This is a genomic window from Klebsiella sp. CD33 (assembly GCF_051992865.1).
GTDB classification, from domain to species: Bacteria; Pseudomonadota; Gammaproteobacteria; order Enterobacterales; family Enterobacteriaceae; genus Klebsiella; species Klebsiella pneumoniae.
In genome coordinates this window covers 227,120-453,408 of the sequence record NZ_CP197023.1, presented here as the reverse complement: position 1 = coordinate 453,408, position 226,289 = coordinate 227,120, and the positions used below count along the sequence as shown (strand labels likewise).

The 226,289-nt window shown below is 58.1% G+C and carries 216 protein-coding genes, 2 rRNA genes, 3 pseudogenes and 1 riboswitch (2 of these 222 running past the window's edge); of the genes and pseudogenes, 70 read left to right on the top strand and 151 right to left on the bottom strand.

The features are described 5' to 3' along the window. Window positions 1-804: ribosomal RNA gene (locus tag ACR809_RS02195) — 23S ribosomal RNA — on the bottom strand (it extends 2,098 nt beyond the left edge of the window). Between the two features lie 198 nt (window positions 805-1,002). Continuing rightward, window positions 1,003-2,542, bottom strand: a 16S ribosomal RNA gene (locus ACR809_RS02190). The 16S and 23S rRNA genes sit together here, the layout of an rRNA operon. Before the next feature lie 470 nt (window positions 2,543-3,012). Here ACR809_RS02190 and ACR809_RS02185 point away from each other — a divergent pair. Beyond that, on the top strand, window positions 3,013-3,567 hold the full coding sequence (locus ACR809_RS02185) for a gamma carbonic anhydrase family protein (protein ID WP_002919123.1): 555 nt from the start codon (window positions 3,013-3,015) through the stop codon (window positions 3,565-3,567). Here the strand turns inward: ACR809_RS02185 and ACR809_RS02180 are convergent. Genes ACR809_RS02180 through dprA form a run of 6 tightly spaced genes read right to left on the bottom strand, consistent with a single transcriptional unit; the run spans window position 3,543 to window position 7,334 of the window. Next, a complete protein-coding gene (locus ACR809_RS02180) occupies window positions 3,543-3,800 on the bottom strand; it encodes a DUF1488 domain-containing protein (protein ID WP_002919125.1) in 258 nt (85 codons plus the stop codon). The genes ACR809_RS02185 and ACR809_RS02180 overlap by 25 nt on opposite strands. Continuing rightward, window positions 3,797-4,615: a shikimate dehydrogenase gene (gene aroE / locus ACR809_RS02175; protein ID WP_002919126.1), complete on the bottom strand. Its 819-nt coding sequence runs from the start codon at window positions 4,613-4,615 to the stop codon at window positions 3,797-3,799. The genes ACR809_RS02180 and aroE overlap by 4 nt, the downstream gene beginning before the upstream one ends. Window positions 4,616-4,618: 3 nt before the next feature. After that, window positions 4,619-5,191, bottom strand: coding sequence for an L-threonylcarbamoyladenylate synthase type 1 TsaC (tsaC, locus tag ACR809_RS02170; RefSeq protein WP_002919132.1), 573 nt, complete (start codon window positions 5,189-5,191; stop codon window positions 4,619-4,621). 4 nt (window positions 5,192-5,195) lie between these two features. Further along, on the bottom strand, window positions 5,196-5,738 hold the full coding sequence (locus ACR809_RS02165) for a DNA topoisomerase family protein (protein WP_004145330.1): 543 nt from the start codon (window positions 5,736-5,738) through the stop codon (window positions 5,196-5,198). A 26-nt stretch (window positions 5,739-5,764) separates the two neighbouring features. Then, window positions 5,765-6,238, bottom strand: coding sequence for a DUF494 family protein Smg (gene smg, locus ACR809_RS02160; protein ID WP_002919137.1), 474 nt, complete (start codon window positions 6,236-6,238; stop codon window positions 5,765-5,767). Beyond that, a complete protein-coding gene (gene dprA, locus ACR809_RS02155) occupies window positions 6,210-7,334 on the bottom strand; it encodes a DNA-protecting protein DprA (protein ID WP_064188822.1) in 1,125 nt (374 codons plus the stop codon). Before dprA ends, smg begins: the two co-directional genes overlap by 29 nt. A gap of 128 nt (window positions 7,335-7,462) precedes the next feature. Here dprA and def point away from each other — a divergent pair, with 128 nt between their 5' ends. The 5 genes from def to mscL all read left to right on the top strand — a co-directional run bounded on the left by def (window position 7,463) and on the right by mscL (window position 12,226). After that, the gene (gene def / locus ACR809_RS02150) at window positions 7,463-7,972 is read left to right on the top strand and encodes a peptide deformylase (protein ID WP_004889527.1); all 510 of its coding nucleotides are present in this window, start codon (window positions 7,463-7,465) and stop codon (window positions 7,970-7,972) included. A gap of 14 nt (window positions 7,973-7,986) precedes the next feature. Continuing rightward, window positions 7,987-8,934, top strand: a complete 948-nt coding sequence (gene fmt, locus ACR809_RS02145; RefSeq protein WP_004150007.1) for a methionyl-tRNA formyltransferase — start codon at window positions 7,987-7,989, stop codon at window positions 8,932-8,934. 52 nt (window positions 8,935-8,986) lie between these two features. Continuing rightward, window positions 8,987-10,282, top strand: a complete 1,296-nt coding sequence (gene rsmB / locus ACR809_RS02140) for a 16S rRNA (cytosine(967)-C(5))-methyltransferase RsmB (protein ID WP_004212524.1) — start codon at window positions 8,987-8,989, stop codon at window positions 10,280-10,282. Window positions 10,283-10,295: 13 nt separating this feature from the next. Beyond that, entirely contained in the window at window positions 10,296-11,672 is a 1,377-nt protein-coding gene (gene trkA / locus ACR809_RS02135; RefSeq protein WP_002919153.1) for a Trk system potassium transporter TrkA, read from the top strand. A gap of 140 nt (window positions 11,673-11,812) precedes the next feature. Further along, entirely contained in the window at window positions 11,813-12,226 is a 414-nt protein-coding gene (gene mscL, locus ACR809_RS02130) for a large-conductance mechanosensitive channel protein MscL (RefSeq protein ID WP_004145325.1), read from the top strand. Here the strand turns inward: mscL and ACR809_RS02125 are convergent. The 31 genes from ACR809_RS02125 to rpsJ all read right to left on the bottom strand — a co-directional run bounded on the left by ACR809_RS02125 (window position 12,162) and on the right by rpsJ (window position 27,060). Then, window positions 12,162-12,440: an alternative ribosome-rescue factor A gene (locus ACR809_RS02125; protein WP_004188380.1), complete on the bottom strand. Its 279-nt coding sequence runs from the start codon at window positions 12,438-12,440 to the stop codon at window positions 12,162-12,164. The two genes, mscL and ACR809_RS02125, sit on opposite strands and share 65 nt — an antisense overlap. Before the next feature lie 57 nt (window positions 12,441-12,497). Then, complete coding sequence (zntR, locus tag ACR809_RS02120; protein WP_108452815.1) at window positions 12,498-12,923, bottom strand: Zn(2+)-responsive transcriptional regulator; 426 nt, start codon at window positions 12,921-12,923, stop codon at window positions 12,498-12,500. 2 nt (window positions 12,924-12,925) lie between these two features. Beyond that, window positions 12,926-13,294, bottom strand: a complete 369-nt coding sequence (locus ACR809_RS02115; protein ID WP_002919204.1) for a DUF1992 domain-containing protein — start codon at window positions 13,292-13,294, stop codon at window positions 12,926-12,928. A 108-nt stretch (window positions 13,295-13,402) separates the two neighbouring features. Next, complete coding sequence (gene rplQ, locus ACR809_RS02110) at window positions 13,403-13,789, bottom strand: 50S ribosomal protein L17 (protein WP_002919206.1); 387 nt, start codon at window positions 13,787-13,789, stop codon at window positions 13,403-13,405. A 40-nt stretch (window positions 13,790-13,829) separates the two neighbouring features. Then, window positions 13,830-14,819 carry a DNA-directed RNA polymerase subunit alpha gene (locus ACR809_RS02105; RefSeq protein ID WP_002919219.1) on the bottom strand — a complete coding sequence of 330 codons (990 nt, stop codon included), beginning with the start codon at window positions 14,817-14,819 and terminating at the stop codon, window positions 13,830-13,832. 25 nt (window positions 14,820-14,844) lie between these two features. Further along, window positions 14,845-15,465, bottom strand: coding sequence for a 30S ribosomal protein S4 (rpsD, locus tag ACR809_RS02100; RefSeq protein ID WP_002919224.1), 621 nt, complete (start codon window positions 15,463-15,465; stop codon window positions 14,845-14,847). 33 nt (window positions 15,466-15,498) lie between these two features. After that, window positions 15,499-15,888, bottom strand: a complete 390-nt coding sequence (gene rpsK, locus ACR809_RS02095; RefSeq protein WP_002919257.1) for a 30S ribosomal protein S11 — start codon at window positions 15,886-15,888, stop codon at window positions 15,499-15,501. Between the two features lie 16 nt (window positions 15,889-15,904). Next, window positions 15,905-16,261, bottom strand: coding sequence for a 30S ribosomal protein S13 (rpsM, locus tag ACR809_RS02090; RefSeq protein ID WP_002919259.1), 357 nt, complete (start codon window positions 16,259-16,261; stop codon window positions 15,905-15,907). 146 nt (window positions 16,262-16,407) lie between these two features. After that, window positions 16,408-16,524: a 50S ribosomal protein L36 gene (gene rpmJ / locus ACR809_RS02085; protein ID WP_000868187.1), complete on the bottom strand. Its 117-nt coding sequence runs from the start codon at window positions 16,522-16,524 to the stop codon at window positions 16,408-16,410. A 33-nt stretch (window positions 16,525-16,557) separates the two neighbouring features. Continuing rightward, the gene (secY, locus tag ACR809_RS02080) at window positions 16,558-17,889 is read right to left on the bottom strand and encodes a preprotein translocase subunit SecY (protein WP_002919515.1); all 1,332 of its coding nucleotides are present in this window, start codon (window positions 17,887-17,889) and stop codon (window positions 16,558-16,560) included. A gap of 7 nt (window positions 17,890-17,896) precedes the next feature. Continuing rightward, window positions 17,897-18,331: a 50S ribosomal protein L15 gene (gene rplO / locus ACR809_RS02075; RefSeq protein WP_002919516.1), complete on the bottom strand. Its 435-nt coding sequence runs from the start codon at window positions 18,329-18,331 to the stop codon at window positions 17,897-17,899. A gap of 3 nt (window positions 18,332-18,334) precedes the next feature. After that, window positions 18,335-18,514 (bottom strand): 50S ribosomal protein L30, encoded by a 180-nt coding sequence (rpmD, locus tag ACR809_RS02070; RefSeq protein WP_001140434.1) that lies wholly within the window; start codon window positions 18,512-18,514, stop codon window positions 18,335-18,337. Window positions 18,515-18,517: 3 nt separating this feature from the next. Continuing rightward, complete coding sequence (gene rpsE, locus ACR809_RS02065; protein WP_002919545.1) at window positions 18,518-19,021, bottom strand: 30S ribosomal protein S5; 504 nt, start codon at window positions 19,019-19,021, stop codon at window positions 18,518-18,520. Between the two features lie 14 nt (window positions 19,022-19,035). After that, complete coding sequence (gene rplR, locus ACR809_RS02060; RefSeq protein WP_000358960.1) at window positions 19,036-19,389, bottom strand: 50S ribosomal protein L18; 354 nt, start codon at window positions 19,387-19,389, stop codon at window positions 19,036-19,038. Window positions 19,390-19,398: 9 nt separating this feature from the next. After that, window positions 19,399-19,932 carry a 50S ribosomal protein L6 gene (gene rplF / locus ACR809_RS02055; RefSeq protein ID WP_002919662.1) on the bottom strand — a complete coding sequence of 178 codons (534 nt, stop codon included), beginning with the start codon at window positions 19,930-19,932 and terminating at the stop codon, window positions 19,399-19,401. A gap of 12 nt (window positions 19,933-19,944) precedes the next feature. Further along, window positions 19,945-20,337, bottom strand: coding sequence for a 30S ribosomal protein S8 (rpsH, locus tag ACR809_RS02050; RefSeq protein WP_002919665.1), 393 nt, complete (start codon window positions 20,335-20,337; stop codon window positions 19,945-19,947). A gap of 33 nt (window positions 20,338-20,370) precedes the next feature. After that, window positions 20,371-20,676: a 30S ribosomal protein S14 gene (gene rpsN / locus ACR809_RS02045; protein ID WP_002919667.1), complete on the bottom strand. Its 306-nt coding sequence runs from the start codon at window positions 20,674-20,676 to the stop codon at window positions 20,371-20,373. 14 nt (window positions 20,677-20,690) lie between these two features. Next, window positions 20,691-21,230 carry a 50S ribosomal protein L5 gene (gene rplE / locus ACR809_RS02040; protein WP_001096200.1) on the bottom strand — a complete coding sequence of 180 codons (540 nt, stop codon included), beginning with the start codon at window positions 21,228-21,230 and terminating at the stop codon, window positions 20,691-20,693. Between the two features lie 14 nt (window positions 21,231-21,244). Continuing rightward, window positions 21,245-21,559 carry a 50S ribosomal protein L24 gene (gene rplX / locus ACR809_RS02035; RefSeq protein WP_000729185.1) on the bottom strand — a complete coding sequence of 105 codons (315 nt, stop codon included), beginning with the start codon at window positions 21,557-21,559 and terminating at the stop codon, window positions 21,245-21,247. Window positions 21,560-21,569: 10 nt separating this feature from the next. After that, window positions 21,570-21,941, bottom strand: a complete 372-nt coding sequence (rplN, locus tag ACR809_RS02030; protein WP_002919748.1) for a 50S ribosomal protein L14 — start codon at window positions 21,939-21,941, stop codon at window positions 21,570-21,572. 165 nt (window positions 21,942-22,106) lie between these two features. After that, window positions 22,107-22,361: a 30S ribosomal protein S17 gene (gene rpsQ / locus ACR809_RS02025; protein WP_002919751.1), complete on the bottom strand. Its 255-nt coding sequence runs from the start codon at window positions 22,359-22,361 to the stop codon at window positions 22,107-22,109. After that, window positions 22,361-22,552 (bottom strand): 50S ribosomal protein L29, encoded by a 192-nt coding sequence (gene rpmC, locus ACR809_RS02020; protein ID WP_002919754.1) that lies wholly within the window; start codon window positions 22,550-22,552, stop codon window positions 22,361-22,363. Before rpmC ends, rpsQ begins: the two co-directional genes overlap by 1 nt. Continuing rightward, complete coding sequence (rplP, locus tag ACR809_RS02015) at window positions 22,552-22,962, bottom strand: 50S ribosomal protein L16 (RefSeq protein WP_002919759.1); 411 nt, start codon at window positions 22,960-22,962, stop codon at window positions 22,552-22,554. The genes rpmC and rplP overlap by 1 nt, the downstream gene beginning before the upstream one ends. A gap of 12 nt (window positions 22,963-22,974) precedes the next feature. Further along, window positions 22,975-23,673, bottom strand: coding sequence for a 30S ribosomal protein S3 (gene rpsC, locus ACR809_RS02010; protein WP_002919766.1), 699 nt, complete (start codon window positions 23,671-23,673; stop codon window positions 22,975-22,977). A gap of 17 nt (window positions 23,674-23,690) precedes the next feature. Continuing rightward, window positions 23,691-24,023, bottom strand: coding sequence for a 50S ribosomal protein L22 (rplV, locus tag ACR809_RS02005; RefSeq protein ID WP_002919773.1), 333 nt, complete (start codon window positions 24,021-24,023; stop codon window positions 23,691-23,693). 14 nt (window positions 24,024-24,037) lie between these two features. Beyond that, a complete protein-coding gene (rpsS, locus tag ACR809_RS02000) occupies window positions 24,038-24,316 on the bottom strand; it encodes a 30S ribosomal protein S19 (protein ID WP_001138115.1) in 279 nt (92 codons plus the stop codon). Window positions 24,317-24,332: 16 nt separating this feature from the next. Beyond that, the gene (rplB, locus tag ACR809_RS01995) at window positions 24,333-25,154 is read right to left on the bottom strand and encodes a 50S ribosomal protein L2 (RefSeq protein ID WP_002919786.1); all 822 of its coding nucleotides are present in this window, start codon (window positions 25,152-25,154) and stop codon (window positions 24,333-24,335) included. A 17-nt stretch (window positions 25,155-25,171) separates the two neighbouring features. Next, entirely contained in the window at window positions 25,172-25,474 is a 303-nt protein-coding gene (gene rplW, locus ACR809_RS01990; RefSeq protein WP_000617546.1) for a 50S ribosomal protein L23, read from the bottom strand. Beyond that, complete coding sequence (rplD, locus tag ACR809_RS01985; protein ID WP_002919794.1) at window positions 25,471-26,076, bottom strand: 50S ribosomal protein L4; 606 nt, start codon at window positions 26,074-26,076, stop codon at window positions 25,471-25,473. Before rplD ends, rplW begins: the two co-directional genes overlap by 4 nt. A 10-nt stretch (window positions 26,077-26,086) precedes the next feature. Next, on the bottom strand, window positions 26,087-26,716 hold the full coding sequence (gene rplC, locus ACR809_RS01980; RefSeq protein ID WP_002919796.1) for a 50S ribosomal protein L3: 630 nt from the start codon (window positions 26,714-26,716) through the stop codon (window positions 26,087-26,089). A gap of 32 nt (window positions 26,717-26,748) precedes the next feature. Beyond that, complete coding sequence (rpsJ, locus tag ACR809_RS01975; protein ID WP_001181005.1) at window positions 26,749-27,060, bottom strand: 30S ribosomal protein S10; 312 nt, start codon at window positions 27,058-27,060, stop codon at window positions 26,749-26,751. A gap of 383 nt (window positions 27,061-27,443) precedes the next feature. On the opposite strand from rpsJ, the gene ACR809_RS01970 reads away from it, so the two are divergent. After that, window positions 27,444-27,929: a prepilin peptidase gene (locus ACR809_RS01970; RefSeq protein WP_009484606.1), complete on the top strand. Its 486-nt coding sequence runs from the start codon at window positions 27,444-27,446 to the stop codon at window positions 27,927-27,929. On the opposite strand, the gene bfr is transcribed toward ACR809_RS01970, so the two are convergent. The 11 genes from bfr to fkpA form a co-directional block, all read right to left on the bottom strand. After that, complete coding sequence (bfr, locus tag ACR809_RS01965) at window positions 27,913-28,389, bottom strand: bacterioferritin (protein WP_002919971.1); 477 nt, start codon at window positions 28,387-28,389, stop codon at window positions 27,913-27,915. The genes ACR809_RS01970 and bfr overlap by 17 nt on opposite strands. Before the next feature lie 73 nt (window positions 28,390-28,462). Continuing rightward, entirely contained in the window at window positions 28,463-28,657 is a 195-nt protein-coding gene (gene bfd, locus ACR809_RS01960) for a bacterioferritin-associated ferredoxin (protein ID WP_004152415.1), read from the bottom strand. A 180-nt stretch (window positions 28,658-28,837) separates the two neighbouring features. Continuing rightward, a complete protein-coding gene (gene tuf / locus ACR809_RS01955; protein WP_004174069.1) occupies window positions 28,838-30,022 on the bottom strand; it encodes an elongation factor Tu in 1,185 nt (394 codons plus the stop codon). Between the two features lie 69 nt (window positions 30,023-30,091). Next, the gene (gene fusA / locus ACR809_RS01950) at window positions 30,092-32,206 is read right to left on the bottom strand and encodes an elongation factor G (protein ID WP_002920103.1); all 2,115 of its coding nucleotides are present in this window, start codon (window positions 32,204-32,206) and stop codon (window positions 30,092-30,094) included. A gap of 96 nt (window positions 32,207-32,302) precedes the next feature. Further along, a complete protein-coding gene (gene rpsG, locus ACR809_RS01945; RefSeq protein ID WP_002920113.1) occupies window positions 32,303-32,773 on the bottom strand; it encodes a 30S ribosomal protein S7 in 471 nt (156 codons plus the stop codon). Window positions 32,774-32,869: 96 nt separating this feature from the next. Beyond that, window positions 32,870-33,244: a 30S ribosomal protein S12 gene (gene rpsL, locus ACR809_RS01940; RefSeq protein WP_002920115.1), complete on the bottom strand. Its 375-nt coding sequence runs from the start codon at window positions 33,242-33,244 to the stop codon at window positions 32,870-32,872. Window positions 33,245-33,368: 124 nt separating this feature from the next. Then, on the bottom strand, window positions 33,369-33,656 hold the full coding sequence (gene tusB, locus ACR809_RS01935) for a sulfurtransferase complex subunit TusB (RefSeq protein WP_002920119.1): 288 nt from the start codon (window positions 33,654-33,656) through the stop codon (window positions 33,369-33,371). Window positions 33,657-33,663: 7 nt separating this feature from the next. Then, a complete protein-coding gene (gene tusC / locus ACR809_RS01930; protein WP_004174061.1) occupies window positions 33,664-34,023 on the bottom strand; it encodes a sulfurtransferase complex subunit TusC in 360 nt (119 codons plus the stop codon). Beyond that, complete coding sequence (tusD, locus tag ACR809_RS01925; RefSeq protein ID WP_002920128.1) at window positions 34,023-34,409, bottom strand: sulfurtransferase complex subunit TusD; 387 nt, start codon at window positions 34,407-34,409, stop codon at window positions 34,023-34,025. Before tusD ends, tusC begins: the two co-directional genes overlap by 1 nt. Next, entirely contained in the window at window positions 34,409-35,131 is a 723-nt protein-coding gene (locus ACR809_RS01920) for a helix-turn-helix transcriptional regulator (protein WP_002920130.1), read from the bottom strand. Before ACR809_RS01920 ends, tusD begins: the two co-directional genes overlap by 1 nt. Window positions 35,132-35,299: 168 nt before the next feature. Further along, window positions 35,300-36,130, bottom strand: a complete 831-nt coding sequence (gene fkpA, locus ACR809_RS01915) for an FKBP-type peptidyl-prolyl cis-trans isomerase (protein WP_108452599.1) — start codon at window positions 36,128-36,130, stop codon at window positions 35,300-35,302. 222 nt (window positions 36,131-36,352) lie between these two features. On the opposite strand from fkpA, the gene ACR809_RS01910 reads away from it, so the two are divergent. After that, window positions 36,353-36,571: a protein SlyX gene (locus ACR809_RS01910; protein WP_002920136.1), complete on the top strand. Its 219-nt coding sequence runs from the start codon at window positions 36,353-36,355 to the stop codon at window positions 36,569-36,571. Window positions 36,572-36,629: 58 nt separating this feature from the next. On the opposite strand, the gene slyD is transcribed toward ACR809_RS01910, so the two are convergent. The 4 genes from slyD to kefG form a co-directional block, all read right to left on the bottom strand. After that, window positions 36,630-37,217, bottom strand: coding sequence for a peptidylprolyl isomerase (gene slyD / locus ACR809_RS01905; protein WP_002920140.1), 588 nt, complete (start codon window positions 37,215-37,217; stop codon window positions 36,630-36,632). Window positions 37,218-37,310: 93 nt separating this feature from the next. Next, window positions 37,311-37,511, bottom strand: a complete 201-nt coding sequence (locus tag ACR809_RS01900) for a YheV family putative zinc ribbon protein (RefSeq protein ID WP_002920143.1) — start codon at window positions 37,509-37,511, stop codon at window positions 37,311-37,313. An 11-nt stretch (window positions 37,512-37,522) separates the two neighbouring features. Continuing rightward, complete coding sequence (gene kefB / locus ACR809_RS01895; protein ID WP_004150031.1) at window positions 37,523-39,328, bottom strand: glutathione-regulated potassium-efflux system protein KefB; 1,806 nt, start codon at window positions 39,326-39,328, stop codon at window positions 37,523-37,525. Further along, a complete protein-coding gene (gene kefG / locus ACR809_RS01890) occupies window positions 39,315-39,878 on the bottom strand; it encodes a glutathione-regulated potassium-efflux system ancillary protein KefG (protein WP_004151401.1) in 564 nt (187 codons plus the stop codon). The genes kefB and kefG overlap by 14 nt, the downstream gene beginning before the upstream one ends. Before the next feature lie 173 nt (window positions 39,879-40,051). Between kefG and ACR809_RS01885 the strand changes: the two genes are divergently transcribed. The 4 genes from ACR809_RS01885 (at window position 40,052) to ACR809_RS01870 (ending at window position 44,303) form a co-directional block, all read left to right on the top strand. Beyond that, window positions 40,052-41,956 carry an ABC transporter ATP-binding protein gene (locus ACR809_RS01885; protein WP_023313698.1) on the top strand — a complete coding sequence of 635 codons (1,905 nt, stop codon included), beginning with the start codon at window positions 40,052-40,054 and terminating at the stop codon, window positions 41,954-41,956. Window positions 41,957-42,183: 227 nt separating this feature from the next. Then, window positions 42,184-43,182, top strand: coding sequence for a hydrolase (locus tag ACR809_RS01880; protein WP_024264627.1), 999 nt, complete (start codon window positions 42,184-42,186; stop codon window positions 43,180-43,182). Beyond that, window positions 43,179-43,397: a YheU family protein gene (locus ACR809_RS01875; RefSeq protein ID WP_002920151.1), complete on the top strand. Its 219-nt coding sequence runs from the start codon at window positions 43,179-43,181 to the stop codon at window positions 43,395-43,397. The genes ACR809_RS01880 and ACR809_RS01875 overlap by 4 nt, the downstream gene beginning before the upstream one ends. Window positions 43,398-43,433: 36 nt before the next feature. Further along, window positions 43,434-44,303: a phosphoribulokinase gene (locus ACR809_RS01870; RefSeq protein ID WP_002920153.1), complete on the top strand. Its 870-nt coding sequence runs from the start codon at window positions 43,434-43,436 to the stop codon at window positions 44,301-44,303. A 54-nt stretch (window positions 44,304-44,357) separates the two neighbouring features. Here the strand turns inward: ACR809_RS01870 and ACR809_RS01865 are convergent, their stop codons facing one another. Next, a complete protein-coding gene (locus tag ACR809_RS01865; protein ID WP_002920158.1) occupies window positions 44,358-44,762 on the bottom strand; it encodes an OsmC family protein in 405 nt (134 codons plus the stop codon). Window positions 44,763-45,068: 306 nt separating this feature from the next. Here ACR809_RS01865 and crp point away from each other — a divergent pair, with 306 nt between their 5' ends. Both crp and ACR809_RS01855 read left to right on the top strand, forming a co-directional pair. Then, on the top strand, window positions 45,069-45,701 hold the full coding sequence (crp, locus tag ACR809_RS01860; RefSeq protein ID WP_000242758.1) for a cAMP-activated global transcriptional regulator CRP: 633 nt from the start codon (window positions 45,069-45,071) through the stop codon (window positions 45,699-45,701). Window positions 45,702-45,752: 51 nt separating this feature from the next. Then, complete coding sequence (locus ACR809_RS01855; RefSeq protein ID WP_004150035.1) at window positions 45,753-47,831, top strand: YccS/YhfK family putative transporter; 2,079 nt, start codon at window positions 45,753-45,755, stop codon at window positions 47,829-47,831. Here the strand turns inward: ACR809_RS01855 and argD are convergent. From argD to ppiA, 5 genes are all read right to left on the bottom strand, one after another. Next, a complete protein-coding gene (gene argD, locus ACR809_RS01850; protein WP_004174049.1) occupies window positions 47,821-49,041 on the bottom strand; it encodes a bifunctional acetylornithine/succinyldiaminopimelate transaminase in 1,221 nt (406 codons plus the stop codon). The two genes, ACR809_RS01855 and argD, sit on opposite strands and share 11 nt — an antisense overlap. A gap of 90 nt (window positions 49,042-49,131) precedes the next feature. Next, window positions 49,132-49,695: an aminodeoxychorismate synthase component 2 gene (gene pabA / locus ACR809_RS01845; RefSeq protein ID WP_108452598.1), complete on the bottom strand. Its 564-nt coding sequence runs from the start codon at window positions 49,693-49,695 to the stop codon at window positions 49,132-49,134. A gap of 32 nt (window positions 49,696-49,727) precedes the next feature. Next, the gene (locus ACR809_RS01840) at window positions 49,728-50,330 is read right to left on the bottom strand and encodes a putative adenosine monophosphate-protein transferase Fic (RefSeq protein WP_004181446.1); all 603 of its coding nucleotides are present in this window, start codon (window positions 50,328-50,330) and stop codon (window positions 49,728-49,730) included. Next, window positions 50,320-50,487 (bottom strand): YhfG family protein, encoded by a 168-nt coding sequence (locus ACR809_RS01835; protein WP_002920231.1) that lies wholly within the window; start codon window positions 50,485-50,487, stop codon window positions 50,320-50,322. Before ACR809_RS01835 ends, ACR809_RS01840 begins: the two co-directional genes overlap by 11 nt. 106 nt (window positions 50,488-50,593) lie before the next feature. Next, window positions 50,594-51,163 carry a peptidylprolyl isomerase A gene (gene ppiA, locus ACR809_RS01830; RefSeq protein ID WP_002920238.1) on the bottom strand — a complete coding sequence of 190 codons (570 nt, stop codon included), beginning with the start codon at window positions 51,161-51,163 and terminating at the stop codon, window positions 50,594-50,596. Window positions 51,164-51,439: 276 nt separating this feature from the next. Between ppiA and tsgA the strand changes: the two genes are divergently transcribed. After that, window positions 51,440-52,627 carry an MFS transporter TsgA gene (gene tsgA / locus ACR809_RS01825; protein WP_002920240.1) on the top strand — a complete coding sequence of 396 codons (1,188 nt, stop codon included), beginning with the start codon at window positions 51,440-51,442 and terminating at the stop codon, window positions 52,625-52,627. Here the strand turns inward: tsgA and ACR809_RS01820 are convergent. Beyond that, the gene (locus ACR809_RS01820; RefSeq protein ID WP_108452597.1) at window positions 52,624-53,946 is read right to left on the bottom strand and encodes a cytosine deaminase; all 1,323 of its coding nucleotides are present in this window, start codon (window positions 53,944-53,946) and stop codon (window positions 52,624-52,626) included. The two genes, tsgA and ACR809_RS01820, sit on opposite strands and share 4 nt — an antisense overlap. Before the next feature lie 238 nt (window positions 53,947-54,184). Here ACR809_RS01820 and nirB point away from each other — a divergent pair, with 238 nt between their 5' ends. The 3 genes from nirB to cysG all read left to right on the top strand — a co-directional run bounded on the left by nirB (window position 54,185) and on the right by cysG (window position 58,578). Then, window positions 54,185-56,728: a nitrite reductase large subunit NirB gene (nirB, locus tag ACR809_RS01815; protein WP_004889472.1), complete on the top strand. Its 2,544-nt coding sequence runs from the start codon at window positions 54,185-54,187 to the stop codon at window positions 56,726-56,728. Then, a complete protein-coding gene (nirD, locus tag ACR809_RS01810; RefSeq protein ID WP_002920249.1) occupies window positions 56,725-57,051 on the top strand; it encodes a nitrite reductase small subunit NirD in 327 nt (108 codons plus the stop codon). Before nirB ends, nirD begins: the two co-directional genes overlap by 4 nt. A gap of 153 nt (window positions 57,052-57,204) precedes the next feature. After that, window positions 57,205-58,578, top strand: coding sequence for a siroheme synthase CysG (cysG, locus tag ACR809_RS01805; RefSeq protein ID WP_002920252.1), 1,374 nt, complete (start codon window positions 57,205-57,207; stop codon window positions 58,576-58,578). A gap of 72 nt (window positions 58,579-58,650) precedes the next feature. On the opposite strand, the gene trpS is transcribed toward cysG, so the two are convergent. The 12 genes from trpS to ACR809_RS01745 all read right to left on the bottom strand — a co-directional run bounded on the left by trpS (window position 58,651) and on the right by ACR809_RS01745 (window position 68,601). After that, a complete protein-coding gene (gene trpS, locus ACR809_RS01800; RefSeq protein ID WP_002920253.1) occupies window positions 58,651-59,655 on the bottom strand; it encodes a tryptophan--tRNA ligase in 1,005 nt (334 codons plus the stop codon). Beyond that, entirely contained in the window at window positions 59,648-60,409 is a 762-nt protein-coding gene (gph, locus tag ACR809_RS01795; protein ID WP_004188345.1) for a phosphoglycolate phosphatase, read from the bottom strand. The genes trpS and gph overlap by 8 nt, the downstream gene beginning before the upstream one ends. After that, window positions 60,402-61,079, bottom strand: a complete 678-nt coding sequence (gene rpe, locus ACR809_RS01790; protein WP_002920259.1) for a ribulose-phosphate 3-epimerase — start codon at window positions 61,077-61,079, stop codon at window positions 60,402-60,404. The genes gph and rpe overlap by 8 nt, the downstream gene beginning before the upstream one ends. 17 nt (window positions 61,080-61,096) lie before the next feature. Continuing rightward, window positions 61,097-61,924 (bottom strand): adenine-specific DNA-methyltransferase, encoded by an 828-nt coding sequence (gene dam / locus ACR809_RS01785; RefSeq protein ID WP_002920260.1) that lies wholly within the window; start codon window positions 61,922-61,924, stop codon window positions 61,097-61,099. A gap of 78 nt (window positions 61,925-62,002) precedes the next feature. Beyond that, entirely contained in the window at window positions 62,003-63,289 is a 1,287-nt protein-coding gene (gene damX, locus ACR809_RS01780; RefSeq protein WP_004901053.1) for a cell division protein DamX, read from the bottom strand. Between the two features lie 84 nt (window positions 63,290-63,373). Then, window positions 63,374-64,468, bottom strand: coding sequence for a 3-dehydroquinate synthase (gene aroB / locus ACR809_RS01775; protein WP_002920264.1), 1,095 nt, complete (start codon window positions 64,466-64,468; stop codon window positions 63,374-63,376). A gap of 55 nt (window positions 64,469-64,523) precedes the next feature. After that, window positions 64,524-65,045, bottom strand: a complete 522-nt coding sequence (gene aroK, locus ACR809_RS01770; protein ID WP_002920267.1) for a shikimate kinase AroK — start codon at window positions 65,043-65,045, stop codon at window positions 64,524-64,526. Window positions 65,046-65,315: 270 nt separating this feature from the next. Further along, the gene (gene hofQ, locus ACR809_RS01765) at window positions 65,316-66,560 is read right to left on the bottom strand and encodes a DNA uptake porin HofQ (RefSeq protein ID WP_021440817.1); all 1,245 of its coding nucleotides are present in this window, start codon (window positions 66,558-66,560) and stop codon (window positions 65,316-65,318) included. Next, on the bottom strand, window positions 66,493-66,876 hold the full coding sequence (locus ACR809_RS01760; RefSeq protein ID WP_004889465.1) for a HofP DNA utilization family protein: 384 nt from the start codon (window positions 66,874-66,876) through the stop codon (window positions 66,493-66,495). Before ACR809_RS01760 ends, hofQ begins: the two co-directional genes overlap by 68 nt. Then, window positions 66,866-67,294, bottom strand: coding sequence for a HofO family protein (locus ACR809_RS01755; RefSeq protein ID WP_004151403.1), 429 nt, complete (start codon window positions 67,292-67,294; stop codon window positions 66,866-66,868). Before ACR809_RS01755 ends, ACR809_RS01760 begins: the two co-directional genes overlap by 11 nt. Next, a complete protein-coding gene (locus ACR809_RS01750; protein ID WP_004174028.1) occupies window positions 67,284-67,817 on the bottom strand; it encodes a PilN domain-containing protein in 534 nt (177 codons plus the stop codon). The genes ACR809_RS01755 and ACR809_RS01750 overlap by 11 nt, the downstream gene beginning before the upstream one ends. Further along, window positions 67,801-68,601, bottom strand: a complete 801-nt coding sequence (locus ACR809_RS01745; RefSeq protein ID WP_020323926.1) for a hypothetical protein — start codon at window positions 68,599-68,601, stop codon at window positions 67,801-67,803. The genes ACR809_RS01750 and ACR809_RS01745 overlap by 17 nt, the downstream gene beginning before the upstream one ends. A 118-nt stretch (window positions 68,602-68,719) precedes the next feature. Between ACR809_RS01745 and mrcA the strand changes: the two genes are divergently transcribed. Continuing rightward, a complete protein-coding gene (gene mrcA / locus ACR809_RS01740; protein WP_004185951.1) occupies window positions 68,720-71,278 on the top strand; it encodes a peptidoglycan glycosyltransferase/peptidoglycan DD-transpeptidase MrcA in 2,559 nt (852 codons plus the stop codon). Window positions 71,279-71,331: 53 nt separating this feature from the next. Here the strand turns inward: mrcA and nudE are convergent, their stop codons facing one another. Further along, a complete protein-coding gene (nudE, locus tag ACR809_RS01735) occupies window positions 71,332-71,892 on the bottom strand; it encodes an ADP compounds hydrolase NudE (protein ID WP_002920321.1) in 561 nt (186 codons plus the stop codon). A 320-nt stretch (window positions 71,893-72,212) separates the two neighbouring features. On the opposite strand from nudE, the gene ACR809_RS01730 reads away from it, so the two are divergent. The 5 genes from ACR809_RS01730 (at window position 72,213) to pckA (ending at window position 78,370) form a co-directional block, all read left to right on the top strand. Beyond that, window positions 72,213-74,342, top strand: a complete 2,130-nt coding sequence (locus ACR809_RS01730; RefSeq protein ID WP_004174025.1) for an intracellular growth attenuator family protein — start codon at window positions 72,213-72,215, stop codon at window positions 74,340-74,342. 60 nt (window positions 74,343-74,402) lie between these two features. Next, complete coding sequence (gene yrfG / locus ACR809_RS01725) at window positions 74,403-75,086, top strand: GMP/IMP nucleotidase (RefSeq protein ID WP_002920324.1); 684 nt, start codon at window positions 74,403-74,405, stop codon at window positions 75,084-75,086. After that, on the top strand, window positions 75,083-75,484 hold the full coding sequence (gene hslR, locus ACR809_RS01720; protein ID WP_023317325.1) for a ribosome-associated heat shock protein Hsp15: 402 nt from the start codon (window positions 75,083-75,085) through the stop codon (window positions 75,482-75,484). The genes yrfG and hslR overlap by 4 nt, the downstream gene beginning before the upstream one ends. Before the next feature lie 18 nt (window positions 75,485-75,502). Beyond that, window positions 75,503-76,387: an Hsp33 family molecular chaperone HslO gene (hslO, locus tag ACR809_RS01715; RefSeq protein ID WP_004188324.1), complete on the top strand. Its 885-nt coding sequence runs from the start codon at window positions 75,503-75,505 to the stop codon at window positions 76,385-76,387. 360 nt (window positions 76,388-76,747) lie between these two features. Beyond that, the gene (gene pckA, locus ACR809_RS01710; protein ID WP_004210368.1) at window positions 76,748-78,370 is read left to right on the top strand and encodes a phosphoenolpyruvate carboxykinase (ATP); all 1,623 of its coding nucleotides are present in this window, start codon (window positions 76,748-76,750) and stop codon (window positions 78,368-78,370) included. Window positions 78,371-78,447: 77 nt separating this feature from the next. On the opposite strand, the gene envZ is transcribed toward pckA, so the two are convergent. Beyond that, complete coding sequence (gene envZ, locus ACR809_RS01705; protein WP_004901073.1) at window positions 78,448-79,803, bottom strand: two-component system sensor histidine kinase EnvZ; 1,356 nt, start codon at window positions 79,801-79,803, stop codon at window positions 78,448-78,450. Continuing rightward, on the bottom strand, window positions 79,800-80,519 hold the full coding sequence (gene ompR / locus ACR809_RS01700) for an osmolarity response regulator transcription factor OmpR (protein WP_001157751.1): 720 nt from the start codon (window positions 80,517-80,519) through the stop codon (window positions 79,800-79,802). Before ompR ends, envZ begins: the two co-directional genes overlap by 4 nt. Before the next feature lie 227 nt (window positions 80,520-80,746). Between ompR and greB the strand changes: the two genes are divergently transcribed. From greB to feoC, 5 genes are all read left to right on the top strand, one after another. Beyond that, window positions 80,747-81,220, top strand: coding sequence for a transcription elongation factor GreB (gene greB / locus ACR809_RS01695; protein ID WP_002920503.1), 474 nt, complete (start codon window positions 80,747-80,749; stop codon window positions 81,218-81,220). A gap of 100 nt (window positions 81,221-81,320) precedes the next feature. Continuing rightward, a complete protein-coding gene (locus ACR809_RS01690; RefSeq protein ID WP_004150056.1) occupies window positions 81,321-83,651 on the top strand; it encodes a Tex family protein in 2,331 nt (776 codons plus the stop codon). 412 nt (window positions 83,652-84,063) lie between these two features. Then, window positions 84,064-84,291 (top strand): ferrous iron transporter A, encoded by a 228-nt coding sequence (gene feoA / locus ACR809_RS01685; protein WP_002920506.1) that lies wholly within the window; start codon window positions 84,064-84,066, stop codon window positions 84,289-84,291. Between the two features lie 28 nt (window positions 84,292-84,319). Then, complete coding sequence (gene feoB / locus ACR809_RS01680; RefSeq protein WP_122051044.1) at window positions 84,320-86,638, top strand: Fe(2+) transporter permease subunit FeoB; 2,319 nt, start codon at window positions 84,320-84,322, stop codon at window positions 86,636-86,638. Window positions 86,639-86,647: 9 nt separating this feature from the next. After that, window positions 86,648-86,887, top strand: coding sequence for a [Fe-S]-dependent transcriptional repressor FeoC (gene feoC, locus ACR809_RS01675; protein WP_002920509.1), 240 nt, complete (start codon window positions 86,648-86,650; stop codon window positions 86,885-86,887). Between the two features lie 88 nt (window positions 86,888-86,975). Here the strand turns inward: feoC and ACR809_RS01670 are convergent, their stop codons facing one another. Next, complete coding sequence (locus ACR809_RS01670; RefSeq protein WP_002920510.1) at window positions 86,976-87,245, bottom strand: YdgH/BhsA/McbA-like domain containing protein; 270 nt, start codon at window positions 87,243-87,245, stop codon at window positions 86,976-86,978. 120 nt (window positions 87,246-87,365) lie between these two features. Next, window positions 87,366-88,139, bottom strand: coding sequence for a pimeloyl-ACP methyl ester esterase BioH (gene bioH, locus ACR809_RS01665; protein ID WP_004174021.1), 774 nt, complete (start codon window positions 88,137-88,139; stop codon window positions 87,366-87,368). Between the two features lie 38 nt (window positions 88,140-88,177). Here bioH and gntX point away from each other — a divergent pair, with 38 nt between their 5' ends. The 3 genes from gntX to gntT all read left to right on the top strand — a co-directional run bounded on the left by gntX (window position 88,178) and on the right by gntT (window position 91,139). Beyond that, the gene (gene gntX, locus ACR809_RS01660) at window positions 88,178-88,852 is read left to right on the top strand and encodes a DNA utilization protein GntX (protein WP_004185961.1); all 675 of its coding nucleotides are present in this window, start codon (window positions 88,178-88,180) and stop codon (window positions 88,850-88,852) included. A gap of 58 nt (window positions 88,853-88,910) precedes the next feature. Next, entirely contained in the window at window positions 88,911-89,486 is a 576-nt protein-coding gene (gene nfuA, locus ACR809_RS01655; RefSeq protein WP_002920540.1) for a Fe-S biogenesis protein NfuA, read from the top strand. A gap of 336 nt (window positions 89,487-89,822) precedes the next feature. Then, on the top strand, window positions 89,823-91,139 hold the full coding sequence (gene gntT / locus ACR809_RS01650; protein WP_002920542.1) for a gluconate transporter: 1,317 nt from the start codon (window positions 89,823-89,825) through the stop codon (window positions 91,137-91,139). Window positions 91,140-91,241: 102 nt separating this feature from the next. Here the strand turns inward: gntT and malQ are convergent, their stop codons facing one another. Both malQ and malP read right to left on the bottom strand, forming a co-directional pair. After that, window positions 91,242-93,335, bottom strand: a complete 2,094-nt coding sequence (malQ, locus tag ACR809_RS01645) for a 4-alpha-glucanotransferase (protein ID WP_122051043.1) — start codon at window positions 93,333-93,335, stop codon at window positions 91,242-91,244. 10 nt (window positions 93,336-93,345) lie between these two features. Beyond that, window positions 93,346-95,736 (bottom strand): maltodextrin phosphorylase, encoded by a 2,391-nt coding sequence (malP, locus tag ACR809_RS01640; protein WP_004151407.1) that lies wholly within the window; start codon window positions 95,734-95,736, stop codon window positions 93,346-93,348. A 624-nt stretch (window positions 95,737-96,360) separates the two neighbouring features. Between malP and malT the strand changes: the two genes are divergently transcribed. Beyond that, entirely contained in the window at window positions 96,361-99,066 is a 2,706-nt protein-coding gene (gene malT / locus ACR809_RS01635) for an HTH-type transcriptional regulator MalT (protein ID WP_002920545.1), read from the top strand. Between the two features lie 15 nt (window positions 99,067-99,081). Here the strand turns inward: malT and ACR809_RS01630 are convergent, their stop codons facing one another. Genes ACR809_RS01630 through glpE form a run of 3 tightly spaced genes read right to left on the bottom strand, consistent with a single transcriptional unit; the run spans window position 99,082 to window position 101,100 of the window. Next, window positions 99,082-99,840 (bottom strand): DeoR/GlpR family transcriptional regulator, encoded by a 759-nt coding sequence (locus ACR809_RS01630; RefSeq protein ID WP_002920548.1) that lies wholly within the window; start codon window positions 99,838-99,840, stop codon window positions 99,082-99,084. 49 nt (window positions 99,841-99,889) lie between these two features. Next, window positions 99,890-100,720 carry a rhomboid family intramembrane serine protease GlpG gene (gene glpG, locus ACR809_RS01625; RefSeq protein WP_004151408.1) on the bottom strand — a complete coding sequence of 277 codons (831 nt, stop codon included), beginning with the start codon at window positions 100,718-100,720 and terminating at the stop codon, window positions 99,890-99,892. Window positions 100,721-100,770: 50 nt separating this feature from the next. Then, window positions 100,771-101,100 (bottom strand): thiosulfate sulfurtransferase GlpE, encoded by a 330-nt coding sequence (glpE, locus tag ACR809_RS01620; RefSeq protein WP_002920552.1) that lies wholly within the window; start codon window positions 101,098-101,100, stop codon window positions 100,771-100,773. A 204-nt stretch (window positions 101,101-101,304) separates the two neighbouring features. On the opposite strand from glpE, the gene glpD reads away from it, so the two are divergent. Then, window positions 101,305-102,813 carry a glycerol-3-phosphate dehydrogenase gene (gene glpD / locus ACR809_RS01615; RefSeq protein ID WP_117037009.1) on the top strand — a complete coding sequence of 503 codons (1,509 nt, stop codon included), beginning with the start codon at window positions 101,305-101,307 and terminating at the stop codon, window positions 102,811-102,813. 62 nt (window positions 102,814-102,875) lie between these two features. On the opposite strand, the gene ACR809_RS01610 is transcribed toward glpD, so the two are convergent. From ACR809_RS01610 to asd, 8 genes and pseudogenes are all read right to left on the bottom strand, one after another. Next, a complete protein-coding gene (locus ACR809_RS01610; RefSeq protein ID WP_002920557.1) occupies window positions 102,876-103,175 on the bottom strand; it encodes a helix-turn-helix domain-containing protein in 300 nt (99 codons plus the stop codon). After that, a pseudogene (locus ACR809_RS01605) lies at window positions 103,175-103,522 on the bottom strand (type II toxin-antitoxin system RelE/ParE family toxin). The gene ACR809_RS01610 and the pseudogene ACR809_RS01605 overlap by 1 nt, the downstream one beginning before the upstream one ends. A 165-nt stretch (window positions 103,523-103,687) precedes the next feature. Then, complete coding sequence (gene glgP / locus ACR809_RS01600; protein ID WP_122051042.1) at window positions 103,688-106,135, bottom strand: glycogen phosphorylase; 2,448 nt, start codon at window positions 106,133-106,135, stop codon at window positions 103,688-103,690. A 17-nt stretch (window positions 106,136-106,152) separates the two neighbouring features. After that, window positions 106,153-107,586 (bottom strand): glycogen synthase GlgA, encoded by a 1,434-nt coding sequence (gene glgA / locus ACR809_RS01595; RefSeq protein WP_002920564.1) that lies wholly within the window; start codon window positions 107,584-107,586, stop codon window positions 106,153-106,155. After that, on the bottom strand, window positions 107,586-108,881 hold the full coding sequence (gene glgC / locus ACR809_RS01590; protein ID WP_023286919.1) for a glucose-1-phosphate adenylyltransferase: 1,296 nt from the start codon (window positions 108,879-108,881) through the stop codon (window positions 107,586-107,588). Before glgC ends, glgA begins: the two co-directional genes overlap by 1 nt. 80 nt (window positions 108,882-108,961) lie before the next feature. Beyond that, complete coding sequence (gene glgX / locus ACR809_RS01585; RefSeq protein WP_004181465.1) at window positions 108,962-110,938, bottom strand: glycogen debranching protein GlgX; 1,977 nt, start codon at window positions 110,936-110,938, stop codon at window positions 108,962-108,964. Next, complete coding sequence (gene glgB / locus ACR809_RS01580; protein ID WP_004150069.1) at window positions 110,935-113,121, bottom strand: 1,4-alpha-glucan branching enzyme; 2,187 nt, start codon at window positions 113,119-113,121, stop codon at window positions 110,935-110,937. Before glgB ends, glgX begins: the two co-directional genes overlap by 4 nt. Window positions 113,122-113,359: 238 nt before the next feature. Further along, the gene (gene asd, locus ACR809_RS01575) at window positions 113,360-114,466 is read right to left on the bottom strand and encodes an aspartate-semialdehyde dehydrogenase (protein WP_122051041.1); all 1,107 of its coding nucleotides are present in this window, start codon (window positions 114,464-114,466) and stop codon (window positions 113,360-113,362) included. Window positions 114,467-114,569: 103 nt separating this feature from the next. Between asd and ACR809_RS01570 the strand changes: the two genes are divergently transcribed. Then, a complete protein-coding gene (locus ACR809_RS01570) occupies window positions 114,570-114,932 on the top strand; it encodes a hypothetical protein (RefSeq protein ID WP_020325126.1) in 363 nt (120 codons plus the stop codon). Here ACR809_RS01570 and gntU read toward each other — a convergent pair. From gntU to ACR809_RS01545, 5 genes are all read right to left on the bottom strand, one after another. Next, window positions 114,929-116,269 (bottom strand): gluconate transporter, encoded by a 1,341-nt coding sequence (gene gntU, locus ACR809_RS01565; protein ID WP_002920773.1) that lies wholly within the window; start codon window positions 116,267-116,269, stop codon window positions 114,929-114,931. The two genes, ACR809_RS01570 and gntU, sit on opposite strands and share 4 nt — an antisense overlap. Next, on the bottom strand, window positions 116,269-116,799 hold the full coding sequence (gene gntK / locus ACR809_RS01560; protein ID WP_002920775.1) for a gluconokinase: 531 nt from the start codon (window positions 116,797-116,799) through the stop codon (window positions 116,269-116,271). Before gntK ends, gntU begins: the two co-directional genes overlap by 1 nt. A 180-nt stretch (window positions 116,800-116,979) precedes the next feature. Continuing rightward, window positions 116,980-117,975: a gluconate operon transcriptional repressor GntR gene (gene gntR / locus ACR809_RS01555; protein WP_122051040.1), complete on the bottom strand. Its 996-nt coding sequence runs from the start codon at window positions 117,973-117,975 to the stop codon at window positions 116,980-116,982. A gap of 113 nt (window positions 117,976-118,088) precedes the next feature. After that, window positions 118,089-118,784: a pirin family protein gene (locus ACR809_RS01550; RefSeq protein ID WP_002920779.1), complete on the bottom strand. Its 696-nt coding sequence runs from the start codon at window positions 118,782-118,784 to the stop codon at window positions 118,089-118,091. Window positions 118,785-118,905: 121 nt separating this feature from the next. Next, on the bottom strand, window positions 118,906-119,943 hold the full coding sequence (locus ACR809_RS01545; protein WP_004200666.1) for an oxidoreductase: 1,038 nt from the start codon (window positions 119,941-119,943) through the stop codon (window positions 118,906-118,908). Window positions 119,944-120,207: 264 nt separating this feature from the next. Here ACR809_RS01545 and ACR809_RS01540 point away from each other — a divergent pair, with 264 nt between their 5' ends. Together ACR809_RS01540 and yhhY are read left to right on the top strand one after the other, a co-directional pair. Further along, window positions 120,208-120,861 carry a bactofilin family protein gene (locus ACR809_RS01540; protein WP_021312825.1) on the top strand — a complete coding sequence of 218 codons (654 nt, stop codon included), beginning with the start codon at window positions 120,208-120,210 and terminating at the stop codon, window positions 120,859-120,861. Window positions 120,862-121,100: 239 nt separating this feature from the next. Next, window positions 121,101-121,577, top strand: coding sequence for an N-acetyltransferase (gene yhhY / locus ACR809_RS01535; RefSeq protein WP_072145336.1), 477 nt, complete (start codon window positions 121,101-121,103; stop codon window positions 121,575-121,577). 89 nt (window positions 121,578-121,666) lie between these two features. On the opposite strand, the gene ggt is transcribed toward yhhY, so the two are convergent. Continuing rightward, window positions 121,667-123,412 carry a gamma-glutamyltransferase gene (gene ggt, locus ACR809_RS01530; protein WP_108452593.1) on the bottom strand — a complete coding sequence of 582 codons (1,746 nt, stop codon included), beginning with the start codon at window positions 123,410-123,412 and terminating at the stop codon, window positions 121,667-121,669. Window positions 123,413-123,535: 123 nt separating this feature from the next. On the opposite strand from ggt, the gene ACR809_RS01525 reads away from it, so the two are divergent. Further along, the gene (locus ACR809_RS01525) at window positions 123,536-123,856 is read left to right on the top strand and encodes a DUF2756 family protein (RefSeq protein ID WP_004185983.1); all 321 of its coding nucleotides are present in this window, start codon (window positions 123,536-123,538) and stop codon (window positions 123,854-123,856) included. Window positions 123,857-123,879: 23 nt separating this feature from the next. Here ACR809_RS01525 and ugpQ read toward each other — a convergent pair whose 3' ends face one another. The 12 genes from ugpQ to livK form a co-directional block, all read right to left on the bottom strand. Beyond that, window positions 123,880-124,620 carry a glycerophosphodiester phosphodiesterase gene (gene ugpQ, locus ACR809_RS01520; protein ID WP_004185985.1) on the bottom strand — a complete coding sequence of 247 codons (741 nt, stop codon included), beginning with the start codon at window positions 124,618-124,620 and terminating at the stop codon, window positions 123,880-123,882. Beyond that, the gene (locus tag ACR809_RS01515; protein WP_004150074.1) at window positions 124,617-125,687 is read right to left on the bottom strand and encodes a sn-glycerol-3-phosphate import ATP-binding protein UgpC; all 1,071 of its coding nucleotides are present in this window, start codon (window positions 125,685-125,687) and stop codon (window positions 124,617-124,619) included. Before ACR809_RS01515 ends, ugpQ begins: the two co-directional genes overlap by 4 nt. Window position 125,688: 1 nt before the next feature. Continuing rightward, entirely contained in the window at window positions 125,689-126,534 is an 846-nt protein-coding gene (gene ugpE / locus ACR809_RS01510; RefSeq protein ID WP_004185988.1) for a sn-glycerol-3-phosphate ABC transporter permease UgpE, read from the bottom strand. After that, window positions 126,531-127,418, bottom strand: coding sequence for a sn-glycerol-3-phosphate ABC transporter permease UgpA (gene ugpA, locus ACR809_RS01505; protein WP_002920792.1), 888 nt, complete (start codon window positions 127,416-127,418; stop codon window positions 126,531-126,533). The genes ugpE and ugpA overlap by 4 nt, the downstream gene beginning before the upstream one ends. Before the next feature lie 106 nt (window positions 127,419-127,524). Continuing rightward, a complete protein-coding gene (ugpB, locus tag ACR809_RS01500) occupies window positions 127,525-128,841 on the bottom strand; it encodes a sn-glycerol-3-phosphate ABC transporter substrate-binding protein UgpB (protein WP_002920796.1) in 1,317 nt (438 codons plus the stop codon). A 272-nt stretch (window positions 128,842-129,113) separates the two neighbouring features. Next, complete coding sequence (locus ACR809_RS01495; protein ID WP_002920800.1) at window positions 129,114-129,482, bottom strand: type II toxin-antitoxin system death-on-curing family toxin; 369 nt, start codon at window positions 129,480-129,482, stop codon at window positions 129,114-129,116. Next, window positions 129,479-129,700, bottom strand: a complete 222-nt coding sequence (locus tag ACR809_RS01490) for a type II toxin-antitoxin system Phd/YefM family antitoxin (protein ID WP_004174006.1) — start codon at window positions 129,698-129,700, stop codon at window positions 129,479-129,481. The genes ACR809_RS01495 and ACR809_RS01490 overlap by 4 nt, the downstream gene beginning before the upstream one ends. Window positions 129,701-129,863: 163 nt before the next feature. Continuing rightward, entirely contained in the window at window positions 129,864-130,577 is a 714-nt protein-coding gene (gene livF / locus ACR809_RS01485) for a high-affinity branched-chain amino acid ABC transporter ATP-binding protein LivF (RefSeq protein WP_004145133.1), read from the bottom strand. A gap of 1 nt (window position 130,578) precedes the next feature. Further along, window positions 130,579-131,346 carry a high-affinity branched-chain amino acid ABC transporter ATP-binding protein LivG gene (gene livG, locus ACR809_RS01480; protein WP_002920803.1) on the bottom strand — a complete coding sequence of 256 codons (768 nt, stop codon included), beginning with the start codon at window positions 131,344-131,346 and terminating at the stop codon, window positions 130,579-130,581. Further along, the gene (gene livM, locus ACR809_RS01475; RefSeq protein WP_004174005.1) at window positions 131,343-132,620 is read right to left on the bottom strand and encodes a branched chain amino acid ABC transporter permease LivM; all 1,278 of its coding nucleotides are present in this window, start codon (window positions 132,618-132,620) and stop codon (window positions 131,343-131,345) included. Before livM ends, livG begins: the two co-directional genes overlap by 4 nt. After that, window positions 132,617-133,543: a high-affinity branched-chain amino acid ABC transporter permease LivH gene (livH, locus tag ACR809_RS01470; protein WP_002920807.1), complete on the bottom strand. Its 927-nt coding sequence runs from the start codon at window positions 133,541-133,543 to the stop codon at window positions 132,617-132,619. Before livH ends, livM begins: the two co-directional genes overlap by 4 nt. A gap of 61 nt (window positions 133,544-133,604) precedes the next feature. Next, complete coding sequence (livK, locus tag ACR809_RS01465; protein WP_002920808.1) at window positions 133,605-134,714, bottom strand: high-affinity branched-chain amino acid ABC transporter substrate-binding protein LivK; 1,110 nt, start codon at window positions 134,712-134,714, stop codon at window positions 133,605-133,607. 423 nt (window positions 134,715-135,137) lie between these two features. Here livK and panM point away from each other — a divergent pair, with 423 nt between their 5' ends. After that, window positions 135,138-135,521, top strand: a complete 384-nt coding sequence (gene panM, locus ACR809_RS01460) for an aspartate 1-decarboxylase autocleavage activator PanM (protein ID WP_108452591.1) — start codon at window positions 135,138-135,140, stop codon at window positions 135,519-135,521. Window positions 135,522-135,787: 266 nt separating this feature from the next. Here panM and livJ read toward each other — a convergent pair whose 3' ends face one another. From livJ to ACR809_RS01445, 3 genes are all read right to left on the bottom strand, one after another. After that, the gene (livJ, locus tag ACR809_RS01455) at window positions 135,788-136,891 is read right to left on the bottom strand and encodes a branched chain amino acid ABC transporter substrate-binding protein LivJ (protein WP_002920812.1); all 1,104 of its coding nucleotides are present in this window, start codon (window positions 136,889-136,891) and stop codon (window positions 135,788-135,790) included. Window positions 136,892-137,148: 257 nt separating this feature from the next. Then, on the bottom strand, window positions 137,149-138,393 hold the full coding sequence (locus tag ACR809_RS01450; RefSeq protein ID WP_004150081.1) for an aromatic amino acid transport family protein: 1,245 nt from the start codon (window positions 138,391-138,393) through the stop codon (window positions 137,149-137,151). Between the two features lie 147 nt (window positions 138,394-138,540). Further along, window positions 138,541-139,806: a 4-aminobutyrate--2-oxoglutarate transaminase gene (locus tag ACR809_RS01445; RefSeq protein WP_004181475.1), complete on the bottom strand. Its 1,266-nt coding sequence runs from the start codon at window positions 139,804-139,806 to the stop codon at window positions 138,541-138,543. A 118-nt stretch (window positions 139,807-139,924) separates the two neighbouring features. Between ACR809_RS01445 and pdxR the strand changes: the two genes are divergently transcribed. Further along, window positions 139,925-141,448: a MocR-like pyridoxine biosynthesis transcription factor PdxR gene (gene pdxR, locus ACR809_RS01440; RefSeq protein ID WP_004181476.1), complete on the top strand. Its 1,524-nt coding sequence runs from the start codon at window positions 139,925-139,927 to the stop codon at window positions 141,446-141,448. 52 nt (window positions 141,449-141,500) lie between these two features. On the opposite strand, the gene rpoH is transcribed toward pdxR, so the two are convergent. From rpoH to ftsY, 4 genes are all read right to left on the bottom strand, one after another. Beyond that, the gene (rpoH, locus tag ACR809_RS01435) at window positions 141,501-142,355 is read right to left on the bottom strand and encodes an RNA polymerase sigma factor RpoH (RefSeq protein ID WP_002920815.1); all 855 of its coding nucleotides are present in this window, start codon (window positions 142,353-142,355) and stop codon (window positions 141,501-141,503) included. 269 nt (window positions 142,356-142,624) lie between these two features. Then, a complete protein-coding gene (gene ftsX / locus ACR809_RS01430) occupies window positions 142,625-143,680 on the bottom strand; it encodes a permease-like cell division protein FtsX (RefSeq protein WP_004173994.1) in 1,056 nt (351 codons plus the stop codon). Then, complete coding sequence (gene ftsE, locus ACR809_RS01425; RefSeq protein WP_002920817.1) at window positions 143,673-144,341, bottom strand: cell division ATP-binding protein FtsE; 669 nt, start codon at window positions 144,339-144,341, stop codon at window positions 143,673-143,675. The genes ftsX and ftsE overlap by 8 nt, the downstream gene beginning before the upstream one ends. Before the next feature lie 2 nt (window positions 144,342-144,343). After that, complete coding sequence (gene ftsY / locus ACR809_RS01420; RefSeq protein WP_004188286.1) at window positions 144,344-145,867, bottom strand: signal recognition particle-docking protein FtsY; 1,524 nt, start codon at window positions 145,865-145,867, stop codon at window positions 144,344-144,346. A 182-nt stretch (window positions 145,868-146,049) separates the two neighbouring features. Here ftsY and rsmD point away from each other — a divergent pair, with 182 nt between their 5' ends. Together rsmD and ACR809_RS01410 are read left to right on the top strand one after the other, a co-directional pair. Then, window positions 146,050-146,646: a 16S rRNA (guanine(966)-N(2))-methyltransferase gene (rsmD, locus tag ACR809_RS01415; RefSeq protein ID WP_002920820.1), complete on the top strand. Its 597-nt coding sequence runs from the start codon at window positions 146,050-146,052 to the stop codon at window positions 146,644-146,646. Next, window positions 146,636-146,911: a DUF1145 family protein gene (locus ACR809_RS01410; RefSeq protein ID WP_002920822.1), complete on the top strand. Its 276-nt coding sequence runs from the start codon at window positions 146,636-146,638 to the stop codon at window positions 146,909-146,911. Before rsmD ends, ACR809_RS01410 begins: the two co-directional genes overlap by 11 nt. Before the next feature lie 13 nt (window positions 146,912-146,924). Here ACR809_RS01410 and ACR809_RS01405 read toward each other — a convergent pair whose 3' ends face one another. Next, window positions 146,925-147,275: a DUF2500 domain-containing protein gene (locus tag ACR809_RS01405; RefSeq protein ID WP_004173989.1), complete on the bottom strand. Its 351-nt coding sequence runs from the start codon at window positions 147,273-147,275 to the stop codon at window positions 146,925-146,927. Between the two features lie 150 nt (window positions 147,276-147,425). On the opposite strand from ACR809_RS01405, the gene ACR809_RS01400 reads away from it, so the two are divergent. Next, window positions 147,426-148,052: a lysoplasmalogenase gene (locus tag ACR809_RS01400; RefSeq protein ID WP_004173987.1), complete on the top strand. Its 627-nt coding sequence runs from the start codon at window positions 147,426-147,428 to the stop codon at window positions 148,050-148,052. A 78-nt stretch (window positions 148,053-148,130) separates the two neighbouring features. Continuing rightward, window positions 148,131-150,341: a Zn(II)/Cd(II)/Pb(II) translocating P-type ATPase ZntA gene (gene zntA, locus ACR809_RS01395; RefSeq protein WP_004151416.1), complete on the top strand. Its 2,211-nt coding sequence runs from the start codon at window positions 148,131-148,133 to the stop codon at window positions 150,339-150,341. A gap of 103 nt (window positions 150,342-150,444) precedes the next feature. Here zntA and tusA read toward each other — a convergent pair whose 3' ends face one another. Next, a complete protein-coding gene (tusA, locus tag ACR809_RS01390) occupies window positions 150,445-150,690 on the bottom strand; it encodes a sulfurtransferase TusA (protein ID WP_002920858.1) in 246 nt (81 codons plus the stop codon). A gap of 206 nt (window positions 150,691-150,896) precedes the next feature. Between tusA and ACR809_RS01385 the strand changes: the two genes are divergently transcribed. Then, window positions 150,897-151,562, top strand: coding sequence for a 7-cyano-7-deazaguanine/7-aminomethyl-7-deazaguanine transporter (locus tag ACR809_RS01385; RefSeq protein ID WP_002920860.1), 666 nt, complete (start codon window positions 150,897-150,899; stop codon window positions 151,560-151,562). 73 nt (window positions 151,563-151,635) lie between these two features. Beyond that, window positions 151,636-152,193, top strand: a complete 558-nt coding sequence (locus ACR809_RS01380; RefSeq protein WP_002920861.1) for a DcrB family lipoprotein — start codon at window positions 151,636-151,638, stop codon at window positions 152,191-152,193. Here ACR809_RS01380 and ACR809_RS01375 read toward each other — a convergent pair whose 3' ends face one another. Beyond that, the gene (locus ACR809_RS01375; protein WP_004186012.1) at window positions 152,194-153,414 is read right to left on the bottom strand and encodes an MFS transporter; all 1,221 of its coding nucleotides are present in this window, start codon (window positions 153,412-153,414) and stop codon (window positions 152,194-152,196) included. A 133-nt stretch (window positions 153,415-153,547) separates the two neighbouring features. On the opposite strand from ACR809_RS01375, the gene ACR809_RS01370 reads away from it, so the two are divergent. Further along, window positions 153,548-154,597: an AI-2E family transporter gene (locus tag ACR809_RS01370; protein WP_122051039.1), complete on the top strand. Its 1,050-nt coding sequence runs from the start codon at window positions 153,548-153,550 to the stop codon at window positions 154,595-154,597. Here ACR809_RS01370 and arnF read toward each other — a convergent pair. The 8 genes from arnF to ACR809_RS01330 all read right to left on the bottom strand — a co-directional run bounded on the left by arnF (window position 154,594) and on the right by ACR809_RS01330 (window position 162,872). Then, the gene (gene arnF, locus ACR809_RS01365) at window positions 154,594-154,974 is read right to left on the bottom strand and encodes a 4-amino-4-deoxy-L-arabinose-phosphoundecaprenol flippase subunit ArnF (RefSeq protein ID WP_002920863.1); all 381 of its coding nucleotides are present in this window, start codon (window positions 154,972-154,974) and stop codon (window positions 154,594-154,596) included. The two genes, ACR809_RS01370 and arnF, sit on opposite strands and share 4 nt — an antisense overlap. Then, a complete protein-coding gene (gene arnE / locus ACR809_RS01360) occupies window positions 154,974-155,312 on the bottom strand; it encodes a 4-amino-4-deoxy-L-arabinose-phosphoundecaprenol flippase subunit ArnE (protein WP_002920864.1) in 339 nt (112 codons plus the stop codon). Before arnE ends, arnF begins: the two co-directional genes overlap by 1 nt. Beyond that, window positions 155,309-156,964, bottom strand: coding sequence for a lipid IV(A) 4-amino-4-deoxy-L-arabinosyltransferase (gene arnT, locus ACR809_RS01355; protein ID WP_004901135.1), 1,656 nt, complete (start codon window positions 156,962-156,964; stop codon window positions 155,309-155,311). Before arnT ends, arnE begins: the two co-directional genes overlap by 4 nt. Further along, the gene (gene arnD / locus ACR809_RS01350) at window positions 156,964-157,866 is read right to left on the bottom strand and encodes a 4-deoxy-4-formamido-L-arabinose-phosphoundecaprenol deformylase (RefSeq protein ID WP_064156818.1); all 903 of its coding nucleotides are present in this window, start codon (window positions 157,864-157,866) and stop codon (window positions 156,964-156,966) included. Before arnD ends, arnT begins: the two co-directional genes overlap by 1 nt. Then, window positions 157,863-159,848, bottom strand: coding sequence for a bifunctional UDP-4-amino-4-deoxy-L-arabinose formyltransferase/UDP-glucuronic acid oxidase ArnA (gene arnA, locus ACR809_RS01345; protein WP_064156819.1), 1,986 nt, complete (start codon window positions 159,846-159,848; stop codon window positions 157,863-157,865). The genes arnD and arnA overlap by 4 nt, the downstream gene beginning before the upstream one ends. Beyond that, window positions 159,845-160,828, bottom strand: coding sequence for an undecaprenyl-phosphate 4-deoxy-4-formamido-L-arabinose transferase (gene arnC / locus ACR809_RS01340; RefSeq protein WP_002921035.1), 984 nt, complete (start codon window positions 160,826-160,828; stop codon window positions 159,845-159,847). The genes arnA and arnC overlap by 4 nt, the downstream gene beginning before the upstream one ends. A gap of 1 nt (window position 160,829) precedes the next feature. Next, complete coding sequence (arnB, locus tag ACR809_RS01335) at window positions 160,830-161,969, bottom strand: UDP-4-amino-4-deoxy-L-arabinose aminotransferase (RefSeq protein ID WP_032104453.1); 1,140 nt, start codon at window positions 161,967-161,969, stop codon at window positions 160,830-160,832. Window positions 161,970-162,365: 396 nt separating this feature from the next. Further along, window positions 162,366-162,872, bottom strand: a complete 507-nt coding sequence (locus ACR809_RS01330; protein WP_004181483.1) for a phenolic acid decarboxylase — start codon at window positions 162,870-162,872, stop codon at window positions 162,366-162,368. 97 nt (window positions 162,873-162,969) lie between these two features. Between ACR809_RS01330 and ACR809_RS01325 the strand changes: the two genes are divergently transcribed. The 8 genes from ACR809_RS01325 to ACR809_RS01290 all read left to right on the top strand — a co-directional run bounded on the left by ACR809_RS01325 (window position 162,970) and on the right by ACR809_RS01290 (window position 170,600). Beyond that, window positions 162,970-163,830: a LysR family transcriptional regulator gene (locus ACR809_RS01325; protein ID WP_122051038.1), complete on the top strand. Its 861-nt coding sequence runs from the start codon at window positions 162,970-162,972 to the stop codon at window positions 163,828-163,830. 138 nt (window positions 163,831-163,968) lie between these two features. After that, the gene (gene nikA / locus ACR809_RS01320) at window positions 163,969-165,537 is read left to right on the top strand and encodes a nickel ABC transporter substrate-binding protein (RefSeq protein WP_032104452.1); all 1,569 of its coding nucleotides are present in this window, start codon (window positions 163,969-163,971) and stop codon (window positions 165,535-165,537) included. Then, window positions 165,537-166,481 carry a nickel ABC transporter permease subunit NikB gene (nikB, locus tag ACR809_RS01315; protein ID WP_064156820.1) on the top strand — a complete coding sequence of 315 codons (945 nt, stop codon included), beginning with the start codon at window positions 165,537-165,539 and terminating at the stop codon, window positions 166,479-166,481. The genes nikA and nikB overlap by 1 nt, the downstream gene beginning before the upstream one ends. Next, the gene (gene nikC, locus ACR809_RS01310) at window positions 166,478-167,311 is read left to right on the top strand and encodes a nickel ABC transporter permease subunit NikC (protein WP_019705031.1); all 834 of its coding nucleotides are present in this window, start codon (window positions 166,478-166,480) and stop codon (window positions 167,309-167,311) included. The genes nikB and nikC overlap by 4 nt, the downstream gene beginning before the upstream one ends. Further along, on the top strand, window positions 167,311-168,075 hold the full coding sequence (locus ACR809_RS01305; RefSeq protein ID WP_064156821.1) for a nickel import ATP-binding protein NikD: 765 nt from the start codon (window positions 167,311-167,313) through the stop codon (window positions 168,073-168,075). The genes nikC and ACR809_RS01305 overlap by 1 nt, the downstream gene beginning before the upstream one ends. Continuing rightward, window positions 168,072-168,863: a nickel import ATP-binding protein NikE gene (nikE, locus tag ACR809_RS01300; protein ID WP_004173958.1), complete on the top strand. Its 792-nt coding sequence runs from the start codon at window positions 168,072-168,074 to the stop codon at window positions 168,861-168,863. Before ACR809_RS01305 ends, nikE begins: the two co-directional genes overlap by 4 nt. After that, the gene (gene nikR / locus ACR809_RS01295; RefSeq protein WP_002921188.1) at window positions 168,851-169,249 is read left to right on the top strand and encodes a nickel-responsive transcriptional regulator NikR; all 399 of its coding nucleotides are present in this window, start codon (window positions 168,851-168,853) and stop codon (window positions 169,247-169,249) included. Before nikE ends, nikR begins: the two co-directional genes overlap by 13 nt. A gap of 98 nt (window positions 169,250-169,347) precedes the next feature. Next, window positions 169,348-169,529: riboswitch (M-box (ykoK) riboswitch) on the top strand. A 57-nt stretch (window positions 169,530-169,586) separates the two neighbouring features. Beyond that, window positions 169,587-170,600 (top strand): magnesium transporter, encoded by a 1,014-nt coding sequence (locus ACR809_RS01290; protein ID WP_064156822.1) that lies wholly within the window; start codon window positions 169,587-169,589, stop codon window positions 170,598-170,600. A gap of 39 nt (window positions 170,601-170,639) precedes the next feature. Here the strand turns inward: ACR809_RS01290 and ACR809_RS01285 are convergent, their stop codons facing one another. Beyond that, the gene (locus tag ACR809_RS01285) at window positions 170,640-171,833 is read right to left on the bottom strand and encodes an NAD(P)/FAD-dependent oxidoreductase (protein WP_122051036.1); all 1,194 of its coding nucleotides are present in this window, start codon (window positions 171,831-171,833) and stop codon (window positions 170,640-170,642) included. A 229-nt stretch (window positions 171,834-172,062) separates the two neighbouring features. Between ACR809_RS01285 and pitA the strand changes: the two genes are divergently transcribed. After that, the gene (gene pitA / locus ACR809_RS01280) at window positions 172,063-173,559 is read left to right on the top strand and encodes an inorganic phosphate transporter PitA (protein ID WP_002921200.1); all 1,497 of its coding nucleotides are present in this window, start codon (window positions 172,063-172,065) and stop codon (window positions 173,557-173,559) included. A gap of 55 nt (window positions 173,560-173,614) precedes the next feature. Here the strand turns inward: pitA and uspB are convergent, their stop codons facing one another. Beyond that, window positions 173,615-173,950 carry a universal stress protein UspB gene (gene uspB, locus ACR809_RS01275; RefSeq protein ID WP_002921203.1) on the bottom strand — a complete coding sequence of 112 codons (336 nt, stop codon included), beginning with the start codon at window positions 173,948-173,950 and terminating at the stop codon, window positions 173,615-173,617. 382 nt (window positions 173,951-174,332) lie between these two features. On the opposite strand from uspB, the gene uspA reads away from it, so the two are divergent. Then, window positions 174,333-174,770 carry a universal stress protein UspA gene (gene uspA / locus ACR809_RS01270; RefSeq protein WP_004145166.1) on the top strand — a complete coding sequence of 146 codons (438 nt, stop codon included), beginning with the start codon at window positions 174,333-174,335 and terminating at the stop codon, window positions 174,768-174,770. A gap of 256 nt (window positions 174,771-175,026) precedes the next feature. After that, window positions 175,027-176,499 carry a dipeptide/tripeptide permease DtpB gene (dtpB, locus tag ACR809_RS01265; RefSeq protein ID WP_002921264.1) on the top strand — a complete coding sequence of 491 codons (1,473 nt, stop codon included), beginning with the start codon at window positions 175,027-175,029 and terminating at the stop codon, window positions 176,497-176,499. A 145-nt stretch (window positions 176,500-176,644) separates the two neighbouring features. On the opposite strand, the gene rsmJ is transcribed toward dtpB, so the two are convergent. From rsmJ to ACR809_RS01250, 3 genes are all read right to left on the bottom strand, one after another. Continuing rightward, window positions 176,645-177,397 (bottom strand): 16S rRNA (guanine(1516)-N(2))-methyltransferase RsmJ, encoded by a 753-nt coding sequence (gene rsmJ, locus ACR809_RS01260; RefSeq protein ID WP_004188262.1) that lies wholly within the window; start codon window positions 177,395-177,397, stop codon window positions 176,645-176,647. 7 nt (window positions 177,398-177,404) lie between these two features. Next, the gene (gene prlC, locus ACR809_RS01255) at window positions 177,405-179,447 is read right to left on the bottom strand and encodes an oligopeptidase A (RefSeq protein WP_004151426.1); all 2,043 of its coding nucleotides are present in this window, start codon (window positions 179,445-179,447) and stop codon (window positions 177,405-177,407) included. 182 nt (window positions 179,448-179,629) lie between these two features. Beyond that, on the bottom strand, window positions 179,630-180,901 hold the full coding sequence (locus ACR809_RS01250; RefSeq protein ID WP_032433666.1) for an acid phosphatase: 1,272 nt from the start codon (window positions 180,899-180,901) through the stop codon (window positions 179,630-179,632). Between the two features lie 193 nt (window positions 180,902-181,094). On the opposite strand from ACR809_RS01250, the gene ACR809_RS01245 reads away from it, so the two are divergent. After that, window positions 181,095-181,937 (top strand): 23S rRNA (adenine(2030)-N(6))-methyltransferase RlmJ, encoded by an 843-nt coding sequence (locus ACR809_RS01245; RefSeq protein WP_002921269.1) that lies wholly within the window; start codon window positions 181,095-181,097, stop codon window positions 181,935-181,937. A 72-nt stretch (window positions 181,938-182,009) separates the two neighbouring features. Then, window positions 182,010-183,362 carry a glutathione-disulfide reductase gene (gene gorA, locus ACR809_RS01240; RefSeq protein WP_002921271.1) on the top strand — a complete coding sequence of 451 codons (1,353 nt, stop codon included), beginning with the start codon at window positions 182,010-182,012 and terminating at the stop codon, window positions 183,360-183,362. Window positions 183,363-183,415: 53 nt separating this feature from the next. On the opposite strand, the gene ACR809_RS01235 is transcribed toward gorA, so the two are convergent. Then, window positions 183,416-184,039 (bottom strand): glutathione S-transferase family protein, encoded by a 624-nt coding sequence (locus ACR809_RS01235; RefSeq protein WP_004173953.1) that lies wholly within the window; start codon window positions 184,037-184,039, stop codon window positions 183,416-183,418. Between the two features lie 126 nt (window positions 184,040-184,165). Here ACR809_RS01235 and ACR809_RS01230 point away from each other — a divergent pair, with 126 nt between their 5' ends. From ACR809_RS01230 to ACR809_RS01220, 3 genes are all read left to right on the top strand, one after another. After that, window positions 184,166-185,314, top strand: coding sequence for an iron-containing alcohol dehydrogenase (locus ACR809_RS01230; protein WP_108452789.1), 1,149 nt, complete (start codon window positions 184,166-184,168; stop codon window positions 185,312-185,314). A 239-nt stretch (window positions 185,315-185,553) separates the two neighbouring features. Continuing rightward, window positions 185,554-187,206, top strand: a complete 1,653-nt coding sequence (locus tag ACR809_RS01225; RefSeq protein ID WP_004150117.1) for an alpha,alpha-trehalase — start codon at window positions 185,554-185,556, stop codon at window positions 187,204-187,206. Window positions 187,207-187,272: 66 nt separating this feature from the next. After that, window positions 187,273-187,806, top strand: coding sequence for a GNAT family N-acetyltransferase (locus ACR809_RS01220; RefSeq protein WP_096608714.1), 534 nt, complete (start codon window positions 187,273-187,275; stop codon window positions 187,804-187,806). 34 nt (window positions 187,807-187,840) lie between these two features. On the opposite strand, the gene ACR809_RS01215 is transcribed toward ACR809_RS01220, so the two are convergent. Continuing rightward, window positions 187,841-188,599 (bottom strand): SDR family NAD(P)-dependent oxidoreductase, encoded by a 759-nt coding sequence (locus tag ACR809_RS01215; protein WP_122051035.1) that lies wholly within the window; start codon window positions 188,597-188,599, stop codon window positions 187,841-187,843. A gap of 119 nt (window positions 188,600-188,718) precedes the next feature. Here ACR809_RS01215 and ACR809_RS01210 point away from each other — a divergent pair, with 119 nt between their 5' ends. The 3 genes from ACR809_RS01210 (at window position 188,719) to ACR809_RS01200 (ending at window position 192,350) form a co-directional block, all read left to right on the top strand. Further along, window positions 188,719-189,618: a LysR family transcriptional regulator gene (locus ACR809_RS01210; protein ID WP_023328314.1), complete on the top strand. Its 900-nt coding sequence runs from the start codon at window positions 188,719-188,721 to the stop codon at window positions 189,616-189,618. A gap of 106 nt (window positions 189,619-189,724) precedes the next feature. After that, complete coding sequence (yhjD, locus tag ACR809_RS01205) at window positions 189,725-190,756, top strand: inner membrane protein YhjD (RefSeq protein WP_002921337.1); 1,032 nt, start codon at window positions 189,725-189,727, stop codon at window positions 190,754-190,756. Between the two features lie 271 nt (window positions 190,757-191,027). Continuing rightward, window positions 191,028-192,350, top strand: a complete 1,323-nt coding sequence (locus ACR809_RS01200) for an MFS transporter (protein ID WP_004150118.1) — start codon at window positions 191,028-191,030, stop codon at window positions 192,348-192,350. Between the two features lie 37 nt (window positions 192,351-192,387). On the opposite strand, the gene ACR809_RS01195 is transcribed toward ACR809_RS01200, so the two are convergent. After that, a complete protein-coding gene (locus ACR809_RS01195) occupies window positions 192,388-194,439 on the bottom strand; it encodes an AsmA family protein (RefSeq protein WP_023285614.1) in 2,052 nt (683 codons plus the stop codon). A gap of 194 nt (window positions 194,440-194,633) precedes the next feature. Here ACR809_RS01195 and ACR809_RS01190 point away from each other — a divergent pair, with 194 nt between their 5' ends. Continuing rightward, the gene (locus ACR809_RS01190; protein WP_023288062.1) at window positions 194,634-195,563 is read left to right on the top strand and encodes a sugar kinase; all 930 of its coding nucleotides are present in this window, start codon (window positions 194,634-194,636) and stop codon (window positions 195,561-195,563) included. Between the two features lie 54 nt (window positions 195,564-195,617). Here the strand turns inward: ACR809_RS01190 and ACR809_RS01185 are convergent, their stop codons facing one another. From ACR809_RS01185 to bcsR, 9 genes are all read right to left on the bottom strand, one after another. Next, window positions 195,618-197,120: a M16 family metallopeptidase gene (locus ACR809_RS01185; protein WP_002921436.1), complete on the bottom strand. Its 1,503-nt coding sequence runs from the start codon at window positions 197,118-197,120 to the stop codon at window positions 195,618-195,620. A gap of 219 nt (window positions 197,121-197,339) precedes the next feature. Further along, window positions 197,340-198,626, bottom strand: coding sequence for a dicarboxylate/amino acid:cation symporter (locus ACR809_RS01180; RefSeq protein ID WP_002921438.1), 1,287 nt, complete (start codon window positions 198,624-198,626; stop codon window positions 197,340-197,342). 156 nt (window positions 198,627-198,782) lie between these two features. Beyond that, complete coding sequence (gene hmsP, locus ACR809_RS01175) at window positions 198,783-200,789, bottom strand: biofilm formation regulator HmsP (protein ID WP_020317212.1); 2,007 nt, start codon at window positions 200,787-200,789, stop codon at window positions 198,783-198,785. Window positions 200,790-201,031: 242 nt separating this feature from the next. Continuing rightward, the gene (gene bcsC / locus ACR809_RS01170) at window positions 201,032-204,511 is read right to left on the bottom strand and encodes a cellulose synthase complex outer membrane protein BcsC (RefSeq protein WP_122051034.1); all 3,480 of its coding nucleotides are present in this window, start codon (window positions 204,509-204,511) and stop codon (window positions 201,032-201,034) included. Next, complete coding sequence (bcsZ, locus tag ACR809_RS01165; RefSeq protein WP_004151431.1) at window positions 204,493-205,602, bottom strand: cellulose synthase complex periplasmic endoglucanase BcsZ; 1,110 nt, start codon at window positions 205,600-205,602, stop codon at window positions 204,493-204,495. The genes bcsC and bcsZ overlap by 19 nt, the downstream gene beginning before the upstream one ends. 3 nt (window positions 205,603-205,605) lie before the next feature. Further along, on the bottom strand, window positions 205,606-207,951 hold the full coding sequence (gene bcsB / locus ACR809_RS01160) for a cellulose biosynthesis cyclic di-GMP-binding regulatory protein BcsB (RefSeq protein ID WP_004901208.1): 2,346 nt from the start codon (window positions 207,949-207,951) through the stop codon (window positions 205,606-205,608). A 10-nt stretch (window positions 207,952-207,961) separates the two neighbouring features. After that, window positions 207,962-210,580: a UDP-forming cellulose synthase catalytic subunit gene (gene bcsA, locus ACR809_RS01155; RefSeq protein ID WP_002921508.1), complete on the bottom strand. Its 2,619-nt coding sequence runs from the start codon at window positions 210,578-210,580 to the stop codon at window positions 207,962-207,964. Continuing rightward, on the bottom strand, window positions 210,577-211,308 hold the full coding sequence (bcsQ, locus tag ACR809_RS01150) for a cellulose biosynthesis protein BcsQ (RefSeq protein ID WP_087788099.1): 732 nt from the start codon (window positions 211,306-211,308) through the stop codon (window positions 210,577-210,579). The genes bcsA (ACR809_RS01155) and bcsQ overlap by 4 nt, the downstream gene beginning before the upstream one ends. Window positions 211,309-211,319: 11 nt before the next feature. Then, entirely contained in the window at window positions 211,320-211,508 is a 189-nt protein-coding gene (bcsR, locus tag ACR809_RS01145) for a cellulose biosynthesis protein BcsR (RefSeq protein WP_002921513.1), read from the bottom strand. 168 nt (window positions 211,509-211,676) lie between these two features. Here bcsR and bcsE point away from each other — a divergent pair, with 168 nt between their 5' ends. The 3 genes and pseudogenes from bcsE (at window position 211,677) to bcsG (ending at window position 215,113) form a co-directional block, all read left to right on the top strand. Further along, the gene (gene bcsE, locus ACR809_RS01140; RefSeq protein WP_102098424.1) at window positions 211,677-213,230 is read left to right on the top strand and encodes a cellulose biosynthesis protein BcsE; all 1,554 of its coding nucleotides are present in this window, start codon (window positions 211,677-211,679) and stop codon (window positions 213,228-213,230) included. Next, entirely contained in the window at window positions 213,230-213,427 is a 198-nt protein-coding gene (gene bcsF / locus ACR809_RS01135) for a cellulose biosynthesis protein BcsF (protein ID WP_002921518.1), read from the top strand. The genes bcsE and bcsF overlap by 1 nt, the downstream gene beginning before the upstream one ends. Next, window positions 213,424-215,113 (top strand): annotated as a pseudogene (gene bcsG / locus ACR809_RS01130) (cellulose biosynthesis protein BcsG). The gene bcsF and the pseudogene bcsG overlap by 4 nt, the downstream one beginning before the upstream one ends. Before the next feature lie 107 nt (window positions 215,114-215,220). Here the strand turns inward: bcsG and ACR809_RS01125 are convergent. The 7 genes and pseudogenes from ACR809_RS01125 to bcsO form a co-directional block, all read right to left on the bottom strand. Further along, window positions 215,221-216,222 (bottom strand): glycosyl hydrolase family 8, encoded by a 1,002-nt coding sequence (locus ACR809_RS01125; protein ID WP_004181503.1) that lies wholly within the window; start codon window positions 216,220-216,222, stop codon window positions 215,221-215,223. 11 nt (window positions 216,223-216,233) lie between these two features. Further along, window positions 216,234-216,710: a cellulose biosynthesis protein BcsD gene (gene bcsD / locus ACR809_RS01120; protein WP_102098845.1), complete on the bottom strand. Its 477-nt coding sequence runs from the start codon at window positions 216,708-216,710 to the stop codon at window positions 216,234-216,236. Continuing rightward, entirely contained in the window at window positions 216,710-220,762 is a 4,053-nt protein-coding gene (locus tag ACR809_RS01115) for a cellulose biosynthesis protein BcsC (RefSeq protein WP_023284374.1), read from the bottom strand. The genes bcsD and ACR809_RS01115 overlap by 1 nt, the downstream gene beginning before the upstream one ends. Further along, window positions 220,759-223,194: a cellulose biosynthesis cyclic di-GMP-binding regulatory protein BcsB gene (gene bcsB, locus ACR809_RS01110; RefSeq protein WP_048299697.1), complete on the bottom strand. Its 2,436-nt coding sequence runs from the start codon at window positions 223,192-223,194 to the stop codon at window positions 220,759-220,761. Before bcsB (ACR809_RS01110) ends, ACR809_RS01115 begins: the two co-directional genes overlap by 4 nt. Then, complete coding sequence (gene bcsA / locus ACR809_RS01105; RefSeq protein WP_096000041.1) at window positions 223,191-225,302, bottom strand: UDP-forming cellulose synthase catalytic subunit; 2,112 nt, start codon at window positions 225,300-225,302, stop codon at window positions 223,191-223,193. Before bcsA (ACR809_RS01105) ends, bcsB (ACR809_RS01110) begins: the two co-directional genes overlap by 4 nt. A 19-nt stretch (window positions 225,303-225,321) precedes the next feature. Further along, window positions 225,322-226,112, bottom strand: a pseudogene (locus ACR809_RS01100) (cellulose synthase operon protein YhjQ/BcsQ). A gap of 1 nt (window position 226,113) precedes the next feature. Then, a protein-coding gene (gene bcsO, locus ACR809_RS01095) for a cellulose biosynthesis protein BcsO (RefSeq protein WP_032437375.1) crosses the window boundary here: on the bottom strand, window positions 226,114-226,289 show its 3' end. 364 nt of this gene lie beyond the right edge of the window; the window shows 176 of its 540 coding nt (coding positions 365-540); its start codon lies off the right edge, out of view — the gene reads right to left on this strand; its stop codon occupies window positions 226,114-226,116.

Here is a 226,289-nt window from a genome sequence, read left to right as displayed (position 1 = left end):
GCTATCTCCCGGTTTGATTGGCCTTTCACCCCCAGCCACAAGTCATCCGCTAATTTTTCAACATTAGTCGGTTCGGTCCTCCAGTTAGTGTTACCCAACCTTCAACCTGCCCATGGCTAGATCACCGGGTTTCGGGTCTATACCCTGCAACTTAACGCCCAGTTAAGACTCGGTTTCCCTGCGGCTCCCCTATACGGTTAACCTTGCTACAGAATATAAGTCGCTGACCCATTATACAAAAGGTACGCAGTCACACCCGAAGGTGCTCCCACTGCTTGTACGTACACGGTTTCAGGTTCTTTTTCACTCCCCTCGCCGGGGTTCTTTTCGCCTTTCCCTCACGGTACTGGTTCACTATCGGTCAGTCAGGAGTATTTAGCCTTGGAGGATGGTCCCCCCATATTCAGACAGGATACCACGTGTCCCGCCCTACTCTTCGAGTTCACAGCCTGTGCATTTTGGTGTACGGGACTATCACCCTGTACCGTCGGACTTTCCAGACCGTTCCACTAACACACAAGCTGATTCAGACTCTGGGCTGCTCCCCGTTCGCTCGCCGCTACTGGGGGAATCTCGGTTGATTTCTTTTCCTCGGGGTACTTAGATGTTTCAGTTCCCCCGGTTCGCCTCGTTAACCTATGTATTCAGTTAACGATAGTGTGACGAATCACACTGGGTTTCCCCATTCGGACATCGCCGGCTATAACGGTTCATATCACCTTACCGACGCTTTTCGCAGATTAGCACGTCCTTCATCGCCTCTGACTGCCAGGGCATCCACCGTGTACGCTTAGTCGCTTAACCTCACAACCCGAAGATGTTTCACTTCTGATTGCGAAAATTTGAGAGACTCGAACACACATTAACTGTGTGTCGTTTCAATTTTCAGCTTGATCCAGATTTTTAAAGAGCAAAATTTCACAATGCACTTCGCAGTACATTTTGAAATTTATTATTTATCAAACAATCTGTGTGGACACTACAAAGGCAGGTTCTTTAAGGTAAGGAGGTGATCCAACCGCAGGTTCCCCTACGGTTACCTTGTTACGACTTCACCCCAGTCATGAATCACAAAGTGGTAAGCGCCCTCCCGAAGGTTAAGCTACCTACTTCTTTTGCAACCCACTCCCATGGTGTGACGGGCGGTGTGTACAAGGCCCGGGAACGTATTCACCGTAGCATTCTGATCTACGATTACTAGCGATTCCGACTTCATGGAGTCGAGTTGCAGACTCCAATCCGGACTACGACATACTTTATGAGGTCCGCTTGCTCTCGCGAGGTCGCTTCTCTTTGTATATGCCATTGTAGCACGTGTGTAGCCCTGGTCGTAAGGGCCATGATGACTTGACGTCATCCCCACCTTCCTCCAGTTTATCACTGGCAGTCTCCTTTGAGTTCCCGGCCTAACCGCTGGCAACAAAGGATAAGGGTTGCGCTCGTTGCGGGACTTAACCCAACATTTCACAACACGAGCTGACGACAGCCATGCAGCACCTGTCTCACAGTTCCCGAAGGCACCAATCCATCTCTGGAAAGTTCTGTGGATGTCAAGACCAGGTAAGGTTCTTCGCGTTGCATCGAATTAAACCACATGCTCCACCGCTTGTGCGGGCCCCCGTCAATTCATTTGAGTTTTAACCTTGCGGCCGTACTCCCCAGGCGGTCGATTTAACGCGTTAGCTCCGGAAGCCACGCCTCAAGGGCACAACCTCCAAATCGACATCGTTTACGGCGTGGACTACCAGGGTATCTAATCCTGTTTGCTCCCCACGCTTTCGCACCTGAGCGTCAGTCTTTGTCCAGGGGGCCGCCTTCGCCACCGGTATTCCTCCAGATCTCTACGCATTTCACCGCTACACCTGGAATTCTACCCCCCTCTACAAGACTCTAGCCTGCCAGTTTCGAATGCAGTTCCCAGGTTGAGCCCGGGGATTTCACATCCGACTTGACAGACCGCCTGCGTGCGCTTTACGCCCAGTAATTCCGATTAACGCTTGCACCCTCCGTATTACCGCGGCTGCTGGCACGGAGTTAGCCGGTGCTTCTTCTGCGGGTAACGTCAATCGATGAGGTTATTAACCTCACCGCCTTCCTCCCCGCTGAAAGTGCTTTACAACCCGAAGGCCTTCTTCACACACGCGGCATGGCTGCATCAGGCTTGCGCCCATTGTGCAATATTCCCCACTGCTGCCTCCCGTAGGAGTCTGGACCGTGTCTCAGTTCCAGTGTGGCTGGTCATCCTCTCAGACCAGCTAGGGATCGTCGCCTAGGTGAGCCATTACCCCACCTACTAGCTAATCCCATCTGGGCACATCTGATGGCATGAGGCCCGAAGGTCCCCCACTTTGGTCTTGCGACGTTATGCGGTATTAGCTACCGTTTCCAGTAGTTATCCCCCTCCATCAGGCAGTTTCCCAGACATTACTCACCCGTCCGCCGCTCGTCACCCGAGAGCAAGCTCTCTGTGCTACCGCTCGACTTGCATGTGTTAGGCCTGCCGCCAGCGTTCAATCTGAGCCATGATCAAACTCTTCAATTTAAGTTTGATGCTCAAAGAATTAAACTTCGTAATGAATTACGTGTTCACTCTTGAGACTTGGTATTCATTTTTCGTCCGAGGACGTTAAGAATCCATGTCACTTTGAGTGCCCACACAGATTGTCTGATAAATTGTTAAAGAGCAGTTGCGACGCGCTTTAGCGCTCTGTCGCGAGGTGGCGTATATTACGCTTTCCTCTTTCAGAGTCAACCCGTTTTTCAGGATTTTTCTCTGCAACCGAACCGGCTGTTTGTGTGAAGTGATTCACATCCGCCGTGTCAGTGGGTGCGCATTATAGGGATCCCATTTTTTTGCACAAGCCTTTTTTCGATCTTTTTTTCTGAATGGTGATTTTTCACCCTTTTCGCCGTGTAATTGCACGATTTGCTCAATTTTCACCGTTTTCAGGGGTTGCACAGAGAGATAAAAGCCACCAAAGTCTTCTTACGTTCCCGTATTTTGAGGTCTATATGTCTGCTCAGCTGCGCCCCTACAAAGCATTTTTCCCACAAATCGGTCTTCGCGTCATGATTGACGCATCCAGCGTTGTCATCGGCGATGTCAGAATTGCCGATGACGTCAGCGTCTGGCCTCTGGTGGCCATTCGCGGCGACGTCAACTATGTATCGATAGGTCAACGCAGCAATATTCAGGACGGTAGCGTTCTCCATGTGACCCATAAGTCCTCTTATAAGCCGGAGGGAAATCCGCTGATCATTGGTGAGGATGTAACTGTTGGTCATAAAGTGATGCTGCACGGCTGCACTATCGGCAACCGCGTACTGGTTGGTATGGGTTCGATCTTATTAGATGGTGTCGTCGTTGGCGATGACGTCATGATTGGTGCGGGCAGTCTGGTTCCGCAGAACAAACAGCTGGAAAGCGGCTACCTTTACTTTGGCAATCCGGTCAAACAGATCCGCCCCCTGACAGAGGCGGAACGGGAAGGACTCAAGTATTCAGCAAATAACTATGTGAAATGGAAAAATGAGTACCTGGATCAGGATAACCAGATCCAGCCCTGAGCATCTTCCTGACCATCGCGGATCAATGCTTCTGCCTCTTCCTCTAGATCCCAACGATGTTCCTGGAAGGCGGCCAGCCACTGCGCTGGCCCCTCTGCGCCGAAACGCTGCTGCAAGATTTGCCCTGAAATTGCGCAGGTTAATTGCATCCCATTCACCAGCGCGGGAAAAACCACGCCCTGCCGTTCGGCATCCCATGATTCCCGGTCAGGAAACTGAATCGCCTGATTCATGCATTCAGTTCCTGCTGCAGCGTTTCAATGACCGGAGCGATAGCCGGCAGAACGCCGTGCCATAGCAGAACAGCATGGGCGGCTTGCGCCACCAGCATTCCCAGCCCATCGGCACAGTGGACTGCGCCATATTGCTGGCACCAGTGAAGAAACGGTGTCGGCCCTTTCTGGTAAAACATGTCATAGCAATATACGTCAGCGTTGACAATAGATGCCGGGATAGCTGGTACATCACCGTCTATTCCACTGGACGTCGCATTGACGATCAGATCGAATGTTTCCCCGGATAAGGTATCCATCTCCCTTGCGCTAACGCTCCCGGTATGGGCGAAGAGAGTGGCTAACTCACGGGCACGAGAATAGGTGCGATTCACGATCGTGACGGCGCATCCCAGCGACAGAAGCGGCAAAAGAACCCCGCGAGATGCCCCACCAGCACCAACCAGCAGGATCCGTTGGCGTGGCTTAATGAATCCCAGGCGTTCCAGATCGCTCAGAAGACCAATACCGTCGGTATTGTCCCCCAGTAAACGGCCATCTTCCAGGCGTTTCAGGGTGTTTACTGCTCCCGCCAGCGCTGCGCGTTCTGTCAGTTCGTCGGCACGCGCAAAGGCTTCCTCTTTAAAAGGAACGGTGACGTTGGCCCCCTTTCCTCCTTCTGCAAAGAACTGATTCAGAGAAGAGACAAAATCGTCCAGCGGCGCCAGTACACGTCCATAAGGATGAGTAATTCCTAACTGGCGGGCAAACAGCTGATGAATAGCAGGCGACTTGCTGTGCGCGATCGGATTACCAAAAACGGCATAGGTTTCCATGGTTCACCCCTGGCGGAACAGTTCACCCGTCAGGGCATCACGGATTTCAGATGGGTTTTGCCGGCCGCCCGTGGCGCCATCCACCACCGGGAAGCTGTCGCCAAACTGAGCATGGACCTCTGCGGTAGTACGGCACGGTGGTTGCCCGGTGAGATTGGCGCTGGTCGAAACCAGTGGTTTTCCGTAGGCTTCGCACAATTCGATTACCAGCGGATGGTTAGTCACGCGTACGGCCAGTGAATCAAAACGTCCTGTCAGCCAGCGCGGCGTTTCAGGACGCGCCGGGAATACAAACGTCACCGGTCCCGGCCAGCAAGAGAAGATGGCTTCCCGCTGTGAGTCACTTAACCGTGAATCATCAATATAGGGCTTCAGTTGCTCAAAGCTGGCGGCGATAAGGATCAATCCTTTCTCAACGGGACGCTGCTTCAGCTCCAGCAGGCGCATAACGGCCGTTTCGCTGTCAGGGTCGCAGCCGACGCCAAACACGGCTTCGGTGGGATAGGCGATGACATGTTCATTTTTCAGGACCGCCACGGCATGGGCGACGGCTTCTGAGGGCAGGTTATTGTTCACTGATTTATTCCGCCGGGATCGGCTTTCCACATTGTTTACTGGCACAGAAGCGTCTGAGCCCCTGCGCCGTCTTCTTTTCTATTAACAGCGGGTAATGGCATTCAGGGCATTCGCCCGCCACCGGTTTAAAATTGATAACGAACTGGCAATCAGGATAGCGATCGCAGGAGTGAAAGGTTTTACCGAAACGGGAACGACGCTGGACCAGATGGCCTTGTCCGCACTGCGGGCAAGCGATAGCCGTCTCATCGGGTTTATCAATCAGCTCGGTATGTTCACATTCCGGATAGCGGCTACAGCCAATGAACATCCCAAAACGCCCCTGGCGTAACACCATAACCGCACCGCACGATGGGCACTCTTGCCCCTCCAGCACCTTAACGATATGCCCGTCCGCCTGGCTTTTCAGGGGACGAATATAGTCACAGTCCGGATAATGCGAACAGCCGAGAAACGGGCCATGTTTCCCGGAACGGATCACCAGTTCGGCCCCGCACTGCGGGCAGGGCTCATTTTTACGCACCGAAAACAGTGCTGATTTGGTCATAACAACTCGATGTTGCTGCAAAAAGATTAATGCAGCATACCTTCATTTACTTCGAAGAGTAATTCTTCCATTTGCTGATAGGCGTTTTCACAGCCCGGAATATTGAACAGTACCATCAGGATGACCCATTTCAGGTCTTCCAGCTCAAATTCTGCCGTATCCAGCGCCAGTACGCGCTCTATCACCATTTCTCGCGTTTCGAGGTTCAACACCTGAATCTGCTCGAGGAAGAGTAAAAACCCCCGGCAACTGGCATCCAGACGCTGGCACTCCTCTTCGGTATATACCCGAAGAGAGAGCGGGTCGGAAGCGAGCTGCATGGGTTCAACGAGACCTTCCTGATAATCAGCCAGTTTCTCGAGCCACATTAACGCGTTATAGATGTCTTCCCGCTCAAAACCCGCATCGGTAAGATCCCGCGTCAGTTTGTCCTGATCCACGCGCATTTCTGCTTCGCTATGGATGTAAGTTTCAAACAAATACATGAGTACGTCGAACATGGCTTGCCCTCCTTAATCGGACATAGCCGCCGGGTACAGCTGCGATCCAGCCTGCTAACTCCAGTTCAAGTAGCTGAGCTACGGTTACTGGCACAGATTGGCCGGCACGTTCAGCGACAACGTCAACAGGTGTTACCTCATCTCCTACGTTAGCCAGGAGCTCCGGAAATGGCAATGCTACAGACGGCTGATCGACGCAAATATTTATCGAATCAGACGTATCAGTCAGCCAGGCCAGCTCGTTATGCCAGTATTCCACAATATCCTCTGGCGAGGTCACTGGCACCGCGCCTTGCTTAATTAACCAGTGCGGGCCTTCCGATCCCGGATTGCCTATCGGGCCAGGCAGGGCGAACACATCCCTTCCCTGCTCCAGGGCGCAGCGGACGGTGACCAGCGATCCGCTTCGCAACGCCGCCTCAATCACCAGCACGCCCAGGCTTAAGCCGCTGATAATCCGGTTGCGCCTGGGGAAATGTGCGGGAAGCGGCGGCGTAACAAGTGGAAATTCAGATACCAGCGTACCGCCATTGTCGATGATCTGCCGGGCGAGAGTTGCATGGCGCCGCGGATAAACCTGACTCAGCCCATTGCCCAGTACCGCGATAGTTTTACCCTCCGCCGCCAGCGCGCCGCGGTGCGCGACCCCGTCAATGCCTAACGCCAGCCCACTGGTGATGGTAATCCCTTTCTGCGCCAGCGTTTCGCTGAACAGTTTCCCCCAGCGGGCGCCATACCAGGAGTGCGAGCGACTGCCAATAACGGCAAGCTGCGCGCTGTGAAGCAGGGCGAGGCCGCCGCTGACCAGCAACGCGCCGGGGTAATCAGCGATAGCCTTTAACCGCAATGGATAGCGCGGATCGTCACCCCGTAACAAATGATGATCCGGTTGTTCCAGCCAGCGCCGCGTCTCGTCAAGCTCATGCTCGTCAAGCCGGAAAAATAACTTTGCCTGCGCCGCGGTCATCCCGACGGCATGCAGCGCTTCACGATCAACGCTGGCGGCTGCGCATAAGCGCTGAGCGATCTCTACCATCCTGTCGCCATACAAGCTACTGACCTTCATCAGCCGCAGCCAAATCTCGTCGGGCGTCATCCTTACCCCCTGCCATAAGCGGTATTGACAATCTTTGCGATTGGACAGTGAGACTGTCAATTGCAGGGGGTTTTGTCTAGAATAGAGCTAATAATCTTATCAACTCCTGAATACGACTCTGGAACTTTATGGCAGTTTTGCAAGTGTTACATATTCCGGACGAGCGCCTTCGCAAAGTCGCCGAGCCGGTCAAAGAAGTGAATGCGGAAATTCAGCGTATCGTCGATGATATGTTCGACACCATGTACGCCGAGGAAGGCATCGGTCTGGCCGCAACCCAGGTCGATATCCATCAGCGCATTATCGTTATTGATGTGTCGGAAAATCGTGAAGAGCAGCTGGTATTAATTAACCCGGAAATGCTGGAGAAAGATGGCGAAACCGGTATTGAAGAAGGCTGCTTGTCCATTCCTGAACAGCGCGCCCTGGTGCCGCGTGCGGAAAAAGTGAAGATCCGGGCACTGGATCGCGATGGTAAGTCGTTTGAACTGGAGGCCGATGGCCTGCTGGCTATCTGTATCCAGCATGAAATGGATCACCTGGTCGGCAAACTGTTTATTGACTATCTGTCACCACTCAAACAACAGCGCATTCGTCAGAAGGTAGAGAAACTGGATCGTTTACGTTCCCGTGCCTGATAACAAGGAATACCGTGTCACAATCACTACGTATCATTTTCGCCGGCACCCCTGATTTTGCAGCGCGTCATCTTGATGCGCTGCTGTCGTCTGAACATCAGGTTGTTGGCGTATTCACTCAGCCTGATCGCCCTGCTGGTCGCGGCAAAAAATTGATGCCAAGCCCGGTAAAAGTGCTGGCAGAAGCCCATAACTTACCTGTGTTCCAGCCATCCTCCCTGCGTCCGCAGGATAACCAGCGGTTAGTCGCCGATCTCGGCGCCGATATTATGGTGGTAGTGGCGTACGGTCTGATTCTGCCTAAAGCGGTGCTGGAGATGCCCCGTCTGGGCTGTATCAACGTTCACGGCTCGCTGCTACCGCGCTGGCGTGGTGCAGCGCCTATTCAGCGTTCACTGTGGGCGGGGGATAGCGAAACTGGCGTAACCATCATGCAGATGGACGTCGGCCTTGATACGGGGGATATGCTGTATAAGCTTTCCTGCCCCATTACCGCAGAGGATACCAGCGGCAGCCTGTACGATAAGCTGGCCGAGCTCGGCCCTCAGGGGCTGCTGGCAACGTTAGCCCAGCTGGCCAACGGCACCGCACGGCCTGAAGTACAAGATGAATCGCTGGTGTGCCATGCCGAAAAGCTGAGTAAAGAAGAGGCTCGTATCGATTGGTCGCTTTCCGCTGCGCAGTTGGAACGCTGCATCCGCGCGTTTAATCCGTGGCCAATGAGCTGGCTGGAAATTGACGGACAACCGGTAAAAGTGTGGCGAGCATCGGTCATCGCCGAAGCCGCTCACGCCGAACCGGGTACTATCGTAGCAGCAACCAAACAGGGTATTCAGGTCGCCACGGGGGATGGAATCCTCAGCCTGGAGTCGCTACAGCCTGCGGGTAAAAAAGCGATGAGCGCCCAGGACTTACTCAATTCCCGCCGGGAGTGGTTTATCCCTGGCACCCGTCTCGCCTGACGGTCGTCTCTTCTGAAGCCCGGGTTCGCCGGGCATTTTTATTTTTGCGCTTATGAAAAAGAATATAAATTTACGCAGCCTGGCCGCCCAGGCTATCGAGCAAGTTGTTGAAAAAGGGCAGTCTTTAAGCAACGTACTGCCCCCTCTACAGCAGAAAGTCAGCGATAAAGATAAAGCGCTACTGCAGGAGTTGTGCTTTGGTGTACTACGTACTCTAAGCCAGCTGGAGTGGCTTATCAGCAAGCTAATGGCGCGTCCGATGACCGGCAAACAGCGCACCGTGCACTTTCTGATCATGGTTGGTCTCTATCAGTTACTCTACACCCGCATTCCACCACACGCCGCGCTGGCGGAAACGGTAGAAGGCGCGGTGGCCATTAAACGCCCGCAGCTTAAAGGGCTAATCAACGGCGTGCTACGCCAGTTCCAGCGCCAGCAGGAAGCGTTGTTAGCCGAATTTGCTGAGCATGAAAACCGCTATCTTCATCCCAAATGGCTGCTGAAACGCCTGCAGCAGGCCTGGCCGCAGCAGTGGCAGGAGATCGTCGAGGCGAACAACCAGCGCCCGCCGATGTGGCTGCGCGTTAACCGCAACCATCATTCCCGGGATGAGTGGCTTGCCCTGCTTAACGAGACCGGTTTAGAGGGCTTTACCCACCCTGATTATCCGGACGCCGTACGCCTGGCCACCCCTGCTCCGGTCCACGCGTTACCAGGCTTTGCCGAAGGCTGGGTGACCGTCCAGGATGCCTCGGCTCAGGGCTGTATGCGCTACCTGCAACCGGAAAATGGCGAACGCATTCTCGATCTCTGCGCGGCGCCGGGCGGGAAGACGACGCATATTCTGGAAGTCGCTCCCCAGGCTCAGGTTATGGCGGTGGATATTGATGAACAGCGTCTGTCCCGCGTCTATGACAACCTGAAACGGCTGGGCATGAAAGCCGAAGTCAAGCAGGGCGATGGCCGCTTCCCTGAGCAGTGGTGTGGCAATGAGCAGTTCGATCGTATTCTGCTGGATGCCCCCTGCTCCGCAACCGGCGTTATTCGCCGCCATCCGGATATCAAATGGCTGCGCCGGGATCGGGATATCGCCGAGTTAGCCCAACTGCAGGCCGAGATCCTCAATGCCACCTGGACGCACCTGAAGCCAGGCGGCACGCTGGTTTACGCAACCTGTTCTATTCTGCCGGAAGAGAACAGTCAGCAAATTGCCGCTTTCCTCGCGCGAACTCCGGATGCAGAACTTCACGCCACCGGCACGCCGGCGAGCCCCGGGCAGCAAAATCTGCCGGGCGTGGAAGAAGGTGATGGCTTCTTTTACGCTAAGCTAATCAAACGTCGGAACTAATGGGTCACTGCAGATGAAGATTATTATTCTGGGCGCCGGCCAGGTCGGCGGCACGCTGGCGGAAAACCTCGTCGGCGAGAACAATGATATTACGCTGGTTGATACCAATGGCGACCGTCTGCGCAGCCTGCAGGATAAGTTCGACCTGCGTGTCGTCCAGGGGCATGGCTCTCACCCTCGCGTACTGCGTGAGGCGGGGGCCGATGATGCCGATATGCTGGTAGCGGTCACTAGTTCGGACGAAACCAACATGGTGGCCTGCCAGGTCGCTTACTCATTGTTCAATACGCCAAACCGCATAGCGCGTATTCGTGCGCCTGATTACGTTCGTGATGCGGAAAAGCTCTTCAACTCTGAAGCGGTACCCATCGATCACTTAATCGCTCCGGAACAACTGGTCATCGACAACATCCACCGTCTGATCGAATATCCCGGCGCGCTGCAGGTCGTGAACTTCGCAGAAGGAAAAGTCAGTCTCGCGGTAGTAAAAGCCTATTATGGTGGCCCGCTGGTGGGGAATGCCTTATCCACTATGCGGGAGCATATGCCGCATATCGATACGCGCGTGGCCGCCATTTTCCGCCACGATCGCCCCATCCGCCCGCAGGGCTCGACGATTGTCGAGGCCGGAGATGAAGTCTTCTTTATTGCCGCCTCGCAGCATATTCGCGCGGTCATGAGTGAACTGCAGCGACTGGAAAAGCCGTATAAGCGTATTATGCTGGTCGGCGGGGGCAATATTGGCGCGGGTCTGGCCCATAAGCTGGAAAAAGATTACAGCGTTAAGCTTATCGAACGTAATCAGCAGCGAGCCGCTGAGCTAGCGGAAAAGCTGCAGCATACTATCGTCTTCTACGGGGATGCATCGGACCAGGAGCTGTTGGCTGAAGAGCATATTGACCAGGTGGACCTGTTTATTGCCGTCACTAACGACGACGAAGCCAATATTATGTCGGCTATGTTGGCCAAGCGAATGGGCGCGAAAAAAGTGATGGTGCTAATCCAGCGCAGAGCCTACGTGGATCTGGTCCAGGGTAGCGTCATCGATATTGCGATTTCGCCTCAGCAGGCCACAATTTCCGCACTCCTCAGTCATGTCCGTAAAGCCGATATTGTCGGCGTCTCCTCCTTGCGCCGCGGCGTTGCAGAAGCGATTGAGGCAGTCGCGCACGGCGATGAGAGCACCTCCCGGGTAGTCGGGCGTTCGATCGATGAGATCAAACTTCCACCGGGCACGATCATCGGCGCCGTCGTGCGGGGCAATGACGTGATGATCGCCAATAATAATCTACGGATCGAGCAGGGCGACCATGTGATCATGTTTTTGACCGATAAGAAGTTTATTTCCGATGTCGAAAGGCTGTTCCAGCCAAGTCCTTTCTTCCTGTAATTCCCAGGGCGCCGAACAGGCGCCTTTTTATTATCCCTTATTATTCAAAGGTTAATATTTTGCAGTAACTATCTGCTGGGAATGGCAAATGAAAATACATTTGTTAAACTTACAACGTCAGCTGGCACAAGGAGAATAAAATGAGTTTTTTAAAAGAGTTTCGCGAATTCGCGATGCGCGGGAACGTTGTCGATTTGGCAGTGGGTGTGATCATCGGTGCAGCATTCGGTAAAATTGTTTCATCACTGGTCGCGGATATTATTATGCCGCCACTCGGCCTATTGATTGGCGGGATCGATTTTAAACAGTTTGCCGTCACGCTACGTGATGCCCAGGGCGATGTCCCGGCTGTGGTGATGCATTATGGGGTATTCATTCAGAACGTTTTCGATTTTATCATCGTCGCGTTTGCCATCTTCATGGCGATTAAATTGATGAATAAGTTAAATCGTAAGAAAGAAGAGGCTCCGGCGGCACCGCCAGCTCCCTCTAAAGAAGAAGTTCTGCTGAGCGAAATTCGCGATCTGCTGAAAGAACAAAACAACCGTTCTTAATCAGCAGAGAAAGCAGAAGGCCAGTGGTAAAAAAGCGATTCGCTTGCTTGCCACTGGCCTCCCGATCAACCCTTCCTGCATGTTTATCTTTACGTTGATAGCTTCCTTTCCCTTTCTTGTTTTTCTCTACGCGCTGCCTGAATAACGGATCGTGGAGAAGTGCCTCAATGGCGTTATCTTTAATTTGTCCTTTAGTATGCTGATAGCGACTCATAGTTACTCCGGTATATGTATAAACTCGGCGCGAGTGTAGATCCGCGCGTTTAAAAAATCAACGTCCGCCATTGCCGTTGCTGGCCCCTTGTTCAAGGGCCTCAAGGATAGAACAGTAAACGCTGCTGTGGGCAGTGCCGCAACAGGCATCGTTGAGCCGCTGCAGAGAGCGGCGCATCGTCTGTAGCTCTTTAATCCGCGCCTCAACTTCACTTAATCGCGCCTGAACGATCCCTTTCGACTCCTGACAGGTATGATGCTCCGGATCGATGCGGATCGACAATAATTCGCGGATCGCTTCCAGGGTGAAACCCAGTTGTCGGGCATAACGAATAAAGCGCAGCCGTTGAAGATCGTTATCCGAGTACAGACGAAATCCTCCCTCGGTGCGTATGTCATGATCCATCATCCGCTGCTTTTCATAGTAGCGGATGGTATCAGGCGTCACGTCAGCCAGTTTTGCCAATTCACCAATACGATACATATTTACTCCTGATTTATTTTTTGCAGCAACGCATCGGCGTACTCACCGCGTAAAAAGTCGGTGTTCAGACCTGCCTGACGTAACTTCAGCTCGAGCAGGGCAAGGCGTTTGCTAAGTTCGGCATGACGCGGATCGTCCTGACGGACGCCGTTCAGTAAGTCTGCCAGAGCCAACGCTTCTTTGCGTTGCTCCAGTTCCGGAGGAAGACATCCTGCATTTTTCAGAAGGCGATAGCCTGCCCGCAACTCCGCCGGCACATGTGAATCGTCATCGAGAGTCAGCGGTTCTCCGCTGCCGGGTAAATTATCGAACTCACCTTTGGTTTGGGCATCGAGGATATGACGTTCCGCCCACTGATCCAGCAACCACATTCTACGGCTCCAGGGGATGAACAAAAAGAGTACAGATAGTGTAGTGAAATGGGGATGGGGTAGATATAAAAAAACCCGCCAGGGCGGGTTTTTTTACGTTACTACAGATTACTCTGCAGCAGCTTCTGCTTTCGGCTCAGCACGATCAACCAGCTCGATGTATGCCATCGGCGCGTTGTCGCCTGCACGGAAGCCACACTTCAGAATGCGAGTGTAACCACCGGCGCGGCTCGCGAAACGCGGGCCCAGCTCGTTAAACAGTTTTGCCACGATCTCGTTATCACGAGTGCGGGCGAATGCCAGACGACGATTAGCAACGCTATCAGTCTTGGCAAGAGTAATCAGCGGCTCAACTACGCGACGCAGTTCTTTCGCTTTCGGCAGGGTCGTCTTGATGATTTCATGACGAACCAGCGAACCTGCCATGTTACGGAACATAGCCTGGCGATGGCTGCTGTTGCGGTTCAGTTGACGACCACTCTTACGATGGCGCATGACCTTATCCTTCTCAGTAAAACCTTAACCTGTGATCCGGTTACTCGTCAGCAATGCTTGCTGGTGGCCAGTTTTCCAGGCGCATGCCCAGAGACAGTCCACGGGAAGCCAGCACGTCTTTAATCTCAGTAAGAGATTTTTTACCCAGGTTCGGCGTTTTCAGCAACTCAACCTCGGTACGCTGTACCAGATCACCGATATAGTGGATAGCTTCTGCCTTGAGGCAGTTAGCAGAGCGGACAGTCAATTCCAGATCGTCAACAGGGCGCAGCAGGATCGGATCGAATTCTGGTTTCTCTTCTTTCACTTCTGGCTGACGTACATCACGTAGGTCAACAAAAGCTTCCAGTTGTTCAGCCAGGATGGTTGCCGCACGACGAATCGCCTCTTCAGGATCGATTGTGCCGTTGGTTTCCATTTCGATGACCAGCTTGTCCAGGTCGGTACGCTGTTCTACACGCGCAGCTTCAACATTGTAGGCAATACGCTCTACAGGGCTGTAGCAGGCGTCGACCAGCAGACGGCCGATTGGGCGCTCATCTTCTTCCGAATGAATTCGGGCAGAAGCCGGCACATAACCGCGACCGCGCTGAACTTTGATACGCATGCTAATAGCAGCGTTCTCATCAGTCAGGTGGCAAATCACGTGCTGCGGCTTGACGATTTCGACATCACCGTCGTGGGTAATGTCGGCTGCGGTCACAGGGCCAATGCCAGATTTATTCAAAGTAAGGATGACTTCATCTTTACCCTGAACTCTCACCGCCAGCCCTTTCAGGTTGAGCAGGATTTCAAGGATGTCTTCCTGAACGCCTTCTTTGGTGCTGTACTCGTGCAGTACACCATCAATCTCAACCTCGGTCACCGCGCAACCCGGCATCGATGAGAGCAGAATACGGCGCAGTGCGTTACCCAGAGTATGGCCGAAGCCACGCTCTAAAGGCTCAAGGGTCACCTTGGCGTGCGTCGAACTCACTTGCTCGATATCGACCAGGCGCGGTTTTAGAAACTCTGTCACAGAACCCTGCATTGTGTCCTCTCTTTGGTACTAAGCTTTACTTGGAGTAAAGCTCGACGATCAGGTGTTCGTTAATGTCCGCAGACAGATCAGAACGCTCCGGCTGACGCTTGAACGTACCTTCCATCTTGCCAGCATCAACTTCCAGCCAGGTTGGCTTTTCACGCTGCTCAGCCAGCTCCAGAGCGGCTTTCACGCGAGATTGCTTTTTCGCTTTCTCACGAATGCTGACAACGTCATTCGCTTTAACCTGATAAGAAGCGATGTTAACAACACGACCGTTTACCATAATCGCTTTGTGGCTAACCAGCTGGCGTGCTTCAGCACGAGTGGCGCCGAAGCCCATACGGTATACAACGTTGTCCAGACGACCTTCCAGCAGAGCCAACAGGTTTTCACCGGTGTTGCCTTTCAGACGTGCTGCTTCTTTATAGTAGTTACGGAACTGACGCTCCAGCACACCGTACATACGGCGAACTTTTTGCTTTTCACGCAACTGCACACCATAGTCAGACAGACGCGGCTTACGCGCACCGTGCTGGCCAGGAGCTTGTTCAATTTTACACTTGGTATCGATCGCGCGAACGCCAGACTTAAGGAATAAGTCGGTGCCCTCACGACGGCTCAGCTTGAGCTTAGGACCCAAATATCTTGCCATTTTCTTTCTCCAACTAACCTGGAAAACGCAGCGTTATACGCGACGTTTTTTCGGCGGACGACAACCGTTATGAGGGATCGGAGTCACATCAGTAATATTAGTGATGCGGAAACCAGCGGCGTTCAGTGCACGAATGGTAGATTCGCGACCCGGACCCGGACCTTTGACCATAACTTCCAGATTCTTGATGCCGTATTCTTTTACGGCTTCTGCGCAACGCTCTGCTGCAACCTGAGCTGCGAACGGAGTGGATTTGCGAGAACCACGGAAACCGGAACCACCGGCTGTTGCCCAACCCAGTGCGTTACCCTGACGATCAGTGATGGTAACGATGGTGTTGTTAAAAGAAGCATGGATATGAGCCACGCCGTCAGAGACTTGTTTTCTTACACGCTTACGTGCACGAATTGGTGCCTTTGCCATTATTCAATCACCCCGATTATTTCTTGATCGGTTTACGCGGACCCTTACGGGTACGTGCGTTGGTCTTGGTACGCTGACCGCGAACCGGGAGACCACGACGATGACGCAAACCACGGTAGCAACCAAGGTCCATCAGACGCTTGATGCTCAGGGTGATTTCACGGCGCAGATCACCTTCAACGACAAATTTACCTACTGCTTCACGCAGAATATCAATTTGTTCTTCAGACAGCTCACTGATCTTAACATTTTCAGCGATGCCCGTTTCAGCGCAGATGGCTTTAGAACGGGTTTTGCCGATACCGAAAATAGCGGTTAAAGCGATAACGGTATGTTTGTGATCAGGAATGTTAATGCCTGCTATACGGGCCACTATGCACTCCTACTATTTAATATGTACGCACCATGCTGAAAAGCCCGTTTTCAGGATACTCAAATGGAAACGTACAGACATACAAAAGATTGGCTGGCTAATCTAGCCAGCTCAATCCAACTTTGCAAGAAAAATATGCGAAAAAATCAGCCTTGGCGCTGTTTATGCTTCGGCTCGGCACTGCAAATCACACGGATGACACCATCACGCTTAACGATTTTGCAGTTACGGCATAATTTCTTGACGGAAGCACGAACTTTCATTTTTACTCTCCGTAACTTCTCGGGCGACCAGTTTTAACGGCCGTAGCCTTTCAGGTTCGCCTTCTTCAATGCAGACTCATACTGACTGGACATCATCAGAGTTTGCACTTGAGCCATAAAGTCCATAATCACGACAACAACGATAAGCAGCGAGGTCCCACCGAAGTAGAACGGCACTTTCATCGCGTCACGCATGAACTCCGGGATCAGGCAGATAAAAGTAATGTACAACGCACCAACCAGAGTCAGGCGAGTCATCACTTTATCGATATACTTCGCCGTTTGCTCTCCCGGACGAATTCCTGGTACAAATGCACCGGACTTCTTCAGGTTATCTGCTGTTTCACGCGGGTTGAAAACCAACGCCGTGTAGAAGAAACAGAAGAAGATGATTGCAGACGCATAGAGTAACACATAAAGCGGTTGCCCAGGCTGCAAATACAGCGAAATTGTTGTCAGCCAGTTCCAACCAGTACCACCCCCGAACCATGACGTGATGGTTGCCGGGAACAGTATAATACTGGAAGCGAAGATTGCCGGGATTACCCCCGCCATATTCACTTTCAGCGGTAAATGTGTGCTCTGTGCAGCATAGACACGACGACCCTGTTGACGTTTCGCGTAGTTTACCACAATGCGGCGTTGACCACGCTCAACGAATACAACAAAGAAGGTCACTGCAAATACTAATACTGCAACCAACAGCAACAGGAGGAAGTGCAGGTCGCCTTGACGCGCTTGCTCGATAGTATGGGCGATGGCCGGCGGGAGTCCCGCAACGATACCGGCGAAGATAATGATCGAGATACCGTTACCAATACCACGTTCAGTGATCTGTTCGCCGAGCCACATCAGGAACATAGTCCCTGTGACCAGACTGACAACAGCGGTGAAATAGAATGCAAAGCCTGGATTAATCACCAGGCCTTGCATACCAGGCATATTCGGCAGACCGGTAGCAATACCGATCGACTGGAATATCGCCAGCACCAGAGTACCGTAGCGGGTGTACTGGCTGATCTTACGACGACCAGACTCCCCTTCTTTCTTCAGTTCCGCCAGCGGTTGATAAACCACCGTCAGCAGCTGCACGATGATCGATGCCGAAATGTACGGCATAATCCCCAGCGCAAAGATAGAAGCACGGCTGAGAGCACCACCAGAGAACATGTTGAACATTTCAATGATGGTGCCTCGCTGTTGCTCAAGCAGTTTGGCAAGTACAGCGGCATCAATACCAGGGATCGGAATAAAAGAGCCAATACGGAACACTATCAGCGCACCGACCACAAACAGAAGTCTGCGTTTCAGTTCGCCAAGGCCACCTTTGGCACTTTGAAAATCTAATCCCGGTTGTTTAGCCATCTGCTACTTATTCCTCAATTTTACCGCCAGCAGCTTCGATAGCAGCACGAGCACCTTTAGTCACACGCAGGCCACGAACAGTTACCGGACGAGTTACCTCACCAGACAGGATCACTTTCGCGAACTCGATCTGGACACCGATAATGTTAGCCGCTTTCAGCGCGTTCAGGTCTACTACATCGCCTTCTACGTGAGCCAGATCGGAGAGACGGATCTCTGCGGTGATCATCGCTTTACGAGAAGTGAAGCCGAATTTCGGCAGACGACGGTACAGAGGCATCTGACCACCCTCGAAACCGCGACGTACGCCACCGCCAGAACGAGATTTCTGACCTTTGTGACCACGACCACCGGTTTTACCGAGGCCAGAACCGATACCACGACCCAGGCGTTTACCCGCCTTTTTGGAGCCTTCGGCCGGAGACAGAGTATTTAAACGCATCTCTTACTCCTCAACTTTAACCATGAAGGAAACCGCGTTGACCATACCACGAACAGCAGGAGTATCCTCGCGCTCTACGGTGTGACCAATACGACGCAGACCCAGGCCAAGCAGCGTTGCCTTGTGTTTCGGCAGACGACCGATTGCACTGCGGGTTTGAGTAATTTTAATAGTCTTTGCCATGGTTTATTTCCCCAGAATTTCTTCAACGGATTTACCACGCTTGGCAGCGACCATATCCGGGGACTTCATGTTTTCCAGACCGTCGATAGTTGCACGAACCACGTTAATCGGGTTAGTGGAACCATACGCTTTAGCCAGAACGTTACGAACCCCAGCGACTTCCAGAACGGCGCGCATTGCACCACCGGCGATGATACCGGTACCTTCGGAAGCCGGCTGCATGAATACACGAGAACCCGTGTGAGTACCCTTAACCGGGTGCTGCAGGGTGCCGTGGTTCAGCGCGACGTTAATCATATTGCGACGGGCTTTTTCCATCGCTTTCTGGATCGCTGCTGGAACTTCACGCGCTTTACCGTAACCAAAACCAACGCGACCGTTACCATCGCCTACTACAGTCAGAGCTGTGAAGGAGAAAATACGACCACCTTTAACGGTTTTAGATACGCGGTTTACCGCGATCAGCTTTTCCTGCAGTTCGCCAGCTTGTTTTTCGATGTGAGCCATCTTACACCTCTACCTTAGAACTGAAGGCCAGCTTCACGGGCAGCATCTGCCAGTGCCTGGACACGACCATGATATTGGAACCCGGAACGGTCAAAGGAAACATCTTTGATGCCTTTTTCCAGAGCGCGTTCAGCGACAGCTTTACCCACAGCTGCTGCAGCGTCTTTGTTACCGGTGTACTTCAGTTGTTCAGCGATAGCTTTTTCTACAGTAGAAGCAGCTACCAGAACTTCAGAACCATTCGGTGCAATTACCTGTGCGTAAATGTGACGCGGGGTACGATGTACCACCAGGCGAGTTGCGCCCAGCTCCTGGAGCTTGCGGCGTGCGCGGGTCGCACGACGGATACGAGCAGATTTCTTATCCATAGTGTTACCTTACTTCTTCTTAGCCTCTTTGGTACGCACGACTTCGTCGGCGTAACGAACACCCTTGCCTTTGTAAGGCTCAGGACGACGGTAGGCGCGCAGATCTGCTGCAACCTGGCCGATCACCTGCTTATCAGCGCCTTTCAGCACGATTTCAGTCTGAGTCGGACATTCTGCAGTGATACCCGCAGGCAGCTGATGATCAACCGGGTGAGAGAAACCTAAAGCCAGGTTTACTACATTCCCTTTGACCGCTGCACGATAACCTACACCAACCAGCTGCAGCTTCTTAGTGAAGCCTTCGGTAACACCGATAACCATTGAGTTCAGCAGGGCACGCGCGGTACCAGCCTGAGCCCAACCGTCTGCGTAACCATCACGCGGACCGAAGGTCAGTGCATTATCTGCATGTTTAACTTCAACAGCATCGTTGAGAGTACGAGTCAGCTCGCCGTTTTTACCTTTGATCGTAATAACCTGACCGTTGATTTTTACATCAACGCCGGCAGGAACAACGACCGGTGCTTTAGCAACACGAGACATTTTTTCCTCCGATTAGGCTACGTAGCAGATAATTTCGCCACCAAGACCAGCCTGGCGCGCTGCACGATCAGTCATAACACCTTTAGAGGTAGAAACAACTGCGATACCCAGACCGGCCATAACTTTCGGCAGCTCATCTTTTTTCTTATAGATGCGCAGACCTGGGCGGCTGACACGCTGAATGCTTTCTACAACAGCTTTGCCCTGGAAATACTTGAGAGTAAGTTCCAGTTCAGGCTTGGTGTCGCCTTCAACTTTAAAATCTTCGATAAAACCTTCTTCCTTCAGCACGTTGGCGATTGCCACTTTCAGCTTGGAGGAAGGCATGGTGACCGCAGCTTTGTTCGCGGCCTGACCGTTACGGATACGGGTCAGCATATCCGCGATCGGATCTTGCATGCTCATCTGTCTTTACTCCCGTGATTCAATTGGTGACAATTACCAGCTAGCCTTTTTCAGACCCGGGATTTCACCGCGCATAGCGGCTTCACGGACCTTAATACGGCTCAACCCGAACTTCCGCAGGAAACCATGCGGACGACCTGTTTGACGGCAGCGGTTACGCTGACGAGACGGGCTGGAATCACGCGGCAGAGTCTGCAGCTTGAGAACGGCATTCCAACGATCTTCGTCGGTTGCGTTCACATCAGAGATGATAGCTTTCAGTTCAGCGCGTTTAGCGAAGAATTTATCAGCTAAAGCCACGCGCTTTACTTCGCGTGCTTTCATTGATTGCTTAGCCATTAAGTAACCCTACCTTACTTGCGGAACGGGAAGTCAAAGGCAGCCAGCAGAGCACGGCCTTCTTCGTCAGATTTCGCAGTAGTGGTAATGGTAATATCCAAACCACGAACGCGGTCGACTTTATCGTAGTCGATTTCTGGGAAGATGATCTGCTCACGGACACCCATGCTGTAGTTGCCACGACCGTCGAAAGACTTAGCGGACAGGCCGCGGAAGTCACGAATACGCGGTACAGCAATAGTGATCAGGCGCTCAAAGAACTCCCACATGCGTTCGCCACGCAGAGTTACTTTACAGCCGATCGGATAGCCCTGACGGATTTTGAAGCCTGCAACTGATTTGCGTGCTTTGGTGATCAGCGGTTTTTGACCGGAGATTGCTGCCAGGTCAGCTGCTGCGTTATCCAGCAGTTTCTTGTCAGCGATCGCTTCACCAACACCCATGTTCAGGGTGATCTTCTCGACCCGAGGGACTTGCATGACAGAATTGTAGTTAAACTCAGTCATGAGTTTCTTAACTACTTCGTCTTTGTAGTAATCATGCAGTTTCGCCATCGTACTACTCCAAATTACTTGATAGTTTCGCTGTTAGACTTGAAGAAACGGACTTTTTTACCGTCTTCGAATCTAAAGCCTACACGGTCAGCCTTGCCGGTTGCCGCATTGAAGATTGCAACGTTAGAAACCTGAATTGCAGCTTCTTTTTCAACGATGCCGCCTGGTTGGTTCAGAGCCGGAACCGGCTTCTGGTGTTTCTTAACCAGGTTGATACCTTCAACAATGACCTTGCCGGAAGACAGGACATTCTTAACTTTACCGCGCTTACCTTTATCTTTACCGGTTAACACGATAACTTCGTCATCACGACGGATTTTCGCTGCCATGATTCGCTCCTTAGAGTACTTCTGGTGCCAGAGAGATAATTTTCATGAACTTCTCGGTACGAAGTTCACGAGTTACCGGCCCAAAAATACGCGTACCGATAGGCTGCTCGCTGTTATTGTTCAGAATAACGCATGCATTACCATCGAAGCGAATGACAGAACCGTCCGGGCGACGAACACCCTTCTTGGTGCGCACCACTACCGCCTTCAGCACATCACCTTTTTTGACCTTACCACGCGGAATTGCTTCTTTGATGGTGATCTTGATGATGTCGCCTACGCCTGCGTAGCGACGGTGCGAGCCACCCAGAACCTTGATACACATTACGCGACGTGCACCGGAGTTGTCGGCGACGTTCAGCATAGTCTGTTCTTGGATCATTTTAGTGCTCCGCTAATGTCAACTACTACTGAGACCCGAAAATTAGGGTCGTTAAAAAGCCCCATATCGAGGGCGCGGCATTATAACACCACAAACCAGATATGGGTAGAAAAAATAAACGGCTCATCGCTGAGCCGTTTATCCGTATCGAGAATGCGTACTCTATTACAGAACCGCTTTCTCTACAACGCGAACCAGCGTCCAGGACTTAGTCTTGGACAGCGGACGGCATTCGCGGATTTCAACCTTGTCGCCGATACCGCATTCGTTGTTCTCGTCATGTACGTGCAGTTTGGTCGTACGCTTGATGAATTTACCGTAAACCGGGTGTTTCACCATACGTTCGATAGCAACAACAATGGATTTCTCCATTTTGTCGCTAACTACGCGACCTTGCAGAGTACGGATTTTATCGGTCATTACGCACCCGCCTTCTGAGTCAGTAAAGTCTTAACGCGTGCAACATCACGACGCACTTGCTTCAGCAGATGAGTCTGTTGCAGCTGGCCACTTGCAGCCTGCATGCGCAGGTTGAACTGCTCACGCAGCAGGTTCAGCAGCTCAGCGTTCAGCTCTTCAACGCTTTTTTCACGCAGCTCTTTTGCTTTCATTACATCACCGTCTTAGTTACAAAGGTGGTTTTGATCGGCAGTTTCGCTGCTGCCAGGCCGAATGCTTCACGGGCCAGCTCTTCCGGTACACCGTCCATTTCATACAGGACTTTACCCGGCTGAATCAAGGCAACCCAGTACTCCACGTTACCTTTACCTTTACCCATACGAACTTCCAGCGGCTTCTCGGTGATCGGTTTGTCCGGGAATACACGGATCCAGATCTTACCTTGACGCTTAACTGCACGGGTCATAGCACGACGTGCTGCTTCGATCTGACGTGCAGTCAGACGACCACGGCCAACAGCTTTCAGACCGAAAGTGCCGAAGCTAACATCCGTACCCTGCGCCAGACCACGGTTGCGGCCTTTGTGCACTTTACGGAATTTTGTACGCTTTGGTTGTAACATCAGCGACGCTCCTTATTTACGGCCTTTACGCTGCTGCTTTTTAGGTTGAGCAGCCGGTTCCGGTTGTTCAACAGCAGCCATACCACCCAGGATCTCACCTTTGAAGATCCATACCTTAACGCCGATTACACCGTAAGTGGTGTGCGCTTCAGAGGTGTTGTAGTCGATGTCAGCACGCAGAGTGTGCAGCGGTACGCGACCTTCACGGTACCATTCGGTACGTGCGATTTCCGCGCCGCCCAGACGGCCGCTAACTTCAACTTTGATACCTTTAGCGCCCAGACGCATTGCGTTCTGTACAGCACGCTTCATCGCACGACGGAACATAACGCGACGTTCCAGCTGAGAAGTGATGCTGTCAGCAACCAGTTTTGCGTCCAGTTCAGGTTTACGAACTTCGGCGATATTGATCTGTGCAGGTACGCCAGCGATATCCGCTACGACCTTGCGCAGTTTTTCTACGTCTTCGCCTTTCTTACCGATAACGATACCCGGGCGAGCGGTGTGAATGGTCACACGGATGCTCTTAGCCGGACGCTCGATAACGATGCGAGATACAGACGCTTTAGCCAGTTCTTTAGTCAGGAACTGACGTACTTTAAAATCGCTGTCCAGGTTGTCAGCGAATTCTTTGGTGTTCGCGAACCAGGTAGAGTTCCATGGTTTGACAATACCCAGGCGAATACCATTAGGATGTACTTTCTGACCCATTGCTAGTCTCCAGAGTCTCAGCGATCGGACACAACCACAGTGATGTGGCTGGTGCGCTTCAGGATGCGATCTGCACGACCTTTAGCACGCGGCATAATGCGCTTCATGCTCGGGCCTTCGTCTACGAAAATTTTCGCAACTTTCAGATCATCAATGTCAGCGCCATCGTTGTGTTCAGCGTTAGCAATGGCAGATTCCAGTACCTTCTTGACCAGTACAGCAGCTTTTTTGTTGGTGTAGGTCAGAATATCCAGGGCCTGCGACACTTTCTTACCGCGAATCAGGTCAGCTACAAGGCGAACCTTCTGAGCAGAAGAACGAGCATGGCGATGTTGAGCTAAAGTTTCCATCTCTTCCTCCTACCTTATTTCTTCTTCGCTTTTTTATCAGCAGCGTGGCCGCGATAAGTACGAGTCGGTGCGAATTCACCCAGTTTGTGACCGACCATTTCGTCGGAAACAAATACTGGAACGTGCTGACGACCATTATGGACAGCGATGGTCAAACCGATCATGTTAGGAAAGATCGTTGAACGACGGGACCAAGTGCGCAGGGGCTTCTTGTCTCCGCTTTCCACCGCTTTCTCTACCTTCTTCAGCAAGTGCAGGTCAATAAAAGGACCTTTCTTGAGAGAACGTGGCATGGCTTATCCTCTAAAATTATTTGCTACGGCGACGTACGATGAATTTATCAGTACGCTTGTTGCTGCGGGTCTTCTTACCTTTGGTCTGCAGGCCCCACGGGGATACCGGGTGCTTACCAAAGTTACGACCTTCACCACCACCATGTGGGTGGTCTACTGGGTTCATCGCAGTACCGCGAACGGTAGGACGAACACCACGCCAGCGTGCAGCACCTGCTTTACCCAGAACGCGCAGCATATGCTCAGCATTGCCAACTTCGCCCAGAGTCGCGCGGCAGTCTGCTTCGACTTTACGCATTTCACCAGAACGCAGACGCAGGGTGACATAAGCACCGTCACGAGCAACGATCTGAACGTAAGTACCAGCGGAACGAGCCAGCTGACCGCCTTTACCTGGTTTCATTTCTACGTTATGAACGGTAGAACCAACCGGGATATTGCGCATCGGCAGGGTGTTGCCTGCTTTGATTGCAGCATCAACGCCAGACTGAATCTGGTCGCCAGCTTTCAGGCCTTTCGGGGCCAGGATGTAACGGCGCTCGCCGTCTTTGTACAGAACCAGCGCGATGTTCGCGGAGCGGTTCGGATCGTACTCAAGACGTTCAACAACTGCCGGGATACCATCTTTGTTGCGTTTGAAGTCAACAATACGGTAAGCCTGCTTGTGGCCACCACCGATATGACGGGTGGTGATACGGCCATTGTTGTTACGACCACCGGATTTGCTGTTTTTTTCCAGCAACGGAGCAAAAGGTTTGCCCTTGTGCAGCTCTGGGTTAACCACTTTAACGACGTGGCGACGACCCGGAGATGTCGGTTTACATTTAACAACTGCCATTGTATTACTCCTCCGACTTACTCAGCGCCGCCAACGAAGTCCAGATTCTGGCCTTCTTTCAGGGTGACGTAAGCTTTTTTCCAGTCGCTACGACGACCGATACGCTGTCCGTGACGTTTAACTTTCCCTTTAACAACCAGGGTGTTAACGACTTCGACTTCGACTTCAAACAGTTTCTGCACAGCAGCTTTGATTTCTGCTTTGGTCGCGTCTTTAGCAACTTTGAGAACGATGGTGTTTGTTTTTTCCATCGCAGTAGACGCTTTTTCAGAAACGTGCGGTGCGCGCAGCACCTTCAGCAGACGTTCTTCACGAATCATGCCAGCATCTCCTCAACTTGCTTAACAGCATCAGCAGTCATTACGACTTTGTCGAAGGCGATCAGGCTAACCGGGTCGATACCGTTCGCATCACGTACGTCAACCTTATGCAGGTTACGTGCGGCCAGGAACAGGTTCTCGTCCAGCTCACCGGTGATGATCAGCACATCTTCCAGAGCCATGTCTTTCAGTTTCTGTGCCAGCAGCTTAGTTTTCGGCGCTTCAACAGAGAACTTCTCGACAACGATCAGACGATCCTGACGTACCAGTTCGGACAGAATGCTTTTCAGCGCGCCGCGGTACATCTTCTTGTTAACTTTTTGACTGTGGTCCTGCGGACGAGCAGCGAAGGTCACGCCACCGGAACGCCAGATCGGGCTCTTGATAGAACCAGAACGCGCACGGCCGGTACCTTTCTGGCGCCACGGTTTTTTACCGGAGCCAGTGATTTCAGCACGAGTCTTCTGAGCACGAGTGCCCTGACGCGCACCGGCTGCATAAGCAACAACAACCTGGTGAACCAGCGCTTCGTTGAAATCACGACCGAAGGTAGTTTCGGAAACAGTCAGCGCGCTCTGCGCGTCTTTCAATACTAATTCCATTGCTATCTCCTCACGCCTTCACAGCTGGTTTAACGATCAGGTCGCTACCGGTCGCACCCGGGACAGCACCTTTAACCAGCAGCAGGTTGCGCTCAGCGTCAACACGTACTACGTCCAGGCTCTGAACGGTTACACGCTCATTACCCAGCTGACCTGCCATTTTCTTGCCTTTGAACACTTTGCCCGGAGTCTGGTTCTGACCGATAGAACCCGGAACGCGGTGGGACAAGGAGTTACCGTGAGTAGCGTCCTGGGTACGGAAGTTCCAGCGCTTAACGGTACCAGCAAAACCTTTACCTTTAGAGGTACCGGTTACGTCAACTTTTTTAACGTCAGCAAACAGTTCAACGCTAATGTTCTGACCTACGGTGAATTCTTCGCCGTCAGCCAGACGGAATTCCCACAGACCACGGCCAGCTTCAACGCCAGCTTTAGCGAAGTGACCCGCTTCCGGCTTGGTTACACGGTTAGCTTTTTTAGCACCGGTGGTAACCTGGATTGCGCGGTAGCCATCGTTAGCCAGGTCTTTAACCTGAGTAACACGGTTTGCTTCAACTTCGATTACGGTTACTGGGATAGAAACGCCATCTTCAGTGAAGATGCGGGTCATGCCCACTTTTTTACCGACTAAACCAATCATTGTTTCAACCTCTCAATCGCTCGATGACCTGATTAACCCAGGCTGATCTGCACGTCTACACCGGCAGCCAGATCCAGACGCATCAGAGCATCAACGGTTTTTTCAGTTGGCTCAACGATGTCAACCAGACGCTTGTGAGTGCGAATTTCGTACTGGTCACGCGCGTCTTTGTTGACGTGCGGGGAGATCAGAACGGTAAAGCGCTCTTTGCGGGTCGGCAGCGGGATCGGACCACGGACTTGCGCACCAGTGCGCTTAGCAGTCTCGACGATTTCCGCGGTTGATTGATCGATCAGACGATGATCAAACGCTTTCAGGCGGATACGGATTCTTTGGTTCTGCATGAGACCAGAGCTCCAATTATTTTATAGACGAAATGATTACTCCTCATACCCATTACGATTGATGGGAGAGTGTAACCGTTCTTACATAGTCCCCCGATTGGGGACATTGTTTGATAACCCAAATGCGATTACCAGGGTTCATATTGAACCGGCCGTCAACTTTGACAGGCCCGCGCATTATACGCAAATTCTGGCGCGACGCAAGTGCTGTTTAGAAAATCATCACCAGGATTTGCGCGCCTTCGCGTTAGCGCGCTGTACGGGGCTGCAATGCGGAGTAAGAGCGCGGATTGTGGGATCCATTCCCGGAAAATGCCTTTTGTGCTGAACGGGAGAGGATGAGCATAGTGACGCAATGTTCATCGATCATTGCGGGGTCAACTATGCTCGCCGCCCTCCCCTTCTTGCTGTGCTATAGCGGTTTGACCGTGGCATTATGCCACCAGGATCTGCGCCACGGTCTGTTGCCCGACCGTTACACCTGTCCCCTGCTGTGGAGTGGTTTACTTTTTTATCTCTGTCTGGCGCCGCACCAGCTGCATGATGCCGTCTGGGGGGCGATAGCGGGCTATCTCTCTTTGGCTGCGATTTACTGGCTATACCGCGGTATCCGCGGCTATGAAGGATTGGGTTATGGAGATATAAAATATCTTGCCGCCCTCGGCGCCTGGCATGGCTGGCGGTTACTGCCGCAGTTGGTCCTGGTTGCCTCGCTACTCGCCGGCATAGCGTGGGCAGGAGCAGGTTTATACGCCAGTTGCGGCGGGAGGAGCAAATGGAGAAGAAGCAACCCGCTGCCGTTTGGGCCATTCCTGGCGGCCGCGGGTTTTTGGTGCGGGTGGCAGACGCTGGCTAGTCTGACACTTTGATCTGCGACTGCAGGTAATTTTGCAGACCGATTTTGCCAATCAAATCGAGTTCGGTTTCCAGCCAGTCGATATGGCCTTCTTCATCCGCCAGGATCTCAATCATCATATCGCGGCTGACGTAGTCATGGACGCTGTCGGCATAGGCAATAGCCTCACGCAAATTTTGCGCCCCTTCCAGCTCCAGCCTCAAATCGGACCGCAGCATCTCTTCCACATCTTCACCGATGCCAAGTTTGCCGAGATCCTGCAGATTAGGGATACCTTCGAGAAAAAGAATACGCTCGATATACTTATCGGCGTGCTTCATTTCGTCGATGGATTCGTGGTACTCAATATCGTTGAGGCGCATCAGGCCCCAATTTTTAAACATTCTCGCATGAAGAAAGTACTGATTAATTGCGACTAGCTCATTTCCCAATAATTTATTGAGATAACTTATGATTTTGACATCACCTTTCATTATATAGTCCCTCCGCTTCCACTCATTGAAGCGTAGTCCGGCCTATAGGGATGTCAAAAGAGAAGCGTGGACTTCAGGCGATTTCTTTGAATTCCGGCATGGTGGTTAATTCATCTTCCATCACTTCACGCGCGGCACGAACACACTTACCGCATTGATTTCCCACGGGAACAAACTTACGTAATTGCTGAAAAGATTGCGGTTGAAACTGGCGCACAACCTGACGAATTTTTTTATCGCTGACGCCATTGCACAAACAAACGTACATAGAAACTCCCGTTCAATTTATGCACAAATATTAAATGAGAATGGTTATGATTACAATAGACCATTTGCTCATTATCCGCCGCAACGCACGATATGAATAGCCAGCAAAAATCCGTTTTTCGCTGAATGACAGACAGCAAAAAGGGCGCCGAAGCGCCCTTTTTAATTCAAAGCTAACGAATTAGCCCAGAACTTTAGCTACAACGCCCGCGCCAACGGTACGGCCGCCTTCACGGATTGCGAAACGCAGACCGTCGTCCATCGCGATCGGGTGGATCAGGGTAACAACCATTTTGATGTTGTCGCCCGGCATTACCATCTCTACGCCTTCCGGCAGTTCGATGGTGCCAGTCACGTCAGTAGTACGGAAGTAGAACTGCGGACGGTAGCCTTTGAAGAACGGAGTGTGACGGCCGCCTTCATCTTTGGACAGGATGTACACTTCAGATTCGAACTTGGTGTGCGGGTTGATGGTGCCCGGCTTAGCCAGTACCTGACCACGTTCGATTTCTTCACGTTTGATACCACGCAGCAGAACACCTACGTTCTCACCAGCACGGCCTTCGTCCAGCAGTTTGCGGAACATTTCAACGCCAGTACAGGTGGTTTTCGCGGTTTCTTTGATACCAACGATTTCAACTTCTTCACCTACTTTGATGATACCGCGCTCTACACGACCGGTAACAACGGTACCACGACCGGAGATGGAGAATACGTCTTCGATCGGCAGCAGGAACGGCTTGTCAATCGCACGCTCTGGTTCCGGGATATAGGTATCCAGGTGGCCAGCCAGTTCGATGATTTTCGCTTCCCACTCTGCGTCGCCTTCCAGCGCTTTCAGAGCAGAACCACGAACGATCGGGGTGTCGTCGCCCGGGAAATCGTACTGAGACAGCAGTTCACGAACTTCCATCTCAACCAGTTCCAGCAGCTCTTCGTCATCAACCATGTCGCATTTGTTCAGGAACACGATGATGTACGGAACGCCTACCTGACGACCCAGCAGGATGTGCTCACGAGTCTGCGGCATCGGGCCGTCAGTCGCAGCAACAACCAGGATCGCGCCGTCCATCTGCGCAGCACCGGTGATCATGTTTTTAACATAGTCGGCGTGGCCCGGGCAGTCTACGTGCGCGTAGTGGCGAGTCGGGGTGTCATATTCAACGTGAGAGGTGTTGATGGTGATACCACGAGCTTTTTCTTCCGGCGCGTTATCGATCTGGTCGAATGCGCGAGCAGAACCACCGTAGGTTTTAGCCAGAACGGTAGTGATGGCAGCAGTCAGGGTAGTTTTACCATGGTCAACGTGGCCGATAGTACCAACGTTGACGTGCGGTTTTGTACGTTCAAATTTTTCTTTAGACACGGCTATATTCCTTACTATAGTGCTCTCCCCTTCGGAGAGAGCACGGGACTTAGGTTTTAATCCTGTGGATTATTTACCACGGGCTTCAATAACGGCCTGAGCAACGTTGTTCGGCGCATCATCATACTTCAGGAATTCCATGGTGTATGATGCACGACCTTTGGTCAGAGAACGCAGCTGAGTTGCATAACCGAACATTTCGGACAGCGGTACTTCAGCGTGGATCTTAACGCCGGTTACTTCGGATTCCTGACCGCGCAGCATACCGCGACGACGGCTCAAGTCACCGATAACGTCACCAGTGTTCTCTTCCGGAGTTTCTACTTCAACCTTCATGATCGGCTCAAGCAGAACTGGTTTTGCTTTCTTAAAGCCTTCTTTAAAGGCAATAGACGCAGCCAGTTTAAACGCCAGCTCAGAGGAGTCAACGTCGTGGTAAGAACCGAAGTGCAGACGGATACCCATATCAACTACCGGGTAACCTGCCAGCGGACCAGCTTTCAGCTGTTCCTGGATGCCTTTATCAACGGCCGGGATGTATTCGCCAGGAATTACACCACCTTTGATGTCGTTGATGAACTCGTAACCTTTCGGGTTAGAGCCCGGCTCCAGCGGGTACATGTCGATCACAACGTGACCGTACTGACCACGACCACCAGACTGCTTGGCGTGTTTACCTTCGATATCGGTAACTTTCGCGCGAATCGCTTCACGGTAAGCAACCTGAGGTTTACCGACGTTCGCTTCAACGTTGAATTCACGCTTCATACGGTCAACGATGATGTCGAGGTGCAGCTCACCCATACCGGCGATAATGGTCTGGTTAGACTCTTCGTCAGTCCATACGCGGAAAGACGGGTCTTCTTTAGCCAGACGACCCAGAGCCAGACCCATTTTTTCCTGGTCAGCTTTGGTTTTCGGCTCAACGGCGATGGAGATTACCGGCTCAGGGAATTCCATACGCTCTAGAATGATCGGCGCATCCGGGTCACACAGGGTGTCACCAGTGGTTACGTCTTTCAGACCGATAGCAGCAGCGATGTCGCCCGCGCGAACTTCTTTGATCTCTTCACGTTTGTTAGCGTGCATCTGAACGATACGACCGAAACGCTCACGTGCAGCTTTCACGGAGTTCAGTACGGTATCACCAGAGTTAACCACACCGGAGTACACGCGGAAGAAGGTCAGGTTACCCACGAACGGGTCGGTAGCGATTTTGAACGCCAGTGCAGAGAACGGCTCGTCGTCGCTTGCGTGACGCTCAGCCGGGGTATCTTTACCGTCGTCCAGGATACCGTTGATCGCAGGTACGTCAACCGGGGATGGCAGGTAATCAATTACCGCATCCAGCATCGCCTGAACGCCTTTGTTCTTGAACGCAGAACCACAGGTTACCAGGATGATTTCGTTGTTCAGAACGCGCTGACGCAGAGCTTTTTTGATCTCTTCTTCAGTCAGTTCTTCACCACCCAGGTATTTTTCCATCAGCTCTTCAGAAGCTTCAGCTGCGGATTCGATCAGGTTCTGGTGCCATTCATCAGCCAGGTCCTGCATGTCAGCCGGGATATCTTCGTATTCGAAGGTTACGCCCTGGTCTGCATCGTTCCAGTTGATGGCTTTCATTTTCACCAGGTCAACAACGCCGGTGAAACCTTCTTCAGCACCAATTGCCAGCTGCAGCGGAACCGGGTTCGCGCCCAGACGGGTTTTGATCTGACCAACAACTTTCAGGAAGTTAGCGCCCATGCGGTCCATTTTGTTAACGAACGCGATGCGCGGAACTTTATATTTGTTTGCCTGACGCCATACGGTTTCAGACTGCGGCTGAACACCACCAACTGCGCAGTAAACCATTACCGCACCATCAAGAACACGCATGGAACGTTCTACTTCGATAGTGAAGTCAACGTGCCCCGGGGTGTCGATGATGTTTACGCGGTGCGGTTCATACTGTTTGGCCATACCAGACCAGAATGCAGTAGTCGCAGCGGAAGTGATGGTGATACCACGTTCCTGCTCCTGCTCCATCCAGTCCATGGTAGCGGCGCCGTCATGAACTTCACCGATTTTGTGGTTTACACCGGTGTAGAACAGAATACGTTCGGTAGTAGTGGTTTTACCGGCGTCGATGTGCGCACTGATACCGATGTTACGGTAGCGTGCGATGGGTGTTGTACGAGCCATTTGATTCCTCGTTTATTTCTTTAGGCGTTCAGTTAAGTTATCCAGAGCGGGCGACTCATCTGAAGCGCCCGCCTGGTGACTATGACTCCGAAGGGATTACCAACGGTAGTGAGCGAACGCCTTGTTGGCTTCGGCCATACGGTGAACGTCTTCACGTTTCTTAACTGCAGTACCTTTGTTGTCTGCAGCATCAGTGAGTTCGTTCGCCAGGCGCAGAGCCATGGATTTATCACCGCGTTTACGAGCAGCTTCAACGATCCAACGCATTGCCAGGGCATTACGACGGACCGGACGAACTTCAACTGGAACCTGATAAGTAGAACCACCTACGCGGCGGGACTTAACTTCGACAGTCGGGCGCACGTTTTCGAGCGCAACTTCGAAGGCTTCCAGTTCAGATTTACCAGAACGCTGAGCCAGGGTCTCCAGCGCGCTGTATACGATAGTTTCTGCAGTAGATTTTTTACCATCTACCATCAGGATATTGACAAATTTAGCCAGCAGTTCTGATCCGAACTTCGGATCCGGCAGAATTTTACGCTGACCAATGACGCGACGACGTGGCATGGAAATACTCCGTTGTTAATTCAGGATTGTCCAAAACTCTAAGAGTTTAGTATGACATTAAGATAAATCAGTTTGGCCTTACTTAACGGAGAACCATTAAGCCTTAGGACGCTTCACGCCGTACTTGGAGCGAGCCTGCTTACGGTCTTTAACGCCGGAGCAGTCAAGCGCACCACGAACGGTGTGGTAACGAACACCCGGAAGGTCTTTAACACGACCGCCACGGATCAGGATCACGGAGTGCTCCTGCAGGTTGTGACCTTCACCACCGATGTAGGAGGTGACTTCGAAACCGTTAGTCAGACGCACACGGCAAACTTTACGCAGTGCAGAGTTCGGTTTCTTAGGAGTGGTGGTATATACGCGAGTACATACGCCACGTTTCTGCGGGCAGGCTTCCAGCGCTGGCACGTTGCTCTTTGCAACTTTGCGCGCGCGTGGTTTGCGTACCAGCTGGTTAATTGTTGCCATTAAATAGCTCCTGGTTTTAGCTTTTGCTTCGTAAACACGTAATAAATCGCCTCATATATTATGAGGACGCAGAATTTTAGGGCGGTGCCGAAAAGGTGTCAAGAAATATACAACGATCCCGCCATCACCAGGCCAACTGACCGGCATGTTTGACTGTGAGTCTGACGAAATCAGTATAGCTAACCCTGCCGACACTGTCCGCAATTTGACCAGCCAGCCCGCGGGCGTCAACGTCGTCTTGCAGCACGTATAGGGTTATGGGGGCGGATTGCAGGATCTCAAGGAAGCGACCATCGGCGATGGCCGCGGTGACGCCGTCAGACAGTAGTACCAGATCGTCGCCGTGCTCCATCAAACGAAGCATCGCTGCGATGTCGGCATGCCAGGGGGAAACACTGAGCGTATGGAGCATGGGGGCCTCAGAAACGCAAAATCACATCAAATTCATGCAGACGGGCGCGCAGGGCATCCGGCGCCAGGCATTCGACATCCACCACCCACGGGGTCGCGGGATCCAGGCCGCGCTCTCGCGCTGAGTCGGCGCACAGCCAGCACTGGTCGATATCATATAGCGACAGCAATTTAAAGGTAGCGATGTAGTCGCGGGCCAGCACAGCGCCAGGCCGCTGTTCGGGTAACAGCTGAAACACGCCGTCGCCCACAAAAAACACGCCAATATCGTCGGTGAGCGCGGAGGTTGCTAATAAGGCATCGAGGCCTTCCCTGCCAGCGGCGCTGCCGTGCGGCGCAGAGGAAAATACAAAAGCCACACGTTTCATCAGAACTGCACCATCCGATCGCAAGTAAGCGCCGCTTCCGCTAGCGCGCCGAGCCCGCTCAAGGTAAAACCCGGCTGCAAATTGTGGCCAGGCAGAGCGAGCTGTTGCGCTTCGCGTTCGTCCGTTACGCCACGACGCAGGGCGGCCGCCACGCAGATATGCAGCGCGACGCCGTGCTCATCGTGGAGGGATTGCCACCCGCGCACCAGATCGAACTCATCGCTGGCGGGCGCCGTCAACTGGTTAGCGTTAAGCACGCCTTCGCGATAGAAAAAAACGCACGCCAGCTCATGGCCTTCCTGCAGCACGGCCTGGGCAAATTGCCAGGCGCTGCTCGCCTGCTGCGTGCCATAGGCTGGGCCGGTCACCGTGAGGGCAAAACGCATTACTTATCCAGCCCCTGGAAATCGCCGCTTTTGAACTGGCGAATATAGAGGTAAACGGTGTGCTTGGAGATGTTCAGACGATCGGCTACCTGGTTAATAGCGTCTTTAATATCGAAGATCCCTTTCTCATAGAGATTCAGCACGATTTGACGGTTTTTCGCATTGTTAGACACGCTGCGATCGGCATTCACCTCTTCAATGGTGAACTCCAGCGTCTGGGCGACCAGATCGTCTACCGAAGAAGCAAAGTTCACCGGCGAGTTCACTTCAGGCGTTTCTGGCGGAATAAAGGTGCTCATGATCTGGGAAAACGGCACATCCAGATTCATGTTGATACACAGCAGACCAATCACCCGGTGATCGCGGTTGCGAATGGCAATCGTCACCGACTTCATCAGTACGCCGCTTTTAGCACGGGTAAAGTAGCATTTGGAAACGCTGCTATCGGCGCCCGTCATATCGTGCAGCATGCGCAGCGCAAGATCGGTAATCGGTGAACCGATTTGGCGGCCGGTATGTTCACCATTGGCGATACGGATGGCAGAGCATTTCAGATCCTGCAAAGAATGCAGCACGATTTCACAGTGCGAACCGATGAGCATCGCCAACCCGTCCACTACCGCTTCATAAGATTTGAGAATATCGAAATCGGTCTGGTCAAAGGGACGTTGATCCAGCAGGTCAAGCTCGCTGGTTTCATTGGTTAAAAGCGACCTGGACATGAAAAAAAGCACTCCTTTTCAGGAGCCTGTCGTTATTGTCAGGGCAGGCTCATCATCATTATTAAGCTATCTAAAGTAATACAGCGCCTGAGGATCTTTCCAGTTTTAATTATATCTGCGCTCAATAAAAAAGCCGCCGCCTCTGACGAGACGGCGGCCTGAACCTGATTACTTCTTAGCGTCAGCTTTCGCGTCCGCGGCTTTCGCATCGCCTGCGGCTTCCGGCTGTGCATCTGCCTTCGGCGCCGGTTTGATATCCAGCAGTTCTACATCAAAGACCAGCGTAGAGTTGGCCGGGATGCCCGGGACGCCAGTTTTACCGTAGGCCAGGTCCGGCGGAATAACCAGCTTGATTTTGCCGCCTTTCTTGATGTTCTTCAGGCCTTCAGTCCAGCCCGGGATCACGCCGTCGAGACGGAAAGAGAGCGGCTCGCCGCGAGTATAAGAGTTATCAAACTCTTTACCGTCGATCAGGGTACCTTTGTAGTTTACCACCACGGTATCACTGTCTTTCGGCGCATCGCCAGCGCCTTCTTTCTCGACTTTATACAGCAGGCCAGTTTTTGAGGTTTTCACGCCCTTCTCTTTGGCAAAGTTGTCACGGAAAGCTTTGCCTTTGGCTTCGTTCTCAGTGGCGTCTTTTTCCATTTTCTGCTGAGCCGCGGTCTTCACGCGCGTTTCAAAGGCCTGCAGAGTCTGTTCGATCTCCTGGTCGGACAGTTTGCTCTTATCGGCAAACGCGTCCTGTACGCCGGCGATCAGCTGGGATTTATCCAGCTTAATGCCCAGCTTCTCTTGTTCTTTCAGGGAGTTTTCCATGTAACGCCCCAGGGACGCGCCCAGCGCATAGGCCGATTTCTGATCGTCATTTTTAAATGCCGATTTACTCTCAACCGCCGGGGCTGCCTTCGTTGCCGTATCTGCAGCGAAGGTCAGCGGTGCATTCAGGGCGACGGCCATTGTGGTCGCCAGCAGCGTTACTTTAAACAGTGATTTCATCCATTTCTCCAGGGCCGGGGCCTCTCGCCCCAGGGTTATCGTAAAAAGCAAAAAACGTACTATAGAACGTTGCCATTAAAATCTACATACGGACGTTCCTGAATATCGCCTCTTTTAGGACTATTTTTGTATGAATAAGTTTCCTGTACGGCGCAGCGATGCTGCGCGCCAGGGGAAACTTAAGTAGAATCCGCCCGCAGGATCAGACTAAAGAGGTTACCCATGCACGATAGCACATTAGAAACGCGCCTTGCGGAGCTGGAAAGCCGGCTGGCGTTTCAGGAAATCACCATCGAAGACCTCAACAAAACCGTGACCGCCCACGAGATCGAGATGGCGAAGATGCGGGAGCATATGCGTCTGATGATCGAGAAGCTGAAGGCGACCCAACCCTCCCATATCGCCTCCCAGGCGGAAGAGACGCCACCGCCGCACTATTGAGGCGTAAAAAAAGCGGGTTTCCCCGCTTTTTTGTCGTCTTCGTGCCGAAGCGCAAAGATTAGTGGCAGCCGCAGCCACCGTGGCCGCCGCAGCCGCCTTTACCATGGTCGTGACCATGATCGTGGCCGTGGCCGCCGCAGCAACCGTCATGACCATGGTCATGATCGTGATCGTGGCCATGCGCGCCGTGCACGTGACCGTGCTCCAGCTCTTCCGCAGTCGCTTCGCGGATGGCGACGACTTCCACATTAAACTTCAGGTTCTGGCCAGCCAGCATGTGGTTGCCATCAACCACAACGTGGTCGTCTTCAACTTCAGTGATTTCTACTGGTACCGGACCCTGATCGGTTTCCGCCAGGAAGCGCATGCCAACCTGCAGTTCATCAACGCCCATGAAGACGTCTTTCGGTACACGCTGCACCAGGTTTTCGTCATACTGACCGTAAGCGTCGTTAGCGCCGACGGCAACGTCAAATTTGTCGCCCACTTCGTGGCCATCCAGCGCGTTTTCCAGGCCGGAAATCAGGGAGCCGTGACCGTGCAGGTAATCCAGCGGCGCGCTTACCGGAGACTCATCAACCAACACACCGTCTTCTGTACGTACCTGATAGGCCAGGCTGACCACCAGGTCTTTTGCTACTTTCATGATATCTCCTGAGATGGGAAGAATAGTGGCGCAGATTGTAGCGGAATTCTGCTGCCGTGTACCCTTTAGCTTAAAAAAAGCCGACGGATAACGCTAGTCGGGATGAAAAATGCCAATCACCTGCTCCTCTTTGCGTACATGCTCACGGGCCTCTTTATCTGCCTCACGCATCTGATGACCGCATTTAACGCACTCAACAACATCGACATTATTCTCACGCCACATTGCCAGCGAATCCTGCGCCTGGCACGCCGGACATTTCGCCCCGGCAATAAAACGTTTACGCACTGCCATAAGATTTACCTTTATTCAAACTCGTCCCAGCCGTCCAGCTGCCGGCTCTCTTTCTGCATTTCGCGCTGGAAAATCTCTTCCAGTTCGCGCCGGGCCTCCCGCACGCGTGATATCTGTACCGTATCAGTATGCACTGGCATTAGCTCGCGCAGCATTCGCATATCGAGGCGTCGGAAGTGCAGCTGCGCGCGCTGGGCCTGGTGAGGATGCATCCCGAGGGTGATGAGCGCTTTGCGCCCCAGCTCCAACGCACTGGAGAAAGTTTCACGAGAAAACTGCGTCACGCCGGCCTGCAGCAGCTCATGCGCCTCAACGCGCCCGCGAGCGCGGGCCAGAATATGCAGATGTGGAAAGTGTTGTTGACACATTTCCACCAGCCGCATGGTATCTTCTGGCTCATTACAGGTGATGACGATCGACTGCGCCTCTTCCGCTCCCGCCGAGCGCAGCAGCTCCAGCTGGGTGGCATCGCCAAAATAGACTTTATAGCCATAGTTGCGCATCAGATTTACCGCGCTGATGTCCCGCTCCAGTACCGTAATACGCATCTTATTGGCCATCAGCAGGCGACCAATGACCTGACCAAAGCGACCAAACCCGACAATAATCACCTGCGGCTTGTCATCCTCCACCCACGGCGCCTCACCGGTATCGTCCGCCGGGTTCAGCCGTCGCGACAATAGCTTATCTATCCCCTTCATCAGCAGCGGCGTCGTCATCATCGACAACGTTACCGCAACCAGCAGCAGCGCCATCTGGTCGTGCTGAAACAACCGCTGAGAGGCGGGCAGTGAAAAGAGGACAAACGCGAACTCGCCGCCCTGGCTTAATACGCCCGCGAACTGCATCCGCTCGGAACTTCGCAGGCCATAGAGACGGGCCAGCAGATAGAGCACCAGCATTTTTACCGCCACCAGCACCGCCACGCTCACCGCCACCCACAGCAGATGGGTATACAGTACGCCAAGGTTCAGCGCCATGCCGACGGAAATAAAGAACAACCCGAGCAGCAGCCCCTTGAACGGATCGATAGCGATCTCCAGTTCGTGGCGATACTCACTTTCCGCCAGCAGCACGCCGGCAATAAAGGTGCCCAGCGCCATCGACAGCCCCAGCGCCTCCATAAACAGGGCAGATCCGAGGACCAACAGCAGCGTGGCGGCAGTGAACACCTCCCTGACCCCCGAGCTGGCGATAAAACGGAACACCGGCCGCAGCAGATAGCGTCCGCCAATCAGCATCCCGGCAAAGGCCAGGACCTTCATGCCGACCGTCAACCAGTTCACATGCTCATCCGCTGAACCGGCCAGCAGGGGCACCAGCGCCAGCGCCGGGATCACCGCCAGATCCTGAAACAGCAGCACCGAAAAGCCTAGCTGTCCCGCTTCGCTGCGGCTCATTCCCTTCTCACGCATCAGCTGCAGCGCCATGGCGGTGGAAGACATCGCCAGGCCGATCCCGCCGACCACCGCCGCCTGCCATGAAAACCCGGTCGTCATCAGCAACCCACCGAGGATCGCCGCGCTGAGCATCACCTGCGCCGCGCCAACGCCGAAGATGGAGCTCCGCAGTCGCCATAGCTTGGCGGGATTGAGCTCCAGGCCGATGATAAACATCAGAAACACTACGCCGAGCTCAGAGAAATGGAGAATTTCATCCACATCGCTGATAAACCCGAGCCCCCACGGACCAATGGCGATCCCGGCCAGCAGATAGCCCAGCACCGCGCCAATCCCCAGTCTTGAAGCCAGAGGGACGGCGATGACGGCCGCGAACAAAAACAACACCCCCGCCAGCAGCAAATCAGATCCCGCCATGGACACCTCCGGCGGCGATGGGGTTGGCCAACCAGTCCCGGTAGGCCAGGGCGCGGCTGCGCAGCTCCTCTGGCTGCTGCCTCCGGGCCCAGTAGACGATAATGGGGCTCATCCAGTGCATACGGCACATGCCGGCGGTCAGTTCAAAAGGACGTAAAATATCGTTCATCGGATAGCGATTAGCATCGCGACGGTAGGCGCTCTCAGGCTCGCCGGTAGTGATCACGCTGCGCCAGTACTTTCCCGCCAGTTCGTTCCCTCCGGCGCCGCTGGCGAAGCCGCGGCTTAACACACGATCCAGCCACTCCTTAAGCAGCGCCGGACAGCTCCAGGTATATAAAGGGTGCTGGAAAACAATCACCTCATGCTGGCGCAGCAGGTCCTGTTCGTAAGCAATATCGATAAAAAAATCCGGATAGTGCGCGTAGAGATCGTGCACGGTGACGTTCGGCAACTGTAAGGCCGGCTCTAATAAAACCCGGTTGGCCACGGAATCCTGAGATTCTGGGTGGGCATACAGCAGCAACACTTTCGCTGTCTGAGACATCATTCCCCTCCCGTAGGTCTTCTGGCGGCCTGCACAGCCCCGGCGTTTTGACACAGCCAGAATGACTTTGTGTATCGTCTTCGTTTTGGGCTACCATGGCGGCCCGGTGAAGCGATTCGCTTCCACACTACATTATCATAATGACAAATTAACATAGTCTGAACATACGGCGCCTTATGATTGTTTTCTCCTCGTTACAAATTCGTCGCGGCGTACGCGTCCTGCTGGACAACGCCACCGCTACCATCAATCCTGGTCAAAAGGTCGGTCTGGTGGGGAAAAACGGCTGCGGGAAATCGACGCTGCTATCGCTTTTGAAAAACGAGATAAGCGCTGACGGCGGCAGTATGACCTTTCCCGGCAACTGGCAGCTGGCCTGGGTGAATCAGGAAACCCCGGCGCTACCGCAGCCGGCAATCGATTATGTCATTGACGGCGATCGAGAGTATCGCCAGCTGGAGGCCGCGCTCCAGCAGGCTAACGAACGCAATGACGGTCATGCTATCGCCACCGTCCACGGTAAGCTGGACGCCATCGACGCCTGGACTATCCGTTCGCGCGCCGCCAGCCTGCTGCACGGTCTGGGGTTCAGCAATGAACAGCTTGAGCGGCCGGTCAGCGATTTTTCCGGCGGCTGGCGTATGCGCCTTAACCTCGCCCAGGCGCTGATCTGCCGCTCCGATCTGCTGCTGCTCGATGAACCGACTAACCACCTCGATCTCGATGCGGTGATCTGGCTGGAGAAGTGGCTGAAGGGCTATACGGGAACGCTGATCCTCATCTCCCACGATCGCGATTTTCTCGATCCTATCGTCGACAAAATTATCCATATCGAACAGCAGACAATGTTTGAGTACACCGGCAACTACAGTTCGTTTGAAGTGCAGCGCGCCACCCGCCTCGCTCAGCAGCAGGCGATGTACGAAAGCCAGCAGCAGCGCGTCGCGCACCTGCAAAGCTATATCGATCGCTTCCGTGCCAAAGCCACCAAGGCCAAGCAGGCGCAAAGCCGGATCAAAATGCTGGAGCGGATGGAGCTTATCGCTCCGGCGCACGTGGATAACCCGTTCCACTTCAGCTTCCGCCAGCCGGAGAGCTTGCCTAACCCGCTGCTGAAGATGGAGAAAGTCAGCGCCGGCTACGGCGAGCGTATTATTCTCGACTCCATCAAGCTTAACCTGGTGCCGGGCTCGCGTATCGGCCTGCTGGGCCGCAACGGCGCCGGGAAGTCGACGCTGATTAAGCTCCTGGCAGGCGAACTCCAGCCAGTAAGCGGCGAGATCGGCCTCGCGAAAGGCATCAAGCTCGGCTACTTCGCCCAGCATCAGCTGGAATTCCTGCGCGCCGATGAGTCGCCGCTGCAGCACCTGGCGCGTCTGGCGCCGCAGGAGCTGGAGCAGAAGCTGCGTGATTATCTCGGCGGCTTTGGTTTCCAGGGCGATAAGGTGAGCGAAGAAACCCGCCGCTTCTCCGGTGGAGAAAAGGCGCGCCTGGTACTGGCCCTGATCGTCTGGCAGCGCCCTAACCTGCTGCTGCTCGATGAACCGACCAACCACCTTGACCTCGATATGCGTCAGGCCTTAACCGAAGCGCTGATCGACTTTGAAGGGGCGCTGGTGGTCGTATCGCACGATCGGCACCTGATCCGTTCCACCACTGACGATCTGTACCTCGTCCACGATGGTAAAGTCGAGCCGTTCGACGGCGATCTGGAAGATTATCAGCAGTGGCTCAGCGACTCGCAAAAACAGGAGTCCCAGAGCGGCGAGGCGCCAAAAGAGAGCGGCAATAGCGCCCAGGCGCGCAAAGACCAGAAGCGTCGGGAAGCGGAGCTGCGCAGCCAGACCCAACCGCTGCGCAAAGAGATCGCCCGTCTGGAAAAAGAGATGGACAAGCTCAACGCGCAGTTGGCCGGTGCGGAAGAAAAACTTGGCGACAGTGAGCTTTATGACGCCTCACGTAAAGCCGAGCTGACCGAATGCCTGCAGCAGCAGGCCAGCGCGAAGTCCGGGCTGGAGGAGTGCGAGATGGCCTGGCTGGAGGCCCAGGAGCAGCTGGAGCGCATGCTTCAGGAAGGCTAAACTCTTCCTCTTCATCCTGCCTGCGCGTACGCTGCCGCTGGCAGGGTGGGTTTCTGCCCTCTTCATGGCCTGGCCATCAGCGACATCAATGATTTGTTTTTGCTGTAAGCTGGCGTCACTGGCCGCAAGACCACATATTGGCTAACCCCCTGCATGCCCTGCGCGGTATAGTCATCATCAAGTTTATTAATTGTTCTGGTGCTATGGTTGAAATCATCCCCACAGACATGACGCCCCCCGAAAACGATTCGCGTGAGTTCCATCCGATGCGCGGCGTGGGCAATCGTCATCTGCAAACCATGCTGCCGCGGCTGATTCGCCGTAAATTGCGCTTTACCCCGCACTGGCAGCGCCTTGAGCTGCCGGACGGCGATTTTGTCGATCTGGCCTGGAGCGAAGACCCGCACCAGGCGCGCCATAAGCCGCGCCTCGTCGTTTTTCACGGCCTGGAAGGCAGTCTGCACAGCCCGTACGCCCATGGTCTGATCCACGCGGCGATGCAGCGCGGCTGGCTGGGCGTGGTGATGCATTTCCGCGGCTGCAGCGGCGAACCTAACCGCAATCACCGCATCTATCACTCCGGCGAAACGGAAGATGGCACCTGGTTTTTGCACTGGCTGAAGCGCGAGTTTGGTCCCGCGCCGACCGCGGCCGTCGGCTATTCGCTGGGCGGCAATATGCTGGGCTGCCTGCTGGCAGAGGAAGGCGACCGCTGCCCGCTGGATGCGGCGGTGATCGTCTCCGCGCCTTTCATGCTCGAAGCCTGCAGCTATCATATGGATAAGGGCTTCTCGCGGGTTTATCAGCGCTATCTGCTCAATCTGTTAAAAGCCAACGCTTCACGCAAGCTGAAAGCGTACCCGGGCTCGCTGCCCGTCGATTTACGCCAGCTCAAAGGGATGCGCCGCATCCGGGAATTTGACGATATGATCACCGCCAAAATCCATGGCTTTGCCGATGCGCTGGATTATTACCGGCAATGCAGCGCCATGCCGCGGCTCAGCGATATCACTAAGCCGACGCTCATCATTCACGCGAAAGACGATCCGTTTATGGATCACCACTCTATTCCGCCGCAGGAGCAACTGCCCGCGAACGTAGAGTATCAATTGACCGAGCAAGGCGGCCACGTTGGCTTTGTCAGCGGCACTCTGCGTAAACCGGAGATGTGGCTGGAAAGACGCATTCCCGACTGGTTAAACCGCTGGCTGGAGGTTCCCGTATGATTATTCCCTGGCAGGATCTGGATCCCGAAACGCTGGATAACCTGATTGAAAGCTTTGTGTTACGTGAAGGCACCGATTATGGTGAACATGAACGTTCACTTGCCGATAAAGTCGCCGATGTAAAACAGCAGCTGAAACGCGGAGAGGCGGTCCTTGTGTGGTCGGAACTGCATGAGACAGTCAATATTATGCCGCGCGCGCTGTTTAACGGCTAAGGCGACGCCACTACATCGTTTAACCAGGGAGTTGTTATGTCTGCCAAACATCCGGTGATCGCCGTCACGGGCTCCAGCGGCGCGGGCACTACCACCACCAGCCTTGCCTTTCGCAAAATCTTCGCGCAGCTAAATCTGCACGCCGCGGAGGTGGAAGGCGATAGCTTTCATCGCTACACCCGCCCGGAAATGGACATGGCGATCCGTAAGGCGCGGGATCAGGGCAAACATATCAGCTACTTTGGCCCGGAGGCGAACGACTTCGGCCTGCTGGAGCAGACCTTTGTCGACTATGGTCGCCACGGCAAAGGTCAGTCGCGGAAATACCTCCACACCTATGACGAAGCCGTGCCGTGGAATCAGGTGCCGGGGACCTTTACCCCCTGGCAGCCGCTGCCGGAGCCGACAGACGTGCTGTTCTATGAGGGGCTGCACGGCGGGGTTGTCACGCCGCAGCATGATGTCGCCAGCCATGTCGACCTGCTGGTCGGGGTGGTGCCTATCGTTAACCTCGAGTGGATCCAAAAGCTTATTCGCGACACCAGCGAACGCGGCCACTCCCGGGAGGCGGTGATGGACTCGGTCGTCCGCTCGATGGAAGATTACATCAACTTCATTACCCCGCAATTTTCCCGCACCCATATCAACTTTCAGCGCGTGCCGACGGTGGACACCTCCAACCCGTTTGCCGCCAAAGCGATCCCCTCGCTGGACGAGAGCTTTGTGGTGATCCATTTCCGCAATCTGCAGAATATCGATTTCCCCTGGCTGTTGGCGATGCTGCAGGGCTCGTTTATCTCGCACATGAACACCCTGGTGGTGCCGGGCGGTAAAATGGGGCTGGCGATGGAGCTTATCATGACGCCGCTGGTCGAGCGCCTGATGGAAGGCCGTAAGATAGGCTAACCAAAAAACCCCGGCCTGGCCGGGGTTGAGATTCGATACAACGGCAGGCGAAGACTACGCCTCGATCACTTCATAGGAGTGAGTGATGTTCACCGCTTTTTCCAGCATCAGCGCCACCGAGCAGTATTTCTCTGCCGACAGGTCCACCGCCCGGGAGACCGCGGCATCTTTCAGCGCCTTGCCGGTGACGATAAAATGCAGATTAATATGCGTGAACAGACGCGGAGCCTCTTCGCGACGCTCGGAGGTCAGCTTCACTTCGCAATTGGTCACGTCGTGACGACCTTTTTGCAGAATGGAGACCACATCGATCGCACTGCAACCGCCCGCCGCCATCAGCACCATCTCCATCGGGCTGGGAGCCTTATCCCCGGAGTTGCCATCCATCAGAATCTGGTGTCCCGATGCGGACTCCCCGATAAAGGTTAACCCTTCTACCCATTTCACACGCGCTTGCATAAAATTTAACTCCAGTATCGCAATATTCCTGTCAGATTACGCGCACATAACAATTCTCGCAACGGAAGGCGACCTGCGTCATGCTGAAGCGAGACACCAGGAGACATGCGGCGAAAGCTATGCTAAAACAGTCTGGATGCTACAGTAATACATTGATGTACTGCATGTATGCAGAGGAGTTCACATTACGGGCTGTCGAAAAATCATCAGCCAGCTTCCCAGGTATAGGGAAACAATACGATTGCATGCCCGGACGCCGTGTAGTGTCGGCGCCCGGAGATAGCTTATAACAGAGGATAACCGCGCATGGTGCTTGGCAAACCGCAAACAGACCCTACCCTTGAATGGTTCTTGTCTCATTGCCACATTCATAAGTACCCATCAAAGAGCACGCTGATCCACCAGGGTGAAAAAGCAGAAACGCTGTACTACATCGTTAAAGGCTCCGTGGCTGTACTCATCAAGGATGAAGAAGGTAAAGAGATGATCCTCTCCTACCTCAACCAGGGCGATTTCATCGGTGAATTAGGCCTGTTTGAAGAGGGTCAGGAGCGTAGCGCCTGGGTACGGGCGAAAACCGCATGTGAAGTGGCCGAAATCTCTTATAAGAAATTCCGTCAGCTGATCCAGGTGAACCCGGACATTCTGATGCGTCTCTCTTCGCAAATGGCTCGCCGTCTGCAGGTCACGTCTGAGAAAGTGGGCAACCTGGCCTTCCTCGACGTGACGGGCCGTATCGCCCAGACGCTGCTGAACCTGGCGAAGCAACCGGATGCCATGACCCACCCGGACGGTATGCAAATTAAAATTACCCGCCAGGAAATTGGTCAGATCGTCGGCTGCTCTCGTGAAACCGTTGGTCGTATTTTGAAAATGCTGGAAGATCAGAACCTGATTTCCGCGCACGGTAAAACCATCGTCGTCTACGGCACCCGTTAAGTTGCTAAGCGGCGTATTGCTCCCGCAGTACGCCGTTTTTGTTTTTCCCTCATGTGGCGCAGGCTGATTTACCACCCGGAAGTCAACTATGCACTGCGGCAAACGCTGGTGCTGTGTCTGCCCGTGGCCATCGGTCTTCTGCTCGGCCATCTCCAGCAGGGGCTGTTATTTTCCTTAGTCCCCGCCTGCTGCAACATTGCCGGTCTTGATACCCCGCATAAGCGCTTTTTCAAACGCCTGATTATCGGCGGCTGCCTGTTTGCCGGATGCAGTCTGGTGGTGCAGTTGCTGCTTGCCCAGTCGATACCCCTGCCGTTTATTCTCAGCGGCCTGGCGCTCTTGCTCGGCGTTACCGCGGAGATCAGTTCGCTGCACGCGCGGCTGCTGCCCGCGTCGCTGATCGCCGCCATCTTTACCCTGAGCCTGGCGGGCAATATGCCCATCTGGGAGCCGCTGCTGATCTACGCCTTCGGCACGCTGTGGTACGGCGTGTTTAACTGGTTCTGGTTCTGGCTGTGGCGCGAACAGCCGCTACGGGAGTCGCTTAGCCTGCTTTACCGGGAGCTGGCGGACTACTGTGAAGCCAAATACAGCCTGCTGACCCAGCATACCGATCCCTCGACCGCCCTGCCGCCGCTGCTCACCCGCCAGCAGAAAGTGGTCGATCTGATTACCCAGTGCTATCAGCAGATGCATATGCTGGCCGCTAACCAACGCAACGATCATAAGCGCCTGCTGCGGGCGTTTCAGATGGGGCTGGATCTGCAGGAGCATATTTCGGTCAGCCTGCATCAGCCGGAAGAGGTGCAAAAGCTGGTGGAACGCAGCCATGCCGAAGCGGTGATCCGCTGGAACGCGCAGACCGTCGCCGCCCGCCTGCGCGTGCTGGCGGATGACATGCTCTATCATCGCTTTCCAAAGCGCTTTCAGATGGATAAACAGATCGAGGCTCTGGAAAAGATCGCCAGACAACATCCGGATAACCCGGTCGGCCACTTCTGCGCCTGGCACTTCAGCCGCATCGCCCGGGTGCTGCATACCCAGCGCCCGCTGTATGCCCGGGACCTGATGGCCGACAAAGAGCGTCGTTTACCGCTATTGCCCGCGCTAAAGAACTACCTGTCGCTAAAATCGCCCGCGCTGCGCAATGCCGCCCGCATCAGCGTGATGCTGAGCGTCGCCAGCCTGATGGGCAACGCCCTGCACTTGCCTAAGCCCTACTGGATCCTGATGACGGTGCTTTTCGTCACCCAGAACGGCTATGGGGCCACCCGGGTGCGTATTGTTCACCGGGCGGCAGGGACGCTCGCCGGCCTGACGATCGCCGGGCTGACCTTGCATTTTCACGTTCCGGAGAGCTACACCCTGAGCGGGATGCTGCTGATTACCCTGCTCAGCTATCTGATCATTCGCAAACACTATGGCTGGGCGATGGTTGGGTTTACGGTGACGGCGGTATATACCCTGCAGCTGCTGACGCTTAACGGCGAACAGTTTATTATCGCCCGGCTGATCGACACCCTTATCGGCTGCCTGATCGCCTTCGGCGGGATGGTCTGGCTGTGGCCGCAGTGGCAGAGCGGCCTGCTGAAAAAAAACGCCCACGATGCGCTGGAGGCCGACCAGCAGGCAATTCGCCTGATCCTCAGCGCCGATCCAAAAGCCCCCGCGCTGGCCTATCAACGCATGCGCGTCAACCAGGCGCACAACGCGCTCTACAACTCCCTGAATCAGGCGATGCAGGAACCCGGGTTTAATACCCACTATCTGGAAGATATGAAGCTGTGGGTGACGCACAGCCAGTTTATCGTCGAACACATCAACGCTATGACCACCCTGGCCCGGGAGCATACGATGCTGACCCCGGATCTTGCCCAGCGCTATCTCGAATCCTGTGAGATTGCGCTGCAGCGCTGCCAGCAGCGGCTGGACAGCGATGGTCCCGGCAGCGCAGGGGATGCCAATATTATGGAGTCGCCGGAAAGCGAGGCGCCGATCGGTCCGTTAAGCACCATGGAGCAGCATCTGCAACGCATTCTGGGCCATCTGAACACCATGCACACCATTTCGTCAGTGGCATGGCGTCAGCGGCCGCACCATGGCATCTGGCTGCGGAAGATCAACCGTTAATCACCTTTGCCACCGCCTGGGCAAAGCGCGCCATCCCTTCAGTAATATCCTGCTCGTCGATGATCAGCGAGGGAACAAAACGCATCACGTCCGGCCCGGCGTTGAGCACCATGACGCCGGCGTCGGCCGCGGCATAGAGGAAATCACGCGCGCGGCCTTTGTGCTGCGGCTTGAGTTCCGCGCCGATCAGCAGGCCCATCCCGCGTATATCACTGAACAGATCAAACTCGGCATCCAGCCGCTGCAGGTGTTTGACGAATAGTTCGCGCTTCGCGCTCACGCCATCCAGCACCGCCGGGGTATTGATCAGATCGAAGGCGGCGTTGGCGACCGCGCAGGCCAGCGGGTTGCCGCCGTAGGTTGAGCCATGGGAGCCCGCATGGAAGGCGCTGGCGATCTCGTGGGTGGTCAGCATGGCGCTGACCGGGAAGCCGCCGCCCAGCGCTTTGGCGCTGGTCAGAATATCCGGGGTCACGCCGTAGTGCATATAGGCGAACAGCGAGCCGGTACGCCCCATACCGCACTGTACTTCATCAAAGACGAGCAGCGCCTGGTGCTGATCGCACAGCTCGCGCAGTCCCTGCAGAAAAGCCGGCGTGGCCGCCGTCACGCCGCCTTCGCCCTGAATCGGCTCCACCACCACCGCGCAGGTGTGGTCATCCATCACCGCTTTTACCGCCTGCAGATCGTTGAAGGGAACATGGACAATATCCGCCGGTTTTGGGCCGAAACCATCGGAATACTTCGGCTGACCGCCGACGGAAACGGTAAACAGGGAGCGGCCATGAAAGGCATTATGGAAGGCGATGATTTTGGTTTTATACGGGCTATGGCGGGTCACCGCATAGTGACGCGCCAGCTTAAAGGCCGTTTCATTGGCTTCGGTGCCGGAGTTCATAAACACCACGCGCTCGGCGAAGGTAGCCTCGACAAGTTTACGTCCCAGACGCAGCGCCGGCTCATTGGTAAAGACGTTGCTGGTGTGCCACAGCGTTTCGCCCTGCTGATGCAGCGCCGCCACCAGCGCCGGATGGCAATGGCCAAGCGCCGTCACCGCGATACCGCCGGCGAAATCGATATACTCTTTCCCCTGCTGATCCCAGACGCGGCTGCCCTTCCCCTTCACCGGGATGAATTCTGCCGGTGCATAAATTGGCAAAATAACTTCATCGAATGTGGCGCGGGTGATTGCCGGTTGTTCAGTTGCCATGTCTTACCCATCCCTCTTCGTTACGCAGATGCGATTATGATAATCTAATCACAAAATATGCATAAAAAATCAGTCAATAGCAACTGAAAATCACCGTTTCAAAAAGTTGGCCAGCAATTGATGGCCCTGCTCGCTGAGGATGCTTTCCGGATGAAACTGCACGCCCTCGAGATCCCATTCGCGGTGACGGATCCCCATAATCTCACCGCTGGCGCTGCGGGCAGTGACGTTAAACTCGGACGGGAGCGTCGGCGGGTCAATCACCAGCGAGTGATAGCGGGTCACCGTCAGGGGATTATTCAGCCCCTGAAACACCCCTTCGCCGTTATGCTCGATAAGCGAGGTTTTGCCATGCATGACCTGGGCCGCCCGCACGATAGTCGCGCCAAACGCCTGGGCGATCGCCTGATGCCCGAGACAGACGCCCAGCAGCGGCGTTTTTTCGGCATAGTGGCGGATAACCGCGAGGGAAATCCCCGCCTCATCCGGCGTGCAGGGGCCTGGCGAGATCACGATTTTCTCCGGCGCCAGCGCCGCTATCTCCTCCAGCGTCAACGCATCGTTGCGCCTGACCAGTACTTCCGCCCCCAGTTCGCAGAAGTACTGATACAGATTCCAGGTGAAAGAGTCATAGTTATCGATAAGCAGGATCATAGCGGCTCCGGAACAATCAAAACCGGGCTATTCTACTCAGATTCCCGCGCTTCGCTTACCACTTTGCGAAAGATCGCCACCAGCGGGGCCAGATCGCCCATCGCGCTCTGCTGGCAGGCCGCACTCCAGCCGGCGGGGTCAACGTCACGCCAGTTAAGAAGGTAGCCGGCATGTATCGCCAGCTGTTCAAAGAAAATACGCTGGGTCAGGCCATTGCCAAGACGAAAAGGGTGCAGCACATTAATTTCACCATAGAACCAGCTCAGGCGTTCGATGAAGGTATCGCGCGGCAGGCCATTGAGATAATCCTCCTGCTCAAGGGCCTGCATCAGGGCATTCCCCTCCTCCTCGATCCGGGCAAAGTGGCAGAACGGCGTATCGCCCAGGTAGAGGTTCACTTCACGCAAGCGGCCCGCCCAGTCAAACAGATCCTGATACAACTGATGATGAATAGCGCACAGATAGGGTAAGCCGCGCACCCGCGGGCCCAGCGGCAGAGTGGCCGCCCGCAGCGCTGTCATCTCAAAGGCGGCCTGCTGCAGATTTTTAGCCTGGCGGATGCCGAGACGGTTGCGCAGTACGTTCAGCGCCGGATAAAGGTAAGGATCGCGTTCATCGCCGAATTTATCGCTCATACTCCCTCCGCAACGTCGCCAGACGCGCCAGCGCCTCTTCGGCAGTTAGCGTAACCAGCGGCACCGTCACGCCTTCAAGGCGACGGCTGGCCTGAAAATTGGTATTGCGTGTCTGTTCCCAGAGTCGGGATTTTTGCTTATCGGTGAGTGGACGCATCGTCGCCCCCCTTATCGTCCCCTGTGTGCCACAAGTATAAGCAGCAATTTCAGGTTATGCCGGGAGGCGACCGGGCGCGGCGATAGACCACCGCGCCGCGGGAGGATTAGGGCAGCACTTTCGCAGAGAGGATAACGACCGGTTTGGTCGGCACATTCTGGTACGGACCAACGTTATGGGTCTGGACCTGGGAGATCTTATCCGCAACATCCATCCCCTTCACCACTTTGCCGAATACCGCATAGCCAAAGTCGCGCTGGCCATGGTCGAGGAAGGCGTTATCCGCCACGTTGATGAAGAACTGACTGGTGGCGCTATCCTGATCGGCGGTACGCGCCATCGCGATGGTGCCGCGGGTGTTGCGCAGGCCGTTGTCTGCTTCATTCTTGATCGGCGGGTTAGGCTGCTTCTGCTGCATCTGTTCGTTAAAGCCGCCGCCCTGCACCATGAATCCCGGGATCACGCGGTGAAAGGTGGTGTTGTTGTAGAAGCCGCTGTTGACGTACTTCAGGAAGTTATCCACGGAAATCGGGGCTTTCTGGCTGTTTAACTCAAGCTCAATGTTACCTGCCGAAGTGGTCAGCAGCACATGCGGATCGCCCTTTGCCGCCATGGCCGGGGAGAACGCTGAAATAGCGAAAACGGCAGCCATCGCCGCCAGTGTTGATTTGAGCATGGAAATTCCTTAACGGAGCAGAATAAAAGCGAGTGCCTTGATTCTAAAGAGCCTTTGCATCCTGGGCCAGCCTTTTACCAAATTTTACTTAGCTGTAATAATTGTAACCGCGCAAACGATCTCCTTTGCAGCGAACAAGCGTGATGCAGATCACATTAAAACATGCAAAAGATAACCCATTTCACAATAAACATTTAATTACATCACCTGAACGAATAAAATCTGTCCGCCCGGCGCAGCGTCAACGCGCTTTACCTTTCTATTCACAGGCCAGTCATGACTAACAGCAACCGTATTAAGCTCACATGGATCAGCTTCTTCTCCTACGCCCTGACCGGCGCGTTGGTGATCGTCACCGGGATGGTGATGGGTAACATTGCGGATTATTTCCATCTGCCCGTTTCCAGTATGAGCAACACCTTTACCTTTCTGAACGCCGGTATTCTTATCTCCATCTTCCTCAATGCCTGGCTGATGGAAATCGTGCCGCTGAAAACTCAGCTGCGCTTTGGCTTTATTTTGATGGTGCTGGCGGTGGCCGGCCTGATGCTCAGCCACAGCCTGGCGCTGTTCTCCGCGTCAATGTTCGTTCTTGGCCTGGTGAGCGGGATCACCATGTCGATCGGGACCTTCCTGATCACCCATATGTATGAAGGCCGTCAGCGCGGGGCGCGTCTGCTGTTTACCGACTCCTTCTTTAGCATGGCGGGCATGATTTTCCCGATGGTCGCCGCCGTCCTGCTGGCGCGCAGCATCGAGTGGTACTGGGTCTACGCCTGTATTGGTCTGGTGTATGTCGCCATTTTCGTCCTGACTTTCGGCTGTGATTTTCCGGTGCTGGGCAAAAAAGCCCAGAGCGAAAACAGCCAGCCGGTGGTGAAAGAGAAGTGGGGCATTGGCGTACTGTTCCTCTCCGTTGCGGCGCTGTGCTACATCCTCGGTCAGCTGGGCTTTATCTCCTGGGTACCGGAATATGCGAAGAGCCTGGGCATGAGCCTCGGCGACGCCGGTAAACTGGTGAGCGATTTCTGGATGTCCTACATGATCGGCATGTGGTCATTCAGCTTCATCCTGCGCTTCTTCGACCTACAGCGTATCTTAACCGTCCTCGCCGGGCTCGCGACGGTGCTGATGTACCTGTTTATCAATGGTTCGCCGGAGCATATGCCGTGGTTTATTCTGACCCTGGGCTTCTTCTCCAGCGCCATTTACACCTCGATCATTACGCTCGGTTCGCAGCAGACGCGGGTCGCTTCGCCGAAGCTGGTGAACTTTATCCTCACCTGCGGCACCATCGGCACCATGCTCACTTTCGTGGTCACCGGCCCGATTGTGGCGGCCAGCGGTCCCCTGGCCGCGCTGCACACCGCTAACGGCCTCTATGCCGTGGTATTCGTAATGTGCTTTATCCTCGGCTTCGTCTCCCGTCATCGCCAGAACAACGCTCAGGCGGCGTCTCACTAAGCCTTCGGCCCCTTTGCATCCGCAAGGGGGCTGTTCCTCATAAAAGAAAGCTCCTCGCCACCGCGGTCAGTTTGGATCAAGCTTTGCGCCGGCTGGGTGGTCGCGATCACCCTTCCCTGGCGAATTGACCAGCGCACCGGCACCTGGCAGCGGACGGCCTCAAAGCCATTCTCCGCCGGGAGAATGATCAGGTTAGCCGGGTTGCCGCTGACAATGCCGTAATCCTCGAGGCCAAACGTGCGGGCGCTGTTGTCGGTGATAAGCTGCAGGCCGTCGTTGATCTGCTGGTAGCCCATCAGCTGGCAAACATGGAGCCCCATATGCAGGACCTGCAGCATATTGCCGGTCCCCAGCGGGTACCACGGGTCAAAGACGTCATCATGACCAAAGCAAACGTTGATCCCCGCCGCCAACAGCTCCTTCACCCGGGTAATACCCCGTCGCTTCGGGTAGTCGTCAAACCGGCCCTGCAGATGAATATTCACCAGCGGATTGGCGACAAAGTTGATGCCGGAGAGCTTAAGCAAGCGGAACAGACGCGAGGTATAAGCGCCATTATAGGAGTGCATAGCGGTGGTATGGCTGGCCGTTACCCGCGGCCCTATCCCCGCTTTCAGCGCCAGCGCGGCAACGGTTTCAACAAAGCGCGACTGCTCATCGTCAATTTCATCGCAGTGAATATCCAGTGGGCGGTCATATTGCTGCGCCAGACGGAAGGCGATATGCAGCGATTCCACACCATATTCACGGGTGAACTCAAAATGCGGGATCGCCCCGACGACGTCCGCCCCCAGCTTGAGGGCCTCCTCCAGCAGCGCCTCGCCGTTGGGGTAAGAGAGGATCCCCTCCTGTGGAAAAGCGACAATCTGTAACTCGACCCATGGCGCCACCTCCTGTTTGACCTCCAGCATCGCCTTCAGCGCCGTTAACGTGGGATCGGAAACATCGACATGAGTGCGGACAAACTGCACGCCATTGGCGATCTGCCACTTCAGGGTTTTCCACGCCCGGGCTTTGACGTCCTCATGGCTGAGCAGCGCTTTCCGCTCCGCCCAACGCTCAATCCCCTCGAACAGAGTACCGGACTGATTCCAGTTCGGCTCGCCGGCCGTCTGGGTGGTATCCAGATGGATATGCGGCTCGATAAAAGGCGGGATCGCTAGCCCGCCGCGAGCGTTCAATACCTCGTAGCTTTCATCGTGCGCCTCCCCCATCGGCGTGATCTCGCCAAAGCGGCCCTTATCAATGGCTATTTGCCACAGGCCGTCGCGGTCTGCCAGGCGTACGTTCTGAATCAACCAAAGCGGCGCTGCTGTCATATCACCCTCTCTATTCAATACGGCTTGTTTTCTGTCTAACCCCAATCGCGGCTTACCCAATTCTTGTACACAAAATCAGCAAAAAGGAAAAGTCAGCGTTTTCCATGACTTATAAAAATACTGACAAATCAAACGCATACCCATTAAGTGGTAGGTGAAGTTGTCATTGATTTGCATCAATAAGCCTGATGGCTGAATCGTTAAGGTAGGCGGTAATAGAAAAGAAATCGAGGCAAAAATGAGCAAAGTCAGAATCGCTATTATCGGTAACGGCATGGTTGGCCATCGCTTTATCGAAGAGCTTCTCGATAAGGCGCCTGCCGGACAGTTCGACATTACCGTGTTCTGTGAAGAACCGCGTATCGCCTACGACCGCGTCCACCTGTCGTCTTATTTCTCCCATCACACTGCGGAAGAACTGTCGCTGGTACGCGAAGGTTTCTATGAGAAACACGGCGTCAAGGTGCTGGTCGGCGAACGGGCGATCACCATCAACCGCCAGGAGAAAGTGATCCACTCCAGCGCCGGGCGTACCGTGTTCTACGACAAGCTGATTATGGCGACCGGCTCATACCCGTGGATCCCGCCGATTAAAGGCGCGGAAACCCAGGATTGCTTCGTCTATCGCACTATTGAAGATCTTAACGCCATCGAATCCTGCGCCCGCCGCAGCAAACGCGGCGCGGTAGTCGGCGGCGGCCTGCTCGGCCTGGAAGCGGCCGGCGCGTTGAAAAACCTCGGCGTGGAAACCCATGTTATCGAATTCGCGCCGATGCTGATGGCCGAACAGCTCGACCAGATGGGCGGCGAGCAGTTGCGGCGCAAAATCGAAAGCATGGGCGTGAAAGTTCACACCAGCAAAAACACCAAAGAGATTGTTCAGCAGGGCACCGAGGCGCGCAAAACCATGCACTTCGCCGACGGTAGCGAGCTGCAGGTCGATTTCATCGTCTTCTCAACCGGGATCCGCCCGCGCGATAAGCTGGCCACCCAGTGCGGGCTGGCGGTCGCCCAGCGCGGCGGCATCATGGTCAACGATAGCTGCCAGACCTCCGATCCGGATATCTATGCCATCGGGGAATGCGCCAGCTGGAACAACCGCGTCTACGGTCTGGTCGCCCCCGGCTATAAAATGGCCCAGGTGGCCGTCGACCATCTCCTCGGCAGTGAAAATAGCTTCACCGGCGCCGACCTCAGCGCCAAGCTGAAGCTGTTGGGTGTGGACGTGGGCGGGATCGGCGATGCCCACGGCCGCACGCCGGGCGCCCGTAGCTACGTCTATCTCGACGAAAGCAAAGAAGTTTATAAGCGCCTGATCGTCAGCGCCGACAACAAAACGCTGCTCGGCGCGGTGCTGGTCGGCGACACCAGCGATTACGGCAACCTACTGCAGCTGGTGCTGAACGCCATCGAGCTGCCGGAAAACCCGGATTCGCTGATCCTCCCGGCCCACGCCGGCAGCGGCAAGCCATCGATCGGCGTCGATAAACTGCCGGACAGCGCGCAGATCTGCTCCTGCTTTGACGTCAGCAAAGGCGACCTGATCGCCGCTATCAACAAAGGCTGCCACACCGTGGCGGCGCTGAAAGCGGAAACCAAAGCCGGGACCGGCTGCGGGGGCTGTATTCCGCTGGTCACTCAGGTGCTCAACGCCGAGCTGGCGAAACAGGGCATCGAGGTCAACAACAATCTGTGCGAACACTTCGCTTACTCCCGTCAGGAGCTGTTCCACCTGATCCGCGTGGAAGGCATTAAAACCTTCGACGAACTGCTGGAAAAACACGGTCAGGGCTACGGCTGTGAAGTCTGTAAGCCGACCGTCGGTTCCCTGCTGGCCTCCTGCTGGAATGAGTACATCCTCAAGCCGCAGCACACGCCGCTGCAGGACAGCAACGACAACTTCCTCGCCAACATTCAGAAAGATGGTACCTATTCGGTGATCCCGCGCTCAGCTGGCGGCGAAATCACGCCGGAAGGGCTGGTCGCCGTGGGTCGTATCGCGCGTGAATTCAATCTGTACACCAAAATCACCGGCTCTCAGCGCATCGGCCTGTTTGGCGCGCAGAAAGACGACCTGCCGGAGATCTGGCGGCAGCTGATTGAAGCGGGATTCGAAACCGGCCACGCCTACGCCAAAGCGCTGCGAATGGCGAAAACCTGCGTCGGCAGCACCTGGTGCCGCTACGGCGTTGGCGACAGCGTCGGCTTCGGCGTGGAACTGGAAAACCGCTACAAAGGCATCCGCACCCCGCACAAAATGAAGTTCGGCGTCTCCGGCTGCACCCGCGAATGTGCCGAGGCTCAGGGCAAAGACGTCGGGATCATCGCCACCGAGAAAGGCTGGAACCTGTACGTGTGCGGCAATGGCGGGATGAAGCCGCGTCACGCCGATCTACTGGCCGCAGACCTCGATCGCGAGACGCTGATCAAGTATCTCGACCGCTTTATGATGTTCTACATCCGCACCGCCGATAAGCTGACCCGCACTGCCCCGTGGCTGGACAATATGGAAGGCGGTATCGACTATCTGCGCAGCGTCATCATCGATGACAAGCTCGGTCTGAACGACCATCTGGAAGAAGAGCTGGCTCGCCTGCGCGCCGCCTTCGCCTGCGAGTGGACCGAGACCGTCAACAACCCGGCGGCGCAGACCCGCTTCAAACACTTTATCAACAGCGACCAGCGCGACCCGAACGTTCAGGTGGTGCCGGAACGTGACCAGCACCGACCGGCCACGCCGTATGAGCGTATCCCGGTTACTCTGGTGGAGGAAAAAGCATGAGCCAGTGGGTAAATATCTGCAGCATCGACGACATCCTGCCGGCCACCGGCGTCTGCGCCCTGCTCGGTCAGCAGCAGGTGGCGATCTTCCGTCCTTACCATGACGACAGAGTATTCGCCATCAGCAACATTGATCCGTTCTTCAACGCCAGCGTACTGTCTCGCGGGATTATCGCCGAGCATGACGGCGCGCTATGGGTCGCCAGCCCGCTGAAAAAACAGCGCTTCCGCCTGAGCGACGGCCTGTGCATGGAAGATGCCAGCCACTCTATCGCCCGCTTCGACGCCCGCGTGAAAGACGGACACGTTCAGCTTAAAGCGTAAGTCCTTCTCCCTCCCCCCGGCCACGGGGGGAGATATAAGTAACAGTTCTGACCGACAGCGCATGAGTGCGGGATATGTCGCATGTTTTGTATTACCTTTGCTGCTATTCTACGACCACTCGTTTTCTACCCCTTATTTTTATGAGGTTATTCTGTGGATCACTTACCCATATTCTGCCAGTTGCGCCAGCGCGATTGTTTACTGGTTGGCGGCGGGGATGTCGCCGAACGCAAAGCCCGTCTGCTGCTGGATGCTGGCGCTAACGTCACGGTCAATGCGCTCGACTTCACGCCCCAGTTTCAGGTGTGGGCTGATTCACAGATGCTAACTCTGGTGCAGGGGGAGTTTATCCCCTCGCTGCTGGATAACTGCTGGCTGGCCATCGCCGCTACTGATGATGAGACGGTCAACCAGCAGGTTAGCGAGGCGGCCGAAGCGCGGCGTATCTTCTGTAACGTGGTGGATGCCCCGCGCCAGGCCAGCTTTATCATGCCGTCGATAATCGATCGCTCGCCGCTGATGGTCGCCGTCTCCTCGGGCGGGACATCACCGGTTCTGGCGCGCCTGCTGCGCGAGAAACTGGAGTCAATTCTGCCCCTGCATCTCGGCCAGCTGGCCCGCTATGCCGGCCATCTGCGCGCGCGGGTTAAGCAGCAGTTTGCCACCGTAGGCGAGCGTCGCCGCTTCTGGGAGAAGCTGTTTGTTAACGACCGTCTGGCGCAGTCGCTGGCTAATGACGATCGGCAGGCAGTCGCGGATACCACTGAGCAGTTGCTGACGGAGCCGTTGGAGCATCGCGGCGAGGTGGTGCTGGTTGGCGCCGGCCCCGGTGACGCCGGGCTGCTCACGCTCAAAGGCCTGCAGCAGATCCAGCAGGCTGACGTGGTGGTCTATGATCGGCTGGTCTCCGATGACATCATGAATCTGGTGCGCCGCGATGCCGATCGGGTGTTCGTCGGCAAGCGCTCAGGCTACCACTGCGTCCCGCAGGAGGAGATCAACCAGATCCTGCTGCGCGAAGCGCAAAAAGGAAGACGCGTGGTCCGGCTGAAAGGCGGCGATCCCTTTATCTTTGGCCGCGGAGGGGAAGAGCTGGAGACGCTTTGCGAGGCGGGCATCCCCTTCTCCGTTGTGCCTGGCATTACCGCCGCCTCCGGCTGCTCCGCTTATTCGGGGATCCCTTTGACCCACCGCGATTTCGCCCAGGGCGTCCGCCTGGTCACTGGCCACCTGAAAACCGGCGGCGAGCTGGACTGGGCGAACCTGGCGGTGGAGAAGCAAACCCTGGTGTTCTACATGGGTCTGAACCAGGCGCCGGCGATCCGCGAGAAGCTTATCGCTCACGGCATGGCTGAAGATATGCCCGCCGCCATCGTCGAGAACGGCACCGCTGTGACGCAAAAAGTGGTCAGCGGCACCTTAGGACAACTGGATATTCTGGCGCAGCAGATGGCCAGCCCGGCGCTGATCATCGTCGGCCGCGTGGTCGGTCTGCGGGATAAACTGAACTGGTTTTCGAACCATTAACCTTGCCTCCCATAAAGTGACAGGCATAAAAAAGGGCGGGATAGCATCCCGCCCTTTTAGCTGTTGCGTCGCTTACGGCTTGGCGACAAAGCCAATCGCTTCGTATACCGCTTTCAGGGTTTGAGAAGCCCGCGCGCTGGCCTTTTCCGCACCGTCTTTCATCACCTGATTGAGAAACGCTTCGTCGTTACGGAAACGGTGATAGCGCTCCTGCAGGTCAATCAGCATGCCCGATACCGCTTCGGCGACTTCGCCTTTCAGGTGGCCATACATTTTGCCTTCAAAATGCTGTTCCAGCTCAGGAATAGTTTTCCCGGTAACCGCGGAGAGGATATCCAGCAGGTTGGAGACGCCCGCTTTCTCTTTCAGATCGTAACGCACTACCGGCGGCTCGTCGGAGTCGGTGACCGCACGTTTAATCTTCTTGACCACCGATTTCGGATCTTCCAGCAGGCCGATGACGTTGTTGCGGTTGTCGTCGGACTTGGACATCTTTTTCGTCGGCTCCAGCAGCGACATCACGCGCGCGCCGGATTTAGGGATAAACGGCTCAGGCACTTTAAAAATATCGCCGTAGATGGCGTTAAAACGCTGGGCGATATCGCGGCTTAGCTCAAGGTGCTGTTTCTGATCTTCGCCCACCGGAACCTGGTTGGTCTGGTACAGCAGAATGTCAGCGGCCATCAGTACCGGATAATCAAACAGACCGGCGTTGATGTTCTCCGCGTAGCGCGCTGACTTGTCTTTAAACTGAGTCATGCGGCTCAGTTCGCCGAAATAGGTGTAGCAGTTCAGCGCCCAGCCTAGCTGGGCATGTTCCGGCACGTGCGACTGCACGAAGATAGTGCTTTTCTGCGGGTCGATGCCGCAGGCCAGATACAGCGCCAGGGTGTCCAGCGTCGCCTTGCGCAGCTGCTGCGGATCCTGGCGCACGGTGATGGCGTGCTGGTCCACGATGCAATAGATGCAGTGGTAATCGTCCTGCATGTTTACCCACTGACGCAGCGCACCCATATAGTTGCCAATGGTCAGTTCACCTGAGGGCTGTGCGCCACTAAAAACGATGGGCTTAGTCATGTTTCAATTCCTGAGTTTCACTGTGCGGTAACCCGAGAGCGGGTAAGAGTTCGTTAAACTGGTCGAAGAGATAGTCCGGCTCGCTCAGCGCAAGCGGCTCACCATAGTTATAACCGTAGGTCAGACCAACAGAGCAGCAGCCTGCCGCTTTGGCCGCCTGAATATCATTGCGCGAATCGCCGACAAACAGCAGCTCGGCTGGAGCCAGAGAGAGCTTTTCCGCCACCAGCAGCAGCGGTTCCGGATGCGGCTTTTTATTCTGCACGTCATCGCCGCCAATCACCACGGTAAAATATTTCGCAATATCGAGCGCGTCCAACAGCGGGGCGACAAACGGCGTCGGCTTATTGGTAACCAGCGCCAGCGGCAGGCCTTTGGCATGCAGCGCGCCGAGCGTATCGGCCACCGCCGGGAACAGGAAACTGCCCTCTTCCGCCGCTTCGGCGTAATAGCGGTCAAACAGTTTACGCAAAATGCGCAGCTGCTCGTCTTGCGGAATATCATGATCGTCGACGGAAGGCTTGCCCATCGCCGCACGTAACGTTGCTCGCTCCTGACGAGCCCAGGTCAGCGCCCGCTCCATCAGGACATCGGCGCCGTTACCGATCCAGGTGATAACGCGTTCTTCTCCCGCCACCGGCAGCTCCAGGGCGTACAGGGCGTTATCAACCGCCGAGGTTAGACCCGGCGCGCTGTCCACCAGCGTGCCGTCGAGATCAAATGCGATGCCGCGGATCGCCTGTAATTTATCCATGACTCACCTTCGCTAATTCACTACGCATTTGATCAATGACTTGCTTGTAGTCCGGCTGACCGAAGATCGCCGAACCGGCAACAAACATATCCGCACCCGCCGCGGCGATTTCGCCGATATTGCTGGCTTTCACGCCGCCATCCACTTCCAGGCGGATGTCGTAGCCGGACGCATCGATGCGCTGGCGCACTTCACGCAGTTTATCCAGCGTCTGGGGAATAAAGGACTGGCCGCCAAAGCCCGGGTTAACCGACATCAGCAGGATCACGTCCAGCTTATCCATCACGTAATCGAGGTAGCTCAGCGGCGTCGCCGGGTTAAACACCAGGCCCGCTTTACAGCCGTGCTCTTTGATAAGCTGCAGGCTGCGATCGACGTGTTCGGAGGCTTCCGGATGGAAGGTGATAATGCTGGCGCCGGCTTCGGCAAAATCAGGAATGATGCGGTCGACCGGCTTCACCATCAGGTGAACGTCGATTGGCGCGGTAATACCGTAATTACGCAGTGACTTCAGCACCATCGGGCCAATCGTCAGGTTTGGCACGTAGTGGTTGTCCATAACGTCGAAGTGCACGACATCCGCACCCGCCGCCAGCGCCTTCGCGGTATCCTCACCCAGACGGGCAAAATCAGCCGACAGAATCGAAGGGGCAATCAAATACTGCTTCATCCGCATCTCCTTGAAATTTATTTGGTCTTAGGCGGACGGTAGAGCGCTAATAGCTCGTCCACCTTTTTACGCGTACCACCGTTGCTGCTGATGCTGCGCCGCACCTTCACAATATGCGTTTCTGCCGCGTTTTTATACCATTCCTGCGTCAGCGGCGTGCGGTGGTTGGAAATCAGCACCGGGATGCGCTTTTTCATCAGCGATTCCGCCTTTTGCGCCAGCAGTACCTGTTGTTCCAGGTTGAAACTGTTGGTGTGGTAGGCGGTAAAGTTCGCCGTCGCCGTTAGCGGCGCATAGGGCGGATCGCAATACACCACTGTGCGGCTATCCGCACGTTGCATGCACTCTTCGTAAGATTCGCAGTAAAACTCGGCGTTTTGCGCCTTCTCGGCGAAATGATAGAGCTCAGCTTCGGGGAAATAGGGCTTTTTATAACGGCCAAACGGCACATTGAACTCGCCGCGCAGATTGTAGCGGCACAGGCCATTGTAGCCGTGACGGTTCAAATACAGGAACAGCACCGCGCGACGCAGCGGATCCTGGCTTTGGTTAAATTCATCACGATACAGGTAGTAGCGCTCAGCGACGTTATTTTCCGGGGTAAACATCTCACGGGCGGCGGCGACGTATTCGTCGGTGCGCAGTTTGACGATGTTGTACAGGCCGATTAAGTCACTGTTGATATCCGCGAGGATATAACGAGAAAAGTCGGTATTAAGAAATACCGACCCGGCGCCCACAAAGGGCTCGATCAAGCACTCGCCTTCCGGCAAATGCTTTTTAATATCGTCAAGCAGGGGGAACTTTCCCCCTGCCCACTTCAGAAAAGCGCGATTCTTTTTCATGCTGCCTAACTAATTACACGTTCTCCGGCTGTGGAGAAAGCTCCGACAGCATCCTGCGCTTAAGACTACCCCACGGCATTATTTCAGGTCAGCCTGAACCTGATGCAGCGGTTTTGCCCATGGATTTTTCGCCTGCACGTCCGCCGGCAGCGAGGTGACAGCACGTTTCGCTTCATCTTTCGATGCATAGATACCGCTCACCAGCACGTACCATGGTTGGCCGTTACGCGACGTTTCATAGACAACATATTTATCCAGCTTCTCTTTCTTCGCCCAGTTGTTGAGGTTGTCGTAGTTAGAGGAGCTGCTGAGCTGCAGAGTATAGTGACCCGACGGCGCAGTTTTCATTGAGCTGACGTCACCTGCCGTCTTCCCGGTCTTCGCTGCCGGCGCTGCCGCAGCTGCCGTTGCCGCTGGCGCTGCGGTCGTCGTGGTCGGTTTGCTCTGAGCGGTGGCCACCGGTTTGCTTTCGCTGACGGACGTTTTCGCCGGAGCGGTGGTCGCCGTGCTTTCAACATGCTTCTGCTGGACCGGCTTCGATTCTACCGGCGTTTTCGCCACGGCCTGTGGCTTCGACTGCGGCTTCGCTTCGATAACGGTATGCTTACGTTCAGCCGGACGCGGGGTCGCTGCTGTCTGACGCTCGGTCGCCTGGCGCGGCGCCGCGGTGCCATTGGCGCCATTCCGGATTGGCGCGACGGTAGCCGGTTCAGTCGGCAGCGTCGAGTTAGCCACGGCGCCGTCCAGTTGGCCCTGCTGCTGGGTCAACGCATTGTTCAGATCGCCCTGAACTTCGATACGCTGCTGGCCCTGCGGCGCAACCGCTGCCTGGCCCTGCGTCGGGTTCGCGGCAATAGGCGGTACCGTTACGTCCTGCTGTGAGGTGCTGTTAGCGGCGGCAGTCTGGTCCTGGCCGGCAGCAGGCATGCTGGCGGACTGGTCGTCAGACAGATTAATGCTCTTCTCGCCGGAAGCGGTCTGCTGGCTGGAAGATGATGGCGATTTCAGTGCGGAACCGATACCCACGATCAACAGCAGCAGCACCAGAATCCCCACACCCATCATGATGTACTGGCGGGAGGCCGGTTTGGCCGGCGCTTTTTTACGCTTGCGCGGACGACGCTCTACAGGCTGCTCTTCGAGCATCTCCTCGTCTTGCGCATCCAGTTCTTCTTCGAACTCTTCCTCTTCACGCTCGCGACGGGCCTTACCAGCGCGCGTCGGACGGCCTTCATCGGCATCAAGATCAACATCGTCAAAATTGATCTGCGGATCGGCATCACGCTCGGAAGACTGACGGGAACGACCAGCACGACGATCGTTGCGATCGGCTTTCATATCGTCTTCTGGTTTGAAATCATCCATTTAACACCCCACTAAAAGGCTTATGCTCACGATTATTGCACATCACCCGAAATGATAACGCCGCGCGAACGCGGCCAGACCTTCTTATTGTTGCGCCTGCTGAGTATCAGCAATCGCGCCAAGAACCACATCGTGCGGCACTCCGCCGCGCAGCTCGCTGCTTCCTATTGCGAGCGGGAGCACCAGCCGCATTTCGCCAGCCAGTACCTTTTTATCGCGCATCATATGGGGCAAATACGCCTGCGCACTCATTTCCTGCGGGCCGCGTACCGGTAAGCCTGCACGCTTGAGCAGATCGATAATGCGCTGAGTATCCTGCGCGCGGAACTGCCCCAGCCGTTCGGACGTGCGTGCCGCCATCACCATACCTGCCGCCACCGCTTCGCCATGCAGCCAGTTACCGTAGCCCATTTCCGCTTCGATAGCATGGCCGAAGGTATGTCCAAGATTGAGTAAAGCACGTAACCCGGTTTCACGCTCGTCGGCTGCCACAACCTCCGCTTTCAGTTCACAGCAGCGGCGAATGCAGTACGCCATGGCGGTATCGTCCAGCGCCAGCAGCGCATCAATGTTGTTTTCCAGCCAGCTGAAGAATTCACCATCCAGGATCACCCCGTACTTGATGACCTCAGCCAGTCCGGAAGCGAGCTCGCGCTTCGGCAGAGTTTTCAGACAGTTAAGATCAACTACCACGGAAACCGGCTGCCAGAAGGCGCCAATCATGTTTTTGCCGAGAGGGTGGTTCACTGCGGTTTTGCCGCCGACCGACGAGTCGACCTGCGACAACAGGGTGGTAGGGACCTGGATGAAACGCACGCCGCGCTGATAGCTTGCCGCGGCGAAACCGGTTAAATCACCGATCACCCCCCCGCCAAGCGCCACCAGAGTGGTGTCGCGGCCATGTGGTTTTTGCAACAGCGCAGTAAACACGGTATCCATCACCGCCAGGCTTTTGTATTGCTCGCCGTCTGGCAGAATGACGCTGTCAACGTTGACCCCTGACTGCTCCAGCGCAGAGCGGACGGTATCCAGATAAAGCGGCGCCAGCGTTTCGTTGGTGACCAGCATAGCCTGGTCGCCCGACTTGAGTGGCAGGAAGGAAGCTGGATCGTTAAACAAACCAGCCGCGATGGTAATCGGGTAACTACGTTCCCCGAGGGTAACAGTAAGCCTCTCCATAACGCGACATCCACCTCAATGACTATTACTCTGACGCACTTTTATTAAGCCAGAATCAGTTGCTTTCCAGCATATGAATAATCTGGTTCGCGACGACTTTCGCACTCTGATCGTCTGTGCGGATAGTCACATCGGCGATCTCTTCATACAGCGGGTTACGCTCGTCAGCCAGCGCTTCCAGCACTTCACGAGGCGGCGCATCGACTTGTAGCAAAGGACGCTTTTTATCGCGCTGCGTACGGGCCAACTGCTTCTCGATCGTAGTTTCCAGGTAGACCACCACGCCGCGGGCGGAGAGACGGTTACGCGTTTCACGGGATTTTACAGAGCCGCCGCCAGTCGCCAGCACAATCCCCTGTTTTTCCGTCAACTCATTGATAATTTTCTCTTCACGGTCGCGGAAGCCTTCTTCGCCTTCAACATCGAAGACCCAGCCCACATCAGCGCCAGTGCGTTTCTCAATCTCTTGATCAGAATCGTAAAATTCCATGTTGAGCTGTTGGGCTAACTGGCGCCCAATAGTGCTTTTGCCGGCACCCATAGGCCCAACCAGAAAGATATTGCGTTTCTCTGCCATTTTTTCGGTACTACTAAGACTATTCGTTAATGATAAACCCGCTTCGCAGACACCCAGCGCCGCAGGGCATGAACTGAAACCTCATATGCAATAGAGCGAGAGTCAGACTAAAAATTATCTCAATACTCCGGCTGGTTTGGCAACTGAATAAAATCGCCGGACAATAAAGGGAGGATTGATGTCGTACCCGACTCTCAAATCGGTACCCCTTGTATGCTAAATCCGTCCTCACGTCAAACACCTGAAACGTGTTTAGCATGAAAAACCTGCTTAACGTACTGCCAGAATCCGTGGCGTAATAAAGACAACCAGTTCGCGACGTTCATTATCTTTCCCGTCACGACGAAACAGACGTCCCAGTACCGGGATATCGCCAAGCAGCGGGACGCTGTCGCGGGCGGTTTTGTTTTTCTGCGAAAAGATGCCGCCTAACGCTAAAGTCTCGCCGCTGCGAACTTCCACCAGGGTCTCTATCTCCTGCTTATCGATGGCCAGCGCTTCGCCGTTTTCCTGCTTCAGCACCTGGCCTGGCGTATTCTCGCTTATTCGCAGCTTAAGCCGCACTCTTCCCTGCTGCAGCACCGTCGGCGTGACCTCCATGCCCAGCACCGCCTCTTTGAACTCCACCGAAGTGGCGCCGCTTTCGCCACTGGAAACCTGATAGGGGATCTCGCTTCCCTGCTTGATGCTGGCAGGCTGCATGTGGGAGGCCAATAAACGCGGGCTGGCAATAATTTCGACCTGCTGCTTGCGCTCCAGCGCGGATAGCTCCAGCTCAAGCAAGCGACCGTTGATCTTGCCGACGTTAAACCCTGCGCGGGTGCTGGCATCGTTTACCGATACATCGCTGCTTAGGGTGGTGATTTGCCCGGAGCCTGGCGGGCTTCCGGCTTCCGCAAGCCGCCACTTCACCCCCAGCTCACGAAGGCTGGTTTCGCTCATCGACACGATATGGGCGGCCAGCTCCACCTGGCCGACCGGCAGATCCATCTCCTGCGCCCAGGCCTTCAACGCCGGCAGGTGCCGGGCATCATCGCGGATCAGCAGCCGATTAGTCCGTTTGTCCGCCATCAGGTGTCCCCTGGCGCTGAGCAGCTTTCCGCCGCTTTTAGCCAGCTCTTCAGCGTCGGCAAAGTGCAGGGTCACGCTCTCCGCCTGCAGGGGCAGGTTCTGCAGGCGTTTCTCCTGTTCGGCTTCACGCTGCGCCTGATTTGCCTTTTGCCAGGCCTGAGTGTGCGCGTAGATGACCGTCCCCTGCTGTTGCAAAGAGAGACCCGCGCTATCCGCTACCGCCCGCAGCGCCTGGCTCCAGGGAACCTTCTGCAGACGCAGGGAGAGCGTGCCGCTGACGTCCGGCGCGACGACGAGGTTCTTATGGTTCATTTCGGCCAGAGCTTGCAGCACCTGGGCCACTGGCGCATCGTCAATCACCAGCGAAACCGGTTTATCATTGCGGGCGGCGGGGGCCACCGCCAGCGGCAGCAGCAGAAGCAGCAGGCTTATCCATCGCATCATGTTGTTTCCCTTCACGTTGCCAGCGCCACGCTGGCGGTTCACATCCCGAAGACGTGACGATGTCCAGCTCACCGGCCGTCAGCCGGCTCACCCGCCAGCCCGTGGGCAATTGCTCATCCATGCGTACCCGTCGCCACTTTCCGTTCCCATCCTGCAGAAACCCCGTCCAGCCAGCATCATCCCCAACCGCCCCGCCATAGCGCCATTGCGAAAGCTGCGCCGTGCGGCAGGGATCCTCAACCGGCTGGAAAGGGTCACGCTCGGCCGCCAGCAGCGACAGCGGTAGCCACAGGAAGATCCAGCGTTTACCGCTCATCTTCCGCCTCCAGCAGCAGTCGCAGGCGGAGCGTCTGCGCCTCACGGCCCAGCGAAAACGAACGCGGATTCATCCCGCAGCGCGCCAGCCAGGAAAAAAGCGCGGGTACCGTTGACCAGGACAGGGTCAGCTCCATCTCGCCGCCGCTTCCCTGCGGACGCCAGGCGATAAGCTTCGCTCCGGAGAGCGGAATGGCTATGGGCGAAAATGACTGCGTGTCGATGCGCGCCCCGGGATTTTCCTCGCCGGGGATGCGCAGCGCCATGATCCGCCGCCACTGCGTTTGCAACGCCGCATCACGGGTTACCGCCGCCTGCGGCGGGCGCAGATCGCGCCAGAGCGCCACGCCGCCTCCCGACAGCCCCATTGCGAGCAGGATCGGCAGCCCCGTCCAGGCGCCCCGAAGGTTAATCCGCATCAGCGCGCGCTCCCGTCAGGGTAAAACTGAACTGCCAACGCCCCTCGGCGTCGCGCTGGGTCCCGCCGGCTTTTGCCGGCGCGAATCCCGCGACGCGAGTCAGCGCAGCCTCCACGCTGGTTAGCGCCTGCAGGTTAAGGGCCAGGCCGTCCAGCGTGAGGAGTACGCCCTGGTACTCCAGCCGCGTCAGCCACGCCTGCGCGGGCAGATCTGCCGCCAGCGCCTGCAGCCTGGGTTGCCAGGCGGCGATCGCCGATCTGCGCTGGTACTGCTGGCGCTGCCGTTGATGCTGCTGCCACGCCTCACGCATCGCCTGCTCGCGCTGCTTAAGCGAAGCGAGCAGCTGCGCGTCGGCCGTCGTGTGAAGCGTCGCCAGGAAGTCGCGCTGAAGACGCGCCGTTCGGCTCACCAGCAGGCCCATCCCGCCCAGCAGCACAATGCCGATGGTTAACAACAGGACGTAGCGCAGGCGCTGGCGGCGACGCAGGTCGCGCCAGGGAAGAAGATTAACGACATGCGTCATGCCGCCCGCCTCCCAGCGCCAGCCCAAGGGCAATGGCGTAACGATCGCCATCGGCTGGCAGCGGGGGCTGCCGACGGTGAATCACTTGCCAGACATCAAAGCGACTGGCCTCATCGCCCGCGTCAATACACAGGCGCAGCGGAACCTGAAGCTGCCCCGCCAGCTGGCTTAAGGACCCGACATCAGCGCAGGCGTCACTGCCCCAGGCCTCACGGGTCGCCCACAGCCAGCGCTTTTCATCCCGCCACGCCAGGCCCTGGTCTGCCGCAGTCATCCAGGGGAAAAAGGCGCCGAGCGCACTGGCATCCGGTACGATGGCCGCCACCCGCAGCCGCAGCCGCCCTGCCAGCTCCCGCAGAACATTGATATCCAGCCGCTGCGCCGCCGTAACCTGCCAGCCGTCATCCCGCGAGGTGGGGGCATAATCAATACATAGCGCGGAGGCAGGCATTGCCAGCTGCTGGCTCATGGCGCTGGCTACCCACGTCGCCTGTTCCCGCTCCCGCAGGGCGAACTGGGGATACGGAAGACGCTTTTGCAGTGTGCGCACCGCGGGAAAGGCGATACTAACCTGATGCTGCGCCGGTAGCTCCCGCCGCCAGGCGGCCAGCCGCGAACCGAGTGCGCTGACGTCCGCCACCATTCCCTGACGCACCAGCCCCGGCGGCAATGGGATACGCCACCAGCGGCGCAGCGCCCAGTGTGAACGTTCATGCAATAGCGCGACAATGGCAATGCTATCCTGTTGGATATGCATTCCAAGCCGCCAGTTTCTGAAAGCCATGCTTACGATCTCCTTATCCGGCAAAACTGCCCGGCTATATCAATGCACCTGGCTTGCCTTTATACTACCGCGCGTTTGTTTATAAACTGCCCAAATAAAACTAAATGGGAAAACACCGGTGAAGTTCGTAAAGTATCTATTGATCCTTGCAGTCTGTTGCGTACTGCTGGGAGCAGGCTCGATTTTTGGCCTCTACAAATACATAGAGCCGCAACTCCCCGACGTCGCAACCCTGAAGGATGTGCGTTTGCAGATCCCGATGCAGGTCTATAGCGCCGACGGTGAGCTTATTGCGCAGTACGGCGAAAAGCGCCGTATCCCTGTGACGTTGCAGCAAATTCCCCCCGAGCTGGTGAAAGCGTTTATCGCCACCGAAGACAGCCGCTTCTATGAGCACCACGGCGTCGATCCGGTAGGTATTTTCCGCGCCGCCAGCGTGGCGATGTTTTCAGGCCACGCCTCCCAGGGCGCCAGCACCATCACCCAGCAGTTAGCGCGTAACTTCTTTCTCAGCCCCGAGAAGACGTTGATGCGTAAGATTAAAGAGGCCTTTCTGGCCATCCGCATCGAGCAGTTGCTGAATAAAGATGAAATCCTTGAGCTGTATCTGAACAAGATCTACCTCGGCTACCGCGCCTATGGCGTCGGCGCCGCGGCGCAGGTCTATTTTGGCAAACCTATCGACCAACTGACCCTGAGTGAGATGGCGGTGATTGCCGGTCTGCCGAAAGCGCCTTCCACTTTTAACCCGCTCTATTCGATGGATCGCGCGACCGCCCGTCGCAACGTGGTGCTGTCGCGTATGCTGAGCGAAGGATACATCACCCAGGCGCAATACGATGAGGCGCGCAGCGAACCCATCGACGCCAGCTATCACGCGCCGAAAATCGCCTTCTCCGCCCCTTACCTGAGTGAAATGGTGCGCCAGGAGATGGTGAATCGCTACGGCGAGCAGGCCTACGAAGACGGTTATCGGGTCTATACCACCATTACCCGCAAAAACCAGCAGGCGGCCCAGCAGGCGGTACGCAATAACGTGCTGGATTACGATATGCGTCACGGCTACCGCGGCCCGGCCAGCGTACTGTGGAAAGTCGGTGAAACGCCGTGGGAGACGAAGAAGATCGTCGATTCGCTGAAGCGTCAGTCTGGCTACGGTCCGCTTTTCCCGGCGGTGGTCACCTCCGCGAATGCCCAGGAGGCTGTCGCGCTGTTGGCTAACGGCGACTCCGTTTCGCTGACGATGGAGGGCGTGCGCTGGGCCCGTCGCTTTATCTCTGATACGCAGCAAGGGGCGACCCCGCGTAAAGTCAACGACGTTGTGCAGGCCGGGCAGCAGATCTGGGTACGCAAGGTGGGTGACAGCTGGTGGCTGTCCCAGCTCCCGGACGTCAACTCAGCGCTGGTCTCCATTAACCCGCAAAACGGCGCGATTATTGCCCTTGTCGGCGGGTTTGACTTTAACCAGAGCAAATTCAACCGCGCCACCCAGGCGCTGCGCCAGGTCGGCTCCAACATTAAACCGTTCCTCTATACCGCCGCGATGGATAAAGGCTTAACGCTGGCAAGTATGCTCAACGATGTGCCGATCTCGCGCTGGGATGCGGGCGCAGGTTCCGACTGGCGGCCGAAGAACTCGCCGCCGCAGTATGCCGGTCCGATTCGTTTACGCCAGGGCCTGGGGCAGTCGAAAAACGTGGTGATGGTGCGCGCTATGCGCGCCATGGGCGTAGACTACGCCGCCGAGTATCTGCAGCGCTTTGGCTTCCCGGCGCAGAACATTGTCCACACGGAATCGTTGGCGCTGGGCTCAGCCTCCTTTACGCCCCTGCAGGTCGCTCGCGGTTATTCGGTGATGGCCAACGGCGGCTTCCTGGTCAATCCTTTCTTTATCAGTAAGATTGAGAACGATCAGGGCGGTGTCCTCTTCGAGGAGCGTCCGAAAATTGCCTGTCCGCAGTGTGATTTACCGGTAATTTACGGCGATACGCCAAAATCCAACGTGCTGGAAAACAAGGATGTAGAAGATGTCGCCACCTCCGCGGAACCGCAGAATGGCAACGTGCCGCCGCAGCCGCAGCTGGAGCAGGCCAACCAGTCGCTGGTCGCGCAGAGCGGCGCACAGGAATACGCGCCGCATGTGATTAACACACCGCTGGCCTTCCTGATCAAGAGCGCGCTGAACAGCAACATCTTTGGCGAGCCGGGCTGGATGGGCACCGGCTGGCGCGCCGGACGCGATCTGCAGCGGCATGACATCGGTGGGAAAACCGGGACCACCAACAGCTCGAAGGACGCCTGGTTCTCAGGCTACGGACCGGGCGTGGTGACCTCGGTTTGGATCGGCTTTGACGATCATCGTCGCGATCTTGGCCGGACCACCGCCTCCGGAGCGATTAAAGATCAGATCTCTGGCTATGAAGGCGGTGCCAAAAGCGCCCAGCCGGCCTGGGACAGCTTTATGAAGAGCGTGCTGGAAGGCGTTCCGGAAGAACCGTTAACTCCGCCGCCGGGTATCGTCACGGTGAATATCGACCGCAGCACCGGTCAGTTGGCGAACGGGGGTAATAGCCGGGCGGAGTACTTTATTGAAGGAACCCAGCCCACCCAGCAGGCAGTCCGTGAGGTGGGCACCACCCTGACTGACGGCGGCGGTGAAACCCACGAATTGTTCTGACAAAAAAAGCGCCTGCGGGCGCTTTTTTATTGCTGCTTAGCGTGGACGCTCGTTCAGAGTCGGCCCTGGGCCTGCAGCCATTCCCGCACTAAAAACAGCGCGCTGACGTTACGGGCCTCGTTAAAATCTTCTTCATCCAGCAGCGACATCAGCTGCGCCAGCGGCCAGCGCACCTGCGGTAGCGGCTCAGGTTCATCGCCCGGCAGTGACTCCGGATAGAGATCTTCCGCCACCATGATATTCATTTTGCTGGAGAAGTAGGAGGGGGCCATACTGAGCTTCTTCAAAAACGTCAGCTTATTGGCGCCATAGCCAACCTCTTCTTTCAGCTCGCGATTGGCCGCTTCATCCACGGTTTCACCTGGATCAATCAGCCCTTTGGAGAAGCCCAGCTCGTAGGACTCCGTCCCCACGGCATACTCACGAATCAAAATAATGTGATCATCCACAATCGGCACAATCATCACCGCTTCACGGGTGGAAGGCCGCATACGTTCATAAACGCGACGCACACCGTTGCTGAACTCCAGATCGACGCTTTCGACATTAAAGAGGCGCGAACGGGCGACAGTTTCAACATTGAGAATGGTGGGTTTTTGTAATGATTTGCTCATTGTCATCGGTCTATGCTGTGATTAAGCAGTCATTGTGCGATACGCAACACGCTTTCGGCAATCCAAATTGCTACTTATTTACAGAGTTGTAACCTTTTCCCTGCAGGGGGAAAAGTAATAAAGATAAAAAAGTCAATAGCTTGAATTCGCTTTGAGAATTTACCGATTTCTGCGCTTTAACGTTTTTGGTAAGCTTGTGCGCTGCTGCATGACATATTCACTACCCTGTAAGCAGGTGCGCCGCTAACACTGCAGCTTGACGTTAGTCTTCACGTTCACCGACGATTTCGTAAGAAAAAAATAACTTTGATGGGATGGGCATGGGCACCTTTCTGATATTCCTTACAGCTCTGCTAATCTGCGTATTGCTCATCGGATGGTGGTATCGCGCTCACGCCAGACGCCGCCGACTCCCCCTACTGCACGCCTTTAGCGACGCTACCACGCGGCAGCTTCCTGCGGATGAGCGCCAGGCTATTGAGAAGTATGTTGCCGAGTTGAGCCACGCCCAGCAGGTGCCGGCGTCCGGTGCGACCAGCGCGCCTGTCGCTCTGGCGCTGAACGAACAGAGTGATACCGTCTATGCGGTGACACGCGCCATCACCCGCTACGGGATCACCACCGACGCGCCGAATAAATGGCGCTATTTCCTCGATTCGGTTGAAGTTCATCTGCCGCCGTTCTGGGAACAGCATATCAACGATGAAAACAGCGTCGAGCTGATCCCCACCGACAGCCTGCCGCTGGTTATCACCCTTAACGGTCATAGCCTGAGCGACTATCGCCAGGAAGCGCAAAGCTACGCCCTGGAACGCGCTTCGGCCACCCAGGCCTCCATTCGCGGCGAAGAGAGCGAGCAGGTAGAGTTGCGGCAGATCCGTCGGGAAACGCCTGAAGAACACGCTCTGAATCGCCCGGACGGGCTGCGCGAAGCGATCCTGATCGTCGCCTCCTTTCTGTTCTTTTATTTCAGCCTGATTGGGCCAGCTGTCTTTACCCCCTGGCTGGTCGCCGCAGGTTTGTTGCTGCTCGCCGCCGGACTGTGGGGGATTTATGCCCCGCCGCGTCGCGCCGCGCTGCGCGAAATCCATTGCCTGCGGGGCGTCCCTAAGCGCTGGGGATTGTTTGGCGAAAACGATCAGGAGCAAATCAATAACATCTCGCTGGGCATTATCGATCTCATCTATCCGCGCCACTGGCAACCCTGGATTGCCCAGGACCTGGGGCAGCAGACCGATATTGATATCTATCTCAACCGCCACGTGGCCCGTCAGGGACGCTACCTGTCGCTTCATGATGAAGTGAAAAACTTCCCGCTGCAGTACTGGCTACGCAGCGCGATTATCGCCGCCGGCGCCCTGGTGGTGGTGATTATGCTGTGGGCCAGCGTACCGTTGAATATGCCGTTTAAGTTCACCCTGTCGTGGCTGAAGGGCGCGCAAACGATTGAAGCCACTACCGTCAGCCAGCTGGAAAAAGCCCATGTGCGCATTGGCGATACGCTGCGCCTGACCGGTACCGGGATGTGTAATATCCGCACGCCGGGCAGTTGGTCCGCCAAAGAGGATTCGCCGTTCCTGCCTTTCGATTGTTCACAGATTGTGTGGAACGACGCCCCTCCTCTGCCGCTGCCGGAGTCTGACATTGTCAGCAAAGCGACCGCCCTGATGCAGTCCGTCCAGCGCCAGCTGCACCCGGAAACCGACGATGATTCCCGCGTCAGCCCTGCCCTACGCTCCGCCATTCAGAAATCAGGCATGGTGCTACTGGATGATTTCGGCGATATCGTGCAGAAAACTAACGATCTCTGCTCGGCAAAGGATGATTGCCTGCGGCTGAAGAATGCGTTGGTCAATCTTGGCAATACCCGTAACTGGGAAACGTTAACCAAGCGCGCCACCGCCGGCAAGCTGGATGGCGTGAACGTGCTGCTGCGGCCGGTCAGCGCCGAGTCGCTGGAGAATCTGGTGACCACCTCAACCGCGCCCTTTGTGATACGCGAAACCTCACGGGCCGCGCAGGCGCTGAACAGCCCGGCTCCCGGCGGTTTTCTTATCGCCAGCGATGAGGGCAGCGTACTGGTCAATCAGCCGTGGCCGGCGGTGAGTCTGTATGATTATCCGGCCCATGAGCAGTGGGGCGAACTGCGGCGGCTGGCCGGTATGCTCATGCATACCCCCTTCCATGCCGAAGGTATCGTTACCAACCTGTTTACTGACGCCAACGGCACGCAGCATATCAACCTGCATCGCATCCCCGACCGCAGCGGCCTGTGGCGTTATCTGGGCATCACCCTGCTGCTGCTGTCAATGGTGGGGTGCATGGCTTACCACGCCGTGCAGGCCCTGCGTCGTTATCAACGCCATCGTCAGCGTATGGAAGAGATTCAGAAATATTACGAAAGCTGCCTTAATCCGGTTTTGCTCCCCTCATCTGACTCGCAAGATTAATTTTCCCGGCGACAGGGTGTGATACCCTGTCGCCCATTTTCCGCTCGCTGGAGAGTCATCATGCACTTTGATATCGCCTGGCAGGAGGTCGATACCGTTCTGCTGGATATGGACGGCACGCTCCTGGACCTCGCCTTCGACAACTACTTCTGGCAAACGCTGGTGCCTGAAACCTGGGGGGCCGCCCGCGGCCTCAATTTGCAGGAGGCGAAAGAGGCCATGCGCCAGGAGTATCACGCCGTGCAGCATACGCTAAACTGGTACTGTCTGGATTACTGGAGCGAGCGCCTGGGTTTGGATATTTGTGCGATGACCAGCGAACAAGGTCCGCGCGCCACGCTGCGCGAGGATACCGTGCCGTTCCTTGATGCGCTCAAGGCCTGCGGTAAGCGACGCATTCTGTTGACCAATGCCCATCCCCACAATCTGGCGGTCAAGCTCAAACACACCGGCCTGGACGCGCACCTTGATTTATTACTTTCCACCCACACATTTGGTTATCCGAAAGAGGATCAGCGTCTGTGGCGCGCCGTGGCGGAGGAAACTGGCCTTGAGGCGCACAAAACGCTGTTTGTCGACGACAGCGAGGCGATACTGGATGCCGCGAGGGAGTTTGGCATTCGTTACTGCCTGGGTATTACCAATCCTGACTCCGGACTGGCGGAAAAGCAGTATCTGCGCCATCCGGGGCTGAATGATTACCGACGACTGATCCCTTCGCTTACCCCGAAGGAGAGGCGATGAAAGAGAAGCCCACCGAAACCGTCAGACTGGACAAATGGCTTTGGGCCGCCCGCTTTTACAAAACCCGCGCGCTGGCGCGGGAAATGATTGAAGGCGGCAAGGTGCATTACAACGGACAACGTAGCAAACCCGGAAAAATCGTCGAACTCGACGCCATGCTGACGCTGCGCCAGGGCAACGACGAGCGGACGGTGCGCATTATCGGCATTACCGAACAGCGCCGCCCGGCAAGCGAAGCCGTCAACCTGTATGAAGAGACGGTGGAGAGTATCGAGAAGCGTGAAAAAATGGCCCTGGCGCGCAAAATGAACGCCCTGACCATGCCGCACCCTGACAGACGTCCGGACAAGAAAGAGCGCCGCGACCTGATGAGATTTAAACACGGCGAGAGTGAATAACTCGCGCCAGAAAGAGAGATGATTATGACTCAACACGATCAATTACATCGTTATCTGTTTGAAAACTATGCCGTGCGCGGCGAGCTGGTGACGGTGTCGGAAACCCTGGAACAGATTCTGGCGAATCACACCTATCCCCAACCGGTCAAAACGGTGCTGGCGGAGCTGTTGGTCGCCACCAGTCTGCTGACCGCGACGCTGAAGTTTGCCGGCGACATTACCGTACAGCTGCAGGGGGATGGCCCTTTACAGCTGGCGGTGATCAACGGCAATAACCAGCAGCAGCTGCGCGGCGTCGCGCGCGTGCAGGGCGAGATTGCGGACGATGCGGATCTGAAAACGATGGTCGGCAACGGCTACCTGGTCATTACCATCTCTCCGGAAGAAGGTGAGCGCTATCAGGGCGTGGTCGGTCTGGAAGGCGATACGCTGGCCGCCTGCCTGGAAGATTATTTCCAGCGTTCAGAGCAGCTGCCGACGCGCCTTATCATCCGCACCGGCGATCATGAAGGCCAGCCGATGGCGGGCGGGATGCTGCTGCAGGTGATGCCGGCGCAGGATGCCCAGACTGCCGACTTCGAGCACCTGGCGACGCTTACCGAGACCATTAAGGCGGAAGAGCTGTTCACCCTGCCGGCAAATGATGTGCTGTGGCGTCTGTACCATGAAGAAGAAGTCACTGTCTACGACCCGCAGAGCGTGGAGTTCAAGTGCACCTGCTCCCGCGAACGCTGCGCCGGCGCGCTGAAGACGCTGCCGGATGAAGAGATTGATAGCATCCTCGCCGACGAAGGCGAAATTGATATGCACTGCGACTACTGCGGTAACCACTATATCTTCAATGCCATGGATATTGCCGAGATCCGTAATAACGCCTCTCCGGCCGATCCGCAGGTTCATTAATCCCCGCATCTTTCTCAGGCACAGGGCGGCAATGTTGTTTGTCGCGTTGTGCCTGACTTTTAATTTATTCGCGAGTTGAATCGATTTTCCCTGAAAGAGTTACGTAATTTAATTTCAGGAAAGCGATTACATTCACATTTCAGCAGTTTTTTTAATTACTTTTTAACCATTGAGAAACATCTAACCCCACCATCCGTCCATTTCCTGAGATAATCCACTCCACTTCGTGACAGGAGTCACCGTTTTTATCGTCATTCTGAGGAATGTCGAGATACGTAAATCTATGAGCCTGGTCGCGGTCAATACCCGGCAATTAACCCTACAATTTACAGCAGTACATCTTGGCTAAGGAGCAGTGACATGCGCGTTAATCATGGTTTAACCCCGCAGGATCTCAAGGCTTATGGTATCAATGACGTCCAGGATATCGTCCACAACCCCAGCTACGACATGTTGTTTCAGGAAGAGCTCGACCCGAACCTGGAAGGCTACGAACGTGGCGTATTAACCACTCTGGGTGCTATCGCCGTCGACACGGGCATTTTTACCGGTCGTTCTCCGAAAGATAAGTATCTCGTGCGCGACGACACCACCCGCGACACCGTCTGGTGGTCCGATAAAGGCAAAGGTAAAAACGACAACAAGCCGCTTTCGCAGGAAACCTGGCAGCATCTGAAAGGGCTGGTGACCCAGCAACTGTCCGGTAAACGCCTGTTTATCGTCGACGCTTTCTGCGGCGCCAACGCCGATACCCGTCTCAGCGTACGTTTCATTACCGAAGTGGCCTGGCAGGCGCACTTCGTTAAAAACATGTTCATCCGTCCGAGCGATGAAGAGCTGGCTGAATTCGTGCCCGACTTCATCGTGATGAACGGCGCGAAATGCACCAATCCGCAGTGGAAAGAGCAGGGCCTCAATTCGGAAAACTTCGTCGCCTTCAACCTCACCGAGCGCATTCAGCTGATCGGCGGCACCTGGTACGGCGGCGAGATGAAGAAAGGGATGTTCTCGATCATGAACTACCTGCTGCCGCTGAAGGGCATCGCCTCCATGCACTGCTCAGCCAACGTCGGCGAGAAAGGCGATGTCGCCATTTTCTTCGGCCTCTCAGGCACCGGCAAAACCACCCTCTCCACCGACCCGAAACGCCGCCTGATTGGCGATGACGAACATGGCTGGGATGACGACGGCGTGTTTAACTTCGAAGGGGGCTGCTACGCCAAGACCATCAAGCTCTCTGAAGCGGCCGAGCCGGATATCTATCACGCCATCCGCCGCAACGCCCTGCTGGAAAACGTGGTGGTACGCGCCGACGGCACGGTCGATTTCGATGACGGTTCAAAGACCGAAAATACCCGCGTCTCCTACCCCATCGACCACATCGACAACATTGTTAAGCCGGTGTCTAAAGCGGGTCACGCTACCAAAGTGATCTTCCTGACGGCCGATGCGTTCGGCGTCCTGCCGCCGGTCTCCCGCCTGACCGCCGACCAGACGCAGTACCATTTCCTGTCCGGGTTTACCGCCAAACTGGCCGGCACCGAGCGCGGCGTAACCGAACCCACGCCAACCTTCTCCGCCTGCTTCGGCGCCGCCTTCCTGTCGCTGCACCCGACGCAGTACGCCGAAGTGCTGGTCAAACGCATGCAGGCGGCTGGCGCGCAGGCTTATCTGGTCAATACCGGCTGGAACGGCACCGGCAAGCGCATCTCGATTAAAGATACCCGCGCGATCATCGACGCCATCCTCAATGGCTCGCTGGACAACGCGGAGACCTTTACCCTGCCGATGTTTAACCTGCAGATCCCGACGGCGCTTCCGGGCGTGGATACCCACATCCTCGATCCGCGCAGCACCTATGGTTCCCCGGAGCAGTGGCAGGAAAAAGCCGACCAGCTGGCGAAGCTGTTTATTGAGAATTTTGAGAAGTATACCGATACGCCAGCGGGCGCCGCGCTGGTGGCGGCAGGACCGCAGCGCTAACGGGCGCAAAGGTGAAAAAGCCGGGCTTGCCCGGCTTTTTATTGTGCAACATCCTGAGTAGCTAACCGCGGGCGCGATCAGCTCTCCCTGGCGGGTTTCATCGGCGTCAGCATCCGGTGCACCGGCAGCCAGGCGCGGATCAGTAACCCGCCGCGTTCGCTGGAGCCAATCTCCAGCCGGCCGTTGTGATTGTCGATAATACGCTGAACAATCGCCAACCCCAGCCCGGTGCCGCTGGTGCTGCGGGCGCTGTCGCCGCGTACAAACGGCTGAAACAGGTGCTCCCGCTGCTCAGGTTTAATCCCCGGTCCATCATCTTCTACCTGGAACCAGGCCCGGCTCGCTTCGCTGCCGCTGCTGACCTTGATCCAGCCATTGCCATAGCGGGCCGCGTTGACCACCATATTCGCCAGCGCGCGCTTGATAGACAGCGGGTGCATACGTACCGGAATTTCGCCGGCCTGCAGGGCGGTGGCGATTTCCCGCTCATAGCCGCTCTCCGCAGCGATCACTTCCCCCAGCACCGCATTCAGATCCGCCAGCTCCATCGGCATCTCCTGCCCGGTGCGCAGATAGTCGATAAACTGCTCGATGATGGCGTTGCACTCTTCGATATCTTTGTTAATCGACTCCGCGAGATAGCCGTCCTGCTCGCCCATCATCTCGGTGGCCAGACGAATGCGGGTCAGCGGAGTACGTAAATCGTGGCTGACCCCGGCCATCAGCAGCGTACGGTCGTCAGCCAGCTGCTTCACGCCCGCCGCCATATGGTTAAAGGCGCGCGTCACCGAACGCACTTCGGAGGCGCCATACTCGCGCAGCGGCGGCGGAATAATGCCGCGCCCGACCTGCAGCGCCGCGTGCTCCAGATCCACCAACGGGCGGTTCTGAATACGAATAAACAGCCAAGCGCCGCCTATCGCCAGCAGCATGATCGCCAGGGTATAGCGGAACAGCGGCGAGAAGTCGCCCTGATGGATCTCGGTCAGCGGCACCCGCACCCAGATATTGGGCGACAGCCAGGTCTTCAGCCACACCACAGGGGAGCTTTTATTGACCTCTACCCGCACCTCTGTGGGGCCACCAAGCTGATGGGCCATCTGCTGACTTAAGAATTCATAATGCTGCGCCCAGCGCAGGCCTGCGTCTTCCGCCGCTTCATTGGAATAGAGCGAAATCCCCAGCTCGCGATAAATTTCACGACGAAACGCCGGGGGCACCACCAGCTGGGTGCCATCCTCCAGCTGCAGTTTGTCGGTCATCAGCATACGCACTTCGTAGGCTAACACTTTATTAAACTGCTGGAGACTCGGCAGGATCGCGAAATTCAGTACCACCAGATAGGTCGTCACCAGGCTGACGAACAGCAAGGTGACGATCAGGAGCAGTGTGCGAGCAAAGGAGCTGCGCGGCGAAAAGCGCACGCGTTTCATGCCTTAGAACCGTCCGGGACGAAGACGTAGCCCAGACCCCAGACGGTCTGGATGTAGCGCGGATGCGCCGGGTCCTCTTCCACCATGCGGCGCAGGCGGGAGATCTGTACGTCGATGGAGCGCTCCATCGCAGAGTATTCGCGGCCGCGGGCGAGGTTCATCAGCTTATCGCGCGACAGCGGCTCACGGGGATGGCTCACCAGCGCCTTCAGGACCGCGAATTCGCCGCTGGTCAACGGCATCGGCTCGTCTTCACGGAACATCTCGCGGGTGCCTAAATTCAGTTTGAATTTACCAAAGGCGATAACCGCCTCTTCCTGCGACGGCGCGCCCGGCAGCTCGTTCGCCTGGCGGCGCAGCACCGCCCGGATGCGGGCCAGCAGTTCGCGCGGGTTAAACGGCTTCGGAATATAGTCGTCAGCCCCGATCTCCAGACCCACGATCCGATCGACCTCTTCGCCTTTCGCCGTCACCATAATGATCGGCATCGGGTTACTCTGGCTGCGCAGACGACGGCAGATAGAGAGACCATCTTCGCCCGGCAGCATCAGATCCAGCACCATCAGGTGGAAGGATTCACGGGTTAACAGACGATCCATCTGTTCGGCGTTCGCCACGCTACGAACCTGGAAGCCCTGCTCGGTCAGATAACGCTCGAGCAGCGCACGCAGGCGCATGTCGTCATCCACAACCAGAATCTTATAATTCTCTTGCATTGTTTGTACTCCCAAAGGTTCACTGCAATAGTCAGTGCGTATTCTCAAAAAAGCCCGGCGCGCTCACCAGCTAAATCTGGTATATATTCCAGGCTAAATTGTTACAAAGCATATTTAACAGCAGGTTAAGTATACATTTAATCATAAGACACAGTATTTATCCTGTCGGTATTATTACGCGCTACAAATTGTGCGCAACGACAGACAGTCAGAAGGTTGAACTCACGATGAAAACGCCGCTGATCACCCGCGAGGGATATGAAAAACTGAAGCAGGAGATGGACTACCTGTGGCGCCAGGAGCGTCCGGAAGTGACCAAAAAGGTGACCTGGGCCGCCAGCCTCGGCGACCGCAGCGAGAACGCGGACTACCAGTACAACAAAAAGCGCCTGCGGGAGATCGATCGCCGGGTCCGCTATCTGACCAAATGTCTGGAACAGTTGAAAATCGTCGATTACTCGCCGCAACAGGAAGGTAAAGTCTTCTTCGGCGCCTGGGTAGAGATTGAAAACGATGAAGGCGATATCAAGCGCTTTCGCATCGTCGGTTACGATGAAATTTTTGGCCGCAAAGACTATATCTCCATCGACTCGCCGATGGCGCGCGCACTGTTAAAAAAAGAGGTTGGCGATCTGGCCATCGTCAACACGCCGGCGGGCGAAGCCAGCTGGTATGTCAACGAGATCGAATACGTTAAATAGACAAGAACTTTCCGAGAGACGCCCGGCGCGGCTGGTATTTTTAGCCGTCAGTCCGTATAACTAGTCCCTGTTTTTTGACCCTAAAGATGAATTAAAAGCCATGATGAATGATTCGCTCTGCCGCATTATTGCGGGTGAACTTCAGGCCAGAGCCGAACAGGTAGAAGCTGCCGTTCGCCTGCTTGATGAAGGGAACACCGTGCCGTTTATTGCACGTTATCGTAAAGAAGTCACCGGCGGTCTGGATGACACGCAGCTGCGTAATCTGGAAACTCGCCTCGGCTATCTGCGCGAACTCGAAGACCGTCGTCAGGCGATCCTCAAATCCATCGCTGAACAGGGCAAACTGACCGACGCGCTGGAAAAAGCCATCAACACCACGCTCAGCAAAACCGAACTGGAAGATCTCTACCTGCCCTACAAGCCGAAGCGCCGTACACGCGGGCAGATCGCTATCGAAGCCGGGCTCGAACCGCTGGCTGACCTGCTGTGGAACGAACCGGCCCACGATCCGGAAGCGGAGGCCGCAAAATATATTGATGCCGATAAGGGCGTAGCCGACAGCAAAGCGGCCCTGGACGGCGCGCGCTATATTCTGATGGAGCGGTTTGCCGAAGACGCCGCGCTGCTGGCGAAGGTCCGTGACTATCTGTGGAAAAACGCCCACCTGGTCTCCACCGTCGTCAGCGGTAAAGAAGAGGAAGGCGCTAAATTCCGCGACTACTTCGATCACCATGAACCGATCGCCACCGTGCCGTCGCATCGCGCGCTGGCGATGTTCCGCGGTCGCAACGAAGGCGTCCTGCAGCTCTCTTTAAACGCTGACCCGCAGTTTGACGAGCCGCCGAAAGAGAGCCACGGCGAGCAAATTATTATCGACCACCTGGGCCTGCGCCTGAATAACGCCCCGGCGGACAGCTGGCGTAAAGGCGTCGTCAGCTGGACCTGGCGGATCAAAGTCCTGATGCATCTCGAAACCGAGCTGATGGGCACCGTGCGCGAACGCGCGGAGGACGAGGCAATCAACGTCTTCGCCCGCAACCTGCACGATCTGCTGATGGCCGCGCCCGCCGGGCTGCGCGCCACCATGGGACTCGATCCGGGCCTGCGCACCGGGGTGAAAGTGGCCGTCGTCGACGCCACCGGTAAACTGGTCGCTACCGATACCATCTATCCCCACACCGGCCAGGCCGCCAAAGCGGCCGTCGCCGTCGCCGCGCTGTGTGAGAAGTACAACGTTGAGCTGGTGGCCATCGGCAACGGTACCGCCTCGCGTGAAACCGAGCGTTTCTTCCTCGACGTGCAGAAGCAGTTCCCAAAGGTCACCGCCCAGAAGGTGATCGTCAGCGAAGCCGGGGCTTCCGTTTACTCCGCCTCCGAGCTGGCGGCGCAGGAGTTCCCGGACCTCGACGTGTCGCTGCGCGGCGCGGTCTCCATCGCCCGCCGTCTGCAGGATCCCCTGGCCGAGCTGGTGAAAATCGACCCGAAATCCATTGGCGTCGGCCAGTATCAGCACGACGTCAGCCAGACCCAGCTGGCGCGTAAGCTGGACGCGGTGGTGGAAGACTGTGTGAACGCCGTCGGCGTTGACCTGAACACCGCCTCCGTTCCGCTGCTGACCCGCGTCGCCGGCCTGACCCGCATGATGGCGCAGAACATCGTCGCCTGGCGCGACGAGAATGGTCAGTTCCAGAACCGCCAGCAGCTGCTGAAAGTCAGCCGTCTGGGGCCGAAAGCCTTTGAACAGTGCGCGGGCTTCCTGCGTATCAACCACGGCGACAACCCGCTGGATGCCTCCACCGTTCACCCGGAAGCTTACCCGGTGGTCGAACGTATTCTGGCCGCCACCCAGCAGGCGCTAAAAGATCTGATGGGCAATAGCAGTGCGCTGCGCCACCTGAAGGCAGTGGACTTCACCGATGAGAAGTTTGGCGTCCCGACGGTCACCGACATTATCAAAGAGCTGGAAAAACCGGGCCGCGATCCGCGTCCGGAGTTTAAGACCGCGAAGTTCGCCGATGGTGTGGAGACCATGAATGACCTGCTGCCGGGAATGATTCTGGAAGGTGCCGTCACCAACGTCACCAACTTCGGCGCGTTTGTTGATATCGGCGTTCATCAGGACGGACTGGTACACATTTCGTCGCTTTCTGACCGGTTTGTTGAGGATCCGCACACCGTGGTGAAAGCGGGCGACATCGTCAAGGTCAAAGTGATGGAAGTCGATCTGCCGCGTAAGCGTATCGCCCTGACCATGCGTCTCGACGAGCAGCCGGGCGACAGCAACGCCCGCCGCGGCGGTGGTCAGGAGCGCCCGCAGGGAAATCGCCCGGCCGCGAAAGCCGCCAAACCCCGCGGTCGCGAGGCGCAGCCTGCCGGCAACAGCGCGATGATGGATGCCCTCGCCGCAGCGATGGGTAAAAAACGCTAAACTCTCCCTGCCCCTTTTTCAGGGGCAGTTTTTTTTCATGACCAGGCCATCGCCATCACGCGCAAAACAGCTTCAGTTGTTTCTGATAACCTGCTTTTATTCCACGCCTGAAAGGCAGCGAAATTAATATTTTCATTTCGTTAACTTCAGAAACCTTAATTAAACATTAGATCGCCGAAATAATATTTCGCGCATTTTTGATTACAGGCTGACTTTGCGGCATATCAATAAAAAGGTGATTTTCACTTTAAAAATAGCCTGCAGCGCATCATATGTATTGATGATAAAAACCATTCTCATTATCATCGATTACAGAACGTTTTTTCTTTTTTCGTTGGCTACGGTCCCCGGCGCAACTGCCTCCAGGCGTCCGGAAAATTCTTCTTCGGTTAGCGATAGACAAGTAGGCCCTATGCAATTCACACCTGATAGTGCGTGGAAAATTACCGGTTTTTCTCGCGATATTAGCCCAGCATACCGTCAGAAACTGCTCTCCCTCGGCATGCTGCCCGGTTCCTCTTTTCATGTGGTTCGCGTGGCGCCGCTCGGCGATCCTGTTCATATTGAAACCCGACGCGTCAGTCTGGTATTACGCAAAAAAGATCTCGCCTTAATCGAACTGGAAGCGGTTGCACAATAACGGCTGGCCCGGCACAAGAGTCTGAAATATGCAAAAATTAACCGTTGGTTTAATTGGTAATCCTAATTCCGGCAAGACCACCTTATTTAATCAGCTGACCGGCGCTCGCCAGCGCGTGGGCAACTGGGCTGGGGTGACCGTTGAGCGTAAAGAGGGGATTTTCGCCACCACTGACCACCAGGTCACGCTGGTCGACCTCCCGGGAACCTACTCCCTGACCACCATCTCCTCGCAGACCTCGCTGGACGAGCAGATTGCCTGTCACTACATCCTGAGCGGCGACGCCGACATGCTGATTAACGTGGTCGATGCCTCCAACCTCGAGCGCAACCTCTATCTGACGCTGCAGCTGCTCGAGCTGGGGATCCCCTGCGTCGTCGCGCTGAACATGCTGGATATCGCCGAAAAGCAACAGGTGCGGATCGATATCGACGCCCTCGCCGCCCGTCTCGGTTGCCCGGTGATTCCGCTGGTATCGACTCGCGGACGGGGGATCGAAGCGCTGAAGATCGCCCTCGACCGTCATCAGGCGAACAGCGATCTTGAGCTGGTCCACTATCCGCAGCCGCTGCTGCGCGAAGCTGACCTGCTGGCGCAGCAGATGTCAGCGCAGATCCCGACCCGGCAGCGGCGCTGGCTGGGTCTGCAGATGCTGGAGGGCGATATCTACAGCCGGGCCTATGCCGGCGACGCCGCCGATAAACTGGATATCGCCCTGGCGAATCTCAGCGACGAGATCGACGACCCGTCGCTGCACATCGCTGACGCGCGCTATCAGACCATCGCCGCCATTTGCGACGCCGTCAGCAATACCCTGACCGCCGAACCAAGCCGCTTCACCGCCGCGATGGACAAAGTGATCCTCAACCGCTTCCTCGGGTTGCCGATTTTTCTCTTTGTCATGTACTTGATGTTCCTGCTGGCGATCAACATCGGCGGCGCGCTGCAGCCGATTTTCGATGCCGGCTCAGTCGCGATCTTTGTGCATGGCATTCAATGGCTGGGTTACACCCTGCACTTCCCGGACTGGCTGACCGTGTTCCTCGCCCAGGGGATCGGCGGCGGTATCAACACCGTGCTGCCGCTGGTGCCGCAGATCGGCATGATGTATCTGTTTCTCTCCTTCCTTGAGGACTCCGGCTACATGGCGCGCGCCGCCTTTGTGATGGATCGCCTGATGCAAGCCCTCGGCCTGCCAGGGAAATCCTTCGTCCCGCTGATTGTCGGTTTTGGCTGCAACGTGCCGTCGGTGATGGGCGCCCGCACCCTTGACGCGCCGCGCGAGCGTCTGATGACCATTATGATGGCGCCGTTTATGTCCTGCGGCGCGCGGCTGGCGATCTTCGCCGTCTTCGCGGCCGCCTTCTTTGGGCAGAACGGCGCGCTGGCGGTCTTCTCGCTCTATGTGCTGGGCATTGTGATGGCCATCCTCACCGGCCTGATGCTGAAGCACACCATTATGCGCGGCGAAGCCTCGCCGTTCGTGATGGAGCTGCCGGTGTACCACGTCCCGCATATCAAGAGCCTGATTATCCAGACCTGGCAGCGCCTGAAAGGCTTTGTGCTGCGCGCCGGGAAGGTGATCGTCATCGTCAGCATCTTCCTCAGCGCGCTGAACAGCTTCTCACTGAGCGGTAAGGTCGTCGACAACATCAACGACTCCGCGCTGGCCTCGGTGAGCCGGGTCATTACGCCGGTGTTTAAACCGATCGGCGTGCATGAAGATAACTGGCAGGCCACCGTCGGCCTGTTTACCGGCGCGATGGCGAAAGAGGTGGTAGTGGGTACGCTGAACACCCTCTATACCGCCGAAGATATCCAGAATGAGGAATTCAATCCGCAGACCTTCAGTCTCGGCGAAGAACTGCTCGCTGCCGTCGATGAGACATGGCAGGGACTGAAAGACACCTTCAGCCTCAGCGTCCTGGCCAACCCCATCGAAGCCAGCAAAGGCGATGGCGAAATGGCCACCGGCGCCATGGGGGTGATGGGCAGTAAATTTGGCAGCGCAGCGGCGGCATACAGCTACCTGATCTTCGTCCTGCTCTATATTCCCTGCATCTCGGTGATGGGCGCCATCGCCCGCGAATCAAGCCGCGGCTGGATGACCTTCTCCATCCTGTGGGGGCTGAATATCGCCTATTCGCTCTCGACGCTCTATTACCAGACCGTTAGCTTTAGCGATCACCCGCGCTACAGTCTGGTATGTATCCTGGCGGTAGTGTTGTTCAACGTGGTGCTCTTCGGCCTGTTGCGCCGGGCGCGCAGCCGGGTGGACGTCTCGCTGCTGGCCACGCGAAAAACGCCGGCCTCCTGCTGTTCCAGCCCGGCTGGCGATTGCCACTAAGGAGGGACTGTGGCGTCGTTAATGGAAGTCCGCGATATGCTGGCCCTGCAGGGCCGCATGGAGGCGAAACAGCTCAGTGCTCGCCTGCAGACACCTCAGCCGCTGATTGACGCCATGCTTGAGCGAATGGAAGCCATGGGTAAGGTGGTCCGGATCAGCGAAACGAGCGAGGGCTGCCTCTCCGGCAGCTGTAAAAGTTGCCCTGAAGGGAAAGCGGCGTGCCGGCAGGAGTGGTGGGCGCTGCGATGAAAGGAGTCAGGCCTGGTCGCGCAACGAGGTAAAACGAGTAAGACAGCTATGAAAAACGGGCCAGCAGGCCCGTTTTCTTATGACTGGATTATTTATAAACGTCAGCGTTCGCGTGTACGGTTTTTTCGTTTTTCTGCCCGGCAATCACCACAAAGTATTTCCCACCCAGCTCATCGGCTTTTTTCGACAGATCGCGTCGGGCATCCATCGGCGACGTCGTCCTGGAGGTCGTAATGCTACCGACCTTGGTCAGATTCATCTTCGCCACGTCTTCTTTTTGGATCTCTTTCGCGGCGAATGCGCCGAAAGAGAGGGTGCCTATCACCAGAGATGCAACCATTCCTGTAACAAGTTTCATAGCCTCTACTCTCCATAAGGTTGTTATTGTAGGTCACGGTGGCGGATTGAAATAATCAACCACCGTAACAACCTAAGTATTGCTAGGAATGGCCCTTTTACCATGGCGCGGCAAAAAAAATTACCCCAGCCGCGTCTTCAGCGCCAGCAGCGGCTCGCAGAAGGCCGCGGGATGGGAAACAAACGGCGCATGCGCGGCCTTATCGAAGAGGATTGACTCGCTTTCCGGCCACAGGTCATCCAGCAACGGGACGATCTTGCGCGGCACCAGTCCATCCAGCCGGCCATACAGCCGCAGAAACGGCATCGGCAGCCTGACCAGCGCCTGACGCAGATCGACGGTTCTGAGGATCTCCAGTCCGCCATTCAGCGCCTCGGCGGAAGGCATCGGCAGCGAGAGCACCGCCTGCTTTAACGCCCGCGCATCCTGACGCGCGCTCTCTGTGCCCATGGTTTGCAGGGCGAGGAATCGCTCGACGGTGCGCTGGAAATCGTCGCTCAGCTGCTGCTGAAATCCGGCCAGCACCTCGGGCTTGATGCCGGGCCAGTCGTCACGAGCCGCGAAACAGGGGGAAGAGGCAACCGTCACCAGCGCCTGCACGCGTTCCGGACGCATAATCGCGACCTGGCTGGCCACCAGCCCGCCCAGGCTCCAGCCCAGCCACACCGCCTGTGGAGGGGCCTGCTCCAGCACCCGCTGCGCCATCGCCTCCAGCGACATCGCCCCAAACCCGCCGCTGCGGCCATAGCCCGGCAGATCCACCAGGTGGAGGGTAAAATGCGAAGCCAGCTGCGGCGTGATGCAATCCCATACCTGAGCGTTCAGCCCCCAGCCGTGCAGCAGCACAAGATGACAATCTCCTTCGCCGATTGTTTGCCACCAGATGTCGTTCATCCGTTACCGTTCTCTTTTTACTGGACAGAAGGCCAAATATGCTAACAGCACACAGCTTATGCTGGCTATGCCAAATGCCGCTGGCAGTCGCCCGCTGGGGGATCTGCTCCCGCTGCAGCCGCGCCCTGCTCGCCTGTCCCCCGCTCTGCCCGCAGTGCGGCCTGCCGGCGGCGGCATCCCGTCACCCCTGCGGCCGCTGCCTGCAAAAGCCGCCTCCCTGGCATCGGCTGGTGGCGGTCAATGACTATCGCCCGCCGCTGAGCGGTCTGGTGCAGCAGCTGAAGTTTCACCATCGCCCGGAGCTGGGCCCCGCCCTCGCGCGTCTGCTGCTGCAGCGCCTTCTGCAGCGTGACGATTTGCCGCCAGTAGACGCTCTGGTCGGCGTGCCGCTATGGCATCGCCGTCGCTGGCGCCGGGGTTATAATCAGTGCGACGAACTGTGCCGACCGTTAGCCCGCTGGCGAGGATGCGTCTGGCATCGCGAAGGCCTGACTCGCCAGCGAGCCGGCGCCGTCCAACATTCGCTCAATGCCCGCCAGCGCAGGCAGAACCTGAAAAATGCCTTTCAGCTTGAATTTGCCGTGCAGGGACTCCATATCGCTCTGGTGGATGATGTCGTCACGACCGGCAGCACCGTCGCTGAGATATCCCGCCTGCTTTTGCGAAACGGCGCCGCGACGGTTCAGGTATGGTGTTTGTGCCGTACCTTGTAGACCCCCGCTGATGGGCGTATTATAACCCAGTAAAATAGTCAACTATTAGGCCAACGCTATGATCCGTATTTCCGATGCTGCACAAGCGCACTTTGCCAAACTGCTGGCAAATCAGGAAGAAGGGACGCAAATTCGCGTATTTGTGATTAATCCCGGCACCCCAAACGCTGAGTGCGGCGTATCTTACTGCCCACCGGATGCGGTGGAAGACACCGACACGGCGCTGAAATTTGAACAGCTGACCGCCTATGTCGATGAGCTCAGCGCGCCCTATCTGGAAGACGCTGAAATTGATTTCGTCACTGACCAGCTCGGCTCGCAGCTGACGCTGAAAGCGCCGAACGCCAAAATGCGCAAAGTCTCTGACGATGCCCCGCTGATGGAGCGCGTCGAGTACCTGCTGCAGTCGCAGATTAACCCGCAGCTGGCAGGCCACGGCGGCCGCGTATCGCTGATGGAGATCACCGACGACGGTCTGGCTATCCTGCAGTTCGGCGGCGGATGCAACGGCTGCTCGATGGTCGACGTGACCCTGAAAGAAGGTATTGAAAAACAGCTGCTGAACGAGTTTCCGGAGCTGAAAGGGGTTCGCGATCTGACCGAGCACCAGCGCGGCGAGCACTCCTACTACTAAACCCTTCCTCCGGCGGCAGCCTGCCGCCGGATCGCCGTGATCCATTCTGTGTTACCGCGCAACATCTCTCGCTAAACGACCGGCAAAAACCGGGGAAAGAGTATGACTTAAGTCTCATATTTAACATTTTCCCCCGTCAGGTGATTCTCAACCCTCACATGTTACCCGTATCATCCATTTCAGGCGCCACCGGCAAAAAAATAGCCAGCTATCCTTTCTCTGGGTAAGGATAATGCAAGCGTTTACGGTGCCAGACTATTTTGCTCCCTGACGGAGCGGATGCTCTACAGGTTCGAACTTTGACGTTACCCATAACAAATTAAGGCCAGGTAAATCATGCCATTAGTCATCGTTGCTATCGGGGTTGCCCTGTTGTTGCTGTTAATGATCCGTTTCAAAATGAACGGCTTCATTGCGCTGGTTCTGGTGGCGCTCGCCGTCGGATTAATGCAGGGTATGCCACTGGATAAAGTGATCGTCTCCATCAAAAACGGCGTTGGCGGCACCCTTGGCAGCCTCGCGCTGATCATGGGCTTCGGCGCTATGCTCGGTAAGCTGCTGGCAGACTGCGGCGGCGCCCAGCGTATCGCCACCACGCTTATCAATAAGTTCGGTAAGAAGCATATTCAGTGGGCGGTGGTCCTGACCGGCTTCACCGTTGGCTTCGCCCTGTTCTATGAAGTGGGCTTCGTGCTGATGCTGCCGCTGGTGTTCACCATCGCCGCCTCGGCCCGTATTCCGTTGCTGTACGTCGGCGTACCGATGGCAGCCGCGCTCTCCGTCACCCACGGCTTCCTGCCGCCGCATCCGGGTCCGACCGCGATCGCCACCATCTTCCATGCCGATATGGGCAAAACGCTGCTCTACGGCACCATTCTGGCTATCCCGACGGTTATCCTGGCGGGACCGGTGTTTGCGCGCTTCCTGAAAGGGATAGATAAGCCGATCCCGGAAGGCCTGCATAACCCGAAAGTGTTCACTGAAGAAGAGATGCCAGGCTTTGGCGTCAGCGTCTGGACCTCGCTGGTTCCGGTGATCCTGATGGCGATGCGCGCCGTGGCTGAGATGATCCTGCCGAAAGGCCACGCCTTCCTGCCAATTGCCGAGTTCTTCGGCGACCCGGTGATGGCCACCCTGATTGCGGTACTGATTGCCCTGTTCACCTTCGGTTTGAACCGCGGCCGCTCCATGGAGCAGATCAACGATACCCTGACCTCTTCGATCAAAATCATCGCCATGATGCTGTTGATCATCGGCGGCGGCGGCGCCTTCAAGCAGGTGCTGGTGGATAGCGGCATGGATAAATACATCGCCTCTATCATGCACGAATCGAACATGTCTCCGCTGTTTATGGCGTGGTCTATCGCCGCGGTGCTGCGTATCGCGCTGGGTTCGGCGACCGTAGCCGCCATCACCGCGGGCGGGATTGCCGCGCCGCTGATCGCCACCACCGGCGTCAGCCCGGAGCTGATGGTTATCGCCGTTGGCTCCGGCAGCGTTATCTTCTCCCACGTCAACGATCCGGGCTTCTGGCTGTTCAAAGAGTACTTTAACCTGACCATCGGCGAGACCATCAAGTCCTGGTCGGTGCTGGAAACCATTATCTCAGTCTGCGGCCTGGTGGGCTGTCTGCTGCTGGGGATGGTGGTGTAAGGTCACTCCCGCCACAGAAAAAGGCCGGTCCGCGTGAAGCGGGCCGGCCTTTTTTATCGGACATGCTCTTCGCCGCGCAGAGGAGCGCGCGGCAGGAAGTTATCAGGAGGCGGCTTTCTTGCTCGCCGCCTTGCGCCGTTTATCCAGATCCTTAATCAGCTTATTGACCCGTTCATCGGCAAACATCTGCTCCAGGGTGACGGACAGCTTCCGGCGCCAGTTCGGGTACTCGGTGCTGGTGCCCGGAATGTTAACCGGCGTCGCTATCTCCAGCCAGTCTTCCGGCTGCAGGCCCAGCAGGGCGCTGTTGCTGTCGGCAATATAACGCTGCATCCCCCGGTTGAGGATCCCCGTCATGCTCATCAGCGAGGCCTTATGGCCGGCGCGCTTGGGCAGACAGCCGTACTTATGCAGTGCGTCCAGCAGCCCTTGTTTCGCCAGCTCGCGGTCCTGGTACAGTCCGCGCAGCACCACCTCATCAGGATAGAGGCCCAGCGCTTTACCTAACGTCAGATCGCCGCTTTCCCAGTAGCCGCGGAGAGTGGGCAGGTCGTGCGTCGTCGCCACAGCCATTGATTGCTCCGGGTACAGCGCCGGCGCGCGGAACGTTTTCTCTGCATCACTCTCAAAATAGAGCACCTTATAAGAATAGACGCCGCTGTTGCGTAACTTGCTGACGATCTCCACCGGTACCGTGCCCAGATCTTCACCGATCACCATGCAGCGATGACGCTGGCTTTCCAGCGCCAGAAGCGACAGCAGATCGTCGACCGGATACTGAACGTAAGCGCCATGGTCGGCGGTTTCACCATATGGGATCCACCACAGACGCAGCACAGACATCACGTGATCGATGCGCAGCGCGCCGCAGTTCTGCATATTAGCGCGCAGCAGGTCGATAAACGGCTCATAGGCGCGGGCGGCAATGATATGCGGATCCATCGGCGGCAGGCCCCAGTTCTGGCCCAGCGGGCCCAGAATATCCGGCGGCGCGCCTACGGATGCTTTCAGGCAGTACAGTTCACGATCGCACCAGGTTTCCGACCCGCCCTCGGCGACGCCCACCGCCAGGTCGCGGTAGAGGCCGATCGGCATGCCGTCACGCTGGCTGGTTTCCCAGCAGGCGGCAAACTGACTCCAGGCCAGCCACTGCAGCCAGAGATAGAAACTGACGTCATCCTCATGCTCAACGCAGAAGGCTCTCACCTCCGGGCTGTCGATATCCTGAAAGGCCTTCGGCCAGACGGGCCAGCCCCAGCGCAGCGGGTCCTGTTGTACCTGCCAGGCGTGCAGCGCATCGAAAGCCGCCTGCCAGTAGAGGCTTTCCCCTTCGCGCAGAACAAACTCGCGGAACGCTGTCATCTGCTCATCTTCACGACGAGAGAATTGTTTCCACGCCATACGCAGCGCGGTCATTTTCAGCGTAGTGACGGCGGTATAATCCACATCGTCCGTTTCCCGCGCCGCCTGCAGTGCCTGCTGCGTTGCCGGAGACTGCCACCACGCCTGCGCCTCTTCGCTACGCTGGAAATCTTCAACCGCGTTGACGTCGATATAAATAACGTTCAGCCAGCGACGTGAAGACGGGCTATAGGGGCTGGCGCTCTCCGGGTTCGCCGGATAGAGGGCATGAATCGGGTTAAGGCCAATAAACGACCCGCCGCGGCGGGCGATTTCCGGCAGCATGGCCCGCAGATCGCCAAAATCGCCGATCCCCCAGTTTTTCTCTGAGCGCAGGGTATACAGCTGCACGCAGGTGCCCCACAGCTTTTTCCCCTCTTTCAGCGGCTGCGGCTCATAGCAGCGGGCTGGCGCGACGATAGTCCGGCAGTGCCAGCGCTCCCCCTCCTGGGTGAGGGTCAGGGAGTGGTACCCCTCCGGCAGTTTGGCCGGCAGCGGCAGCGTCTCGCCGCCGCGGGTTTTCCCTTGATACTGCTTACCGTCCTCAGTAGTCAGGATCCACTGATACTCACCGCGTCCTGCCACCGGCAGCGACATTTTTTTGCCGTGAGTGAAAATTTTCACGTTCGGCAGCGGGTTAACCGCCACTTTCGTGGCGGCGGTAGAGCGATGCATCGCATCCAGCAGGCGCTGTTTGGTGACAGCCGCGATAGACTGCGGCTTGCCGTGCGCGTTGATATAGCTGGGGCTGATGCCCGCCGCCAGCGCGGCATTATCGAGGAGTTTACTCTCCATAGGCCTTCCTTTAGCGTTTCGCCTGCCAGATACGTTGCTGATAATCGCGGATCGAGCGGTCGGAGCTGAACATGCCGCAGCGCGCGGTGTTGAGGATAGCCGCGCGGGTCCAGGCCTCCTCGTCGCGATACAGCTCATCTACCCGTTTTTGCGCCGCTACGTAGGCTTCGAAATCGGCCAGCACCAGGTACGGATCGCCGCCCTGCAGCAGGCTGTGCAGCATCTGATCGAAGGCATGCTTGTCGCCGTTGCTGTAGGTGCCGTTCTCCAGCTCCTTAAGCACCGCATCGAGCAGCTTGTCTTTTTTACGCCATTTCAGCGGATCGTAGCCTTTCGCTTTCAGGGCTTTCACCTCTTCAACCGTGTGGCCGAAGATAAAGATGTTCTCCTCGCCCACCTGCTCAGCGATTTCCACGTTAGCGCCATCCAGCGTCCCGACGGTCAGCGCGCCGTTCAGCGCCAGCTTCATGTTGCCGGTGCCAGAGGCTTCTTTACCCGCGGTGGAGATCTGCTCGGAGATATCCGCCGCCGGGATCAGTTTTTCTGCTGCCGATACACAATAGTCCGGCAGGAAGACCACCTTCAGCTTATCGCCGACTTTCGGGTCGTTGTTGATCGCTTCCGCTACCTTATTGATGGCAAAAATAATGTTTTTCGCCAGATAGTAGCCCGGCGCCGCTTTCGCGCCGAACAGGAAGACGCGCGGTACGCGGTCGGACTGCGGGTTTTCGCGGATCTCTTTGTACAGCGCAAGGATATGCAGCAGGTTAAGGTGCTGACGCTTATACTCGTGCAGACGTTTGATCTGGATATCGAAGATCGCCTGCGGGTTGATCTCAATCCCGGTACGCTGCTTCACAAACTCAGCCAGATGAACTTTGTTGGCCTGCTTGATATCGCGATAAGTCTGACGGAACGCCGCATCGTCAGCATATTTTTCCAGGTTGATCAGCTGGTCGAGGTCATTGGCCCACTCTTTTTTCAGCGTCTCATCCAGCAGCGAGGCCAGCGCCGGGTTGCACTGCTTGATCCAGCGGCGCGGCGTGATGCCGTTGGTCACGTTATGGAATTTGTTCGGCCACAGCTGGTTATATTCCGGGAACAGATCTTTTACCACCAGATCCGAGTGCAGCGCCGCCACGCCGTTGACAGCAAAGCCGCCCACCACGCACATGTTGGCCATCCGAACCTGTTTGTCATGCACCACCGCCAGCTTCGCCCAGACCTGCTTATCGCCCGGCCAGGTTTTGTCCACCAGCTGTTTAAAGCGGTCGTTGATCTCTTTAATGATCTGCATATGGCGCGGCAGCAGCGCTTTTACTAACTTCTCATCCCAGCATTCCAACGCTTCCGGCATCAGGGTGTGGTTGGTGTAAGCAAAGGTTTTGCTGGTGATCGCCCAGGCGTCGTCCCAGCTCAGCTGGTGCTCGTCGATCAGCACGCGCAGCAGCTCCGGGATGGCGATGGTCGGGTGCGTATCGTTCAGCTGGATCACTTCGTAATCCGCCAGTTCGGCCAGCTTGCGGCCTGCCAGATGATGACGGCGCAGGATATCGGCCACTGAGCAGGCGCACTGGAAGTACTGCTGCATCAGGCGCAGTTTTTTACCGGCCTGATGGTTGTCGTTCGGGTACAGCACCTTGGTCAGTTTTTCCGCGTCGATGCCCTGCTGCTCGGCGCGCAGGAAATCGCCATCGTTGAATTTGGTCAGGTTGAACGGATGAGCGTGTTTGGCCTGCCACAGACGCAGCGGCTGGGCGACGTTGTTGCGATAGCCAAGCACCGGCAGGTCCCAGGCTTCGCCGGTAATGACGAACGCCGGCTGCCATTCGCCGTTTTTGCTGACTTTCCCGCCGATACCTACCTGGACATCCAGCGCTTCGTTATGACGGAACCACGGGTAGCTGCTGCGCCCCCAGTCGTCAGGGGCTTCCATCTGCTGGCCATCGTCAAATGACTGGCGGAACAGGCCATACTGGTAGTTGAGACCGTAACCGGTCGCCGACTGCCCCACCGTCGCCATGGAGTCGAGGAAGCAGGCTGCCAGACGTCCCAGGCCACCGTTACCCAGCGCCGGGTCAGTCTCTTCTTCCAGCAGATCGGTGAGGTTGACATCGTAGCCTTTCAGCGCGTCGCTGACGCCCTCGTACCAGCCCAGGTTGAGCAGGTTGTTGCCGGTCAGACGACCAATCAGAAACTCCATTGAGATGTAGTTAACGTGACGCTGTCCTTGCGCCGGTTTCGCTACCGGCTGCGCCGCCAGGAGTTCCGCCAACGCTCCGCTGACTGCGCGCCACCATTGACGCTGTGTCATCTCGGAAGCGGACTGTAAACCAAAATGCTGCCACTGACGCGTCAGTGCAGCCTGAAACTGAGCTTTGTTAAATGTAGTCTGTGACATAATGAGATCCGGGTCCTTTACTAAAACGATGGCGCTAGTGTGCCGACCTCCCGATTCATCGTCCTCATCCTGACGGGGATTAGACAGGGAGGAGTGGCGGGGATGAGCGAAAAGTGTGATCCTGAACACTATAGTGTGGGCGAGAAGGCAAAAATATGCTGTAAAAATCACCGCGATATGACAATCGAGAGGTTACCTCCGGTAGCTAAAAATTTGTTACAGGCCAATACGCGTAAAAAATCTTCCAGTTCCTCGCCACGTTATTAACAAAATAAATAGAGGCCCCTGAAGAAATAAGCACCTTTCATCGCATTGACCCGCAAAAAAGATTACTTCTAAGAAATCGCTGACAATAATTTAATAAAAACAAACAACTACTCTTAGCGTAAAATAAATCCACCCACACTCCGCCAGCTACCGCCTGAAAACCGCGGCCGACCAGTCCTGCCTGCGATTTTTTCCCATTCTCAGCCAATGTCAAAATTTGTGACATAGAGCAAATTCAAGAGCATAAACTTCGGACATAACTTGCAATAAATTTCATAATCACCGACCTTATTAGATATTAATTACGAAGCGCAAAAAAAATCGCAACCTCTCTCTTGCACAGCGAAATGTAGAACTATGTTGATTCCGTCCAAATTAAGTCGTCCGGTCCGCCTTGAACACACTGTGGTTCGTGAGCGCTTACTGGCGAAACTTTCCGGCGCGAACAATTATCGTCTCGTGCTGATCACCAGTCCTGCCGGGTACGGTAAGACAACGCTCATTTCTCAGTGGGCCGCGGGTAAAAACGATCTTGGGTGGTTTTCGCTGGACGAAGGCGACAACCAGCAGGAGCGTTTTGCCAGCTATCTGATCGCGGCGATTCAGCAGGCTACCGGCAACCACTGCGCGGCCAGTGAAGCGATGGTGCAAAAACGCCAGTACGCCAGTCTCTCCTCTCTTTTTGCGCAGCTGTTTATTGAACTTGCCGACTGGCAGCGCCCGCTGTATCTCGTCATTGATGATTACCATCTGATCAATAATCCGGTGATCCATGACGCGATGCGCTTTTTCCTGCGCCATCAGCCGGAGAATATGACCCTGGTGGTCCTGTCGCGTAACCTGCCGCAGCTGGGCATTGCCAATCTGCGCGTCCGCGATCAGCTTCTGGAGATTGGCAGTCAGCAGCTGGCCTTTACCCACCAGGAGGCGAAACAATTTTTCGACTGTCGTCTGACATCGCCTATCGAAGCCGACGACAGTAGCCGGCTGTGCGACGATGTCGCCGGGTGGGCCACCGCGCTACAACTCATCGCCCTCTCCGCCCGCCAGAATAACTCCTCCGCCCAACACTCCGCCCGCCGCCTCGCCGGGATTAACGCCAGCCATCTGTCGGATTATCTGGTGGATGAAGTGCTGGATAACGTTGACGCCCGCACGCGCAACTTTTTGCTGAAGAGTTCTCTGCTGCGCTCAATGAACGACGCGTTAATCGTGCGCGTCACCGGCGAAGAGAATGGCCAGATGCAGCTGGAGGAGATCGAACGCCAGGGGCTGTTCCTGCAGCGGATGGATGATTCCGGCGAATGGTTCCGCTATCACCCGCTGTTTGGCAGCTTCCTGCGCCAGCGCTGTCAGTGGGAGCTGGCGGTTGAACTACCGGAGATCCACCGCGCCGCCGCGGAAAGCTGGATGGCGCAAGGTTTCCCCAGCGAGGCCATCCACCATGCGCTGGCGGCCGGCGATGCCAAAATGCTGCGCGATATCTTGCTCAATCATGCCTGGGGCATGTTTAACCATAGCGAGCTGGGGCTACTGGAGCAGTCGCTGGCGGCGCTGCCATGGTCCAATCTGCTGGAAAATCCGCGCCTGATCCTGCTCCAGGCCTGGCTGATGCAGAGCCAGCATCGCTACAGCGAAGTCAATACCCTGCTGGCGCGCGCCGAGCAGGAGATGAGTGTGGAAATGGACACCGCGATGCATGGCGACTTCAACGCGCTGCGCGCGCAGGTGGCGATTAACGATGGCGACCAGGACGAGGCGGAACGTCTGTCAATGGTGGCCCTGGAAGAGCTGCCGCTGGCCAACTATTACAGCCGCATCGTCGCCACATCGGTGCATGGCGAAGTTCTCCATTGTAAGGGAAAGCTGACCAAATCCCTCGCCGTGATGCAGCAGACCGAACAGATGGCCCGCCGTCACGACGTATGGCATTACGCCCTGTGGAGCATCATTCAGCAAAGCGAAATCCTCTTCGCCCAGGGCTTCCTGCAGGCCGCCTGGGAGAGCCAGGAGAAAGCCTTCCAGCTGGTACGCGAACAGCATCTTGAGCAGTTGCCGATGCATGAGTTCCTGCTGCGCATCCGTTCTCAGCTGCTGTGGGCATGGGCGCGCCTCGACGAGGCTGAAGCTTGCGCCCGCCAGGGGATGGACGTGCTATCCACCTATCAGCCGCAGCAGCAGCTGCAGTGCCTGGCGCTGATGGTCCAGTGCTCACTGGCGCGCGGCGATCTGGATAATGCCCGCAGCCACCTGAACCGGCTGGAAAACCTGCTCGGTAACGGTCACTATCACAGCGACTGGGTCTCCAACGCCGATAAGGTGCGAGTGATCTACTGGCAGATGACCGGTGATAAAACCGCGGCGGCCAACTGGCTGCGCCAGACGCCAAAGCCGGAGTTCGCCAACAACCACTTCCTGCAGAGCCAGTGGCGCAACATCGCCCGGGCGCAGATCCTGCTGGGCGACTTCGAACCGGCGGAAATGGTGCTGGAAGAGCTGAACGAAAATGCGCGTTCGCTGCGTTTGATGAGCGATCTCAACCGCAACCTGCTGCTGCTCAATCAGCTGTACTGGCAGTCGGGACGCAAGAGCGAAGCGCAGAAAGCCCTGCTGGAAGCCCTGACGCTCGCCAACCGCACCGGTTTTATCAACCACTTTGTGATTGAAGGCGAGGCGATGGCCCAGCAGCTGCGCCAGCTGATCCAGTTGAACACGTTGCCGGAGCTGGAGCAGCATCGCGCCCAGCGTATTCTGCGCGACATCAACCAGCATCATCGCCACAAATTCGCCCACTTTGACGAAGGGTTCGTCGAGCGACTGCTGAATCATCCGGAGGTGCCGGAACTTATCCGCACCAGCCCGCTGACCCAGCGCGAGTGGCAGGTGCTTGGCTTAATCTATTCCGGTTACAGCAACGAGCAGATTGCCGGCGAGCTTGACGTGGCGGCCACCACCATCAAGACCCACATTCGCAACCTGTATCAGAAACTGGGCGTCGCCCACCGGCAGGACGCGGTACAGCATGCCCAGCAGTTACTTAAGATGATGGGATACGGCGTTTGACGACGCCGTTGCCGTTTAGCACAGCTCCAGCTGAAGGTTGTTATCAGTGATCACCTTCAGCACGCCGGCCGGCGGCAGCACGTCGGTATAGACCGCATCGACCATACTGATGCTGCCCATGTTGACCATCGCATTGCGGCCAAACTTGGTATGGTCCACTACCAGCATCACGTGGCGTGAATTCTCAATGATCGCCCGCTTGGTGCGCACTTCATGATAATCAAACTCCAGCAGCGAGCCATCGCTGTCTACACCGCTGATGCCGAGAATGCCGAAGTCGAGGCGGAACTGAGAGATAAAGTCCAGCGTCGCTTCCCCAATAATCCCGCCGTCCCGGCTACGCAGTTCGCCGCCGGCGAGAATAATGCGGAAGTCCTCTTTCACCATCAGCGTGTTGGCGACGTTAAGGTTATTGGTCACAATTCGCAGATCGTTGTGATCGAGCAGAGCGTGCGCCACCGCTTCCGGCGTGGTGCCGATATCAATAAACAGCGTCGCTCCGTCCGGGATCTCGCTGGCCACCCGCCGGGCGATACGCTCTTTCTCCGCCGTCTGGGTCGCTTTGCGATCGTGCCAGGAGGTGTTCACCGAGCTGGAGGGCAGCGCCGCGCCGCCGTGATGGCGGAGGATCATTTTCTGTTCGGCTAAATCGTTCAGGTCGCGGCGGATGGTCTGCGGGCTTACCGCGAACTGCTCAACCAGCTCTTCCGTGCTGACGTAACCCTGTTTTTTTACCAGCTCGATAATGGCGTCATGACGTTGTGTTTGTTTCATGAAATATCCCTGGAAAAATGTCGCCTACCCGACCCCTGTCGGTAAGTCTTTATGCGCGTTTTCGCCCATGTAAGGTATCAACAAACGCCATCGCCAGGCCGGTCGCCAGACCAGCCACGTGCGCGCCGTTGGCGATCGCCATGCCGAAAACGTCAAACCAGCCAGCAATTAACCACACTAAAGAGAAGAGTATCAACCCGCGCTGCAGATAAATACCGCTCTGCGGATCGCGCTCGCCCCGCAGCCAGACGTAGCCCATCAGCGCGTAGACCACGCCCGACAAGCCACCAAACCACGGGCCGCTAAACTGGTGCTGCACGAAGCCGCTTAGCAGAGCGCTGATGACGGTGATCACCACCAGCTTGCCGCTGCCGATGCGCTTTTCCACCGCGCCGCCAAGATACCACCACCATAGCAGGTTGAAGAGAATATGCATCAGCGAGAAATGCATGAAAGCATGGCTGAAATAGCGCCAGGCTTCGAACTGCAGCGAAGGATCGTAGGGCCAGGCCAGCCAAATCATCACCGGCTGATCGCCCAGCAGATTTTGCAGGATGAACACCGCGATGCAGATCAGCAGAATCGCCCAGGTGAACGGGCCGGCGTTATGCCGCAGCGTGGCAAAGAAAGGAAAGCGCTGATAGCGCAACCCGCTATTGGTCTGTCCGGACTGCCAGCTCGCCGCCAGATAGCGCGGGTCCGCCGGGTTTTCGAGAAAACGCGCCAGCTCAGCCCTGACGCGCCCGGCCTGACTCTCATCAGCCAGCCAGACGTCGCTCTGGGTATGCTGCTGGATGGTCAGGATAATCCCCTGCGTCGCCATATAATCGACAAACGCCTGGGCCACCCGCGGGTTGGCAAAAGAGGTAATCATTAACATGCAGCGAATCGCTTATTCCACACAAAGGGGGATAGTATACCTGCCAGTCGTTAAAACGTCCCGCGCGCCACTTCCGCCGGGAAATGGCGATGCCAGGCGTCGAACCCGCCATCAACGCTATAGACCTTATCAAACCCCTGCTGCAGCAGATACTGCGCGGCGCCCTTGCTGCTGTTGCCGTGATAGCACATCACCATCACCGCCGTGTCAAAGTCGTTGTCACGCATAAACGCGCCCAGCGTATCGTTGGTCAGATGAAACGCGCCCGGCGTATGACCCATCGCATAGCTTTGCGGATCGCGGATATCGACCAGTACCGCCGTCTGCTGATGCAGTTTCTGGTGCGCTTCTTCAACATTGATGCATTCAAACTGTTCCATGATTCTCTTCTCTTTCTCGTCATGACGGGCGATGGCCGGCCCAATTTTACCCTGTAGTGTACCGTCAGGCGGTAAAGAAACGCCAATATGTTACACCCATCACTTCAAAATGTTTTTTTGATGTTACCAAAAGCGCGTTTGTTTGCTATAGTGAGCGATATCGAGCATTTATGAGCTTAAACGAAAGTGTGAGAGGGTAAGAACGTGGAAACCAAAGATCTGATTGTGATAGGCGGAGGCATCAACGGTGCCGGTATCGCGGCAGATGCCGCCGGGCGTGGTTTATCCGTACTGATGCTGGAAGCGCGCGATCTCGCCTGCGCCACCTCCAGCGCCAGTTCCAAACTGATCCACGGCGGGCTACGCTACCTCGAACACTATGAGTTCCGTCTGGTCAGCGAAGCGCTGGCCGAGCGTGAAGTGCTGTTAAAAATGGCCCCGCATATCGCCTTCCCGATGCGCTTTCGCCTACCGCATCGCCCGCATCTGCGCCCGGCATGGATGATCCGTATCGGCTTGTTTATGTACGATCATCTGGGCAAACGCACCAGCCTCCCGGGATCCACCGGGTTGCGTTTTGGCGCAGAATCGGTACTTAAACCGGAAATTGTGCGCGGTTTCGAATATTCCGACTGCTGGGTCGACGATGCCCGCCTGGTGCTGGCCAACGCGCAGATGGTCGTCCGCAAAGGCGGCGAAGTGCGTACCCGCACCCGCGCTATCTCGGCGAAACGTGAGAATGGCTTGTGGGTGGTGGAAGCGGAAGATATTGATAGCGGTGAGAAGTTTACCTGGAAGGCGCGCGGCCTGGTCAATGCCACCGGCCCATGGGTCAAACAGTTCTTCGACGAAGGGATGCATCTGCGCTCGCCTTACGGCATCCGTCTGATCAAGGGCAGCCACATCGTGGTGCCGCGGGTGCATACCCAGAAACAGGCTTATATTCTGCAGAACGAAGATAAACGCATAGTGTTTGTTATTCCGTGGATGGATGAGTTCTCTATCATCGGCACGACGGACGTCGAGTATAAGGGCGATCCGAAAGCGGTGGCCATTGATGATAAAGAGATCAACTATCTGCTGAACGTCTATAACGCGCACTTTAAAAAGACCCTCAGCCGGGACGATATCGTCTGGACCTACTCCGGCGTCCGTCCGCTGTGCGACGACGAGTCGGATTCGCCGCAGGCCATTACCCGCGACTATACCCTGGATATTCACGATGAGAACGGTCAGGCGCCGCTGCTGTCCGTCTTCGGCGGCAAGCTGACCACCTATCGCAAACTGGCCGAGCATGCACTGGAAAAACTGACCCCCTACTACAAAGGGATCGGCCCGGCATGGACCAAAACCGCGGTGCTCCCCGGCGGCGATATCGGCGGCGACCGCGACGACTACGCGGCAAAACTGCGCCGTTGCTTCCCGTTCATCAGTGAATCACTGGCCCGCCATTATGCCCGCACCTACGGGAGCAACAGCGAGTGGATCCTGAAGGAAGCCAGCGCCCTGAGCGATCTGGGGGAAGATTTCGGTCACGAGTTTTATGAAGCCGAGCTGAAATATCTGGTGGAGCACGAGTGGGTGCGCAGCCTGGATGACGCCATCTGGCGTCGAACCAAACAGGGCATGTGGCTGACTGCCGAGCAGCAGGCGCGCATCAGCGAATGGCTGGCGCAGCATGCGGGAAAGTCTGAACTGTCGTTAGCGTCCTGACATCGCGCGGCGCCAGGAGAGAAATACCCGGGCTATGGCTTGCGCTTGGCCCGGATACCTGTTCACAAATTAAACGAGACTTTTTTTCCAGTTGGCAATGTGACATTTATACTGAGTTCTCCCCCCAATGCCGCAATGTAGCGTTTTAGGGTCGAAAGCCGAGGGTCATTATCTGCCTGTTCCATTTTAGCGATCGTTGGCTGCTTTACCCCCATAGCCGCAGCCATCTCTGTTTGCGACATTTGCAACTCTTCTCGAAGCAAGTTTAAAGCGACAGACTGGCGTATCTCTGCCGCTTTCGCTGCAATACGCTGCTGGCTATCAGGACTCTGTTTCGCCATGAGTTCTTTTAGCGTGGCCATTATCGCTCCTTAGTCAGGTGTTGGCTGAATTCTCTGTCAGCCAGAGTAATCATCTCTTTGTAAAAACGTTTCTCATTCATGCCATCCTTATCGCCCGCACATAAAACGATAGCTTTCCGCAGAGGATCAAAAGCAAAAAAGGCGCGGATGGGGAGCCCATGATGCTGAACCCGCAGTTCTTTCATATTCTGAAACGTTGAATCTTTCACCGTATCAACTTACGGGCGCCCAAGCTGCGGAGCAAACTCAGACAGGATGAGCATCGTGGCCAACATATCCTCTTTTAAAGCTCTACTTTGTAATTCGAACCAGGTATCAAACGTATCCGTCGTTTCTACATCCCACATAGGCTATGAACGTAAACTTATTGAGCATTTATCGTACTGCTGGCGAATTCACGTCAATAGTATATTCCCGCAATAGCCTGAATCCTCCCCGGCACTTTTCCGAATAAAACGTTCGCCACACAACACAACGGGGCCAAATGGCCCCGTTGTGTTGCATTGACTGGCTTACAGCCTTACCGGGTCGATATGCCAGATATATTTCGCGTACTCCTGGATCGTCCGGTCAGAAGAGAAGTAGCCCATGTTGGCAATATTCAACATCGCCTTATAGGCCCACTCTTCCGGGTTTTGATACAGCTCGTCGACGCGATCCTGGCAGTCCACATAGCTGCGATAGTCCGCCAGCACCTGGTAGTGGTCGCCAAAGTTAATCAGCGAATCCAGCAGGTCGCGGTAGCGCCCCGGTTCTGCCGGGCTGAAGACGCCGGTACCGATCTGCGTCAGCGCCTGGTGGAGCTCTTCATCCTGCTCGTAATATTCGCGTGGTTTATAGCCGCTGCGACGTAGCTCCTCCACCTCTTCCGCGGTGTTACCGAAGATAAAGATATTCTCTTCGCCCACGTGCTCCTGCATCTCCACGTTTGCCCCATCAAGGGTGCCGATAGTCAGCGCGCCGTTAAGGGCAAACTTCATATTACTGGTACCGGAAGCTTCAGTGCCTGCGAGGGAGATCTGTTCCGACAGGTCTGCCGCCGGAATGATCAGCTGCGCCAGACTAACGCTGTAGTTGGGGATAAAGACGACCTTCAGCTTGTCGCCAATCTGCGGATCGTTATTAATCACCGCCGCCACATCGTTGATCAGGTGAATAATGTGCTTGGCCATGTAGTAGGCCGAGGCCGCCTTACCGGCGAAAATATTCACCCGCGGCACCCACTCGGCCTGCGGATCGGCCTTGATCCGGTTATAGCGGGTGATGACGTGCAGCACATTCATTAGCTGGCGTTTGTATTCATGGATACGTTTGATCTGCACATCAAACAGCGCATTCGGATTGACCACCACATTGAGCTGTTGAGCAATATAGCTGGCCAGCCGCTGTTTGTTCTCAAACTTGGCCTGACGGACCGCCTGATTGACCATCGGGTAGTCGATATGCTGTTTCAGCTCATCAAGCTGACTCAGATCGGTCCGCCAGGTGCGGCCGATATGCTCATCCAGCACTTTCGACAGCGGCGGGTTGGCCAGCGCCAGCCAGCGGCGCGGCGTCACACCGTTGGTCACGTTGATAAAGCGCATTGGGAAGATTTTGGCGAATTCGGCAAACAGTGACTCCACCATCAGTCGGGAATGCAGCTCGGACACCCCGTTGACCTTGTGGCTGACCACTACCGCCAGCCAGGCCATCCGCACACGGCGGCCGTTAGACTCGTCGATAATCGAGGTGCGGCTGAGGAGGTCGGTATCGTTCGGATACTGCTCCTGCAAGGTCTTGAGGAAATAGTCGTTAATCTCGAAGATAATCTGCAGATGGCGCGGCAGAATTTTACCCAGCATATCCACCGGCCAGGTCTCGAGCGCTTCGCTCATCAGGGTGTGGTTGGTATAGGAGAAGACCTGGCAGGTCACCTCGAACGCCTCGTCCCAGCTGAACTTATGTTCGTCAATAAGCAGACGCATCAGCTCCGGTATCGACAGCACCGGGTGGGTGTCATTCAGGTGAATGGCAATCTTGTCCGCCAGGTTGTCATAGGTCTTATGCAACATGTAATGGCGACTCAGGATATCCTGCACCGTGGCCGACACGAGGAAATACTCCTGGCGCAGGCGCAGCTCGCGGCCGGAGTAGGTCGAGTCGTCCGGATAGAGCACGCGGGAGACGTTTTCGGAGTGGTTTTTATCCTCTACCGCGGCGAAGTAGTCGCCCTGGTTGAATTTACCGAGGTTAATTTCGCTACTGGCCTGCGCGCTCCACAGACGCAGTGTGTTGGTGGCGTCGGTGTCAAAGCCGGGGATGATCTGGTCGTAGGCTTCCGCAATGATCTCCTCCGTCTCAATCCAGCGGGTTTTCTTTCCTTCCTGCTGAATGCGGCCGCCGAAGCGCACTTTATAGCGGGTGTTGTGGCGCTCAAACTCCCACGGGTTACCGTACTCCAGCCAGTAGTCAGGAGACTCTTTTTGTCGGCCATCGACAATATTCTGTTTAAACATCCCGTAGTCGTAGCGGATGCCGTAACCGCGTCCCGGCAGACCCAGCGCCGCCAGGGAGTCAAGGAAGCAAGCCGCCAGGCGGCCCAGACCGCCGTTGCCAAGCCCGGGGTCATTCTCTTCATCGATCAGCTCTTCGAGATCGAGCCCCATCTCCGCCAGCGCGCTGCTCACATCGTCATAAATGCCCAGCGACAGCAGCGCATTCGAGAGGGTGCGGCCGATCAGAAACTCCATCGACAGATAGTACACCTGGCGCACTTCCTGGGAGAGCTGCGCGCGGTTGGAGCGCAGCCAGCGCTCCACCATGCGATCGCGAACGGCAAACAGCGTGGCGTTAAGCCATTCATGCTTGTTGGCGATGGCCGGATCTTTACCGATGATAAACATCAGTTTATAGGCAATAGAATGCTTTAACGCCTCAACGCTCAGCGTCGGTGATGCATAGCTAAAGGGTACATTCATAACAATGACTCCAGTGGTTACATCAAGCGTTGATAAAGTTCGCGATAGGAGTTCGCGGCAACCTGCCAGCTAAAATCCATATTCATCGCCTGACGCTGCACGTAGCGCCAGAGCGACGGGCGCGACCAGAGGACAAAGGCGCGACGGATAGCGCGCAGCAATGACAGCGCATTGCTGTCCTCAAAGACAAACCCTGTCGCCAGACCATCGGCCAGATTCTCCAGCGAACTGTCAGCGACGGTGTCCGCCAGACCGCCGGTGCGGCGCACCAGCGGCAGCGTCCCGTACTTCAGACCATACAGCTGGGTCAGGCCGCAGGGTTCAAAGCGGCTCGGGACCAGAATGACGTCGGCGCCGCCCATAATGCGGTGGGAGAAGGCCTCATGGTAGCCAATCTGCACACCCACTTTGCCCGGGTGTTCGGCGGCGGCGGCGAGGAAACCTTCCTGCAGCACCGGATCGCCGGCGCCCAGTAGCGCCAGCTGGCCGCCCTGCTCAAGCAGACCCGGCAGCGCTTCAAGCACCAGGTCCAGCCCTTTCTGGCTGGTAAGACGGCTGACGACGGCAAACAACGGCGCTTTATCATCGACCTTCAGGCCCATGGCAATCTGCAGCTGACGCTTGTTCTCCGCCTTCTCCTCCAGCGTGTCGCGATCGTAGCGCATCGGCAGCAGCAGATCGTTTTGCGGGCTCCAGATACCGTCGTCAACACCGTTGAGAATTCCCGACAGCCGACCTTCATGATGGCGCTGGCGCAGCAGCCCCTCCATGCCGTAGGCGTACTGCGGCTCGGTGATCTCGCGCGCGTAGGTCGGGCTCACCGCCGTAATATGGTCGGCGTAGTAGAGGCCGGCCTTGAGAAACGAGATCTGCCCGTTAAACTCGAGGCCATGCATGTTATAGAACGACCACGGCAGCTCAATGTCATTCATATGCCAGGAGTAAAACATCCCCTGGTACGCCAGGTTGTGCACGGTAAACACCGATTTAGCCGGGCGTCCGCGCGCCGCCAGGTAGGCTGGCGTCAGGCCGGCGTGCCAGTCATGGGCATGCACCACATCCGGGCGCCAGAACGGATCCAGTCCGCTGGCCATTTCACTTCCCACCCAGCCCAGCAGCGCAAAGCGCAGGACGTTGTCGGGATAAGCGTGCTGGTTGGTATCGTGGTAAGGGCTCCCCGGACGGTCATAGAGATGCGGGGCGTCTATCAGGTAGATCCCCACGCCGTTAAAGTGGCCGTACAGCAGCGTGATCCGCCCGGCGAAGGTATCCCGGCGGGTCACCACCTGGGCATCCACCACGCCGCGACGGATATCGGGAAACGCCGGCAACAGCACGCGCGTATCGATACCCTCCGCGATTTGCGCCGCCGGCAGTGCGCCGATGACGTCCGCCAGACCGCCCGTCTTTAACAGCGGGAACATCTCAGAACATACATGTAAGACCTGCATTAGCGCTCCTGTTTGTGCCCTAATTTCCGCAGCATGTCGCGGGTCACCAGCACGATACCTTCCTCTGAGCGATAGAAGCGGCGTGCATCCTCTTCCGCATTCTCACCAATCACCATTCCTTCCGGGATAACACAGGCGCGGTCAATCACGCAGCGACGCAGGCGGCATGAGCGCCCCACCCAGACATCTGGCAACAAGACTGCCGAATCAATGTTACAGAACGAATTCACCCGCACGCGCGGGAACAGCACCGACTGCACCACCACCGACCCGGAGATAATGCACCCCCCGGAAACCAGCGAGTTCAGGGTCATGCCGTGGCTACCGGAGCGGTCCTGCACGAACTTCGCCGGCGGCAGCGATTCCATATGGGTGCGGATCGGCCAGTTCTGGTCGTACATATCCAGCTCCGGCGTGACTGACGCCAGATCGAGGTTAGCCTTCCAGTAGGCTTCCAGCGTCCCCACGTCGCGCCAGTAAGGTTCGGCGTTCGGGTCGGACTGCACACAGGAGAGCGGGAAAGGATGTGCATAAGCCATGCCAGCTTCGGTGATCTTCGGAATGATGTCTTTGCCGAAATCGTGGCTGGAGTGCTCGTTGCGATCGTCTTCTTCCAGCAGCTCATAAAGATAGGCGGCGTCAAAGACATAAATGCCCATGCTGGCCAGCGATTTGGTCGGGTCGGTCGGCATCGCCGGCGGGTTGGCGGGTTTCTCGACAAACTCAATGATTTTTTCGTTTTCGTCGACCGCCATGACGCCGAAGGCGGATGCCTCTTCAATGGGCACCGGCATGCAGGCCACGGTGCAACGCGCCCCTTTTTCGACATGGTCGATCAGCATGCGCGAGTAGTCCTGCTTATAAATATGGTCGCCCGCGAGGATCACCACGTACTCGGCCTTGTAGCGGCTGATGATATCCAGGTTTTGCGTCACCGCATCCGCCGTGCCGCGATACCAATTTTCGCCATGCACGCGCTGCTGAGCCGGCAGCAGATCGACAAACTCGTTCATCTCTTCGCTGAAGAACGACCAGCCGCGCTGGATGTGCTGCACCAGCGTGTGCGACTGATACTGGGTAATAACGCCGATGCGGCGGATCCCTGAGTTAATGCAGTTAGATAATGCGAAATCGATAATACGGAACTTGCCGCCAAAGTGAACGGCAGGTTTCGCACGCTTAATGGTGAGATCCTTCAGCCGGGTGCCACGCCCGCCCGCGAGGATCAACGCCACGGATTTGATGGGTAATTGACGCGCCAGCATCAGCGGATCGTTTTTTTCAAGCCTAACCATGATTAACTCCTTTTTACACCCCCGCTTTCCAGCTCATCCCGCCGCGCCGCCGCCACGGGTCCAACCGAAAGCTTCAGGGCTTACGACCTTTGAAATACGCACACTCCGTGCGCGGGCCCATGCCAGACAGCCATGATGACCGGATTATCCTCTCCGGCGAATGGAGGAACGGCGCGCCATTCCCCCTCGGGTAAAACCATATCGACCACCTCTGCGGTGGCGTTCAGCGTGAGCAGCCAGCGATCCGACAACTGGATCTGCATACACGCGGCCCCCTGCTGCCACTCCGCGGCAGTCAGGGGCTGGGCGTTGCGATTAAGCCAGCGGACGTTGCCATCCCCCTCCTGCCACCAGCGGTTGCGGGTGAGCGCCGGAATACGACGCCGCAGGTGGATCAGCGCCGCGGTAAAGGCGGTTAATCCCGGGTTCGCCTGGCGCCAGTCCAGCCACGTCAGGGCGTTGTCCTGGCAGTAAGCATTATTGTTACCGTGCTGGCTGTGGCCCTGTTCATCGCCCGCCAGCAGCATTGGCGTCCCCTGAGCCAGCAGCAGCGTCGTTAGCAGCGCATGCGCGCTGGCGCGCCGCCGTTCAATCACCGCAAAATTCGCTTCTAATCCTTCTATACCATGATTGTTGCTGTAGTTATTGTTAGTCCCATCGCGATTCTCCTCCCCGTTTGCCTCATTGTGTTTCTGATTGAAACAAACGCAGTCGCGCAGCGTGAAGCCATCGTGGGCCGTCACCAGGTTGACCGTCGCCGATGGCGGCTTGCCATCGCGGGCAAAGAGATCGCTGGAGGCCGCGAAACGTTGCGCAAAATCCCCCAGGGAGACATTTTGCTGTAGCCAGAAGCGTCGGGCGCTATCGCGAAAATGGTCATTCCATTCAGCGAACAGCGGTGGGAAATTACCCACCTGATAGCCGCCCGGGCCGATATCCCAGGGTTCCGCAATCAGTTTCACCTGCGACAGCACGCTGTCGCGGCGGATAGCCTCGAACAGCGGCGCATCCTGGCGGAATTCCGGCGTCCGCCCCATCACTGAGGCGAGGTCGAAGCGAAAGCCGTCGACATGGCACTCATCCACCCAAAAGCGCAAACACTGGCGCGCCCACTCCACCACGCCGGGGTGGCTAAGATTGAGCGTATTACCGCACCCGGTCCAGTTGTGATAATCGCCATCCTCCCTTACCCAATAATAGCTACGGTTGTCGATTCCGCGCAGGGAGACGGTGGGCCCTTCGAGATCGATTTCCGCACTATGGTTGAGCACGATATCCAGAATCACTTCGATACCGGCGGCATGCAGCGCCTTAACCGCATCGCGAAACTCATCCAGGGCGCGATCCGGGTCGCTGGCGTAGCGCGGATCCAGCGCGAACCACGCCAACGGGTTGTAGCCCCAGTAGTTGCTTAACCCCATCCGCTGCAGTCGCGGCTCGCTGGCGAACTGCGCCACCGGCAACAGCTCAAGGGCGCTGATGCCCAGCGATTTGAAGTAAGCGATCATCGCCGGGTGGCCCAGCGCTTTATAGGTTCCGCGAATGGCTTCCGGTAGCTGCCGATTAAGCAAGGTGAGCCCTTTCACGTGCGCTTCATAAATCACCGTTTCCCCCCATGGGGTACGCGGCGGTTTATCGCCACGCCAGTCATAGCGCAGATCCACCACCTGCGATTTTGGCGCGACCGCGGCGCTGTCGCGGCGATCGGGCTGCCACATGCCGCCGTGCAGGCGCTCATCGTCAGGCAGATCGCCCTCGACCCGGTGGGCGCTGGGATCGATCAACAGCTTGGCCGGGTTAAAGCGGTGCCCCTGCGCCGGGTCCCAGGGACCATGTACCCGATAGCCGTAGCGCAGGCCCGGCCCGGCGGCGGCCAGCCAGCCGTGCCAGATGTCGCCGCTGCGCGCCGGGAGATCGAAGCGTTGCTCGTTGCCCTGCTCGTCGAATACGCACAGCTCCACCCGCTCCGCATGGGCGGAGAAGAGGGCGAAATTCACCCCCTTGCCGTCATAGCTGGCGCCCAATGGCGCAGGTTTGCCTGCCGCGAGTGAGGTCATTGCGCCTCCCGGACCAGCCAGATCGTCGCCAGCGGGGGCAGGGTCAGCGACAGCGAATGTTCGCGGCCATGACTGGCGATAGCGTCGCTTTCCACCACGCCGCCATTGCCCTGATTGCTGCCGTGATAGTGCATGGAGTCGGTATTTAGCGCCTCGCGCCAGCGGCCCGGCTGGTTAATGCCGAAGCGGTAGTCGTGGCGCGGCACCGGCGTGAAGTTGCTGGCGACGATAATCTCGTTGCCCGCCCGGTCACGGCGTACAAAGACAAACACCGAGCGCTCATGGTCGTCGACCACCAGCCATTCGAAGCCGTAGGGGTCAAAATCCAGCTCGTGCAGCGCTTTATGATGACGGTAGGTATGGTTCAGGTCGCGCACCAGCCGCTGGACGCCGTGGTGCCAGTTGTCGCCGCCCTCCAGCAGATGCCAGTCGAGGCTAACGTCATGGTTCCACTCGCGCCCCTGAGCGAACTCATTGCCCATAAACAGCAGCTTTTTCCCCGGGAAGGCGAACAGCCAGCCGTAGTAGGCGCGCAGGTTGGCGAACTTCTGCCAGGCATCGCCCGGCATGCGGTCGAGAATCGATTTTTTGCCGTGCACCACTTCATCGTGGGAGAGCGGCAGCACAAAGTTCTCGGTGTAGTTGTAGAGCATGCCGAAGGTCATTTTGTCATGATGGTAGCGGCGATGCACCGGATCGAGCTTCATGTAATCCAGGGTGTCGTGCATCCAGCCGAGGTTCCATTTGAACCAGAAACCGAGGCCGCCGCCGGCTGGCGGACGGGTCACCCCGGCAAAATCGGTGGACTCTTCCGCCATGGTGACCGCGCCCGGCGTCTGTTCGCCAAGGATGCGGTTGGTGTTGCGCAGAAACTCAATGGCTTCCAGATTCTCCCGACCGCCGTATTCGTTGGGGATCCACTCTCCCGCCTTGCGGCTGTAATCGCGATAGATCATCGAGGCCACCGCGTCGACCCGCAGCGCATCGATGCCGAAGCGTTCGATCCAGTACAGCGCGTTACCCACCAGGTAGTTGCTGACTTCCCGACGTCCGTAGTTGTAGATCAGGGTATTCCAGTCCTGGTGATACCCCTCGCGCGGATCGCTGTGCTCATACAGCGAAGTGCCGTCAAACGAGGCAAGGGCAAAATCATCCGCCGGGAAGTGGCCGGGCACCCAGTCAAGAATGACGTTCAGCCCGGCGGCGTGCGCGGCATTGATAAAGTAACGGAAATCGTCGCGGGTGCCGAAGCGGCGGGTCGGCGCATAGAGCCCGGTGGGTTGATAGCCCCAGCTGCCGTCGAACGGGTGCTCGTTAACCGGCAATAGTTCGAGATGGGTGAAGCCCATCCATTTCGCATAGGGCACCAGCTGGTCGGCCAGCTCGCGGTAGCTCAGCCAGAAATTATTATCGGTATGACGGCGCCAGGAGCCGAGATGCACTTCATAGATAGAGATCGGGGCATCAAACTGGTTCGCCGCTCTGCGGTCCGCTGGCTGTTCCACTTTGGGCGGCAGATCGCAGATAAGCGAGGCGCTTTCCGGACGCATTTGCGACTCAAAGGCGTAAGGGTCGGCTTTGACCCGCAGATTGCCGTGGGCGTCAATCAGTTCGAATTTATACAGCTGGCCATTGTGCGCGCCGGGAACGAACAGCTCCCAGATCCCGGACTCTTTGCGGAATCGCATCGGGTGGCGACGGCCATCCCAGTAGTTAAACTGCCCCACCACCGATACGCGGCGGGCGTTCGGCGCCCACACCGAGAAACGGGTACCGGTGACGCCGTCCATGGTGGCAGCGTGCGCGCCCAGCGTTTCGTAAGGGCGCAGGTGGGTCCCTTCCGACAGCAGCCAGACGTCAAGGTCCTGTAACAGCGGACCAAAGCGATAAGGGTCATCGATCAGATTCTGCTGCCCGTGCCAGGTGACGGCCAGCTGATAGCGAAAAGCGTTTTTACGCCGCGGCAGGACGCCGCTGAAGAAACCACGCGAGTCGAGACATTCGAGCTTGCCGACTTTGCGTCCGGTTTTCGGTTCAATAACCCACACGTCGGTGGCATCGGGTAATAATGCGCGCACTTCCAGCCCGGCGTCAGTACGGTGCATGCCGAGCACGGAAAAGGGATCCGCGAAATGACCGGCGATTAGCGCATTAATCACGTCTCTATCAATATGATTAGACATGCTTTCATCCTGTTGTAAGTGTCGCTCATTCCTGTAACTGGCGACTTTTTTTGACCTGAACGGCGCAGTGCTCTCAGCATCCTCCTGCTCCGTCCCACCTTCAGGTAAGGAATTCCTTACTTAAAGCATAGCCAAGGCTGAGTTACCTCCGTGGGGAAAAATCTAACATCCGCGTTTACTCCTTGTATTACGCAAAAAAAAAGGGGGCTTGAAGACCCCCTTTCTGTTCATCCTGGGCTTACGCCAGCTGGCGAAGCATCCGGCGCAGCGGCTCCGCGGCGCCCCACAGCAGCTGGTCGCCAACGGTAAAGGCCGATAGATACTCCGGCCCCATATTCAGTTTACGCAGGCGTCCTACCGGGGTGGTCAGGGTGCCCGTCACCGCGGCTGGGGTCAGCTCGCGCATGGTAATCTCACGATCGTTCGGTACCACTTTGGCCCACGGGTTGTGCGCGGCCAGCAGCTCCTCAACGGTCGGGATAGAAACATCTTTCTTCAGCTTGATGGTAAACGCCTGGCTGTGGCAGCGCAGCGCGCCAACGCGAACGCAGAGGCCGTCTACCGGGATAACGGACGAGGTGGCGAGGATCTTGTTGGTCTCCGCCTGGCCTTTCCACTCTTCGCGGCTCTGACCGTTATCCAGCTGTTTGTCGATCCACGGGATCAGGCTGCCCGCCAGCGGTACGCCAAAGTTATCGACCGGCAGCTCGCCGCTGCGGGTCAGCGACGTCACTTTGCGCTCAATATCCAGGATGGCGGAAGCCGGGTCCGCCAGCTCCGCGGCCACATGATTATGCAGTTGCCCCATCTGGCTCAGCAGCTCGCGCATATGACGCGCGCCGCCGCCGGAAGCCGCCTGGTACGTCGCCACGCTGACCCACTCCACCAGATCCTGAGCAAACAGGCCGCCGAGGGACATCAGCATCAGGCTGACGGTGCAGTTGCCGCCGACAAAGGTTTTCACGCCGTTGTTCAGGCCGGCGGTGATCACATCCTGGTTAACCGGGTCGAGGATAATGATCGCATCGTCCTTCATGCGCAGCGAAGAAGCCGCGTCAATCCAGTAACCCTGCCAGCCGCTTGCGCGCAGCTTCGGGTAAATCTCGTTGGTGTAATCGCCGCCCTGGCACGTGACAATAATGTCCAGCGCCTTCAGCGCGTCCAGATCGAACGCATCCTGCAGCGTGCCAGCGGTGCTACCGCCGAATGACGGCGCTGGCTGTCCCAGCTGGGAGGTAGAGAAGAACACCGGGCGAATGGCGTCGAAATCGCGCTCTTCAACCATGCGTTGCATGAGGACAGAGCCGACCATTCCGCGCCAGCCGATAAAACCAACATTTTTCATAACGTATTCCTGCGAGGTGTGTGCTGTTTGTGCCTGGCCAGTTTCCAACTGGATTATCCCTCACCTTACAAAATGCAGCTAAAGTCGCAAGTGAAATTAATCAATGATTGCTGAACAATCAGAAAAGCAACTTATCCTGCACATTGTCCACCGTCGCTGGTCGTCGTCAAAAGCGCAACGATTATCGGGGAAATCCCCCGGGGAATGGAATATTTTCCGTCGCTATTTTATTGATCCTGATTATGGATTAAGCGTGAAATCTGGTGCTTTTCCGCTTGCCAAAAAAAAGCGACAAACCCAGTCACAGCAAGGGCTGACGAGGGATACGAGCATCGTCGTAGCGCTAATAAGGGCCAATAGCTGGCAAGGAAAAGAGGGAAAAAGGGCGGCTTATTGCAAAGAAGCCAGGGTAAGCAGCGTTACCCTGGCTTTTTATTTCCCGCGAGCGGGAGATGAGCGGGCTTAGCTCAGCAGCTGGAAGGCGATCATACCGACAATCGCCCCGGTGGTGCCAAGGATGGTTTCCATCATGGTCCAGGTCTTCAGCGTCTGGGCTTCACTGGCGCCGGTAAATTTACCGAACAGCCAGAAGCCGGCGTCGTTCACGTGGCTTACCACAATCGAGCCGCCGGCGATACAGATAGACAATGCCGCCATCTGCGCGCCGCTGTAGTTCAGCTGCTCAATCACCGGCATCACCAGGCCGACCGCCGTCAGGCACGCCACGGTGGCAGAGCCCTGAATGATACGCACCGCCGCCGCCAGTACGAAGCAGGTAATAGCGATCGGCAGCCCCATTCCGGTCAGCGCTTCACCAAGCGCCGGGCCAACGCCGGAGTCAACCAGCACCTGCTTGAAGACGCCGCCAGCCCCGATCACCAGCAGAATAATCCCGGCCGGCTGCAGCGCGTGGCCGCAAATCTCCATCACCCGGTCTTTCGCCATTCCCTGACGTACCGCCAGACCGTAAATCGCCACCAGGCAGGCCACCAGGATCGCGGTGAACGGGTGGCCGATAAACTCGAACCATTCGTAGGCAGTGGAACCCACCGGCACAAAGCGCGCGGCGATGGTTTTCAGGCCAACCAGCACCAGCGGCAGCAGGATCAGCGCCAGGCTGAAGCCGAAGGAGGGCATTTTGCCTTCGCCGAGATGCGGTTCCGTGACGTCGTCAGGAATATGCAATTCGACGTAGCGGCTGATGAAGTTGCCCCATAGCGGACCGGCGATAATCATCCCCGGAATGGCCGCACACAGGCCAATCAGGATCATCCAGCCAAAGTCGGCGTGCATTTGCGACGCCAGCAGCATCGGCGCCGGTCCAGGCAACAGAAACGCCGCGGCGGCGGCAACGCCGGCAAACAGCGGGATCACCAGCTTCACGAGGTTAGTACCGGTATGGCGCGCCATCGAGAAGGCGACGCTAATCAGCAGTACGATCGCCACTTCGAAGAACAACGGCAGCGCGCAGATGAGTCCGGCGAGACCAATCGCATAGTGCGCGCGATTGTGGCCAAAGGATTTGAGCATCTTGACGGCAATCTGATCGACCGCCCCCGTTTCATGCAGGATCTTCCCGAACATCGCGCCGAGCGCGACGACGATCGCCAGGAAGCCCAGCGTACCGCCCATCCCTTTCTCCATCGTCGCCGCGATTTTATCCAGCGGCATGCCGGAGAAGAGACCGGCGCCAATAGAAACCACCATCAAAGCCACGAAGGCGTGCATTCGCGCCTTCATGACTAAAAACAGCAGCAGCAATACCGAGCCGACTGCTGTTAAAACAAGCGTTAAAGTACTCACTAGTGACTGCCTTTGTTGATCACCTCGATGGTGCTGGCCACCACGCCTTCCAGCGGCTGGTCGATATCGACGATAAGCACATCGCTCTCGTCGGCGCCTGGTTCCTGCAGCGTTTCAAACTGCGTCACCAACATTTGGGTTTTAAAGAAGTGCCCTTTACGCGCCTTCAGACGGCTTTCGATCACGTCGAAATCGCCTTTCAGGTAGATGAAGGAGAGGTTCGGGTTGCCCTTGCGCAGAATGTCGCGATAGCTCTTCTTCAGCGCCGAGCAGACGATCAGCGACACCTTGTTGGTACGCTGCATGGCGAACGCGGCGTCATTTAGCGCCTGCAGCCACGGCGTGCGGTCGTCATCGTTGAGCGGCTCGCCGGAGGCCATCTTGGTGATATTGCTGCGCGGATGGAGAAAGTCGCCGTCAAGAAACGCGGCATGCAGTTGATGCGCCACTTCGCTGGCGACAGCGGATTTTCCGCTGCCGGAAACGCCCATCAGGACATAGACGTGGTGATCATGGTTAGTCGTGCTCAAAGCGTCCTCCCACTGGACTGGTACGCCGCGCCGGGGCTGACTCATCCAGCGCGAAGGCGGCGTATCGGTTAATTGTTACGGGTAACTGTTATCGGTAACATTGTCATGCCGGGCCTGTGGAGAAGCAATATCCATTCGTGCCAGATGTGAATATGTGTGATCTACTTCAAACTTGTCAGTTTAAATTGATCCGCCCGGTGACAATGTGAAACCTAAATCTAACATCTTAGGGGTAATCGCTTCACCACGAATGCGCGCCAGCAGCCGTTCGGCGCCGATGCGCCCCATTCGCTCGCGCGGGGTCAGGACGCTGGCCAGCCGCGGCTCCATCACCTGGCCGATATCATGGCCGTGGAACCCGGCGATCGCCATATCATCGGGGATCTTCAGCCCCAGACGCTGGCACTCGAACGCCGCGCCGACCGCGAGGTCATCGTTGGTGCAGAAGATGCCGTCGAGCTGCGGATATTCGCGGCGCGCCTGGCGCATCAGCTCAATCCCCGAAGAATAGGACGAGGATTGTTCCACCATCACGCTGTAGGGCGTCATCCCGGCGTCAAGCATCGCCTGCTCGTACCCCTTCTGTTTGATGATAGTACGTTCATCAAGACGCGCCCCCAGATAGGCGACATGGCGGTGGCCGCGGGCGATGATCGCCGCGGTCATCTGCCGGGCGGCTTCAAAGTTATCAAACCCGACGGCAATATCGAGACACGGCGACCGGCTGTCCATCAGCTCCACCACCGGAATGCCGGCGACTTCGATCATCTTCAGGGTGCGCGGCGTATGGGTGCGTTCGGTGAGGATCAGGCCATCAATGTTCCAGGAGAGCATCGATTCGAGGCGTTTCTCTTCCATTTCCGGCTTATAGCCGTAGTGCGCCAGCATGGTTTGATAGCCGAAGGCGTCGGTGACGCTTTCGATACCGCGCAGTACTTCCGAAAAGACCTGATTGGTTAACGACGGCAGCAGCACGCCGATGGCGCGGCTGGTGGCGTTGGAAAGAATGTCAGGGGCGCGATTGGGAATATAACCCAGTTCATCGAGGGCAACGGCAATCTTGCCACGCAGCGCTTCGGAGACCTGCTCCGGGTTGCGTAAATAGCGACTGATCGTCATTTTGGTCACGCCGACAAGATCGGCTACATCCTGAAGTACGGGTCTTTTCTTTTTCATCGTCCTGACTGTGATCAACGGGAAACATTTTCTCAGTTTATCACGGACAAAGCGCAACCTTCCCTAACATGAGGGAAGGCTGCGCAATTTATTTAACCTGGCTCAGATAACTATCAAACCGGCGGCAGATCGAACAGCAGGATCTCGCTATCGCTGTCGGCATGAACCGAAATCGCCTGCTCGTCCCAGATGGCCAAACCGTCGCTGGTGGTGGCTTTGGTACCGTTGATGGTCACTTCGCCTTTGACCACCTGGATCCACACGCGGCGTTCCGCGGCAATCTGGTGAACCGACTGCTCATCTTTCAGCAGCGCCCAGCGATAGAGTTCCATATCCTGGTACACCTTCAGCGAGCCATCTCGCGCATCCGGCGACAGCACCAGCTGTTTGCCCTGGGCGGCGTCGAAGCGGCGCTGCTCGTAGCGCGGGGTAATGCCGGTTTCTTCCGGAATAATCCAGATCTGATACAGACGCAGACGATCGGTTTTGCTCGGGTTGTACTCAGAGTGGCGCACCCCGGTACCCGCGCTCATGATCTGGAACTCGCCCGCCGGCACCTGCTCTTTGTTGCCCATGCTGTCCTGGTGCTCCACCGCCCCTTCCAGCACATAGGTCAGGATCTCCATGTCTTTGTGCGGGTGGGTACCGAAGCCCTGACCGGCGTCGATGACGTCGTCGTTAATCACCCGCAGGGCGGAGAAGCCCATAAAGTTCGGGTCATAATAGTTGGCGAAAGAGAAAGTATGCCAGGAATCCAGCCAGCCATGGTTAGCGTGGCCACGTTCGTTCGCTTTGCGTAAATAGATCATGTTGCACCCCCGTATGTTGTCGATGGAGTCAGTGTGGACCCATTTCGCCGGCGATCATAGAGGGTGAAAATTGACTCCTCTGTTCAAAAAATATGAACAAGCGCAGAGGAGCCAATTTGACTTATCGGGTAAGGGTAATGGTGGCCGGTGAAGGCTGCTCAAAGCCGCGCTGCAGGATCTCCATATTGGTGAGAACGTCAGTTTCCTTGACGTAATTCGGCTGGCCGTTGACGAGGGTGTCGTACAGCGCGTCGTACACCCGGCCATAATCGCCGCTCTCCAGCGGCACCGCTTCGCGCACCATCTCCCCTGCCTCGTTGACATACACCAGCTCGCCAACGCTGTCGTCCGCGCCAAATCCCGGCTCGCCCGGCATGATATTGGCCTTCAGGCTGGTCTCCTGCTGGTCAATGCCGTACTTCACAAACGAACCTTTGTGCCCGTGAACGATAAATTTCGGGTAATCGATCTGCACCAGATGGCTGGTCTTAACGATGGCCTTCATATCGCCGTAGAACAGCTGGGCTTCAAAGGTGTCATCCGGGTTGGCTTTATTGCGCAGCGAGCGCAGATCGTAAGAGACATGGTCCGGGCGGCCGAACAGCGAAATGATCTGATCCAGGGTATGCACGCCAAGGCCATAGAACTCGCCGTTTTGCGGACCGCCGGGGTTGGTCTCCGCCAGTGGGCGGTAGTTATCAAAATGACTTTCGATCTCCACCAGTTCGCCGAGTTTCCCGCTCTCAATCACCTTTTTGGTGGTCAGGAAGCAGGAGTCGAAACGGCGGTTCTGATAGGGCGTCACCGTCAGACCTTTGCTGTTCGCCAGGGCAAACAGAGTTTTTGCTTCCTCCAGCGTCGGGGTGAACGGCTTTTCCACCAGCACGTTTTTCCCCGCCTCCAGCGCCTTTTTCGCATATTCAAAATGGCTGTCGGCGTGAGTGCAGACCACCACCAGCTTGACCAGTGGATCGTTTAATACTTCATCAAGGTCGCTGGTGAAATGAATATGGGAATACTGCGGCGCCTGCTCCTCGGGCTTCGCCCGGCGGCGGTAAATGTGCGCTACCTGCCAGCGGTCTTTGCGGTGCAAAACGTAAGGAAGGTGATAGCGGGTGGTGCTTTTACCAAAGCCAATAAATGCGCAGTGCAGAGTCATAACGCTGTCCTTAGTTAATGAGCTACCTTCAACCATAGCGCAAGCCGGTCCCTCACTTCATCCTCTCTGTTCGCTTGCAGTGAAGATTCGTTAGGAAAATAGTTCGAGTATCACTCATACGTAATTATTAATAACTTATTGATTAATAAGTGATTAAATCAGCAATTTTCGGCAAAAAACCTTGATCGCCATGGCAAAACTGCGGATAAGTGGAGAGCAAACCAGGAGGTTGCTGATGACTAACGGAGTAGCCAGCCGCTGCTGATGGACAAACAGTATCTCGCCATAAACGGCGCCCTTTTTTTCTGGCTTCTCGCGCTGATCGCCTGGTCTGTCGATGCAAGCGCGCTGGCGCGCCTGGCGGCCGCCTGCGCGCTTATCGCTTTCCTCCTCCATAGCCAACGGAACAAGATTAACGCGATGTTTATTAAGAAAAATAAAACGGAACCTCAGATATCAGAAGCAGCCACGCCTCCGGCAATTAACCCAGAACCCGAAGCGGTCGCCAGCAAAAAACACGAGACTACGGTCATCGCCAGCGGGGTGCATTTCGTCGGCAATATAGTCGCCAGCGGCCATGTCTATATCCACGGTCAGGTCACCGGCAACATTGAGGCCAAAGAGCATTTGATTAAGGTAATGCGTGAAGGCCAGGTGGAGGGCAACGTCAGCTGCCGGGAGCTAATAATTGACGGCAAGGTGCAGGGCCAGTGTCATGGCGACAGCATCACCATCGAGGAGCACGGCCATCTGGAGGGTACTCTCGCCTATCGCGCGCTGGCGATCAAGAAAGGCGGCGTTTTTAGCGGTCGCGCTGAAATGCTGGCCGCCGCGGAGAACAAAAGTCATATTCTCGGTCTGGTAGTAGACGCACCCTCCAAAACCGACGCGGAGCCCGTCAGGCCGCAGAGCGCCTGAGATAGCAGCAAAAAAAAAGCCAGCACCCGGCTGGCTAAAGTAATACTGGAAGCAATGTGAGCAATGTCGTGCTTTCAGGCTTTCCGCAAGGGTCTCCCTGAATGCAGGACAATAATAATCATTCTCATTCGCACTTGTCTACTTTTTTTTGCAAAAAACAACATTGACTCCCCGGCCGCCGTCAGAGATTGTGAAGGGGAATCAGTAACCAAAAAGAGGATAAGGGAATGAGTGACATAGTGATACGCCATGCCGAACCGCGCGATGCTGAACCTTTACGTATGCTGATGGCGCACCCGGAGGTCTATCATGACACGCTACAGATCCCCTATCCATCGATGGAAGCCTGGCAGGAGAAGCTACAGCCCAGACCCCATACCTTTCATCTGGTGGCGACACTGGACGAGCAGGTCGCCGGACATCTGTCTCTCCATGTTGAGCCGCGCCCTCGGCGCAGCCACGTCGCAACCTTTGGCATGGCGGTTGCCGCCGGCCATCAGGGTTGCGGCATCGGCAGCGCGCTGATGCGCGAGATGATCGACCTGTGCGACAACTGGCTGCGCGTCGAGCGTATTGAGCTGACGGTGTTCGCCGATAATGCCCCGGCGATTGCGGTGTATAAGAAGTACGGCTTTGAGATCGAAGGCACCGGCAGGCGTTACGCGCTGCGCAACGGTGAGTATGTGGATGCGTATTATATGGCGAGAATGAAGTAGCGTGTTGCCGGGTGGCGGCTTCGCCTTACCCGGCCTGCGTTCGCACAGTTGTAGGCCCGGTAAGCGCAACAGCGCCACCGGGCAACACATCAATACCCCGCCGTTAAATCATCCGGCGAACGCGGATCGGAGGCGCCATACAGCATGCCGTCCGGCCCCACCATGATGCTCTGGGTACTGCCCATCGCCTCTTTCAGCGCCACTTTCTGCCCCTTCGCCTCCAGCAGCTTGAGGGTATCCGGGCTAAAGCCTTTCTCCACCCGCAGCTCATCCGGCAGCCATTGATGGTGGAAACGCGGCGCGTTGGTGGCTTCCGCGACGTTCATCCCGAAATCGATGGTATTGACCACCATCTGCAGTACGGTGGTGATGATCCGACTGCCGCCCGGGCTGCCGGTTACCAGCCAGGTTTTGCCGTCTTTCACCACAATGGTCGGCGACATCGACGACAGCGGGCGTTTTTTCGGCTCCACCGCATTGGCGTCGCCGCCCACCAGACCATAGACGTTAGGCACGCCGGGCTTCGCCGAGAAATCATCCATCTGGTTATTGAGCAGAATGCCGGAATTACCGGCCACAATGCCGGTACCGAAGGTGGTATTCAGCGTATAGGTCACCGCCACCGCATTGCCGTCTTTATCGACCACCGAGAAGTGGGTGGTCTGGTTGCTTTCATAGGGCGCCAGCTTGCCCGGACGGATCTGACTGGAAGGCTTCGCCTTGTTGACATCAATCTCGGCGGCGATCGCTTTGGCGTAAGCCTTGCTGGTCAGCGCCTGCCACGGCACGTTGACGAAGTCAGGGTCGCCGAGATATTCAGAGCGGTCGGCGTAGGCGTGTTTCTCCGCCTCCGCCATCACCTGCATGGCGTCGGCGCTGCCAAAACCATATTTCTGCATATCGAAGTTTTCGAGGATATTGAGGATCTGCACGATATGGATCCCGCCGGAGGACGGCGGCGGCATAGAGTAAACCTCATACCCGCGATACTCGCCGCTAACCGGCGTACGCTCCACAGCCTTATAGCCGGCGAGATCGGCTTTGGTGATTAGCCCGCCGTGCTTTTTCATCTCGTCAGCGATCTGGTCGGCTATGGCCCCTTTATAGAAGGCGTCCGGGCCGTGCTCGGCAATCAGCTCCAGGCTCTTACCGAGGTTATTCTGCACCAGCCGATCGCCCTTCTTCAGCGGCTCGCCGTTCTTCCAGAAGATCGCTTTACTATTTTCATGCTGCGGGATCACTTCGCTGCCGTAGGTCTTCAGATCGTCCGCCAGCGCATCGTTAACGATAAACCCCTCTTCCGCCAGCTTAATCGCCGGACGGATCACTTTGTTCAACGGCATGGTGCCATACTTTTCCAGCGCGAGGGAGAAACCGGCGACGCTGCCTGGCGTGCCGGAGGCCAGATGCGAAGTCAGTGATTTTTTACTGTCCGGGTTGCCCTGGTCGTCAAGGAACATGTCGCGGGTGGCCTGCTCTGGCGCCATTTCGCGGAAATCGATCGCCGTGGTCTTGCCGTCTTTAGTCCGCAGCATCATAAAACCGCCGCCGCCAATATTCCCGGCCTGCGGATGGGTGACCGCCAGCGCGTAGCCTACCGCTACCGCCGCATCGACAGCGTTACCGCCCTGGCGCAGGATATCCACGCCGACGCGGGTCGCCAGCGCGTCCACCGAGGCCACCATCCCCTGCCGGGCGCGTACCGGGTGGAACACATCTTCCTCTACGCCATAAGAGACCGGCGGCGGCGGTGGCGGATTGGCGGCGACGGTAAAGCTGCCCCCCGCCAGCAACGCAGCGATGACCACCTGACGCCATATTGTTGTTTTTATCATTGTCTTACTCCTGAAAGGTAGGTTTCATTCCCCGCTTAAGCCTGGTTGATAACTCCTAAAAAATCATTGTTATGGCAGATTCGAGGTACACTTAAGTGATCCCACGCACGGGAGGAGAAAACCATGAAAGCGATTCTGTTTCTGGCGGCGCTGATGCCGCTTGGCGTATTAGCCCAGCCGATCAATATTAATAACAACCCTAACCAGCCGGGTTACGTGGTCCCCAGCCAGCAGCGCATGCAAAATGAGATGAAGGTGCAGCAACAGCAGCAGCAAAGCATGCTGAAGCAGGATCTGAACAATCAGACCCGCTCGCAGCAGCAGCATTTGCAAAACCAGCTGCAGACTAATCAGCAGCGCGCGGCCCAGGGCGGCAATCTGAATGCGCCGCAGCAGGTGCGGCCAAATAACAACGGTGGAATGCTGCGGCAGACTAATCCGTAAAGGTCGCCCGCCGCAAATCCGTCTTAAGGCTGGAAATTCGGCCCGATGACATCAATGGCATCGGTGCAGATGCAGTCTACGCCCCAGCACAGCAGTTCGGCGGCGCGCTGGGGTTTATTGACCGTGTACACCAGAATGTGCAGGCCGGCCTGTTTCAGGCTCGCCACCCGCGCCGCATCCAGCAGTTTGTGATTGAGGTGAATCGACACGCAGCCCAACCGGGTGGTCAATTCGCGCCAGTCATCGCGCCACTCATCCAGCAGCAGCCCGCGCGGCAGCTCGGGCGCGGCTTCCTGCGCCGCCTCCAGGGCGTCGATTTCAAAAGAGGAGAGCAGCGGCGCGGTCATGCCTTGCCATAGATCGCGCGCGGCCAGCGCCACCACTTTCCCGGTCTGCGGCCCCAGCCCGGTGGTCGGCTTAATTTCGATATTCGCCATCATGCCGTGACGACGGCAGCGCTCCGCCACCTGGGAGAGCAACGGCAGCGGCTCGCCCTTAAATTCACGGCTGAACCAGCTACCGGCATCGACCTTCAGCAGATCGTCCCACGCCAGCTCGCCCGCCACGCCCCAGCCATTGCTGGTGCGTTCGAGATTATCGTCATGCAGCAGAAAGATCTGCCCGTCCTTCGACAGCTTGGCGTCAAATTCAATCATCGTGTGCCCGTAGCGGGCGCCGACGTCGATAGCCGCCAGGGTGTTCTCCGGCGCCAGTTTACCGCCGCCGCGATGGGCGACGATGCGGGGATAAGGCCAGTTACTCATGCGCGTTGTCCTGTTTCACCATCAAAGAGGTGCAGATGTTCCAAAGGCAGATGCAGCCATAGCGTGCTGCCTGCCGCCGGGCGCTGCTGATGCGGCAGTCTGACCACCAGCTTCTGTTCGCCCCAGCGCCCGTGAGCGAGGTTATCGGCACCTAAAATTTCCAGGGTGTCCATCAGCAGCGGAATGCCGCCTTGCGCCTGCGAGCTTAAGATAAAATGCTCCGGACGGATACCGAGCGTCATTTTACGCCCAGCGTGGCGCCGGTGCTCATGATTCGTCGGCAGCTGCATGCCGCCCGCCAGCTCAAAGCGACCGCCGTCATCGCTGATGCGCCCTTCCAGCAGGTTCATGGCCGGGCTGCCGATAAAGCTCGCCACAAAGCGGCTGGCTGGCTTCTCATACACTTCCACCGGGGTGCCGATCTGCTCGGCAACGCCTTTGTTCATCACCATCACCCGCTGGGCGAGGGTCATCGCCTCCACCTGGTCATGGGTGACGTACAGCGAGGTGGTTTTCAGGCGGCGATGCAGCTGCTGCAGTTCCAGACGCATCTGCACGCGCAGCTTGGCGTCGAGGTTTGACAACGGTTCGTCGAAGAGGAATACCGCCGGGTCACGCACGATGGCGCGGCCCATCGCCACGCGCTGGCGCTGGCCGCCGGACAGTTCCCGCGGGCGGCGCTTGAGCAGACCATCCAGCTCAAGAATGCGCGCCGCCTCCTGCACCCGCTCGGCGATCAATCCCTTACCCATGCCGCGAATCTTCAGCCCCCACGCCATGTTCTCTTCCACGCTCATATGCGGATAAAGGGCATAGTTCTGGAACACCATCGCGATGCCGCGATCTTTCGGCTCCATCTCGGTCACCCGTTTACGATCGATCCAGATATCGCCGCTGGTCACCCGTTCAAGTCCCGCGACCATCCGCAGCAGCGTTGATTTCCCGCAGCCCGACGGGCCGACCATAACGATAAATTCCCCGTCCGCCACGTCCAGCGTCAGCGGTTGAATTACCTGGGTTTTGCCATCCCAGCTTTTGCTTACTGCCTGTAGTTTTAAACCAGCCATTTTATTTCTCACTATCGACCAGGCCGCGCACAAACGCGCGCTGCATGGCTAAAACGATGACGACCGGCGGGATCAGGGTCAGCAGCATCGCCGCCATCACCTGATTCCACTGGGTAGTACCTTCGCCGGTGGCGATCATGCCTTTAATACCGGCGACGGCGGTGCCAAGATTCACATCCTGAATAATCAGCAACGGCCACAGATACTGGTTCCAGCCGTAGATAAAGGTGATGACGAACAGCGCGGCGAGGTTGGTTTTCGACAGCGGCAGCACGATGTCGCGAAAGAAGCGCATCGGCGAAGCGCCATCGATACGCGCCGCTTCAATCAGCTCGTCCGGCAGGGTCATAAAGAACTGGCGGAACAGGAAGGTAGCGGTGGCCGAAGCCATCAACGGCAGCGTTAACCCGGCATAGCTGTCGAGCATGTTGAGGTTGGCGATCACCTCCACCGTCGGGAAAATACGCACCTCGACCGGCAGCATCAGGGTGATAAAGATCATCCAGAAGAACAGGTTACGCAGCGGAAAGCGGAACCAGACGATAGCGAACGCCGAAAGCATCGACACCACGATTTTGCCGACCGTAATGGCGAACGCCATGATGAAACTGTTGAGCATCATCAGCCAGAACGGCGCGCTGTTGACGCCGACGCCGTTCACCCAGATGGTCTTCATGTTCTCCAGCAGATGTCCGCCGGGAAGCAGCGTCATCGGCGTTTCAAATACCGATTTGTTATCCAGCGTCGCCGCCACGAAGGCGACGTACAGCGGGAATAAAATGACGGCGATACCCAGGATCAGCATGGTGTGGCTGAAAATCGTCAGCCCGCGACGGTTCTCAATCATTGGTAACGCACCTTACTTTCAACGTAACGGAACTGCACCACCGTCAGGATAATGACGAGGAACATCAGCACCACCGACTGCGCGGCGGAAGCGGATAGATCGAGCCCGGCGAAACCTTCGCGATAGATTTTGTAGATCAGAGTGGTGGTCGCCTGCACCGGGCCGCCGGCGGTGGCGGCATCGATCACCGGGAAGGTGTCGAAGAAGGCATAAACCAGGTTGACCACCAGCAGGAAGAAACTCACCGGCGCAATCAGCGGCAGCGCCAGCTTAAAGAAGCGACGAATCGGCCCGGCGCCGTCGATGGCGGCGGCCTCAACCAGCGAACGCGGAATCGACTGCAGCGCGGCGAAAAAGAACAGGAAGTTGTAGCTTATCTGCTTCCACACCGAGGCGAAGACCACCAGAAACATCGCCTGGCCGCTGTTCTGCGCATGGTTCCAGTCGTAGCCCAGCTCGCCGAGGAAATGGGTGATCAGCCCGCGCCCGGGGTTAAAGAGGAAGATCCACAGCACCGCCGCGACGGCGGGGGCCACGGCGTACGGCAGCAGCATCAGCGTTTGATAAAAGCGGCTGCCGCGCACCACATAGTCGACCAGCGCGGCGAAAAACAGTGAAATGAGCAGGCCGCTGACGGTCACCAGGGCGCTGAATTTTATGGTGGTCCAGAACGAGTCCAGGTAGTACGGATCGTGGAACAGCGCAACGAAGTTATCCAGGCCGACGAACTGGCTGGAAAGGCCAAAGGGATCGACGCTCTGCAGCGAGTACCACAGCGCTTCGCCTGCGGGCCAGATAAAGAAAATCAACGTGATAATCAGCTGCGGCGCGACCAGCACATAGGGCAGCCAGCGCGAGCGGAATACCGGACGGGATGATGACATTGAGATTGGGTTCCTGAACAATGCCGGGTGGCGGCTACGCCTTACCCGGCCTACATAGGGCACATCGTAGGCCCGGTAAGCGCAGCGCCACCGGGCAAGTTACAGATTACGATTTGGTCGCTTGCTCGAAGCGACGCAGCAGCTGGTTCCCGCGCTGCACGGCGGAATCCAGCGCCTGCTGCGGGGTTTTCTTGCCGGTCCACACGCTCTCCAGCTCTTCATCGACGATGGTGCGGATTTGCGGCATGTTGCCCAGGCGCAGACCTTTGGTGAACGGCAACGGCGGCTTGTTCAGCATCTGGCGGGTAGCGATATCGGCGCCCGGGTTCTTATCATAGAAGCCCTGCTGACGCGTCAGATCGTAGGCCGCGGTAGTGATCGGCAGGTAGCCGGTTTTCTGGTGCCACTCGGCGGCGTTTTCCGGTTTGGTCAGGAAGTCGAGGAACTTCGCCACGCCGGTGTAGGTCTCTTTGTCTTTGCCCTGCATCACCCACAGGCTGGCCCCGCCGATGATGGCGTTCTGCGGCGCGCCTTTCACGTCGGCATCGTAAGGCATCATGCCGACGCCGTAGTTAAATTTGGCGTACTGGCGGATATCGGCCAGCGAGCCGGACGAGGCAGTGGTAATGGCGCAGTCGCCGTTATAGAACTTTTCGGTAGACTCGTCTTTACGCCCGAAGTAGCTGAAATCGCCCTTCTTGTTCATCTCTTCGAGCAGCGCGATATGCTTCACCTGCTCCGGCTTGTTGAACTCAAGAACCGCGTCGGTACCGTCGAAGCCGTTATTCTTCGTGGCCACCGGCAGACCGTGCCAGGCGCTGAAGTTTTCAATCTGGATCCAGCCCTGCCAGCCGCTGGCGTAGCCGCACTTCATCCCGGCGGCTTTCAGCTTCGCGGTGTAGGCCGCCAGATCCTGCCAGGTCTTCGGCGGCTGATCCGGATCTAAGCCGGCTTTTTTGAAGGCGTCTTTGTTGTAGTAGAGCACCGGGGTAGAGCTGTTAAACGGCTGGGAGAGCAGATGGCCGGTTTTCGAATCGGTGTAATACCCGGCCACCGTCGGTACGAACTGCGATTCATCAAACTTGATGCCCGCCTCGCTAAACACCTGGTAGACCGGCTTAATGGCTTTTGACGCCATCATGGTGGCGGTGCCGACTTCATACACCTGCAGGATAGCCGGCGCGTTGCCGGTACGGAAGGCGGCGATACCGGCGCTCAGGCTCTGCTCGTAGTTGCCTTTGTATACCGGAACGATTTTGTAATCAGGATTGGCCGCGTTAAAGCGTTGCGCCAGAGAATCCACTTCTTTACCCAGCTCGCCTTCCATTGAGTGCCAGAATGGGATGGTGGTAACCGCCAGGGCCTGACCGGCAAAAGCCAGGCTCAGCGCCAGTCCTAAAGCTGTATGTCGTAACGATATCATCGGTTATCTCTCTTGTTGTGCCGGATGCGCGATTTCACGCGTTTTATGCTCGCGGGGTAACATGACATGTTCGAATTACAGAAAAATAACTTTTTTATTACAAAAAAAAGATAGTAACGGGTCAGAGAGATGACAAGCCGATGAAAGGACGGGGGAAGTAAAGTGGGAGCTGAGACACGGATAATATTCGTGCGGTCGGCTCCCGGGGTCGGCGCAAGCGCCTCGCCCGGGCTACAAACCGGCGAAGCCGCCGGGTTGCAACGAGTTAACCGTCATCCACGCAAACGCGCGACAATCTGTTCCAGGGTAAGTTGCCCTGCTGCTGCCTCGACGGTCATGCCGACGAAGTCTGGATTCGCTGGCAATATAATTCCATTTCGCTTTAAAAAAAGCAGGGTGATAAACAGTGCCGTACGCTTATTACCATCATTAAATATATGACCGCGAGAAATCGCCAGCAGATGCATCGCAGCGAGTCGCCACACGTCTGTCACACCTTCATATTCAATTTTGTTTAGCACCCTATACATTATCGCTTCGGCACGCCCCGGATCGGGCATACCGGCAACGCCAGGCGTGACGCGGAGCAGCCTGTCGTGAAACTGTATTATCTCTTCCGCTGAGATAATCTGCAGCGTCATTTATCCGCAAGCTCCCTGATCTCATCACCATGAACCGCCATGATAGCCGCGAACTCATCATCCATTCTGGCCGCCTGGTAGCGTTCAAACTCTTCTGCACTAATGATGACTGCAGATTTATGCCCACGACGGGTAATGGTCACAGGTACACCTGTCACTGCGCTTTCCAGCACATCGGCCAGATTTTGCCGGGCTTCGCTATAGTTAACCGTTCTCATAAAAACCTCCAAAGCTGTACTCTTTTATTGTACAATATACATGTACAAAAAAAGAGCCAACAGGCTCTTTTAAATGTATTCGTGCGATCGGCTCCCGGGGTCGGCGCAAGCGCCTCGCCCGGGCTACAAACCGGCGAAGTGAACGACGCCGGGTTGCGATGAATTAACCGCCGAGATAGGCGCTGCGCACCGCCTCGTTGGCCAACAGCGCGTCGCCGGTGTCCTCCAGCACCACGTGGCCGTTCTCCAGCACATAGCCGCGGTCGGCCAGCTTCAGCGCCTGGTTGGCGTTCTGCTCAACCAGGAAGATCGTCATTCCCTGCTCGCGCAGCTGCTCGATGGTGTCGAAAATCTGCTGAATGATAATCGGCGCCAGCCCCAGCGACGGTTCATCCAGCAGCAGCAGGCGCGGTTGGCTCATCAGGGCGCGACCGATCGCCAGCATCTGCTGCTCGCCGCCGGACATGGTGCCGGCGCGCTGAATACGGCGTTCATGCAGACGCGGGAACAGCTCATACACCCATTTGATGCGGGTCTGGAACTGATCGCGGTCGGCAAAAAAACCGCCCATCGCCAGGTTCTCTTCCACCGTCATACGCGAAAAGACGCGCCGCCCTTCCGGAACGATCGCCACCGCCTCGCGCATGATCTTCGCGGTTTGCCAGTCGGTAATATCCTTACCGTCAAAGACAATGCGCCCGCTGGAGGCGCGCGGGTCGCCGCACAGCGTGCCGAGGAGGGTGGTTTTCCCCGCGCCGTTGGCGCCGATAAGCGTGACGATCTCGCCCTGTTTGATATGCAGGCTGACGTTGTGCAGCGCCTGAATCTTGCCGTAGTGGGCGCTGACGTTGTCAAAAGTTAACATCGCGTTTTCCATCTTATGCCTCACCAAGGTATGCGCGGATCACGTCCGGGTTATTACGAATCTCTTCCGGCGTCCCGTTGGCCAGCGGTGTTCCCTGGTTCACGACGTAGATGCGATCGGAAATGCCCATCACCAGCTTCATATCGTGTTCGATAAGCAGGATGGTGGTGTTGTGATGGTTACGCAGCTCGGCGATAAGCTCGTCCAGCTCTTTGGTCTCTTTCGGGTTCAGCCCCGCCGCCGGTTCATCGAGCATCAGAATTTCCGGCTGGGTCACCATGCAGCGGGCAATCTCCAGCCGACGCTGGTCGCCGTAGGCCAGGTTGCTGGCCTGACGGTTGGCATGCTCCAGCAGGCCGATACGCTCCAGCCAGGTGGCGGCCCTGTCCAGCGCTTCGCTCTGCGCCCGACGGAAGGCCGGCGTTTTCAGCAGGCCGGAGAAGAGCCCGGTTTTCAGCTGCTGATGCTGCGCCACCAGCAGGTTTTCAATCACCGTCATTTCGCGGAACAGGCGCACGTGCTGGAAGGTCCGCACCACGCCCATCCGCGCAATCTGCTGACCCGGCAGCCCTTCCAGATGCTGGTCGCGCAGCAGAATAGTGCCGCCGGTGGGCTTGTAAAAACCGGTCAGGCAGTTAAAGACGGTGGTCTTCCCGGCGCCGTTGGGGCCGATCAGCGAGACGATCTCGCGCTCTCTGAGCTCCAGCGACACATTGTTGACGGCCAGCAGACCGCCGAAACGCATCATCAGGCCGCTAACGGATAATAATGGCTGACTCATGCCTGCTCTCCTTTCGCCTGACCGTTTTTCAGCTTCAACTGCACGCGCGTCATTGGCAGAAGCCCCTGCGGACGCCAGATCATCATCAGCACCATCAGGCCGCCGAGCATTAACATGCTGTATTCGTTGAAGTCACGCATCAACTCGCGCGAGACCACCAGCAGAATAGCCGCGAGGATCACCGCGAACTGCGAGCCCATCCCGCCCAGCACGACGATCGCCAGCACAAAGGCTGACTCGGCGAAGGTAAAGGATTCCGGGCTGACGAAGCCCTGGCGCGCGGCGAACAGCGTGCCGGCGAAGCCAGCAAACGCGGCGCTGATGGTAAAGGCGGTCAGCTTGATGCGCGTCGGGCTCAGGCCCAGCGAACGACAGGCGATCTCATCTTCACGCAGCGCTTCCCACGCCCGGCCCAGCGGCATTCGCAGCAGGCGGTTGATGACGAACAGGCTGAGCACTACCAGCAGCAACGCCACCAGGTAGAGGAAAATCACCCGGTCGGAGGGATCGTATTTGACGCCGAAGAAGTTGCTGAAGGTATCCCAGCCGCCTTCGCGGGCGCTGCGGCTAAATTCGAGGCCAAAGAAGGTCGGTTTCGGGATCTGGCTGATGCCGTTCGGCCCGCCGGTGATCTCGGTATTGTTGAGCAGCAGAATGCGCACGATCTCGCCGAAGCCTAAGGTCACAATCGCCAGGTAGTCGCCGCGCAAACGCAGCACCGGGAAGCCCAGCAGGAAACCGGCCGCCGCGGAGACCAGGCCGGCCAGCGGGAGACAGGTCCAGAAGCCAAGACCGTAATAGTGGTTCAGCAGCGCAAAGGTATACGCGCCGATGGCATAGAACCCACCGTAGCCCAGCACCAGCAGGCCGGAAAGGCCGACCACCACGTTCAACCCGAGGCCGAGGATGATATAGATCATCGTCAGGGTGGCGATATCCACCGTGCCGCGCGACACCATAAACGGCCAGGCCACGGCAATCACCAGCAGGGCTATCAGGAACAGCTTCTGCTTCACCGTCGACCCGTCAATCGCCGGCATAATAAACTTCGGCCCGGAGACGTTCTTAACCGCTTTCTGGAACAGCGGCCGCAGCAGCTGGAAGAAAAAGACCACCGCGGTACCGATGAAGATCCACTGCCAGCGAATATCGGCGGCGGTATCGACCACCAGTTTGGTGCCGTTCAGCTCCAGCTGCACGCCCATAAAGACGCCCGCCAGAATGAAGAACATCACGGCAGAGAGCAGCGCCATTGCAATTTGCATCGGTTTCATACTTTTTCCACCTCCGGGCGGCCCAGAATGCCGGTCGGCATCACTAACAGCACCAGAATCAGCAGCGCGAAGGAAACGACGTCCTTATATTCGGTGCTGAGATAGGCGGAAGAGAGCGCCTCGGCAATACCCAGGATCAGGCCGCCGATCATCGCGCCAGGTATACTGCCGATCCCGCCGAGCACGGCGGCGGTGAACGCCTTCATCCCGGCCATAAAGCCGATGTAGGGGTTAATCACGCCGTAGAACTGCCCCAGCAGCACGCCGGCCACCGCCGCCATCGCTGCGCCGATGACAAAGGTCAGGGCAATGACGCGGTCGGTGTTAATCCCGAGCAGGCTGGCCATTTTCAGATCTTCCGCGCAGGCGCGGCAGGCGCGCCCCATCCGCGAGTAGCGAATAAACAGCGTCAGGGCCAGCATGGCGATAAAGGTCACCACCCAGATCACCAGTTGCATGGTGGTGATCGTCGCGGAGAAGCTGTCGCTGTGGCCGACGACCCACTGGCCGTTAAACAAGCTCGGCAGCGCCACGTCGCGGGAGCCCTGGGTCAGGCTGACGTAGTTCTGCAGGAAGATAGACATCCCGATGGCGGAGATCAGCGCAATCAGGCGCTTGGAGTTACGCACCGGCCGATAGGCCACGCGCTCAATGCTCCAGCCGTAGGCGCTGGCAATCACAATGGCGCCCACGAATCCGGCGGCGACCAGCAGCCAGCTAGTGTCAATGCCCATCATCATCAGCGCGGCGATGATCATGAAGGAGACATAGCTGCCAATCATATAGACCTCGCCGTGGGCGAAGTTGATCATGCCGATAATGCCGTACACCATCGTATAGCCGATGGCGATCAGCGCATAGGTACTGCCCAGCGTGACGCCGTTAAACATCTGCTGCAGAAAATAGAGAAACTGCTCGGACATAAGGTAACCTTTTTCAAACCGCCCGCGGTTCGCGGGCGGAGGGATAACTCGTCTTCAGCGCTTATTTCGCCGCGCTCGAAGAGCCGTCGGCGTGCCACTGGAAGACACCAAACTCAAATCCCTTCAGATCGCCTTTTTCATCCCAGGTCAGCGGCCCAATCACGGTTTTCGCCCCGTGCGCTTTCAAATCTTTGATTAAATCCAGCGGCTGCTGGCTGCCGGTTCTGTCCATCGCCTGCGCCAGCGACTGAACGGCGGCATAGGTGATCCAGACGTACGGTCCGCTCGGATCTTTCTTCTCCGCTTTCAGCGCGTTGACGATGGCGCTGTTGGCAGGGTCCTGATCGTAGCGTTTTGGCATTGTCACCAGCATGCCTTCCGCCGCGGCGCCCGCGATATTGGACAGCGAGGCGTTGCCGACCCCTTCCGGCCCCATAAACACGGTTTTCAACCCGACGGAGCGCGCCTGGCGCAGCATCTGGCCCATTTCCGGGTAGTAGCCGCCGTAGTAGACGAAGTCGATGTTCTCTTTCTTCAGGCGCGCCAGCAGGGCGGAGAAATCTTTTTCCCCCGCGGTGATGCCATCGAAGAAGACGATGTTGGCCCCGGCTTTCTTCAGGTTGTCCTGCACCGAACGCGCCAGCCCTTCGCCGTACTGCTGCTTGTCATGAATGATGGCGATACGCTGCGGTTTGACTTTCTCGACGATATATTTCGCCGCGGTCGGCCCCTGCGAGGAGTCGAGGCCGGCGGTACGCATGATGTACTGGTATCCGCGCTGGGTCAGCTCCGGATTGGTCGCCCCGGGGGAGATCATCAGGATGCCTTCATCCTCATAGATGTCGGAAGCCGGCTGAGTGGAAGAGGAGCACAGGTGGCCGATAACGTACTGAATGCCGTCGTTGACGATTTTGTTGGCCACCGCGACCGCTTGCTTCGGATCGCAGGCGTCGTCATATTCGACGGCCACCAGCTTGTCGCCCTTAATGCCGCCGCTGGCGTTGATGTCTTTAATCGCCTGACGCGCGCCATTGAACTCCATGTCGCCCCACTGGGCCACCGGCCCCGACATCGCGCCGACCACGGCGACCTTAATATCCTTGGCCATCGCCGCGTGCGACATCGCTAATGCGACAATGCCCGCGACGATGGTTTTCGCGTTCCTTTTCATGCTGCAGAACCCCGTTCGTGATGTGGTGTAAATGTTTTGTATTTTTATGGTTAAAAAGCATTCTGTGCTTTTATTAAACAACGCCATTTTTACCATTGAGTTTAATGGTTTAGCGCAGTTTTTCACTAAAAAACAGATTAAAACCTCTATTTTTCAGTCGATTAAGCAAAGATAATATTCTGTATTTTGGTGAAGATAAACAAAAAAAAGTCCATCCTGCAGCATAAAATAACGATACATAAGGCGGAATAAAACGCTGCACATTAGGTTAAAATTCTGCTTATTTTTCGATCCATGACGGATTGCGCTACCCTGACAACGCCAGGAAAACGAATCCCCTGATGTACGCGCAAAAAACAGCGCTCCGCCAGACAGCAATTTTGGGTACACTGGCGCCTCTGTTTTGCACTGGATTTGCCGCCCATGAAACTGACCATTATCCGTTTACAGCACTTCAGCGATCAGGATCGCATTGATCTGGGGAAAATCTGGCCGTCGCAGGATCTGTCGACGCTGACCCTTGATGAAAACCATCGTCTCTACGCCGCCCGCTTTAACGAGCGCCTGCTGGGCGCCGTGCGCGTTACCCTGGGCGGCGTCGAAGGTGAGCTCAGCGATCTGTGCGTGCGTGAAGTGACCCGCCGCCGCGGCGTCGGACAATACTTAGTGGAAGAGACATTGCGTGATAACCCGGCGATCAATAGCTGGCGCGTCGCCGACCATGGGGTGGAGGACCGCGGCGTGATGGTGGCCTTTATGCAGGCGCTCGGCTTTAGCGCCCAGCAGAATGGTTGGGAAAAGCATTAAGCCGTAGCCCCAATAAGCGGAGCATGACCAAGGAAGAACCCGGCGGCGCTTCGCTTAGCCGGGCTACCTGGCTTACATCAGTAAGTGACCGGGGTTGAGGGCCGCAGACAACGCATTTGCAGCGTGAAAGTCCCCACCCATTTAACCCAGCATTTCGCGTTGCAAAAAGGCGTCAAGACCCGAAATCCCCGGGAGCTTACATCAGTAAGTGACCGGGGTTGAGGGCCGCAGACAACGCATTTGCAGCGTGAAAGGCGCCGGTTAAATTATTTGGCGTCGGTCGCCGTACCATTAGCATGCCAGGTAAAGACCCCGAACTCGAAGCCTTTCAGGTCGCCTTTCTGATCCCACGACAGCGGGCCCATCACGGTGTCTACTGTCGCGCCTTTCAGGTATTTAGCGATTTCCGCCGGATCGTCAGACTGATTCAGGCCTGCCTGCAGCGACTGCAGCGCCGCGTAGGTGGTCCACACGAAGGCGCCGCTCGGATCCTGTTTCTTCGCCTTGATCGCATCCACGATCGGTTTGTTCGCCGGCACCTGGTCGTAGTTCTTCGGCTTGGTTACCAGCAGGCCTTCCGCCGACTCGCCGGCGATGTTAGACAGGGAGACGTTCGCTACGCCTTCCGGGCCCATAAACTGGGTTTTCAGACCGGCGGCGCGCGCCTGACGCAGGATCTGGCCCATTTCCGGGTGATAGCCGCCGTAGTAGACGAAATCGATATTCTCTTTCTTCAGGCGCGCCACCAGGGTGGAGAAATCTTTCTCACCGGCGGTGATCCCGTCGAAGAAGACCACGTTTGCCCCACCTTTTTTCAGGCCATCCTGCACCGCACGGGCCAAACCTTCGCCGTACTGCTGTTTGTCATGTACCACTGCGATACGCTGCGGCTTCACTTTGTCGAGAATGTATTTCGCCGCGGTTGGCCCCTGATCGGAGTCCAGACCGGTGGTGCGCAGGATCAGCTTATAGCCGCGCGCCGTCAGCTCCGGAGCAGTCGCTGCCGGGGTAATCATCAGAATGCCTTCGTCTTCATAGATATCAGACGCCGGCTGAGTGGAAGAGGAACACAGATGACCAATAACGTATTTAATGCCGTCGTTGACCACTTTGTTGGCTACCGCTACCGCCTGTTTCGGGTCGCAAGCGTCATCATATTTGACGATCTGCAGCTTATTGCCCTTGATGCCGCCCTTAGCGTTGATATCCGCTACCGCCTGCTCTGCGCCGGTAAACTCCTGGTCGCCGTACTGGGCCACCGGGCCGGACATCGCCCCGACTACCGCGATTTTGATATCTTCCGCCAGCGCCGCGCTGCTCATAACTAAGGCAATACATCCTGCCAGTAACGCTTTACCCTTCATATTCATCCTGAGGCTCCCCATTATTATGGTTTTTGCATTTGTTGTGATGTTGTTTATTAGCGCATTATTTTGTTTATACCGATAGGAAAAGCATATGATAGCTAATCAACCGGGGACTGCCCGCGCTTTTGCAGCACACTATGCTAAACATACCGTCATTCTGAGGAATTTGAAACGACTAAATTGCGGGCTATGTAACAGATAAGTGACAAATAAAAAAACCGCGCCAGCATGAACCGGACGCGGTGCAAAACAGAGCCTGATTACCAGCCTGCGGGTAGGTAGCCCACCGCGGATGCTATCGCGTAGGCGGCGCTGCAAAGATACAACAACACAATGAAGCATTGGATAAGCGGATGGGTCATCCAGGCCGGACAGGTCCAGCCCGGGGTCAGATCGCCACGCTGGCGGGCGCCCTTGAGCATCAGGATCGGCATAATCGATAAAATGACGCCGCTGAACACCCCGGCAAAATAGAGCGCGTTGACGAAGGAGACCATGCCGCTATAGGCCAGTACGAACGGCGGGATCGCCACCACCAGCAGCACCATCAGGCGCCGGGCGGGCTGTTCGTCATTCCCCAGGCGGAACTGATCGAAGATATTGGTCAGGAAGCTGCCGCCCAGTCCCCAGTAGGAGGTCAGCATCGCGCACAGCGCAAACAGATTGGCTGAGAAGAAGGCCCATTCGCCAAGCGCCCGCCCCCAGGAGATGGTGGCCACATCCGAGATATTGTCCAGACCGTTAAGCGAGATCACCGACAACGGCACCAGCGCCAGCAGGGTAAAGGTCAGCGCCATGCCGACCATGATGGCTTTAGGCAATTTTTCCGGTTTGTCGGCGAAGCCCCGCGCCATCTCCGGCACGATATACTGTGCCGAGAAGCAGAATGCTACGACGTTGAAGACCGGAACCATATACAGCCAGTTGCCATCGAGCAGATAGCCGACGCGGGTGGTCTCTTTCAACAGCGTGGCAATCACCAGCACCGAGATCATCACCACCATGCCGATGCTGATAAATTTCTCACCGCGGCCGATCGCCTTCAGCCCCAGGTAGAGTACTCCTGCCGCCGGAACGAAAAACAGCACGCTGCCCAGCGCCGGCGAGATGCCAAACAGGGAGTGCAGCAGCTTACCGCTGCCGGTCATATACGCCGTCAATGCCCCGACGCTATTGACGCAGACGGAGAGAAACATCATCAGCGCGCCAAAGCCGCCGACGTAGCGCTTCGATAATCCACTGAGCTGCAGATGTTTACGGGTGCGCAGCGTGGATTCCGCGACATAGAGCATAGTCACCGTGGTCAGACTACCCACCAGCACCAGCCAGAACAGCAGTGGTAAAAAGCCCGCTTTGCTTGACGCATAGGCGATAGAGAGGACGCCCGCGCCAATATTGGTACCGACAATCATCGATACCCCTTCGACGAAGCTCAGAGATTTTGCAGGGACAGCCGTACGTTCCCGGCCGGTGAGGACGGGAGAAAAGGTGGAGTTTTCAGACATAATACTTTCCGTTTTACTCCGGCGGTTGTCACCGCCGGAAAAAAGGTGATATCAGGGTGATAAACCACTCACGCTGAGCATAAACAGCCGACTGCGGCGTCCTGTTTCTGTTCGGCTTCCCTGCCGCCGCAGCCCGCCGGGGAGACGTTAGCTCTTCAGTACGCGCGCCAGAATATCCAGCGCTTTCGAGAACTGGGCGTCGGGGATAGTCAATGGATACAGGAAGCGGATCACGTTGCCGTAGACGCCACAGCTCAGCAGCAGCAGGCCGTTCTCCTGCGCTTTCTGTTGCACCTGGCGGGTGAATTCCGGCGACGGTTCGCCTGTTTGCGGATCGTTAAACTCCACCGCCACCATCGACCCCCGGCCGCGGACATCCACGATCGCCGGACAGGTGGCGCGCGCCTGGTTGAGCACTTCCTGCAGATGGCTACCCAGCTGCTCAGCGCGCTGACACAGCTGCTCTTCGGCAATCACATCCAGCACCGCGTGCGCCGCGGCCACCGCCAGCGGGTTACCGGCATAGGTTCCGCCCAGCCCGCCAGGCGCTGGCGCATCCATCACTTCGGCGCGACCAACGACGCCCGACAGCGGGAAACCGCCGGCGAGGCTTTTCGCCATCGTCATCAGATCCGGTTTCACCTCATAGTGCTGCATGGCGAACAGCTTGCCGGTACGGGCGAAACCAGTCTGCACTTCATCGGCGATCAGCAGAATGCCGTGGGTATCGCACAGGTCGCGCAGCGCCTGCATGAAATCGGCCGGCGCGACGTTAAAGCCGCCTTCCCCCTGGATCGGCTCGAGGATGATGGCCGCGACCTGATCCGGCGCAATATCCGCTTTGAAAATGCGCTCCAGGCTTTTCAGCGCATCCGCGGTGGTCACGCCATGCGCCGCATTGGGGTAAACGCCGTGATACACCGAGCCCGGGAACGGCCCGAAGCCGATTTTATAGGGCGCGACCTTACCGGTGAGGGCCATGGTCATAAAGGTACGGCCGTGGAAGCCGCCGCCGAAGGTAATCAGCCCCGGACGACCGGTGTAAGCGCGGGCGATTTTCACCGCGTTCTCGACCGCTTCCGCGCCGGTGGTGAAGAAAGCCGTTTTTGCCGGCCCGTCAATTGGCGCCAGATCGTTGATACGCTCCGCCAGCGAAACATAGCTTTCGTACGGCACAATCTGATAGGCGGTGTGGGTGAACGCCTGCAGCTGGTCGGCAACCGCGGCGACCACTTTCGGATGGCGGTGACCGGTATTTAACACGGCGATCCCGGCGGCGAAATCGATCACCTCATTGCCTTCGATATCCCACAGCGTGGCGTTTTCCGCCTTCTCGACAAAGTAGTTACACATTACGCCTACGCCGCGCGGCGTCGCCTGCTGGCGACGTTGATTCAGTTCTGAGCTTTTCACCTGCGAATCTCCTGTCGTGTATGTCACGTTATCGCAACAAATTAGAAACGATGTCGTTTATTTACACAGGAGTTGGCCCTATAATCGAGTACCAATTTTGAATATCTGAGGGATCCAATTGCGTTCGCTGGTGGGTGACCTGGTGCTGGTCCGTCTGCAGGAAGAGCGGGATCCTCTTCTGCACAAACGCTTATATAACGCGCTGCGCCGCGCGATCCTCGACGGTTCGCTGGCGCCGCAAAGCCGTCTGCCGCCGTCGCGGGACCTGGCGGGCGAACTTGGCGTATCAAGAAACACCATATTAACAACTTATGAACAATTGCTGGCGGAAGGATATGTGGTTTCCCGTCGGGGAAGCGGAACATTCGTTGCCCAAACCGCCCCTGAGAGCTCATTGACGGCTAAAGGTCAGCAAGAAAACAGCAGTATCGCAGCACCGACGGCGCATCTTTCACGCCGAGGCCAACATCTGCTCGGCCAGGTCAGCGCCAGCCCGCGCCAGTGGGGAGCGTTTATACCCGGCGTGCCGGACGTTAACGCCTTTCCCCACCCGTTGTTCAGTAAGATCCAGGCCCGCATCAGCCGTCGGCCCAAACCGGAGCGGCTTAGCTATAGCTGCAACGGTGGCACCCCGGAACTGCAGCAGGCGCTGGTGGATTATCTGCGCGTGTCGCGCGGCGTCCACTGTCAGTCAGATCAAATTCTTATCACCGAGGGGATCCACCAGGCGATCGATCTGGTCACCCGCATGCTGTGTGATAACGGCGATCTGGCGTGGGTGGAGGAGCCTTCCTACTGGGGGATCCGCCACGTGCTGGCGATGAACGACGTTCGGGCAGAGCCCCTGACCGTGGATGCCAACGGCCTGTGCCCGCCGGAGACGGTTGACGATGCGCCGAGGCTGATCTTCGTTACGCCTTCCCACCAGTATCCGCTGGGCGCGGTGATGAGCCTTGAGCGCCGCCAGCGCCTGCTGGCGCTCGCCCGTCAGCAGGGGAGCTGGATCGTCGAAGATGATTATGACAGCGAGTTTCGCTTTTCCGGTCAGCCGATCCCCGCCCTGCAGGGTCTGGTCGCCGACGCCCCGGTGGTCTATATCGGCACCTTCAGCAAGACGCTCTATCCCGGCCTGCGCCTGGGCTACGTGGTGATCCCGCGGCCGCTGGTCAGCGACCTGAAGCACGCCCATGCCGAGCTTTACCGCGGCGGCCATTCGCTGATCCAGATGGCGCTGGCGGAGTTTATTACCGCCGGCCACTATTCGGCCCATATCCGCCGTATGCGGCTGCTATACAGCCGTCGCCGCGCCTTTTTAACTGAGCTTATCCAGCGGCACTGTATGCCGTACGCCCTGTCTGACTTCAGCGATAATGCCGGGCTGCATTTGATCCTCAATTTGCCCGCAGAGGCTGACGATGTGGCGATCGCCAGAGAGGCCAATGCGCGGCACATTCTGGTGCGGCCGCTGTCGCGCTACTACCTGACGGCGGCGCGCAAGAAAGGATTACTGATGGGATTCGCCAGCCAGCCCGAAGAGCAGATGGCGTCGGCGTTCAGCGTCTTACTCGGCTGCCTGCAGACGCACTGCCCGCAGATGCTCCTGCTCCGGGAGGACGCAGAAAAACAAAACGCCCCAACCTGAGGCGGGGCGTTATCGGAGAGCCTGATATCAGGTATCAGGCAGGCGTGGCGTATCAGGCTTCGATAGCGGCACGCAGTTTTTTCATGGCGTTCTTTTCCAGCTGACGCACGCGCTCTGCGGAGACGCCGTAGCGGTCGGCCAGTTCCTGCAGCGTGGACTTGTTATCTTCGTCCAGCCAGCGGGCGCGGATGATGTCCTGGCTACGCTCGTCCAGGCCCTGCATCGCGTCAGTCAGCTTATTCGCCGCCTGCTCTTCCCAGTTATCGTCTTCGATGCCGTCGGCAAAGTTAGACGTTTTGTCCTGCAGATACAGGACCGGCGCCATCGGCTGGCTGTCGGACTCATCGTCGGACGACATGTCGAAGGTCATGTCCTGGGCCGCCATACGGGATTCCATCTCGCGGACGTCTTTGCTCGACACGCCCAGCTCACGGGCCACCATTTCCACTTCATCCTGGTTGAACCAACCCAAACGCTGTTTGGTTTTACGCAGGTTAAAGAACAGCTTACGCTGTGCTTTGGTGGTAGCGACCTTCACAATACGCCAGTTGCGCAGCACGTATTCGTGAATTTCGGCTTTAATCCAGTGCACGGCGAAGGAGACCAGGCGCACACCCACTTCCGGGTTGAAGCGACGCACGGCTTTCATCAGGCCGATATTGCCTTCCTGGATCAGATCCGCCTGCGGCAGGCCATAGCCCGAGTAGTTACGAGCAATGTGAACAACAAAGCGCAGGTGAGACAGAATCAGCTTTTTCGCTGCTTCCAGATCGCCCTGGTAATGCAGCTTTTCAGCAAGCTCCCGCTCTTCATCAGCCGACAGCATCGGCCAAGTGTTAGCGGCCCGGATGTACGATTCCAGGTTACCAACGGGGGCTAAAGCTAAAGTTTGCATTTCTTTGGTCATTCAAATCCTCTCAATTGATATCTTCTGACGCGTTCTTGTCCCCATCAGGCAACAAGCATGCCAGCATTCATGAGCAACGAGAATATCACTCACATTAGTATCAGACAGTGATTTTATCCACAAGTTCCATGCAACGGTGTGAATAAATTACGCACAAAATGTGACACCACGATGAAAAAGTGAGGGCAGGAAAAGGGGAACAAGCTTGCGGTATCTTTCCCTGCGAACAGGAACTCATTGCAGCAGGGAAAGATTATATCACGCTTTTATTAATCGGGAGTAAAGTGACGTAAATGTTGCACTGTCGCCAGCCAGGCGGCTACCCACCCGATCATCGAGCAGACGATCAACATCAACAGACACTCGTCGAAGCCTAAGCCGCTCAGCTCAAACTGGGTGCCGAAGACTTTCGCCACTTCGGTCACCGCCGACGAGAGGCGCATTACCAGAATCTCCGACAGGATCAGCGATAAAAACGCGCCGGAAAAGCCCAGCATCGCTCCGCCGTAGAGGAACGGACGCAGGATAAAGCCGTCGGTGGCGCCGATAAGCTTCTGAACGTTAATGGTATCGCGGCGGGCGAAGATGCTCAGGCGCACGCTGTTGCCGATCACCAGGAACACCGCCGCCACCATCAGCACGCCGATCATCGCCGACACGCGTCCTACCAGCCCGGTGAGCGAGGAGAGACGGGCAAACCAACTGTCGTCCATCCGCACTTCATCGACGCCCTGGATCCGCGTTACCCGATCGCGCAGGGTATTCAGCGCCTCGGTGCTCTGGAAATCCAGCTTCGGCACCACGATGGCGACCGCCGGCAGCGGGTTCTCCTCCAGCATATCCAGGGCGCCGCCAAAGCCTGACCAGTTACGGAACTCCCCCAGCGCCTCGTCACGGGACAAATAGTTTACCTTGTCGACGCCCTGCTCCGCCTGCAGCTGGCCCACCACCCGCGCCGCGGCATCGTCATCCAGCGTTTTTTCCAGATAAACGGTGATCTGCGGCGAGGGATAATACTGGGACGCCGCGCTGCTGACGTTTTTGTAGACCATGTAGCAGACGCTTGGCAGGGTCAACGAAATGGCGATGACCATGACCGTCAGGAAGGTCGCCAGCGGCGTGCTTTTTAGATCCTGCAGCGCGCCGTGCCAGGCATAGCGCACCTGCTCGTTGAATACGTTGCTCTTACGCGAGGCCGGGTTAGGCGCCGCTTTCGGCCGTTTTGGCGCATTGCGCCCGCCACCGCCGCCGCCCGCGGCGTTGCGCAGGCGATCGAACTTGCTGCCGAACTGGCGAATCTGGTTCATTGCGTCGCGCTTATTCACCCCGAATGCCTCCATGCAGATGGCCGTCGCTAAGCGTCAGCACGCGGTACGGACGACTGGAGATAAGCCCCAGATCGTGCGTGGCCATCAGTACCGTCACCCCGACGCGGTTAAACTCTTCAAACAGACGTAAAATCCCCTCCGAGAGCGCCTCGTCGAGGTTGCCGGTCGGTTCATCCGCCAGCAGCACCGCCGGCTTGTTGACCACCGCGCGAGCGATTCCCACGCGCTGCTGCTCACCGCCGGAGAGCTGAATGGGAAAATTCTTCGCTTTGTCCAGCAGGCCAACCTTGTCCAGCGCCGCCGAGACGCGACGACGAATATCATCGCCGCTGGCGCCGGCGATAATCAGCGGGATCGCCACGTTGTCATACACGGTACGATCCATCAGCAAATGGTGGTCCTGGAAAATCATACCGATCTGGCGGCGCAGGAACGGCACCTCACGGCTCTTCAGACGGCTGATTTCATGACCGCTGAAGAAGATTTTCCCGGCGCTGGGCCGTTCGATACCACAGATAAGCTTCAGCAGGGTACTCTTCCCTGCGCCGGAATGGCCGGTCAGAAACGCCATCTCGCCCGGCTGCAGGTGGAAGGTCACCCCCTGCAGCGCTTGTCTCCCACCGAGATAGGCTTTGCTGACTTGTTCAAAGCGAATCATTCTTAATCCTCTCGGGCAAAAAGTGCCTCAATAAAGTCGCCCGCATTAAACGGACGCAGATCCTCAATACGCTCGCCGACGCCAATATAGCGAATCGGAATGCCGAACTGATCGGCCACCGAGAAGATCACGCCGCCTTTGGCGGTGCCGTCCAGCTTGGTCAAAGTGATCCCGGTCAATCCTACCGCCTCATGGAACAGTTTGGCCTGGCTAATAGCATTCTGCCCGGTGCTGGCGTCAATGGTTAACATCACCTCGTGCGGCGCGTCGACGTCCAGCTTTTTCATTACCCGGACAATCTTCTTCAGCTCTTCCATCAGGTGCGATTTATTTTGCAAACGCCCGGCGGTATCGGCAATCAGTACGTCAACATGGCGCGCCTTCGCCGCCTGAATGGCGTCGAAAATCACCGAGGCGGAGTCGGCGCCGGTGTGCTGGGCGATCACCGGGATATTATTACGCTGGCCCCAGACCTGCAGCTGTTCCACCGCCGCCGCACGGAAGGTATCCCCCGCCGCCAGCATCACCGACTTACCCTGCTGTTCAAACTGACGCGCCAGCTTGCCGATGGTAGTGGTTTTCCCCACCCCGTTCACGCCGACCATCAGAATAACAAATGGCGTTTTGCCTTCAACGTTCAGCGGCTCGTCTACTTTGGCGAGAATCTCGCCCATCTCTTCTTTCAGCAGGCCGTACAGCGCTTCCGCATCGCGCAGCTGCTTACGGCTGGCGCCTTCCGTCAGGTTGGTAATGATCTTGCGGGTGGTTTCCACCCCGACGTCGGCGATCAGCAGCTGTTCTTCCAGCTCTTCAAACAGATCATCGTCGATCTTCTTACCGCGGAACAGGCTGATAAATCCGGAACCGAGATTTTGCTTCGTTTTCAGCAGGCTACGTTTGAGGCGGGCGAAGAAACCTTCTTTTGTCGGTTTTTCCTGCTCCTGAGCCAGCGCTTCAAGCGGCGCCTCGTCCTCGGGCGCCGGCACCACTACCGCCGCCTCTTCTGCCGCTTCGGCCGCCAGCGCCTGCGCTTCCAGCTCTTCATCGCTTAACGGCGCGTCCTCTTCGGGCGCTTCTGTCTCCTGCGGCTGGACAACGATGCCTTCCACAGGCTGCTCTGCTACGGCTTCCGCCACCACCGGTTCGGCGATAACCTCTTCCGCCAGCGGCTCAACCACCGCAGGCTGTTCAGGCGGTTCGCTGACCGCGGGCTCCGGTTCAACAACAGGCGTTTCTTCGGTCAGAACAGGCGTTTCCACCCACTCTTCTTCCTGCGCGCTGGCAGGCTCCGCGAGGTGCGCTTTTTCGCTTTCGACCACCGTCTCGGTCACTTCGACGACGTCTTCGGCAAACGCCTCCGGGTCTGCTTTCGGCGCGCTCGGCTCAGCAGGGGTTTCAACCGCCGGTATCTCTTCGGCAACCGCTTGCTGTTCTTCTACTTTTTGCTCAGTCTCGGTTTCCTGTGCCTGTTCTTTCTGTCCAAAGCCCAGCCAGGAAAAGAAGCCACGTTTTTTCTCTTTTGCCATTTGCGACCACACTCCTCGCTGTTTATTCATGGCGCAGCTTCATCAGAAGCTGAAAAAATGATGAAATTAGTTGGATAGTCTATCACTTAACTTAACTCGCAGCACCGCCCCCGGATTAAGGTTTCGTCAACCGCCGTCGATCGCTAGAATAGCAGGCTGGAAGTTGAGACTTGAGCAGAGAGATGAAAAAACCAAACCACGCGGGCAGCGGCCAGATCCGCATCATCGGCGGGCAATGGCGCGGCCGTAAATTACCGGTGCCGGAGAGCCCGGGCCTGCGGCCGACCACCGACCGGGTTCGCGAAACCCTTTTTAACTGGCTGGCGCCGTCCATTGTTGACGCGCACTGCCTCGATTGCTTTGCCGGCAGCGGCGCGCTGGGGCTGGAAGCGCTGTCCCGCTATGCGGCCAGCACCACGCTGCTGGAGATGGAGCGCGGCGTAGCCCAGCAGCTGCAAAAAAATCTCGCCACCCTGAAAGCGGATCGCGGCAAGGTGATCACCACCAACACCCTCAGCTTCCTGAGCCAGCCGGGGACCCCGCACCAGATCGTGTTCGTCGACCCGCCGTTCCGTCAGGGGCTGCTGGAGGAGACGCTACGTCTGCTGGAGACACAAGGCTGGCTGGCCGATGAGGCCCTGGTGTACGTCGAAAGCGAAGTCGAAAACGGCTTACCGCCGGTGCCGGCTAACTGGCAATTGTATCGTGAAAAAGTGGCCGGACAGGTCGCCTACCGTCTTTACCAACGTGAGGCCCAAGGAGAGCACCATGCTGATTAATTTAGGCCGCCTGCTGATGCTGTGCGTCTGGGCCTTTCTGTTATTGAATCTGTTTCAGCCCTTCCCGAAGCCGCTGAATATCTTTGTCAACGTCGCGCTGATTTTCATGATCCTGATGCACGGTCTGCAGCTGACGCTGCTCAAGGCGACGCAGCCGAAAGAGGCGCCGCCGCTGAGCCGCTTTGAGCAAATCCGCATTTTTATTTTCGGCGTGTTTGAGCTCGTCGCCTGGCAGAAAAAACTGAAGGCGACGCTGAAAAAATAGTCCTGAAAAGGGCTCAGGGATCGGGCGTAAACGCCACGAACGCTGTGCCCTTATAACTCAACATCCCACGATCGCCGACGCTCAGCGCGTGATATTGCGGCGCGTCAAGGCGAAACACCACCTCCAGACCACCGTTTTCGGGGCGAAAGCTCGCTTCATAGCGCATCTCACTGCCTGCAGGCGTCACCGTCTGCTGCCGCGAGCGCCGATCGTTAATCACTTTTTCCCGTTTATTGCTGACGATAACCCGCTTTTGTAGCAACGGCGCGGCGTCATTCGCCTGTTTCTCACGGCGCTGCTGGACATAGCGAAACGAAGCCGCCACCACAATCACCGCGACGACCAGAACAAAAAAGAGGGGCATTTTACTCATTAGGGTTACCCATAAAAAATATCAGGAATCAGCATACTGCGTCGGGAATAACATTGTCATCTGCTACGCCAAACCACTACACTGAGTAGTAGCATCACGCATCCGTAACTTTCTTTATGATAACAGATACAGGGACTTACTATGCTTTGGTCATTTATTGCTGTCTGTTTCTCCGCATGGCTTTATGTCGATGCATCCTATCGTGGGCCGGCATGGCGACGCTGGGTTTTTAAACCTGTCACCCTGATTCTGTTGCTGTTACTGGCCTGGCAGGCGCCGATGTTCAATGCCATCAGCTATCTGGTGCTGGCTGGCCTGTGCGCCTCGCTGCTCGGCGACGCCCTGACCCTGCTGCCGCGCCAGCGGGTGATGTACGCGGTGGGCGCTTTCTTCCTGTCACATCTGCTGTATACCATCTGGTTCGCCAGCCAGCTGACGCTGTCGTTCTTCTGGCCGCTGCCGCTGGTGCTGCTGGTATTCGGCGCCCTGCTAATGGCGGTGATCTGGAGTCGGCTGGAAGAGATGAAAATGCCGGTGCTGACCTTTATCGGAATGACGCTGGTAATGGTCTGGCTGGCCGGCGAGCTGTGGTTTGCCCGCCCCACCAACACCGCGCTGTCCGGTTTCGCCGGCGCAGCCCTGCTGCTGCTGAGCAATGCCGTGTGGCTGGTGAGCCACTATCGTCGCCGCTTCCGCGCCGATAACGCCATCGCCGCCGCGTTCTACTTTGCCGGCCACTTCCTGATCGTGCGCGCGCTGTACCTGTAATTTAGTTCTTGACTCTGGAGTCGACTCCAGAGTGTATCCTACGGCTAATGAGAAAATTATCATTTCCCGGAGGGTGCCATGTCGACTCCAGACGCGCAGGATAAAAAAGTTCCACAATTCTCGTCTTTCACCATGCGGCCAGCAACCGCCCCGGCGGAGAGCTGCTGTACAGATCACGCCTGCGCCACAGAGTCCGCCCCTGCCGCCGAAGCGCTTAGCGACGCCCGCTATAGCTGGCAAGTTGATGGCATGGACTGCGCCGCCTGCGCCCGCAAGGTGGAAACCGCGGTCCGTCAGGTGCCCGGGGTCAGTCAGGTCCAGGTGCTGTTCGCCACAGAAAAGCTGCTGGTTAACGCCGAGGGCGATGTCCGCGCTCAGGTTGAGAACGCGGTCCGCCAGGCGGGGTATACGCTGCGCGATGCCGATGCTCCCGCAGCTAAGCAAACCCGAGGGTCGCTGCTGCGCGACAATCTGCCGTTACTGACGCTGGTTATCATGATGGCCTTGAGCTGGGGGCTGGAGCAGGCCAACCACCCTGCCGGTCAGTTGGCCTTTATTGCCACCACCCTGGTTGGCCTGTGGCCGGTTGCCCGCCAGGCGCTACGCCTGATCAAGAGCGGGAGCTGGTTCGCCATTGAAACGCTGATGAGCGTCGCCGCCATCGGGGCGCTGTTTATCGGCGCCACCGCGGAGGCGGCGATGGTCCTGCTGCTGTTCCTGATCGGCGAGCGTCTCGAAGGCTGGGCCGCCAGCCGCGCACGGCAGGGGGTGAGCGCGCTGATGGCGCTGAAGCCCGACACCGCCATCCGTCTGCGCAACGGCGTGCGGGAAACCGTCGCCCAGCGCGACCTGCGTCCCGGAGATGTGATTGAAGTGGCTGCCGGCGGGCGTCTGCCGGCGGATGGACAACTGCTGTCGCCGTTTGCCAGCTTTGATGAAAGCGCCCTGACCGGCGAGTCGGTGCCGGTGGAGCGTCAGGCCGGGGAACGGGTAGCGGCGGGCGCCACCAGCGTCGACCGCCTGGTGCAGCTTACCGTGATATCCGAACCGGGCGACAGCGCCATCGACCGCATCCTGAAGCTGATTGAAGAGGCTGAGGAGCGTCGGGCGCCAATCGAGCGCTTCATCGACCGCTTCAGCCGGATCTACACCCCGGCCATTATGGTGGTGGCCTTGTTGGTCGCCATTGTCCCGCCGCTGTTCTTCGCCAGCGCCTGGCTGCCGTGGATTTATAAAGGACTGACGCTGCTGCTGATCGGCTGTCCATGCGCGCTGGTCATCTCCACGCCGGCGGCCATCACCTCCGGCCTGGCGGTCGCCGCCCGCCGCGGGGCGCTAATCAAAGGCGGCGCGGCGCTGGAACAGCTGGGCCAGGTGCGCCAGGTGGCGTTCGATAAAACCGGCACCCTGACCGTCGGCCAGCCGCAGGTGACTTCGGTTATTGCCACGGCCGAAGTTGACGACAACGCGCTGCTGGCGCTGGCGGCGGCGGTGGAGCAAGGCTCCAGCCACCCGCTGGCGCAGGCTATCGTCCGTGAAGCGCAGCGGCGTCAGCTGAGCATTCCGCTTGCCAGCGGCCAGCGGGCGCTGGCGGGCTCTGGTATCGAAGCCGAAGTCAACGGCAGCCGCATCCTGATCTGCGCCGCCAGCAAAGCCGCCCCGGCAGAGCATGAGGCGCAGATCCAGCAGCTGGAAAGCGCCGGGCAAACGGTAGTGCTGGTGATGCGCGGCGAGACGCTGCTCGGCATTCTGGCGCTGCGCGATACCCTGCGCGACGACGCGCGTCAGGCGGTGGATGCTTTGCATCAGTTGGGCGTTCAGGGGGTGATCCTTACCGGGGATAACCCGCGCGCCGCGGCGGCCATCGCCAGCGAACTGGGGCTGGAATTCCGCGCCGGTCTGCTACCGGCGGACAAGGTCAACGCGGTGATAGCGCTGAATGCCGACGCGCCGCTGGCGATGGTCGGGGACGGTATCAACGACGCCCCGGCGATGAAAGCGGCCACCATCGGCATCGCCATGGGCAGCGGAACCGACGTGGCGCTGGAGACGGCCGACGCCGCGCTGACCCATAACCGTCTGACCGGCCTGGCGCAGATGATTTCCCTGGCGCGCGCCACCCACGCCAATATCCGCCAGAACATCGCGATTGCCTTAGGGCTGAAGGGGATTTTCCTCGTCACCACCCTGCTCGGCCTGACCGGTCTGTGGCTGGCGGTGCTGGCGGATACCGGCGCCACCGTGCTGGTAACGGCTAACGCGCTGCGGTTATTGCGTAAGAAGTTGTAGCATCGATACCGGCTTCCCTGCTCGCGCTACGCTTAGCAGGGCTACGGTTCCAGACCGTCGGGTAGCCCGGATAAGGCGCTACGCGCCGCCATCCGGGAGAGGCTCAGTGGCTTTTGCGGATCAGGTAGCGGTACGGCAGGGCTTCGGTTTCCTGGGCCACCAGCTCATGCTCCATAAAGCGGCAGAATCCCGGGATATCGCGGGTGGTGGCCGGATCGTCAGCAATAATCAGCAGCGTCTCGCCCACCGGCATCGTCCGCACGGTTTTACGCACCATCATGACCGGCTCCGGGCAGCGGAGTCCCAGGGCATCCAGGGTGTGGTCAGGAGTGGAGAAAAGTTCGCTCATTTTAGTCTCACGTCAACAAAACGGCCCTAGTTTACCCCCTGCTCGCCAGTACGCAAGCCAGGTTAACGTTTGCGCGAAAAACAACCATTGCATTACGCCGGCAACGCAGTATCATGCAGCCGTTTTTAATTGGGTTCCCTCACCCCAACGTTCCGCTGCCGATTGCTCATTCACCTGAAGCATGACGGGCATAAAAAGGTCACAATATGAATCCGTTTACTACCGTACAGCGCAAAAAAGCGCTCGTCTGGCTTTCGCTATTTCATTTGCTGGTCATCACCTCCAGCAACTATCTGGTTCAGCTGCCGATCTCCATCTTTGGTTTCCATACCACCTGGGGCGCGTTTAGTTTTCCGTTTATTTTCCTCGCCACCGACCTGACGGTGCGAATTTTTGGCGCCCCGCTGGCGCGACGCATCATTTTCGCGGTGATGGTCCCGGCGCTGGCCATCTCTTACGGCATCTCCGCGCTGTTCTACATGGGCGAATGGCAGGGCTTTGCCGCGCTGGGCACCTTTAATCTCTTCGTCGCGCGCATCGCCGTCGCCAGCTTTATGGCCTATGCGCTGGGGCAGATCCTCGACGTTCACGTCTTTAACCGCCTGCGGCAGAGCCGCCGCTGGTGGTTGGCCCCTACCGCCTCGACGCTGTTCGGCAACATCAGCGATACCGTGGCGTTTTTCTTTATCGCTTTCTGGCGCAGCCCGGACCCGTTTATGGCCGCCCACTGGGGGGAAATCGCCCTCGTCGACTACAGCTTTAAAGTGCTTATCAGCATCATTTTCTTCCTGCCGATGTACGGCGTGCTGTTAAATATGCTGTTGAAAAGACTGGCGGATAAATCTGATTTGTCGGCATTACAGCCGAGTTAAAGGTACTCGCGGGCTGATGTGTTAAGATAGCCGGATGAGCCATTAGTGGCCGTTTATCGAAAGGAAGATGTCAATGCGCAATTTGGTTAAATATGTCGGTATTGGCCTGCTGGTGATGGGGCTTGCCGCCTGCGATAACAGCGATTCAAAAGCGCCAACCGTTGGCGCAGCAGCGGAGAGCAATGCCAGCGGCCAGGCAATCAGCCTGCTGGATGGCAAGCTGAGCTTCACCCTGCCTGCGGGCATGGCCGACCAGAGCGGCAAACTGGGTACCCAGGCGAACAATATGCACGTCTACTCTGACGCTACCGGCCAGAAAGCGGTCATCGTCATCGTCGGCGACAGCACCAATGAAGATCTGGCGGTGCTGGCGAAACGCCTGGAAGATCAGCAGCGCAGCCGCGACCCGCAGCTGCAGGTGGTGAGCAATAAACCGCTGGAGATTAAAGGCCATACCCTGCAGCAGCTGGACAGCATCATCTCCGCCAAGGGGCAGACCGCCTGGTCTTCCGTGATCCTCGGCAAAGTGGATGACAAGCTGCTGACCCTGCAGGTCACCCTGCCGGCGGATAACCAGCAGCAGGCGCAGACCGAAGCGGAAAGCATCATCAACACCCTCACCATCCAGTAATTACTGGCCTGGTGCGCTGGCCTCCGGTTCGCTAACCGGGGGCCGTTTTTTTAGCCGCCAGCCCAACAGCAGCGCCGCCATCACCAGCCCCGCCGCGGCGAGATAAATCATCGCGATCCCGGTCCAGGCCATCAGCAATCCGGCCAGCGGCCCGCTGACGCCCAACGACAAATCCATAAACACGGTATAGGTCGCCAGCGCCGACCCCTGATTGTGCTGCGGCACCGCTTTCACCGCCACCACCCCCAGCGCCGGGAAGACCAGCGAAAAGCCAGCCCCGGTAAGGAAAGTACCGATTTTCGCCATCATCGGCGTATCGGCAAAGCCGACCAGCAGCAGGCCGATCGCCTCCACGCTAAAGCAGAGCATCGCCACGTTCAGCCCGCCGAGTCGGTTAATGGCGTTGGGAAACAGCAGCCGCGCGCCAACGAACGCGCAGCTGAATAATGTCAGCGCGAAAGCCGCGCCGTCCCAACCTTTGGCGTCATAAAATAGCGTGATAAAGGTGGCGATCACCCCAAAGCCGGCGGAGGCCAACGCCAGCGCCATGCCGTAGGGCCAGACGCGGCCGAGCACCGCACGAAACGACATCGCTTTGCCTTTGGCAGCCTTCACCGCCGCGCGGGGCAGCGCGCAGAGGATAGCCACCAGCGCTACCGCCATAATGACCCCGGCCAGACCGCTGAGTCCAATGTGCGAATAGCACAGCACGCCGAGCGGCGCGCCCATCGCCATCGCCCCATAGGTCACAATCCCGTTCCACGAGATCACCCGCCCGATATGCAGCGAACCGACCACGCCGACGCCCCACAGCGTCGAGCCTGTGCCGGCGAAGCTCTGGCCGATACCAAGGATCACCCGTCCGAGGCATAGCAGCAGCAGGCTAATCAGTGGCCAGCCGCTGCCCCAGGCGGCCAGCAGATAGCTTAAACCGCTCAAAAAGCAGCCGCCGAGGCCGAAGACGACAATCTTTTTGGGCCCCAGCAGGTCGGCATAGCGCCCGGCATGCGGGCGGCTGAGCAGCGTGGCGAAGTATTGCAGGCTAATCACCAGCCCGGCCCAGAAAGCGCTAAAGCCCATGACATCATGAACATAGCCGGGCAGCACCGCCAGCGGCAGGCCGATGGTGAGGTAGCTGGCAAAGTTAAAGATAACGACAGAGACAATCCGCAGATTGAGGCGCAGTCCATTAAGCGCCGGTTCGGCGACGGGTTCGGGCATCAGGTTCCACCAGATTTCGACAACCAGCTTTCACTATTACCACGCTGTCGGCGGAAAAGCAGCCCTCCTTTCGGAATATTGGCAGTCGGCGAACCGCTACACTTATCTGGCGCGACTCATAAAAGGAATACCTATGTCCCCTCCGCAGGCTGATAAAGCCGGGCTTCATATTTTACTTAAGCTGGCGGCGCTGGTGATTATCCTCGCCGGGATCCACGCCGCCGCCGATATCCTGGTGCAGCTGCTGCTGGCGCTGTTTTTCGCTATTGTTCTCAACCCGCTGGTCACCTGGTTCATTCGCCGCGGGGTGCGGCGTCCGTTCGCCATTACCCTGGTGGTGACGGCGATGCTGGTGATGCTCACCGCGCTGCTCGGCGTGCTGGCGGCGTCGCTCAATGACTTTGTCGCCATGCTGCCCGATTTCAACCGCGCCCTGACGCGCAAGATCCTCCAGCTCCAGGAGTATCTCCCCTTCCTTAATCTGCATATCAATCCGGAGCGGATGCTGCGGCGCATGGATTCAGAACGGCTGATGACCTGGGCCACGACGCTGATGACCCAGCTTTCCGGGGCGATGGCCAGCATCGTGATGCTGGTGATGACGGTGATCTTTATGCTGTTTGAGGTTCGCCACCTGCCCTACAAACTGCGTTTTGCCCTCAATAACCCGCGCCTGCATATCGCCGGATTGCACCGGGCGCTGAAAGGCGTCACCCATTATCTGGCGCTGAAGACGCTGATTAGCCTGTGGACCGGGCTGATTGTCTGGCTGGGGCTGCTGGCGATGGGGGTACAGTTCGCCCTGATGTGGGGGGTGCTGGCGTTTTTGCTGAACTATGTGCCGAACATTGGCTCCGCCATCTCCGCTATCCCCCCCATGCTGCAGGCGCTGCTGTTCAGCGGCATTTATGAGTGCCTGTTGGTAGGGGCGCTGTTTCTGGTGGTGCATATGGTGCTGGGCAACATGGTGGAGCCGCGCATGATGGGCCACCGGCTGGGGATGTCGACCCTGGTGGTGTTCCTGTCGTTGTTGGTCTGGGGCTGGCTGCTGGGGCCGGTGGGAATGCTGCTCTCGGTGCCGTTAACCAGCGTCTGTAAAATCTGGATGGAAACCACCGTCGGGGGCAGCAAGCTGGCGATCCTGCTCGGCCCGGGCCGTCCCAAAAGCCGGCTCCCCGGCTAGCGGCGTTTCACCGGCCAGAAGATGGTCAATACGCCGGCGACGATGATCGCCACACCCAGCAGCGATTGCCAGTAGAACGGCTCATGCCAGCCGGGCAGCCAGATGGCGGCGGCCCACACGAGGATATAGCTCAGGCTCAGTAGCGCATACGCTTTCGACAGCGGCAGGCGATGGAGGGCAAAGTACCAGCAGACCATCGACAGCAGGTAGCCCAGCAGGCCGAAAAACAGGCCGAAAGTCCCGGGCTGGAAATGCAGCAGATGCTGGAGAAATGCCACAATATCGGTCAGCGGCGGCAAGGCCACCATGGCGCTGCGCAGCAGCAACTGCGCGGCGCTGACGAGGCCGACGCTGAGTAATGCCCAGAAAAAGCCCATCAGACGCTGGTCCCCAGAATGACAATGCCCACGACGATCAACCCGACGCCAAGCCAGTGGCGACGGGCGACCGGCTCATGCCAGATGCCCCAGCCCGCGAGGGTAACCCAGACGAAATTCAGGCTCAGCATCGGATAGGCGATGCTGACCGGAATAGACTGCAGGACGCTCAGCCACAGCAGCATGCCGCAGCCCAGACATAACAGCGCCATCCCCAACCAGAAGAGTATATGGCGACTCCGCCGTCCGCGACGGGACGGGCGGGTCGCCTGTTTCTGGCAGAGCTGTCCGGCGCAGCTCAGCAGGCTGGCGCACACCAGACAGATCCAGACGCTCATTGCGGCAGGTACTGAAGGAAAACGACCCGGCCCAGCTCGTAGGCGTTATCCGGCTTCGGTAACGGTAAGTCGAGCATACTCTCTCCTTTATCCATCAACAGCACCAGCGAGACCGGCCCCTGCTGACGATGCGCGGCCAGCCAGTCGGCAAAACCGGCCTGGCTGACAAAGCTTCCCTGAGCATCCGGCCAGTCGAGACCGTACTTCAGCTCACCCTGTTTGTCGAACATAATAATATCGCTTCGCTTCAGCTCCCAGGCCAGGCCGCCGGCGATCCCAACGTTGTTGGTCAGGACGTAACGGCTGGGCTGCAGGGATTCGCTGACGATATCCACGAGGAACTGCGGCTGTTTGCTGTCGATAACCCGGTCCGGGATGGCGAAGCCCACCAGCAGCGCCAGGCCGAGCGGACAGAGCGCGGCGAGGCTCCAGCGGCGGCCAGAGTCTTTCATCGCCAGCCAGCCCATCAGCGCCCAGACGGCAAAAGCGATCGCCGCCAGCAGACATTTATACAGCTCAATCTTGGTCCACACCGGCTTATGCATGAAGCCCCACGGCGAGACCACCAGCACGGCGATAAGCCCCAGCAAACCAACGCCCAGGTTGATCATCCCGTTGATGCGCAACGCTTTCGCGCCGGTCTTTGCGGCCTCCAGCGCGTAGCGGGCCATCAGGATCGACAGCGGCGCAAAGCACGGCAGAATATAGGTCGGCAGTTTGCCTTTGGCGATACTGAAGAACAGGAACGGCATCGCCACCCAACCCAGCAGATACAGCGCGCCGCGGGCCTCATCGCGCTCAAGCCAGCCGCGCTTTAGCGCCCCCGGCAGCAGGGCCAGCCACGGCAGACTGCCGGCGATCAGGAACGGGATGTAGTACCAGAACGGCGCTTTGTGCTGGGCGTCTTTTTCAGCAAAACGCTGAATATGCTCGACCCAGAAGAAGTAGCGCCAGAAGTCCGGCTCGCGCTGAGCGATAGCCAGCCCCCAGGGCAGCACCACCAGCGTACAGACGATTACCGCCAGCCAGCCGTAGGTCAGCACTTCACGCCAGCGTTTACGGGCGATCACCCACGGCAGAACGCCCACCACCGGCACCGCCAGCGCCAGGAAGCCCTTGGTCATCACCCCCATCCCGCAGGCGACGCCCAGCAGCACGTAGCCCAGTATTTTGCCGCTGCGGCTGTGCGCCTGCACCGCGCCCCAGAAGCTGCACATCGCCAGCGCCAGCCACAGGGTGATCATCGGGTCCAGCACCGCATAGGTGCCAATCGCATACACCAGCATCGCGGTGAGGAAGATAATCGGCGACAGGATAGCTACCCGCTTATCACGAAAGATCCGCCACGCCAGCCAGGCCACCAGCAGGGCGGTCATGGTGATGGCGAAGACCGACCCGAAGCGTACGCCGAAGTTATTATGGCCAAACAGCCACTGACCGATACTGTTGATCCAGTAACCGGCAATCGGTTTTTCGAAGTAGCGCAGGCCGAGAAAATGCGGTACCACCCAGTCGCCGGTGGCCAGCATTTCACGGCTGATCTCCGCGTAGCGGGTTTCGTCGGGTTGCCAGAGCAAACGGAAATTGAGCGGCAGCAGATAATACAGCGCAAACAGCGCAATCAGAGAGACGCCATAGCGAATGCTTTTCATCAAATACCCGAAGTCAGTAATTGTTCACGTCCGAGCCAGCCTTCCCGGCCAGCCAGTTCACCACGAACCACTTTGCCTGAGGGCAGCTCGCTAAAGTCAGCGGGCAGCAGCTGGCTCAGTGGGCAAAACTGAATTTCTTCTTCCGCCGCCATGGTCAGTAGTTCATTGAACTGATCGGCGTAGGCAATGCCTTCCACTTCAGCGTGAATGGTATAGACCGGCACGCCCGGGTCGCGATGGATGCAGTCCAGCAGGTAGCGGTTAAAGCCGGCGATATCCACCGCCGTGCCCACCGCCTCGTCCCAGGTCGGCAACGTGACCGGGATCTGCACGGTACCAGAGACGCCGCTGCCGAGCTGGGGCAGAAACGGCCGCGTGCCGCGACAGTCGCTGTTGTAGAGAAAATCGAAGGATTCTTTGGCTTTAACCACCCGCTGATCGGCGCGCCAGCCGGCGACGGCCGAGCAGGTCACCGGCCGGCCGATGATGCGCTCGAGCTCCAGCAGGCCGCGCTCAACCTCCAGCGCCAGCCTTTCCTGCGGCCAGACGCCGCTCCACGCCTGCCAGCTGTAGTGGTCCCAGGCGTGCAGGCCGACTTCATGAGATTCGGCGGCGGCGCGGATCACCGCTTCGTTCCCTGCGCCGATGCGGCGCCCCGGCCAGGCGGTGCCGGCCAGCAGAATATCCCAGCCGTACAGCGAGGCGGCTCTGGAACGCAGCATCTTCCACAGAAACTTCGGTTTTATCAGGCGCCACAGATGGCGCCCCATATTGTCCGGCCCGACGCTGAAGAAGAAGCTTGCCTGGATCCCATGCCGGCCCAGCAGCTCCAGCAGCCGCGGAACGCCGTCCCGCGTGCCGCGAAAGGTATCGACATCTATGCGTAAGCCGACCTGTTTCATGGATTTTTATCGTCCTCCAGTTCAACCGTGCGCAGGAAGAAGTCCAGCGTATGTTCGACCGTTTCTTCCATCTCCACCTTCGGCTCCCAGTTCAGGCAGCGTTTGGCGTTGCGGATGCTCGGCTTACGATGCTCAACGTCCTGGTAGCCCTTTCCGTAGTAATCGCTGCTTTCCACTTCACGGAAGCCGGCGAACGGCGGGAAGCGATCGCGCAGCGGATGACGTTCGAAGCAGGCGAGCAGCATTTCGGCCAGCTCTTTGATGCTCGCTTCGTTATCCGGGTTACCGATGTTAATGATCTGCCCGTCGCAGCGGCCGTCTTTGTTCTCGATGATGCGGAACAGCGCTTCGATACCGTCGCTGATGTCGGTGAAGCAGCGCTTCTGCTTGCCGCCTTCGATAAGCTTGATCGGCGACCCTTCCACCAGGTTGAGGATCAGCTGAGTGATGGCGCGGGAGCTACCGATACGCGCGGCATTAAGGTTATCCAGACGCGGCCCCATCCAGTTGAACGGACGGAACAGGGTGAACTTGAGGCCATTCTTATCGCCATAGGCCCAGATCACACGATCCAGCAGCTGCTTGGAGACCGAGTAGATCCAGCGCTGTTTGTTGATCGGCCCCACCACCAGGTTGGAGCTATCTTCGTCGAAATTTTTGTCGGTGCACATGCCGTACACTTCCGAGGTCGACGGGAAGATAATGCGCTTATTGTATTTTACGCAGTCGCGGATGATTTTCAGGTTCTCTTCGAAATCCAGCTCGAACACGCGCAGCGGGTTGCGGGTGTATTCGATAGGCGTGGCGATGGCCACCAGCGGCAGCACCACGTCGCATTTCTTAATGTGATACTCGATCCACTCAGAGTGAATGCTGATATCGCCTTCCACAAAGTGGAAACGCGGACAGTCGAGAAAACGGCTGATGGCGTCGGAGCCGATATCCAGACCGTAAATCTCATAGTTGTCGTCCTGCAGCAGGCGCTCGGTCAGGTGGTTACCGATAAAGCCGTTGACGCCGAGGATCAGCACCCGGGTGCGACGCTTAATCGCCACCACCGGTTTGCTGCTGATCACCGCCCCGGACACCAGGCCCAGCGCCTGCGCCAGCTGAGCGCCCTGCATGTACACGCCGCGTTCGGTCTGGCCGGTGACAATCTCCAGCGCCCCGTCCTGGCACGCGACGATCAGCGGAGCAATGGAGAGCACGGTGCCCGGTTTAGCTGCTGGCAAATCGTGGCGAACGCGGGATTTCCAGACGATAAACTTGTTCGCTCCGGCGTAGCCGAAGGCGCCCGGCCACGGATCCGAGACCGCACGCACCAGATTGTGCAGGGTCTGCGCCGGCAGCTCCCAGTCCAGCCGGCCATCTTCCGGGGTACGACGCCCCACATAGGTTGCCTGGCTGTGATCCTGCGGACGCTCATCGGTGGTGCCGGCGAGGATCGCCGGCAGCGCCCGGCTCAGCAGCTCAGTGGCGGCGGCGCACAGCTTACGATGCAGCGTCAGGGCGGCGTCATCCGCGCCAATCGCCACGGCCTGCTGGGCGACGATATCGCCAGCGTCTGCGCGGTTCACCATCCGGTGTAGGGTGACGCCGGTTTCGCTTTCGCCATTGACCAACACCCAGTTCAGCGGCGCGCGGCCGCGATATTTTGGCAGCAGCGAACCGTGCAGGTTGAACGCCCCTTTCGGCGCCAGATTGAGGATCTCATCGCCCAGCAGGTTGCGATAGTAGAAGGAGAACAGCACGTCCGGCTTCATCTCGCGGATACGCTCAATCCACAGCGGATGGTTCACGTCTTCCGGCGCCCACACCGGAATGCCCTGCTCGGCGGCAAGGCGCGCCACGGAGCCAAAGAAATGGTTTTCGCCAGGGTTATCCGGGTGGGTGAAAATAGCAGCGATATCATACCCGGCGTCCAGCAGGGACTGGATACCGGTGCAGCCCATATCGTGATAAGCGAAGACTACGGCTTTCATGAACGATCTTCCTCTTTAGATGCCGTTTCCGGCTGGCGAACAACACGTTGAATAAAGTAGCGGGGGCGGGCGCGCACGTCGTTATAGATGCGGCCGATATACTCCCCGAGCAGGCCCATACCGACAAACTGGGCGCCGATGAACATGAACAGCACGGCGAAGAGCATAAACACCCCTTCCGCCGCCCACTGTGGGCCGAAGGCCAGACGCAGCACCACCAGCAGCAGGCCGAAGGCGAAGCCCAGCAGGGCAATCACGCTGCCGAAAATGCTGAGCAGACGCAGCGGCGTGGTGGTCAGACAGGTCACCAGGTCGTACATCAGGTTGATCAGGCGCATAAAGCTGTATTTGGAGTCGCCGAATTCGCGCTCGGCGTGCATCACCGGGATCTCCACCGCGCGCCGGGCGAAGGTATTCGCCAGGATCGGGATAAAGGTGCTGCGCTCATGGCAGTTGAGCATGGCGTCGATGATATGGCGGCGGTAAGCGCGCAGCATGCAGCCGTAGTCGCCCATCGCTTTGCCGGTGGTGCGCTGGATCAGGCGGTTGATCATCTTCGACGCGGTTTTACGGAAGATGCTGTCCTGACGGTTCTGGCGGACGGTGCCCACCACGTCGTAACCTTCATCAGCCTTCGCCACCAGCCGCGGGATCTCCTCCGGCGGGTTTTGCAGGTCGGCGTCGAGGGTAATAATCAGATCGCCGGTTACATGGCTGAAGCCGGCCATGATCGCCGAGTGCTGGCCGTAGTTACGGTTTAACAGCACGGCGACGACGTGGCTGCCTTCCGCCTCGGCGGCTTCGGTGAGCATGCGCGCGGAATCGTCGCTGCTGCCATCGTCGATCAACAGAATTTCATATTGCCGCCCCAGGGTGGCGCAGGCGGCATCCGTACGACGAAGCAGTTCCGGCAGGCTATCCTGTTCGTTATAAACCGGGATAACCACCGAGACCTTCTTCACGGGAGGGTAAGTAAGCATATCAACGTCCTGACAACTGGCGCAGTGCGGAGATAACGCGAGTGACATCGTCATCGGTCATATCCGGGAACAACGGGAGAGAGCAGATGCGGGCGCTGTTCCATTCGGTATTCGGCAGGGAAACCTCAGGGAAGCGCTCGCGGTAATATTTTTGCGTATGGGCCGCACGGAAGTGCAGGCCGGTGCCGATGCCCATCGCCTTCAGCTTTTCCATCAGCGCGTCGCGGCTGATGCCGCACGCGGCCTCATCGACGCGGATGATAAACAGATGCCAGGCGTGCTGGTGCTCCCATGCCGGGACGCTCAGCGGCTTAAACGGCGTGTCCGCCAGCTCGCGCAGGTAGCGCTGGGCAATCTCGGTCCGGCGCTGATTGGCGTGGCTCAGTTTTTCCAGCTGGACCAGCGCCAGAGCGGCATTGATATCGGCAAGGTTGTACTTGAAGCCCGGGGTGATCACCTCCGCCTGCGGCGCGCGGCCGTGGGTCTGGCGATCATAAGCGTCCACGCCCAGACCATGGAATTTCAGGCTACGGATGCGGGAGGCCAGCTCGTCGTCATCGGTGACAATCAGCCCGCCTTCGGCGCAGGTCATGTTTTTGATCGCGTGGAACGAGAAAATGGCGGTCCCCTGCCAGCCCACGTGGCGGCCTTTATAATGGGTACCGGCCGCATGGGCGGCGTCTTCGATCACCGAAATGCCATGGCGCTCGCCCACCGCGCGAATGGCGTCGATGTCGGCTGGCGCGCCCGCGTAGTGCACGGGAATTATCGCTTTGGTACGCGAAGTGATCGCCGCTTCCACCGCGTCAGGGGTAATCATCAGATTGTCGTTATCGACATCGATCATCACCGGCGTGGCGCCCAGCAGGCAGATCATATTGAGAGTGGAGACCCAGGTCTGGGACGGCGTAATGACTTCATCGCCGGGGCCAATACCCAGCGCCATCAGGGTCACATGCATCCCGCCGGTCGCTGAACTGACGGCAATCGCATGACGGTTGCCGGTCAGCTGGCAGAATGCCGCTTCAAGTGCCTGATTCTTCGGCCCGGTGGTGATCCAGCCCGACGCTAAAACTTCACGCAGGGCTGCCAGCTCTGCGTCGCCCATCGACGGGCGCGAAAAAGGCAAAAAATCGCTCATCATCATCCTGTTCTGTAGATGACCCACGCACGAATCTGGGTCGTTAGAATAAAATATCCTGCGCCTGCGGACTTAAACGAAATTAAAATGAAGTGAGTTCAGCACGGCATTCCATTTCAGGGTATCTCGACCACTATTAATGTAGTCGACCTTGCTTAGGATAATATTAAGAAATTAATATTTCTTCGGAATAAGAAATAAATTCTTAATAAACAGTATGATAGGAGTTTTTTATGGCAGAAATTTGACGGAGATGCGTTCCTGTCACGAAAAAGAGTACAGGAACGCAATAGTTGAAATTAAACGAGAACTAAACCAGTTCACAATTTATTATTCTGTCATTGTCACGCTTAATGACAAAAAGTTAGCGCAGATCACAAAGTTATTTCTGCTGAATTACAAATTTGCAGGAAAATCCGCAGGCAATTCGCTCGCCGGGCAATTAATGACCTCGTCATTATCCGCGCCACAGTCGCGAATGAAGGTGATAGTGGCGAACTCGTCAATCACTTCCGTCGGGTAGGCCGGGCCGGCATCGCGATACGAATTCATCAGCGGAATATGGTCGTTCTGGAAGCAGATGGTTTTTTCCGGGTTATTCATGATCCAGCGCGGGAAGAAAATAGTGCCGTGGAATAGTTTGTCGCCCAGGTTGACGATCAGGCTGACGTCGGTGCCGGTCGGTTCGGTCCAGGAGATTTTGTAGATACTTTCCCCCACCCGCACAATGTACGCTTCCTGATCTTTCACCCAGCGATTGCCGACGATGCCGCTGTGAATACGGTAGTCGAGGGTGTGGCCATTTTTGACGTAAATCTCGTAGTTCCAGCCGTTGTCGTAGGTATAGACCAGATGTTTACCGATAAAGCCGCTGAGGTCATGTTTGTCGAAAGTGCTCATCATTTATTCTCCTCTGTTTTGTTGAGGACAGCATACGTCTTTAAAAAATGAATGAATAACGCTATGTTTGGATTAAATACATTCAAATTTTAGATTGATTATGCACAAGACAACCCTGGAGCAGTGGGCGTTACTCGAAAAGGTAGTGGAATTGGGGAGCTTTGCCAGAGCGGCGGAGGAGACCAATCGCAGTCAGTCATCGGTAAGCTATAACCTCGCGCTGCTGCAGGAGCGCTTAGGCGTGGCGCTGCTGGCGCCGTCCGGCCGGCGGGCGGTGCTGACGCCGGCTGGCGAACTACTGCTGAATCAGGTCAAGCCGCTGCTGCAGGCCTTCGCCTACGTCGAGACGCACGCCGCCACTCTGCGCAACGGGGCGCGGACCCGCCTGGATCTGGTGGTCGACAGTATTTTCCCGCGCCAGCGGCTGTTCGCGATTTTACGCCAGTTTCAGCAGCGCTATCCGCAGACTCAGGTCAGGCTCACCGAAGTGCTGGAAAACCTGGATGACGAGAGCGCGGCGCGGACGGAAGCCGATGTGATGGTGTTGACCCGCCGCCAGGATATTACCGGCCGCGGGGAGTGGCTGATGAATATTGATTTCATCGCCGTCGCCCACCGCGACCACCCTCTCGCCGCGCTGGACGGACCGCTGGAGGATAGCGCGCTGGCGCCGTGGCCGCTGGTGCGCATTGCCGATCAGGGCGGCGATAGCCAGGCGCCGCGAGACGCCTGGACCTTCTCCACCATTGATGCCGCCATTGATGCGGTGATGTATCAGGTCGGCTTCGGCTGGCTGCCGGAGGAGCGCATTCGCCCCCATCTCGACCAGGGCGTGCTGAAGCGGTTGCCCCTCAGCCATGGCGCGCGCCGCGCGACGCCGCTGCATCTGATCGTCAAGCGGGACCTGGCGCCGATCGACGAACAGGTGGACACGCTGCTGGCGTTGTTCCGGACGCCCTGAGGGGTAAGGCGGCGCTGGTCGCCTGGGCGTAATGATACGATTTTCTTATACTTTCCGGCGCAATATTGATCCAGGTTACTCCCAAAGTATGATGAATCACTAAAATCGTCATACTTTCCTGTCGTTGAGATTGCCGTCTTGTCTATAATCCGCCTCACCCTGCTGGCGCTGGTCGCCTGCGTCCCTCTGCTGGCTCAGGCCGCGCCGTACCAGCTCACCACCGCCTGGCCGGTTAACGTCGGCCCGCTGAATCCCCATCTCTATACGCCCAACCAGATGTTTGCCCAAAGCATGGTCTATGAACCGCTGGTGAAGTATCAGGCTGACGGCAGCGTACAGCCCTGGCTGGCAACCCGCTGGCGTCACTCCGCCGACGGAAAAACCTGGTGGTTCACCCTGCGCGACGATGTGGCCTTCTCCAACGGCGAACCGTTTAACGCCCAGGCCGCGGCGGCCAATTTTCAGGCGGTGCTGGCCAACCGCCAACGCCACGCCTGGCTTGAGCTCGCCAACCAAATAACCGACGTGCGGGCCCTCAGCGCCACCGAGCTGCAGATCACCCTGAAAAGCGCCTACGCCCCCTTACTGCAAGAGCTGGCCCTGCCCCGCCCGTTCCGCTTCATCGCCCCCTCGCAGTTTATCGATGGCGGCACCGCCAGGGGCATTAAAGCCCCGATCGGCACCGGCCCGTGGCGGCTGGCAAGCTCGCAGCTCAATCAGCGCGATGTGCTGGTGCGCAATGAGCGCTACTGGGGTCGCAAACCCGCGCTACAGCAAATCACCATCAAGGTGATCCCCGACGCTACCAGCCGGGCGGTGGCGTTCGAAACCGAGGAAATCGATATGCTCTACGGCGATGAAGGGCTGCTGCCGCTGGACACCTTCGAACGCTTTCGCCATCACCCCGGCTACGTGGCGCGCCTGTCCGCCCCGGCGGAGACGGTAATGCTGGCGCTAAACGCCAGCCAGGGCCCGACCCGCGAGCAGGCGGTTCGTGAGGCGCTCAACTACGCCGTCGATAAACAGACCCTTGTCGATAGCGTGTTGTATGGCACCCAGCAGGTTGCCGACACCCTGTTTGCCCCCTCCGTCCCTTACGCCCCGCAGGATCTGACGCCGCGCCGTTACGACCCGACAAAAGCCCGCGCCCTGCTGGAACAGGCCGGCTGGCAGCAGCTGGAGGGCCAGCCCTGGCGACAAAAAGCCGGGCAACCGTTGGCGATTGAGCTGGCGTTTATTGGCACCGACGCGCTGGCTAAATCGATGGCCGAAATTATTCAGGCCAATCTGCGGCAGGTCGGCGTGCAGGTCACCCTGGTGGGCGAGGAGGAAAGCAGCATTTACGCGCGCCAGCGCGAAGGCCGCTTCGGCATGATCTTCAATCGCACCTGGGGCGCGCCCTACGATCCGCATGCCTTTTTAAGCTCGATGCGCGTCCCGTCGCATGCGGATTACCAGGCCCAGCGCGGCCTGCCAGACAAGGCACTGATTGATAAAGAGATTAGTGAAGTGCTGACCACCGGTGACGAGGCGCAGCGGAGAAAACTGTACCATGATGTGCTGACCCGTCTGCATCAGGACGCGGTGTATCTGCCCATCAGCTATGTCTCGCTGATGTCGGTCGCGCGCCAGGAGGTCGGGGAGATCCCGTTCGCCCCGGTGACCAGCGAGATCCCTTTCGACCAGATTACCCCGGTAACGCCATAATGCTACGCTATATTTTACGCCGCCTGCTGCTGCTGATCCCGCTGCTGCTCGCCGCCTCAGCCATCATCTTTCTGCTGCTGCGGCTCGGCACCGGCGACCCGGCGCTGGATTATTTACGCCTGTCGAACCTGCCGCCCACTGAAGAGATGGTTGCCTCGACCCGCGAGCTGCTGGGGCTCAACCAGCCGCTGGCAATGCAGTATCTGCACTGGCTATGGCGGGCGCTGCACCTGGATTTCGGTCTCTCCTATGCCACCCAGCGCCCGGTGCTGGACGACCTGCTGCACTTCCTGCCGGCCACCCTGCTGCTCACCGGCGCGGCGCTGGCGCTGATCCTCGTCACCTCCCTGCCGTTGGGCATCTGGGCGGCGCGCCATCGCGATCGCCTGCCGGACTATATCGTACGGCTGATTGCCTTCCTCGGCGTCTCAATGCCCAACTTCTGGCTGGCCTTTCTGCTGGTGATGCTCTTTTCCGTGCATCTGCAGTGGCTCCCGGCGATGGGGTATGGCGACTGGCAGCACCTGATTTTGCCCGCCGTCTCCATCGCCTTTATGTCGCTGGCGATCAACGCCCGCCTGCTGCGCGCCAGCATGCTGGACGCCGCCAGCCAGCGTCACGTGATATGGGCGCGGCTACGCGGATTGAGCGCGCGCCAGGTGGAGCGCCGACATATCCTGCGCAATGCCACCCTGCCGGTGGTGACCGCCATGGGCATGCACATTGGCGAGCTGATCGGCGGCACCATGATTATCGAAAATATCTTTGCCTGGCCCGGGGTCGGCCGCTACGCAGTTTCCGCCATTTTCAATCGCGATTACCCGGTGCTCCAGTGCTTTACCCTGATGATGGTGACGGTGTTCGTGCTGGCTAATCTGGCGGTGGATGTGCTTAACGCGGCGCTCGACCCGCGCCTGCGCCGCCACGAGGAGGTGAGCGCATGAGAGGGCTACAAAGCTTTCGCTGGCCGGTAAAACTGGCCATGCTGGTTATCGCGCTGCTGGCGGTCATCGCCATCGGCAGCGGCTGGTGGCTGCCCTGGGATCCAGCGGCGATTGACCTTCAGCAGCGGCTGCTGCCGCCGGGCGCAGCGCACTGGCTCGGCACCGATCATCTCGGCCGGGATATTTTCTCACGCCTGCTGGCCGCCACCCGCGTTTCGCTGGGGGCGGTGATGGCTTGTCTGCTGCTGGTGCTGCTGATCGGCCTGGCGGTCGGCGGCAGCGCCGGACTGCTGGGCGGCCGCGCCGACCGCGGCCTGATGCGCATCGCCGAACTGTTTATGACTTTTCCGACCTCGATCCTGTCGTTCTTTATGGTGGGAGTGCTGGGTACCGGGCTGACCAATGTGATCCTCGCCATTGCGCTGTCGCACTGGGCCTGGTACGCCAGAATGGTGCGTAACCTGGTGGTTTCCCTGCGCCAGCGCGAATTTATCCTCGCCGCCCGTCTGAGCGGCGCCAGCCAGTGGCGGCTGTTCAGCGACCATCTGGCCGGCGCGGTGATCCCCTCGCTGCTGGTGCTCGCCTCGCTGGATATCGGCCATATGATGCTTCACGTAGCCGGCATGTCGTTCCTCGGTCTCGGCGTCAGCGCGCCGACGGCGGAATGGGGGGTGATGATCAACGACGCCCGGCAGTATATCTGGACCCAGCCGCTGCAAATGGTCTGGCCGGGGCTGGCGCTGTTCATCAGCGTGATGGCTTTTAACCTGCTGGGCGACGCGCTGCGCGATCGTCTCGATCCCCACCTGATCGCGGAGCATAGCCACTGATGCCGCAGAAGATCCAACTGGAACAGATCTCGCTTGCCGCTGACCGACCGCTGGTCAGCGACGTCTCCTTCACCCTGCGCCGCGGCCAGGTGCTGGCGCTGCTCGGCAGCAGTGGTTGCGGAAAATCGCTGACCTGCGCCGCCGCGCTGGGCCTGCTGCCGCCCGGCGTCAGGCAAACCGCCGGCCGGGTGCTTCTCGACGGCATTCCGGTGCACGGCGAACAGCTGCGCGGGGCGACCATCGCCACCATCATGCAGAACCCGCGTAGCGCCTTTAACCCGCTGCAGACCATGGCCGCGCATGTCCGGGAAACCTGCCGGGCAGCGGGTCGTGAAACGAATGACGCCGTGCTGCTGGCAGCGATGGAGGAGGTCGGTCTGGACAATCCGCGGGCGCTACTGAAGCGCTACCCTTTTGAAATGAGCGGGGGCATGCTGCAACGGATGATGGTCGCTCTCGCCCTGCTCAGCCGCGCGCCCTTTATCATCGCCGACGAGCCGACGACCGATCTCGATGCCATCGCCCAGGCGCGCATCCTCGACCTGCTGGCGGATATTGTCGCCAGGCGCGGTCTGGGACTGCTGTTGGTGACGCATGACATGGGCGTCGTGGCGCGGCTGGCGCATCACGTAACGGTGATGGAGAACGGTCGCCTCGTTGAACACTGCGATGTGAATACGCTATTTAGCGCCCCGCGGCACCCGCTCAGCCAGCGCCTGCTGGCCGCGCATCTGGCGTTATACGGTCTGGAGAAAACACCATGAATTTACTCAGCGCTACCGGGGTGAGTCACGATTATCCTCACCACGGCAGGGTCCTGCATGCGATCCATCTCGCCATCGCCCCCGGCGAAACGGTGGCCCTGCTCGGACGCAGCGGCTGTGGGAAAAGCACCCTGGCGCGGATGCTGGTAGGTCTGGAAACGCCGCAGCACGGTGATATTGCCTGGCGCGGCACGCCGCTGGCCGCCCTGAAGGGCGAGGCCATCGGCGCCTTCCGCCGTGATATTCAGCTGGTATTTCAGGATGCCTTCAGCGCGGTGAATCCGCGCAAAACGGTGCGCGAGATCGTCAGCGAGCCGCTGCGCCATCTGTTGTGCTTGTCGCGTGAGGCGCGTGCGCGGCGGGTGGAAGAGATGCTGCTGGCCGTCGACCTCGCGCCGTCGCTGCTCGATAAGCGCCCGGCGCAGGTCAGCGGCGGACAGCTGCAGCGCGTCTGCCTGGCACGCGCCCTGGCGGTACGGCCGCAGCTGTTGATCCTTGATGAAGCGGTTTCAAATCTCGATCTGCTGCTGCAGGCGGAGATTATCGCCCTGCTGAAGCGTCTACAGGCGCAGTTTGACACCGCCTGCCTGTTCATCACCCATGACCTGCGGCTGGTGGAGCGCTTTTGCCAGCGAGTGCTGGTGATGGAGCACGGGCGCATCGTCGAAACCGCAACGGTTAGTCTACCGCTACGCCTGCGTTCCCCTGCCGGACAGGCGCTCCAGCAGGCGGTGCTCCCCCCTTTTCCTGCCACTCTGCTTAACGAGGCCATGCCATGCAGCGCGTAACTCTGACCCTTGATGATGACCTGCTGGCCGCCCTCGATGCGCTAAGCGCCCGCCGCGGCTACCACAACCGTTCGGAGGCGGTACGCGATATTCTGCGCGACGCCCTCAACCAGGATCCTCCGTCGCCGGAATCACGGCGCGGGTATGCCGTCCTGTCGTACGTGTATGAACATGAGAAACGCGAACTGGCGAGCCGGCTGGTGGCCACCCAGCATCATCATCACGATCTCTCCGTCGCCACGCTGCATGTGCATATCAGTCATGACGACTGCCTGGAGATTGCGGTGCTGAAAGGTGATATGGCCGAGGTACAGCATTTTGCCGACGACGTGATTGCCCAGCGCGGCGTGCGCCATGGGCATTTGCAGTGTTTAGCGGATGATTAATTATTTGAAAATTCTTGGGGGGTTTATCAACAGTTGATAAACCATATAAATTATACGCTTTGTTAATTATCCCGCTTCGCCAATAATGGCGCCTCATTTAACGATCTCGTTATGGCGAGGCTCCTGCATAAATACAAGTTACCGCCCTGTTGGTATCGAGAGAGACCACTCAGGGAAATACAGGCTTCCATCGAATCAAGGTGTTGCCAAGGTAACTTCTGGCGGTCATGACCGTTCAGATACGTTATGCAGTGCTAAAACCAGGACGTAGGGATCTGCCTGCGCTAACCCTGTCTTGTTCGCCCCTATGAGTGATTTTTTATAGGGATTTTTAAACATGTCTTCCATTCAACTCTGCGCCGCCCATCAGGCGACCTCTGGCTTCGACGGCGATGCGATCGCCCAGTACATGCGTACCGATTTTATTACGCTGCAGGAACATCTCAGCGTTCATGAGGCGTGCGAACACTTTATCTCCCAGCTGGCCAGCGATGATATTCCCGGGCAGGTGTTTGTCGTCGCTGGCAAGAAGCTGCGTGGCAGCCTGTCGGTCAAAAAGCTACTCCAGGAAACGGATATCAACCAGTCTATCCGCCACCTGATGGACAGCTGCCTGTTTCGCGTCAAACCTGACGATGAGCGCCAGCAGGTGATTGCCGAGCTCAGCGAGCGCGGCCTCGACCTGGTCCCCGTCGTCGATAAAGGCGAGCTGGTCGGCTGCCTGATGGAGAAGGAGATCGCCCATCTGCTGGAGGATGACGTCACCGAAGATGCTCAGCTGCAGGGGGCAACGCTGCCGCTGGAAAAACCGTACCTCGAGATCAGCCCCTGGACGCTGTGGAAAAAACGCTCGGTGTGGCTGCTGCTGCTGTTCGTGGCCGAAGCCTACACCAGCAGCGTACTGCAGCATTTCGAAGAAGCCCTGGAATCGGCCATCGCGCTGGCCTTCTTTATTCCGCTGCTCATCGGCACCGGCGGCAACAGCGGAACGCAGATCACCTCGACGCTGGTGCGCTCGATGGCGCTGGGGGAAGTGCGACTGCGCGATATGGGGCGGGTGATCCGCAAAGAGGTATCGACCTCGTTTCTGATTGCCCTGACTTTGGGCCTGGCGGGCTGCCTGCGCGCCTGGATGATGGGGATTGGCATGGAAATCACGCTCATCGTCAGCCTGACGCTGGTGTGCATTACCCTGTGGAGCGCGATTGTCTCCTCGGTCATTCCGATGGTGCTTAAGCGGATCGGCATTGACCCGGCGGTAGTTTCCGCGCCGTTTATCGCCACGCTGATTGATGGCACCGGGCTGATTATCTATTTCAAAATCGCCCAGTATTTTCTTGGGTTGAACTGATCATATACGTCCGGGCACCAGGGCGCCCGGACGCGTAGATTACCCTTCCACCAGCGCCTGCGCGCAGGCCCAGGCGCTTGACCACGCCCACTGGAAGTTATACCCCCCGAGCCAGCCGGTAACGTCCATCACTTCGCCGATAAAGTAGAGACCCGGCGCCTTACGCGCCTCCATAGTACGCGACGAGAGTTCGTTGGTGTCCACGCCGCCGAGGGTCACCTCCGCCGTCCGGTAGCCTTCGGTGCCGTTCGGCTGCACGCGCCAGGCGGTTAACGTCTCCACCAGCGTCTGCTGATCGCGAACGTTCAGTTGCTTGAGCGTCACATCAGGTATCTGCCCCAGCTGCTGCAGACACTCCACCAGCCGCTTCGGCAGCTGCATCGCCAGGGTGTTCTTCAGGCTCTGGTTGGGATGCGCGCTGCGCTGCTCGTTAAGGAAGTCATCAAGATCGCAGTCCGGTAGCAGATTAACGGTGACGAACTCGCCGGGCTGCCAGTAGCTGGAAATTTGCAGCACCGCCGGTCCGGAAAGGCCGCGGTGGGTGAACAGCAGATTTTCGCGAAACAGAGTGCCGTTCTCGGCGGTAATGGTCGACGGCACCGACACGCCGGAGAGGACCTGCAGCTGCTCAAGCAATGGCTTGTGGAGGGTAAACGGCACCAGTCCCGCGCGGGTCGGCAGCACCTTCAGGCCGAACTGCTCGGCGACTTTATAGCCAAACGGCGAGGCGCCGAGCCCCGGCATCGACAGACCGCCGGAGGCGATCACCAGCTTTTTGGTCATCAGCGTTTCGCCGTTCACCTGTAGCCGGTAGCCTTGTTCATCGTGCTCCACGCTGAGGATTTCGCTGCGCAGACGGATCTGCACGCCGCCCTTTTCACATTCCGCGAGCAGCAGATTGACGATCTGCTCCGCCGAATCATCGCAAAACAGCTGGCCGAGGGTCTTCTCATGCCAGGCGATGCCATATTTGCCGACCTGCTCGATAAAGTCCCACTGGGTGTAGCGCGCCAGGGCAGATTTGCAAAAATGCGGGTTTTGGCTCAAATAGGCCGCCGGTTCAACATACATGTTGGTAAAGTTGCAGCGGCCGCCGCCGGACATCAGAATTTTTCGCCCCGGCTTTTTGCCGTTATCCAGCAGCAGGACGCGGCAGCCAAGCTGGCCCGCCTGCGCTGCGCAAAACATTCCCGCCGCTCCGGCGCCAACGACAATGGCATCAAACCTTTCCACACCGCGTTCCTCGTTCCCCAATTGTCGGGTTTTGTAAATATTTCACTCTGGTCACACCAGCGGGAAAAATCCCGCATTAGATACATCATTGAAAGATATAGGATTACTCCCAACAGGGTAAAACCTAAACAGGAAGAAAATCAAAAAAAGTCTATATTTCACTTTGCCCGCGCCGCTAAAGTCACTGATAATGCGCCGCGTTCATGTCCTCAAAATGGCGTAACGTCCTATGCTACATTTATTTGCCGGTCTGGATTTACATACCGGACTATTATTATTGCTTGCTTTAGCTTTTGTACTGTTTTACGAAGCGATTAACGGTTTCCATGATACCGCAAACGCGGTGGCTACGGTTATCTACACTCGCGCAATGCGCTCACAGCTCGCTGTGGCGATGGCGGCGCTCTTCAACTTCTTCGGCGTTCTGCTGGGCGGTCTCAGCGTAGCCTATGCCATCGTGCATATGCTGCCGACCGATCTGCTGCTTAACATGGGTTCCGCACATGGCCTCGCCATGGTGTTCTCTATGCTGCTGGCGGCGATCATCTGGAACCTCGGCACCTGGTACTTCGGTCTTCCAGCTTCCAGTTCTCATACCCTGATTGGCGCCATCATCGGCATTGGTTTAACCAATGCGCTGATGACCGGTACTTCCGTGGTTGATGCGCTGAATATCCCGAAAGTCATCGGTATTTTTGCTTCGCTTATCATCTCGCCGATCGTCGGTCTGGTGATCGCGGGCGGCCTGATTTTCCTGCTGCGTCGCTACTGGAGCGGAACCAAAAAACGCGCGCGTATCCACCTCACGCCCGCAGAGCGTGAAAAGAAAGACGGTAAGAAAAAGCCGCCGTTCTGGACCCGTATCGCGCTGATCCTGTCTGCTATTGGCGTGTCGTTCTCTCACGGTGCTAACGATGGGCAGAAAGGCATTGGCCTGGTGATGCTGGTGCTGATCGGCGTCGCGCCGGCGGGTTTCGTGGTGAATATGAATGCCTCTGGTTACGAAATCACCCGTACCCGCGATGCGGTCAACAACGTGGAAACCTTCTTCCAGCAGCGTCCTGAACTGCTGAAAAAAGCCACCGGCGTCGATCAGCTGGTGCCTTCTCCGGATACCAATACCGCGGCCAATGGCGAGTTCCACTGCCATCCGGCGAACACCATCAACGCCCTTGACCGCGTCAAAACCATGCTGACCGGCGTTGAGAACTACGAGTCGCTAAAACCGGAACAGCGCGGCCAGCTGCGTCGCATCATGCTCTGCATCTCCGACACCACCGACAAGGTGGCGAAGCTGCCGGATGTGAGCGCTGACGACCAGCGTCTGCTGAAGAAACTGAAAACCGATATGCTGAGCACCATCGAGTACGCGCCAATCTGGATTATCATGGCTGTCGCGCTGGCGCTGGGTATCGGCACCATGATCGGCTGGCGCCGCGTGGCGACCACCATCGGTGAGAAGATTGGTAAGAAAGGCATGACCTACGCTCAGGGGATGTCGGCTCAGATGACCGCAGCGGTTTCTATCGGTCTGGCGAGCTACACCGGGATGCCGGTTTCCACCACCCACGTACTCTCCTCCTCGGTAGCGGGGACGATGCTGGTGGATGGCGGTGGTCTGCAGAAAAAGACGGTGACCAGCATTCTGATGGCCTGGGTGCTGACCCTGCCGGCAGCGATTATCCTTTCAGGCGTCCTTTACTGGCTCTCCCTGAAACTGATTTAAGCGTTATTCGTTCAAAACGGGCCAGCTTGCTGGCCCGTTTTTTTATTCTGAAACGTTAGTGCCAGATCATCAGCGCAATCAGGCTCACCACCACCAGGCCGCACAGGGCGCTGGTCAGGATAAACTGGCGACGAACACGTTCGCAGCGACGAATAAATTCATCATCGTGATGGTCACGGTAGCGCTGGGCATAGATATACCACACCAGCCGCATCTGTTTGCTGGGCTGCCCGTGCGAGGTAAAAAAGCCGCCGCCATCAACATACTGATAGAGCAAGGGATCGCAACCACGTAGCACCACCAATAATGCACGCAACGATGAGAAGTAGCGTGCCATATTCACCACACAAACGACACACAGGGCCCAAAACAGCGCAATAGTGCTGATCATACCTCCTCCCCGGCGACCCGCCTACGGAGAAAACCTCCGCGGCTACCGCTCCCCAAATAACCCACGACGATACCGTAAAGAGTGCGATTCCGATCACATTTATTTTTCCGACCGGCTCATTAAATAGTGTAGGAGATCCATTAATTTTTTTACCACAAGGTTATTCGTTATCAATACGTAAGACGGATAAATTTGTTTAACTTTTAGGTGAACCCAGTGCATTGACGGAGTGCGGGGGGCGCTATAAGGTAGGAAATATCTTCTACAATGAAGTCCTTAAAGGCTACCCTCCCGCGAATGTAGCACGCAGGACGCGGGCGAAACGGCAGCGCCAGCTGTCAGGTCCAATGGTCATCGACAAACTTATGGAAGGAGTAACACTATGGCTTACAAACATATTCTGATTGCAGTAGACCTGTCCCCGGAGAGTAAAGTACTGGTTGAAAAAGCCGTTTCTATGGCCCGCCCGTATAACGCGAAAGTCTCCCTGATCCATGTGGATGTGAATTACTCCGACCTCTACACCGGGCTGATTGACGTTAACCTCGGCGACATGCAAAAACGCATCTCCGAAGAGACCCATCACGCGCTGACCGAGCTCTCGACCAACGCAGGCTATCCCATCACCGAGACCCTGAGCGGCAGCGGCGACCTTGGCCAGGTGCTGGTCGATGCGATTAAAAAATACGATATGGACCTGGTGGTCTGCGGCCATCATCAGGACTTCTGGAGCAAGCTGATGTCCTCTGCCCGCCAGCTGATTAACACCGTTCATGTCGACATGCTGATCGTCCCGCTGCGCGACGAAGAAGACGAATAACCGTCTCGTTTTATCCGCGCAATACGCCCGCCGATGCGGGCGTTTTTTATTTTCGCTTTCCCTCGCCATGCGGCAGAACTTCAATCCATAAAATCGCCATTAAATTAGTGTGATCAACCAGTTATTCGGCGAAATATCTATATAATAATCTATTCCATAAGCCAATAACCGCAGCATGGCGAGTTATCAGACATTTTCGGCGCGTTCTGGCATACGCGTTCATACTTTTTGGGAAAGTAATACAAGGCGAAGGAATATGAATACAACTGCACCTACGGGCTTGCTGCAGCAACCTCGTCCGTTCTTTATGATCTTCTTTGTGGAGCTCTGGGAACGTTTTGGCTATTACGGCGTTCAGGGGATCCTGGCGGTCTTCTTTGTTAAACAGCTGGGCTTCTCTCAGGAACAGGCCTTTATCACCTTCGGCGCCTTCGCGGCGCTGGTTTACGGGCTGATCTCCATCGGCGGCTACGTGGGCGACCATTTGCTGGGGACCAAACGCACGCTGGTGCTCGGCGCCATTGTGCTGGCTATCGGCTACTTTATGACCGGGATGTCGCTGCTGAAACCGCAGCTGATCTTTATCGCTCTCGGCACCATCGCCGTCGGCAACGGTTTGTTTAAAGCCAACCCGGCGAGCCTGCTCTCCAAATGCTATCCGCCGAAGGATGCCCGTCTCGACGGGGCATTTACCCTGTTCTATATGTCGATAAACATCGGTTCGCTGCTGTCGCTGTCGCTGGCGCCGGTGATCGCCGAAAAATTTGGCTACGCGGTAACCTATAACCTGTGCGGCGCGGGGCTGATTATCGCGCTGCTGGTCTACTTCGCCTGCCGCGGGATGGTGAAAGATATTGGCTCCGAGCCGGATCATCGCCCCCTCAGCCTACGCAATCTGGCGCTGGTGCTGGCCGGTACGGTGGTAATGATTTTTCTCTGCGCCTGGCTGATGCATAACGTGATGATCGCCAACCTGGTGCTGATTGTTCTGTCGGTCGTGGTTATTGCGTTCTTTTTCCGTGAGGCGTTTCGCCTCGATAAAACTGGACGCAACAAAATGTTCGTCGCCTTTATTCTGATGATCGAGGCGGTGCTGTTTTACATTCTGTATGCCCAGATGCCGACCTCGCTGAACTTCTTCGCCATCAACAACGTCCATCATGAGATCCTTGGCTTTACCATCAACCCGGTCAGCTTCCAGGCGCTGAATCCCTTCTGGGTAGTGGTCGCCAGCCCGGTGCTGGCGGCGATCTACACCCATCTCGGTCATAAGGGTAAAGACCTGACCATGCCGGTGAAATTTACCCTCGGGATGTTCCTCTGCGCGCTGGGCTTCCTGACCGCCGCGGCGGCCGGGATGTGGTTCGCCGACGCCCAGGGGTTAACCTCGCCGTGGTTTATTGTGCTGGTCTATCTGTTCCAGAGTCTGGGGGAACTGTTAATCAGCGCTCTGGGGCTGGCGATGGTTGCCGCGCTGGTGCCGCAGCATCTGATGGGCTTTATTCTGGGGATGTGGTTTCTGACCCAGGCCGCCGCGTTCCTGCTGGGCGGCTATGTGGCGACCTTTACCGCGGTGCCGGAAAACATCACCGACCCGCTGCAGACCCTGCCGGTCTACACCAATGTGTTCAGTAAAATTGGCCTGGTGACGCTGGGCGTCACGGTGGTAATGGCGCTGATGGTGCCGTGGCTGAACCGGATGATTAATACCCCGGCCAGCGCCGAATAACCGTTTGAGATGGCCGATCCGCACTGGCGCCGTTTGTTCAGATATTGTGGTTCCCGGCTTGCGCTACGCTGAGCCGGGCGACGATTCGGTAGCCCGGATAAGGCGCGTTGCGCCGCTATCCGGGAGTTACCACCACGGCGTAATATTACTCCGGCGTACCGGCGTAAATATCAAACCGATGCCCTTTGGTCACCACCGCATTCGGCGTGGCGACATCCGCCAGCGGCGGCGCATAATCCGGGCGCTTGACCACCACTCGTTTGGTCGCCAGCTGGCGCGCCGGGGCCAGCAGGCCATCGGCGTCTAAATCCGGCCCCACCAGCGACTGAAAGACGCGCATCTCTTTCTTCACCAGCGCGCTTTTCTGCTTATGCGGGAACATCGGATCGAGGTACACCACCTGCGGGCGCGGGGTGATATCGGTTAACGCCGTCAGGCTGGAGGCGTGGATCAGCTGCAGCCGCTCCTGCAGCCAGCCGCCGATTTCCGCGTCAGCATAGCCGCGCGCCAGGCCATCATCGAGCAGCGCGGCGACCACCGGATTACGCTCCAGCATCCGCACGCGACAGCCGACCGACGCCAGCACAAAGGCATCGCGTCCCAGCCCGGCCGTCGCATCGACGACATCCGGCAGGTAATCGCCTTTAATACCCACCGCTTTAGCCACCGCTTCGCCGCGGCCGCCGCCAAACTTGCGCCGGTGGGCCATCGCCCCGCCGACGAAATCGACGAAGATGCCGCCAAGCTTGGGCTCATCGCGCTTGCGTAGCTCCAGATGCTCCGTCGTCAGCGCCAGCGCCATCGGGTTATCGTCATCCTGCTCCAGCCCCCAGCGGGCGGCTAAAACAGATAAGGCGCCGTCACCGGCGCCTGTTTCATCAATTAAGCAGATCTTCACGTAGCAATCAGCCTTTGATCCCGTAATGCTCCAGCATCGCGTCCAGCTGCGGCTCGCGCCCGCGGAAGCGTTTGAACAGCTCCATCGGCTCTTCGGAACCGCCGCGGCTCAGGATATTGTCGAGGAACGACTGACCGGTTTCACGGTTGAAAATCCCCTCTTCTTCGAAGCGTGAGAAGGCGTCTGCCGCCAGCACGTCGGCCCACAGGTAGCTGTAGTAACCTGCCGCATAGCCGCCAGCGAAGATGTGGCTGAAGGCGTGCGGGAAGCGGCCCCAGGTCGGCCCCGGCACCACGGCGACCTGCTTTTTAATCTCGGCCAGGGTCTCAAGGATTTTCGCCCCCTGCTCCGGTTTGTACTCCGCATGCAGGCGGAAATCGAACAGGCCGAACTCCAGCTGGCGCAGAATAAACATCGCCGCCTGGTAGTTTTTCGCCGCCAGCATTTTCTCCAGCAGCTCCTGCGGCAGCGGTTCACCGGTTTCATAATGGCCGGAGATAAACGCCAGCGCTTCCGGCTCCCAGCACCAGTTCTCCATAAACTGGCTCGGCAGCTCGACCGCATCCCACGGCACCCCGCTGATGCCGGAAACCCCGGCGGTGTCGATGCGGGTCAGCATATGGTGCAGACCGTGGCCGAACTCGTGGAACAGGGTGATCACTTCGTCATGGGTGAACAGCGCCGGCTTGCCGTTGACCGGGCGGTTGAAGTTACAGGTCAGGTAGGCGACCGGCTTCTGCAGGGAACCATCCAGTTTACGCATCTGGCCGACGCAGTCGTCCATCCACGCCCCCCCGCGCTTATGTTCGCGGGCATACAGGTCGAGATAGAAGCTGCCGCGCAGCTCGTTGTGTTCGTCATACAGCTCGAAGAAGCGCACTTCCGGATGCCACACATCGACATCGGTACGCTCTTTAGCGGTAATACCGTAAATGCGCTTAACCACTTCAAACAGGCCGCTAACGGCTTTGTTTTCCGGGAAATAGGGGCGCAGCTGCTCATCACTGATGCTGTAGAGGTGCTGCTTCTGTTTTTCGCTGTAGTAGGCAATGTCCCACGGCTGCAGCTCATCGACGCCAAACTCGGCTTTGGCGAAGGCGCGCAGCTGGGCCAGCTCTTTTTCGCCCTGCGGACGGGCGCGTTTTGCCAGGTCGGTGAGAAAGTCGAGCACCTGCTGCGGATCCTTCGCCATTTTGGTGGCGAGGGATTTATACGCATAGCTGTCAAAGCCCAACAGCTGCGCCAGCTCGTGACGCAGGGCGAGGATCTCCGCCATCACCGGGCTGTTATCCCATTTCCCGGCGTTCGGGCCCTGATCGGAGGCGCGGGTGGAATAGGCGCGATACATCTCTTCGCGCAGCGCCTGGTTATCGCAGTAGGTCATCACCGGCAGATAGCTCGGAATATCCAGGGTCAGCAGATACCCTTCCTGCTCTTTGGCCTGCGCCTGAGCCTGAGCGGCGGCCAGCGCGCTTTCCGGCATGCCGGCCAGATCGGCGACATCGGTCACCAGCTTGTTCCAGCCCATGGTGGCGTCGAGGACGTTGTTGCTGTACTGGTTGCCCAGCTCAGAGAGGCGCGCGGCGATTTCACCGTAGCGTTTCTGCGCCTCCGGCGGCAGGCCAATCCCGGATAATTCAAAATCGCGCAGCGCGTTATCAACCGCTTTTTTCTGCGCGGTATTCAGCGTGGCGTAGTTATCGCCATCGCGCAGGTCGCGGTAGGCTTTATACAGGCCTTCATGCTGGCCGACCCAGGTGCTGTACTCGGAGAGCAGCGGCAGCGTCTGTTCGTAGGCCTCACGCAGTTCAGGGCTGTTTTTAACCGAATTCAGATGGCTGACAGGCGAGAAGATGCGTCCCAGCACATCGTCCACTTCCGCCAGCGGCTGGCAAAGATTTTCCCAGCTATACGGCGCGCCATGCGCCACCGCGCTTTCCACCGCGGCCCGGCAATCCTCCAGCGCTTTGGTGACCGCAGGGACCACGTGCTCTGGTTTGATCGCAGAAAAAGGCGGCAGGGAGAAAGGCGTCAATAATGGATTGGTCATATGCGCTGTCCTGTTGAAAAGGGTGAATGAAGCGCGCGTCCGGCGCTTATGCATGAGATCTAGAATGGGGGATAGTTGGGGGAATTTCAATGACGGGCGGTGCGTCAGCCTGGGTATTGCTGCGATAAGTCCGCCCGTTGCCGGAAAAGCGCGACACGCAGTGCAGCGTGCCGGAAACCACATTAATGCCTTTTTTGCGCCATCTCCCAGGCCGCCGACAGATTCAGCCGCTGCCAGAATTGCTGTTCGGGGGTGGTGCCGGATAGCGGGTAACCCGCCGGCAGCGCGGTGTTGACCATCAGCGCCCGACGCTGGGCCGCTGACAGATGCGGCAGGGCATCTTCCAGCAGCACTTCCGCCCCCTCCGGCACCTGTAAACGCGGCTGCGGACCCTTCTGCTGCGGCAGATCGTAGGTCATGGTGAAGCGAGAGAAATCACGCATCGCCGGATCGCGCCAGGGATCGTCTTTCACGCTGCTCTTCGCGCACTCGGCAAGCGATGTGCCGCAGGCCCTCGCCAGCGCGGCGCGCAGCTGATCGCGGGCTTCGTTAAATAATACCCGGTAGTGCGGATCGTTAAGATAGTGGGCCACGTTGCGCTCGGCCACCATCCGCGAGCCGATCACGTCCAGCGGGTAGTGGACGCCCAGCACGATGCGCGAGTAGCCATAGCGGGCGCCGCGCGCCACCAGCGCGTCGTAGCGCTCCGGGATCATCGCCGCCAGCAGCAGCGCATCGGTATAGCCGGTGTTGGTGTGGCCGCTGGGGAACGAGCCGCCGTCGGCGGTGTAGGGCTGGTTATCTTTCACCACCACATCGTCAGGCACCAGGTGAATGGTGTTGCCCTGCACCAGAAACGGCCGCGGATTGTTGAAGTGCTTTTTCGCCTCGCCGGTGCTGACCTCCGAGGCTTTGATCAATGCTGCCGCTTTCCCCAGCGCGCCCTGGTCATAGGCGGTCAGAAACGCTTTGCCAAGGCGTGGCCCCAGCGCGTCGCTGAGGAAGTAGAGGTAGCTAATGCCTTCCGCATCGGCCAGCGCCTGACGGCGCGTGGTCTGCACGGCGTCGCGATTGATGGCGGTCACCGTCGCCAGATTCTGCTTCACGACGGTCTCCGGCAGGGTGCTGAACGCCGACAGCAGCGTAATGCCCGCCTGCTGGTTGGCCCGGGTCTGGAAGTCATAGCCGCTGGCCTTCAGCCAGGCGGTATCGGCCTGAGTTTGGTTTTGTTTGGCGTGCGCCAGCCGATCGCGGGTCAGCGCGGCGGCATCCCCCTGCAGAGCGTGGCGTAGCTGCGCCAGCGCCTGTTGCTCAAGATCGTCATACGCCTGGCTGGAGGCAGCCGGCGTCACGCTATTGGCGAGGGCCGCCGCCCTGTTCAGCGGGATGTCTTTAGCCAGAACTGGTTGCGCCAGCAGCAGCGCGACGGCCAGCAGCGAGAGTTGCCTTTTCATTATTTTTCCTTTTATTCAAATAATTACCTTGCCTGTACCCGACGCTAGCGCGGCCGTTTGACGTTTTTATGACAGCGTTATGTTTTGCAACGCTTTTAGCAGAAATGAAACAGCGCGGCGGCGCAGCGGTAATCTCGGCCGATCTGCGGTAAACTATCGGTTAACTTGTTTACTTCCCGGAATCTCTGCATCCATGCTCAGTTATCGCCACAGCTTTCACGCAGGCAACCACGCCGACGTCCTCAAACACACCGTTCAGAGCCTGATCATTGAATCACTGAAAGAGAAAGAAAAACCGTTTCTCTACCTGGACACTCACGCCGGCGCGGGCCGCTATCAGCTGAGCGGCGAGCACGCCGAACGTACCGGCGAGTATCTTGAAGGCATCGCCCGCATCTGGCAGCAGGACGACCTGCCGGCAGAGCTGGAGCCGTATATTTCGGTCGTAGAACACTTCAACCGTAACGGCCAGCTGCGCTACTACCCGGGCTCGCCGCTGATTGCCCGCCAGCTGCTGCGCGAGCAGGACAGCCTGCAGATGACCGAGCTGCACCCGAGCGACTTCCCGCTGCTGCGCGCTGAATTCCAGAAAGACAGCCGCGCGCGCGTCGATAAAGCCGATGGCTACCAGCAGCTGAAAGCCAAGCTGCCGCCGGTATCGCGCCGCGGTTTGATTCTGATCGACCCGCCGTACGAAATTAAAACCGACTATCAGGCGGTGGTCACCGGGATTAACGAAGGCTACAAACGCTTCGCCACCGGCACCTACGCTCTGTGGTACCCGGTGGTGCTGCGCGCGCAAATCAAACGCATGATCAAAGAGTTAGAAGCCACCGGCATCCGCAAAATCCTGCAGATTGAGCTGGCGGTGCGTCCGGACAGCGACCAGCGCGGCATGACCGCCTCCGGGATGATCGTCATCAACCCGCCGTGGAAGCTGGAGCAGCAGATGAATAACGTGCTGCCGTGGCTGCACAGCAAACTGGTTCCGACCGGCACCGGCCACGCCACCGTCAGCTGGATCGTACCGGAGTAATCGCAACCATCGGTGGAACCTTTTAAGCCTCGCGCTACAATCGCGGCAATCAACGATTAAGGACATATGGGCATGAGCAAACATTATGATTACCTCGCCATCGGCGGCGGTAGCGGCGGTATCGCCTCAATTAACCGCGCGGCCATGTACGGCCAGAAGTGCGCGCTGATTGAAGCCAAAGAGCTGGGCGGCACCTGCGTCAACGTCGGCTGCGTGCCGAAAAAGGTGATGTGGCATGCGGCGCAGATCCGCGAAGCGATTCATCTTTACGGCCCGGACTACGGTTTCGATACCACCATCAACCATTTTGACTGGGAGAAGCTGGTCGCCAGCCGTAGCGCCTATATCGACCGTATTCATACCTCTTACGACAACGTACTGGGTAAGAATAAAGTCGACGTGATCAAAGGCTTCGCGCGCTTTGTCGATGCCCACACCGTGGAAGTCAACGGCGAGATCATCACCGCTGACCATATCCTGATCGCCACCGGCGGCCGGCCGAGCCACCCGGATATTCCGGGCGTCGAATACGGTATTGATTCCGACGGTTTCTTCGAACTGCCGGCGCTGCCGAAGCGCGTGGCGGTGGTCGGCGCAGGCTATATCGCCGTTGAGCTGGCGGGGGTGATTAACGGCCTCGGCGCCGAAACCCACCTGTTCGTGCGCAAACACGCGCCGCTGCGCAGCTTCGATCCGCTGATCGTTGAGACCCTGGTGGAAGTGATGAACGCCGAAGGCCCGCAGCTGCATACCAATGCGATCCCGAAAGCGGTGGTGAAGAATGCCGACGGCAGCCTGACGCTGGAGCTGGAAGATGGCCGCAGCCAGACCGTTGACTGCCTGATCTGGGCGATTGGCCGCGAACCGGCGACCGACAACTTCAATCTGGCGGCAACGGGCGTTAAAACCAACGATAAAGGGTACATCATCGTTGATAAATTCCAGAACACCAACGTGCCAGGCATCTACGCGGTGGGCGATAATACCGGCGCCGTTGAGCTGACGCCGGTCGCCGTGGCCGCAGGCCGTCGTCTCTCCGAGCGCCTGTTTAACAACAAACCGGAAGAGCATCTGGACTACAGCAACATCCCGACCGTGGTCTTCAGCCATCCGCCAATCGGCACCGTCGGCTTGACCGAGCCGCAGGCGCGCGAGCAGTACGGCGACGACGCCGTGAAGGTCTACAAATCTTCCTTCACCGCGATGTATACCGCCGTGACCTCTCACCGTCAGCCGTGCCGCATGAAGCTGGTGTGCGTCGGCCCGGAAGAGAAGATTGTCGGCATCCACGGCATCGGCTTCGGGATGGATGAGATGCTGCAGGGCTTTGCGGTGGCCCTGAAGATGGGCGCCACCAAAAAAGACTTCGACAACACCGTCGCCATTCACCCGACGGCGGCAGAAGAGTTCGTCACCATGCGCTAAGACGCGATCGCCGGATGATAAAAAGAAGCCCCCAGGGGCTTCTTTTTTTATGCTCAGGCCACGCCGTTATTGCCATGGCGCATAAACGCCGGGCGCTGATTGAGCGCCATATACCAGCGCTCCACGGCTGGCATCTCCGGATGGGCGAAAGGGGTCATTTTCCAGCGATGCACCGACAGCCCCAGCACGATATCGGCCAGGGTGAAGCGCTCGCCGGCTACCCACGCCCCGGTACGCTGCAGCTGCGCTTCAACAATGCGCACGCAGTGGGTCCAGGCGGCAATACTCTCTTTAATCGCCACCGGATCCTGAAAGCGCGGATCTTTACGCACCAGCCCCATAAAAGCATGGCGCCAGGCAGTATTGAACTCGGTCGCCTGCCAGTCCATCCAGTGCTCCACCTCGGCGGCGGGCTGCGGCTCGGCGGGCAGCAGATCCCAGCGCTCCGCTTTGCGCGCCAGATAGCGGCAGATACTGTTCGACTCCCAGAGCACGAAGTCATCGTCCAGTAGCACCGGCACCAGGCTGTTAGGATTCAGACGCTGAAACTCAGGCGTATCCAGGGGCTTAAATCCGCTGCCGTAATCTTCCTGCTGGTACGCCAGCCCGGCTTCCTCGCAGGTCCACAACACTTTCCGTACATTGATTGAAGAGCGTTTACCCAGAATTGTTAGCATCGTCAGCGATTCCTCAGCCATAAAAGACAGTTCATTCACTCTACTCTATTGCCAGCCAGCAACAAGGCAGAGCGCTGGATAATGTGTATAGTTGATTCCAGCCTGTTTGCCGAAAAGGAACCCGACATGTTGACCCCTTTTACCGTTTTGATGCCTGCAAATATTCGTTTTGGCCGTGGTCAGGCCGAGAGCGCCGCCCCCTGGCTGGCGCAACAGGGCGGCCCAATCCTGCTGGTGCATGGCGCCAGCCCGCAGCGGGCGGCGTTTCTCCGCCAGCAGCTGGAGGCGCTGCAGCTTGCGGTCACGACGCTGGCGATAAGTCGCGAACCCTGGCTTAGCGATATCGAGCAGGGCGTCCAGCTGGCGCGCGAGAAAGGGATCAGAGCGGTGGTCAGCCTCGGCGGCGGCGCGGTGATTGACGCCGGTAAGGCGATTGCGGCGCTGGTCCCCGCCGCCGGCCCGGTGATCGACTATCTGGAGGTGGTGGGAACGGGCCGTCAGCTGGAAGCCAGTCCCCTGCCGTTCGTGGCGATCCCCACCACCGCTGGCACGGGCGCGGAGGCCACCAAAAATGCGGTGATCAACGTTCCGGAACAGCAGCGGAAAGTGAGCCTGCGCGACGACCGAATGCTGCCTGACCTGGCGATTGTCGACCCGGCGCTAACCGACAACGCGCCGCGGAGGATCACCCTGAGCTCCGGCCTCGACGCCCTGACCCAGGTGATCGAGCCCTGGCTCTGCAGCCGGGCCACTCCCTTCACCGATGCTCTCTGCCAGCAGGCGATCCCGCGGGGAATTCGCGCGCTAAAAATCCTGATGGAACAAGAGTGTCCGGCCAGCCGCGACGAGATGGCCTGGGTCAGCCTGTGCGGCGGACTGGCGCTGGCGAACGCCGGGCTGGGGGTGATCCACGGCCTCGCCGGCCCGCTGGGCGGCCTGAGCCGCGCCTCGCACGGCGCCCTATGCGGCAGTTTGTTGCCGTTTGGCCTGGCGCTCAATGAGTCGCAGATCAACGACCCTGGCCTGCGCCAGCGCGTTAACGATGTCCGCCGCTGGCTGGCCGACGGGCTGGACGTCCCTGTGGATCGGGTCTGGGACAGTCTGCGGGAATGGAGCCATCGCGCTGGCCTTGGCACCCTGCGCGACCTCGGCGTAGCGCGCGATGCGCTGGAACCGGCGGCGCTGGCCGCCAGCACCTCCTCATCGATGAAGGCCAACCCGGTCAGCCTGAGCGGCGAACAGCTGCTGGAGATGCTGGAGGCGGCGTGGGAGTGAGCGCCCCGGGATAAAATTTTGTTGCATAATGAATGCTCCGAATTTCATCTGCGCCAGGATGTACAATTTTTAATTACTTATCAACAGCGTACTTTGAAATGGCAGCTTTTCTTCTCGGCGGAAAAGCGTGATCTCACGCACAGTTTGCTTCACACTCACCGAAGCGACTGTCTACGCTTAATAGACAAGGCCGGGTATGCCCGGCCCCGAACTCACGCTATCCGGAGGTCCGTATCGCTATGTTCAGCCAGAAATTACGCCACGTTGAAGACGACGAGTTAAGGATCGACATCGATCCCTGCTACGAAGCCGATCCGTACGAATTAAAGCTGGATGAGATGATAGACGCTGAACCGGAGCCTGAGGTGATCGAGGGGCTTCCGGCGTCCGATGCCCTCACCCCGGCGGATCGCTATCTTGAGCTGTTTACCAACGTGCAGAAATCACGCATTTTCGCGGACAGCAAAACCTTCCCCGACTGCGCGCCGAAACACGATCCGCTGGACATCCTGCGGAACTACCGCAAGGTCAAACGCCAGCCCGACTTCGATCTGCGGCAGTTCGTTGAGGACAACTTCTGGCTGCCGGAGAGCCAGAGCGACATCTATATCTCCGACCCCAGCCTGACCCTGAAAGAACACATCGACAAGCTGTGGCCGGTGCTGACCCGCGAGCCTCAGGATCATATCCCGTGGTCATCGCTACTGGCGCTGCCGCAGGCCTACATCGTGCCCGGCGGTCGCTTTAGCGAAACCTATTACTGGGACTCTTATTTCACCATGCTGGGGCTGGCGGAGAGCGGCCGGGAAGATTTGCTGAAATGCATGGCCGATAACTTTGCCTGGCTGATTGAAACCTACGGCCACATTCCGAACGGCAACCGCACCTACTACCTCAGCCGCTCGCAGCCGCCGGTGTTCGCCCTGATGGTCGAACTCTTTGAAGAGGATGGCGTGCGCGGCGCGAAGCGCTATCTGGACCATCTGAAGATGGAGCACGCCTTCTGGATGGACGGCGCCGAGTCGTTGATCCCGCACCAGGCGTATCGCCACGTGGTGCGTATGCCGGATGGCTCCCTGCTCAATCGCTACTGGGACGACCGTGACACGCCGCGGGATGAGTCGTGGCGCGAAGACGTGGAGACCGCCCGACACTCCGGGCGGCCCGCCAATGAAGTATACCGCGACCTGCGGGCGGGCGCCGCGTCCGGCTGGGACTACTCCAGCCGCTGGCTGCGGGATATCACGCGGCTGGCCAGCATCCGCACGACGCAGTTTATCCCCATCGACCTGAACGCCTTCCTGTTCAAGCTGGAGACGACCATTGCCAACCTCTCCGGCCTGAAGGGCGATCGCGAGACGGAGACGGCCTTCCGCCAGAAGGCCCAGGATCGGCGGGCGGCGGTCAACCGCTATCTGTGGGATGATGAGAACGGCTGTTTCCGCGATTATGACTGGCGCCGTGAACAGCTGGCGCTGTTTTCCGCAGCCAGTATCGTCACCCTTTACGTCGGCCTGGCGACCCACGAACAGGCAGAACGCCTTGCCGATGCGGTGCGGGCCCGCCTGCTCACCCCCGGGGGGATCATGGCCACCGAATACGAAAGCGGTGAGCAGTGGGATAAACCCAACGGCTGGGCGCCGCTGCAGTGGATGGCGATCCAGGGATTTAAACGTTACGGCCAGGATCCGCTGGGAGATGAGATTGCCTGGAGCTGGCTGCAGACGGTCAACCACTTTTACAAGCAGCATCACAAGCTGATTGAAAAATACCATATTGCCACCGGCGTCCCCCATGAGGGCGGCGGCGGGGAGTATCCCCTGCAGGATGGCTTTGGCTGGACCAACGGCGTGGTGCGCCGACTGATTGGCCTGTACGGTGAGCCAACCTAGTCGGGCTGTTCCCGGCGGCTTTCTCCTGCTATGTTCAGAGGATTCGCCCTGCCCGGAACGACGCTTATGCCTGAACTTCTGACGCCGCGCCTGCGCTGCTCACCGCTGCAGCTGGACGACTGGTCGTTTTTTCTTTCCCTGCAGCAGGATCCGCAGGTCATGCTCTACGTCGCCGATCCCCGACCGCAGGCGGCCATCCGCGAGGCGTTCGATTCGCGGCTGCCGCCGTGGACGCCCGGGGATGAACACTGGCCGTGCCTGGTGGTGCGCGACAGGCTGACCCATACCCCGCTCGGCCTGACCGGTTACCAGCATCATCAGCGCGACATTGCCGAGGTTGGCTTTCTCTTCGCCCCGGCGGCGCAGGGTCGGGGCTACGGCTACGAATCGCTGCGCGCGCTGTGCGACTACGCCTTTACCACCGGCGGCGTCCGCCGCCTGACCGCCAGCGTCACCGCCGGCAACGAGACGTCTAAGCAGTTACTGCTCAAAGCCGGCTTCCGGCTGGAGGGGGAGCTGCGGGAAAACTACTGGCTCAACGGACGCTGGCACAACGACTGGCTGTTCGGTCGGCTGCGTGGGGAGGGCGATGCGCCGTAGCGCACCGCCGGTCACAGGCTGGGGGCAGTCAGGATCAGAGGAACATCCCGCCCGAGACTTCCACACGCTGCGCGTTCATCCACGCCAGCTCATCGCTGAGCAGGGCGGCGATGGCGTCGCCGATATCATCCGGCAGCCCAACGCGCCCCAGCGCAGTCTGGGCGGCGATATGCCGATTCACCTCGGCGTTATCGCGCACCTCCCCGCCGCCAAAGTCGGTCTCAATGGCCCCCGGCGCGATGATGTTCACCGATATCCCCCGTCCGCCCAGCTCTTTCGCCTGATAGCGGGTCACAACCTCCATCGCCCCCTTCATCGCGGCGTAGGCCGCATAGCCCGGCAGGGCAAAGCGCGCCAGGCCGCTGGAGACATTGAGGATACGCCCCCCATCCTGCAGGAGAGGCAGTAGACGCTGGGTCAGGAAAAACGGCCCTTTGAACTGGATATTCATCAGCTCGTCAAACTGCGCTTCGCTGGTCTCGGCGAAGGGCGCGTTGAGTCCGATCCCGGCATTGTTCAGTAAATAATCAAAGGTTGTGCGTCCCCACTTCTGCGCCAGCACCTGCGCCACCTCGCTGGCGAATGCGTCAAATGTTGTGGAATCGCCGACGTTCAGCGCTAATGCTGCCGCTTTGACCCCTTTTTGCTCTATTTCCGCCACCACGTCGTGGGCCGCCTGGCGGTTGCTGTGATAGGTCAAAAGAATATCGGTTCCCTTTGCCGCCAGCTTCAACGCGGCGTTTTTACCCAGACCGCGGCTGCCGCCGGTCACTAAAGCGATACGTTGTGTCATCAGAAGACCCCTTTCAGGTTGCGTTGTGATTGTGTTGTAGCTTATTAACTGCTCATGCAACAATAAATACGCTACATTGCGTTTTACTGTTTCATTAACAACAACAATAGGCGATCGGCATGGATAAAATTCATGCAATGCAGTTATTCATTCGCGTAGCGGATCTGGAGAGCTTCTCCCGCGCCGCCGAGACCCTGGCGCTACCTAAGGGTAGCGTCTCGCGACAGATTCAGGCCCTGGAAAGCCATCTTGGCGTGCGGCTCCTGCACCGCACCACCCGCCGGGTCCAGCTCACCCAGGATGGGATGGTCTACTACGAGCGGGCGAAAGATCTGCTGAGCAACCTCGACGAACTGGACGGCATGTTCCAGCACGATCCGGCGAGCATCAGCGGCCGGCTGCGGGTGGATATGCCGGTCGGTTTTGCTAAAAAAATGGTGATCCCGCATCTGCCGACTTTTTTACAGCAGTATCCGGGCATCGAACTGGAGCTGAGCAGCAGCGATCGGCTGGTGGACGTGATCCGCGAGGGGTTTGACTGCGTGGTGCGCGTCGGCGCGCTCAAAGACTCAGGGCTGATTGCCCGGCCGCTGGGCAAGCTGACGCAAATTAACTGCGCCAGCCCGGACTATCTGGCGCGTTTTGGCTATCCGCAATCCCTGGAGGATCTGGCGGATCATGCCCTGATCCACTACGCCAGCACCCTCGGGGCCCGTCCCCCCGGCTTTGAGGTAATGATCGACGGCGCGGTGCGCTGGGTAAAAACCGGCGGCATATTGACGGTCAACAGTACGGAAACCTATCAGGCAGCCTGTATCGCCGGGCTGGGAATTATTCAGGTGCCACGCACCGGCGTGCGCGAGGCGTTACGCGCCGGCGACCTGATTGAGATCCTGCCCCAGTACCGCGCCGAGCCGCTGCCGGTCTCGCTGATCTACCCGCACCGGCGCAATCTCTCCCGCCGGGTAAATCTGTTTATGGAGTGGCTGGGCGGACTGATGAAAGCGTATGTCGATTGAGCGGCGCGGCTGGAAAACGGGCGGCGGGGAGAGGCATTCCTGCAGGATACGGCATTTAAGGTATACTTTTTGCTGAATCTCGCTGTAAAAAAGGAAGAAATTACGTATGACGCCGGAAAACGACGATCGACGCCCGCCACAGGAACCGGATACGCAGCCGGAGAAAAGCAAAAGCACGCTCGAGGCCCTTAATGACACCGCCGTCGGGCAAAAAGCCAGCCAGGCGCTGAAGACCGTCACCGGAACGGCGGCCAAAGTGCAGCGCAACCCGGTGATCGCCCATCTGTTGCGCGCCGCAGAGCGCTTCAATGACCGGCTCGGCAATCAGTTTGGGGCAGCTATCACCTATTTCTCGTTCCTGTCGATGATCCCGATCCTGATGGTCTCCTTTGCCGCCGCCGGCTTCGTGCTGGCCTGGCACCCAACCCTGCTGCAGGACATTTTCGACAAAATTCTGCAAAACGTCAGCGACCCAACGCTGGCGGCAACGTTGAAAAACACCATCAACACCGCGGTGCAACAGCGCACCGCCGTCGGTCTGGTCGGCCTGCTGGTCGCCCTCTATTCCGGTATTAACTGGATGGGCAACCTGCGCGAAGCAATCCGCGCTCAATCGCGCGACGTCTGGGAGCGCCGGCCGCAGGACGAAGAGAAAATCTGGGTCAAGTACTTCCGCGATCTTATCTCGCTGATCGGTCTGCTGGTGGCGCTGATTATTACGCTGTCGATCACCTCCGTCGCCGGCTCCGCCCAGCAGATGATTATCTCCGCGCTGTATCTCGACAACATTGAATGGCTGAAACCCGCCTGGCGGCTAATCGGCCTCGCCATCTCGATTTTTGCCAACTATCTGCTCTTTTTCTGGATTTTCTGGCGCCTGCCACGCCATCGTCCGCGGCGCAAGGCCCTGTTTCGCGGCACGCTTATCGCGGCGATTGGCTTTGAAATCATAAAAATCGTCATGACCTGGACACTGCCGGCGCTGGTGAAATCCCCCTCCGGGGCGGCGTTCGGATCGGTGCTGGGGCTGATGGCCTTTTTCTATTTCTTCGCCCGCCTGACGCTATTCTGCGCCGCGTGGATCGCCACCGCGGAGTATAAAGACGACCGGCGGATGCCGGGCAAAACCCACCGCTGAGGTATTGCGAGGATGAATAAAAGAGGCAAAATTCATCCTCGCGCTTGATTTCAGCAGATAAATCCAGCATGTAACTTTTATTTAACTCAAAACTGGTTTTATTCTCTATCTTTTTAATTGTGTGAAGCATTTCATAGAACTATTTTTACTGGTGTAAAAATTATCCGCTTTTTGCCTCTTTTTTGCCCATTTTCCGCGTTTGTTACAGATTGAAATGTCCCTGTGGCTGTGGCTATATGGCTTTTCGTTCGCGCAAAAATAAGAAAGATCTATGCAAGCCACAGCCACCACTCTCGAAAACACGCAGGAAACCGCCCCGGTTAACTCACGCAACAAGGTTGTTGTCGCCTCGCTCATTGGCACCGCCATTGAGTTTTTCGACTTCTACATCTATGCCACCGCCGCGGTCATCGTCTTCCCGCATATCTTTTTCCCGCAGGGCGATGCCGCTGCGGCCACCCTGCAGTCGCTGGCCACCTTCGCCATCGCCTTCGTCGCCCGGCCGATCGGCTCCGCGCTGTTTGGCCACTTCGGCGATCGCGTCGGCCGGAAGGTCACCCTCGTGGCCTCGCTGTTAACCATGGGGATCTCCACCGTGGTGATCGGCCTGCTGCCCGGCTATGAAAGCATTGGCATTGTCGCGCCGATGCTGCTGGCGCTGGCGCGTTTCGGTCAGGGCCTTGGCCTCGGCGGGGAATGGGGCGGCGCAGCGCTGCTGGCTACGGAAAACGCCCCGGCGCGCAAGCGCGCCCTGTACGGCTCCTTCCCACAGCTGGGCGCGCCGATCGGCTTCTTCTTCGCCAACGGCACCTTCCTGCTGCTCTCCTGGCTGCTGACCGACCAGCAGTTTATGGAGTGGGGCTGGCGCGTGCCGTTTATCTTCTCCGCGGTGCTGGTGATCATCGGTCTGTATGTTCGCGTCTCGCTGCATGAGACCCCGGTCTTCGCCAAAGTAGCGGCGGCGAAAAAACAGGTCAAAATCCCGCTGGGTACCCTGTTGACCAAACACGTCCGGGTGACGGTGCTGGGCACCTTCATCATGCTGGCCACCTATACCCTGTTCTACATCATGACCGTCTACTCGATGACCTTCAGCACCGGCGCGGCGCCGAATGGCCTGGGTCTGCCGCGTAACGAAGTGCTGTGGATGCTGATGATGGCGGTGATTGGCTTTGGCGTAATGGTGCCTGTCGCCGGCCTGCTGGCGGACGCTTTTGGTCGTCGCAAGAGCATGATTATCATCACCACGATGATTATTTTATTCGCCCTGTTCGCCTTTAAACCGCTACTGGGCTCCGGCAATCCGCTGCTGGTCTTCGCCTTCCTGCTGCTGGGCTTAAGCCTGATGGGACTGACCTTTGGCCCGATGGGCGCGCTGCTCCCGGAGCTGTTCCCGACGGAAGTGCGCTACACCGGCGCGTCGTTCTCCTATAACGTGTCGTCGATCCTCGGCGCTTCGGTCGCGCCGTACATTGCCGCCTGGCTGCAGGGTAACTACGGTCTCGCGGCGGTCGGCACCTATCTGGCGGCGATGGCGGCGCTGACGCTGATCGCCCTGCTGCTGACCCACGAGACCCGCCACCAGTCGTTGTGATCCTTCGCCCTGACGCCCCCGGCGTCAGGGCTCTCCTCTACTTTTTCATCTGCGACAAAATGGTCCGACACTGGTTGCTATCGCCCTCCGCCGGGGAGATCAGCGCCAGCAGCGCGGCGGCCGGCGTCACCAGGGTTGCCAGCGCCGCCGCTACCGCGCCGCGGACAATCAGCGGCCCGGCCTTCACCCCCGCCTGCGGCGATTTAAAGGTGCCCCGGACATACAGCGGGGAACGCAGGGTGATCACCCGAAAGCCTTTGCTTTCCGGATCGATGGTCAGGTCCAGCTGCTCGGAGGCGAAGCTGGCGGTCCCGGTCACATTGATCAGCGCGTTTTCTGTATCGAAGGCAAAAATCTGCGGCCGGGCGACGCCATTGGTTACGTCGATATTGGCCGCAGCGCAGTTTACCCGAACCTCCTCATCGCCAAAAATCTGGCCGATCAGGTAGTTACCGACGTTAAGACCGAGGATTTCCATCAGGTTGCGACTGATCAGTCCGTCGTTCATCAGCAGCTTCAGGTTACCGTTGCTGTTGCCGAGCAGGGCCGCCACCGAGTTGCCGCTGCCGCGCAGCTGGACGTCGCCATTCATCTCGCCGAGGGTTTTCTGCATCATCTCGACGTTTGGCATCAGCGCCTTCAGCTTCAGGCGTCGCGCCTGCAGATTGGCCTCACCCTGCAGCGGCTTTTTATCGCCCTGCAGGTGTACGCTGCCGGCAATCGACCCGTTGGCCAGGCCAAAGCGCACCGGCTGCAGGCGCAGGTCACCATCCTCCAGAATCACATGGGTCGACAGATCGCTGATCGGCAGGGTGCCGCCGTGCTCAATTCTCCGGCCTTTAAAGCGCACATCGGCATCCATCACCTGCCACTTGTCGGTTTCAAAGCGGTCCGCCGGCAGCACTTTACCCGCCGGCTGCGGCCGGTCCCCCGCCTGGCGCGAAGCGCTTTTCTTCGTCCCTTTGCCGGAATCGACGCCGATTAATGGCCCGAGGTCCGCCAGACGCAGCTGCTTCGACTCCATATCGCCGCTGAGTTTCGGCCGCGGCTTGCCGGTGGTGTAGGACAGGGAGCCATGAATGTCGCTATCGCCGATTCGGCCGTTAAAATTCTGATAGTTAAAGCGCATGCGGTTTTTTTGCGTAAAGTCGGCGCGCAGGCGGCCGTCGGTGGAGAATGACGGCGTCTCCGGCAGCAGCACGCCGGTCAGGTCGTAGAGATCGCGCAGCGAGTCGCCGGCGAATTTTAGCCGCAGGTCAATGCCGCCGACGTTGAGCGGGTCGCTGACCGTGCCGCTGAACGCTACCCGGGTGTTACCGGAGTGGAAGTCGCCCTGCAATGGGAAGGGGGCGCTTGCGCTGCGCAGGGCCAGCATGCCGCCGATTTTCCCGTTGCCGGTGACCGGCTGGCCCTTGTAGCGGCCCTTCAGCGACAGACCAAAGACATAGTCGCCTGGTTTCGCCGCGCTATGGCTATCTTTTGTGCCGGTCACTTCGCTGAACGGCAGCGGTTTGCCGAGGGGATCGACGAGGATGGTGATATCGCTGCGGGTGATCTTGTCGTCAATGGCGATAGTCCCGCGATCAAAGAGAATATTATCGAGGCGAAAGGACCAGCTGGAGGGCGCGCTGTCGCCCGGAGTACGCTTATCGCCCGCCAGCTGAAAGGTCCAGTTATTGTTGTCTTCCGCCAGGCGGATCAACCGTACGTCGGGCTGCTCCAGCTTGATCCACGGCAGGTACACCGTTTTGCTCAGCAGCGCCAGCGGGGCAAGGGTCGCCTCCACCCGCGGCAGATGGATCATGGTCACCTGGGGAATGGCCGGCGGGTTGCCCAGCACGATATCCTCCGCGTGTACGTGGGGCCACGGGATCCAGCTGCGCCAGCCGCGCTCGTCCGGCTGCCGCTCCCAGACCACGCCGAGATCGCCGCGGATGGCGAACGGGCGGTTAAGTTCGGCGGACACTTTCTGATTGATCGTCGGCTTCAGCCGGTTCCAGTCAAAGGTGGCCAGCACGATAAAGAAAAGAACGATCAGCAATAGTATCGTTCCTGTGATGATAACCAACGTTTTACGGGTTCTGCTCATCCCTACTCCGCTCCTTTTGCATCACGTCAGTCCTGAATATAGTCAAAAAGCGGCGTTTATCCTGGAAATGCGCTTTTCGTCACATTACGCGCGTCAGGTCAAAAAAATAATGGAACGATGTTTTAATATGATTGACCAGCAAAACAGCGCAGCGCACACTAGCGCTTATATCGATTCCATTGCAGGTTCTGGCTATGTCTAAAAAAATTGCCGTTATTGGCGAATGCATGATTGAGCTGTCAGAGAAAAACGGGGCCGTTAACCGCGGCTTTGGCGGCGATACCTTAAACACCTCGGTCTATATCGCGCGGCAGACGGATGCCAGCGCATTGAGCGTCCACTACGTCACCGCCCTGGGAACCGATGCGTTCAGCCAGCAGATGCTCGACAGCTGGCAACAGGAAAACGTCAACACCGATCTTATCCAGCGGATGGCCGACCGCCTGCCGGGACTGTATTACATTGAAACCGATGACACCGGCGAGCGCACCTTCTACTACTGGCGCAACGAGGCGGCGGCAAAGTTCTGGCTGGAGAGCGATCGCGCGGCGGCGATTTGCGAAGAGCTGGCCACTTTCGACTATCTCTATCTGAGCGGCATCAGTCTCGCCATTCTCAGCCCGGTCAGCCGCGACAAGCTGTTCACGCTGCTGCGTGAGTGCCGCGCCAACGGCGGCAAGGTGATCTTCGACAACAACTATCGTCCGCGCCTGTGGGCCAGCCAGGCGGAAACGCAGCAGGTCTATCAGGAGATGCTCGCCTGCACCGATATCGCGTTTCTGACCCTCGATGATGAAGACGCGCTGTGGGGAGAAAAACCGGTTGCTGAGGTGATCGCCCGCACCCACGCCGCCGGCGTGGAAGAGGTGGTGGTGAAGCGCGGCGCGGATGCCTGCCTGGTCTCGGTTAGCGGGCAACCGCTGCGGGAAGTGCCGGCCGTCAGGCTGGCCAAAGAGAAGGTGGTGGATACCACCGCCGCCGGAGACTCCTTCAGCGCCGGCTACCTGGCCGTTCGCCTGACCGGCGGCGATGCCGAATCCGCCGCCAGACGCGGACACCTGACCGCCAGCACGGTGATCCAGTATCGCGGGGCGATCATCCCGCGGGAAGCGATGCCGCAGTAATTCTCCGCACAAAGCGCTCTCCGGCCGCCGCTAGCGCGCCGGAGAGGCGTTAGGTTACTGCCCCGGCGGGATGTCGCTGGCCTCGCTGTGGGCGTCAACCGTATCGGCGCTGCCGCTAGCCGCCGTGGCCGCCGGATTCGGCGCCATCAGTTTTTCCCAGGTGGCCTGCAGTTCCTTCATATTGTATTCCGGTTCGCCCTTCGGCTGTTGCAGCACCAGCGCCATGTCCTGCGAGAGCTGCTGGCGCAGATACTGGTTCAGCATGTCCACCGTCAGGGAGTTGAGGAACTCCTGACGCAGCTTCTGGTACTGCTCCGGCGCGATGTCCACCACCTGATTCTGCAGGGAGCGCATGCGCTGGCTCATCAGAATGTCGGTGTCAGTGCGCGCATAGGTGGCAAACAGCTTCTGCAGCTCGAGGCTTTTCTGAGCGATAAGCGCGTCAAACTCCTCCTGAGGCAGCCCGTTGTCCCGCACTTTCGCCAGCTCGCGCGAAACCACGCTCAGGTTGTTGTTCAGGCGCTCGCCCGGGGAATCGATGTTGATGGCGCACTGCGCGCGCTGATATAGCACCCGGCAGTCAAAGCCAAGGCCAATATCCTTCACGTTATTTTTGCTCAGACTCTGCTGCACGTGCCAGAACAGCGCTTCACGGGCGAGATCGTCACGCCAGTAGCGCTGCAGCGCCGCGGAGTCGCGGATCGGCTGCCATGGCGCATCCCACATGATGGACAGTTTGTCCTGACGCACCGCGTTGGTCATGATGCTGACCGGCACGGTAGGCAGCGGCGATAAGGTCGGCACCGCTGCGGGGGTTTCCCGCTTGCCCTTCAGATCGCCAAAGGTCTTATTGATTTGCTCGGCAACGCTGCGGCTGTCGACATTCCCCACCACGATCAGCGTCATGGCGTCGGGGGTGTACCATTTTTGATAAAAGTCTTTCAGCTGAGCCACGTCGATCGGCTGCTTCAGCGGCGCGGCGGGGTCATGGCCCAGCATGGTGGACCCTTTCAGGCGATAGCGCCACCAACCCTCTTTGGTATCCAGTGGCCAGGTCGCCACCATGTCGCTGCCCTGCAGCGCATGATTGATCGATTCAGGCGTAATGGCCAGTTTACCGCTGGCGTCCGCCAGCCAGCTCAGCGCCTCTTTCAACAGATCGTTGCGGTTATTGGGCAGGCTGAGATTAAACATCGTGTAATCGTAGGAGACGATGGCCGGCGGCAGAGGACGCTTCGGGTCAATACTCTGCTGCCATAAAGAGCGCGCCTGCATCGTCGGCAGGCTGCCGCTTTGCGTCAACGCCAGGCGGGGAATAAAGCGGCTGAAACCGCTCTGCTGAGTGCTTTCGCTCAGCGAGCCAATATTAACGGACAAACGGACTTCGATACGGTCGCTGGGACGTTGCGGCGTGGCCAATACCTGCCAAGACAAACCATTCGCTAAGGTCCCTTGTTGCCAGGCCGGATCAGGCTGGAGCGCTTCTGCCTGCACATAACCGGCCGCCGCTACCATCAGCAAACCGCCCGTTAAGAGTTTAATTGTTGTGCCCTGCATGTGAACCCCTGATGAACATTCCTGGTTACAACAGCACCCCACTGACGGGCTGCCGAAAAAAGTGAGAGTGAAATACGTCGGTTAGACCACACGGAGACGAAAATGTCGCATGACAACGTAAAATAATCATTTCGTGTCATTCCCGCCGGGCGGGAATGACCTCTAATTATGCGCAGGAGGCCGTACTCCAGCAAGGGAGTACGGGCCTAAGAGGAGGATTTAAGAGGATAATTCGTGCGTTTTGTTCGCCGGAACACGGTTATTCAGAACGTCATCCATCTGTTTGGCATCCAGTTCTTTCACCCATTTCGCCACCACCACCGTGGCAACGCCGTTACCCACCAGGTTAGTCAGCGCGCGGGCTTCGGACATAAAGCGGTCGATACCGAGGATCAGCGCCAGACCAGCCACCGGTAAATGACCGACGGCCGAGATGGTCGCCGCCAGCACGATGAAGCCGCTGCCGGTCACCCCTGCCGCCCCTTTCGAGGAGAGCAACAGCACCACCAGCAGGGTGATCTGATGGAAAATATCCATATGGCTGTTGGTCGCCTGGGCGATAAAGACTGCGGCCATCGTCAGATAGATAGAGGTGCCATCGAGGTTGAACGAATAGCCGGTCGGGATCACCAGGCCTACCACCGATTTACGGCAGCCCAGCTTCTCCATCTTGTCGAGCATTCTCGGCAGCGCCGATTCTGATGAGGAGGTCCCCAGCACAATCAGCAGCTCTTCCCGGATATAGCGGATAAATTTGAAGATGCTGAAGCCGGTGGCCCGGGCGATGCTCCCCAGCACCACCACCACGAACAGGATACAAGTGATATAGAAGCAAATAATCAGCTGCCCCAGCTGCACCAGGGTGCCGACGCCATATTTACCGATGGTAAAGGCCATGGCTCCGAAGGCGCCGATCGGCGCCAGGCGCATGATCATATTGATAATGCCGAAGATAACCTGGGAGAAGCTTTCAATGACGTTGAAAATCAGCTGGCCCTTGCTGCCCAGACGGTGCAGGGCAAAACCAAAAAGGACGGCGAACAGCAGAACCTGCAGAATGTTGCCGCTGGCGAAGGCGCCAATGACGCTGCCCGGGATCACATCCAGTAAAAAGGCCACTACCCCTTGATCTTTAGCCTGCTCAGCGTACACCGCCACCGCTTTCGCATCGAGCGTTGACGGGTCGACGTTCATCCCGGCGCCGGGCTGCACCACGTTGACGATAATCAGACCGATAATCAGCGCGATGGTGCTGACCACTTCGAAATAGAGCAGCGCCACCGCCCCGGTACGGCCGACGGCTTTCATGCTTTCCATCCCGGCGATCCCCGTCACGACGGTACAGAAGATAACCGGAGCAATCACCATTTTAATCAGCTTAACGAAGGCGTCGCCGAAGGGTTTCATTTGCGCGCCCAGTTCCGGGTAAAAATGGCCCAGCAGAATACCGATCGCTATGGCCGTCAGCACCTGGACATAGAGGCTTTTAAAGATAGAGGTTTTCATAGGGTGTCCTTTGGGAATAACCACAGAGCAAGAAGGGATATTTGACGTCTGTGGCTTAAAAATAACACCCTGGAAACATTTCAGAAATAACTAACGCCGAAAGTGCAACGCAATTGTTAAAATCTTTGAGCTGACTCGCACAAGTCAACAAAACATTTACAAATTTACATCCTCCCGGGCCGGGGAGAGATAGCGCGCGCTGAATGCCTCCTGCGGTAAAGCGCAACCGAACAGATGGCCCTGGAGCACCTCGACGCCGGCGGCTTGCAACCAGCGGCGCTGGGCGTCGTTCTCCACCCCTTCCGCCACGATACGCAGCGACAGGCCGCGCGCGAGCTGGATCATCGCCGGCACCATGCTGACATCCTCCGGCAGCATATCGATGAATACCTTATCAATTTTCAGAATATCCACCGGCAGGGCCTTCATCTGCTGCAGCTGGTGCAACCCGGCATAACCCATGCCAAAATCATCCAGCGCAATCTGCACCCCGGCCTCGCGCAGCGGGCGCAACCGGGCCATCACATCCTGCGGATCGTCCATCCGGCAGCTCTCCGTCACCTCGAGGATGAGGGTGCCCGGGGCGATGCGGTAGCGGGCGATCAGCTTCAGCATCTCCTCGCCGCGGTCATGCTCCAGCAGCTGGAGCAGCGAAACATTGACCGACAGCGGCAGCATAATCCCCTGGCTTTGCCAGGCCGCAAGCTGGCGGCAGGCCTCTTCCATTACCCAGTAGCCGACCGGGATAATCAGCCCGCAGGACTCAATGCGCTCAATCAGCGACGGCGGTAGCGACCAGCTGCCATCCGCCTGCCGCTGGCGCAGCAGTACCTCGGCGCCGCAGATCTCGCCGCTGGCGCAGGCCACCTGCGGCTGCAGCCAGATCGCGAACTGCTGGTTATCGAGCGCGGTCATAATGTCGTGCTCTTCCATCAGGCGGCGCTGAGCCTTTTCCATCTGCTCGGGATCGAAGAACTCGATCTGGTTTTTGCCTTTACGTCGTGCGGTGACAGCGGCCGACACCGCGCGCCGGTAAAACTGCTCGGCGCTGAGCCCGGCGTGGAACATGGCGATCCCGACGCTGGCGTAGGGCCGCAGCTGCAGCCCATGCAGCGGTAAACGCTCATTAATAATAGTGAGCACTTGCTTACTTAACGTTACCGCCTGCCACGGTTCGGCGAGGCCATCGGCGAGAATCGCGAAGTCATACCCGCTCACCTGAGCCAGCACCATCTGCGGCGGGATCGCGGCCCGCAGCTTCTCCACCAGCGTCAGGAGCAGCATTTCGCGCTGACTCTCCTTGAGGACCCCGGCGGCGTCCTGCAGGGTTTCACAGGCGACGACGATCAGCGCGGCGCTCTGCGGGCGGGCCACCGTCTGCTCCAGCATCGCCAGCAAAAAGGCTTTATTCGGCAGCTCGGAGACCGGGAAGCGGGTCGACTGGATGGACAGCTCATCATGCTGGCGGACCAGGCTCTGCTGGTTGCGGTTATAGCTGCGCACCAGCATACCGATCTCGTCGTCATGGTGCAGGCGCGGGAGGGTCAGCTGATGGCCAAGACGCTCCTGCTGGGAGAGATCGTTCAGCTCGCGGGCGATACGCCGCAGAGGGCGAACCATCAGCCGGTTGATGCACCAGGTGAGCGCCACCGTCAGCATCAGCACCAGAAGTAAGTAAGCAGTCACTAACGTGGCAAGGGCGCTCATGACGAATTTATACATGCGATAGGAGTCGGCCTGCAGCACCAGATAGGCCAGCGGCTGCGGGTTGGCCGGCCGCTCCAGCGAATAAATGGGCAGCGAAATCTGCACCGGCAGCTCAAACAGCCGGGTGACGGTTACCGGCACCGGCCGCTCGGGGATAAATCGCATCCGCAGCGCCTGGAACTGGTTCGGCAATACCACATCCGCCCGGCTGACGATGCCAGCAGGCTGGATACGGCTTAAAATGGCTTCCGCTTCCGGAATATCGGCTTTCAGAATAGCCGCAGACAGCGGTTCGCGAACGGATCGCGCGATACTTTCTAACTGCGTGGCCGTGGTAAAGCGACTCTGTTGCACAAAGTGAAACAGCAAAATAGTGCAAAAAACCAATACAAAGGCCATGGACACGCTCGCGACCATCGCCATCTGTTTGATTGTAAGTGAACGGCTGACGCGCAACGGTGTTCTCCACTGATACTGAATACATACCCGGTATCAATCCTTCAATCCCGGTCGTTTCAGGCTGATTATATACTTAAATCCTTCGCCCACGCCCGCGAGGGATGAAGTGACGGGATATTTCCGCGCGGTGGCGCGGACGCCGGGATACATCCCCGACGGCCAACGGTGGGCAACGCCTCACGAGTATACGCGAAGCGCGTCGCGGAGTGGCGCTCTGTAACGTAATTCAGCCTATTCTGCTACCAGTCGGCGTAGGGCACCAGCGGCTGGGGCGGCATATCCAGATCCCCCTGCCAGCCGGCCGCCGAGTAGCGGACGTAAAGCAGCGCATGGCTCGGGGTGTAATCCTTCGCCTGCTGAATATCGACCGCGGCGCCGACGAACCAGTTGCTGGTCACCCGCCGCTCCACCAGCGCTCTGGCGGTGTAACCGAATCCATGGCTGCTGCTTCCCTCCTCCGTCAGCTCGCTGGCGCGCTGCCGGTAGTCGGACGGGATCAGGTTCAGCAGCGGATAGCGGGCTTGCGTCTGGGTGCGCGAATGGGACCATGACACCGACCCGCCGAGCTCCCAGGACCAGTTCTCGGTGCGCTGACGCCAGGTCACCGGCACGGCGAACGAGAGATACTCCTGTGGGCTGTAATAGCCGCCCTGGCCGAGGGTGTAGCCGCTGAGATCTTTGTCGTAGTGCCAGATCATATTGTTGAGGCCAACGGTGACGCGACGATTATTCTCGTTGATGACCTTGTAGTAGTACCCGGTCATCCAGCGCACGCGCCAGTTATCCGCCACGTTTTTACCGGTCAGCGAGTCGGCGCCCAGCGAGGACCAGATGCCGTGAGCCTCCCCGCGATCGTAGCTCAGGCTCAGGCCGCCGCCGTCGGCGCGGACGCCGCCCCAGGTGGCGCCGGTATGGCTGCTGCTGTCCTTCTGCCCGCCAAAGGAGAGCAGCGAGCTGGAGATAGGCCGCCGGTGGACGTTGACCGTGTACCCCACCGGCCCGACGTCGCTGCTGTAGCTCAGCCCCCCCACCACATCGACGACATTGAAGCCCATCGGCGTGGTGCCGATATCCCCGCTCCAGGTGTCATTCTTCCAGCCGACCGCTACGCTGACCCCGCTGTCGGTCTGATTTTTACTGCCGCTGGTACAGGCGATCTCCCCGCAGGTGCCCCAGCTGGGCGAGTAGCTCCCGTCGCTGTGGGTGGAAAAGCTGCCGGCATCCATATTGACCAGATCGGTGCGAAAGAACATCCGGCCATCCGCCAGCGGAGCATCCACCTGCAGCATGGTGGTATGCGCCTTCAGGTCGGAATAGCCGCCGGTGCCGCTGGAACCCCAGAAGTCATGTTCCAGGGTGACGTTCAGATCCTGCTGACGATAAAGGTCGGCCGCATCGCTGCGGATCCCACGCTTCAGCCAGTCATCATGGCTGTCGTTGCGCGTCAGCCGCGTAAAAGTATCGTTATCCTGCGGCTGCGCGGGGGTAATGCCGGAGGCCACCATCGCTTCCCGGTAGTGCGTCAGCGCCTGCTGCGGCGCCCCGCTCTGGGTGGCAAAGCGCGCGGCATCGCGCAGCACCAGCGCGCTCTCCATCGAGGGCGGCTGCGCCTTCGCCTGCGGCACAATCTGATTAAAAATCCGTTTCGCGTCAGCGGTATCGCCAAGGCCGGCTCGCACCAGCGCCACCCGCCGCTGCATGTTCATGGATTCGGTCTCTGCGCCTTTCAGCTGCATGACCTGCGCCCGGGCGGCCGGTTTATCGCCCTCCGCCAGGTAGACTTCCGCAAGGCCGAGGCGCGCATCGCCGTTGTCGGCCTCCTGACGCAGCACCCGCTGATAGTCGGCAATCGCCGTCTGGCTGTCGCCGCGCTGCTGCGCCCAGTCGGCCAGCGTCAGATCATAGCGCACCGAGGCGGGCTGCCGTTTGATGAGGGCGATCGCCTGCGCTTCGTCGCCGCTGTCGCGCAGCTGGTTGGCCTGGCGCAGCACCCGGTCGCTTTGCAGGCGCGCTTCGAGTTCACGAATGTTATCCGTCCACGCGCTGCGCGGCAGAGCGGCGATTTGCGCCAGAGCCAGATCGTCCTGGTCGTTCCCCGACAGGTAGAGTCCCGAGGCGTAGACCCGTTCGGCGTCCTGCGGCTGGCGGTTGACCATCGTCCGCATCAGCGCGTCGGCCTCCTGGCGTTCGCCGGCGCTGACCAGATCCCGCGCCAGACGGTAGGTTATCCAGACGCTGTCCGGATCCAGCGCCAGGCGCCGACGCTGAACTTCCGCCGCCTGCGCCCAGTTGCCCTGGCTCTCCAGAGCCTGCGCCTGTTTCTCCAGCCGGTCGTTAGTCAGGCTGCGCTCAATATCATCGATGCTGCGCCGCTGAGCGGGAGGGAGGCCGGCGATCCAGGCGCTGGCTTTCTCCGGCGATTCGGCGCGATAGAGGTTGGCCAGGCCACGCACCGCCAGGTTATTGCCGCGATCCAGGCGCAACGCCTGCTGGTAATAGCGCTCCGCCGCCGCCGCCTCTTTGCGCGCCGCCGCGACGTCCCCCAGCCCCAGCACGGCATAGCTGTCGGTGCGATCGACCCGCTGCGCCTGGGCATAATAGTTCTGCGCCTGCGAAAGCTGGCCGGCTTTCAGGGCGTTATCCCCCTGCTTTATCAGCAGCCAGTAGCGGTTAGTTTGCAGCAGGCTGTCCCACTTGCCACGGTTCGGGCTGTCAGGGTCCATGGCAATCGCTTTACTGAGCTGCGCCACTGCCCGCGCGCGGTCGCCGCGCTGGGAATAGGCCTGGCCGAGAGCGCCCACCGCGTCGCTGTCGCGGCTGTCGGCCTGAACGGCTTTCTGCAGATCCGCGACCGCCTGCGTGGTATTCCCGGACTTGACCGCCGCCAGCCCTTCCGAGCGGGCGCGGAAAGTCGGATCCTGCAGCTGCGCCTGCTGTTGGTCGAGCAGAACGCGGGCGTTCGCCGCCACCGAGCCGGTGGGAAACTGCAGAAGAAATTGCTGCAACGCCTGCACGCTGGCCTTGCTCACCGGCATGCTTTTCACCTCACTGAACCACATATCGGCGGCGATACCGCGTCCCGAGGCCGATCGGGCCATCTCCGCCAGATAGGCGAACCCCTCCTGCGGTTTGTTATCGGCGAACATCTGCTTCGCCAGCGAAGTCAGCAGGCTGACGTTGCCCGGCGCGCTGGCGTTCAGTTTTTTCAACTGGCTGACGCCTTCGCTATGGCGGGACGGCAGGCGCGCCACCAGCGTCCAGTATTCAATGGCGACGTCAACGTCATCCGGCACCCCGCCGTACAGTTTTTCATAGGCGGCGATGGCTTCATCGACCTTCCCGGCCACGCCCAGCAGTCGCGCCTGCTGCAGCGCCTGGCGGCCCTCGCCGGTGTTGCTTTTCATCTCATTGCGCGACGCCTTCAGCTCCGGGGAGTCCGGCGCCAGCTTCGTCAGTCGTTCCAGCTCTTTTTGCGCCCCGGCGGCATCCCCCTGACGCAGCAGATAGCGCATCCGCGCGGCAATCAGCTCCGGGTTGTTGGGATCAATCAGCTCCAGACGGTACAGCGACTGGCGCACCAGGTCTTCACGATTGCTGGCCTCGCCGAGGCGGACCTGCTCCAGCAGATGCTCCTGGGCAGGCGTCGTCGCCGCCTGCGCTAACGGCAGCAGCGCAACGCCGAGGGACAGCGTGAGTAAACTTAGTGAGAGCTTGCGCATTCCTGGTTCCAGTCAGGTTGTAATTCGCCACTCGCCGTGAAACGAAAACGGTGTTGATCCCAACCCTGGCCGAACAGCGTCAGAACTGCGCTGTAGTAGGCATCCGCGCCGGGATAGTTATCGGCGACGCGCTGGCGTTGCACCGACCGGGCCTCGTCGTCCTGTAAAAACGGCAGCATTGCCGCGGAGAAACCCACTGGCCCCTGGCCGCTGGTTTTGCCGGTGGCGATATTCACTTTCTCCGGGGGTACCCCCTGCTCCGTGGTCTGCGCCGCCATCGGCGCGAAGCGTTGCAGCAGACGCGCTTTCTGCTTATCGCCATCATGGAGCATGCCCACCCACAGGTAGACGCGAATCGCGTCATAGCTGCCGATCGGCGGCTTTTCGGTTTTCAGCTGCCAGCCTTTCCCTTTCTCATAGCGCACCCAGTCCGGGGTAAAGCCTTTCGGCGCGGTCTCCAGCAGCAGGCGCAGGTTACTGTCGCGCAGCGCGGGCCACGGCGCGCCAAAACGCACAAAGTAGGTGGCCAGCTGCGGCGGAAGATAGCTGGGGTTAAACCGCCAGCCGCTGTCATCGGCAAAACCGACTTTTCCCGGCAGCAGCATCGTGCCGAGGCCCGGCACCGCCACCGTCTCTTCAGCGACAATCCGCGCCAGCAGGGCTTTACCGGTCTCGGTGTACTGCGGCTGTTGCCACAGGCGGCCCGCCTCCAGCAGCGCCCAGGCTATCCACAGATCCGAGTCGGACGCCGAGTTGCTGTCCAGCAGGGTCCACTGCTCATCGTCCTTTTTGCCCCACAGCCAGCCCGGCAAATGTTGTTTCAGATCGCCTTCTGCCAGGTTGTTCTGCGTCCAGGTCAGCAGTTTGTCGAACCCTGCGCGATCGTTGGCCGCCAGGGCGAAAAACAGGCCATAGCTCTGCCCTTCGGAGGTGGAGATTTTGCGCGCATCGCTGGGGTCAATCACCCGTCCCTCGGGGCTGACGTACGCTTGTTTAAACTGCTCCCAGGCGGGCCACTGGCAGGCGGCGCCCACCTGGCCCGCCGCCAGCAGCAGCGCCGAGAGCACCGCGCCACAAAGTACTTTCATCATGGTTTACTCATCATCCAGGCTAAGACGGCGGCGGCTGATGATGCGCAGCATGCGCCACAGCACCCATGCCAGCAGCACAATGCTGATGGCGGCGAAGATCGCCAGCAGTATCGGGTGGTTAGAGAGCGCGAACCAGATGCGCTCGAACCAGGGCAGATGACCCACGTAGTAAATATCCCCCACCCGCAGACTGTTGACGCCGGATTCGCGGATCACCGCCACCGAGCCAAACATCGCTGCCCGCTTACCGCTGTCGTTGAGGGCGTTGGTCAGCAGTTCATTACCGCGCGGGCTGTCGGCCAGCAGGGCCACCACGCTGCGCTGATCGTTATACGGCGACTGGAAGCCAATCACCGCCGCCATCGGCCCGGAAGAGGTAATGTCGGTGCGGGTATTGGGCGTGCGGGCCTCATCGTCGGGATAAATGCTCGCCAGGTCATAGTGGCGCATCGGCATTTTCACCCAGCTTTTGGTCGCCTCGACCAGCAGGTTGATTTTGGTGTCGTCCTTGAGCGACGACGGGATCGCGCCGATCAGCAGCAGATCCGCGTCTTTATTCTTGATCTGGTTGCCATCGTCGGTCATTTGCAGATTAATCGCCGCCAGACCGGTCTGCGAACCGATGCCCCCCAGCGCCTGCAGCAGCGTCGCCACCTGGCCCTGGGTCGGCGCCTTCGGCACCACCACCAGCGTGTCGGAAAGGTCCGCCATACGGCTGTAAGGGAAGCCCGCATTGGCGAAGACGCGCAGGTCCGGCAAGGCGATAAAGTGATAATACTTCGAGAAGTCGATGGTCGAATCGTCGCCGATCACCACGTGGTTCTGCACCGGCTGGAAGGTAATACAGTTGTCGATGGAGCCGCCGGGCATCGGGTTCATATACTGGAAGTCAAAGCGCAGCTGGTTGACCGCCCCAAGACGCAGCGCGGGGATGGTGACCTCCGATTTGCCGTCCAGCAGCCCCTGCAGCACCGGCAGGCGCAGGATCAGTTTGTTCACGTCCTGGGAGCTGTTAAGGCTGAACGACTGCAGGAACTGGTCGTTGAGGCTGATATCCATCCGCGAGCTGTCCTTCACCGGCGGCATGGTGTAGCGGTATTTCAGATCCATATCGATGCCGTTGGCCCGCAGCAGATAGAGATCCGGCGGCAGGTTAAGCGCCACGGTGATGGCATCCGGCACCAGGCCGCTGGACTGCAGCTGTTGCTCATAGGTTTTCAGCTCAGCAAAGGTGACCGAACGGTCGGTGCGCACCCAGTTCGGCGCGTCGTAAGGCTGACGCGGCTGCAGGGTTTTGATGCCGTCCACGGTGACGCTGCTGCCGCGGAACAGAATATTGCCCTGAGCAATCCCCTTCGCCGCCAGCAGCAGGTCGTTATCATCGCGGCCGAAAATCACCAGCAGCTTGACGTAGGGATCGTTCGGGTTGTCGATCATTTCGATGGTCGGCGCCTTGACCGGCGGATGATCGCGCAGGAAGTCCGGACGCTTGTCGTTGGTGGCGAAGACAATGGCGTTACGATCCGGCAGTTCATTGAAATAGACCGGGAACTGCTGGCCGCGCCAGCCGGCCTTGCTGCCGAACCAGGAGGCGACTATCGCCGCCGCCTGCTGCTGGGTGACCGCTGGCGAGCCCGGGAAAATCATCGGCAGCTTCAGCGGACGGTTATCGCGCGGATCGTAGAACGGCACCGGGAAGTGTGACAGATCGTTATTTACCTTCAGCGACTGGTAGGTGAGATCCAGATAGCTTTCGCGTCCGACGTCCAGCCACAGCGTACTGCTGGCCGGGTTTTCGCAGACGTCGCGGTAGTGGCCGACAAACTCCAGCCGTACGCGGTTGAAGTCGGTGATGTACAGCGGGTCAATCGGCAGCTGCGCGCGGATCTTTTTCCCCAGCTGCTCTTTAGTGACGGGCAGAACGCCCATCAGCTCATCGTTGAGATAGACTTTCAGCTGCGACTGCACGGGCAGCAGCGAGGGCGATGGGGTGTATTCCAGATTGAGCAGCGCGTTGGCGACCAGCTCATCGCTGCGCATGCCGAATTCGACCGACGCGTCAGGCCGTGAGCCGCGCAGCACGATGCTGCCGGGCGGCGGCGCGATGGTGGCAAAGCTCAGCTTCACCTCCCGCTGCGGCACGTTCTCGGCCAGCGCCGCCGGAGCGGTCGGTTCGGCGAGGGTCGCCGTCGGCTCGCCCACCACGATCGGCGCAGCCGGGGTCGCGGCCTGCGGCTGAACGCCAGGGGCAGCGTTCGCCACCGCGGCCGGCGCCGCATAAGAGGCCAGTGGATACCAGCTGCACATGCCCACCGCTACTGCACACATCCAGGAAAGTTTTCTTTTCATCTCATTATCATCATTGTTGAGCCATTGCCGGGTCTGCGGAGAGCGTCGGCGCGGCGCGTTCAGGGCGTCGGGGTACAAACGACGCTATCCAGGCCACCAGCGAAGTGAGCGCGCGGAAAACCACCTTCACCGACGGCGGCGAAAACTCCGCCAGGTGACGATAGCCACGGAAGCCCAGCTTGAGGATATCCAGCAGGCTTTCCATCGGCTTATCTTCCGGGAAGCTATCCTGCCAAAGCGCCCACGTATCAGCGCGGGCAAACGTACACTGCACAAAATCGATATGCTGCTGGTTGGTTAACGGCAGCAGCTGGAGCCCCACTTCGCTGCCGTTGACCCGCGCGACCCTGACCGGGAAGGCATACTCCTGCTGTCCCCGTTTGAGCAGCAGCCTGGCGTTCTGGCCTTCCAGCACCTGCGCGTCGCCGTTAATTTTGATCCCCAGTCCGCCGTCGGAATAGTCGTGGACGGTGCAGGAGAACAGGTGACCATCTTCGCGGGCGATAGCCGCCGGCATGCTCATTTCGACACGGTGCGAACGGCGAACCTGCTTGCTTTCAACCGAGACCGCCACCGCGCCGCCAAGAATAATCAGGTTGTAGAATACCCAGACAATACTCACCCAGACGGTGAGAATTTCATTTTCCGGGCCGTACATGAAGCGCCAGATCCCCACCGCGACGCCGACCAGATTGAGCAGCACCAGGTAGATATAGGGCCGGGAGATCACCCAGTCGACATACTCCTCTTCCACCAGCCCGCCCTTCGCGGTGACGTTGAACTTGCCTTTATGCGGGTTGATCAGCGCCACAAAAGTGGGCGGCGCGATATACCAGGCCAGCACCGTCTCGTAAATTTCACTCCAGAACGAATGGCGATATTTGCCCTGAATCTTCGAGTTGGTCAGGCTGGCGTGGATCATGTGCGGCAACACGAATAGCGCGATCATCAGCGCTGGCGCATAAATGATATAGGCATGGAGCAGCAAAAAGGCCAGCGGCGCCGTGAGGAAGATGAGGCGCGGAATACCGGAGAGAAAGTGAAGCATGGCGTTGGCGTAGCAGACGCGCTGCACCAGCTTCAGGCCTTTGCCAAACAGCGGATTATCGAGGCGGAATATCTGCACCATCCCGCGCGCCCAGCGGATGCGCTGGCCGATATGCGCGGATAAACTCTCCGTCGCCAGCCCCGCCGCCTGCGGAATACGCATATAGGCGGAGGTATATCCCCGCCGGTGCAGACGCAGCGAGGTGTGGGCATCTTCGGTCACCGTTTCGACGGCTATCCCGCCAATTTCATCCAGCGGGCCGCGGCGGATAACGGCGCAGGAGCCGCAGAAGAAGGTGGCGTCCCACATGTCGTTCCCGTCCTGCACCAGGCCGTAGAATAGCGTCCCTTCGTTCGGCGTTTTGCGAAAACGACCAAGGTTGCGCTCAAAGGGATCGGGCGAGAAGAAGTGGTGCGGGGTCTGCATCATCGCCAGCTCTTTCTCTTTCAGAAACCAGCCCATGGTCATCTGCAGAAACGAGCGCGTCGGCACATGGTCGCAGTCAAAGATCGAGACGAACTCCCCTTTGGCATATTTCAGCGCATTATTGATGTTGCCGGCCTTGGCGTGTTCGTGGCTGGTACGGGCGATATAGTGCACCCCAACATCTTTGGCAAACTGGCGAAACGCTTCCCGTCCGCCGTCGTCGAGGATCCAGATGTTCAGCTTGTCCTTCGGCCAGTCGATGCCCTGCGAGGCGTAAATGGTGTTTTTCACCACGTTGAGATCTTCGTTATAGGTGGGGACGAAGATGTCCACGGTTGGCCACAAATCCATGTCCTCCGGCAGCGGCACCGGCTGGCGATTCAGCGGCCAGACCACCTGGAAGTAGCCCAGCACCAGCACCACCCAGGCGTAGGTCTCTGCGAACAGCAGAATGATCCCGCACACCAGGCTTACCGGGTCGTTCCAGTTCAGCGTCGAGGTATAGCGCCACCAGATATAGCGGCACGACACCGTCAGCGACAGCACGATCAGCATCAGCGCCGAGAAACGGCCCGGGATGCGTCGCACCAGCAGCGCCACGCCCCACAGCAGCATCAGGAAGATAAACTGCGACAGCGGGTTAAAGGGCTGCGTAATACACATCAGCGCCAGCACCAGCGAGCAGAAGGTCACCCCCCCAAGGATCGCCCGGCGCAGTTTAGGATTGAGGTGCGCCAGCTCTTTCTGTTTATCCAGATGGCCGGTGCGGGCGTTCATCTGCTCAGGCAATTTTTCCAGCCACTGCGTATAGCGACCGTGCACCCCTTCCAGCGCCGCCAGCGAACGCCAGTTGACCTTTTTCTCCGGCTCCGGCACGCGCGTCGTCAGTAACCACAGGGATTGCAGCAGGTAGCGCAGCGGATCCAGCGGACGCGGGCGATGCGGATTTATGTGGGGAAAATAGGTTTCATGGCGGGCCAGAATCGCCTGCCAGCGCGGCGTCTCCAGCGGCATCAGCGCCCAGACCAGCGACGCCCACAGACAGCCAAGCGACGCCGACAGCCACGAAGCGCCGTGCTGCCGATAGTCATCATAGCGCGCACGCAGCCGCTCCCCCACCGGCGGGGCCAGCAGCAGCGTACTGAGGCGGATCATGCCGCTCTCCCGGCGGAATAGTGGATCAGGCACCAGTTCGCCAGGGTCAGCACCTCTTCCGCCGCCAGCGAATCCTGACGATACTCCCCGAGAGGTTGTTTCGCCGCCAGGCACTCGGCCATCGCCTCGTCGCGGTGAATCGTCACCGGCAGGATGCGCGGCTGGCTCTCCAGCCACAGCTGGTAGAGATCTTCCTGCAGCTGGCTGCCGACCCGCTGATCGTTAATCAGAATATCGCCGTTGGCCGGGAGGGGCTGCTGGTGTAGACGGATATGGCTATTGGCGTCGGGATGAACCACCACCAGCGAGCGATCGCAAAGCGTCAGCAGCTCGCGGGTCAACGGCGAATAACCCGCCGGCAGATCCAGCAGCAGCCAGCGGTACTGGCCCTGTAGCTGCTGTACTGCCTCCGCTATCGCCCCCAGGGTGGGCTGCAGCTGGTCGACATTTTCTCTTTCGCCGGCGCTGAGCTGGCCAAACGGCAGCAGATCGATATGCTGCGTATAGCGCAAGCCCGCGTCACGCCAGTCCCGGCCGTCGAGCAGCGCCCGCGCCCAGCCGTCCTGATGATGGATATCGGTATTAAAGAAAAAGCGCAGCATATTATCCGGGCTGGCGTCGATCGCCAGCACGCTTTCACCGAGCAATTGCAGGGCCCAGGCGAGTGCAGCCGTAATGGACGTGACGCCAGTTCCCCCGCGCACGCCCTGTAATCCCAGAATAGCCATCTCCGGCTTCCTTATTTTTTCTCTGCAAACTCTGCCAGCAGCGGCCAGCGCTTCAGCGCCGCGTTCAGCTGTTCGCGCCTGGAAATATCATGATAATCAATATCCGGCAGGGAAAATGCCCGGCTAAGCGCCAGAAAATCATTTTGAAAGGTGTACCCCAGCGTGGCGTCCGTGGGTACCGCAGGATCTTTTGCTGGCATATCTCTGTCCGTTCGAAATTTATTATTAAACCAGAGGACGTATACAGCTCATCCTTAAAAGCAGGTGTACATGCTAAAACTGATGACCTTTAATTTCAATGTTAGGTTTACTCTGTCGGTTTCGCTAGTAAACTTATTCAGTGTCAATCAGGGCGCACGAGGGATGCCGTGGATAATGTATTTACTTTGGGTATTTCATCATTATGGGATGAAGTGTGCCATATGCCGGTCGGCGGAGTATGGTGGCTCAACGTCGACCGTTATGCCGATGCCGTCAGCCTGTTTAATCAGACACTGGCCGCGCAGGCGAAAAACAGCCACGTTGCCGCGCTGGTTATGGGAAACAAACCCAAGGATATCATTTCATTAGATCATATTCACGGTCCGGATAATATCGCGCTGTTCACCCTGCCGAATCGCCCGCAGGCGCTGGAGGAAATACACCGCGATTTAGTCTGCTCCCTCGAACCTGGCAATTATTTGTTTATTCTGCTATGCGCTGAAAATGCCTGGCAAAATATAAATAATGAAAAGTTATGCGCCTGGGTAGAAAAGACCAGCCGCTGGGCGCAATATCACCGTTGCGCGTTCTTAGCGATCAATTCCGCGCAGGAAATCGATCGGCAGCTGACTCCCTTATTACGTGAGTACCGCTCCCTTTCCGGACTGGCAAGTATTCGTTACCAGGGCGACCAGCATATCTTTGATATTGCCTGGTGGGGAAGCGATAAGGGTATCAGCGCCCAACAGCAGCTGATGGTGCAACATGATGACGCCGGCTGGCGATTAGCGCAGGACGCTGAAACCAGCGTGCAGCCGCACAGCGACGAAAAAGCGATCCTCAGCCATGTGCGCGTGCTGGAAGGCGCCCCGCCGCTGTCGGAATACTGGACGCTGTTTGACACCAACGACGAGGTCTTCAACGCCGGGCGCACCGCGCAAGCGGCGACGATCCTCTTCTCCATTACCCAAAATACGCAAATTGAACAGCTGGGCCGCTATATTCATACCCTGCGTCGCCAGCGCGGTACGGCGCTGAAAATCATCGTCCGTGAACAAACCCCGAGCCTGCGCGCGACCGATGAGCGGCTACTGCTCAGCAGCGGCGCCAGCCTGGTGATCCCCAGCAGCGCATCGCTCTCCCGCTGCCTGACGCTAATCGAAAGCGTACAGAACCAAAAGTTCTCCCGCCATATCCCGGAAGATTTTGCCACCCTGCTGACCTGGAGCCAGCCGTTAAAGCTGCGCGGCTACCAGAAGTGGGATGCCTTCTGCGAAGCGGTGCACAACGTGATGACCAATACCCTGCTTCCACCCGACAGCAAAGGCGTGATGGTGGCCCTGCGCCCGGCGCCGGGGCTGCGCGTTGAACAGGCGCTGACGTTATGCAAACCTAACCGGATGGGCGACATCATGACCATCGGCAATAACCGGCTGGTGCTGTTTTTGTCGTTTTGCCGGATCAATGACCTCGATACCGCGCTAAACCACATTTTCCCGCTGCCGACCGGCGATATTTTTTCTAACCGTATGGCGTGGTTTGAAGACAAGCAAATCCTCTCGGAAATCGTAATCATGCGCGGCGTCGAGCCGGCGCGCTGGAACACGCCGCTGCCTCTCTCGGTCGGTAAAAACGAGACCATTAACGCCACCCACGATGGACGCCACTGGCGACGCTACCCCGAACCACACCGGTTAACCACCCGCGAGGAGCAAGCCTGATGATGTCTCTCGCCGATATTCTGCAACTGGTGGTGCTCTGCGCCCTGCTGTTTTTTCCGCTGGGCTACCTGACGCGCCACTATCAGCGCCGGATCCGCACGACGTTAAGACTGATGTTCTTTAAACCCCGTTACGTGAAACCGGCAGGGGTATTACGCCGGGGAACAACGGTTAAGCAAGGCAAAGCGAACAAATGACAAATAAAAAAACGACCGCGGCACCGCTTCCGCTCTGGCAGTACTGGCGCGGCCTTGGCGGCTGGAACTTCTACTTTCTGGTCAAGTTTGCCCTGCTGTGGGCCGGGTATCTCAATTTCCATCCGATGCTGAACCTGGTATTTCTCGCCTTTCTGCTGGTGCCGATCCCGCGCGAAAAGCTACACCGTATCCGCCACTGGATCGCTATTCCGCTGGGATTCGCGCTGTTCTGGCACGATACCTGGCTGCCCGGGCCAGAGTCGATTTTTAGCCAGGGGTCGCAAATCGCCGGCTTCAGCGCCAGCTATATCTGGGATCTGATTGTCCGCTTTATCAACTGGAGCATGGTTGGCGCCTTCTTTGTTTTACTGGTGCTATGGTTGTTTATCAGCCAGTGGCTGCGCGTCACCGTGTTTGTCTCGGCAATGATCGTCTGGCTGGCGGTCAGCCCGCTGCTGCCGGCCTTTACCCTATGGCCCTCCGGTCAGCCCACCACGGCTGCCGCCACGACCGCACAGGCCAATACCGGGGCCAACGCCGCCGCTGGCGCCGCGTCCAGCCCCGCCAACAGCGATATTCCGCCGCAGACCGAGCCGCCGACCTCAGCCAACCTGACCAACTGGCTGAACGCTTTCTATGCCGCCGAGCAGAAGCGCAAGACGCCGTTCCCGGACCAGCTGCCGGCGGATGCGCAGCCGTTTGACCTGCTGGTGATCAACATCTGCTCCCTCTCCTGGTCGGATATTGAAGCCGCCGGTCTGATGGATCATCCGCTATGGAAGCACTTTGATATTGTCTTCAAAAACTTTAACTCCGCGACCTCCTACAGCGGCCCGGCGGCGGTGCGCCTGCTGCGCGCCAGCTGCGGCCAGCTGCGGCCAGCTGTCGCATACTAACCTGTATCAGCCGTCCGGCGCCGACTGCTACCTGTTTGAAAACCTGGCGAAGCTCGGCTTCAACCAGCAGCTGATGCTCGGCCATAACGGTCTGTTCGGCGACTTCCTGAAAGAGCTGCGTTCGCTGGGCGGCATGCAGAGTCCGCTGATGGACCAGACCGGCCTGCCGGTCAGCCTGCAGGCGTTTGACGGCTCCCCGGTGTATGAGGATCTGGCGGTCCTCAACCGCTGGCTGAAGACCGAAGAGGCCAGCAGCAATCCGCGGAACGCCACCTTCTATAACACCCTGCCGCTGCATGACGGCAACCACTTCCCGGGACAAAGCAAAACCGCAGACTACAAAGTGCGGGCGCAGAAGCTGTTTGATGACCTGGATAACTTCTTCACCGAGCTGGAGAAATCGGGGCGGAAAGTGATGGTGGTGGTGGTGCCGGAACACGGCGGCGCGCTGAAGGGCGATAAGATGCAGATATCTGGCCTGCGCGATATTCCAAGCCCGTCGATCACTAACGTCCCAACGGCTGTGAAATTCTTCGGCATGAAGGCGCCGCATGAAGGGGCGCCGATTATCATCGATCAGCCCAGCAGTTATCTGGCGGTGTCGGAGCTGGTGGTGCGCGCCCTCGACGGCAAAATGTTCAGCGAGGACAGCGTCAACTGGCAGCAGTATGTCGCCAACCTGCCGCAGAGCGCGGCGGTGTCCGAGAACGCCAACGCCATCGTCATCCAGTATCAGGGCAAGCCTTATGTCCAGCTGAATGGCGGTAGCTGGGTGCCTTATCCGCAATAAGCGACAAGGCCGCCTATGTTGGCGGCCTTACATCGTGAGACGTTCCCATTCCACCTTCTCAGCCCGCAGGCATACGGGCGGGGAAGGCGGCAAATCAATCACCGTATTTAGCGCTGATCCTGTTTCGCCAGCCAGACCAACAGCTTGAGGCTGGCGGAGTAATAATCATCCTTGTCGTCAATCTGCGGCGCCTCCTGCGGTTCACCCAGCGTCAGATCGCGCACCGCCAGCAGGCCGCCGGCCATATACCAGGGAGCCACCTCGTTGGTGCTGACGTTGATCCACGCCGGGGTTTGCAGGCGCGGGTAACTCTGCATCCAGGCCTTCCAGGGCGCGAGCAAGGCGCTGTGCGGATCGGCCCACGAGAGATACAGCGGGATACGGATCGCATCGAAACTCATCCGCGGCGGCCACTCTTTGGCTGGCAGCATCTTGCCATCCGCCCGCAGCGCCACCCAGTCGCTGGGTAGATGTGATTTCCCCCAGCCCATCTGCCCCAGCAGCGCCTGTCCGTCGCTCTGCAATGTCCGCCAGGCGGTGAGATGCGTCCGCTCCGCGAAGGCGCGCCAGGCCGGGAAGATGAAATAGGAAGGGTTAAGGTTCAGGTGATCATTGAGGTTGAACCCTTTCACACCCGGGAGCATTACCTGGCGACCGGCGAAAGACACCACCGTAGACTTCAGCAGGGCGGCGGTGATGGCGTCAGAGGCAATCGCATAGCGCTTATCCTGCCACTGCTTTTGCGCGCGTAGCAGCGCCCAGGCGATCAGGGTATCGCCATCGGAGGCGTTGTTTTTATCGGCGATAGGGTCCGGCGCCACCGGGTTATAGCGCCAGTAAAACAGCCCGTTAGACTTGTTGCGCAGGGTGTTGTCCGTCCACTGCCACAGCTTGTCGAACGCCGGACGATCGTTATTCGCCACCGCCAGGAGCATGGCGAAGCCCTGACCTTCCGTATGCGACACATTGCCATTGGCGGTATCAATGATACGACCATCCGGCATCATAAAACGGGCCTTATAGCGCTCCCAGGCCGTATCCGCCCACGCCCTGGGCACCAGCATCACTACCGTTGTCACTATCACCGCCACTAAAGCACGCAGGGGCATAAATTCACTCTTTATGGATGGTAGTAGAGAAACTGAACGTCAGAGACGGAGAACACCCGCTCACGCTGCAGTATCACGTGGGCACTGCCTCCCTGACTCTGCAGCCAGCGAGAATATAACCCCTCGAGTATGGCACAGAACGCGTTGCACCAGCGCACGCGCCCCGCTTCGTCGCGGCTGACCGGCAACGCCTGATGGCGCAGGCGCAGGCCGTCCTCACCGACATCGATGGTCACCACGCCCCAGTGAAAATGAGTCAGCAGCCGGTTGATGCTGGCCTCCAGATCCCCCACCGTCTCCGACGCCGGCAGCGGATGGGTCTCCGCCAGCGAGACGCCCATCTGACGCAGGAAGGGCTGGCTTTCCAGCTCGCCGGCATTATTTAGCATACCTTCGATCATAATAATCAACAGATCGAACCATCCGGCAGGCGTCTGCTGCTGCTGAAACCAGGTCATCACCACCGGGTTATTGTTCTCCGTCATCATCAATGATCTCCTAACATATAGCGAATATAGAGCCCGGCGGTGCTTTCGTTATAATCCCCGAAGGTGTCATAGCCAATCTGGCCCCCCAGGGTCATTTGTTTGTTGACCTTGTAATCCGCCCCGGCGCGCAGGGTATACCCTATGCCGCTCTTCGAGGTCGCGGAGTAGTAGGCTTCCTTGGCAAACCCGTTGCTCACCGCCGTCTCCAGGGTCTGCTGCCACTCCGAATTGGTCGGGAAATAGGCGCTCTTATCCTGACTGTAAGACTGATAGCCCACCGAGCCGCCGAGCTTCATGGTCCAGTTATCATATTTCTCCGTCAGACTGACCGGCAGCGATACGCTGACGTAGTTTTGCGGACTAAAGTAGCCCCCCTGACCATAGGTGAAGTAGCTGAGGTTTTTGGAGTAATCCATATAGCTCATGCTCAACCCGGCCTGCAGCTGGCGGTATTCGTCATGGTAGGGACGAAGATAGACCCCGGCATTGGCGTTGATACTGGTGTTGCTGGCGACGTTCTGCCCCAGATAGCTGTATCCACCGCCGCCGACATAGAAGCCCGCGTCGCCGTCGTCATAGCTCAGCTGCAGGGTGCCGCCGTTTTTCGTCACCTGCCCCCAGGTTTTCCCGGAATAGGCGTCTTTCAGACCCACGTAGGAAAGCAGGCTGTCGGTTAGCGAGCGGCGTTCGCCGGTGAGGATCAGCGACAGATAGTTGGTCAGCTTGGGCGACCATTTCACCCCGCCGACTACGGTATTAAGATCCTGGCCCAACGGCGTGCTGCCGATATCGACCCGGTAATCGTCACCGCTTAACGCCAGCGCCAGTTCGACGCCGTTGGCCTTCTGCGAATCGGTCGAGCCGCTGGTCTGGTCAACGTTCGGCTTGCGGCTGGACGAAGAGAGATAGCTGGCCACCTGCCCCGCATCATAGCTCCCGAGCTTCGCCAGGTTTTCCATCCCGCTGCTGGTGGTCGGATTGAAATCTGCCGCGTTCAGGGTGCCGAGGCCGCTTAACGCCTCGGCCCCTGGATTGCTGGCGAAATAGGCCGTCCGCTCCGCCTCGGTCATCGAGGCGATCGCCGCCTGCTCGCTGGTGGCGGTACTCACCATGTTGGAGACCGCGTTAGCCAGCGGGTTGGCGCCGTAGCGACGCCAGGCGTCGCCGCTGGCGGTCCCGGCGTTCAACGACACCGGGGTGACGGTAAAGTCAAAGCGCGAGTCGCCAAACGGCGAGGATGACCAGGTCAGCGGCGTCCGGAGCTCCGTCAGCTTGCTGGTGCCCGATTCGCCGTCGCGTCCACGCACGTCCATTCCCCCCTGCAGCCAGCTGCCGGTTTTCTCCTGCAGCGACTCCATCATGGTGTCCACCTGACGCAGCATCCGCGTCTGGGCGGTGTCCACCGGCAGATCGGTGCGCTGGATCCCCGGCAGCGTGGAACCAGGCGCGGCGGCCGACTGGGCAACCTGCCACGGCATGTACTGCCCGTAGGCGGAGGCCGTCCGCGTCGGCGCCGACGTTTGCGACACGCCGATAAAGGGGTTATCCGCCGCCAGCACCCCGCCGACGGTCGGCGTTTCGCTACTGTTGGTGCTTTGCATGCCCAGCAGTTTGCCGCGGGCGCTGCGCAGATAGGTCATCGCCTGCTGATGATGTCCCTGGGCCTCCGCCACTCTCGCCAGCAGCAGCAGGCGATCCGGGGAGTTATCCTGGCGCAAACCGCCGGCCAGCTGTTCAGCGCGATCGTTGTTCCCTGCGGACAGCGCCACGTCGATGGCCCCGGCGCGCGCATCCTGGTTCGGCGTATCGCGCGTCATGAGGTAGTCATAGACCACCCCGGCCTCTTTGTTCATTTTGCCGCTCTGGTACAGCCGCGCCATGGCGAACATCAGATCGGTATTTTGCGGATCGCTTTGCATAGCGCGGATCAGCTTGTCATACGCCGCAGCGTAATTGCCCTGCTCGCGCAGGCGGTCGGCTTCGTTGATCACATAGCCATTGCGAATGCTCGCCAGCTGCGTCGGCGTACTGCTGGCCTGCAGCTGCGGATTGCTGATCAGGTTCTGCGCCTCGCCGGTCAGCCCGGCCTGATTCAGGACAGCGATCTGATCGGCGTAATCCCCGGCATTGCCGGATACGCCGCTGCTGATATTGTTGCGCACCAGCGAGACCGCGGTGGTCAGGTCGCCGCTCTCGGCCAGCAGACGCGCCAGCTTGCCGGCGTCCGCCGGGGCTTTTGGCGGCGTGGAGGCCATCGCCCGCAGGGTATTGCTGGCGGCGATGGTATTGCCCTGCGCCAGGTAGTTTTCGGCCGTCACCAACTGCAGGTTGTAGTTCACCCGCTGGCGCAAATCGCGCATGTCGCTGGTCTGGCTGCCGCCGGGAATGCGCGCCAGCAGCGTCTGCGCCTGCTGCCAGGCGCCGTTTTCGCTGGCAAACAGGGCGGCGGCATACAGCGCACTGTTGCTGGCGCCGGGGCGATAGGCCGCCGACATCAGCGAAGAGGCCTCGCTGCCGTTACCCGATTTTTGCAGCAGCCGGGCCAGGTCGAGGCGCAGCCAGGGATCGTCCGGATAGCGGGCGACGCCTTCGCGCAGGGTGGCAATGGCGCCGGCTGGGTTACCGCCGCTGACCTGCGCCTGGGCCTGACGGCGCAGGGCATCGCCCGGCATACCGGCCACCACCCGCGGCTGCAGTTTTTGCCGCAGGCTCTGCGGGAGCGTCTGCAGCATCGCCTGCGCCTCGGCGGATTTATTCTGCTCGCGCAGCACGTAATAGAGGTTTTCCCGCGCCGCCGCGTTCTGCGGATCGTCATTTAACAGTGAGCGCAGCGTTTGCTCCGCCTGGGGCAAATCTTTGTTGTGCCGCAGCACATCGGCGCGGAACAGCTTCGCCGAGGCGCCCTGCGCCCCGCTCTGCTGCGCCAACGGCGCGGAGAGCGCCAGCGCCTGGCTGATATTGCCCTGCTTATAGGCCTGCTGGGCCTGCGCCAGCTGGCCGTAGAACAGCGCATCGGCCGCCTGCTGACGACGGGTCGCCGAGGCGTCGCCGCCGAGGTCCGCGGCCCGGCTCAAATACTGCGACGCGGCCTGGTAGTCGCCGCTGCGCTGGGCGATATAACCCATGCCCGCCAGCGCATCGGCATCCTGGGGGTTGGTCTGCAATACCTCTTCAAACTGCTGCTTCGCGGCGGCGGTATTGCCGCTGTTGAGATTGGCGTAGCCCTGGCCGCGCGCCTGACCGCTGCGCCGTTCGCGAAAGTAATTCTGAACTTCGCTGTCCTGGGGATGCCGCTGCATCCAGGTGTCGTAATACTGCTCATCCCCGGCCTGCGGGCCCAGCCAGAGCAGCGCCTGGCGCAAGCCGCTGTCCGCCTCTTTATTGCCGCTGGCCATCGGCTCGAGCAGGGCGATCCCTTCCCGGCGAGTCTCTTCCCGCCAGGTTAACGCTTTGCCCAACGCCACCCGCGGGGCGTTCTCCTGCGGATGCTGCGCCACGTACTGGCGCAGCTCGCTGATAGCCTGCGGATAGAGCGATTTGTCGCTGGCCATGGTCAGGTAATATTCCGCCGCCAGCCCGGCAGGCGGCGTATTGCCATTGAACATGCTGCGCCAGGTCGCCAGCGCCCCGGGGATATTGCCTCCGCGCGCCTGCTGGCGGGCCAGGTTGAGCTGGCCCTGCGGCACCTGCGACATCTTTTTGGCGTTGTCCAGATCCTGTAGTCCCGGGCTGTCAGGGGCCGCTTTCGCCAGCCGCGCGCGCCACTGCGCCGCCGCCTGCATATCGCCGCCCTGCTGCGACCAGAGCGCCATCAGATACAGCGCCTGGGTGTTGTTGGCATCCACCGAGAGCACCTTCTGCAGGGACTCCATCGCCAGCTCGTCATGAGATTTCTCATGCCAGTAGTTGGCCTGAGCGAACAGCGCCTGTAGCGCCGCGTCGTTCCCCGCCGCCAGCGCGCCGCCCGAGGCAGCGAGAGTCAACGCGCCGGTGAGGCAGAACGTGGTGAGCCGACGGGTGTTTTTCATCGTTATTATTATTTTTCTTTTCATTGGTTATCCCCCGAACCCAGACGCTTACGGGCGTGACGTTTAAACATCGCGGTCAGCGCCAGTCCCATTATCGAGGTGGCAATCAGCCCCAGCACCGCCAGGAAACCTGAGTGCTGGCTGGCATACCAGACCGCCATCATGTACCACGGCATCTGACCGCTGGGGAACGGCGTACTCACCTGGAAGCTGCGCACCCCGTTATCGCTGGTGATCACCGCGGTATCGCCGCGGATCCCGGCGTTAATGCGCGGCGATTCCAGATCGGTCTTCAGTCGCGCCAGCTGGTCATCATTGCTGGCCAGCGCCACCACCACCAGGCGGGTGGAATTCCACGGCGAGCGATAGCTGATGAACCCGCGCCAGGCGCTGCTCGACGAAAAGTAGCGATCGGCGTCGAGGCTGGCGGAAGTCCAGTCGCCGGTGAGCCGGCGCTGGACTTTTTGCCACAGGTCTGGCTCGCGGACGCTCAGCACATTATCTACCGGGCGATAGGGTGAGTCGGCCAACAGGCTCTGGTTAAAGGCCTGCTGATCGAGAGCGGTGACCGCCAGCACGTCACGTTCACGCAGCGACTGCAAATCCCCCCCGCCGGTGGGCATCCCGAGCACGACGCGGTTATTCGCCAGCGCGGTGCCGGTCGCGTTCCCGGAGCGTGCCGCCAGATTCAGCAGGGTCGCCACCTGGGTTTCAGACGGGTCCGCCGGCAGCAGAAGGGTCGTCTGCGAATAGTCCGCCAGCCGCGAGAAGGGGAACGAGGCGCCAACAAAGTAGGAGAGATTGGGCAACAGCGAGAAGTGACGCGTCTTGCTCAAATCGATCCAGGAGTCGTCAGTGATCCGGCTCTTGATATTGTTATTCAGCAGCACCGAACACGGAACATCGTCCTTCGGCACCACATTGAAGTACATCGACAGCTGGTTATCGCCGTAAATCAGGTAGGGCGCCAGCGGGATGGTAAAGCGCTCCTGGCGCGCATCGCCCCCGAGGTAGCGCCAGACTTTCTCCAGCGGCCCCTGCTTGTTCATCGGCAGGTTGTTGAGGAAGGTGCCATTGAGCGTGACGCTCAGCAAGGACTTGTCCTCATTAATCCAGCTTTCCGACGGGAAGCGGTAGCCAACCTGTAGCGGAATGGTCTCCCCATCCCACAGATAGAGATCGGGCGCGGCGCGGAAGGCGATACGTAAAGGTTCGTGCCAGACGCCGCTGACGGTCGGGCTTTGGTCCTTACGCAGCAGCTCGCTGAGCTTGACCGGACGATCGGTGGGGATCCAGCGCGGGGCATCATATGCTTTGCCAACCGGGATGGTCTGCGGTTCGACATCCAGCGTCGCGGTTTGCGGCGCAAAGTTGCCGCGGGTTAACCGCCAGGCGGCCATGCGCAGCGCCGTATCGTTTTTACCGACAATCAGCAGCAGTTTATAGGCCGGATTGGCGGGGTTGGCGATGATGCGCAGCAGCGGCTTATCGGTTTCCGGCAGCATCATGCCGCCCACCTGCTCCCCCGGATGGCCAATCACGATGCCGTGGCGTTCCGGCAGGCGGTCGCGCAGAGCGCTGAAGGCGATGCCGCGATAGTCCGCCTGGATACCCAGCCAGGAGGAGATCAGCGCCGCGGCGCTGAAGACGTCCGCCGACGGCTTGGCCCCATAGGCGACCGCAATGTCCGCCGGGGTCATCTGCATGCTGTCAAAGAAGGGCCGCGGGAAGTGGCTCAGGTCGTCGCTGATGTTCAGCTGCTGGCTTTCCCAGCTGAAATGCGACGTGGGCAGCACCGTCACCCGCGACGTATCATGAATGTCACGCTGGCACTGCAGGGTATCGCCATCGTTGATCTTCACGCTCAGGTTATTGCTGGAGACCATCAGCGCGGGCGGAATATCCAGCTGATAATGGGAGACATCCTCGCCATCGGCGCCCAGCGGCAGCGTGCCGAGCGGTTGACCGTTGAGCATCAGCTGCAGGGTGGCGTTGCGGCTCGCCATCTCCGGCGATACGCGAACGGCAAGGCTGAGCTGAGAATGGATCACCACCTGATCGGCAGGCAGGGTAAAGCTGACCCCACCCTGTCGCTGGCCGCCGCTGAGGATAATCCCGTCCGGCATCCCCATCTGCGCCAGATTCAGATCGCCTCCCCAGACCGGAGCGACAGGAATGACCTCCGGCGTGGCCGTGCCGCTCACCGGCGGGGGTAAGTCCGGCATAACCGGCGCAGGGGCCGTCGCCGCCGCATCGCCGGCGGTGGCGGGGGCTGCCGGAGAGGCGCCCTCCTCCGGCGAGGCAGCCGGAGGTTCGTCGCCTGGCTCGCTGTCCGCCGCGTCGTTGAGCTGCGGGAAGCTCAGCGGGGCAGCGGCGCCGGAGCCCGGTTCTTCACTGTGTAGCGCAGGCGCAGAGAGCATCCCTGCCAGCAGCGCCAGCGTGGTTAATCGCTTCATAACGTCCCATCCTCCTGCGCCGTTTTCGCCACTGTTGCCCGATTGCGCTGGTTGCGACGGGTTTTCCACGTCAGCCAGAACAGTTCGAACACGCAGCGTAAAATGGTGAAGAAGGAGCGGAACGGGTTATCCTGCGGGCGCGGCGGATTAATCCACGCATCCGCGCGGGCCAGCACCACGCGCACCAGTTCACGGCGGCGCGAAAGCGGAATATCTTCATCAAACTTGAGGCGCAGGAAGCGCTCGTCAGAGGTGACCAGCTGGGCCGGGATCGAGATAGCCCCGGACTGCAGGATCAGCTCAATCTCTTCGATGTCATCCTCCAGATGGCGATTATCAAGCGCGACCACGCGGCAGCCGCCCATCGACAGATCCGCGGTATGACTGCGCGAGACGATGCCGCTGGCGTAATGGATCACCACCGGAATGTCGACATCGATACGAATGGTTTTTCGCACCTGCCGCGTTTCGCGCGCCACGGCAATCGCCGCCAGCAGGAAGATCAGACTGTAGATCCCCCACCCGACGTTGAGGGCGATAACGTTGGGATCCGAGCCAAAGTAGTCATGGCCAATCGCCCGGACGATGCCGACCACCACCCCCAGGGCCAGCAGGCAGGCCACCACCAGGTGCGGGCGCACCACGGTGAAATCGAAGTAGCCGACGTCAAGCAGCCCCCCCTTATCGGTAACGTTGAACTTGCCGCGTTTGGGGAAAATCATCGTCACCAGAGTCGGCAGCACCAGGTGGAAGGCCAGCACAATATCGTAGATCTCCCCCCAGAAGCTGTAGCGATAGCGGCCGTTCATTCGCGAACCAACGTAAATAGCGAGGAACAGGTGCGGCAGGGCATAGGAGACGATCAGGCTCGCTGAAGAGTAAATAATATTGAGGTTAAACAGCAGGTAAGCCAGCGGGGCGGTGACAAACACCACCCTCGGGAGCGCGAACTGGTAGTAGAGCATGGCGCTGAGATAGCACAAGCGCTGCTGAAAAGTCAGCCCGCGGCCAAACAGCGGATTATCGACGCGGAAAATCTGCGTCATCCCGCGCGCCCAGCGGGTACGCTGGATGACGTGCACCACCAGGCGTTCAGTAGCGAGGCCTGCGGCCAGTGGGATATCGAGAAAGGCCGACTTCCACCCCAGACGCTGAAACTTCAGCGCCGTATGAGCATCTTCGGTCACCGTTTCGACGGCGAAACCGCCGATCTGCGCCAGCGCCTCGCGACGGATCACCGCACAGGAGCCGCAGAAAAAGGTGGCGTTCCAGTTGTCGTTCCCCTGCTGAATCGGGCCATAGAACAACATCCCTTCGTTGGGAATGTTGCGTCCGACGGAGAGGTTACGTTCAAATGGATCCGGGGAATAGAAGTAGTGCGGCGTCTGCACCAGAGCCAGCATCGGGTCTTTCAGGAAGCCGCCGACGGTGGCCTGCAGGAACACGCGCGTGGCGACGTGGTCGCAGTCGAAAACGCAGATAAGCTCCCCCTGAGTCAGGGTCAGCGCATGGTTAAGGTTCCCCGCTTTGGCGTGCTTGTTGTCATTGCGGGTGATATAGCCCACCCCAACGTCGGCGGCGAACACGGCAAACTCGCTGCGCTTACCGTCATCCAGAAGATAGATTTTCATTTTATCTTTTGGATAATCAATGCATTGTGCCGCCAGGACGGTATCGCGCACTACCTCCAGCGGTTCGTTATAGCTCGGAATATAGATATCGACCGTCGGCCACTTACTCATATCATCCGGCAGCGGAACAATGCCGCGCTTCAGCGGCCAGACCGTCTGCAGATAGTTAAGCAGTAGCATCACCCAGATATAGACTTCCGCCAGAAAGAGTCCCATGCCGAGAATAGCTTCAATGGACGAGTTGAAGTGCAGGGTCTGCGTGAGGCGAAAATACATGTAACGGGTGGACATCAGCAGCGACGTGACGACCATAATGACCGATACGCTGCGGCGCTTGCTGAAGCCCATCAGAAAGAGAATACCGATACTTAACAGACCAAAAATATACTGCTTTTGGCTGTCCATCGGCGTGATCACCACCAGCACGGCGACGGGTGACAGCACCAGCGCCAGCAACCAAAAAAGAGATTTTTTCATTCAGCAGCCCTGCAAAAAGTTAACGCCCTGACATGCGTGGCTGGCTGTGCACCGTGCCATCGCCAATATGAATACCCAACAGCGAAGATATTTTTTTAGCCATGATTTCAATATCGAAGGCCGCTGCCGAGGAAGCGTTAAAGTCCAGGATCGACTTCTGCGAGGCATTGGCCTCCACCACGCTTTCATCACGATGGATCACGCCAAGCAGTCGCTCGCCCAGTTTCTCTTCCATCAGGCTGGTGACGTCCCGGCTGACCTGGCGACGGCTATCGCTTTGGTTAATGACGAAATAGTGCCCGTGCTTATGATTCAGCGCCGCGCCGGTCAGGCGCTGCTTTTCTACGTGCGCCAGGGTCGACATCGAGGCGGTATCCGCCAGCAGCGGGATAAGATGCAGGTCCGCCAGCCCCGTCAGCGCCTTTAGCGCGGGCGAAGGTCCAGGGGGCATATCGGCGATGGTGATAAGCCCGGGATAATTAAGCAGCGCGGACAGACCGCGCTGGAGGAAATGGTCATTATGGGTCAGTTGCTCATCAAACGCCTGACGCTGCGCCTCGCTCACTTCGCCATATGGCAGGACGAAAATATTACTGCCGGCGCTCAACACGCACTGGCTCCAGTCGTGCAGCTCCAGCGCCTTCGCCACATAGCCCCGCTCATTTCAGCGGTACGCCAAAATGCAAACGCAGCGCGTTCTGGACATCAAAATCCAGCGCCAGAACTTTGCTGCCCGTCCGCGCCAGCGAATAGGCTAAATTGGCCGCCAGGGTCGTTTTCCCTACGCCGCCTTTCGGTGAACAGACGCAAATCAACGGCATGTCGCGATCCTTTCCAGAAGTGATTTCAAAGGCTGGTCTTTATTTTTCGCCACCGGCTCCGCGCTTTTCGCGGCGAACAGGTGGGCATAGTTCTCGGCGGCGGGCGCGGGTCGGAGGGCCATTCTCGGCGGCGGCGCCATGGCCGGTTCCGACGCCGGAATTGAAG

What these genes read in the sequence shown, in the direction of transcription:
- ACR809_RS02185 (WP_002919123.1), top strand. Translation starts at nt 3,013, where the DNA reads ATGTCTGCTCAGCTGCGCCCCTACAAAGCATTTTTCCCACAAATCGGT.
- ACR809_RS02180 (WP_002919125.1), bottom strand. Translation starts at nt 3,800, where the DNA reads ATGAATCAGGCGATTCAGTTTCCTGACCGGGAATCATGGGATGCCGAA.
- aroE (WP_002919126.1), bottom strand. Translation starts at nt 4,615, where the DNA reads ATGGAAACCTATGCCGTTTTTGGTAATCCGATCGCGCACAGCAAGTCG.
- ACR809_RS02165 (WP_004145330.1), bottom strand. Translation starts at nt 5,738, where the DNA reads ATGACCAAATCAGCACTGTTTTCGGTGCGTAAAAATGAGCCCTGCCCG.
- smg (WP_002919137.1), bottom strand. Translation starts at nt 6,238, where the DNA reads ATGTTCGACGTACTCATGTATTTGTTTGAAACTTACATCCATAGCGAA.
- dprA (WP_064188822.1), bottom strand. Translation starts at nt 7,334, where the DNA reads ATGACGCCCGACGAGATTTGGCTGCGGCTGATGAAGGTCAGTAGCTTG.
- def (WP_004889527.1), top strand. Translation starts at nt 7,463, where the DNA reads ATGGCAGTTTTGCAAGTGTTACATATTCCGGACGAGCGCCTTCGCAAA.
- rsmB (WP_004212524.1), top strand. Translation starts at nt 8,987, where the DNA reads ATGAAAAAGAATATAAATTTACGCAGCCTGGCCGCCCAGGCTATCGAG.
- trkA (WP_002919153.1), top strand. Translation starts at nt 10,296, where the DNA reads ATGAAGATTATTATTCTGGGCGCCGGCCAGGTCGGCGGCACGCTGGCG.
- mscL (WP_004145325.1), top strand. Translation starts at nt 11,813, where the DNA reads ATGAGTTTTTTAAAAGAGTTTCGCGAATTCGCGATGCGCGGGAACGTT.
- ACR809_RS02125 (WP_004188380.1), bottom strand. Translation starts at nt 12,440, where the DNA reads ATGAGTCGCTATCAGCATACTAAAGGACAAATTAAAGATAACGCCATT.
- zntR (WP_108452815.1), bottom strand. Translation starts at nt 12,923, where the DNA reads ATGTATCGTATTGGTGAATTGGCAAAACTGGCTGACGTGACGCCTGAT.
- ACR809_RS02115 (WP_002919204.1), bottom strand. Translation starts at nt 13,294, where the DNA reads ATGTGGTTGCTGGATCAGTGGGCGGAACGTCATATCCTCGATGCCCAA.
- rplQ (WP_002919206.1), bottom strand. Translation starts at nt 13,789, where the DNA reads ATGCGCCATCGTAAGAGTGGTCGTCAACTGAACCGCAACAGCAGCCAT.
- ACR809_RS02105 (WP_002919219.1), bottom strand. Translation starts at nt 14,819, where the DNA reads ATGCAGGGTTCTGTGACAGAGTTTCTAAAACCGCGCCTGGTCGATATC.
- rpsD (WP_002919224.1), bottom strand. Translation starts at nt 15,465, where the DNA reads ATGGCAAGATATTTGGGTCCTAAGCTCAAGCTGAGCCGTCGTGAGGGC.
- rpsK (WP_002919257.1), bottom strand. Translation starts at nt 15,888, where the DNA reads ATGGCAAAGGCACCAATTCGTGCACGTAAGCGTGTAAGAAAACAAGTC.
- rpmJ (WP_000868187.1), bottom strand. Translation starts at nt 16,524, where the DNA reads ATGAAAGTTCGTGCTTCCGTCAAGAAATTATGCCGTAACTGCAAAATC.
- secY (WP_002919515.1), bottom strand. Translation starts at nt 17,889, where the DNA reads ATGGCTAAACAACCGGGATTAGATTTTCAAAGTGCCAAAGGTGGCCTT.
- rplO (WP_002919516.1), bottom strand. Translation starts at nt 18,331, where the DNA reads ATGCGTTTAAATACTCTGTCTCCGGCCGAAGGCTCCAAAAAGGCGGGT.
- rpmD (WP_001140434.1), bottom strand. Translation starts at nt 18,514, where the DNA reads ATGGCAAAGACTATTAAAATTACTCAAACCCGCAGTGCAATCGGTCGT.
- rpsE (WP_002919545.1), bottom strand. Translation starts at nt 19,021, where the DNA reads ATGGCTCACATCGAAAAACAAGCTGGCGAACTGCAGGAAAAGCTGATC.
- rplR (WP_000358960.1), bottom strand. Translation starts at nt 19,389, where the DNA reads ATGGATAAGAAATCTGCTCGTATCCGTCGTGCGACCCGCGCACGCCGC.
- rplF (WP_002919662.1), bottom strand. Translation starts at nt 19,932, where the DNA reads ATGTCTCGTGTTGCTAAAGCACCGGTCGTTGTTCCTGCCGGCGTTGAT.
- rpsH (WP_002919665.1), bottom strand. Translation starts at nt 20,337, where the DNA reads ATGAGCATGCAAGATCCGATCGCGGATATGCTGACCCGTATCCGTAAC.
- rpsN (WP_002919667.1), bottom strand. Translation starts at nt 20,676, where the DNA reads ATGGCTAAGCAATCAATGAAAGCACGCGAAGTAAAGCGCGTGGCTTTA.
- rplE (WP_001096200.1), bottom strand. Translation starts at nt 21,230, where the DNA reads ATGGCGAAACTGCATGATTACTACAAAGACGAAGTAGTTAAGAAACTC.
- rplX (WP_000729185.1), bottom strand. Translation starts at nt 21,559, where the DNA reads ATGGCAGCGAAAATCCGTCGTGATGACGAAGTTATCGTGTTAACCGGT.
- rplN (WP_002919748.1), bottom strand. Translation starts at nt 21,941, where the DNA reads ATGATCCAAGAACAGACTATGCTGAACGTCGCCGACAACTCCGGTGCA.
- rpsQ (WP_002919751.1), bottom strand. Translation starts at nt 22,361, where the DNA reads ATGACCGATAAAATCCGTACTCTGCAAGGTCGCGTAGTTAGCGACAAA.
- rpmC (WP_002919754.1), bottom strand. Translation starts at nt 22,552, where the DNA reads ATGAAAGCAAAAGAGCTGCGTGAAAAAAGCGTTGAAGAGCTGAACGCT.
- rplP (WP_002919759.1), bottom strand. Translation starts at nt 22,962, where the DNA reads ATGTTACAACCAAAGCGTACAAAATTCCGTAAAGTGCACAAAGGCCGC.
- rpsC (WP_002919766.1), bottom strand. Translation starts at nt 23,673, where the DNA reads ATGGGTCAGAAAGTACATCCTAATGGTATTCGCCTGGGTATTGTCAAA.
- rplV (WP_002919773.1), bottom strand. Translation starts at nt 24,023, where the DNA reads ATGGAAACTTTAGCTCAACATCGCCATGCTCGTTCTTCTGCTCAGAAG.
- rpsS (WP_001138115.1), bottom strand. Translation starts at nt 24,316, where the DNA reads ATGCCACGTTCTCTCAAGAAAGGTCCTTTTATTGACCTGCACTTGCTG.
- rplB (WP_002919786.1), bottom strand. Translation starts at nt 25,154, where the DNA reads ATGGCAGTTGTTAAATGTAAACCGACATCTCCGGGTCGTCGCCACGTC.
- rplW (WP_000617546.1), bottom strand. Translation starts at nt 25,474, where the DNA reads ATGATTCGTGAAGAACGTCTGCTGAAGGTGCTGCGCGCACCGCACGTT.
- rplD (WP_002919794.1), bottom strand. Translation starts at nt 26,076, where the DNA reads ATGGAATTAGTATTGAAAGACGCGCAGAGCGCGCTGACTGTTTCCGAA.
- rplC (WP_002919796.1), bottom strand. Translation starts at nt 26,716, where the DNA reads ATGATTGGTTTAGTCGGTAAAAAAGTGGGCATGACCCGCATCTTCACT.
- rpsJ (WP_001181005.1), bottom strand. Translation starts at nt 27,060, where the DNA reads ATGCAGAACCAAAGAATCCGTATCCGCCTGAAAGCGTTTGATCATCGT.
- ACR809_RS01970 (WP_009484606.1), top strand. Translation starts at nt 27,444, where the DNA reads ATGCTCGCCGCCCTCCCCTTCTTGCTGTGCTATAGCGGTTTGACCGTG.
- bfr (WP_002919971.1), bottom strand. Translation starts at nt 28,389, where the DNA reads ATGAAAGGTGATGTCAAAATCATAAGTTATCTCAATAAATTATTGGGA.
- bfd (WP_004152415.1), bottom strand. Translation starts at nt 28,657, where the DNA reads ATGTACGTTTGTTTGTGCAATGGCGTCAGCGATAAAAAAATTCGTCAG.
- fusA (WP_002920103.1), bottom strand. Translation starts at nt 32,206, where the DNA reads ATGGCTCGTACAACACCCATCGCACGCTACCGTAACATCGGTATCAGT.
- rpsG (WP_002920113.1), bottom strand. Translation starts at nt 32,773, where the DNA reads ATGCCACGTCGTCGCGTCATTGGTCAGCGTAAAATTCTGCCGGATCCG.
- rpsL (WP_002920115.1), bottom strand. Translation starts at nt 33,244, where the DNA reads ATGGCAACAATTAACCAGCTGGTACGCAAACCACGCGCGCGCAAAGTT.
- tusB (WP_002920119.1), bottom strand. Translation starts at nt 33,656, where the DNA reads ATGCTCCATACGCTCAGTGTTTCCCCCTGGCATGCCGACATCGCAGCG.
- tusC (WP_004174061.1), bottom strand. Translation starts at nt 34,023, where the DNA reads ATGAAACGTGTGGCTTTTGTATTTTCCTCTGCGCCGCACGGCAGCGCC.
- tusD (WP_002920128.1), bottom strand. Translation starts at nt 34,409, where the DNA reads ATGCGTTTTGCCCTCACGGTGACCGGCCCAGCCTATGGCACGCAGCAG.
- ACR809_RS01920 (WP_002920130.1), bottom strand. Translation starts at nt 35,131, where the DNA reads ATGTCCAGGTCGCTTTTAACCAATGAAACCAGCGAGCTTGACCTGCTG.
- fkpA (WP_108452599.1), bottom strand. Translation starts at nt 36,130, where the DNA reads ATGAAATCACTGTTTAAAGTAACGCTGCTGGCGACCACAATGGCCGTC.
- ACR809_RS01910 (WP_002920136.1), top strand. Translation starts at nt 36,353, where the DNA reads ATGCACGATAGCACATTAGAAACGCGCCTTGCGGAGCTGGAAAGCCGG.
- slyD (WP_002920140.1), bottom strand. Translation starts at nt 37,217, where the DNA reads ATGAAAGTAGCAAAAGACCTGGTGGTCAGCCTGGCCTATCAGGTACGT.
- ACR809_RS01900 (WP_002920143.1), bottom strand. Translation starts at nt 37,511, where the DNA reads ATGGCAGTGCGTAAACGTTTTATTGCCGGGGCGAAATGTCCGGCGTGC.
- kefB (WP_004150031.1), bottom strand. Translation starts at nt 39,328, where the DNA reads ATGGCGGGATCTGATTTGCTGCTGGCGGGGGTGTTGTTTTTGTTCGCG.
- kefG (WP_004151401.1), bottom strand. Translation starts at nt 39,878, where the DNA reads ATGATGTCTCAGACAGCGAAAGTGTTGCTGCTGTATGCCCACCCAGAA.
- ACR809_RS01885 (WP_023313698.1), top strand. Translation starts at nt 40,052, where the DNA reads ATGATTGTTTTCTCCTCGTTACAAATTCGTCGCGGCGTACGCGTCCTG.
- ACR809_RS01880 (WP_024264627.1), top strand. Translation starts at nt 42,184, where the DNA reads ATGACGCCCCCCGAAAACGATTCGCGTGAGTTCCATCCGATGCGCGGC.
- ACR809_RS01875 (WP_002920151.1), top strand. Translation starts at nt 43,179, where the DNA reads ATGATTATTCCCTGGCAGGATCTGGATCCCGAAACGCTGGATAACCTG.
- ACR809_RS01870 (WP_002920153.1), top strand. Translation starts at nt 43,434, where the DNA reads ATGTCTGCCAAACATCCGGTGATCGCCGTCACGGGCTCCAGCGGCGCG.
- ACR809_RS01865 (WP_002920158.1), bottom strand. Translation starts at nt 44,762, where the DNA reads ATGCAAGCGCGTGTGAAATGGGTAGAAGGGTTAACCTTTATCGGGGAG.
- crp (WP_000242758.1), top strand. Translation starts at nt 45,069, where the DNA reads ATGGTGCTTGGCAAACCGCAAACAGACCCTACCCTTGAATGGTTCTTG.
- ACR809_RS01855 (WP_004150035.1), top strand. Translation starts at nt 45,753, where the DNA reads ATGTGGCGCAGGCTGATTTACCACCCGGAAGTCAACTATGCACTGCGG.
- argD (WP_004174049.1), bottom strand. Translation starts at nt 49,041, where the DNA reads ATGGCAACTGAACAACCGGCAATCACCCGCGCCACATTCGATGAAGTT.
- pabA (WP_108452598.1), bottom strand. Translation starts at nt 49,695, where the DNA reads ATGATCCTGCTTATCGATAACTATGACTCTTTCACCTGGAATCTGTAT.
- ACR809_RS01840 (WP_004181446.1), bottom strand. Translation starts at nt 50,330, where the DNA reads ATGAGCGATAAATTCGGCGATGAACGCGATCCTTACCTTTATCCGGCG.
- ACR809_RS01835 (WP_002920231.1), bottom strand. Translation starts at nt 50,487, where the DNA reads ATGCGTCCACTCACCGATAAGCAAAAATCCCGACTCTGGGAACAGACA.
- ppiA (WP_002920238.1), bottom strand. Translation starts at nt 51,163, where the DNA reads ATGCTCAAATCAACACTGGCGGCGATGGCTGCCGTTTTCGCTATTTCA.
- tsgA (WP_002920240.1), top strand. Translation starts at nt 51,440, where the DNA reads ATGACTAACAGCAACCGTATTAAGCTCACATGGATCAGCTTCTTCTCC.
- ACR809_RS01820 (WP_108452597.1), bottom strand. Translation starts at nt 53,946, where the DNA reads ATGACAGCAGCGCCGCTTTGGTTGATTCAGAACGTACGCCTGGCAGAC.
- nirB (WP_004889472.1), top strand. Translation starts at nt 54,185, where the DNA reads ATGAGCAAAGTCAGAATCGCTATTATCGGTAACGGCATGGTTGGCCAT.
- nirD (WP_002920249.1), top strand. Translation starts at nt 56,725, where the DNA reads ATGAGCCAGTGGGTAAATATCTGCAGCATCGACGACATCCTGCCGGCC.
- trpS (WP_002920253.1), bottom strand. Translation starts at nt 59,655, where the DNA reads ATGACTAAGCCCATCGTTTTTAGTGGCGCACAGCCCTCAGGTGAACTG.
- gph (WP_004188345.1), bottom strand. Translation starts at nt 60,409, where the DNA reads ATGGATAAATTACAGGCGATCCGCGGCATCGCATTTGATCTCGACGGC.
- rpe (WP_002920259.1), bottom strand. Translation starts at nt 61,079, where the DNA reads ATGAAGCAGTATTTGATTGCCCCTTCGATTCTGTCGGCTGATTTTGCC.
- dam (WP_002920260.1), bottom strand. Translation starts at nt 61,924, where the DNA reads ATGAAAAAGAATCGCGCTTTTCTGAAGTGGGCAGGGGGAAAGTTCCCC.
- damX (WP_004901053.1), bottom strand. Translation starts at nt 63,289, where the DNA reads ATGGATGATTTCAAACCAGAAGACGATATGAAAGCCGATCGCAACGAT.
- aroB (WP_002920264.1), bottom strand. Translation starts at nt 64,468, where the DNA reads ATGGAGAGGCTTACTGTTACCCTCGGGGAACGTAGTTACCCGATTACC.
- aroK (WP_002920267.1), bottom strand. Translation starts at nt 65,045, where the DNA reads ATGGCAGAGAAACGCAATATCTTTCTGGTTGGGCCTATGGGTGCCGGC.
- hofQ (WP_021440817.1), bottom strand. Translation starts at nt 66,560, where the DNA reads ATGATGCGATGGATAAGCCTGCTGCTTCTGCTGCTGCCGCTGGCGGTG.
- ACR809_RS01760 (WP_004889465.1), bottom strand. Translation starts at nt 66,876, where the DNA reads ATGAGCGGTAAACGCTGGATCTTCCTGTGGCTACCGCTGTCGCTGCTG.
- ACR809_RS01755 (WP_004151403.1), bottom strand. Translation starts at nt 67,294, where the DNA reads ATGCGGATTAACCTTCGGGGCGCCTGGACGGGGCTGCCGATCCTGCTC.
- ACR809_RS01750 (WP_004174028.1), bottom strand. Translation starts at nt 67,817, where the DNA reads ATGACGCATGTCGTTAATCTTCTTCCCTGGCGCGACCTGCGTCGCCGC.
- ACR809_RS01745 (WP_020323926.1), bottom strand. Translation starts at nt 68,601, where the DNA reads ATGGCTTTCAGAAACTGGCGGCTTGGAATGCATATCCAACAGGATAGC.
- nudE (WP_002920321.1), bottom strand. Translation starts at nt 71,892, where the DNA reads ATGAGCAAATCATTACAAAAACCCACCATTCTCAATGTTGAAACTGTC.
- ACR809_RS01730 (WP_004174025.1), top strand. Translation starts at nt 72,213, where the DNA reads ATGGGCACCTTTCTGATATTCCTTACAGCTCTGCTAATCTGCGTATTG.
- yrfG (WP_002920324.1), top strand. Translation starts at nt 74,403, where the DNA reads ATGCACTTTGATATCGCCTGGCAGGAGGTCGATACCGTTCTGCTGGAT.
- hslR (WP_023317325.1), top strand. Translation starts at nt 75,083, where the DNA reads ATGAAAGAGAAGCCCACCGAAACCGTCAGACTGGACAAATGGCTTTGG.
- hslO (WP_004188324.1), top strand. Translation starts at nt 75,503, where the DNA reads ATGATTATGACTCAACACGATCAATTACATCGTTATCTGTTTGAAAAC.
- pckA (WP_004210368.1), top strand. Translation starts at nt 76,748, where the DNA reads ATGCGCGTTAATCATGGTTTAACCCCGCAGGATCTCAAGGCTTATGGT.
- envZ (WP_004901073.1), bottom strand. Translation starts at nt 79,803, where the DNA reads ATGAAACGCGTGCGCTTTTCGCCGCGCAGCTCCTTTGCTCGCACACTG.
- ompR (WP_001157751.1), bottom strand. Translation starts at nt 80,519, where the DNA reads ATGCAAGAGAATTATAAGATTCTGGTTGTGGATGACGACATGCGCCTG.
- greB (WP_002920503.1), top strand. Translation starts at nt 80,747, where the DNA reads ATGAAAACGCCGCTGATCACCCGCGAGGGATATGAAAAACTGAAGCAG.
- ACR809_RS01690 (WP_004150056.1), top strand. Translation starts at nt 81,321, where the DNA reads ATGATGAATGATTCGCTCTGCCGCATTATTGCGGGTGAACTTCAGGCC.
- feoA (WP_002920506.1), top strand. Translation starts at nt 84,064, where the DNA reads ATGCAATTCACACCTGATAGTGCGTGGAAAATTACCGGTTTTTCTCGC.
- feoB (WP_122051044.1), top strand. Translation starts at nt 84,320, where the DNA reads ATGCAAAAATTAACCGTTGGTTTAATTGGTAATCCTAATTCCGGCAAG.
- ACR809_RS01670 (WP_002920510.1), bottom strand. Translation starts at nt 87,245, where the DNA reads ATGAAACTTGTTACAGGAATGGTTGCATCTCTGGTGATAGGCACCCTC.
- bioH (WP_004174021.1), bottom strand. Translation starts at nt 88,139, where the DNA reads ATGAACGACATCTGGTGGCAAACAATCGGCGAAGGAGATTGTCATCTT.
- gntX (WP_004185961.1), top strand. Translation starts at nt 88,178, where the DNA reads ATGCTAACAGCACACAGCTTATGCTGGCTATGCCAAATGCCGCTGGCA.
- nfuA (WP_002920540.1), top strand. Translation starts at nt 88,911, where the DNA reads ATGATCCGTATTTCCGATGCTGCACAAGCGCACTTTGCCAAACTGCTG.
- gntT (WP_002920542.1), top strand. Translation starts at nt 89,823, where the DNA reads ATGCCATTAGTCATCGTTGCTATCGGGGTTGCCCTGTTGTTGCTGTTA.
- malQ (WP_122051043.1), bottom strand. Translation starts at nt 93,335, where the DNA reads ATGGAGAGTAAACTCCTCGATAATGCCGCGCTGGCGGCGGGCATCAGC.
- malP (WP_004151407.1), bottom strand. Translation starts at nt 95,736, where the DNA reads ATGTCACAGACTACATTTAACAAAGCTCAGTTTCAGGCTGCACTGACG.
- malT (WP_002920545.1), top strand. Translation starts at nt 96,361, where the DNA reads ATGTTGATTCCGTCCAAATTAAGTCGTCCGGTCCGCCTTGAACACACT.
- ACR809_RS01630 (WP_002920548.1), bottom strand. Translation starts at nt 99,840, where the DNA reads ATGAAACAAACACAACGTCATGACGCCATTATCGAGCTGGTAAAAAAA.
- glpG (WP_004151408.1), bottom strand. Translation starts at nt 100,720, where the DNA reads ATGTTAATGATTACCTCTTTTGCCAACCCGCGGGTGGCCCAGGCGTTT.
- glpE (WP_002920552.1), bottom strand. Translation starts at nt 101,100, where the DNA reads ATGGAACAGTTTGAATGCATCAATGTTGAAGAAGCGCACCAGAAACTG.
- ACR809_RS01610 (WP_002920557.1), bottom strand. Translation starts at nt 103,175, where the DNA reads ATGGCCACGCTAAAAGAACTCATGGCGAAACAGAGTCCTGATAGCCAG.
- glgP (WP_122051042.1), bottom strand. Translation starts at nt 106,135, where the DNA reads ATGAATGTACCCTTTAGCTATGCATCACCGACGCTGAGCGTTGAGGCG.
- glgA (WP_002920564.1), bottom strand. Translation starts at nt 107,586, where the DNA reads ATGCAGGTCTTACATGTATGTTCTGAGATGTTCCCGCTGTTAAAGACG.
- glgC (WP_023286919.1), bottom strand. Translation starts at nt 108,881, where the DNA reads ATGGTTAGGCTTGAAAAAAACGATCCGCTGATGCTGGCGCGTCAATTA.
- glgX (WP_004181465.1), bottom strand. Translation starts at nt 110,938, where the DNA reads ATGACCTCACTCGCGGCAGGCAAACCTGCGCCATTGGGCGCCAGCTAT.
- glgB (WP_004150069.1), bottom strand. Translation starts at nt 113,121, where the DNA reads ATGTCTAATCATATTGATAGAGACGTGATTAATGCGCTAATCGCCGGT.
- asd (WP_122051041.1), bottom strand. Translation starts at nt 114,466, where the DNA reads ATGAAAAATGTTGGTTTTATCGGCTGGCGCGGAATGGTCGGCTCTGTC.
- ACR809_RS01570 (WP_020325126.1), top strand. Translation starts at nt 114,570, where the DNA reads ATGATTGCTGAACAATCAGAAAAGCAACTTATCCTGCACATTGTCCAC.
- gntR (WP_122051040.1), bottom strand. Translation starts at nt 117,975, where the DNA reads ATGAAAAAGAAAAGACCCGTACTTCAGGATGTAGCCGATCTTGTCGGC.
- ACR809_RS01550 (WP_002920779.1), bottom strand. Translation starts at nt 118,784, where the DNA reads ATGATCTATTTACGCAAAGCGAACGAACGTGGCCACGCTAACCATGGC.
- ACR809_RS01545 (WP_004200666.1), bottom strand. Translation starts at nt 119,943, where the DNA reads ATGACTCTGCACTGCGCATTTATTGGCTTTGGTAAAAGCACCACCCGC.
- ACR809_RS01540 (WP_021312825.1), top strand. Translation starts at nt 120,208, where the DNA reads ATGGACAAACAGTATCTCGCCATAAACGGCGCCCTTTTTTTCTGGCTT.
- ggt (WP_108452593.1), bottom strand. Translation starts at nt 123,412, where the DNA reads ATGATAAAAACAACAATATGGCGTCAGGTGGTCATCGCTGCGTTGCTG.
- ACR809_RS01525 (WP_004185983.1), top strand. Translation starts at nt 123,536, where the DNA reads ATGAAAGCGATTCTGTTTCTGGCGGCGCTGATGCCGCTTGGCGTATTA.
- ugpQ (WP_004185985.1), bottom strand. Translation starts at nt 124,620, where the DNA reads ATGAGTAACTGGCCTTATCCCCGCATCGTCGCCCATCGCGGCGGCGGT.
- ACR809_RS01515 (WP_004150074.1), bottom strand. Translation starts at nt 125,687, where the DNA reads ATGGCTGGTTTAAAACTACAGGCAGTAAGCAAAAGCTGGGATGGCAAA.
- ugpE (WP_004185988.1), bottom strand. Translation starts at nt 126,534, where the DNA reads ATGATTGAGAACCGTCGCGGGCTGACGATTTTCAGCCACACCATGCTG.
- ugpA (WP_002920792.1), bottom strand. Translation starts at nt 127,418, where the DNA reads ATGTCATCATCCCGTCCGGTATTCCGCTCGCGCTGGCTGCCCTATGTG.
- ugpB (WP_002920796.1), bottom strand. Translation starts at nt 128,841, where the DNA reads ATGATATCGTTACGACATACAGCTTTAGGACTGGCGCTGAGCCTGGCT.
- ACR809_RS01495 (WP_002920800.1), bottom strand. Translation starts at nt 129,482, where the DNA reads ATGACGCTGCAGATTATCTCAGCGGAAGAGATAATACAGTTTCACGAC.
- ACR809_RS01490 (WP_004174006.1), bottom strand. Translation starts at nt 129,700, where the DNA reads ATGAGAACGGTTAACTATAGCGAAGCCCGGCAAAATCTGGCCGATGTG.
- livF (WP_004145133.1), bottom strand. Translation starts at nt 130,577, where the DNA reads ATGGAAAACGCGATGTTAACTTTTGACAACGTCAGCGCCCACTACGGC.
- livG (WP_002920803.1), bottom strand. Translation starts at nt 131,346, where the DNA reads ATGAGTCAGCCATTATTATCCGTTAGCGGCCTGATGATGCGTTTCGGC.
- livM (WP_004174005.1), bottom strand. Translation starts at nt 132,620, where the DNA reads ATGAAACCGATGCAAATTGCAATGGCGCTGCTCTCTGCCGTGATGTTC.
- livH (WP_002920807.1), bottom strand. Translation starts at nt 133,543, where the DNA reads ATGTCCGAGCAGTTTCTCTATTTTCTGCAGCAGATGTTTAACGGCGTC.
- livK (WP_002920808.1), bottom strand. Translation starts at nt 134,714, where the DNA reads ATGAAAAGGAACGCGAAAACCATCGTCGCGGGCATTGTCGCATTAGCG.
- panM (WP_108452591.1), top strand. Translation starts at nt 135,138, where the DNA reads ATGAAACTGACCATTATCCGTTTACAGCACTTCAGCGATCAGGATCGC.
- livJ (WP_002920812.1), bottom strand. Translation starts at nt 136,891, where the DNA reads ATGAATATGAAGGGTAAAGCGTTACTGGCAGGATGTATTGCCTTAGTT.
- ACR809_RS01450 (WP_004150081.1), bottom strand. Translation starts at nt 138,393, where the DNA reads ATGTCTGAAAACTCCACCTTTTCTCCCGTCCTCACCGGCCGGGAACGT.
- rpoH (WP_002920815.1), bottom strand. Translation starts at nt 142,355, where the DNA reads ATGACCAAAGAAATGCAAACTTTAGCTTTAGCCCCCGTTGGTAACCTG.
- ftsE (WP_002920817.1), bottom strand. Translation starts at nt 144,341, where the DNA reads ATGATTCGCTTTGAACAAGTCAGCAAAGCCTATCTCGGTGGGAGACAA.
- ftsY (WP_004188286.1), bottom strand. Translation starts at nt 145,867, where the DNA reads ATGGCAAAAGAGAAAAAACGTGGCTTCTTTTCCTGGCTGGGCTTTGGA.
- rsmD (WP_002920820.1), top strand. Translation starts at nt 146,050, where the DNA reads ATGAAAAAACCAAACCACGCGGGCAGCGGCCAGATCCGCATCATCGGC.
- ACR809_RS01410 (WP_002920822.1), top strand. Translation starts at nt 146,636, where the DNA reads ATGCTGATTAATTTAGGCCGCCTGCTGATGCTGTGCGTCTGGGCCTTT.
- ACR809_RS01405 (WP_004173989.1), bottom strand. Translation starts at nt 147,275, where the DNA reads ATGCCCCTCTTTTTTGTTCTGGTCGTCGCGGTGATTGTGGTGGCGGCT.
- ACR809_RS01400 (WP_004173987.1), top strand. Translation starts at nt 147,426, where the DNA reads ATGCTTTGGTCATTTATTGCTGTCTGTTTCTCCGCATGGCTTTATGTC.
- zntA (WP_004151416.1), top strand. Translation starts at nt 148,131, where the DNA reads ATGTCGACTCCAGACGCGCAGGATAAAAAAGTTCCACAATTCTCGTCT.
- tusA (WP_002920858.1), bottom strand. Translation starts at nt 150,690, where the DNA reads ATGAGCGAACTTTTCTCCACTCCTGACCACACCCTGGATGCCCTGGGA.
- ACR809_RS01385 (WP_002920860.1), top strand. Translation starts at nt 150,897, where the DNA reads ATGAATCCGTTTACTACCGTACAGCGCAAAAAAGCGCTCGTCTGGCTT.
- ACR809_RS01380 (WP_002920861.1), top strand. Translation starts at nt 151,636, where the DNA reads ATGCGCAATTTGGTTAAATATGTCGGTATTGGCCTGCTGGTGATGGGG.
- ACR809_RS01375 (WP_004186012.1), bottom strand. Translation starts at nt 153,414, where the DNA reads ATGCCCGAACCCGTCGCCGAACCGGCGCTTAATGGACTGCGCCTCAAT.
- ACR809_RS01370 (WP_122051039.1), top strand. Translation starts at nt 153,548, where the DNA reads ATGTCCCCTCCGCAGGCTGATAAAGCCGGGCTTCATATTTTACTTAAG.
- arnF (WP_002920863.1), bottom strand. Translation starts at nt 154,974, where the DNA reads ATGGGCTTTTTCTGGGCATTACTCAGCGTCGGCCTCGTCAGCGCCGCG.
- arnE (WP_002920864.1), bottom strand. Translation starts at nt 155,312, where the DNA reads ATGAGCGTCTGGATCTGTCTGGTGTGCGCCAGCCTGCTGAGCTGCGCC.
- arnT (WP_004901135.1), bottom strand. Translation starts at nt 156,964, where the DNA reads ATGAAAAGCATTCGCTATGGCGTCTCTCTGATTGCGCTGTTTGCGCTG.
- arnD (WP_064156818.1), bottom strand. Translation starts at nt 157,866, where the DNA reads ATGAAACAGGTCGGCTTACGCATAGATGTCGATACCTTTCGCGGCACG.
- arnA (WP_064156819.1), bottom strand. Translation starts at nt 159,848, where the DNA reads ATGAAAGCCGTAGTCTTCGCTTATCACGATATGGGCTGCACCGGTATC.
- arnC (WP_002921035.1), bottom strand. Translation starts at nt 160,828, where the DNA reads ATGCTTACTTACCCTCCCGTGAAGAAGGTCTCGGTGGTTATCCCGGTT.
- arnB (WP_032104453.1), bottom strand. Translation starts at nt 161,969, where the DNA reads ATGAGCGATTTTTTGCCTTTTTCGCGCCCGTCGATGGGCGACGCAGAG.
- ACR809_RS01330 (WP_004181483.1), bottom strand. Translation starts at nt 162,872, where the DNA reads ATGATGAGCACTTTCGACAAACATGACCTCAGCGGCTTTATCGGTAAA.
- ACR809_RS01325 (WP_122051038.1), top strand. Translation starts at nt 162,970, where the DNA reads ATGCACAAGACAACCCTGGAGCAGTGGGCGTTACTCGAAAAGGTAGTG.
- nikB (WP_064156820.1), top strand. Translation starts at nt 165,537, where the DNA reads ATGCTACGCTATATTTTACGCCGCCTGCTGCTGCTGATCCCGCTGCTG.
- nikC (WP_019705031.1), top strand. Translation starts at nt 166,478, where the DNA reads ATGAGAGGGCTACAAAGCTTTCGCTGGCCGGTAAAACTGGCCATGCTG.
- ACR809_RS01305 (WP_064156821.1), top strand. Translation starts at nt 167,311, where the DNA reads ATGCCGCAGAAGATCCAACTGGAACAGATCTCGCTTGCCGCTGACCGA.
- nikE (WP_004173958.1), top strand. Translation starts at nt 168,072, where the DNA reads ATGAATTTACTCAGCGCTACCGGGGTGAGTCACGATTATCCTCACCAC.
- nikR (WP_002921188.1), top strand. Translation starts at nt 168,851, where the DNA reads ATGCAGCGCGTAACTCTGACCCTTGATGATGACCTGCTGGCCGCCCTC.
- ACR809_RS01290 (WP_064156822.1), top strand. Translation starts at nt 169,587, where the DNA reads ATGTCTTCCATTCAACTCTGCGCCGCCCATCAGGCGACCTCTGGCTTC.
- pitA (WP_002921200.1), top strand. Translation starts at nt 172,063, where the DNA reads ATGCTACATTTATTTGCCGGTCTGGATTTACATACCGGACTATTATTA.
- uspB (WP_002921203.1), bottom strand. Translation starts at nt 173,950, where the DNA reads ATGATCAGCACTATTGCGCTGTTTTGGGCCCTGTGTGTCGTTTGTGTG.
- uspA (WP_004145166.1), top strand. Translation starts at nt 174,333, where the DNA reads ATGGCTTACAAACATATTCTGATTGCAGTAGACCTGTCCCCGGAGAGT.
- dtpB (WP_002921264.1), top strand. Translation starts at nt 175,027, where the DNA reads ATGAATACAACTGCACCTACGGGCTTGCTGCAGCAACCTCGTCCGTTC.
- prlC (WP_004151426.1), bottom strand. Translation starts at nt 179,447, where the DNA reads ATGACCAATCCATTATTGACGCCTTTCTCCCTGCCGCCTTTTTCTGCG.
- ACR809_RS01250 (WP_032433666.1), bottom strand. Translation starts at nt 180,901, where the DNA reads ATGAAAAGGCAACTCTCGCTGCTGGCCGTCGCGCTGCTGCTGGCGCAA.
- ACR809_RS01245 (WP_002921269.1), top strand. Translation starts at nt 181,095, where the DNA reads ATGCTCAGTTATCGCCACAGCTTTCACGCAGGCAACCACGCCGACGTC.
- gorA (WP_002921271.1), top strand. Translation starts at nt 182,010, where the DNA reads ATGAGCAAACATTATGATTACCTCGCCATCGGCGGCGGTAGCGGCGGT.
- ACR809_RS01235 (WP_004173953.1), bottom strand. Translation starts at nt 184,039, where the DNA reads ATGCTAACAATTCTGGGTAAACGCTCTTCAATCAATGTACGGAAAGTG.
- ACR809_RS01230 (WP_108452789.1), top strand. Translation starts at nt 184,166, where the DNA reads ATGTTGACCCCTTTTACCGTTTTGATGCCTGCAAATATTCGTTTTGGC.
- ACR809_RS01225 (WP_004150117.1), top strand. Translation starts at nt 185,554, where the DNA reads ATGTTCAGCCAGAAATTACGCCACGTTGAAGACGACGAGTTAAGGATC.
- ACR809_RS01220 (WP_096608714.1), top strand. Translation starts at nt 187,273, where the DNA reads ATGCCTGAACTTCTGACGCCGCGCCTGCGCTGCTCACCGCTGCAGCTG.
- ACR809_RS01215 (WP_122051035.1), bottom strand. Translation starts at nt 188,599, where the DNA reads ATGACACAACGTATCGCTTTAGTGACCGGCGGCAGCCGCGGTCTGGGT.
- ACR809_RS01210 (WP_023328314.1), top strand. Translation starts at nt 188,719, where the DNA reads ATGGATAAAATTCATGCAATGCAGTTATTCATTCGCGTAGCGGATCTG.
- yhjD (WP_002921337.1), top strand. Translation starts at nt 189,725, where the DNA reads ATGACGCCGGAAAACGACGATCGACGCCCGCCACAGGAACCGGATACG.
- ACR809_RS01200 (WP_004150118.1), top strand. Translation starts at nt 191,028, where the DNA reads ATGCAAGCCACAGCCACCACTCTCGAAAACACGCAGGAAACCGCCCCG.
- ACR809_RS01195 (WP_023285614.1), bottom strand. Translation starts at nt 194,439, where the DNA reads ATGAGCAGAACCCGTAAAACGTTGGTTATCATCACAGGAACGATACTA.
- ACR809_RS01190 (WP_023288062.1), top strand. Translation starts at nt 194,634, where the DNA reads ATGTCTAAAAAAATTGCCGTTATTGGCGAATGCATGATTGAGCTGTCA.
- ACR809_RS01185 (WP_002921436.1), bottom strand. Translation starts at nt 197,120, where the DNA reads ATGCAGGGCACAACAATTAAACTCTTAACGGGCGGTTTGCTGATGGTA.
- ACR809_RS01180 (WP_002921438.1), bottom strand. Translation starts at nt 198,626, where the DNA reads ATGAAAACCTCTATCTTTAAAAGCCTCTATGTCCAGGTGCTGACGGCC.
- bcsC (WP_122051034.1), bottom strand. Translation starts at nt 204,511, where the DNA reads ATGCGCAAGCTCTCACTAAGTTTACTCACGCTGTCCCTCGGCGTTGCG.
- bcsZ (WP_004151431.1), bottom strand. Translation starts at nt 205,602, where the DNA reads ATGATGAAAGTACTTTGTGGCGCGGTGCTCTCGGCGCTGCTGCTGGCG.
- bcsB (WP_004901208.1), bottom strand. Translation starts at nt 207,951, where the DNA reads ATGAAAAGAAAACTTTCCTGGATGTGTGCAGTAGCGGTGGGCATGTGC.
- bcsA (WP_002921508.1), bottom strand. Translation starts at nt 210,580, where the DNA reads ATGATCCGCCTCAGTACGCTGCTGCTGGCCCCGCCGGTGGGGGAGCGG.
- bcsQ (WP_087788099.1), bottom strand. Translation starts at nt 211,308, where the DNA reads ATGGCTATTCTGGGATTACAGGGCGTGCGCGGGGGAACTGGCGTCACG.
- bcsR (WP_002921513.1), bottom strand. Translation starts at nt 211,508, where the DNA reads ATGCCAGCAAAAGATCCTGCGGTACCCACGGACGCCACGCTGGGGTAC.
- bcsF (WP_002921518.1), top strand. Translation starts at nt 213,230, where the DNA reads ATGATGTCTCTCGCCGATATTCTGCAACTGGTGGTGCTCTGCGCCCTG.
- ACR809_RS01125 (WP_004181503.1), bottom strand. Translation starts at nt 216,222, where the DNA reads ATGCCCCTGCGTGCTTTAGTGGCGGTGATAGTGACAACGGTAGTGATG.
- bcsD (WP_102098845.1), bottom strand. Translation starts at nt 216,710, where the DNA reads ATGATGACGGAGAACAATAACCCGGTGGTGATGACCTGGTTTCAGCAG.
- ACR809_RS01115 (WP_023284374.1), bottom strand. Translation starts at nt 220,762, where the DNA reads ATGAAAAGAAAAATAATAATAACGATGAAAAACACCCGTCGGCTCACC.
- bcsB (WP_048299697.1), bottom strand. Translation starts at nt 223,194, where the DNA reads ATGAAGCGATTAACCACGCTGGCGCTGCTGGCAGGGATGCTCTCTGCG.
- bcsA (WP_096000041.1), bottom strand. Translation starts at nt 225,302, where the DNA reads ATGAAAAAATCTCTTTTTTGGTTGCTGGCGCTGGTGCTGTCACCCGTC.